Origin of the sequence: Rhodococcus sp. NBC_00297, from assembly GCF_036173065.1 — a bacterium.
Classification (GTDB): Bacteria; Actinomycetota; Actinomycetes; order Mycobacteriales; family Mycobacteriaceae; genus Rhodococcoides.
The window spans coordinates 2,005,448-2,232,500 of the sequence record NZ_CP108041.1; the positions used below are offsets into that span (position 1 = coordinate 2,005,448).

The window sequence follows — 227,053 nt, forward strand, 5'->3', positions numbered from 1 at the left end:
GGGCGTACACCATCGCGAAGATCAGGAACGAGGCGCCGATCAGGACCGGGATGGTCAACAGCAATCGGCGCGTGATGAAGCGACCCACTGGGTTCTCCTCTTCGGGGTCTCACGGTTCACGCGTCGGTGGGGCGCCCTGCGTCTGCACGGCGCCCCACCGAGTCGAGAGAGAGGTCAGCTGACCGTGACGTCCGCGACCTCGATGTCACCGAACAGGTCGATCTTGACGTTGTCGACCCGCTCGCTCCACACGGCCTGGTTCAGACCGTAGAAGAGCGGAGTGGCCGGCAGGTCGCGGAACAGGATGTCCTCGGCCCGCTGGTACTCGGTCGTCGCGGCGTCGATCGACTCCGCGTTGTTGCCCTGCGAGAGGGCGGCGTCGAACTCCGGGTTGGAGTAGAAGCTGACGTTCGAGCCCGCCGGCGGCAGTGCTGCCGAGCTGTAGACCGGCGACAGGAAGTTGTACAGCGACGGGTAGTCCATGATCCAGCCCGAACGGAACGGACCGGTCATACCCTGTGCGTCCTGCAGCGGGAGGTACTGCGCGAACTGCAGATCGCCGCGGAGCACGTAGTCGACTCCGAGGTTGGTGCGCAGCTGGTTGCCCACGGCGGTCATCCAGGTGTCGTGTGCCGCACCGGCGTTGAACCACAGCTCCACCGGCTGCGACCGGTCGAAGCCGGCCTGGTCGAGCAGCGTGTTGGCCTGAGCGGCGTTCAGCTCGCACTTGGTGCCGCAGGCATCGTCCCGGTAGCCGTCGACGACGGGAGAACCGAAGGAGGTGGCCGGCGTGCGGGTGTTGGTGAAGATGGCCTCGGTGATGGCCTGACGGTCGATCGCCATCGAGAACGCCTCACGCACACGGGGATCCGAGAAACGCGGGTCGTAGGTCGGGAACGCGAGCGAGGTGATGTCGGGGCGAGCGCGCTCGCCGTACCGGTCACCGAACTGGTCACGTGCGGTCGCCCAGGCGTCCGGCGGCAGATCCAGCATGACGTCGAGGCCGCCGGCCTGAACGTCGGTGTAGCCGGTGCTCAGCTCCGTGTAGACCTTGAACTGCACGCCCTGCGACTGTGCCGGGTTCTCACCCTTGTAGTCGTCGTACTTGGTCAGGGTGATGCCCTGGCCCTCGACGAAGTCCTCGTCGGCCTTGAACGGGCCATTACCGATCGGGCGACGTCCGAAGGCGTCGGGATCGGTGAAGAACGCCTCGGGCAGCGGCGAGAACGCGCTGTAGCCCAGGGTCACCGGGTAGATCGCGAAGGGCTCCTTCAGAGCCACGCGAATCGTGGTGTCGTCCACGGCCTCGAGGCCGGTCATCGTGGTCGCGGTGGGCTCAGCGCCCTCGGCGGCCTGCAGATCGTCGTAGCCCTGGACGTTCTCGAAGAAGTACGAGGCACCGAAGGCGTTGGTGCTCAGCGCGGTGTAGTTCCACGCATCGACGTAGGACTTCGCGTCGACGGGCGTGCCGTCGTGGAACGTCCAGTCCGGCTTGAGCTTGATCGTCCAGTTCTGCTGGTCGTCGGACTCGACCGACTCGGCGACGCCGGTGTACTCGACCTCGCTGCTCTCGTCGTTGTAGTTCACCAACGGCGTGAACAGGGCCTTGAGGACCTGGTTGCCCTCACTCTCGGTGGTGTTACCGGGAACGAGCGGGTTCTCGGGCTGGCCGATGTACAGGCTGTAGGTGCCCTCGGCGCTCGAGGACCCACCCCCGCCACCACACGCCGCGAGCATGCCCACGGCGGCGATGGCCACCGAGACCACCGCGATCGTCTTCTTGACTCTCAACATGTCCTCCATCGAATCCGGCACGAACAGGGTCGACTGCACGCACCGTCCGCGGGTGGTCCGCGGGTGTCGGGTGGGCCACGGGCGATGACCGGCGTGACCCGGATATTTGCTTGACTTTAGACACACTCACAAAGGTCTGTCGTGCACTCCCCCGAAATCGGAACGACCCGGGTCCGCCCCGAAATACGGACGTAACCTGACAGGACTGGACCTCACCGGTCAGACAGCCTGATGAGAGGCGATTTTGGTGTCTCGTCACCATCCATCGCTGCTGCACACCGCCCGTCGCGCAGAACGCACCTCTCGCCGCACGTCCCGGGTCGCAGCCCTCTGCAACGGTGCGGCGCCGGTCACACGTGACTACCCTCACAGTCGCGACACACCGAACCGACACACCAGCTTTTCCGAGAGGGGCCAGGTACCACGATGACCGAGACCGTGACCGACGACGGCGCGACCAGGGACACGGAATCGGAGCACCCGGTGTCCTATCCCCCGAGTGACGACTTCGTCGCGCAGGCCAACGCCGGATCCGAGCTCTACCAGGCGGCGAAGGACGATCGCCTCGCGTTCTGGTCCGAGCAGGCGAACCGGTTGCACTGGCACACGCCGTTCGAGCAGGTGCTCGACTGGTCGGACGCCCCCGTCGCGAAGTGGTTCGTCGGCGGTGAACTGAACGTCGCCTACAACTGCGTCGACCGGCACGTGGTCGAGGGCCGCGGCGACCAGGTGGCGATCCACTGGGAGGGCGAGCCCGGGGACAGCCGCGAGATCACCTACTCCGACCTCCTCGCCGAGGTCAGCCGCGCCGCGAACGCCTTCACCGATCTCGGGCTCGTCTCGGGTGACCGCGTCGCCATCTACATGCCCATGGTCCCCGAGGCCATCGTCTCGATGCTCGCGTGCGCCCGCCTCGGACTGACCCACAGCGTCGTCTTCGCAGGCTTCTCGTCCTCCGCACTGCGCTCGCGCATCGACGACGCCGAGGCCAAGCTCGTCGTCACCACCGACGGCCAGTGGCGCCGCGGCAAGGCCGCGCCGCTCAAGGACTCGGTCGACGAGGCCGTGGACGGCGCCGCGTCGATCGAGCACGTCCTGGTGGTCAAGCGCACCGACATCGACGTGCAGTGGACCGAGGGCCGCGACCTCTGGTGGCACGACACCGTCGGATCCGCCTCCCCCGAGCACGAGGCGCAGGCGTTCGACTCCGAGCACCCACTCTTCATCCTCTACACCTCGGGAACCACCGGTAAGCCGAAGGGCATCATCCACACCTCCGGCGGCTACCTGACGCAGACCGCCTACACGCACCACTACGTCTTCGACCACAAGCAGGGCAAGGACGTCTACTGGTGCACGGCCGACATCGGCTGGGTCACCGGGCACAGCTACATCGTCTACGGCCCGCTGGCCAACGGCGCCACGCAGGTGGTCTACGAGGGCACGCCCAACTCTCCCGACGAGCACCGGCACTGGAACATCGTCGAGAAGTACGGCGTCACCATCTACTACACGGCGCCCACGCTCGTGCGCACGTTCATGAAGTGGGGACGACAGATCCCCGACGCACACGACCTCTCCTCGATCCGCCTGCTCGGCAGCGTCGGCGAACCCATCAATCCCGAGGCGTGGCGCTGGTTCCGCGACGTCATCGGCGCCGGCAGCGCCCCGATCGTCGACACCTGGTGGCAGACCGAGACCGGCGCGATCATGGTCTCGCCGCTGCCCGGCGTCACCGCCACCAAGCCGGGATCGGCCCAGACACCGCTCCCCGGCATCTCGGCCGCCATCGTGGACGACGACGCGAAGATGCTCGGGCCCGGTGGCAACGGGTACCTCGTACTCGACGAGCCGTGGCCGTCGATGCTGCGTGGCATCTGGGGCGACATGGAGCGCTACAAGGACACCTACTGGTCCCGCTACGCCACCGAGGGTTGGTACTTCGCCGGTGACGGTGCGCGCTTCGACGACGACGGCGACCTCTGGGTCCTCGGACGCGTCGACGACGTCATGAACGTCTCCGGTCACCGCATCTCCACCTCCGAGGTGGAGTCGGCTCTGGTGACCCACCCCGGTGTCGCCGAGGCAGCCGTCGTGGGCGCGGCGGACGAGACCACCGGCCAGGGCATCGTCGCCTTCGTCATCCTGCGCGAGGGCATCGAGAACACCGGCGACGCGCTGATCACCGAGCTGAAGGCTCAGGTGTCGAAGGAGATCTCGCCGATCGCCAAGCCGCGACAGATCACGGTGGTTCCGGAGCTCCCCAAGACGCGCAGCGGAAAGATCATGCGCCGCCTGCTCCGCGACGTCGCCGAGGGCCGGGATCTGGGCGACACCTCGACCCTCGTCGATCCGGCGGTCTTCGACGCGATCGCCAAGGCCGGCCAGAAGTAACCACGCGTCACGCAGAGAGAGGGGCTCGTGCACCGAGTGCACGAGCCCCTCTCTGCTGTCGGCAGTCCGTCAGGACACGGTGTCGAGATCGCGTCCGCGCGTCTCCTTCATGACGACGAGTGCGAACAGCGTCAGTGCCGCGGCGACGGCCAGGTACACGCCCACCCACGCGACACCGTAGGAGTTCACCAGCCAGGTCGCGATGAACGGCGCCACGGCCGCTCCCAGGATGCTGGCCGTGTTGTAGGAAATACCCGAACCGGTGTAGCGCACGTTGGTCGGGAACAGCTCCGGCAGAACAGCACTCATCGGTCCGAAGGTCAGACCCATCAGCGCCAGGCCGACGCACATGAACAGCAGCATGCGACTCTCGGTGGCGGACTCGGGAGCAGCGAACCACTTGAACGACAGGCCGAACAGGATGATCGCGGTCGTGATGACGATCAGTGTGATGCGGCGGCCGAACCGATCCGCGAGCCAGCCGGAGACCGGGACGAACGCGGCGAAGAACAACACCGAGATGAGCTGCAGGCCCAGGAAGTCCGTGTAGGCGATGGTCACGGCGACACCGCTGTGATCGACCACCTTGCCGGTGCCGTAGCTGACCACCCACGTCGTCATGACGTAGAACAGCGTGTACGTCGCGAGCATGACGAACGTGCCGAGGATCAGCGGACGCCAGCTGGTCTTGAAGACCTCCGCCACCGGCGTCTTGACGCGCTGGCCGTTGGCCACGGCGCGCTTGAACACCGGTGTCTCCTCGAGCTTGAGTCGCACGTAGAGGCCGATGATCACCATGATCGCGCTCAGCAGGAAGGGCACACGCCATCCCCACGTGAGGAAGGCGTGGTCCGATCCGGACGTCTTGGAGTCGTAGTCCATCGACAACGTCAGGATGAGGAAGATCCCGTTGGCCATCAGGAAGCCGATGGGGGCACCGAGCTGCGGCCACATCGCGGCCCAGGCCCGCTTGCCCTCCTTCGCGGTCTCGGTGGCGAGCAGTGCAGCGCCCGACCACTCGCCGCCCAGGCCGACACCCTGCGTGAAACGCATGAGCGCCAACAACATCGGGGCGATGATGCCCACGCTGTCGTACGTCGGCAGCAGTCCGATGAGGAAGGTCGCGACGCCCATGGTGAGCAGGGACCCCACCAGGGTCGCCTTCCGGCCGATGCGGTCACCGAAGTGTCCGAACAGCACCGAACCGATGGGCCGCGCGACAAAGGCGAGGCCGAACGTCGCGAACGACGCGAGCAGGGCCGTCGTGTCGTTGCCCGCGGGGAAGAACAGCCGGGGGAAGACGAGGACGGCGGCGGTGGCATAGATGTAGAAGTCGAAGAACTCGATGGAGGTTCCGACCATCGAGGCGATCACGATGCGACTGCGAGGTACGCCGTCCACTGCATCGAGATCGGAGTCCGGACCGGCGATGTTCGAACCGTCGGGGTTCGGAACGCGGTCCGCGGAAGTGCTTGTCACGGGTTTCTCCTGTTGGGAGGCGGGTTCGTCAGCAGGAAGTTACCCGACGCATCGTGACGTGAGGGCCGATACCGGCCACTCGGTTCGTGAGTGCTCACCACGCGGGGACCGACGTCCGGCGGGACCGGCCCCGTCCGGCGGCGATAGTGTGAGCCCCGAACGGGTAAGGACATAGGGTTGGCCGGTATCGCCGGACGATCACTGTCGAGCGCGACGAACATCTTCGAAGGGACTTGCACGTGAGCAGCAGCCGAGGCACCGACACGAGCGGTCGGACGACCGCTCCGGCCAGTATCTCCTCGATCCCGCTGACGGACGTCGACAGTCGCAGCAACCCCGCCACGGCCAGCATCGGCACCCTGGTCAAGGACGCGACGACACAGGTCTCCACGTTGGTCCGCGCCGAGGTCGAACTGGCCAAGGCCGAGGTGACCGGCGAGATCAAGAAGGGACTGCAGGGCAGCGTCCTCTTCATCCTCGCGCTCGCGGTCCTGATCTTCAGCTCGTTCTTCTTCTTCTTCTTCCTCGCCGAGCTGCTCAACGTGTGGGTCACGCGGTGGCTCGCGTTCCTCATCGTCTTCCTGATCATGGTGGTCATCACGGCGCTGCTCGCGTTCCTCGGCTACCTCCGGGTGAAGAAGCTGCGCAAGCCCGAGAAGACCATCGACTCGCTGAAGGCGGCCTCCTCGGTGCTGCCGGGCCAGGGTGACGGCGCATCGCCGAAGAAGCAGCTGGACGCGCTCGACGTGCGCGCCCCGCTCTCGCGCTGACACCGCGCCCGCGTACCGACGACAGTGGCCGCGCCCGACCCGTCGACCGTCCGATATCCCGGCCCGTGGCAGCACCGCGACATCCGCGCCAACGGCATCCGGTTCCACATCGCCGAGGCGGACACCTCGGCGTCCGCCGACCCGGGACGCCCCGATCCGAGTCGGCCGGCGCCGCTGATCGTCCTCGTCCACGGCTTCGCCGACCTCTGGTGGTCGTGGCGCCACCAGCTGACCGCTCTCGGCGCCGCCGGCTATCACGCCGTGGCAGTGGATCTGCGGGGCTACGGCGACAGCGACAAGCCGCCTCGCGGCTACGACGGCTGGACCCTCGCCGGTGACATCTCCGGCCTCGTTCGCGCGCTCGGACACTCCGAGGCGGATCTCGTCGGGCACGCCGACGGCGGACTCGTGTGCTGGGCGACCGCAGCGCTGCACCCTCGCGCTGTTCGCTCGATCTCGCTGCTCGCCTCACCGCATCCGATCTCGTTGCGACGGGCCGCGATCCGGGACTCGGCGCAACGCGCGGCGCTGCTGCCGTCGTTCCTGCGCTACCAGGTTCCGCTCGCACCCGAAAAGACGCTCGTCGCCGACGACGGTGCCGAGGTGGAGCGACTCGTCCGTGCCCGGTCGTCCGCGCAGTGGCAGTCGTCCACGGAGTTCGGCGACGTCGTGTCGAGGATGCGGTCGGCCGTCCGCATCCCCGGTGTCGCACACAGCACGTTGGAGTATCAGCGCTGGGCGTTCCGCAGCCAGTTCCGTTCCGACGGTCGCCGCTTCCGCGCCGCGATCGACCGGACCGTCGATCTACCGGCGCTGCAGATCCTGGGATCTGCCGACCCGTACGTCCTGCCGACAACGGCGCGCCGCGACTCCCACTGGGCACCGCAGCTCGTGGAGCATCGCGTGACGGGATCGGGGCACTACGTGCACCAGGAACGCCCGGACGAGGTCACCGACGTTCTCCTGCGCCATCTTCGAGCGAGCGGTCAGCCCCTGTAGGGGTCGACAAGTGTGCTCTCGATGATCGCCTCGAGACCGACACGGACGCGTCCCGACGGAGGCGGTGTCCCGCGCCCGAACAACCGCACCACAGCGGCCACCGACGCGCCGCCCAGCGCCACGTCACTCCCCAACTGCGGCCACGTCGACAACGTCGTACCGATGTCCGGCAACGATGCCGCCATGCGCGGCGTGATGCGCTCCATCTCGAGGATGCGCCCCGCCAGTGGCGCCTTCTCCCGCGGCGTCATCCCCGCGACCGCCGCGGCGTCGACGTCGCCGAGCAAACCGTGGAAGTACGGTCGGTCGGGCTCGAGGTCGTAGCGCTCGATGTCGAGCACGCCCCCGTCGCTCGTCTCCATGATCACGGGAATCCCGCGGCGACGGCACTCCTGCCGCACCAACACCTTCGCGTCGATCGAGTCGCACTCCTCGACGACGATGTCGAGGTCGGCGAGAAAGGCGTCCGTGGTCGCCTCGTCGATCCCGGTCGGGAACGTCGTCACCTCGAGGTACGGATCCAGTTCGGCGATGCGGCGAGCCGCCAGCACCGCCTTGTTGACGCCGAGGTCGAACACCGACGCGGGCACACGGTTGAGGTTCGACAGGTCCAGATCGTCGAAGTCGGCCAACCGGAGCTCGCCGCACAGCCCTTCGAGAGCGAGGGTGTGCGCCACCGCGTGGCCGACGCTCAGACCCACGACGCCGACGCGCAGGCGCCGCGCTGCATTCTGCTCGTCCACGGTGATCTTGTTGCGGTTCCGGTCCAGGCGCAGCAACCGGAACCCGCGCGGACCGAGCACCCGCACGAGCGAGCGACGCCAGGGGTAGTGCACCCACCGGGTCGGCTCGTCCAGCAGCTCGGACGACGGAGTGGGCAGCAGTGCGTCGAGCGACTGGAGCTGCTCGGCGGTGGTGTCCAGGATCGCGTCGTCCCCGATCTCGGACATCAGTCGATCGAGAACCTCGTGATCGCCGAGGTCGGTCGGGTCCAGGACGCGATGCTCGCGCATGCTCACTCCTCTGCCCTCACGGGAGGGGTTCCGTCTTGTCGCGGCGCTGCACCGGCGTCAGGGTCGGTGACCACCGGACGACGTCCTCCATCGCGAACGCCACTCGATCGCGGCCCGCCGTCTTCGCCGCGTACAGCGCGCGGTCGGCCGCGTAGGTCAGTCGGTCGAGGGTGGCCTCGACGTCGTTACCGCCCCTCTCGTCGAACACCACGTTCGCCTGCGCCACTCCGATGCTGACGGTGACGTCGCACGCGGAGCGGACGCTCTCGAGCACCTTCTCCTCGAGCCCCGCGACGGACTTGCTGAGGCCGAGCACCAGGAACTCCTCCCCGCCCAGCCGGGCGACCACCGCGTCCTCGGGAACGTAGGCTGCTATCGCCTCGGCGACCGTGGTGAGCACGACGTCACCGGCCGCGTGACCGCGAGTGTCGTTGACGGACTTGAAGTGATCGACGTCGACGAGCGAGACGACGATGGCGTCGGACTTCTCCGATGCCTCCGCGAGCATGGCGCTCACCCGCGGCAACATGCCGCGGCGGTTGAGCAGGCCGGTGAGCGGATCGGTGTTCGCCAGGGTCTCGAGGCGGGCTGTCACCGATTCGAGCGAGCTGCGCATGGTGGCGATCAACACCGCCGGCACCACCACGGTGGTGACCGCGGCGCCGGCCGCGACGAACCGCACCGCGCCCTCGGAGCCGTTGATGCTCAGTGCCGTCGCCATGATCACCGCGGCGCCGGTGAGCGAGATCGTGACCTTGGGCGGCGATCCGGACGCCGCGATGGCGGGCACGACCGCCAGCATCGCCGTGACCGCGCGGGACCCCGACGGATCGGCGATCAGATAGGCGGAGATGGCGACGCCGACCATGCCACCCGACCCCAGCACCGTGAACTGCCGGTCGGACAGACGACCGGCACGCAGGGTGATGCCCACGGTGACCACGGTGAACGCCACGATGACGGCCAGGAGCGGCAGCGTGCCCGGCCGCAGGAACGTGGGCTGGAGAATCGCGATGACGAGCAGGGGCAGCGCCCCCGAGGCACTTGCCATGACCGCCTTCGACCGCGTGTCGAAGTAGTTGCCGGCCGCCGTCAGCTGCCGACCGCCGCGGCGGCCCATCCTCGCCTCGTCTCCCGTCGTCACCGTCACCCGTCACATCCCGTGTCCGCGCGCCGCAGACCGTCGGATGATTCCCCGGGAACCGTCGGACCAATCGGACACACGTCGCGCGCCCCTCGAACAACCCGTGTCGTGATCGCCACGTCACGGCGTCGACGTACCCCCATCGATGCTCCCCCCGTCGAGCCGGGGACGCGGAGTACGTCGTCTCCTCGCCACCTTCGTGATCACGGTACGCGGTGCGGGCGCTCCTCGGCGTGACAGCCGATGCATCCTCACCCGACGCAGGATCCCGTACCGGCAGGTTGCCCGTTCTGCAGCCCCGTTGCCACCTCGTCGGCGACTTCTGCTGCGGTCAACACGAATCCGGTATCGGAGTTGTCGACGGCGGCGCCGAAGACGACGCCGAGAACCGTGCCGTCGGTGGCCACCAGCGGTCCGCCGGAATTGCCCTGACGGATCGATCCGCGCACGGTGTAGACCTCCCGGTCCACCGTCCCGGTGCGGTAGATGTTCGGCCCGGTGAGGTTCAGTGTCTCGCGCACCCGCGCGGACGATGCCGTGTACGGGCCACCGCCGGGATACCCGAGCACCACCGCGTCGGTTCCCGATTCCGCGCGCCCCGTCGCGAACGGCAGGACGTCGGCGGTCAGATCCGGCACGTTCAGCACCGCGATGTCGACGGCGGGATCGAACAGGACGACCTCCGCGTCGAGCGGGCCGTCCACGGTGTCGACGGCCACCGACGAGGTGCCGGCGACGACGTGCGCGTTGGTGATGACACGGCCCGGCCCGATGACGAAACCGGAGCCCTCGAGCGCCTTCTGGCAGCTCTCGGCGATACCGCGGATCCGCAGCACGCTGTCCTGGAGGTCCGCCGCGATCGGCGACGCCAGCACGCTGGGATCCGGCGGACCGACCTCGGCCACGGGAGTGCGGCCGAAGGGGCCGATGACGTCGGGGAGACCCGACGTGTCGAGCAGAGCCGAGAACTCGTTGGGGATCTCGCGGACCCACTCGGGCGCCACGTCGTCCACGGCGCCGAGGATCGACGATCCGCGCACGGCCGCGGCGATCTGCGGTTGCGACGCCGCGGTGAGCGGGACGGCCAGCAACCAGGCCGCGACGAGCACGGCCACCGCCTGCAGACCGGCACCGATGACGCTGTCCACCGAGCGCGCCGCCGGGCTGTGGATCCCGCTGCGCAACGCTCGTCCCAACACCATGCCCGCGATCTCGCCGACGATCACCATGACGACGATGAGGGCGACGCCGACGAGCACGCGCATCCGCCCCTCCTCGACGTGGTCGAGGACGCGCGGTGCGAGCAGGATGCCGGCGACGGCACCGAGGACGACACCGAAGAAGGCGAAGGCGGACGCGACCGCGCCCTGCCGCCACCCCGACGACGCGGCGAGCAACGCCACCAGTGCCACACCGATGTCGAGCCAGGTCGATCCCGTCACGGGTGCAACTCCTCACCGACGGCGGCGAGCGACGTCTCGAGGTCCCGGACGTCCTCGGTGTCCCAGGGGGCACCCCAGCCCGCCGTTTCGAGGACGCCGGACAGCACCCCGGCCGTGAAACCCCACACGAGCATTCCTCCCACTGCGAACGCCGGGCCCCGATAACCGAGGGGGTGGCGCACCACGAATCTGTTGACCGGATCGAGAAGATCGGTGAGCGGCACGGCGACGACACGCTCCGTCTCGGCGGTGTCCACGACGGACACCTCGCTCGGGACGCGCCAGTACGCGATCACCGGTGTCACCTCGAAGCCCGACGGGGGCACGAAGATGGAGTCGAGCACCGTGAGCGGCTCCACGCCGTCCGGGTCCACCCCGGTCTCCTCCTGCGCCTCCCGCAGAGCGGTGCCGACGGGTCCGTCGTCGCCGGGATCGGCTGCGCCGCCGGGAAAGGCGACCTGACCGCGATGTTGCCGCAGCGAGGACGCGCGTTGGGTCAGGAGCACGGTGGCGTCGGTGGGCAACTCCGCCGCGTCGGGCCGCCCGCCGAAGAGCACCAGCACCGCGGCCGGTCTGCCCGTCGCCCCGTCCGGTGCGTGGCGGGCGATCACCGGGTTGCTCGCGTCGTCGCGCACGGTGTGCACGGCGGCCAGACGGGACAGCCACGGCGGCGTGCCCGCGGGATCCGTCACGCCGAGACTCCGAGGTGGGTGCGCACGGCGTCCGCGATCTCGTCGACGGAGCGGAACGGCTGCGGGAGAACCGCGGCGACGGATCCGTCGGCGGCGAGCAGCACGCTGACGGGCAACACCGCCGGAGCTCCGACGGCAGCGGCGACGGCAGCGGACGGATCCTGCACGCCGGGTAGTCGGACACCGTAGTCGGCCAGTCGGGTCAGGGCGTTGCCCTGGCGGGGATCCTCGTGCACCGTCACCACGGTAACGGCACCGCCCGCACGCTCGGCGTACTGCTGCAGATACGGCAGTTCCTCCGCGCACGGGCCGCACCAGTAGGCCCACAGGTTGAGCAGAGTCGGCGTGCCGGCGACGGCCGCACCGAGATCGACCGGCGCTCCGTCGGCCAGGCAGGTGGTGCGCAGACCCGCCAGTGGGCCGGCGGGCGCCGGGGCGCCGGCCGCCGGCACGGGGCACGCGGCGAGCGCGGCCTCGGTGCGCAAGGGGGCCAGCTCCGTGTCCGTCGCGTCGTCGGTGGGCGCCGCGCCGAAAGTGTCGCGGTAGTCGGCGAAGCTCGCCGGTCCCGTCGGATCGTCCCCGCGCGGCCAGATGGCGACGATGAGGGCGACGACCACCACGAGCGCGGCCAGGCTCCACCTCGCCGCGGACGACCTGCTCACGTCTCGATGCCGGCCAGGGCGAGGATGTGGTCCGTCTCCGGCCCCTTCACCAATGCCGCGGCCTTGACGGGGTCGGTCGGCCCCAGCCCGTACGACGGGCAGTCCTTCGCCAGCAGGCAGACACCGCACGCCGGCGTCCGCGAATGGCACACGCGGCGGCCGTGGAAGATCACGCGGTGGGACAGGATCGTCCACTCCTTGCGCGGGATCAGCGCACCGATGGCGTGCTCGACCTTGACCGGATCCTCCTCCTCGGTCCAGGCCCAGCGGCGGACGAGTCGGCCGAAGTGGGTGTCGACGGTGATGCCGGGAACGTCGAACGCATTGCCGAGGACCACGTTGGCCGTCTTGCGCCCGATACCGGGCAGCGTCACCAGCTCCTTCAGCGAGGCGGGAACCTCACCGTCGTACCGCTCGAGGAGCTCGCGGCCCAGCCCGATGAGGGAGTTGGCCTTGTTGCGGTAGAAGCCGGTGGACCGGATGTACTCCTCGAGCTCCGTCCGGTCGGCCTCCGCGTAGTCGCGCGCCGACCGGTACTTCGCGAAGAGTGCCGGCGTGGTCTCGTTGACCCTCTTGTCGGTGCACTGCGCGGAGAGGATGGTGGCCACCGCGAGCTCGAGCGGGGTGGTGAAGTCCAACTCGCAGTAGACGTGCGGAAAGACCACGCCGAGGTTGCGATTCATCCGGCGTGCCCGGCGCGTGAGCGCGAGGGCGGACTCGTCTCGTTTGCCCACGTGAGAGGGACCGGCGGCTGATTTCTGCACGCCACGACTCTACGGAACGCCCCCGACAGCACGCTCCGGTCGTGTCCGCACCGGTGACCCCGCCGTGTTCTTTTCGAGACGTCGACAGTGTTTACTCCTCGGTATGCAAGCACTCGCTGTGGTTCTGTTCCCGGTCTTGCTGATGCTGTTCGCCCTCGCCATGGAGCGCTTCGAGGCGCGGCTGAACCGCGCAGGAGTCCGCGAGCAGGAGGTTCAGGAATTCCTGGACGCCGCCAGTTCCGCCGAGGTCGCCACCCTGGCCGCGGAAGGCTTCCCGAACGCCCTCGCACGGTTCCGCACCCGACGTCGCCGCGGTGGCGACGTCATGGAGGAGGACGTCGCTCTTCTCGACGACAGGGCACGCCGCGCCAGCTGAGCACCCGCCGACACGGCCCCCGGTCCGACGCCGACGCGTCGAGGGTGGCTGTGATCACTCCTGTGGCCGCCCGGCGACGTAGACTCCGACCGGACACATGAAGACGACACATTCGTAGATCTGCCGATCTTTCAGGGCAAGGGAGTACACGTGGACGAGGTACTGGCACGAGCCGGCATCTTCCAGGGGGTCGAGCCGTCTGCGGTGTCGGCGCTGACCAAGCAGCTGCAACCGGTCGATTTCCCGCGTGGCCACGTGGTCTTCAACGAGGGTGAGCCCGGCGATCGGCTGTACATCATCGTCAGCGGCAAGGTGAAGCTCGGCCGCCGCTCCCCCGACGGTCGCGAGAACCTCCTGACCATCATGGGTCCGTCCGACATGTTCGGTGAGCTCTCGATCTTCGATCCCGGCCCCCGCACCTCCACCGCCACCACGGTCACCGAGGTGCGCGCGGTGAGCATGGATCGCGACGCCCTGAAGGCCTGGATCGATCAGCGCCCCGAGATCGCCGAGCAGCTGCTCCGGGTGCTCGCCCGCCGGTTGCGTCGTACCAACAACAGCCTGGCCGACCTCATCTTCACCGATGTTCCCGGCCGCGTCGCCAAGGCACTGCTGCAGCTCGCACAGCGTTTCGGCACCCAGGAGGCCGGCTCGCTGCGCGTCGTCCACGACCTCACGCAGGAGGAGATCGCTCAGCTCGTCGGCGCCTCTCGCGAGACCGTGAACAAGGCGCTCGCCGACTTCGCGCACCGCGGCTGGCTCCGCCTCGAGGGCAAGAGCGTGCTCATCTCCGACTCCGAGCGACTCGCCCGGCGCGCACGCTAACCGCGCAGATACGTCAGCTGGGCCTTGACCGACATCCGCGCCGCGGGCCACAGCTTCTTGTCGACGTCCGCGTAGACGTGACGCACCACCTTCAGAGGGGTGGCGTCGGGTCCGAGGACGTCGAGCGCTGCCCGCACCTGGTCGAGTCTCTGTTCGCGATGGGCCCGGTAGGCGCGGGCGAGCACCGCGGTGTCGGGCTGGTCCGGCCCGTGGCCGGGCAGCGCGACGCGTCCCTCACCGAGTTGCTCCAGTCGGTCGAGTGAGGCCAGGTAGTCACCGAGATCCCCGTCCTTCCCGTCCAGGACGGTCGATCCGGCACCGAGGATGGTGTCCCCGGTCAGCACCGCGTCGTCGAGGACCAGGCTGACGGAATCGGCGGTGTGGCCCGGTGTCGCCGCGACGGTGAGTTCCACCCCGGCGGCCGCGATCACCTCGCCGTCCACCAGCGGCGCGGCGTCACCTCGGAGGTACGTGGACGTGACCGCGCGCACCGGCGCGGACGTCGACCGGTGCAGTCGGGCGATACCGCCGGTGTGATCGTGATGGCGGTGGGTGATCAGGATCAGCGCGACGCGTCCCTGCGCCGCGATGCGGTCGACGTGCGACCGGGAGCGCGGGCCCGGATCGACCACGATGCACTGCTCGTGCCCCGGGGCTCGCAGAATCCACGTGTTCGTGCCGTCCAGCGTCATCTTCCCGGGGTTCTCGGCCAGGAGGACGGACGCGGTCGACGTCACGCGCCGCAGCCGTCCGTACGCGGGGTGCTTCTCCGATGCCGTGGGATCCTTCTCCGCCATGCGACCACTGTGCCAGCCGACGCAGGTTCGGTGCAGACCGGGACAGAACCTAGGCTCGCACCATGAGAATCGGTCTGATCGGTGCCGGACCCTGGGCTCGTCAGGCCGCGGCACCCGCACTCACCGCGCATCCCGACATCGAGTTCGCCGGCATCTGGGCCCGCCGTCCCGACGCCGCGGCACAGACGGCTCCCGAGGTGCCGTACGTCGACGACGTCGATGCACTGATCGACTCCGTCGACGCCGTCGCGTTCGCGGTACCCCCCGAGGTGCAGTTCGATCTCGCCCGTCGGGCGGCTGCCGCGGGTCGACATGTGTTGTTGGACAAGCCGATCGCCGGTTCTGCGGCGGATGCGGCCACTCTCGTGGCCGCGATCGACGAGGCCGGGGTCTCGTCGATGGTCACGCTGACGCGTCGCTTCGCACCCGAGACCCGAGCATTCCTCGACGCCGTGCGCGACACGGAGGTCGCGACCGTGACGGCGACCTGGCTGTCCGGCGCCCTGCTCGGCGGCGAGTACGCCGGCTCGACGTGGCGGCAGGAGGGCGGCGCCCTCCTGGACGTCGGCCCGCACGTTCTCGATCTCGCGATGGAGGTGCTCGGACCGGTCGAGTCCGTGGCGTGGGCGAGGCGTGACGACGCGTCCGACACGTGGTCGCTGGCTCTGCAGCACGGGAGCACCGCCGGAGTCCGGACGAGCCTGGTGACGCTGTCCATGCGGACGCCTGTGCGCCCGTCGGTGCTGCGGGTCGGCGCGAGCGGACCGGGCGGCCTGGTCGAGTTGTCGGACCGCACCACGCCACCCGACCGGTGTTACGCGGTACTGCTCGACGAGTTCCTGGAGTCCGTCCGGACCGGCACCCGCCACGAGTGCTCGGCACATCGCGGACTCGCTCTGCAGAGCGTCATCGAGCAGTGCCGGACCCTCGTGGCGAGCGGTCGGTGACGCGCACCCGTCAGGCGGGTGCGACCTCGACGATCATCTCCACCTCGACGGCTGCGCCCAGGGGCAGCTCGGCGACTCCGACAGCCGACCGAGCGTGGATGCCGGCGTCGCCGAACAGCTCACCGAGCAGGTTCGACGCACCGTTGATCACGCCGGGCTGACCGGTGAATCCCGGTGCCGACGCGACGAATCCGACGACCTTGACGATGCGGACCACGGAGTCGATGCCGACCAGCGCGTCGATCGCGGCCAGTGCGTTCAACGCACAGACGCGGGCGGCGGCGGTCGCGTCCTCGGCCGACACCTCGGCCCCGACCTTGCCGGTGGCGGTCAGCGCGCCGTCCACCATGGGCAGCTGACCCGAGGTGAAGACGTGGTCTCCCGACCGCACCGCGGGAACGTAGGACGCGACCGGCGGCACGACGGGCGGAAGGGTCAGCCCGAGCTCGGCGAGCTTCTCCGTCACACCCATGTCAGCTCTTCGGGCGCTTGAAGTAGGCGACCAGGTTCTCGCCGGTGGGGCCGGGCATGACCGTGACCAGCTCCCAGCCGTCGGCACCGAAGTTGTCGAGGATGGCCTTGGTGTTGTGGATCAGCAGGGGTGCGGTGAAGTATTCCCACGTCGTCGATGCGCTCATGGCAGGAGCCTATAGCGCACCGGGTCAGTAAGGTCGAGGACGTGTCGGAGACAGCAGGTGCGACGTCGCACCCCACCGGATCGTCCCCCCAGGCGGAGCGAGGATGGCCGCCCGAAGCGGACCGCGCTCGACTGCACTTCGTCTCGGGCAAGGGTGGGACGGGCAAGAGCACCGTCGCCGCCGCGCTCGCCCTGGCCCTCGCCGCGGGTGGGCGCAAGGTTCTGCTGGTCGAGGTCGAGGGACGCCAGGGCATCGCCCAGCTCTTCGACGTCCCCCCGCTGAGCCCGGTGGACACCAAGGTGGCCTCTGCCGACGGCGGTGGTGAGGTGTACGCGCTGGCAATCGACATCGAGACCGCGTTCCTCGAGTACCTCGACATGTTCTACAACCTCGGCTTCGCCGGCCGGGCGATGCGGCGGGTGGGAGCCATCGAGTTCGCCACCACCATCGCCCCCGGTCTGCGCGACGTGCTCCTCACCGGCAAGGTGAAGGAGCGTGCGGTCCGCACCGAGAAGAACGGTCGCCTGCTCTACGACGAGATCGTCGTCGACTCGCCGCCGACGGGGCGGATCGGGAGCTTCCTGGACGTGACGACGGCGATGCGCGACCTCGCCAAGACCGGCCCGGTGCGATCGCAGAGCGAGGGTGTGGTGAAGCTGCTCCACTCCGAGCAGACACTGGTGCACCTGGTGACGCTGCTCGAGGCGCTGCCGGTGCAGGAGACCGCCGATGCTGCTGCGGAACTCGCAGCGGCCGATCTCCGACTGGGCACCGTGGTCGTCAACCGCACCGAGGAGTCGTTCCTTCCGGCGGAGGCGCTCGCCGAGGCGGCCTCCGGGAAACTCGACGCCGCCGCGATCGAGAAGAAACTCGCCGATGCCGGAATCACGCTGTCGGAGGACGACTTCGCCGGTCTGCTGACCGAGTCCATCGAGCACGCGTCGAGGCTCGCGGCCCAGCGCGAGAGCGAACAGCGTCTCGGTGACCTCGCGGTGCCGCGCCTGACGCTCCCGGCTCTGGCCGACGGCATGGACCTCGGCGGACTGTACGAGCTCGCCCACCACCTCACGGAACAGGGAGTGCGATGAGCACCGTTCCCACTCTCGACATCGGGTCCATCCTGACCGATCCGTCGTCGCGGATCGTCGTGTGCTGCGGCTCCGGCGGTGTCGGCAAGACCACCACCGCGGCGTCGATGGCGTTGCGGGCAGCCGAGAACGGGCGCCGGGTAGTCGTGCTGACGATCGATCCCGCACGGCGCCTGGCCCAGGCTCTCGGCGTCGGCGAGCTGGACAACACTCCGCAGCCGGTCGCCCTCGGGCCCGGCGCCACCGGCGAACTGCACGCGATGATGCTCAACATGCGTCGGACGTTCGACGAGATGGTGATGGAGCACTCGACGCCGGAGAAGGCCCGGCAGATCCTGAACAATTCCTTCTATCAGACTGTGGCGTCGTCCTTCTCGGGGACGCAGGAGTACATGGCGATGGAGAAGCTGGGGCAGCTCGCGGCCAGCGGTGACTGGGATCTCGTGGTCGTGGACACGCCGCCGTCGCGCAACGCGCTGGACTTCCTCGACGCCCCACAGCGTCTGGGGTCGTTCCTCGACGGTCGCATGATCAAGCTGCTGATGGCCCCGGGTCGCGGGCTGGGCCGAGTGGTCACCGGCGCCGTGGGTCTCGCGATGCGCGGCGTCTCGTCCATCGTCGGCAGCCAGATGCTCTCCGACGCTTCCGCTTTCGTGCAGTCGCTGGACTCGATGTTCGGTGGCTTCCGCGAACGTGCGCGCCACACGTACGACCTGCTGCGTCAGGACGGAACCCATTTCGTCGTCGTCGCGGCCGCGGAGCCCGACGCGCTGCGGGAGGCATCCTTCTTCGTCACCCGCCTGTCCGAGGACGGCATGCCGTTGGCCGGACTGGTGCTCAACCGCACGCACCCGACGCTGAGTTCGCTGCCGTCCGACCACGCCGTCACGGCCGCCGACCAGTTGGACGCCGAAGGCACCCCCGAGGCCGCTCTGGCCGCGGGAGTGCTTCGCGTGCACGCGCACCGGGCCGTCACCGCGAAGCGCGAGATCGGACTGCTGCGTCGTTTCACCGCCGCTCACCCCCGTGTTCCCGTCGTGGGGGTGCCCTCGCTGCCGTTCGAGGTGTCCGATCTCGACGCACTGCGTGCCGTCGCCGATCAGCTGACCGGCACCGCCTGAACCTCTGCGCTCAGGCGGTGAGCCGCAGGCCCGCGCCGGGGCCGCCGCTCTCGTCGATCGCACGCAGGATCGACACCAGGTCGGTGACGACGGCGGGGCCGATGCAGGGTGCCACGAGGTAGGCGTTCACCATGCCGACCACGGACGTTCCCCGCACCACCGGCGCACCGGAGTCCCCGGCGTTCACGCACACCTGGGCGAACACCTGCTGGGAGTTCAGGATGTCACCGTAGGAGACTCCACACGTCGCACCGGTCGTACGACCCTGCTTGCACACGGTCTCGGCCAGCCGTGCGGGATCCCCGACAGCCGTGATGTCGGTGCTGCCGACGGAGGCCACCGGGGCCACCCGCTCCGCGTCGAACTCGATGATCGCCGTGTCGTACGCGGGCAGAACCGCGACGACGGAGCCCACATCTCCTGCGGCGGAATCGCTCTCGCTCGCCACGGTGTCGCCGACCCGCCCGCAGTGACCTGCGGTGAGCCCGATGGTGCGCCCGGCGGTGTCCGCACCGATCACGGTGAGACTGCACAGGGTCTCTCGTCCGTCCTGCGTCAGGACCAGCCCGGAACCCCCGCCCAGCTCCACGCGCTCGGCGGCGGAGGCCTGAGCCCCGCCGCCGAGAACGAGCGAGCAGAGGACGGCGAGACCGACCAGAAGTACTCGCATCGGTGTGACTACTTCTTCACTGCGGGCGGCGCCTCGAGCAGCGTGACGAACTGCTGCGCATTGGCCACGGCGGAACCGAGACCACCGATGGCGGTACCGGCGAGCGATCCACCGGCGCCGAGCAGCAGGGCGCCACCGATGCATCCGGCGATCGGGCCCGCACCGAAGAGGAGCGCGACGGGAGCGGAGACGACGCCGGCCGCGGCCGCACCGAGGAGGCAGCCGCCGACGAGACCGGTTGCGGCACCGAGGAATCCACCGACCGTGGCGGTGAGCGACAGGTTGTCCTTGACGCCGGCGACCGCGGCGGGCAGGTCCACCTGGTTCAGGCCCGGAATGTCGTAGACCGGCGCGGCGGGCGCAGCGGTGTCGACCGCGAGGGTCGCGGTGTTGCCCTCGACCTGAGCGGACACGGGATGCGCCAGTCCGTCGACGGCGAGAGCCAGCGGCACCGAATCGACGACGACACCCGAGTCGTCGCGGATGACCAGGTGGTTGTTCTCGTTGCTCAGGGTTCCCGAGTCGGTGGTCACGAGCAGCCCGGTGCCCGCGGCCACGGCGTTCCAGTGCACCTCGGGAGCAGCGGCGGGTGCCGGATCGGCGTACGCGGTCGCGGAGGCGGTGCCCAGCGACACGATCGTCATCGCGGCGACAACCGCGATCTTGTTCATCTTCATGCCCGTCGAGTCCTTTTCGCAGTGGGAGCGAATCCGCGCTGATCGTCGGATCCGTCAAGCGGCGAGTGCCGAGCAGGATTCAACGGTCACGGTGGGACGGTGTCAATCGACGTGCGAGACAACGGAAAGCGAACCGCGAGGGACGGGCCGACACACGGACCGGGCGCGGCCGGGGCACCGAACGCCGGGTCCGATTCGGTGCCGGGTACGACCGGCGCGGCGGCGGGCGAGCGGGCGCCCCCACGGTCCGCGTCGACGACGGCGCAGGTCAGAGCGTGGAAAGCCTTCCCGCGCGGGCGCGGCAGCCGAGCGACCGTGCGTCACGCTTCTTCCGATACGACCGATTCCGTTGTGACGCACACAGACTCGATGGAGGTCCGATTCGTCCGCGCTGTCGCGTGTGGTCGATCGACACGGGCGGGCGTGACAGACACCCCGCACCCCGGACGGGTCCCGACGCGTCGTCGGGCGTTCACGAAGAGTTCATGCGGTGCGACGAGAGATCTCCCACCGCGAATCGGACATCGCGGTGGGAGATCACAGGAACCGTGGCCGGTCGCCCGGCGGCGGCGTGGGTCAGACGGCCGACTGGTGGTGACGCTGGGTCTCGAAGAACTCGGCCCAGGAGTCCACCTCGGGGTGCTGCTTGATCAGGGCCCGGCGCTGACGCTCGGTCATGCCGCCCCAGACGCCGAACTCGACACGGTTGTCGAGGGCGTCCGCTCCGCACTGCATGAGCACGGGGCAGTGACGGCAGATCGTTGCGGCCTTGCGCTGCGCGGCGCCGCGGACGAACAGTTGATCGGGATCCACTCCCCGGCATCGCGCCTGCGATACCCATGCGATGCGCGCTTCGGCTTCCCCGATGTCGAGCGCTGCATTCGGCGTTCCTGTGTGCATTCGTTGACCCCTTACCGTCGGCGAACACCGTTTCCCTGGCGTTCCGGGCGTCCCACCCGCCGACGCAGCTCACGCTGCACAGCGAACTGAGGAGCACCCCACTAACTGATGTGATTGTTATCTGAATCACATCGTGTCCATCAATGTAGGGGAAAGGCCGCGCGGGAAGCAAGGTGGGGGATCACTTTTCTGGTACGCCCGTGCGATCGGTCACATCGGAGCAGGTCAGCCGTCCACATGTCCGGTACGGGCTGTGTCCCGGAGGAGCCACGTACTCTGTTGTTCGTGCCGATCGCCAAGACTGTCGCCAAACTCGCCGGGTGCTCCGCCCTGGCCGGCGCGCTGCTCGCCGGAGTCATGTTCCCGCTCGCCGGCGGGTTCGGATTCGCGTCCAACCGCGCCGCCGACACCGTGGACAACGTCTCCGCGGAACTCGTCGAGGGAACGGTGCCCGCCGTGTCCACGATGGTGGACTCCGCGGGCAACCCCATCGCGTGGCTCTACGAGCAACGACGCTTCGAGGTGCCGAGCGACCGCATCTCCAACGAGATGAAGCTCGCCATCGTCTCCATCGAGGACCGCCGGTTCGCCGAGCACGAGGGCGTCGACTGGCAGGGCACGGTGCGCGCCTTCCTGACCAACACCACCAGCGGACAGGTGGAGCAGGGCGCGTCCACCCTCGATCAGCAGTACGTGAAGAACTACCAACTGCTCGTCGTCGCCAAGACGGACGCCGAACGCCGCGCCGCCATCGAGACCACTCCCGCGCGCAAGATCCGCGAGATCCGCATGGCGCTGACGCTGGACAAGCAGCTGACCAAGGACGAGATCCTCACGCGCTACCTCAACCTGGTGCCGTTCGGTAACTCGTCCTACGGCATCCAGGACGCGGCACAGACGTACTTCGGCATCGACGCGAGCCAGCTGAGCCTGACGCAGGCGGCGATGCTCGCGGGCATGGTGCAGTCCAGCTCCGCCCTCAACCCGTACACCAACTACGACGGCGTGATGGCGCGACGGAACACCGTTCTCGACACGATGATCCAGAACATCCCGGACCGCGCGGCGGAGATCGAGGCCGCCAAGGCCGAGCCACTGGGCGTGCTGCCGGAGCCCAACCAGTTGCCGCGCGGCTGCATCGCCGCCGGTGATCGTGGCTTCTTCTGTGACTACGCGCTGCAGTACCTGGCCGACGCCGGCATCAGCAAGGACCAGGTGGACAAGGGCGGTTATCTGATCAAGACCACTCTCGACCCGGCCGTGCAGTCCTCCACGAGCGCCGCCCTGTCCGGGAACAGCAGCCCGGATCTCGACGGTGTCGCGACGGTCATGAACGTCATCGCGCCGGGGCAGGACTCGCACCGCATCCTCGCAATGGGGTCGTCACGGCGCTACGGCCTGAACGGCGACGCCAACGAGACCGTCCAGCCGCAGCCGTACTCCCTGGTGGGCAGCGGTGCCGGGTCGATCTTCAAGATCTTCACCACCGCCGCCGCGATGGAGAAGGGCCTCGGCACGTCCGCGGTCCTGCAGGTGCCCAACCGCGTCGAGGTCAAGGGACTCGGCGACGGCGGTGCGCGCGGGTGCCCTCCCTCGACGTACTGCGTGACCAACGCCGGCAACTACCCGCAGTCGCTCTCGGTGACCGACGCGCTGGCACAGTCCCCCAACACCGCCTTCGTGAAGCTGATCGAGTCGGTCGGCGTCACCCCGACGGTCGACATGGCCGTCCGCCTGGGCCTGCGCTCGTACACGCTGCCCGGAACAGCCGGCCAGGGCACCGACCAGAGCCTCGCCGACTACCAGAAGGAGGCGAACCTCGGCTCCTTCACGCTCGGACCGACCTACGTCAATCCGCTGGAACTGTCCAACGTGGCCGCGACCCTCGCGTCCGGCGGCAAGTGGTGCCCGCCCAACCCGATCGACAGCGTCTTCGATCGCAGCGGCAAGCAGATCCCCGTCACGCAGCAGGCGTGCGAGCAGGTCGTGGAGCCGGGACTGGCGAACACACTGGCCAACGCGATGAGCAAGGACGATCAGCCCGGCGGCACGTCGGCGTCCGCCGCGAGCTCGGTGGGCTGGTCGCTGCCGATGTCCGGCAAGACCGGCACCACGGAATCGCACCGGTCCTCGGGATTCCTCGGATTCACGAACCGGTACGCGGCCGCCGCCTACACCTACGGCGATTCCCCGACTCCCAGCGAGATCTGCTCGTTCCCGCTGCGCCCGTGTGGTTCGGGCAACCTGTTCGGCGGTAACGAGCCTGCACGGACCTGGTACGACGCGATGGATCCGGTGGCCACGAACTTCGGCGACGTCGGACTCCCGGCCGTCGACCAGAAGTACGTGCGCGGATCGGCCAACGGCCAGGTTCCCGACGTCACGGGCCTGACGCAGAACTCCGCGACCTCGCAGTTGCAGGCCGCAGGGTTCCGCGTGCAGGTGGCGACCACCGCGTCGTCGGAGGGTCGGGGCACCGTGGTCAGCACGTCACCCTCGGGTTCCGCCATTCCGGGATCGACGGTCACGATCTACATCAGCGACGGGTCCGTCCGGGCGGCACCGGCAGCCCCGGCGCCGGGGATCCAGCTTCCGGCGTTGCCGCCCGGGGTCACCCTGCCGGCGATCCCCGGGCTGACGGCACCGCCGCGCTAGCTGCGGCAGTGCCGTGCGGCGGCGAGTGCCCTACAGCCGAGCCTTGACCGCGGCCGAGATGCGGGAGCCGTCGGCCTTGCCGGCGGCGATCGCCGTGGCGGCCTTCATGACCTGTCCCATCTGTCGCATCGCCGGGCGCTCACCGAGTTCCTCGGCCACCTGCGCGATGGCCGTGTCGGCGACGTCGGCCAGTTCCGCGTCGGTCAGCGGCGTCGGCAGGTACTCGTCGATGATCTGCGCCTCGGCACGCTCGGTGGCGGCGAGTTCACCGCGCCCGTTCTGGGTGTAGATCTCGGCGGACTCGCCGCGCTTCTTCGATTCCTTGGCCAGCACGCGCAGCACGTCCTCGTCGGTGAGCTCGTGTGCTTCCTTGCCCGACACCTTCTCGGTCTGTACCGCCGACAGCAGCATTCGCAGCGTCGCCGTCCGGAGCTTGTCCTTCGCCTTCATCGATGTCGTCAGATCCGCCCGCAGGCGCTTTTCCATGTCACAGTTCTCGGCCATGTCGGAAACGGTACTGTCGATGAGGTGTCCGGTACATCAGCGTTCCCCCGTCGCTCGGCGCACTCGCTCCCGAGTCTGCAGTCGGCCGCGCGTTCTCTCGCCACTCCCGGAGGGATCGCGGCTCTCGCCGCGGGATCGGCGGCGGTGGGGTTGACCTACGCCACGGCCATCGAGCGGAACGCCTTCGCGCTGCGGGAGACCACCATGCCGGTTCTCGCCCCGGGGTCGTCGACGCTGCGTGTCCTGCACATCAGCGACCTGCACATGATGCCGGACCAGAAACTCAAGCAGAACTGGGTGCGTGAGCTCGATCGGCTCGAACCCGATCTCGTCGTGAACACCGGCGACAACCTGTCCCACCAGCGGTCGGTGCCGGCCGTGGTGCAGTCGCTCGGGTCGCTCCTCGGTCGGCCAGGGCTGTTCGTGTTCGGCTCGAACGACTACTTCGCGCCCGTGCCCAAGAACCCCCTCAAGTACTTCTCGAAGAATCACAAGAAGGTGTTCGGGAACCCGCTGCCGTGGCAGGACCTGCGGGCGGCCTTCACCGAGCGCGGGTGGATGGACGTCACCCACGTCCGCCGCGAGCTCGAGGTGTCCGGCGTCCGGATCGCGACGGCCGGGGTGGACGATCCGCACCTGAAGCGTGATCGCTACGACACCATCGCCGGCGCGCCGAACCCCATCGCCGACGTGAGCATCGGCATCACCCACTCACCCGAACCGCGCGTGCTCGATCGCTTCGCGGCGGACGGATACGACCTGGTGCTCGCGGGACACACCCACGGCGGCCAACTGTGCCTCCCGTTCTACGGCGCACTGGTGACCAACTGCGAGCTCGACCGCTCTCGCGTCAAGGGACCCTCGCGCTGGGGTGCCCACACCCGACTGCACGTCTCGGCCGGACTCGGGACGTCGCCGTATGCGCCGTACCGCTTCTGCTGCCGTCCCGAGGCCACCCTGATCACTCTCGTTCCGGCGAAGCGTCCGCCCAGGACCTCACCCGAACAGGGCGTTTCGCGTTCCGAAGCCATGGTGCGATAGAGTTGCAGAGCTGCCCTGACGGGGAGTGAACGGCCACGGGGTGTGGCGCAGCTTGGTAGCGCGCTTCGTTCGGGACGAAGAGGTCGTGGGTTCGAATCCCGCCACCCCGACTCGTGGTTGAGACACGAAGGAAGGCCCTGCACCGGGATGCCGGTACAGGGCCTTCCGTCATGTCGAGGTCAGGGCCAGGGGACCGTGGCCTGCAGAACGGCTTCCTGCAGCGCAGTCGTGCGGAGCTCCGTCACCTTCTGATACTCCGGATCGGCCACCATCTCGCTGAATGCCGTTCGCGACGGATAGCGGACGAGAAGCACCGCGTCCCAGCTCTGTCCGGTCTCCGCGACGAGCGGTGTCGAGCCGTCGCCCGCGAACAGGACCTCGCCCCCGTGGCGGGGGAGAAAGGTCTCGTCGAGCTCCCGCGCATAGTCCGCGTACGAGTCCCGACCACCCTCCGCGAAGCGGAGGAGGTTGAGCATCACCACCGGTCCCCCGGGATCGTCTTCCAGGAAACGCTTCAGGTCTCTTCCACGAGGATCGATGGCCATGTCTCCAGTATGAGAGACACTCGCCGTCGGAACAGCCGAATCCCGGCGTCAGACCGGTGATGCCACGAGCAGCCGGACCGTCCCGATCGGGCCGTCGTCCTGCAGCCGACGCTTCGCGCGCTGGTACGCCACGCGCAGTCGCACGCTCGTCGTCAGGTCCCCGAAGACGTCGGGTTGGGCCAGGAACGCACCGGGGCTGTCGTGGTCGGCCCGCGCCAGTGCGCAGAGCTGATCCGCCGCCCGGTCGGGCAGCGTCACTCCCCCTTCGATGCATGCGCACCACGCCGCGAGCATCAGGGCTGCGTGATCGATCGACCGGTCGTCGCGCAGTTTGTCCCGCACGACGGGCAGGACGAACTTCGGGATGCGCGACGTCGCGTCGACCACCTGACGCGCCACCGTGTCCTGCACGGCCGGGCTGCCGAAGCGTGCGAGCAGATCGTCGATGTACGTGTCGAGGTCCACGCCGGGAACGAGTCCCACGGTGGGCGCCGCCTCGTGGCGCATGTATGAGGCCACGAAGGCCCCGAGGTCGGGGTCGGCCATCACCTCGTGCACGAACGTCTTCCCGGCCAGCACACCGAGGTACCCGAGCATCTGATGGGAGGCGTTGAGGAGTCGGAGCTTCATCCGCTCGAACGGCACGACGTCCGTGACCACCTGGACGCCCACGTCCTCGAACGGTGGCCGCCCGTCGGAGAAGTCGTCCTCGAGAGCCCACTGCGCGAACGATTCGGACCGCACCGGCCAGGCGTCGTCGATGCCCGTCCGGCGGCGCACCGAGTCGATCACGGCCGGCGACGTCGCAGGGGTGATCCGGTCCACCATGGAGTTCGGGAACGCGACGGAGTCGTCGATCCAGTCGGCGAGCGCGCCGTCGTGGTGACGGGCGAACGACACCAGCGCGGCACGGGCCACGGTACCGTTTCCGACGATGTTGTCGCACGACATGACGGTGAACGGCGCGGTGCCCTCGTCGCGGCGACGGCGGAGTGCCACCGTGAGGAACCCGAGGACGCTGACCGGCGCGTCGAGAGACATCAGGTCGTGGCGCGTGGCGTCGTCCCGGGGATCGAAGGCACCGGTCGCGTCGTCGATGCCGTAGCCCGACTCGGTGATGGTGAGCGAGACGATGTGCGTGGTGGGTGCCGCGAGCGTCGCGACGACGAGATCCGGGTCGTCCGGCGCGTAGAGGTAGCGGGCGATGGACCCCACGATGCGGGTGTCCTCCGCGCCGTCCGGATGCACCGTGCTGAGGGTGTAGAGCTGGTCCTGGGCAGCGGCGGTGTCACGCGCCGCCGCGTCGGCGGGCATGACACCGACACCGCAGATCGCCCAGCCGAGGTGCCCCGCGGCGAGCAACCGGTCGACGTACATCGCCTCGTGCGCTCGATGGAAGGCGCCGACACCGATGTGGACGATGCCGCACACCAGGGTCGAGCCGTCCACTCGATGACGCGGAACCGTCACGCCCGCAGGCGGTGCGGTGAGGGCGTCCTGGATCGAGATGGTCACGGCAGCGGTGCCTTTCGAGTGGTACGACGTGGAACGCGGTGGCGCTCCCGTTCACCGGGATCGAGCCGGTGAGACAGAAGAGCGCCACCGCAGTTGGGGACGGCCGGTCAGCAGGCCGACTTGTACACGTACTGCGCGCCGTCGCCGTCGATCGTGTCCGCGGTGATGACGTGGAATCCGGTGGAGATGTCCTTCTCGGTGGGCTTGTCCTCGAGCGAGGCGACGGCCTGCTCGACGCCGTCGGTGCCGATGGTGGCCGGCTGCTGGGCGATGAGCGCCTGGACCGTTCCCTCGCGGAGCTGCTTCACCTGGGCGGGGCCGGCGTCGAAGCCGACGATCTTGACCTGCTCCTGCTTCCCGGTCTGGCGGACGCCGGTCGCGGTGCCCTCCGCGGCGAAGGTGTTGGTGGCGAAGACACCGACGATGTCGGGATCCTTGGCGATGGCGGCGGAGATCAGACGAGCGGCCTCGGCCGGATCGTTGTGGCTGTACTGCACTCCGAGGTACTGGAAGGCCGAGTTGCCCGCGGCCGCATCTTCGAATCCCTTGACGCGGGCGTCGGTGGTGGAGACGCCGGGGTCGGTGGAGATGACGATGACCTTGCCGCCGTTCGGGTTCAACCCCTCGATCGCGTTGAACGCCTCGGCGCCGCCGCCCTCGTTGTCCGACGAGATGGCCGACACGGCCTTCGACGGATCCTCGAGCGTCGTGTCGACGAGGACGACCTTGATTCCGGCCTGCGCGGCGGCGTCGAGCGGTGCCTGCATCGCGGACACGTCGGTGGGGGCGATGAGAATCGCGGCGGGACGAGAGGCGACGACCGAATCGACGATCGGCTTCTGCAGGGTCGGGTCGAACTTGGCGGGACCCTGGACGTCGACCGTGTAACCGGCGGCCTGAGCGGCGTCCTGGATGCCGCACTGCATGCTGATGTAGAACTCGTCGCCGCTGACGCCCTGGATGAACGCGAGCTTCTTCTCACCGCCGCCCGAGTCGGACGAACAGCCGGCGAGCACGAAGGTGGAGAGTGACGCGGCTGCCAGCGCAGCGGCGGCGACGGTCCGGGATGTACGCATGGGTGAGTGATCTTTCCGGTAGGCCGAGCGTGGTGAGTGGAGTGTGCGATGAGGCCGAGCGACGGTGGTACGTCAGGGGTTTCGAGCCCACAGTCGTTTCAGTGAGGACGTCGACGCCCCGCGAGTGGCGGCGGCTCGGCGGCGTTGATCGAAGTACACGGCGGCGATGAGCACGGCACCGACGGCGACCTGCTGCCAGAAGGGCTGCACACCGACGATGACGAAGCCGTTCTGGAGCACGGCGGGAATGAAGAGTCCGATGACGGTGCCGAACATGGTGCCCACACCGCCGAAGAGGCTGGTGCCGCCGATGACGACCGCGGCGATGACGTTGAGGTTGGTCTGCGACTGGCCGGCGATGGCCGTGGTGCCGTACTGCGAGAGCGACAGGATGCCCGCGAGACCGGCGAGCGTGCCGGACAGCGCGTAGACCTTGATCAGGTGCAGGTCGACCTTGATGCCGACGCGCCGGGCGGACTGCTCCTTGGACCCGACAGCGAAGGTGTGCAGGCCGAACCTTGTGCGGTGCAGCACGATACCGAACACGATGACGAACACCAGGGCGATGAAGGAGATGAGCGGGATGGTTGTCGCGGGCACGTTGCCGTAGCCGATCGTGTCGACCAGCACCGGCGGCACGTCGCGGATGTCGACACCACCGGTGATGACCTGGGCGAGACCCAGTGCGCCGCCGAGCGTACCCAGCGTCGCGATCAACGGAGGCACCTTCGCGATACCGATGAGGAACCCGTTGAGCAGCCCCCACGCCAGCCCGCAGGCGACGGCCACGAGGATGCCGATGACGGCCACACTCCAGCCCTCGCCGCCGACGGCCCGCATCACCTTCGCGGCGACGACGCCGGAGAAGACGAGGACAGAGCCGATGGAGAGATCGATACCGCTGGTGACGATGACGAACGTCATCCCGATGCCGAGGACGGCGAGGATCGAGACGTTCTGGATGATCTGCCGGATGTTGCCCCACTCGGGGAAACTGTTCGGCGCGAGAATCGAGAACAGGATGCTGATCGCGAGCAGCACGATGACGATCTGGAACACCTGGACACGGGCGAGGCCGGCGAGGCTGCTCCGCAGATCGAACGAGCTGCCGTTCGACGACGGTTCGGGGGCCGAGGATCCCGCTGATTTCGGCAAGGTCTGATTGCTCATCTCGCGGCTCCCACCGTCGCGCCGGTCATCGCGCCGACGAGTGCTTCCATGGTCGTGTTCTTGGCATCGAGCGTCGCGACGCGCTTGCCCAGGCGCAATACCTGGACGCGGTCGGCGACCTCCATGACGTGCGGCATCGAGTGGCTGATGAACACCACGGCGACGCCCTTGTCGGCCACTCGACGAATGGTGTCGAGCACGTTGCGGGTCTGGACCACGCCGAGTGCGGCGGTGGGTTCGTCGAGGAACACCACACCCTTGGCCCAGGCCACGGCGCGGGCGATGGCGATGGCCTGCTGCTGGCCACCGGACATGGCTCCGACCGGATCGGTGAGGCTGCGGACGGTGGCCCCCAGTTCGTCGAGCGCCGCACGCGACTGCGTGCGCATCTCGGCCGTGTTCAGGAAGCCGAGCTTGCCCAGCAGGCCCGCCGCGGGAATCTCGCGCCCCAGGAACATGTTCTGGGCCGCGTTGAGGTGCGGAGCGAGCGCCAGGTCCTGGAACACCGTCTCGATGCCCAGATCTGCTGCTGCGGTGGGGTTGTCCAGGTCGACGGTCACGCCGTCGTAGAGGATCTCGCCGGAGTCCAGCGCCAGGCTGCCGGACAGCGCCTTGACCATCGTCGACTTGCCGGCGCCGTTGTCGCCGATGAGTGCGACCACCTCGCCCGCGTAGATGTCGAAATCGGCGTCGTCGAGCGCGCGCACGTTCCCGAAGCTGCGGGAGAGCCCGCGTGCCTCGAGGACGGGCGTGGCGCCGTCGGGGTGGTTGCTCATGAGAGCTCCTCGGATGAGTCGGTGTCGCGTGATGAGTCGGTGTCGTGAGCGGGTGCGAGAAGCGGGTCGTTCGGCACCTCGATGATCAGGTCGGCGCGGCGGGCCGCCGCGGCCACGATCTCCGCGTTGCGGAGGTCGACGTCGCGGGTCCACTGCTCGGCGTCCGCACGCGACTTGCCGTGGTGTCGGTGTCGGGCCACGAGTCGTTCCGCGCGCACCGTCGTCGGAACGTCGAGGTACCAGACCTCGTCGAGCTCCGAGCGCACCGCGTCCCACCCGCCGTCGTCGAGCAGGAGGTAATTGCCCTCGGTGATCACCATCGCGGTGTCGCGCTGCACGGGGACGGCGCCGGCGATCGCGGCCTCGATCGACCGCTCGAACCGCGGTGCGTAGATCGTCTCCGCCGTCTGGTTCCGCAGGCGGCGCAGGAGCGCGACGTATCCGTCGACGTCGAAGGTGTCGGGCGCACCCTTGCGTCCACGGCGCCCGAGCCGGATCAGCTCCTCGTCGGCGAGGTGGAACGCGTCCATCCCCACCAGCGTGGAGTCGGTACCGAGTTCCGCCTGAAGCAGTGCGCAGAAGGTCGACTTGCCCGCGCCCGGTGCACCGGTGACACCCAGCAGCCGGCGACCGCCGGATCCGTCGCGCAGCACGGACGCCAGGTGGCTCACCATCTCGGTGAGATCGGCCGGCGCGTAGCGCCGACGGTCCTCGCGGCCGTCCGGCGTGCCGGCGTCGTTCGAAGCTGCGTACATGTCCGTCCCTCGTCGAATCGCGGAACTCGATCGACCCGACCATCGTGGGGGCGGGTCGTCGTGCGGCCCGAGCCGCATCGCGATGCGGATCAGTGTGACCCACGCAACTCGCCGTGTCACGCGTTTCGCGAAAATTCATGTCACCGGTGACATGGGCACCGATCGGTCGAGCCTCCCCGATTCGTGGAGAACACTCCCGAGAGAAGGATCAGCGCAGTTCAGCGATGTTTCTCGGCAATCGGGCGCAGAATTGCACACGGTGACGTACGGTCCGTGTCATCGATGTCATGGACCACCGCAACGGAGGTCATGACATCGATGACATCGCATCACCGCCACACCCACGACTCCCCAGAAGGCAGAACCGACATGTCGCAGAGTTCCCCGTCGAAGTTCAGCGGCCGCACGATCCTCGTCACCGGGGCCAGCGGCGGTATCGGCGCCGCCACAGTGCGGCGCCTCGTCGCCGACGGCGCCGACGTCATCGCGTCCGGACGGAACGAGGCCGCGCTCGCTGCTCTACAGGAGGAGACCGGCGCACGTCCGCTGCCGTTCGACCTCACGTCGGAGGACAGCATCCGTGAGGCCCTGTCGGGCCTCGAGCTCTACGGCGTGGTCAACTGCGGCGGCTTCGGCGGCGAGATCGCCACCCCCCAGGACACCGACATCGACATCTTCGACAAGGTCATCTCCATCAACGCGCGCGGCAGCCTCCTCGTCATCAAGTACGCGGCTCCCGCGATGATCGCCGCCGGAGCCGGGGCCATCGTCAACGTCTCGAGCCAGGCATCGCTCGCAGCGCTCCCCGGACACATCTCGTACGGATCCTCGAAAGCCGCCCTGGACAACATCACTCGCGTCGCGGCACTGGAACTCGGGAAGCACGGCATCCGGGTCAACAGCGTCAATCCCACCGTCGTCATGACGGAGATGTCCGCCTTCTACTGGGGGCGCCCGGAGATCGAGGGCCCGTTCCTGTCGCAGATGCCGCTCGGTCGGTGGGCCACCGAGGCCGAGATCGCGGCCCCCATCGCGTTCCTGCTCAGCGACGACGCCTCGATGATCACCGGGGTGTCTCTTCCGGTCGACGGCGGGTACACCAGCCGCTGACCCGTCATACTGTCCCGGCACGTACGAAGAAGGTGGCCCGATGACCACGATGCAGGATGTCGCGACACTGGCCAACGTCAGCGCGAAGACGGTGTCCCGTGTCTACAACGACGATCCGCACGTCGATCCCGAGACTCGCGCTCGGGTCAACGCGGCGCTCGAATCGTTGAACTACGTTCCCAACACCATCGCGACGTCGTTCCGCGCCGGCCACACCGGTGCCATCGGGGTCGCCGTTCCGGACATCGACGATCCCTTCTTCGCGTCGATCGCGCGTGCGGTGGAGAACCGAGCCCGGCTGCACGACATGGCCGTCATCATGACCAGCCTCGGTCACGACGCGTCCCTCGAGAGCCCACTGGTGGAATCGCTCCTGCGCAGACAACTCAGCGGCCTGGTGATCGCGCCCATCGGTACCGACCACGCCTATCTCAAGCGGTGGGCCGAGCGCACCCCCACCGTGTTCGTGGACCGCGCGCCCTCCGGGCTCACCGCCGACACGTTCGTCGACGACGATCACGGCGGTGCCTGGACGGCCACCACCCATCTTCTCGATCGGGGCCACCGGCGCATCGCTCTGGTCGGCGACGACATCTCCATCAGCACCGCGTTCAACCGCCTCTCCGGGTATCGAGATGCGCTGGAGAGCAACGGGATCGAGTACGACGACACGTTGGTCGTCACCGGAGTCCTCGGCCGCGATCAGGCACGGGAGGCGATGCGCACACTGCTCGACTCCTCCGCGCCGCCCACGGCGCTGTTCCTGTCCAACGCCCGCACCGCGATGGCGTGCGTGCCCGAACTGCAGAAGCGCGGAGCGACGCGCCCCGCGTACGTCGGCTTCGGCGACTTCCCGCTGGCCGACGCTCTGTGCCCGCCCGTCACCGTGATCGACCAGAACCCAGCCGAACTCGGGCTCCAAGCGATCGATCGCATTCTCGGACGCATCGAGAACCCGCGCCGGCGTTACCGCCGCCGCAACGTGCTCGGAGTCGAGCTGATCGAGAGGGAATCGTGCACGCTCCCCGACGGCGCCGCGTCACCGCAGTGACACGGTGACGCCTCCCTCGGCGAGGGTGACCGTCAGCTGATCCAGGGTGTCGACCTGCAGGTCCGCGTCCAGGTCGGCTCGGTCGTGCGTGCCTCCCACACCGATCACCGTGCAGCCCGCGGCCCGTGCCGATAGCACTCCGGCGGGCGCGTCCTCGACGACCAGGCAGCGGCTCGGATCGATCCCGAGCGTGCGCGCCGCGAGGAGATAGGGCTCCGGGTCCGGCTTGCCGTGTGCCACGTCCGCAGAGGTCACCATCGCGGTGGGTGCGGCCAGACCCGCCGCTGCGAGACGGGCGTGCGCCACGGGGGGTGCACCCGACGTCACGATCGCCACCCGCGAGGCGGGCAGTGCCGAGAACATCTCCAGCGCACCGGGGGTGGGGACCACGTCGGCCACGTCGCGGGTCTCCAGATCACCGAGCCGCAGCGCCGCTGCCGGCCCCTCCACGTCGCCGAGAAGCAGCGCCATCGACTCCGCCGCCGTCATTCCGTGCGCGATGTCCGCGACCGCGAATCCGTACTCGTCGCCGACCTGGGCCCAGCACCGCGCGACGGCCGCCGTGGAGTCGACGAGAGTGCCGTCGAGGTCGAACAGCATCGCGTCGAACGTCCGCCCGACGACACCACCCCGTTCCGCGGGCGGGGACACCAGTCCCAGCGCCCGGCGGACACGGAACAGTTGCTGCGCGGTGGTCAGAGACGCGTCGAGGCGCAGATGCGGGACCGTGGGGCTCGAGTGCGGCGTGTCGGCGCGGTGGCGATCCCGGTCCAGACCGCGGTCCGCGCGGCGCCGGGCGAGCAACGCCTCGCTGCCGTCGACATGGACGACGACCACCGGCGCAGGGGCCACGGACTCGAGAAGAGCCGCCCACTCGTCACCACCCTGCAGTTCGCGGGTGAACGGCGCGACCATCACGGACCTCGCGCCCACCGACGTCAGTTCTCCTGCGACGGAACGCATCACGGCATATCGACCGGCACGGATCAGGGGCGCCGCGTCGCCGGAGTCGTTCCAGTGTCCACTGCCCAGCAGCGGACTCAGCACGTCGAGCAGCGGCGCCGTCAGGGTGTCGAGGTCGAGCAACGGCGCTGCGAGATCACGGGCGACCGCTGCTCCGAGGGTCGACTTGCCACTGCCGGCGACCCCGGCGATCACCACGTGCGGGCCGCTGTTCCACGCGATCTCTTGACAGGAGGTGTGCACGATGACGATCATAGAAGACAACGTTGTCTCGCAGCAATGCCGGACCGTCACCCACCCTCGATCGAGAGTTCTCCCGTGACCCACCGCGCCAGCATCAAGGACGTCGCCGCACTGGCAGGCGTCAGCTTCAAGACTGTCTCGCGCGTGGTCAACGGTGTCGACACGGTGCTCCCCGAGCTGCGCGAGCGCGTCGAAGCGGCGGTGGCGGAACTGAACTACGTTCCCAACTCCGCCGCACGATCACTGAAGTCCGGATCCGGCACCACCATCGGCATCGTGGTCGACTCCATCGACGACATCTTCTTCGCCTCCCTGGTACGCGCGATCGAGGAGCGTGCGCTCGATCGCGGCATGGGAGTCATGGTCGGCAGCACCGGGTTCGATCCCGAGCGCGAACTGTCGCAACTCACCCGCCTCGCCGGTCAACACGTGCGCGGCATCGTGCTCGCCCCCGTCGGCGATCACTCGTCGTTCCTCACCCCGCGCCGCCACACCCTGCCGGTGGTGACCGTCGACCGCTCGATCCCGGGTTTCGACTCCGTCACCGTCGACGACTACTCGGCGGCTCGACGCGCCGTCCGGGTGCTGGTCGACGCGGGGCACCGGCGGATCGCCCTCGTCGGTCACGATGCGCGACTGCAGACGGCGCAACGTCGACGCGACGCGTACGTCGACGTCCTCACCGAGCACGGTCTCAGCGCCCCGGGCGACGGCATTCCCGAAGTGGCGCCGTCACCGGACGCGGTGCGCCCGGTGGTGCTCGACCTGCTCGCCCTCCCTGAACCCCCCACGGCGCTGTTCGTCTCCAACGCCCGCCACGCCAGTGCCGTCGTGTCGGTCCTGCACGAGATCCACCGCACGGACGTGGCCATGGTGTCGTTCGGCAGCTTCGCTCTCGCCGACGCCGTCGATCCGCCCGTCACCTGCATCGACCAGAACCCGTACGAGATCGGAGCCGCGGCGTTCGACCGTCTGCTGCTGCGCTTCGACGATCCCACCCTCGACGCCGTGGCCGGCCTCGCCGACACGACTCTCGTCGAGCGCAGCTCGCATCTCGCTCCCCCGAATCGACAATCCCCCAGCGCTGGAAAGCGGTACCGCCCGTGAGCATGTCCCTCGTCGCCGGTCTCGACCTCGGCAGCACCGGAATCAAGATCCTCGTCAGCGACTCCTCGGGTTCCGAGGTCCTGATCGAGCAACTCGCCACTCCCTGGACGCACGGGGCCGGCGGTACCACCGACATGGCGGCGGACGATCTCCTCGACACCGTGCGTCACCTGGTGGAGATCGTCGCGCGCCGACTGCCGGACGTCACCGGTGATCCGAACGCCCGGCTCGATGCCGTCGCCGTCTCGGGCATGGGCGAGACGGGCTTCCTCGTCGACGCAGGGCTGGAGGTCGTGGCGCCGTCGTTCGCGTGGTTCGACCCGCGCGGCGGGGAGCAGGTCGCCGCCCTGCCCGAGCCGCTGCGGGTCGCGTTCGCAGCGACCACGGGAATCCCTCTCGGGGTGCAGGTCTCGGTGGCGAAGATCCTGCATCTGCAGTCCGGCGGACTGGACCTCACCGGACTCCGATGGCTGGATCTGCCCGCGTTCGTCGTCGCCGCTCTCGGCGGACGGGCTGTCAGCGAGTACTCGCTGGCGTCGCGAACGGGGCTGCTCGACCAGGACACCGGCGCCCCCTGGCGGGACATGCTGGCGCACCTCGGTGTCGACGACACCTTCCTCCCGCCCCTCGTCGCTGCCGGCACCGAACTCGGATTCGCCTCGGCGCCATGGCTTCCCGAGCTCGTACGCGGGGCCGCCCTCACGGTCGCGGGCCACGACCACCTCGTGTCCGCGGTGTCCGGCGGCGACATCGCCGACGACACCTACCTCGTCTCGATGGGTACCGCGGAGGTGTTGTTGCGCGTCCTGGACACGCCACCGTCCGCGGCCAGTCGCGCGCGACTGGCCGAGCACCTGATCAACTCGGTCCGCCACGTCGTGCCCGGCAAGTACGTGCTGGTGGCCGGTGTGAAGTCGGGACTGCTCATGCGCCGCGCACTGCAGTTGTGCGACATCACCGATCGCGCCGGGCGGGACGGGCTGGACCAGCGCGTGCAGGCGCTGCCGTCCGCGGGATCCGTCGCCGAGGGTGGTGTCACCGTCTCCGGTGCACGCAACGACGACGGTGTGCTCGCACTGACCATCCGGACCGACGGGGTGGACGCCGCCGAACTCTTCCGCGCCGTGCTGCTCCACGGGAACGACGAGGTGGCCCTGCTGGTCGCCGCGCTCGACCGTGAGGTCCCGCCCGCACGGCGCAGCATCCTCACCGGTGGCTGGGCGAGCATGGCCTGCGTCCGCGACGCCCGCGCCGCCGTCCTGCCCGACATCACCACCTCCGGCCGAACACAGGACACCGCCTACGGCGCAGCCCTGTTCGCCTCCAGACTGCTCGACTCGAGCGACCGAACCCCACCTCGCACCACCGACAGGAGCTCCGACATGAACGACCTCACCACACTGGAACGACGCGGCATGGCCGCCATCTCCACTGCGAACGGCAACATGCTGATCGTGGCCGGCGACCAGCGCAACGGCATGAAGGCCGTCATGAACGACGCCCCGGACGGTCCGGACTCCATCTCGAAGGATCAACTCGCCGATGCCAAGGGCGATCTCGTGAAGTACCTCGGCAACCACGCTCCCGCCATCCTGCTCGACCCGGAGGTGGCGCTCCCCCGCGTCGTCGACGAGGGCACGTTGTCGCGGGACACCGCGCTCGTGGTCGGGATGGACGCCTCGGGATTCGAGACCGTGGACGGCCTGAAGTTCACCCGCTTCGTCGACGGCGTCACCCCGCGCGTGGTGCGCGATCTGGGCGGCGATGTCGCGAAGATGTTGTGGTACATGCGCCCCGACCGTCAGACGGCGGACTCGCGGGTCGGCCAGGAGATCGCCGAACTGGTGAAGGCGTGCTCGGCCGAGGGTCTGCTGCTGATCGTCGAGATCCTCACGTACCGGCTCGAGGGCGAATCGGCCGTCGACTACGCGGAGCGCTTCCCGTCCCTCGTGGCCGAGTCCGCCCGCATCTCCGTCGAGTGCGGTGCCAAGGTGCTCAAGCTGCAGTACCCCGGATCGGCCGAAGCCTGTGCCGCCGTGACCGCCGCCGCGAACGGCGTGCCGTGGGCCGTCCTGTCCGCCGGTGTGGATCACGAGACGTTCATCGAGCAGGTGCGCACCGCCGTGGCGAACGGCGCCAGCGGCGCGATGGCGGGTCGCTCCCTCTGGAAGGACAGCATGGCCGTCTCGGCCGACACCCGCGAGCAGCTGCTGACGGACCGCGCGCTGCCGCGCCTGCGCGAGCTGGCCGAGGCCGTCGACAACCGCTGACCCACACGCGACACGCGATACCGGACCGTCGAGTCTGCCTATCATGACGGCATGACACGGTTCCGGTTCGCGGTCGCGTTCATCGCGGCGACAGCGGTGCTCGGTCTCGCCGGTTGCTCCGACAGCTCCGGTGACACACAGTTCGACGGGCTCACGGTCGGTCAACGCGTGTACGACCGCACCGGGGACTCGCTGGGTCCGGCCGACGTCGAGGCGCTGGAGCAACGACTCGACGCGCTGCGCGCCGAGACCGGGGCCGACGTCGTCGCGTACGTCCGCGAGCTGGACGCCGACTCGGACGACACCCTCGATCAGGTGGAGGCACTCCAGCAGGCGTGGGTGTCGACGGCGGACGTCGATCAGGACGTCGCCGGCGCCATCCTGATCAACCGCGAGCCCGGTACCGACGACGAAGCTCGGGCCGGGATCTTCCTCGGTTCCACCTTCGACGACGGCAATGTTCCCCGCGACGAGCAGGAAGCGATCATCGAGGACGCCCTGGTGCCGCCGCTGCGCGACGGTGACGTCGCGGGCAGTCTGACGAACGGCATCGACCGGCTCGAGTCCTCCATCCTGGTCGGGCCACCGGTGACGGCGCTCGACGAGTTCGCCGCCGGGCCGGGGTCGACGTGGCTCCCGTGGACCGGTCTCGCCGTCGTGCTGGTCGGCTCCGCGGGCGCGGCGCAGATCTACCGTCGCCGTTCGCGGCCCACGGTGTCGGCGCAGCCTCCGACGACCTACCGACCCGATCACACCACCGATCCCGCGATCGTCACGGCTCTGGTCCATCGGAGCGCGCAGGCGAGTGCGGTGCCGGCCACGCTGCTGGCACTCGCGGCGGCCGACGCAGTGGCTCTCGAGTCCGAGCCGGGTTCCGGGTCGAAGAAACGTGGCAAGGACACGCTCCGAGTCCGACTGCTCGACCGCGGCAAGGTACGCGGCGACGTGCAGGACGCCGTCTGGACCATGCTGTCCGAGAAGGCCGAGGGCGACGTGGTGGACAGCGCCGCGCTCACGAAGCTCGCGCAGGGTCACGGCGCGACGAAGGCCGTCGTCGACGCGCACCTCGAGGCGAACGGGTGGGTGCGCCACGGTACGGCCGGACCACGCTGGGGTCTGGTCGGACTGGCACTTCTCGGCGGTGCAGTCATGGTGGGCGCAGGCGTGGTCGCTGCTTCCGGGGCCCCGATCATGCTGGTCGCCGCGATTCCCGGCGGGATCCTGCTGATCGCCGGCCTCGTCATGACGGTCGCCTACTCGCGATTCTCGGCTGCCGGTCTCGACGCCGCTCGTCCCTGGGAGGCCTACCGTGACGGGTTGAAGCAGTCGGGAAAGGACGACGACTCCTCGCTCGATCTGGACGACGCACTGCCCGACATCGTCGCGCTGGGGCTCGGCTCCACGTTCACGAAGCGCCTCGAGGCGGCCACGGACGCGGACGGCGGAACGACGCTGCGTGCCTTCGCCTCACCGTCCGGATCACTGCACGCCTCGGACCCGGCACTGCTGAACTGGGTCGTCTTCTCCTCGGTGTTCACCTCGACCAACAGCAGCGCCGGCACGGTGTCCGGGGCCGGCGCGGGTGGCGGTGGCGGCGCCGCGGGGAGCACCTGAGACCATTCCGGGTGTGACCGACACTCCGTCATCACGTCCCGCGTATCGCAACGGCGCGGGCAGCAGCGCGCTGGTCGCGGGCATCGTCGCGCTGGTCTGCGCGTTCGTGCCCTTCGTGGGAGACATCGTCGCGGTGCCCACCGGCATCCTCGCGGTGGTGTGCGGGTGGGTCGGTATCGGCCGGGACGAGGACGGCACGGCCACCAACGGCCGCGAGGCGATGATCGGAGCCGCGCTGGGCGGCGCCGCACTGTTCGTCGTCTTCGTGTCCTTCGCCGCCACCACGCTCTGAGCCGACGGAGTGCCGCCGTAACGGCGCGGAAACCGAGAAGACCGACGAACGACACGGGCAGGGCCGACACTGTGTCCCATGGTGTCGTTGTCGAGGTTCACTCGCGGTCGGGCGGGCACGCATCCGGTCGACCACATTCCCCCGCTGTCGGTGCTGGCTCCACTCGGCCTGCAGCACGTGCTCGCGATGTATGCGGGCGCGGTCGCCGTCCCTCTCATCGTCGGCAGCGCGCTGGTCGCTGCGGGGGAACTGCAGTCGAGCGACCTGCCGTACCTCATCACGGCCGACCTGTTCGTCGCCGGGATCGCGACACTGATCCAGGCGGTCGGGTTCTGGCGCTTCGGGGTACGACTACCGCTGATGCAGGGCTGCACCTTCGCCGCGGTGACACCGATGATCGCCATAGGCTCGCAGTACGGCGTCACCGCCATCTACGGTTCCGTGATCGCGTCCGGCGTGTTCATGATGGCGCTGGCGCCGGTGTTCGCGAAGCTGCTCCACCTGTTCCCGCCTCTGGTCACGGGCACGGTCATCCTGATCATCGGCCTGTCGCTGATGCCGGTGGCGGCCGGATGGTTCGGCGGCGGAACGGGATCCGAGGACTTCGGTGATCCGAAGTACATCGGGATGGGCGCACTCACGTTGCTGATCATCCTGCTGATCGAACGGTTCGCTCCCCCGGCCGCCAAGCGACTGAGCATCCTGCTCGGACTCGTCGCCGGCACCGTCATCGCGATCCCGCTGGGCATGACCGACTTCAGTGGTGTGCGGGAACAGGACTGGGTCGGCGTGACCACGCCGTTCCACTTCGGATTCCCGACGTTCGAGGTCAGCGCGATCATCACCATGTGCATCGTCGCGCTGGTCATCATGACCGAGACCACGGGCGACATCATCGCTGTCGGCGAGATCGTCGACAAGAAGGTTCCGCCTCGCCGTCTGGCCGACGGTCTGCGCGCCGACGGCCTGTCGACGATGCTCGGTGGCATCTTCAACACGTTCCCGTACACGGCGTTCGCGCAGAACGTGGGGCTGGTGGCGATCACGGGCGTCAAGACCCGCCATGTGGCCACGTTCGCCGGCGGCATCCTCATCCTGCTGGGGTTGCTGCCGAAACTCGGTGCCGTGGTGGAGGGTGTGCCGCTTCCCGTGCTCGGTGGCGCGGGCATCGCACTGTTCGGCATGGTGGCCGCGAGTGGCGTCCGCACGCTCGCGCAGGTGTCGTTCAACAACACGAACATCCTGGTGGTCGCCGTCGCGGTGGGCGTCGGACTGTTGCCCACGGTGTCGCCGGACCTCTACGACCGGTTCCCCGACTGGTTTCAGACCATCTTCCATTCCGGCATCAGCGCGGGTGCGCTGTGCGCGGTGGTCCTGAACATGCTGCTGAACTCGGAGTCGTTGCGCGACAAGTTGTCCACCGACACGGATCCGCCGGCCCACGATGCTGTGCGTGGACCGGCGCTCTGATCGATCCGTCGGTCAGGACGACGCTGCGCGGAGCTTCTCGAGCAGTGGCCCGGCGGCCTCGGCAAGGAAGCGCTCCTGGGTCTCGTCGCCGACCTGCACGAGTGCGATGTCGGTGAAACCGGCCTCCCAGTAGGGCGCCACCTTCTCGACGATCGCATCGAGATCCGGTCCGCAGGGGATGGTTCCGGCCACGTCCTCCGGCCGGACGAACTGTGTCGCACCCGCGAAACCGGCCGTCGTCGGCAGGTCCGCGTTCACGGCCCACCCCCCCGCGAACCAGCGGAACTGGTCGTGCGCGAGCTCGGTGGCCGCCTTCTCGTCCGGACCCCAGCAGATGGGGATCTGACCGATCTTCTTCGACTCCCGGTTCAGGCCCGTGCCGATGTGCCTGGCCTTGTCCCAGCCCTCGACCAGCTCGGACTTCGGCTCCGTCGAGATCATGTGGTCGCCGAGCGGCGCGAACCGCTCGATCGACTTCGACCCCGAGACCGCGATGCCGATCTCGAGCGGGTGTTCGGGGGTGTCCCACAGGCGCGCCGAGTCGACGCGGTAGTGCTCGCCCTGCCACGTGATCAATTCACCCGACTGAAGTTGCCGGATGATCTTGACCGCTTCCTCGAACATGTCCTGACGCTTGTCCACCGAGGGCCAACCCTCGCCGACGACGTGCTCGTTCAGGTTCTCGCCGCTTCCCAGGCCCAGCGTGAAACGGCCGTCGGCGAGGATCTGCAGCGTTGCCGCCTTCTGCGCGACGATCGCCGGGTGGTACCTGATGATGGGGCAGGTCACGTACGTGTAGAGGCCGACTCGGGACGTCGCCTGCGCCACCGCGCCGAGCATCGTCCAGGCGTAGGACGCGTGTCCCTGCGACGACAACCAGGGTGAGTAGTGATCGCTGGACACCTCGAAGTCGAACCCGACGTCCTCCGCCTTCACGGCGTAGTCGACGAGCTGCTTCGGTCCGCTCTGCTCGGTCATGAGGGTGTAGCCGAAACGTGTCATGGGCGTGGGTCCTCTCTAGATGGTCGCGACGGAACCGGAGTCGACGCGGTAGTTCGAGCCGTTGACGAAGCTGGCGCGCTCCGAGCACAGGAACGTGATCACCGACGCCACTTCCTCCGGGGTACCCCGTCGGCCGAGTTCCATGAACGGCCGGTCCTCCTTCAGGAAGCTCTCGATGGCCTCGTCGCGGTCGGTGCCACGCTCGTCGGCTCGCTTGTCCATCATCGCGTCCGTCATCGGGGTGTGAATGAAGGCCGGAGACACCGCGTTCACCAGGACACCCTCGGACGCATACGTCTTCGACAGTCCCTTGACCAGCGAGAGGATGCCGGCCTTGGCCGCGCAGTAGGGCAGCTCGTCGATGTAGGGCTGCTCCGCGTCCTCGGACGCGAGCAACACGATGCGCCCCCATCCGCCCGCGCGGAGTTCGGGAAGGAAGGCGCGCACGACGCGCACCGGCCCGAGAAGGTCGACCTCGATCGTCGTCGACCACCCGTCGTCGTCGATCTCGTGGAACATGCCCTGTGCGCCGGTGATGCCGGCGCTCTGCACCAGGATGTCCACGGTGCCGAGCGCCTCGACCGCCTTCGCGTGCATCGCCTCGACGTCGGCGGGCTTCGTCACGTCCGCGGCGAACGCCGTGACGGCACCCTCCGGTCCGGTGAGCTCGGCAGCGCCGGCGGCCAGTTTGTCCTGGTCCTTGTCCGTGACGAAGACCCGGACACCCTCGTCGAGCAGCATCTGCGCCGTGCACCACCCGATTCCCGAGTCCGCGCCGGTGACGACAGCAGTTCTGCCCGTGATTCCGAGGTCCATGTGGTCCTACTTTCCTGTGTCGGAGGTCGTGTGGTCGTGGCCGCTGGCGAGCGTGAGCGCAGCGTTGATGAGAGCGAGATGGGAGAGCCCCTGCGGGAAGTTGCCCAGAAAGGTCGACGGCTCGTCCTCGGCCGACCGGTCGGGATCGATCATCTCGGCGAAGAGGCCGACGTCGTTGCCGCTGGTGACCAGTCGATCCATGAGTGCGCTGGCCTCGTCGTCGCGGCCGAGCTTGGCGAGGGCGCCGACGACCCAGAACGAGCAGGCGACGAACGTACCCTCGACCATCTGCATGCCGGAGTAGCGATAGAGGTGGTCGCCGGAACCGAGTTCGTCGCGCAGAGCGTCGACGGTTCTCGACATCCGCTCGTCGTCGACGCACCGACTGCCCGCGTGCAGCAACACGGAGGCGTCGAGCTCATCCGTGCCCGGGTACCAGACGTAGGCGCCGCGCGACTCGGACCAGCAGTTGTCGTCGATCCACTGAGCGATGTGATCGCGCTCGGTCACCCACCTGTCCGCGATGCCGGGAATCATGCCCTGCTCGGAGAGGTGCACTGCACGGTCGAGCGCGTGCCAGCAGCCCATCTTGGAGGACGTGTAGTGCCGGATCGTGGGCAGCTCCCACATCCCGGCGTCCTTGCGGCGCCAGATGTCACACGTCGTGTCGGCGATCTCCGCGAGAAGTCGACCGGTGGGCGCATCGAGTACGTTGCCCGCGTCGACGTAGAGGGACACGATGTCGAACAGGTCACCGAAGATCCCCTGCTGCAACTGAGTTGCCGCCTCGTTTCCGTTGATCACCGGACCGACCCCGCGCCACCCCGGCACGTCGGGATATGTCGAGCCGCCCGGGATCTCACCGTTCAGGGTGTAGAACACCTGCGTGATCTGCTCGTTGCTGCGGATGATGCGCAGCAGCCACGCCACCGCGGCGTGGACCTCCTCGCGCAGACCGAAGCGGATCAGCGCCTTGATCGTGTACGCGGTGTCACGCACCCACGCGTAGCGGTAGTCCCAGTTCTTGGCACCGGCCCACCGCTCCGGCAGCGAGGTCGTCGCCGCTGCCGCGATGGCACCGGACGGGCTGTACAGCAGTAGCTTCAATGCGAGGGCGCTACGGTGCACCTCGTCGTGCCAGGGGCCCTCGTACCGGAACTCCTCGGACCACATCTGCCAGTTGGCTATCGTTCGGTCGATGCCCGAATCGACGTCCTCCGGCACCGGGAGATACAACGGTTCCACCTCGGTACCGACCACGGCCACGAGGGAGCGCGAACCGACCTCGGTGGTGAATCGACCACTGATGGAACGGGATCCGAGCTCGATGTCGTCGGCGTTCAGAGTACGCACGCCCAGGGTGACACCGTCGACTCGCAGCACCGTACCGTGCACCGTCTCGTACGACCACGGCGACGCCGTTCCCAGACACGTCCCCGGAGCGACGGACCACTCCATGTCGACACTGCCCTCGACGCCCTCGACGCGCCGTGCGAGCTCGGTCCACGGAAGGCGTCCTGCCACACCGGTGTTCAGCGAGTCCGTGACGTTCACGACGCCCGACTCGGTGGTGAACGTCGTGACCAGGACATTGGTGCCGTCGGCGTACCGACGCGTGGTCGTGAACTCCTCCGCCGGGCGCATCGAGATGTAGCCGCCGGACTCGGCGTCGAGCAGTGCCGCGAACACCGGCGCGGTGTCGAGATTCGGAACGGGGAACCAGTCGATGCACCCGTCGTCCGCGATGAGCGCGACGGTGCGGCCGTCGCCGATCGCCGCGTAGTTCTCGATCGGTGCGTAGCCGTTCTCTCTCATTCGAGGCGCGCGATCATCGAACTGTCGATGTGCGCCAACAGGTCTGCAGGATCGTCGTACACCGCGGTGGCGCCGGCCTCGGTCAACTCGGCACTCGAGACGCCGCCACTGCGCACTCCGATACACGGGACGCCCGCTGTGACGGATGCCTTCACGTCCCACACGGAATCCCCGACGAAGACGGCGCGCTCGGCACCGACGCCGGCACGGTCCAGCGCGATGTCGACGATGCGCGGCTCCGGCTTCGCCGTCTCGACGTCCTCCGACGACGTCAACTCCGAGACGATCTCCTCGACCCCGAGAAGTCCGCGAAGGATCGCGAGTTCGTTCTCCGGTGCCGAGGTGGCCAGCACCACCTGCAGCCCGCGGTCCGCTACCGCGCCGAGCAGGTCGAGCGCACCGGGCAGCGGCGACAGCAGGGAGGACATCTCCTCGTAGTACTGCGTGTGTAGTTCCTTCGCGCGTTCCGCCGCGTCCTCGGGTGCGTCACCCGCCAACGACGAGAGCAGCTTCGCGCCGTCCATGCCGATCGAGCGGTGAATCCGCCACGAGTCCACAGCGATACCGGCGTCGGAGAAGGCACGAGCCCAGGCGTGGACATGGGCGTAGTTCGAATCGACGAGCGTGCCGTCGATGTCGAACAGAACGGCGGGAGAAGTCACCCTCCTCGACTACCCGGGGGTGGGGGACGACAAACGGCGGGAGGGCAGCGTCACGACCGGGTGGCCGCCTCCACCGGCACCGTCTCCCCCGTGAGCGTCCTCGGCGACCAGAGCCCGTCGGTCGTGGCAGCGGCGATGCCAGGTGGCGACAGCGCCACCGGAGTGAAGACGACCGCCGACCCGTCACCACACGCGAACGGCACCGCGTCCTCGGTGGGGGTGCCGGCCACACACGTCAGGCCGTCCGATGTCACCAGTCTCGTCACGGACCCGTCGGGTGGGCCGGAGAACTCGGTCGCCGCGGGCGTGACGGAGGTGGTGGTCGAGGCCGTGGTGGTCGAGGCCGTGATCGCGGTCGTCGTCAGGGGGTTGTCCGTCGTGTCAGGTGTCGGTGCGATGGTGATCGTCGGCGTCGGTGCCGTCGTGACGGTCGTCGTCGTGGTCGAGGCGGTGGTCGATGTGGTGGTCGCTGCGGTGGTCGCGGTCTCTGCCGAGGTCGTCGTCGTCGTACCGGCTGTCGACGTCGCTGCTTCCGGCGTCGTCGACGGGGCCGCCGGAGTCGTCGAGAAGGCCTCCGGCACCGCTACCCGAGCAGCGGGCTCCGCGCTCGCTACGACCGGCGCTGCGACATCCTTCCCACACATCGCGTCGACGACTACGAGCCGGAACGTGATCGGAACGAGTCCGATGTAGGTGAGGGTGCCGTCGACCGTCAGTGTCGACCGTGCCTGGCCGGCAGACTGGGTCACCGCACTGGTGATCGTTCCCGCGAGCCGCGGAACCAGCACTCCGGTCGGGCGGTCGAACGCCGTCGTTCCGCCCGCCGCGGGTATCGCGACGGCCTGATTTCGGATGCTGATCGTGCCCTGATCGCCGGCGGTCGCGTTGGCCGCGCGAGCCCCGGTCGCGGTGGTCGACGCCGTCGACGTGGAGAAGTTGCAGGACGCCGTGGCCGTGACCGCGGAGGGCAGGGTGACGACCTGCACGGACCCCAGACCGGCAAGCAGTTCTGCGCGCAGTGTGTAGGTCGACAATGTGCTCGTCGCGTACACCTTCTGGGCAGCACCGGTGCACTGGGGCGGTGAACCCGGACCCCATGCATAGGACGCGCACGTGTCACCGACGATCGGGGAGGTGTCGGTGACCCCTCGGGAGATCAGCTGGTTGACCAGGCCCAGTACGCCGCCGTTGCGATACGGCCCGGCGTTCGAGGCAGTCGAGGCACCGGGAACCGTCTGAGTCCTGCTCGCGGTCACCCCGGACCACGGCATGCTGGTTCCACCGGAAAGCAGATTGAACACGAGACCGGAGGCAGACACGACTCGCCCCGCCTCCGCGTACGCGCTACCGCTCGTCGGCCAGTATCCGGGCGTCACGGTGGTGGCGAGGTGCTCTCGCCCGACCCACGCGGCGTCGGTGGAGGAGGTGCGGACGACCGTCGCGACGAAGGTCGACAGCACCGCGACGAGAACGACGGCCGTGGAGAGGCGTCGACGCATCAGGTTCTCGCCCGCGGTGTTCGGGGCCAGAAGACGGCGACGACCAGCACCGTCATGGCGATGGTGATCGCCCCCAGCACCAACGGGTGCGAGAACCACACGATCACCTTCGCGAGGCCGGGGATCGACCACAGAACCTTGCGGACCTCCGTGACCTTGTATCCGGCGGGGTCCTCGTACTCGTTGGCATCGCCCTTGAGTTCCAGAACGGTCGTGCCGTCCGTGCTGGGTGACGTCCGCACCACCCGGTGCGTGACGGGGAGTTCTCCGGCCCGGTCGACGGTCACGATGTCACCGGGAGCCACTGTGTCGGCGGCGACTTCGCGTACAACGGCCAGCGATCCGGTGGGGATGGTGGGCGACATGGAGCCGGTCTTGAACATGATGAGCGTGATGTTCATCGTGAACGCCAGGATCACCAGAACGATGCACACCACACCACCGACCGCGAGCACGTTCAGCACGGCATCGCCGATGCGCGTGAGGGCCCGCCGCTCGGTGGGGGCCACGTGGCGAGTAGTCATGGAGAACACTCCGTTCCGGGCGGGGTCATGTCGTTCCGACGAAGGTCCACGTCGCGGGGAACGAAGTTTGTAGTGTCGCGTTGGTCCACACCGCCAGCGTGTCCGGCAGGCTCAGCCGAAAACACAGGGGCACAGGGGAGCCCGTCGCACTGGAGGTTCCCGCGGGCAGAATCACGGCGTTCGCTGCAGAATCTGTCGTCACCGGTACGTCCGCCGCGGCCGATCCGATGACATAGGACGCCCCGGGTGCGGTGAAGTTCGCCGCGACACAGGTCGCCGAGCGGATGACGGAGTACCGCAGCACGGATCCGAGCCCAGCAGTGGTCGAGGTCGCGTCCACGGTGACGCGGATCTGGGGCGACGCGGTGACAGCCCGGAGCGACACGGCGCCGTACGTGGACTGGCCGGGAAGAAGCGATGCGGCGCTGAGAGTCATGACGGCAGGCGCGTTCGCCGGATGCGCCGCCCACGTACCGCCGTTGTTCACGGAAGACTCCAGACCGAACGGGCTGGTGGTGAAACGAGAACTGCCGATTGCCCGGTCCACCCAGGATGCCGCGACAGTGGTCGCGCTGAGGGCCGCGACGACGGCGCCCACCACGAGCAAGAGGGCCGCGCCGACACGGGCCCGCCTACCCGGCATCGGGATCAGGCGGGTCCGTGAGGACCTGTGTCGAACCACGAGACTGTTGCGACGTGACCGAAGTCAGACCACCGCTTCGGCTGCGAACTGCCACGTGACGACGCCCGTCGTCTGTCCCGCCACGACGTTCGGGGCGACGGCCTGCGGAAGGGTCACGGCGAAGCACAGCGACACCGGACTGCCGTCAGCAGGCACACTGATCGCGTCCACGGCGCTCCCGTCCCCGAGTGCACTGCCGGCCGCGACGACGTCGGTTCCACCGCCCAGTATCGCTGCGTTGCAGTTGTCCGCCGAGACGCCCGACACCACCTGGTAGGTCAGCGCGGTGGCAAGGGGACCCGTGATCGGAGTCGCTCCGTTCAGTGTCACGTCTGCCGGGTAGGCGCCGCCCGGGGTAGTGCCGGTGCCGACTCGAAGTGCCACCGGCGCGTAGACCGTCAAGCCAGGACTCATGGCCGCGAAACCCGTGGTGTACGCGAAGGTGCCGGCTGTTCCGACCGTGTCGTACTCGTTCCAGACGCCGGTACCACCGGTGGAGAAGTCGCCCTGGACGTTCCAGTTCTCCGCCGAGAACTGTGCTTGCCCGAACACGTTGTCGGTCCAGACGGCCAATGTCACCGCCGCTCCCACGCCGAGAACCAGCCCGCCCGCGAGGAGCGCTCGAACCTTGCGGCGACGGACATCGCGCTGGTCACGCTCTGTCTCGACGGTGAGATCGGTGGTCATGGCAGGTCCCCGTTTCGCTTCGACGAGCCATTACCGCAATGGCTGCGAGCGAACTGTAGATCTATTCTCGAAACCACACATACCGAACGTTCTTCAATTTCCGCGAACCATTGATAGGTACTCGAGGTAACACAGACCGATCGGGCGATACGACGAGGCCGTTCGATGAACCGGGCCGGGACGTGAGCCTGTCGGCGTTGCCACCGCCGCTTCGGTGCCCGAAGCAGCGAGCCGGCAGAGAATTCTGACCACACGTTTCAAACGTGATCTACATCGCACACGGCAACGCCCGCCGCACCCGCTGAGGGTGCGACGGGCGGCGTCGGAAATCGGAGCGGATCAGACCTTCGCGGCCTCGTCGGCCGGGTCGTCCACCGCGCCGGCGCCGGTCGTGGGGGCGGTCTCGCCCTGTCCGGAGCGCACACCCTCCTCGACCTTCTTGCCGATCTCGGGGTCGACGTTGCTCCAGTACTGGAACACCCGCTGCAGCACAGGCTCGGTGACACCGTTGAGCGCGTGGCCGACGATGTTGCCCACGAGACGCTCGCGGGCGTCGTCGTCCATGATCTCGCGCACGAGAATGCCGGCCTGGACGAAGTCGCCGTCCTCGGGATGCTGCACGTACCCGGTGCGCACGAATCGGGGCTCGAAGTCCCAGGCACCGTCGTCGCCGTACGCGTTCGTGTCGGCGGCGGGACCACCGTACGAGTTCGGGGCGTACACGGGCGTCTCCGCGGAGTTGTAGTGGATGTTCATCGCACCCTCCTTGGAGTAGGAGTTGATCTCCGCCTTCGCCCGATTGACCGGCAGCTGCGCGTAATTGGTGCCGATGCGGTACCGGTGCGCGTCCGCGTAGCTGAAGATGCGTCCGAGCAACATCTTGTCCGGGCTCGCACCGATGCCCGGAACGAGGTTGGACGGCTCGAACGAGCTCTGCTCGATCTGGGCGTGGAAGTTCTCCGGGTTCTTGTTCAAGGTCATCGTGCCGACCTCGATCAACGGGTAGTCCTTCTGCGACCAGACCTTGGTCAGATCGAACGGGTTGTACCTGTACGTCTCGGCATCGTCGTACGGCATGATCTGCACCTTGACGGTCCAGCTCGGGAAGTCGCGGTTGCGGATCGATCCGAACAGGTCCTGACGATGATGATCGGGCGACGTGCCCGCCAGCTCGTCGGCCTTGTCCTGTGTCAGGTAGTCGATGCCCTGATCCGTCTTGAAGTGGAACTTGACCCACGACTTGGTGCCGTCGGCAGCGATGAACTGGTACGTGTGCGAACCGAAACCGTCCATGTGGCGGAACGACTTCGGGATTCCGCGGTCACCCATCAGCCAGGTCACCTGGTGCGCCGACTCGGGCGACAGGGTCCAGAAGTCCCACTGCATGTTGTTGTCTCGGAGACCGGAGTCGGGCATGCGCTTCTGGCTGCGGATGAAGTCCTGGAACTTCAACGGATCGCGCACGAAGAACACCGGCGTGTTGTTGCCGACCATGTCCCAGTTGCCTTCGGTGGTGTAGAACTTCAGCGCGAAACCGCGGGGGTCGCGCCACGTGTCGGGGCTGCCCTGCTCGCCCGCGACGGTGGAGAAGCGCGCCAGCATCTCGGTCTTCGCGCCGGGCTGGAACACCGCCGCCCGCGTGTACTGCGAGATGTCACCGGTGACCTCGAACGTGCCGAAGGCGCCTGCACCCTTGGCGTGCACCACACGCTCCGGGACCCGCTCACGGTTGAACTGCGCCATCTTCTCGATGAGGTAGTGATCGTGCAGCAGGATCGGTCCCTGCGCACCCGCAGTGAGGGAGTGCTCGTCGCTGGGAACCGGGATACCGGCGTTGTTGGTCGTGGGCCTCGGCTGTGTCATGAGTCCAGTGCCTCCTGTTCGTGGCAGACGCGAAGCGTCGCGGTGTGACGCAGAACGTCCGTCGTACCCGCATACCCGGGCAGCGACTCGCGCACACGCAGAATGTCGATCCGTTCCAGTATGACCCCTTTTCTGGAATCAGTCCAGTTACGTTCGTGGTGTCAGGGCGACGGGTACAGGAGGGGCAGTCCCCGCTCCCCCACGCCCAACTCCTGGATCGACCACTCGCGGGGATCGATCGCGTACTGGGAATGGTTGGTCGCCAACACCGACGTGCCGCGGAAGGCCAACGATGCGGGAGTGACGAGAGGCACCGCCAGCGTCGCCCTCGCTTCGGGGGACGGGAGCGCGCCGACGACGCCACGTCCGGGCTCCACGATCTCGACGTCGTTGATGATCGGGTTCGCGACCGCCACGTAGACGCGGCCCGACTCCCCGATGGCGATGCCGTCACCCTGTGACGTCGTGGCGATCTCCTCGCGAGTACCCGGACCACCGTTCCCGTCGACGCCGAGGCGGAACAGCTTCCCGCGGAAGATCGACGGGTCCCCTGTCAGGGAGATCGTGACCACGAAGACGAGGCGGCCCTGCGCGTCGAACTGCATGCCGTTGACGCTGTACAGCGACACGAAATCTGGACTCTGGTACCAGATCCGAGCCTCACCGCCGCCGGCCGGCACCTTCCAGATGGTGGCCTGGTTCAGATCGCTCACGTACAGATTGCCCGCCGCGTCGAACACCGGGTAGTTGGGCCACGCGGGTCGATCGACAGGGCTCGGCTCGCACGGGACGATCCCCCGACCACAGGACGGCAGATCGGGGAACGTCGCGTAGACCGACTGGGCTCCCGATGCAGGATCGAGTCGTACCGCACGCGCACCCGACCAGTCGAGCGCGTACACCCGGCCCGCACCGTCCAGCGCGATGCCGTTGACCCCGTGCTCGGCGTCCGGGGAATGCCCCACGAGATCGTAGGTGCCGATCAGTGCACCGGATCCGTCGTGATGCCAGACCGTTCCCGTCGATCGGGGCCGATTCGATCCCGTCCACACGCTGCCGTCGGACGGATCGACGGCGATGCCCTCCGGCTGTCCGGGCAGCGGAAGCTCGGAGAACGTTCGTGCGCCACCGGGCGCCGGCGACGGTTGTACGGCGGGATCCGCACTCCCCGTGGCACTCCCGAACACGGTCATGGCGGCCACTGCCACCACGGTGACCATGACTCTGGTCAGAGAGAACGTCGACACGTCAGGAGCCCCCCGGCACGAATTGCGCAGCACTGTGCTGCTCCGGTGGACACTACGGTCAGTCCGACCGTCCCCTCGTGTCCACTCGTCCAGGGCCGAGTAGCGGGCATTGTGCCAGGTCACACACATGTCGGAGATGGGGGATTCGTGTGGCACTCTTCGGTCGTCGAGATGGCAGCAGTTCTGGGGGGAATACAACAATGCACAGTCGTTCGAGCAGATCCGGTCTTCTGCGGCGGGCGGGACTCGTCGCCGCTGCGGCCGTCACCGCGGTCGCCTCCTTCACGGGCACCGCCTCGGCCGACCCGGGACCGGTGGCACCGTCGACCCTTCTCGGATCGATCAGCGACGGCCCCGGCCAGTTCCACGTCTTCCGCACGGTGGACAGCGGCAATCGGCCGACTGCCGAGGACACCGCGCGGTGCAACGCCCAGTACGGCGTTCCGGCCCAGTACCTCCTCGTCGAACGTCTCGACGCCCGTATGTACACGTTCCAGTCGGACCCCGCGTCCGGCGTGCTGACCGCCGAGACGGCGCGCAACGTCGGACCTATCTACGTGTGCGACGGGCTGGGGCTCGACGGAACCCAGATCCTCGACCAGTGGGGCACTCTCGACGCTCCCGGCCTCGGCCGTCTCGACATGCGCGGACCGTGCGGCTTCGAGCTCTACCCCGGATCGCCCGGACGCGGCGCCGTCGATTGCGTTCTCCGCATCCAGCCCAACGCGTCCGGTGTGAGCGCCGGTGTCGCCACCAGCAACTCGGTGGCCAACCCGTTGCGTCTGCCCGGTGGACGCACCGGATCGGTGTGGACGCTGTACTCGCTCGGCGAGGGCACCGCGCCCGTCGATTCGGCTCCGCCCGCCGGAATCCCGCAGCCGACGGGCCCGATCGCCTACAACGTGACACGCGAGGTGAACTCCCGATCGGTGGGATCGTCGCCGTCCTGTGCGGGAGGCGAGCGCACCACCGAACTGCACGCGGCGAGTGTGGATCCGGCCACGGGCGCGGCCTCGACCTCGCCCAGCGAGATCACGGCCGCGACGGCGCGTGTCTGCTACTCCCCGACGGCGCAGCCCGAATTCGGTGCTGCCCTGACCGTCACGTACGACAACCTGCCCGGTGGCCCGCTGACGGTCGAGGGACGCGGTCAGTGCCGCCAGAACTCGCTGCCCGGCATCGCCGACGTGCAGCAGAGTTGCGGCCTCACCCTCCCGCCGAACCCCGCACGCGGACTGGCCGGCGGACAGGTGACCATCAACGGACTGGTGCCGGCCGGTGACCCGGCAGGGTCCGCCAACTCGGCGATCTGGACCACCTCGCTGCTGGGACCCATCTCCGGCAAGTGACCGAACGGGACAGGCCCCGATCTCCGCGAGGAGGTCGGGGCCTGTGTCGTCTCGGGGTCGAGCCCGCGCGAGTCAGCGGTTCCGACCCACCACGGTGAGCGGGAGTCGCAGTGCGCCGGGTGCTTCGGCGGGAACCACGGGAGCGACGGGGCGGACCGGGGCGAGGGGTTCGTACCCTGTGCCGACCGGCGGACGCTGATCGTTTTCTCCCTTGTTCGGCCACAGGGCCATCGCCCGCTCAGCCTGGGCGGTGATGGTGAGCGACGGATTGACGCCGAGGTTCGCGCTCACGGCCGATCCGTCGACGACGTGCAGACCCTCGTGCCCGAACACCCGGTGGTACGCGTCGATGACGCCCCGTTCCGGCGTCGCACCGATGACACAACCACCGAGGAAGTGCGCGGTCATGGGAATGTCGAACACGTCCGCGAACGAGCCACCCGGGTCGCCGCCGATCTTGTCCGCGGCCTTCCTGATCGCGATGTGACCCTCCGGAATCCACTTCGGCGGCGGGCTGCCACCTCCCGGGCGAGAGGTCAGACGCCGACCGAATCGACCTTTCCTGGAACCGAGTTCCAGCGAGTTGTCGTCGGTCTGCATGACGAGCGCTATGACGGTGCGTTCCGACCAGTTCTTCACCGACAGGCTGCGCACGGTGGCGGCCGGGTGGCGCAGCGCGACGCCCAGCGTCTTCAGCGGTCGCGGCAGCCTGCCGCCGCCGTCACTGAGAACGGTCTGTAACAGTCCGATGGCGTTGCTGCCCTTGCCGTATCGCACCGGCTCGATGTGCGTGTGATCGTTGGGGTGGAACGACGAGGTGATCGCCACGCCCTCCGTGTAGTCGATCTGCCGGTCACGCGCCGTCGCGGCCAGCACCGCTTCGGAGTTGGTACGCACCACGGACCCGAGCTTGTCCGACAGGTGGGGCAGATCTCCGGTCTCCTTCATCGCCAGCATCAACTTCTGGGTCCCGTAGGTGCCGGCGGCGAAGACGACGTGGTCGGCCGTCATCACGGTCTCCTTGCGCCGCAGCTTCGCACCGGTGCGACGCGTCCGCACCTCGTATCCACCGCCCTCGCGGGGACGCACCGAGGTGACCGTGGTCAGCGGATGCACCATGGCACCGGCTTTCTCGGCGAGGTAGAGGTAGTTCTTCACCAGGGTGTTCTTGGCGCCGACACGGCAGCCCGTCATGCACGCACCGCACTCGGTGCAGCCTGTCCGGGTGGGTCCGACGCCACCGAAGAACGGGTCCGGGACGTCGCGACCCTTCTGCCCCGGCTGACCGAAGAACACGCCGACCGGTGTGGTGCTGAACGTGTCACCGACGCCCATCTCCTCGGCGATGTCGCGCATGACCTTGTCCGCGGGGGTGATGGTCGGGTTGTCCTCGACGCCCAGCATCCGACGCGCCTGCTTGTAGTACGGCGTCATCTCCGCTTCCCAGTCGGTGATGTCACCCCACTGCGGATCCTCGAAGAAGCGGCTCGGGGGCTGGTACAGAGTGTTCGCGTAGTTCAGCGATCCGCCGCCGACACCGGCTCCGGCCATCACCAGGACATTGGGGAGCAGGTGGATCCGCTGCAGTCCGTAGCACCCGATCATGGGCGCCCACAGATACTTCCGCAGTCGCCAGCTCGTCTTGGGCAGCTCGTCGTCCTCGAAACGACGACCGGATTCCAGGACACCGACTCGGTATCCCTTCTCGGTCAGACGCAGGGCGGAGACGCTGCCGCCGAAACCCGATCCGACGACGATGACGTCGTAGGTGTTCTTCATATTGCTGCCTTCTCCGACGGTGTACTTCCCACAGTTCGGCCGACGTCCGGCCCTCCGCGCGCCCGCATCGTGCGGTAGTTCTCGATGTCGAACGCGGCGGTCGCCTTGCGGAACTTCCACGTGAAGGTCGGCCACATGGCCGAGTTCCGTCCACTCGCGTCCAGGTACCAACTCGAACACCCACCGGTGTTCCACACCGTGCCGGCCAGGTCGGCGTCGAGAGACGCGTTCCACTCGTCGACCGCGGACGGACTCACGTCGACGGCATCGACGCTGCGACGCGTCATCTCGCGCAGAGCGGATTCGACGTACGCCGACTGGGACTCGAGCATGTAGACGATCGAGCTGTGTCCCAGGTTGGTGTTCGGCCCGTACATGAGGAAGAGATTCGGGAAGCCGGCCATCGTCGTACCTCGGTAGGCGCGCGGGCTGCCGCCCCACCGCTCGGCGAGAGTTCGACCGTCGCTGCCGCGCAACAGATGTGCGACGGGCGGCTCGGTGGGGGTGAAGCCGGTACCGAAGACGATGGCGTCGACCTCGCGCTCGCGTCCCGCGGCGTCCACCACACCTGTCGGCGTGATCGAGGCCAGACCGCTGTCCACCAGTTCGACGTCCGGTCGCTGCAACGTGTCGTACCAGTCGTTGGACAACAGCATGCGCTTGCAGCCGATGGTGTAGCCCGGCGTGAGGCGCTTCCGGAGTCCGCCGTCGCGCACCTTCAGTCGGAGGAAACCCGTGGCTATCGTGTGCGCGATCGACAGAAGCTTGGGCCGCTTGGCCATCATCTCGACGTACATCTCGCGGTACGCGTAGATCGCACCGCGCTGCGCCTCGAGTGTCCACGGCGCGCGGCGGTAGAACCATCGCTCGATCGGACCGCGCGTGCGGTCCATGCGCGGGATCACCCACGCCGGGGTGCGCTGGAAGACGTGCAGTTGCGACGTGACCGGGGCGATCTCGGGAACGAACTGGATGGCCGACGCACCGGTGCCCACGACGGCGACACGCTTGCCGCGCAGGTCGTAGTCGTGGTCCCACGTCGCGGAGTGGAAGGTGTGGCCGGCGAATGTGTCGAGGCCCGGCACAGCGGGCAGCTTCGGCGTCGAGAGCGTTCCCGTGGCCGCGACCAACACTCGGCAGGTCAGATCACCCTTCTCCGTGGTGACGTCCCAGACGCAGCGTTCCTCGTCCCACTGCGCCCCGAGCAGCGCGCAACCCGTGACGAGACGGTCTCGGATCCCGAAGTCGTCGGCCACCCCGCGCAGGTACCGATGGATCTCCGGTCCACGAGCGAAGGTGTGGCTCCAGTCGGAGTGCGGGGCGAAGGAGAACGAGTACAGCGACGTCGGAACATCGCACGCGACACCGGGATACGTGTTGTCGCGCCAGGTCCCACCGACGTCGTCGGCACGCTCGATCACGAGCACGTCGGCGGACGGGTCCTCGCGGAGCACCCGCGCCGTCACACCCATACCGGCGAATCCCGATCCGACGACGAGAACATCGACGTGCGCGGGCAGTGTGGTCGTCACAGCTCCGTCACCGCCCGCTCCCACTCCGGCAACAATCGTGCACGCATCGCGTGTTCCTCCTCGGGGGTTCGGAAGATGGCCGACACGGCCATCCCTCGTGCGAGTTCGATACTCAGGTCGAAGGCAGCGGGAGACATGCTGTCCCCGTAGAGCTCTCGGCCGCCTTCCTGCAACACCTCGGTCACTCGACGCTCGAGTGGTTCCACCGCGGCGTGCAGTGCCGCATCCGTGCGGGCGGCGACCCACAGTTCGAGCGCCGCGTGGAACAACGGGCCGGAGAAGGCGTCGAGCAGGAGCGCCGGGCCGACGGGCCCACCGCGGTGGACCCCGACCAGCTCGTCGAGGCGTCGCTCGACGAGCCGCTCGACGGCCGCCACGACGAGCGCTTCCTTCGTCGGGAAGTGGTGGAGCTGAGCACCGCGGGACACACCGGCCCGACGTGCGATCTCCTGAGTGCTGGCGCGGGAGTATCCGACGTCCACCAACGTGTCGATGGCGGCGTCGAGAAGCTTGGCCCGCGTGCCGGCGGTGCGCTCGGCCTGCGTCCGGCGGGCGGGCTGGGCAGCCGGCTCGGTCACGGCGGTGGTCTCGGTCACATCTGCGACCATATCGGCTTTCTTACAAACAGTCCAGACTGAATGTAAGTGAGTTAGCCGGAGTTCCGGGCGGGCCGACCGTCACCGCCCGGACAGGACCTCGAGCATCGATTCCACCGCCGTCGGCCAGCCGTACTGCTCCGCCCTCGCCCTGGCCGTGGGCCGTCCGCCCGAGGGGAGCGCCAGGGTCGCGGCGATGCCCTCGGCGAAGTCGCGAGAGCGATTGGCCACTGCTGCGCCGCAGTCCGGGGTGACGATCTCGGCCAGCGCGGACGTTCCCGAGACCACCGCGGGTGTGCCCGACGCCAGTGCCTCCAGCGCCGCCAGCCCGAACGTCTCGTGCGGTCCGGGAGCGACCGCCACGTCCGCCTCGGCGAGCAACCGTGCGACGCGCTCGCGGTCGGAGACGAACCCGGCGAAGTGCACGGGCAGACCCTCGGCGCGCCGCTCGAGCGCGGACCGCCGCGGACCGTCGCCCACCACCACCAGGCGTGCGTCGATGCCCTCGCGGCGCAGGTGTGCCAGGGCGTCGACGCTCCGCTCGGCGTGCTTCTCCACCGACAGCCGTCCACAGTGCACGAGCCGGATCATCCGTCCCTCGTTGCGATGGCGACGCGACGGGTGGAACAACTCGAGGTCCACCCCGAGTGCGATGCGGTGCGCGTCTGCGCCGATCCGGTCGAACTCCTCCTGCGCGAACGCGGTGGTGCACACCACCGCGTCGTGACCGAGGACGGACCGCCTGTTGGCGACGTCCGCCGCCGCGCGCGCCACCGGGACGGGCAACACCTGTCCGAGCAGTCGGTCCAGCCTCTCGTGGGAGATCATCACGCTGCGAATCCCCCTGTGGCGCGCCCACGTTCCGAGGCCACGCAGGGTCAGACGGTCCGAGATCTCGAGCACGTCCGGTCGCAGACTCGCCGCGACATCGGCCGTCACGGACGGCCTCGCCACCCGGTAGCCACCGGTCATCGGGAGCCGGGTGGACGGGACGGTGATGCGATGCACCCCGGTGGCAGACATCGTCTCGGAGTGGACGTCGCCGGGCACGATGACCGTCACCTCGTGGCCGCGAGCGACATAGCCGGCTCCGAGTTGGTCCACGGCCGTCCGCAGACCGCCCGAACGAGGTCCGTAGAAGTTGGCCACCTGCACGATGCGCATGCGGCCCAGTGTCGAGGTGAGCCGTGTACGGACGAGGACCGCGCCGAGAACGTCGCACGAACACTCACGTCGAGCATTCACCGTCGTCGCACGACGGCGGCACGGGAACCCGGCACCGGCGCCGCACGTTGCCGTGGTGTCCGACCCGCGACGACACGTCACCGACGAAGAAGAGGTCCCACGATGACCAGCCCGGCCCGCAGGCTCACCCGTTCACGTCAGAGCAAGCTCATCGCCGGAGTGTGCGGCGGTCTCGCCGAACGCTTCGGTCTGAGCGCAGGACTCGTGCGCCTGCTGTTCGTCCTCTCGTGCATCCTTCCGGGACCGCAGTTCGTGATCTACCTGGTCCTGTGGATCGCGATCCCCAAGTCGTCCTACTGATCGTTCGATCAGTTCGAGAGTGAGTGCACATCGGGCGCCGTTCCCGTGGCGGGTTCGTATTCCGATCACCGACAACATCTTTGACCAACGGTTGGACAGGGTCTACTTGCAGCACGACTGACCTGCACCTACTGTCGAAGTCGATTCGTCGCACGTGCGGTGTCGTCACCTCGTCCACCGTGCGCTCACGTCGAAGTGCGAGGCGTTCGAGCCCCGGGGCGCCCGGCACCACACGGCCACTCTCGAGCAGGCTGTTCGCCACCACCCTGGCGCGCGGCCGGCAAGGACACGATGTCTTACCACGGCGGTTTCCCGCACCACGGTGATCCTACGGGCCGCGGCGCTCGACCTCGTCCGGGCACTCTCCCCGGTCCCGATCGCGCCCGCGGTCGCTACACGTGGCGCTATCTCGACACCGACGACGCCGCCCGCCTGTGGGACGAGGTGACCGACTGGGTGTGGTGGCTGCGTGACCGCTACGAGCTGACCGAGCGCATCCCCCGCTGCTGGTACCGGCACGGACCGGTGGTCGAGGAGTTCACCGCCGTGTTCGCGTCCTGGAGCGAGGCCTACGGCGGCGAGAGCGGACTGTCCCGCTGGCATTCGCAGGACCTGTGGCCACTGATCGAGCGGCTCGAGGTGATCGCCGGATTCGAACAGTGTCAGGCCGACGGGTGCTCGCACGACTCCGGCTTCCTCCACGCTCCCGAGGGCACCGAGGCGGTCATGGAGCCGCTGGTCGACTCGTCGGGCCGCGATGCCGACGAGCCGGTGTCCACGGTCGATGCGATGGTGGTCGGTGTCGTCGACGAGAGCGTGATGCTCTCGGCCGTGGTCAGCGGCGAGGCGACAGCGCTCGACGCCGGTCTCCCCCACGGGCGCTACCGACTCGACGGACGCCTGTGGACCTGGAGTTCGATCCTGGGTGGGTACGTGCCGTCACGCGACACGCACCGCACCCTGCGCGCCCTCGAGAGCTGAGCGCGCGGGACCGAATCCGACCGGCCTCCGGCCTTCTCGCCTGATCCGACCGGCCTCCGGCCTTCCCGCCGAACCCGACCGGCCTCCGGCCTTCCCGCCTGATCCGACCGGCCTCCGGCCTTCCCGCACTACCGAACGAAGAGTTCGGCGATCTGAATCGTGTTGAGGGCAGCACCCTTGCGCAGGTTGTCGCCGGACACGAACAGCGCGAGTCCGCGACCGTCCGGCACACCGGGATCCTGCCGGATGCGTCCGACGAGCGACTCGTCGGCGCCGGCCGCCTGCAGAGGCGTCGGCACGGCCACCACGCGCACGCCGGGAGCCGACGACAACAGTTCCGTCGCCCGTTCCACGGACAGCGGGTTCGCGAACTCCGCGTTCATCGACAGCGAGTGGCCGGTGAACACGGGAACGCGGACGCACGTGCCGCTCACCAGCAGGTCCGGCAGACCCAGGATCTTGCGGGACTCGTTGCGCAGCTTCTGGTCCTCGTCCGTCTCGCCGCTTCCGTCGTCGACGAGAGAGCCCGCGAGCGGCAGGACGTTGAACGCGATCGGCGCGGTGTAGACCGTCGGATCGGGGTACGCGACGGCGCTGCCGTCGTGCACCAGCTTCTCGGCGTCGGCCACCACGGCGCGCGCCTGCGTCGCCAGTTCCTCGACACCGGCGAGACCGCTGCCGGACACTGCCTGGTAGCTCGAGACGATGAGCCGCTGCAGCCCGGCCTCGTCGTGCAGCACCTTGAGCACCGGCATCGCCGCCATGGTGGTGCAGTTGGGGTTCGCGATGATGCCCTTGACGAGATTCTTCGTCGCCTCGGGGTTCACCTCGCTGACCACGAGCGGGACGTCGGGATCCTTGCGCCACGCGGAGGAGTTGTCGATGACGGTGACGCCGGCGGCGGCGAAGCGCGGCGCCTGCTCGCGGGACATGGTGGCGCCGGCCGAGAACAGCGCGATGTCGAGCCCGGTGGGATCCGCGGTGGACGCGTCCTCCACGGTGATCTCGCCGTCGCCCCACGGCAGGGTCTTGCCGGCGGACCGGGCGGACGCGAAGAAACGGATCGAGGCGACGGGAAACTTACGCTCCGCCAACAAGGTTCGCATGACGGCGCCGACCTGGCCGGTCGCGCCGACGACTCCGATGTGGAGGCCGGTGAAATTCGTGGTCATGGTGCTCCTACCTTCCGGTTCCGCCGTGCACGACGGCGATCTCGTCGCCGCCGAGGCCGAAGGCGGCGTGCAGCACGCGCACGGCCTCGTCGAGCTCGGAGTCCTTGGTCAGCACGGAGATACGGATCTCCGAGGTGCTGATGAGGTCGATGTTGATGCCCGCGTCGGCGAGCGCTTCACAGAACGTCGCGGTGACGCCGGGGTGCGACTTCATGCCGGCGCCGATGAGCGAGACCTTGCCGATGTGGTCGTCGTAGAGCACCTTGGTGAAGCCGATCTCGCCCTGCAGCTTGGTCAGCTTCTCCACCGCGGTGGGTCCGTCGGCCTTGGGGCACGTGAACGTGATGTCGGTCTTGCCGGTGTCGATGCGCGAGACGTTCTGCAGCACCATGTCGATGTTGATCTCGGCGTCCGCGACGGCCCGGAAGACCTTGGCGGCGAAGCCCGGCTGATCGGACAGGCCGACGACCGTGACCTTCGCTTCGCTCCGGTCGTGCGCGACACCGGTCAGAATGGCTTCTTCCACTGGAATGTCCTCCATGGATCCGGACACGATGGTCCCTGGCTTGGTGGTGTACGACGAGCGGACGTGGACGGGAACGTTGTAGCGGCGGGCGTATTCCACGCACCGCAGCATCAGGACCTTGGCGCCGCACGCCGCCATCTCGAGCATCTCCTCGAAAGAAACCTTCTCGAGGTGACGGGCGTCGGGAACGATCCGTGGGTCGGCGGTGAAGATGCCGTCGACGTCGGTGTAGATCTCGCAGACGTCGGCGTTCAGCGCGGCGGCGAGCGCGACGGCGGTGGTGTCCGACCCACCGCGCCCGAGCGTCGTCACGTCCTTGCTGTCCTGGCTGACGCCCTGGAAACCGGCGACGAGGACGATCGAGCCCTCGTCGAGTGCGTCGCGGACGCGCCCGGGCGTCACGTCGATGATCTTGGCGTTGCCGTGCACGCTGGTGGTGACGACGCCGGCCTGCGATCCCGTGAAGGATCGGGCCTCGGCGCCGAGGGAGTGGATGGCCATGGCGACGAGCGCGTTGGAGATGCGTTCGCCCGACGTGAGCAGCATGTCCATCTCGCGCGCGGGCGGCGCGGGGCACACCTGCTGCGCGAGGTCGAGCAGTTCGTCGGTGGTGTCTCCCATCGCGGAGACGACCACGACCACGTCGTGGCCCTTGCGCTTGGTCTCGACGATCCGTTCAGCGACGCGCCGGATCCGCTCGGCGGTCGCCACCGAGGATCCTCCGTACTTCTGAACGACGAGTGCCACGCTGGTGCTACCTCCCGAGTCGAGAACGTCCCGCTGGACATCCACTGGTGCGACGGGTGCCGCCGGAACGGTCAGCAGCCTACCGACCTGCGGGGGTCCGGGGGGAATCGCGTGCCTACCATCAGGTGGTGACAGCCCCGGACCCGTCCGCTCTACCGCCTCGTCCTCGGCGCCGACGACTCTTCGTCGCGGTGCCGTCGGTGGGGCCGCGCTGGCCCGGCGGCCTCCGCGCCGCGCTCGCGTTCGGTGTTCCGGCACTCGCGCTGCTCGCGCTCGGTTTTCCCACCGAGGCCCTGCTGACCGCGGCAGGCGGGTTCGCCGTCGTCTACGGCGAGGGCCGGCCGTTCCGGTCCCGCTGGTCGGTCGTCCTGTGGGCCGGTCTCGCGCTCGTGCTGTCCGCCACCGTCGGCGGCCTCGTGGGCCAGTACGGCGACCCGCGGAACTCCGTGGTGGGCGCCGTCCTCGTCGTCGTGGTGCTCACCGTCCTGGGCACCGTCGCGACCTTCGTGGTGGATGCGCTCCGTCTCGGACCGCCCGGTGCCTTCTTCTTCGTCCTGACCTGCGCGATCGCCACCATCGTCCCGCAGAGCGGGGTGACGGCGTGGGTCAACTCCGCCTGCGTCGCGCTCGGAGCGCTGTGGGCCCTGGTCGTGTCGATGGCACCGGCACTGCGCGACGCGTCGAAACCGGAACGCGACGCCGTGGCAGCCGCCGAGCGGAGCGTGACCGTCTTCGGTGAGGCGCGCACCGCGGGCGATCCCGCGGTCGGTGCCCGGCACCGCGCCGCCGTCGCGGTCGATCGCGCCTGGGCCGCGCTGCACGACGCCGGGATCCCGGCTCGCCGGATCGACGATCCGCTGGTCCTGCGACTACGGAGGGTCCACCTCGACTTCGCGCGCATCATCGGCGACGCACCGCTCGATCCCGAGCACGCGTCGGACACCGTGCACGTCACTCCGGATCACACGCCCTCCGTCCCGATGTCGCGCCCGACGATCAGGTTCCGGCTGCTCCGGGCCCTGCACGTCGATTCCCACGCCACCACCACGGCGCTCCGCGTCTTCTGCGCATCCGCGGCCTCGGGCGCGATCGCCGTCGTCGCCGGACTCGGGCGGCCCGACTGGGCTGTCATCGGCGCGGTCCTCGTGCTGCAACAGGGCCTCGACCGACCACGAGGTACCGTCCGCGCCCTGCACCGCCTGGTGGGCACGGCCGTCGGAGTGGTGCTCTTCGCCGTCGTCTTCTCACTGTCACCGAGCGGGTTCGTGCTGGTCCTGCTGCTGATGGCACTGCAGTTCCTCATCGAACTGGTCATCGCTCGGAACTACGGCATCGCCGTCATGTTCATCACGCCCCTGGCGCTGCTCATCGGCGGCGCGTCCCATCCGGGTGCGCAGGCGTGGCCGCTCGCGACCGAACGTCTCGTCGAGACGTGCATCGGTGTGCTGTGCGCGCTGGCGTCGATGTGGGTGGTCGCTCGACACGCTCATCGGCGGTGCCTGCTCTGGTGCGACGGGCGCGTTCTCGACGCCTGTCGCCGGACGGCAGATCTGCTGCGCACCGTGACACCCACCCATCCGGACGCCATGACCGCGCGGCGAGACGTGCAGTTCGAGCTCGTCGGCGCCGCCTTCGCCGCCGAGCACGCCGTCAGCGACGACCGGGAGTGGACGTCGGCGAGGTGGGAGTCGCACCTGCGAGTCGACGCGGCCGGGTACGACCTCCTGTCCGCCTGCTGGCGCACCGCAGACGGCGCCATGCTGGCGGAACCGGAGCGGTGGGCGGACGTGGCACCGCGCCCGTGAGACGTGCCGGTGTCGTCCGCGCGGGCGACGGAGTAGGGTGACCCGCATGTTCGGCGCCGGGTTCGCCCTCCTCCTTCGTCGCCGCGACGGGGTCTGATTCACAGACCGGCTCCCTGTCGCGGGTCTTTTCGGCGCCGGTCGTCCCCTTCCTCACAACGGAGATCATCGATGTCACCCGCCGACGCTTTCGTATCCGGCTCACGCACGGTCACTACCCCCACCAAGCCTGCGCCCGCCGATCAGCCCTCGTGGAACACCCAGAAGAACTCGTCGATGCCGACGTTCCGGTACCGGTCGTTCGCCGAGGAGGTCGAACCGCTCACCCTCCCCGACCGCACCTGGCCGGACAAGGTCATCGATCGCGCACCCCAGTGGTGCGCCGTGGACCTGCGTGACGGCAACCAGGCACTCATCGACCCGATGAGCCCCGCGCGCAAGCGCCGCATGTTCGAACTGCTGGTTCGTATGGGCTACAAGGAGATCGAGGTCGGTTTCCCGTCCGCGAGCCAGACCGACTTCGACTTCGTCCGCGAGATCATCGAGGACGGTGCGATTCCCGACGACGTCACCATCCAGGTGCTCACCCAGTGCCGGCCGGAACTGATCGAGCGCACGTTCGTCGCGTGCGAGGGCGCCCGCAGCGTCATCGTCCACTTCTACAACTCCACGTCGATCCTGCAGCGCCGCGTGGTCTTCCGCGCGGACCGCGACGCCATCGAGAAGATCGCGACCGACGGTGCCCGCAAGGTGCTCGAGGAGGCGACGAAGTTCCCCGACACGCACTGGCGCTACGAGTACTCGCCCGAGTCCTACACCGGCACGGAGCTCGAGTACGCCAAGAAGGTCTGTGACGCGGTCACCGAGATCATCGCTCCCACACCGGAGAACCCGATGATCCTGAACCTGCCCGCGACCGTCGAGATGGCGACCCCCAATGTCTACGCCGACTCCATCGAGTGGATGCACCGCAATCTCGAACGTCGCGACTCGATCGTGCTGAGCCTGCACCCGCACAACGACCGCGGGACCGGCGTCGCCGCAGCCGAACTGGGCTACCAGGCCGGCGCCGACCGCATCGAGGGCTGCCTCTTCGGCAACGGTGAGCGCACCGGCAACGTCTGCCTGGTCACGCTGGGCCTCAATCTCTTCACTCGCGGAGTCGACCCGCAGATCGACTTCTCCAACATCGACGAGATCCGACGCACCGTCGAGTACTGCAACCAGCTGCCCGTCCACGAGCGCCACCCGTACGGCGGCGACCTGGTCTACACCGCGTTCTCCGGCAGCCACCAGGACGCCGTGAACAAGGGCCTCGACGCGATGAAAGTGTCTGCGGACGAACAGGATCAGGACGTCGACGACGTGCTGTGGCAGGTTCCGTACCTGCCCGTCGACCCCAAGGACGTCGGCCGCACGTACGAGGCCGTGATCCGCGTCAACTCGCAGTCCGGCAAGGGCGGCGTCGCTTACATCATGAAGTCGGACCACGGTCTGGTGCTGCCGCGCCGACTGCAGATCGAGTTCTCCTCGGCCGTGCAGCGCGTCACCGACGGCGAGGGCGGCGAAGTATCGCCCAAGGCCATGTGGGACGTGTTCTCCGAGGAGTACCTGGCCCCGATCGTTCCCCTCGAGCGCATCCGGCAGCGCGTCACCGCGGCCGAGGAGGACGGCGGGATCGACTCGATCTCCGCGATCGTCAAGGTCGACGGCGCCGAGCAGGAGATCACGGGCGACGGCAACGGTCCACTCGCCGCCTTCGTCGACGCGCTGGGCTCCATCGGGTACGACGTCAGCGTCCTCGACTACTCCGAGCACGCCATGTCCGCCGGCGACGACGCCCAGGCCGCGGCCTACGTCGAGGCGGCCGTGCGGCTGCCCGGCGGCGGCGAGACCATCGTGTGGGGTGTCGGTATCGCCACCTCCATCACCACGGCATCACTGCGCGCCGTGGTCTCGGCCGTGAACCGGGCGGCACGATCCGGGGCGTAGCCCTCGTGCGCCTTCTGCGCATCCAGGAATACGCAAAAGGCGCACGGGTCACGCAGTGACCTCCGCGACCCGCGCCGCGAACGCGTCCACCACGGCCCGCACGGCCGGACGCTCCGCGGCGCGGGGTCGTGTCGCCAGGTCGTAGATGCGGGCCGCGCGCACCCCGGCCAACCGGCGTTGCGTGACACCCGGGTGCGTCGAGGCGTGGCGCGGCATCAGCGCGATCCCGTGGCCGTGGGCCACCAGCTCCTCCATGAGCCGGAAGTCGTTGATCCGCAGATTGACTCGCGGCGCCACCCCGGTGACCGTCGCGATGGAGAGCAGCACGTCGTCCACCGGGAACCCTCCGCGGACACTGATCCACCGCTCGTCCGCCAGATCCTCGATGTCGACGGCATCACGCTCCGCCAGCGGGTGCCCCGGCGGCAGCACCAGGTCGATGGGCTCGCGCATCAGTGAACGCACCTCCACCCGCTCGGACGCGATGCTCGGTGCGCGCTCGTCCCGATGCGTCAGCACCACGTCGTAGTCCGCGAGCAACGCCGGCACGGCCGACGCAGGCACGTCCTCGTCCCGGGCGTCGACATCCACACCCGCCTCGGTGAGCCGGCCCAGAACCCCCGGCAGCAACAGTGCGGCGCCCGAGGGGAAGAGCGCCAGTCGAACGGTTCCGCGTGCGCTGCCGCGGTACGACGCCATCTCCTCCGACGCCCGGTCGAGGGCGGCGAGCACGTCGTCGGCGTGAGGAAGCAGCGCGCGTCCCGCCGCGGTGAGCCGCACGCGGCGCCCGTCGGGTTCGAGCAGGGCGACGCCCGCCTCCCTCGCCAACACCTTGAGCTGCTGCGACACCGCGGACGGTGTCATCGACAGCGCGTCGGCGGCCGCGGCGACAGTGCCGCGATCCGCCAGCGCCCGCAAGACGCGCAACCGGTCGACATTCATGTAGCAACGCTACAGCTACCGGTCACCACAATTCGATTGTTCTTAGCAGTCGCACCCGGAACACTCGAGGTCATGACCACTCGCGACCGCCTGCTCGGACTGATCGTCGTGGTGGTCTGGGGACTGAACTTCCTCGCCATCCGCGCCGGGCTCGACCAGTTCCCGCCGTTCTTCTTCGCTGCCCTGCGGTTCGCGGTGATCGCCGTTCCGGTCGTCCTCTTCGTCCGCCGACCGACCGTGCCGGTGCGCTGGCTCCTGCTGTACGGCACGGGTTTCGGCCTCCTGCAGTTCGCGTTCCTCTTCGCCGCGATGAACGCCGGCATGCCCACCGGCCTGGCCTCGCTGGTGCTCCAGTCGTCGGCGCCGTTCACCGTCGTTCTCGGCGCGCTGCTGCTGCGGGAGAAGGTCGGGCCGCGCCAGTGGATCGGGATCGGCATCGCCGTCGGGGGCATGATCCTCATCGGGTGGGATCGCGCCCACAACGCCACCCTCCTGCCCGTGCTGCTGACGCTGCTGGCAGGCCTCAGCTGGGCCTTCGGCAATCTCGGAAACCGATTGGCGACACGAGCATCTCGACCGGCCTCCGGCGTTCCCGTCGAGCCGATGCGACTCATGCTGTGGATGACGGTGGTTCCCCCGCTGCCGATGTTCGCGTTGTCGGCCGTCGTCGAGGGTCCGACCACGGGATGGACCGCCATCGGCGACGTGGTGTCGGCCGGGCAGTTCTCCGGGTTGATCGGGCTCGCCTACATCGTGGTCATCGGCACGATCGCCGGCTCGGGACTGTGGACCGTCCTGATCAGCCGCTACCCCGCCGGCGTCGTCGCGCCGTTCTCGTTGCTGGTCCCGGTCGTCGGCATCGGTGCGTCCTGGCTCGTGCTCGACGAGACGCCGAGCGTCCTCTCCCTCGTCGGTGCGGCCGTCGTGATCGGCGGCTGCACGTGGGGTCTGAGCCGCTCGCCGCGATCCGCGACGACCACACCGACCGAGCCCCGGATCGTGACTCCCCCGTCCGGAGCCACCGTCGGTTAGGGTCCCCTCACCATCACTGTGACGGAGGCTCGGCAAGCGTGTTCGGAAGAAGAAGTACTGTCCTGGCGACCCTGCTCGCCGCGACGGCCCTCGTGGCCTCGGCGTGTTCGACCGATGCGACAGCCGAGGACGCCGCGGACAGCACCCGGACCGTGACCCATGCGCGCGGGGACACGGAGGTGCCCTCGTCGCCGTTGCGAGTCGTCACTCTCGAACCCGTCCAGCTCGACACGAGTGTCGCGCTCGGCGTCGTTCCGGTGGGCACGTCGGTGCTGAGCGAGGCGACGGGGGTGCCCCCGTATCTGGGCGACGAGGCGTCGCGCATCGAGACCGTCGGCACCGTCGCGGAGCCTCGCGTCGAGGCCATCGCGGCTCTGCAGCCGGACCTGATCCTGGGAACGGAGACGCGCCACTCGGAGCTGTACGAGCGGTTGTCCGCGATCGCTCCGACGGTGTTCATGGCGTCGCAGAGCGACCCGTGGCAGGACAACGTCCGCCTCGTCGGGCGCGCCCTCGGACGTGACGCGGAGCCGTTGCTGGGCAAGTACGACGCGCGGTGCGACGAGATCGCCGACAGGTTCGACACCGCCGGGTCGACGGCGCAGCTCATCCGGCCACGCAACGAGGAGCTCACGCTCTACGGACCGCTGTCCTTCGCGGGCAGCACCCTCGAGTGCGCCGGGTTCACCACGCCGCCCCGCCCGGAGTGGTCGAACGAGATCAGTGTCGACGTCTCCCCCGAACTGGCGACGGAGGCCCGCGCCGATCTCGTGGTCGTGACGTCGGCAACACCGGACGATCCGGCGTCGATGCCCACGCCCGTCACGTCGAACACGACGGCGTTCCCGAATCCGCACCTCGTCGACCAGTCGTACTGGATCACCGGCGTGGGACCTCGCGGCGGACAGGCCGTGCTCGACGACATCGAACGGATCCTCGGGGCGTCCTGAGTTCCTTCCCGTGTGGGAGGATCGGACACCATGATCGACAGCAGCAGACGGCACCTCGGAGCCCGCGGACGCCTGGCACTGTCGGCGGCCTCCGCGGCCGCGTGGGCCTCGCAGAAGGCCGGTCGCGGCAAGGGATCGATGATCGGCGGTCTCGTCGCGCTGAAGATCGACCCGGCCCTCATGTCGCGCCTGGGCGCGAATCGACGCACGGCCGTCATCACCGGTACCAACGGCAAGTCGACCACCACCCGGATGACTGCGGCGGCGCTCGCGACACTGGGCGAGGTGGCGACGCAGGCCGACGGCGCCAACATGGACGCGGGCATCGTCGCCGCGCTGAACTCACGGCGCACCGCGCCGCTGGCGGCCCTCGAGGTCGACGAGCTGCACGTCCCGCACGTGTGCGACGCCGTGAACCCCGAGGTCCTGGTGTTGCTGAACCTCAGCCGCGATCAGCTCGACCGCGTCGGCGAGATCAACATGATCGAGCGCAAGCTCCGCGCGGGAATCGTCGCCCATCCCGACACCGTCGTCGTCGCCAACTGCGACGACGTGCTGATGACGTCCGCGGCGTACGACGCTCCGCGGACCGTGTGGGTGGCCGCCGGCGGCGGGTGGGTCGGCGACTCGGTCAGCTGCCCCCGCACCGGGGAACCCATCGAGTGGAACGGCACGCACTGGCGCAGCACAGGTCTGCTGGAGAGCGGGCGGGAGTTCTCGCGGCCGGAGCCGCAGTGGTGGCTCGACGACGAGAACCTGTACGGCCCGGACGGTCTCGTGCTCCCCATGAGTTTGACGCTGCCCGGCCGGGCCAACCGCGGAAACGCGGCGCAGGCCGTCGCTGCCGCGGTCACGATGGGCGCCGATCCCGCGCAGGCCGTCGCCGCGGTGTCCGCGGTCGACGAGGTGGCGGGCCGCTACAGCTCGATCCAGTACGGATCCCACACCGTGCGCATGCTGCTGGCCAAGAACCCCGCCGGATGGCAGGAAGCACTGTCGATGATCGACCCGGCCGCCGACGGCCTGGTGATCGCCGTCAACGGCCAGGTGCCCGACGGCGAGGACCTGTCGTGGCTGTGGGACGTGCGGTTCGAGCACTTCGAGAACACCACGGTGGTGGCGGCCGGTGAACGTGCGACCGACCTGGGAGTTCGCCTGACGTACGCCGGAGCCGACCACACCGTGGTGCCGAACCCGTTGCGGGCCATCGCCTCCTGCCCACCCGGGCGCGTGGAGGTCCTGGCGAACTACACGGCCTTCCGTGACCTCGGCCGGGCGCTGGCGCGCGAGACCGCGAAGGAGGCACCCGGTGTCTGATTTCCGTATCGGGCTCGTCCTGCCCGACGTCATGGGCACGTACGGCGACAGCGGCAACGCGCTCGTCCTGCGCCAGCGCATGCTGATGCGCGGACTCGACGCCGAGATCGTGTCGATCACCCTCGCCGATCCGGTGCCCGAGTCCCTCGACGTCTACGTGCTCGGCGGAGCGGAGGACTCGGCGCAGCGACTCGCGACGAAGCACCTCGCGCGCTACCCCGGACTGCAGCGCGCCGCCGAGCGCGGTGCACCGGTGCTCGCCATCTGCGCGGCGATCCAGGTGCTGGGCGAGTGGTACGAGACGAGCTCCGGCGAACGCGTCGACGGTGTCTCGATGCTGAACGTCACCACGGCGCCGCAGGAGACCCGGTCGATCGGTGAGGTCATCACCCGCCCGGTGTCTGACCGCTTGACCCAGACGCTGACCGGCTTCGAGAACCACCGCGGCGGTACGACTCTCGGTCCCGATGCCGCACCGTTCGCGCGCGTCGAGCACGGCATCGGCAACGGTGTCGGCGACGGCAACGAGGGCGTCGTGCAGGGCTCGGTGATCGGCACCTACATGCACGGACCGGCGCTGGCCCGCAATCCCGAACTGGCGGACCATCTGCTCGAGACAGCTCTGGGTCACTCCCTCGAGCCGCTGCACCTGGCCGACGTCGAGCAGCTGCGCACCGAGCGTCTGCGCCGCTAGACCGAGACCGGATCCTCGGCCGGCCTCCGCGCCGCCCGGCGCATCAGGAGCTGGGCGATGAGCGGTGCCGCCACGAGCATCGAGACCAGCCGGATGAGCTGCACGCACGCCACGAACGTGACGTCGGACCCGGTGGACGCGGACACCGCGAGCACTGCCGCCAACCCGCCGGGGGTCGTCGCCAGGTAGCCGGTGAGCAGGCTGGTCCCGGTCCACGCGGACAGCGCCCATCCGAGCAGCGCACAGATCACGCCGATGCCGAGCACCAGCGCGAACGCGTAGGGGAAGAGTCGGCCGATCAGGCGCAGGCTCGACATCGTGAACGCCAGTCCCGCTTGCCATCCGATGACCAGGAACGCGAGTGGCAGCACGATCATGGGAACCTCGATGCCCACGGGCCAGCCCAGCAGCGCGCAGGCGCCGGACACCATCAGCGGACCCAGCGTGGCCGGTGCGGGAAGCCGCGCGAGCCGCCCCACCGCGATGCCGACGAGAACAGCGCCGAGCAGGAACAGCAGACCCACCCACCACGGCAGCGCATCTTCGTCGGGTGCGGCCGCCGCGACCGAGTGGGTGTCGGCGTGGAACACGAACGTGACCACCAGAGGCATGGTCACCACCACCAGTGCCACCCGCAGGTACTGCACCACCGCGACCACACGTTCGTCGCCGCCGAGCTCTCTCGCTGTCGCGACGAGACCGGTGGCCCCGCCCGCGATCAGCGCCAGCATCCCGGTGGCCGCGGTGACATCCTTGTTCAGTGCGAGCAGTGCACCGCAGCCGGCGCTGACGACGAGCGTCGCGATCCCGATGGCGACCGCGGGAAACCAGTTGTCCCCCAGCGCACTCAGCGTCTCGACATCCACCATGAGACCGATGGTGACGGCCAACGTTCCCTGCGCCGCCATGGATCCCGCGCGCGGGACGGCGCGCGGCCCCAGTCCGGTGAGGGCGAAGACCACCGCCACCACCAGTGCCGCGAACAACGACGGCGCCGTCAGGCCGACGGCGTCGAGCGCGAACCATCCGGCCACGGACACGGCTGTGAGCGCCACCCAGCGGGTGGCGCTCACAGCGACGGTACGACCTCCGCTCACGACTTGACGAGCAGCACCGGTACCGGTGTTTCGAGAAGCAGGCGCTGGACGGCCTGTCCCATCAGGAACTTGCCGACGGCCGACCGATGCCGCGACCCGACGACCAGCAGCTCGGCGTCCGCCTTGTCGATGAGCGCGAGCAGTGTGGTGGTCGCGTCCGGATCGGGCTGGGCCGCAGCGAGAGTCCACTGCGCCTCGGACTCTCCGAGCGCGGCGAGCGACGTACGGATCGAGTCCTCGACGGCGGTGGTCTCCTTCGCCTCCGAGGAGGGATCCGCGGATCCGGAGAAGGCGTGGAGGACGACCAGTTCGGTTCCTGCGGACCGGGCCTGCTGGACTGCCGATCCGAGTGCCTTGCGGCCTTCCTCGGAACTGTTGTGCACGACGGCGACACTCATGTCGGTGACTCCTCTCTCTGGTGGATGCTGATCAGCCGAAGGGGATCTGGCCGAGGAGGACGCCGACGGCGAGCATCGTCAGGGAGACGACGGTGGCACGCCACAGGACCTTGCGGTGGTGGTCGGCGAGCGAGACGCCGGCCAGGGTGACCAGCAGCAGGATGGCGGGGACCAGCGGGCTCTGCAGGTGGACGGGCTGTCCGGTGATGGAGGCGCGGGCCATCTCGACCGGCTCGATGCCGTACTGGGCGGCGGTCTCGGTGAGGACCGGGAGGATGCCGAAGTAGAAGGCGTCGTTGGTCATGAAGAACGTCAACGGGATCGACAGGATTCCGGTGATGACGGCCAGGAACGGTCCCATCGCGTCGGGGATGACGCCGAGGAGCCACTCGGCCATGGCCTCGACCATTCCGGTACCGGAGAACACGCCGGTGAGGACGGCAGCTGCGAGCACCATGGCGACGACGGAGACGATCGAGGCGGAGTGGCGTGCGATGGCCTCGCCCTGCTCCTTGACCTTCGGGAAGTTGAACGTGAGCGCGATGGAGGCGGCGATCATGAACAGCACCGGGATGGGGAGGATGTCCATGACCAGGATCACGAGCAGCGTGACGGTCAGGATCGCGTTGAACCACAGCAGCTTCGGACGCAGAGTGTCGCGGTTGGGGTCCAGGCCGTCGATGAACTGGCCGGCCTTGCCGTCGTTCTCGTCGTCGCCGGTGGTGATGTCGGCGCTTCCGGTACTGCGACGGGTCTTGCCGTTTCCGGTTCCGGTGCCGTCGGTGCCGACGCCGGCGCCCACCAGCTCCGTGTCGTAGATCAGCGAGCCGAGGCGGCGACGCTCCATGAGGCCGAGGTGGATCGAGAAGAGCAGCACGATGATCAGGCCGGCGATCATCGACGGGACCATCGGGATGAAGACGTCGGAGGGCGAGATGCCCAGTGCGGACGCGGCGCGAACGGTCGGGCCACCCCACGGAATGATGTTCATGGTGCCGTTGGCGAGGCCGGCGACGACCGTCAGGATGACCGGTGAGACACCGAGTTTCAGGTAGAGCGGCAGCAGCGCGGACGTCACGATGATGAACGTGGTTGAGCCGTCACCGTCGAGGGACACGACCATGGCGAGCACCGCGGTGCCGACGACCAGCTTCATCGGATCGTTGCGCACCAGGCGGAGGATGCCGCGCACCAGCGGGTCGAACAGACCCACGTCGATCATGATGCCGAAGAAGATGATCGCGAAGAACAGCAGCGCTGCCGTGGGGGCGAGCGACTTGATGCCGTCCGTGATCATGTCGCCGATGCCGAGCCCAGCGCCGGCGAACAGGCCGAAGATGACCGGGACCAGGATGAGGGCGACCACCGGGGTCGCTCGTTTGGTCAGGATCAGGAACATGAAAGCGGCAACCATGAGGAAGCCGAGTATCACCAACATGGTTACTACTCCTCGTTGTTCGAATAGTGCAGGGTTCGATCAGTGCAGGGTGTGTCGAGGCAGGCTGCGGGCACAGGTGTGGCGCAGTACGGAGGTGTGCGGCGTCAGCCGTCGGTGGGTGGATCGATGGTCGAGCGGACCAGGTCGGCCTGCTCGCGGAGGAACGACGCGAAGTCGTCTCCGGTGAGCAGCGCGTCCCGCCACCCGTTCTGCGCCAGGATCTCCTGCCAGAGCGGCGACCCGACCAGTGCTGTGACGTCGGCGATCAGGCGGTCGACGCGCTCCGGTGGCAGTCCCGGCGGGGCGAGGATGCCGCGCCAGTTGTCGAAGTCGAGGTCGACTCCCTGCTCCCGCAGAGTGGGCGCGTCGATGCCGTCGACGCGCTCGGAGCTCGAGACGGCGAGCGCCCGGACCGTACCGGACGCGATCTGGTCCAGATATTCGCTGACGCCGGTGGTGGCGACGTCGACCTCGCCCGTCAACAGGGCCGGCAGCAACTCGCCGCCGCCGTCGAAGACGCGGTACTCGGATGCTCGCGGGTCGACACCGACGGTGCGGGCGAGCTGCGTCCGGAACAACCCGTCCGGCCCACCCTCCGCGGAGCCGCCGGCGAACTGCAGAGCCGCGGGATCCTGTCGCCAGGCGTTCGTGAGATCGTCCAGAGTCCGCAGCGGGGATGCTGCCGGCACCAGGACGACCTCGGGTTCGGTGACGAGTCGGGCGATCGGGGTGACGTCCGCGATCTCGTGATCGGACGGGGTGGTGGACAGTGCGCCCACCAGACCCAGCCCCATCACCAGCAGGAGTCGATCGTTGCCCTGTTCGAGAGCGAGACGATTGAGTCCCACGACACCACCCGATCCGGGTAGTACGAGGACGTCGTCCACCACGACGCCCTCCGCGGCCCAACCTCGGGCCAGACTGCGAGCGGTCAGGTCGTAACCGCCACCGGCGACCGACGGAGCGATGACACGAAGTCCCGGCTCCTCCGCCCCGGTCACCATGGCCGACACCCCCGCACTGCACGCGGTCGCCGTGCAGAGCACCGCGAGCAACGCTGCGAGAGCGCTGATGCGGAGGCGTCGGTTCATGGGCACGGTCTCACTGTGTCGGATCCTGTGACTGTGGTCACCCTTTGGTGCACAAACGGGATTGTGTTCATTGTGAGCGTCCGCAGCGCACGCAGATGCACGAATTCCGCGCTCGCCCGGCGGTACGGTTCACCTCGTGATCGGGCGGCGACTGCGCATCTTCGGAACACGCCGCACCCTCTCGTCGCAACTGCTCGCACTGCAGCTTCTCATCATCGTCGCGGTGCTCGTCGTCATCAGCGGGTTGTCGCTGGCCCAGGCGTCGGCGACCTTCCAGCGCGAACAGGGTCTGCGCGTCCAGTCGGCTGCCGAGAACCTCGCCGCGAGTCCCACCGTGCGACAACTGCTCGCCTCCGCCCAGCCCCGGATCCGCACGGCGCTGCAGGGTGCGGTCGAGTCGGTGCGGGCCGTCTCAGGTCTGGACTACGCGCAACTGACGGACCCCGACGGCATCATCGTCGTCGCGACCGACCCGTCGCGGGTGGGACAGGAATCGGCGGCCGAGGGAGCGGGCGCGCGGACGGGCCGATCCTGGACCGGTCTCGCCGAGACGAGCGCCAACACCGCGGTGTCCCCCGACGCGTCCGTGCAGTCACAGGTCCCGGTGCTCGATGCCGACGGCCGCATCGTCGGTGTGGCGATCGTCGGCCGCGAGTACCCGTCGGTGTGGGAGCGCCTCGCGCAGGCGACCCCGGACCTCGTCATCTACCTTGCCGTGGCCTCCGTTCTGGGCGCTGTCGGGTCGATCCTGCTGGCCCGACGCGTCAAGCGGCAGACCATGGGAATGGAGGCCGGGGAGATCGTCGACCTGGTGCGCCAGCGGCAGGCGATGCTCGAGGGCCTCAAGGAGGCCGTGGTGGCGCTGGATCCGTCGGGTCGGGTGGTCCTGCTGAGTCGCAGCGCACACGACATGCTCGGCCTCGACGAGGACGGTGTGGGCCGGCGGGTGGAGGAGCTCGGACTCGACGACCGGGTCCTCGACGTCCTGCGTCACCCGAGCGACGACGGCGACCAGCTCGTCCTCACCGGAGATCGCATCCTCGTCTTCAACACGGTGCCGATCGAGGCGTCGGGACGGAAGGTGGCCACGGTGACCACGTTCCGTGACCGCACCGAACTGAGCGAGGTCCAGAGCAAACTCGACATCAGCCGCACCAGCTCGACGGCACTGCGGGAGCACATCCACGAGTTCGACAACCAGCTGCACACCATCTCGGGACTGGTCCAGCTCGGTGAGTACGACGAGGTGGAGCGGTACGTCGACGGCATCACCGAGCATCGTGAGCGCCTCACGTCCACCGTGACCGACCGCATCGACGATCTCGGGGTCGCCGCGCTGCTCATCGCCAAGATCGGCGCCGCCGCGGCCCGCTCGGTGACCGTGGCACTCGACGACGCCTCACACCTCCCGCGACTCGACGACGATGCCTCCCGAGACCTCTGCACCGTCGTCGGCAACCTCGTCGACAACGCTGTGGACGCAGTCCTCGAGGGGCAGTCGGTGGACGCGGTGGTGCGCGTCCGGATCGTCGCGGACGCGGACGGGATCGAGGTCGAGGTGGCCGACAACGGCCCCGGCATCGGCACGGAGGATGCGGATCGCGTGTTCGAGCAGGGGTGGAGCACGAAGGGGACGTCGCTCGACGGGCACGGTTTCGGCCTCGCCCTCGTGCGTGTCGTGTGCCGCCGACGCGGCGGTGAGGTCGGCGTGAGTGACAGAGTCGAGGACGGTAGGCGGTGGACGGTCTTCCGGGCCGTCACCGGATCCGGGGGGAGGACGCGATGACACTCAGGGTGCTGGTGGTGGACGACGACTTCATGGTCGCGCGGGTGCACACCGGTTTCGTCACCAAGGTGGCCGGATTCGAGGTGTGCGGGGTGGCGCACACGGCGCAGGAAGCGCTGGAGAAGGTGGAGTCCACCCGTCCCGATCTGGTGCTGCTGGACGTCCATCTGCCCGGCGTCACCGGGCTCGATCTCATCGGCCCGTTCCGGGAGATCATCCCCGACCTCGACGTCCTGGTGATCACCAGCGAGCGCGAGGCCGAATCGGTGCGCAAGGCACTGCGCGCGGGCGCCGTGCACTACTTGATCAAGCCGTTCAAGTTCCAGGCACTGCAGGAGCGCCTCGAGCACTACCGCCGCACACGGGAGTCGCTGGCCGCGATCGACGAGGCGGAGCAGGACGCCGTCGACAAGGCGTTCGGAGTGCGCGGGACCGCGACACGGCTCCCCAAGGGCCTGAGCGCCGAGACGCTGGCCATGGTCGAGCACCAACTGCGGGAGAATCCAGGCGAGACCTCGGCGAGCACGATGGCCGAGAGGACCGGGATGTCGCGGTCGAGCGCTCGCCGCTACCTGGAGTACCTCAGCGACGTCGACCGGGTGACCGTCTCGCTCGACTACGGCAACGTGGGGCGACCCGAGCGCCTCTATCGGCTCGAGCGCTAGTTCATCACGTTGCGGCCGGACAGCGCACGGCCCAACGTGAGCTCGTCCGCGAACTCGAGGTCGCCGCCCATGGGCAGTCCGGAGGCCAGCCGGGTGACGGACAGGCCGGGGAAATCACGCATCATGCGCAGCAGGTAGGTGGCCGTCGCCTCCCCCTCGGTGTTGGGGTCGGTCGCGATGATCACCTCGGAGACGTCGACGCCGTCCTCCTGATTGCCGATACGGGTGAGCAACTCCCGGATGCGCAGCTGATCGGGACCGACCCCGCTCAGCGGATCCAGCGCGCCGCCCAGCACGTGGTATCTCCCCTTGAACTCGCGGGTGCGTTCGACGGCCTGCACGTCCTTGGGTTCCTCGACGACGCAGATCTTCGTCCGATCGCGGCGCGGGTCCGCACAGATGCGGCACAGTTCCTTGTCGGAGACGGTGCCGCAGACGATGCAGAACTGCACCCCGTCGCGGACGCGCTGCAGTGCCTTCTGCAGGCGGTCGATCTCGGGCGCCTCGACCCCCAACAGATGAAAGGCGATGCGCTGCGCGCTCTTCGGTCCGACACCGGGAAGTTTGCCCAGCTCGTCGATCAGATCCTGGACCGGACCTTCGTACACGCTTCTCGACCCGGTTCTAGAAGCCGGGCAGGCCGGGGAGTCCGCCGCCGCCCAGGCCGGCGAGGGGACCGAGCTTCTGCGACGCGACCTCACCCGCGGCGCGGGACGCGTCGGCGATCGCACCGATGATCAGGTCCTGCAGGGTCTCGACGTCGTCGGGATCCACGACCTTGGGGTCGATGGTCAGACCGACCACCTCGCCGCTGCCCTTCACCGTCGCCACGACGAGACCGTTGCCGGCGCGACCGGTGACCTCCGTCGCGGCGATCTCCGCCTGGGCTGCCATCAACTGCTGCTGCATCTGCTGGGCCTGCTGCAGCAGCTGGGACATGTCGGGCTGTTCACCGGGTTGCACGGCGGGTGTCCTTCCGAAGTGGTGACGAGATCGTGTCGGTCGAGCGTAGCCGCGTGCCTCACTCCACCTGGCGCGAGAGGTTCTGCAGGAGCTGCGCCTGAATCTTCTTCAGTCCGAGGGGCGCGAACGTCTTCTCGAAGAAGCCGCCGACACCGCCGGCGCCCGTCCACTCCGTGGTGGTGGTGACCGACGACCCGCTACCGCTCGGGGCGACGAGGTACGTGGTCACCATCGACGAGTTGGCGTCCTTCTCCGTGACGGTCGCGCCGGACACCGACACGGTCGCGAGCACGTTCCGCGAGCGCTTCTCGGTCGCCTGAAGGACCCAGCGAGCGACGGTGCCGTCGCCCTGCCCACCCTCGACGACCGCGAAGTCGCGGTACTGCTCGGGCAGGATGCGCGGACGCACCGTCTCGTAGTCGGACAGTGCCGCGAGGACCTTGTCGGGAGCCGCACTGATGGTGAGGGAACTGCTCGCGCTGACCTTGGCCATGACGGGGAGAACTCCTGATGTCGGGGTGGGACGGACGGTGACATTCATTGTTTCACGTCCACGCCCGGGCGAATCGAGCGCAACGATCGTGTGAAGTTTCCTCGTCGGGAGGCACCTTCCATAGCGTTGCGAACAACCTCCGTATAGCGTTCTCGCGTGGCTCAGACAGTCGATGCGGCGCTCGGGGGAGCGCGGGAACCCGGCGGGGGCGGCAACCGTCCGCACGAGATCGGACAAGCGGGACATCGGGCGGGTGTGGAACGGCTTCTGGCCAGTTACCGTGCCATTCCCCGGGACGCGACCGTCCGCCTGGCGAAGAAGACCTCCAACCTCTTCCGGGCCAGGCCGAAGAACTCCGCCCCCGGACTCGACGTCTCCGGGTTGGGAGGCGTCATCTCGGTCGACCCCGACGCCATGACCGCCGACGTGCAGGGAATGTGCACCTACGAGGACCTCGTCGACGCCACCCTGGCGTATGGGCTCGCTCCCCTGGTGGTGCCGCAGCTCAAGACGATCACGCTCGGCGGCGCGGTCACCGGCCTCGGCATCGAGTCGACGTCGTTCCGCAGCGGCCTTCCGCACGAGTCCGTCCTCGAGATCGACATTCTCGCCGGATCGGGTGACGTCGTCACGGCCACTCCCGACAACGAGTACAGCGACCTCTTCCGAGGGTTCCCCAACTCCTACGGCACCCTCGGCTACTCGTCACGGTTGCGCATCGAACTCGAGCCCGTCCTTCCCTACGTCGCCCTGCGCCACGTCCGGTTCCACGACCTCGAGTCGGTGCAGACGGTCATGGCGCGCATCGTCGCGGACCGGGAGTACGAGGGTGACCGCGTCGACTACCTCGACGGGGTGGTGTTCTCCGGGACCGAGGCCTATCTGACCCTGGGCCGGCAGACCGACGAGCCGGGACCGGTGAGCGACTACACCGACTCGGCGATCTTCTACCGGTCCATCCAGCACGACGGCACCGCGCCGCGAACGGACCGCCTGACGGTGCGCGACTACCTGTGGCGGTGGGACACCGACTGGTTCTGGTGCTCGCGCGCCTTCGGTGCGCAGAACCCGCGCATCCGACGTCTCTGGCCGAAGAAGTACCTGCGCAGCAGCTTCTACTGGAAGCTGATCGCGCTCGACCAGAAGTACGACATCGCCGACCGTCTCGAGAAGCGCAAGGGCAACCCGATCCGCGAGCGCGTCGTGCAGGACATCGAGGTGCCGATCGAGAACACGGCCGCGTTCGTCTCGTGGTTCCTCGACGAGATCCCGATCGAGCCGTTGTGGCTGTGTCCCTTGCGACTTCGCGAACCCGACGGGTACGCCGACGCGCAGGACTCCGACGCCGGAGTACGCGGGTGGCCCCTCTACCCGCTCGAACCTCACCGCACCTACGTCAACGTCGGCTTCTGGTCGTCGGTGCCCGTGGTCCCCGGTGAACCCGACGGGGCAGCCAACCGTCGGATCGAGAAGAAGGTGACCGAGTTCGACGGTCACAAGTCCCTCTACTCGGACTCGTTCTACGACAGGGCCGAGTTCGATGCCCTCTACGGCGGTGACGGTTACCGCCGACTCAAAGAGAAGTACGACCCCGATTCGCGGTTGTTGGATCTGTATTCGAAGGCGGTGCATCGTCGATGACGACATTCAAGGATCAACGGAACCCCGGCCTGTCCGGCGGTTCCCCCAAACTCTCCATCGCCGAGATTCTCGAGCAGTTCACCGAAGGTGATCTGCCCGTTCGATTCTCGGCGTACGACGGCAGTACGGCCGGTGCCGAGGATTCCGAGTACGGGCTCAGGCTCACCTCACCCCGCGGCACCACCTACCTCGCGACCGCCCCCGGCGACCTGGGCATGGCTCGCGCCTACGTCTCGGGCGATCTGGAGATCGAGGGCGCCCACCCGGGTGACCCGTACGACGTGCTCCGGATGCTGGGCGACGACCTGCACTTCAAACGTCCGTCCGCGCGCGCACTGGCGACCGTCACCCGGTCTCTCGGATGGGAGTTGCTGCGTCCCATCGCTCCCCCGCCCCAGGAATCTCTCCCACGTTGGCGTCGTATCGCCGAGGGGTTGCGGCACAGCAAGACTCGGGACGCCGAGAGCATCCACCACCACTACGACGTGTCGAACACGTTCTACGAGTACGTGCTCGGCCCGTCGATGACCTACACCTGCGCCGCCTACCCGACTCTCGAGGCGTCGCTCGAGGAGGCGCAGGAGAACAAGTACCGCCTGGTGTTCGAGAAGCTGAACCTGAAGGCGGGCGACCGACTGCTCGACATCGGTTGTGGCTGGGGCTCGATGGTGCGCTACGCGGCCCGTCGCGGCGTCCACGTCATCGGCGCCACGCTCTCGCGCGAGCAGGCAGAGTGGGCGCAGAACGCCATCGCCGCCGACGGTCTGAGCGATCTCGCGGAGGTGCGTCACAGCGACTACCGCGACATCGTCGAGGGCGACTTCGACGCCGTGTCGTCGATCGGCCTCACCGAGCACATCGGCGTCTCGAACTACCCGGCGTACTTCGAGTTCATCAAGGGCAAGCTGCGCCCGGGTGGCCGCGTCCTGAACCACTGCATCACCCGCCCGGACAACCGCTCGTCGGCGCGGGCCGGCGGCTTCATCGACCGCTACGTCTTCCCCGACGGCGAGCTGACGGGATCCGGCCGCATCATCTCCGAGATGCAGGACGTGGGCCTCGAGGTGCGTCACGAGGAGAACCTGCGCGAGCACTACGCGATGACGCTCCGGGACTGGTGCCGCAACCTCGTCGACAACTGGGACGCCTGCGTCGCGGAGGTCGGTGAGGGCACCGCGCGCGTGTGGGGCCTCTACATGGCGGGCTCACGCCTGGGCTTCGAGCGCAACGTGGTCCAGCTGCACCAGGTACTCGCCGTCAAGCTCGACGAGAACAACGACGCGCGTCTTCCGTTGCGGCCCTGGTGGATCGGCTGATCCACTGACACGGACGCCGTCTCGGGTGTCGAATCACGGGGACTGTCGACACCCGAGTGGGTGCGACTCCACGAGAGGACACCCGAGATGGCGGATCAGTCGCAGCCCGGACGTGCACGGCGGGACAACTGGAACAACCAGGTACGACGACACGCACTGATGAATCCCGCGGGCGTGGCGCTGCGCTTCGGCGGGACGACGCACACCTGGCGCGGCCTCTGCGATCGTGTCGACGCACTCGCCGGCGGGTTGTCCCACCGTGGCGTGACGGCCGGGGACCGGGTGCTGATCCTCATGCTCAACCGGCCCGAGTACATCGAATCGGTGCTCGCCATCAATGCCGTCGGTGCGATCGCCGTGCCCGTCAACTTTCGGATGAGCGCCCCGGAGATCACCTACCTCGCGCAGAACAGCGGCGCCGGCCTCATCGTCGTGGAGGACGCTCTGGCGCCGCTCGCCGCGGCGGTGGGCGTCGCGGACTCGATCGTGGTGGGCGGAGACGGGGACACCTACGAGGCTCTGATCCGCGAGGGCGCGCCCGCGCCGGACACCGACGTCCCGGACGACGCACCGGCTCTGATCATGTACACCTCGGGAACGACCGGCCGTCCCAAAGGCGCTGTGCTGTCTCATTCCAACATGCAGGCTCAGGCGCTGACCTGCATTCGCGCCCTGCAGATGTACGGAGTCGACGAGATCAACTTCTGTGCGTCACCGATGTTCCACATCGCCGCCCTGGGCAGCATCGCCCCCAGCCTCAAGCTCGGCATCCCGACCGTCGTCCACCCCGTCGGCGCGTTCGATCCGGCCGCGTTGCTCGACGTCCTCGAGGCCGAGGCGGTGACCACCCTGTTCCTCGTGCCGGTGCAGTGGCAGGCGGTCTGCGCGGAACAGGCGCGCCGCCCCAGGACGTTGTCGCTGCGAGTGATCTCGTGGGGTGCGGCGCCGGCGTCGGACACCGTCCTGCGGGCGATGTCGCAGACCTTCCCCGACGCCCTCACCGTGGCCGTCTTCGGTCAGACCGAGATGTCGCCGATCACCTGCGTCCTCGACGGCGGCGACGCACTCCGCAAACTCGGGTCCGTGGGACGCGTCGTCGCCACGGTGGAGGCTCGGGTCGTCGACGACGACATGGTCGACGTCCCGCGAGGTGACATCGGCGAGATCGTCTATCGCGGGCCGACGCTGATGCACGGGTACTGGGAGAACCCTGCCGCCACGTCGGACGCGTTCCACGGCGGCTGGTTCCATTCCGGCGACCTGGTGCGTCAGGACGAGGAGGGCTTCGTCTTCGTCGTCGACCGCAAGAAGGACATGATCATCTCCGGCGGCGAGAACATCTACTGCGCCGAGGTCGAGAACGTGCTGTTCTCCCACCCCCGAATCCTCGAGGCAGCAGTGATAGGCCGCCCGGACGACCGCTGGGGTGAGGTGCCCGTCGCCGTCGTCGCGCAGCGCGGCACCGACGAGCCGGACCTCACGCTTCCCGACCTCGTCGGCTGGCTGGACGGACGCCTCGCGCACTACAAGCACCCGCGCCACCTGGTGCTGGTGGAGGCGCTCCCCCGCAACGCCGGCGGCAAGGTCGTGAAGGTCGACCTGCGCAGGCGTTTCTCCGACTAGACCCCTCGGCGCCTGCTCACCACCACGATCGCCACTCCGACGATCAGGATGACGGGGCCGAGGATCGACCAGGTGGTCGTGTTGCTCATCGCACTGCCACCGATCACCCCGAATCCCTGGAGGCTGAACAGCAGGCCCATGACGGCGATCACGGCACCGATGACGGTGACAACGGGAGTCTTCACGTGTCGAACCTAGTCCCCTGATGCCGCGTCGGGCCCGTTCTCGTGACGAGACACATCGTCGCGACGGGACACACCACGGACGCCGCTCGACATGATGGACTGCTGTCCGTGACTTCTCTTCCCCGACGATTCTGTCCACCGGTCCTCGTCGCGTGCGTCGCACTCGCGTCGTCCGTCCTTCTCGTCCCTGCTCCCGCGTCCGCCGAGACGGCCGCGGGCACGGTGCTCTCCAGCACCGCGCTCGATCCCGCGCTGGCACCCGCCGGCGCCGCGGAGAGCTATGTGGTGCGCTACTCCACGCTGCGGACGGCCGAGCAGGCCGGGGAGTCGACGGGCACAGTGTTCGTGCCGACAGGCGATGCTCCCGCCGACGGATGGCCGGTCGTGTCCTACGCCCACGGCACCACCGGTGTCGCCGACTCGTGTGCGCCGTCGGCGACGGGCACCGCGCAGTACGAGCGTCCGGCGATCGAGGCGTGGCTGGCCGCCGGCCACGCCGTGGTGGCCACCGACTATGCGGGCATGGGGACTCCGGGTGTGCACGCCTATCTGGACGGACCCGCCGCCGGTGCCAACGCGATCGACATCGTCCGCGCAGCACACACGATGCTCGGCGATCGGCTCTCGCCGGAATGGATCACCACCGGCCTGTCCCAGGGCGGCAACACGTCCTTCTTCACCGCCGCAGCGGCATCCACCCGCGCACCGGACCTCGACTTCCGCGGCGCCGTGTCCGTGGCCGGCCCGACGGGGCTCGACACCGTGCTCCCGCTGGTCGGTCCGGTTCTCCCGCCGGTCGTCCCCAGCGGCTTTCTCGGCTACGTCTTCTACACTCTCGCCGGACTGGCGGACCAGCGTCCGGAACTCGACGTCCGGCAGTACCTGACGCCGAAGGGCGTCGAGTATCTCGACGCTGCGACCACGCTGTGCGGCACCGAGTTCCGCGATTATCGGTCGGCGCACCCGGCCCAGTTCGGGGAGCTTCTCACGCGCCCGTTGACGCCGCTGGCCCCCGTGCTCGAGCAGATGCAGGCCGTCCCCGTCAGTGGCTACGACCGGCCGCTCCTCGTGACTCAGAGCCTCTCCGATCAGACAGTTCCGGCTCCGCTCACGTTCGTCCACACGGCCCGGATGACCGCTGCCGGTACGGACTTCCAGCTGGTCACCTTTCCGACGCCCGATCACATCGGCACCCTGATGGCCTCCATGCCCGCATCACTCGACTTCGCCGCGCGCGTCCTGAGCTGAGACGACGACAGCCCCACACCAGGAGGTGCGGGGCTGTCGTGTACTCGTGACTAGCGCAGAGACGCAGGCGGAGTGAACCGCTCGCCGTACTGCTTGGCCAGCTCCTCGGCACGGGCGACGAACGCCTCCTTGCCGATCGAGCCGTCCGCGGCCTCGTAGCCGACGACGTACTGGTGCACGCCACCGGTCCACGCCGGGAAGCCGATACCGAAGATCGAGCCGATGTTGGCGTCGGCCGTCGTGTTCAGCACGCCCTCGTCGAAGCACTTCTGCGTCTCGATCGCCTCGATGAAGAGCATGCGCTCCTTGAGGTCCTCGAACGACGACTCCGAGGTACCCGACTTGAAGGCGTCACGCAGACCCGACCAGAGGCCGGTGCGCTTGCCGTCGACGTACTCGTAGAAGCCGGCGCCCTTGGCCTTCGACGGACGCTCGAACTCGTCGACCATCTTGTCGATGACCGCGCCCGCGGCATCCTCGGGAGGAGTTCCGCCGGCTGCGTCGATCGCGTCGTAGGTCTCCTTGCGGATCTTCTGCATCAGCGTCAGCGTCAGCTCGTCGGAGAGCTGCAACGGCGGCGCCGGGTAGCCCGCCTGCAGACCGGCCTGCTCGATGGTCGCGGGCTCGACGCCCTCGCCCAGCATGGCGATGGCCTCGTTGATGAAGGTGCCGATCACGCGCGAGGTGAAGAAGCCACGGCTGTCGTTGACGACGATCGGGGTCTTCTTGATGGCCTGCACGAGGTCGAATGCCTTGGCCAGAGCGGCATCCGAGGTCTTGTCACCGCGGATGATCTCGACCAGCGGCATCTTGTCGACGGGCGAGAAGAAGTGGATTCCGATGAAGTCTTCCTGGCGCTTGACACCCGTCGCGAGACCGGTGATGGGCAGCGTCGAGGTGTTCGAGCCGAGCAGCGAATCGGGTGCGACGAGGTCCTCGATCTCCTGGAAGACCTTGTGCTTGAGGTCCTGCGACTCGAAGACTGCCTCGATGACCAGATCGGCGCCCTCGACGTCCTTCGGGTCCGCCGTGGGGTGGATCCGCGCGAGGAGCGCGTCCGACTTCTCCTGCGTGGTCTTGCCGCGTGAGAGCGCCTTGGCCTCGATGGCCTCGGAGTACGCCTTGCCCTTGTCTGCGGACGCCTGCTCGACGTCCTTGAGGACGACGTCGATTCCGGCCTTGGCACAGACGTAGGCGATGCCCGCGCCCATCATGCCGGCGCCGAGCACGGCGACCTTGGTGAACTGCGTCTTCTCGTAGCCGTCCGGGCGGGACTTGCCGGCATTGATCGCCTGCAGGTCGAAGAAGAACGCCTGGATCATGTTCTTCGACACCTGGCCGGTGACGAGCGACGTGAAGTAACGCGACTCGATGGTGGACGCGTTGTCGAAGTCGACCTGCGCACCCTCCACCGCGGCGGACAGGATCGCGAGCGGTGCCGGCATCGGCGCGCCCTTGATCTGCTTGCGCAGGTTCGACGGGAACGCCGGAAGGATCTGAGCGAGCTTGGGATTGGAGGGTGTGCCGCCGGGGATCTTGTAGCCCTTGACGTCCCACGGGGCGACGCCGCCCTCGGGGTTGGCCTTGATCCATGCCTTCGCAGCGGGAACGAGTTCCTCGACGCTGCCGACGACCTCGTGCACCAGACCGAGCTCGAGCGCCTTGGCCGGGCGGAATCGCGTGCCCTGGGACAGCACCGACATGAAGCCGTTCTGGATACCCATCATGCGGGTGATGCGGGTGACGCCGCCGCCGCCGGGCAGCAGACCCAGCGACACCTCGGGCAGGCCGAGCTGGACACCGGGAACGTCCGCGACGATGCGGTGGTGCGTCGCCAGCGTGATCTCCAGGCCGCCACCGAGTGCGGCGCCGTTGATCGCGGACACGACAGGCTTGCCGAGCGTCTCGAGCCGACGCAGCTGCGACTTGACCGTCTGCACCTCGTCGAAGATCTGCTGGGCGTCGGCGGGGCCGGCCTTGATCATGTTCTTGAGATCGCCACCGGCGAAGAAGGTCTTCTTCGCCGAGGTGACGACGACACCGGTGATGGAGTCCTTCTCGGCCTCGAGGCGGTCGACCGTGGCGCCCATCGAGGTCTTGTAGAGCTCGTTCATCGTGTTGGCGCCCTGGTTCGGGTCGTCCATCGTCAGGGTGACGATGCCGTCGGCATCCTGGTCCCACTGAATCATGTTGTCACTCATGCTGTTCCTCAGACTCGCTCGATGATGGTGGCCACGCCCATGCCGCCGCCGATGCACAGGGTGATCAGTGCGTAGCGGCCGTTCCGACGCTCGAGCTCGTCGAGCACGGTGCCGGTGATCATGGCGCCCGTGGCACCGAGGGGGTGGCCCATCGCGATGGCGCCACCGTTGACGTTGAGCTTCTCGCCCGGGATCTTCAGGTCGCGCTGGAAGCGCAGGACCACGGAGGCGAATGCCTCGTTCAGCTCGAACAGGTCGATGTCGTCGACCGTCAGGCCGGCCGCGGCCAGCACCTTCTTCGACGCGGGCGTCGGCCCGGTCAGCATGATGGTGGTGTCGGCGCCGCTGGTGGCGGTCGCGACGACGCGAGCGCGTGGCGTCATGCCCATCGACTTGCCGGCGTCCTCGCTGCCGACGACGACCAGGGCCGCACCGTCGACGATGCCCGACGAGTTACCGCCGGTGTGGACGTGATCGATCTTCTCGATCCAGTGGTACTTCTGCAGCGCGACGTCGTCGAACCCGCCCATCGCGGCGATGCCCTCGAAGGCCGGCTTGAGCTTGCCGAGCGACTCGACGGTGGTGCCGGGGCGCATGTGCTCGTCACTGTCGAGGATCAGCAGACCGTTCTGGTCCGTGACCGGCACGACGGACTTGGTGAAGTAGCCACCCGACCATGCGGCTGCAGCGCGCTCCTGGGACTGCGCGGCGTACGCGTCGACGTCCTCACGGGTGAAGCCCTCGATCGTCGCGATGAGGTCGGCGCCGATGCCCTGGGGGGCGAAGTAGGTGTCGTAGTTGGTCTGCGGGTCCATGGCCCACGCGCCGCCGTCCGATCCCATAGGAACGCGGGACATCGACTCCACGCCACCGGCGATGACGAGCTCGTCCCAGCCCGACCGCACCTTCTGCGCGGCGAGGTTGACGGCTTCGAGGCCGGACGCGCAGAAACGGTTGAGCTGGAAGCCGCCGACCGTGTCGGGCATCTTCGCGGCGAGCACCGCGGTACGGGCGATGTCGGCACCCTGATCTCCCACGGGCGAGACGACGCCCAGGATCAGATCGGAGATGCGATCCTCGTCCATGTCGGGGAAACGACGGCGGAGCTCGTCGATCAACCCGGTGACCAGCGAGATCGGCTTGACCGAGTGCAGCGACCCGTTCTTGCCCTTACCTCGCGGTGTTCTGATGGCTTCGTAGATGTATGCCTCTGTGGTCACTGAACACAGTTCCTTCCGACGTGAGACTCGGGCAGCACGGTGCACTGGAGACACCGGCGCCCACGAGGACAGACCTCGACGCCATTCACCCTAGGCATGGAGCCGCGCTGCCGAAAGGACCGAAACGAGCGCGCACTGTGACACTCCTGCCGGTGTTTCACACCGTCAGCAGCAGGTCAGACGTCTTTCAGCGGGGTGGCACCCAGCTCGGACTGCAGCAGCTCGAGCGCGACCTCGTCCGGATCGCGACGCGTCGACGGATCGACCGGCTCCTTCGCCTGCTTCATGAGCTCTTCCTGCTCCTCCGGGCTCTCCGGGGGAGGTGGACCGTCGTACGGCGAGGGACCCGGGTCGTCCGGATAGTCGGGCTCCTCGGGCGGCGGGGGGATGTCGTCGTCGGACGGGCGCGAGGGCGTCGACCGCGCCGGGGCGCTGCCGGACTGCGCCGGCCGTGCCGGCTCCGGGGTGGGCGCCGACCTGCTCGGGCGCGAGAACCGAGGGCCGGTGGACGCCGGGCGCTCGGCCGGGGTGGATGCCGGCGCCGGTGCCGCCGACCGGGCGGTGCCGTCGCCCGCCTCGCAGACCACGGTCCACTCGACGCCGAAGACGTCACGCAGCGCGTCCTTGATGACCTCGGCGTTGCGGGGCTCGACCAGCCTCTTGGCCAGCGGTACCGAGTCGTGAGCCAACACGATCGCCCCGTCCCCGACAGACTTCACGGTGGCGCCCGAGAGCATCACCTCGACGGTGCGGCTGCGCTCCCGCACCTTCGTCCGCACCTCGGACCAGACGGCGCGCACGTCCGCGGCATCCGGACCCTCCGCCGCGGCGGGACTCGGCGCGGCGGGCTCGGGTGCTGTCTCGGGGGCGGTCTCTGCCGGCTCGGGTGCACTCTCGGCGGGCTCGGGTGTCGTCGATTCGGCGGCCGGGGTTTCCACGGCTACGGGGGTGGGCTCCGGGGTCGGCTCGGGCTCAGGGGTGGCCGGCTGCGCTGCGGGCGGCTGCGCTGCGGCCGGTTCGGGGCGCGCAGGTTCGGGGCGCGCAGGTTCGGGGCGCGCAGGTTCGGGTGTGACCGGTTCCGGTGCAGCGACTCTGGCTGCGGGGGCGTCGACGACGGGCGCGGGAGCGGCGGCCGGCTCGGCCGCCCGCTCGGACGGACGGCGGTACGTCTGCTGCTGCGCCGCCGCCTCGAGGCGGTCGTGCTGATGTTCGGCCTCGACCGCAGCGGCCTCGCCTGCGGGCAGGGTCACGTCGAGGCGCCGTTCGAGTCGCTCCAACCGTTGCAGCACAGCACTTTCCGCATCGGACGCCGCCGGCAGCAGCATCCGCGCACACATGACCTCCAGCAACAGCCGGGGAGCCGTGGCGCCGCGCATCTCACCGAGTCCGGCGTGCACCGTCTCCGCGAATCGGGCCAGCGTGGCCGGGCCGATGCGCTCCGCCTCGTCGCGCATCCGCTCGAGCATGTCGGCGGGGGCGTCGACGAGTCCGCGCTCCCCCGCATCGGGGACTGCACGCATGAGGATGAGGTCGCGGAGTCGATCGAGCAGGTCCACCGCGAACCGGCGGGGATCGTGGCCCGCGTCCATGACCTTCTCGACGGTGCCGAACAGAGCGGCACCGTCCCGGGCGGCCAGTGCGTCGACGGCCTCGTCGATCAGCGCGACGTCGGTGACGCCGAGCAGAGTGAGTGCGCGGGTGTACTGCACACCCTCGTCACCTGCACCGGCGAGCAGCTGGTCCAGCACGCTGAGGGTGTCGCGCGGGGAGCCACCACCGGCACGAATGACCAAGGGATACACCGCATCCTGCACGGTGACCTTCTCCTCCGCACAGATGCGCTCCATCAGACCGCGCATGGCGAGCGGAGGCAGCAACCGGAAGGGGTAGTGATGGGTGCGGCTGCGGATGGTCGGCAGCACCTTCTCCGGCTCCGTGGTCGCGAACACGAAGATCAGGTGCTCGGGCGGCTCCTCCACGATCTTGAGCAGCGCATTGAAGCCCGCCGTCGTGACCATGTGGGCCTCGTCCACGATGAAGACGCGGTAGCGCGATTCCGCAGGCGCGTAGAACGCGCGGTCACGCAGCTCACGGGTGTCGTCCACGCCGCCGTGGCTGGCCGCGTCGAGCTCGATGACGTCGAGGTTGCCCGGGCCGCCGGGAGCGAGCGCGACACACGAGCCGCACACTCCGCACGGCGTCGACGTCGGACCCTGGACGCAGTTGAGCGACCGCGCCAGGATGCGTGCGGACGACGTCTTGCCACACCCGCGAGGGCCGGAGAAGAGGTAGGCGTGATTGATGCGCTTCGAGTCCAGTGCGACGGACAGAGGCTCGGTGACATGCTCCTGCCCGACCACTTCCGCGAACGTCGCTGGACGGTACTTCCGGTACAGGGCCACGCGAGAGAGAGTACCGACGTCGACCGACAGAACGGTCGGCGGGAACCTACGATCCTGCGCTCTCCTTGGCGGCCCGCTTGGCCGCCTTCTTGAACTCGCGCACCTCGCCCAGACTGGTCGCGTCGACCACGTCGGCGATGGATCGTCGGGAGCCGTCGTCGCCGTACGATCCGGCGGCGTCGCGCCACCCGGCCGGCTCCACACCCATCTGCTTGCCCAGCAGAGCCAGGAAGATGCGCGCCTTCTGATCGCCGTACCCGGGCAGCGCCTTCAGTCGCTTCAGCACTTCTCTGCCGTCCGGGTCGCCGTCCGTCCAGATGGCGTCGGCGCGGCCGTCCCACTCGTCGACGATGTACGAGCACATCGACTGGATCCGCTTGCCCATCGACCCCGGGAACCGGTGCACCGCGGGTGGGGTGGAGCAGATCGCGAGGAAGTCGTCCTCCGGCATCTCGGCGATCGCGCGGACGTCGAGCGACCCGATGCGATCCGCCAGCTTCTTCGGACCGGCGAACGCCGACTCCATCGGTACCTGCTGATCGAGCAACATCCCGATCAGCAGCGCGAGCGGGTCGGAGGCGAGCAGGGCGTCGGCGTCGGGATCCCCCACCAAGTGCAGCGTCGTGGCCATGGCGTCATTCTTTCACGCGGACAGCGCAGCACGAATGCGCTGCGCCAGCCGACCGTCGACGAGGTCCGCCCACGTCCACCGCACGACGATCCACCCGGCGGCACGCAGAGCGTCCTCCCGGAGCTTCTCGGCGATCATCACGCTCTCGGTCGCCTCGCCTCCACCGGTGTACTTCACCATCCCGTCGAACTCCCCGATCACGCGCTGGTCCTCCCACAGGAAGTCCGGCCGATACGTGCGCCCGTCGATCACGATCTCGATCTGCAGCTCGGGCGCGGGGAGCCCGTGCCGATCGAGGTACACCCGACTGCGCGATTCGCCGACGCTCTCGCTACGACCGTCCAAGAATGCGGCGGCACGTCGAGCGCCCGCGACGCCGCGCCGACGGCCACACCCGCGGATCGCCTCGGTGATGTCGTCGATCGATGTCGGAGTGCATGCCAGCGCCGAATCACCAACGCACACAGCGGCTTCGAAGCTCAAGGCGCACCCAAGATCCGCCACGGTCCGCGCCGCGGAGGTCACTCTCGCACCGTCACGCATCACCACGTCCACATCGGCGAGTGGATGCGTGTGGAGGTGCCGTACCGCGTCGACACGTCCGCCGGTCGGCCTGTCGACCGTCAGGTGCACCAGCGGTGGCGGCCCCTGCCACAACGACATGCCCCACGCCAGCGCGGCCGACTCGTGGCTGAGCGTGAGACCCGGTCCGCCTGCGGCCAGGGCTGCCCGGGCTGCGAGAAGGTGTCGAGCCTCCGGCGTGGAGTCGGTGAAACGCCGCTTGTCGACGAAACACCCCCGCCGCACGGCCACGATGGACCCGGACCTGCGTGCACTGCGGATCTCGGTGTCGGACACACCTCGGCCGAGAAGATCCGCGCGCCGGATCAGTTCTGCGGCTTCGCCCTCGTCGCTCATGTGACGATCGTGGCCGAGATCCAGGAATGCTGCTCATGGCCATCCACAGGCGTCGAACCGTCACCGGTTTCCGCAACTCACAGGGGTTGCAGCCGGTGAACCCTGCCGGAATCGGTGTGAGAACCCGACCAAACTACGACCCGAGCAGCTTCTCCGTCGCGGCCAGCAGCACGCAGGTGGCCACGCCGTCCATCGCCGCGGACAACTCGTCGGTGGACGGGAAGCTGGGGGCGAGGCGGATGTTCCGGTCGTCGGGATCGCGCTTGTACGGGAAGGCGGAGCCGGCGCCGGTGAGGGCGATGCCGGCGTCCTTCGCCAGGGAGATGGTGCGCGCAGCGGTGCCGTCGAGCACGTCCAGGCTGACGAAGTAGCCACCGTCGGGCTCGGTCCACGATGCGACCTTCGAGGCACCGAGCCTGTCGTCGAGGATTTCCTGGACCATCGCGAACTTGGGCGCGAGGATCTCGCGGTGCTTCGCCATGTGTGTGCGCACACCGTCGGCATCACCGAAGAAACGCAGGTGGCGGAGCTGATTGAGCTTGTCGGGGCCGATGCTCTTTTTGCCGTAGTGGCCCAGGTACCAGTCGAGGTTCGCCGACGACGAACCGAGGAAGCTGACGCCGGCACCGGCGTAGGTGATCTTCGACGTGGACGCGAAGACGTACGGACGGTTCGCGTGACCGGTCTCCGCTGCCAGGCTCAGCACGTCGTACGCGGGCGGGAACTCGTCTGACAGCGGATGCACCGCGTAGGCGTTGTCCCAGAACAGGCGATAGTCGGCGGCCGCAGTGGGCATCGTCGCGAGAGCGCGGGTGACCTCCTCCGAGTACACCGCACCCGTGGGGTTGGCGTAGTTCGGCACACACCACATGCCCTTGATCTGCGGATCGCCCGAGACCAGCCGCTCGACCTCGGCGACGTCGGGGCCGTCCTCGTTCATCGTCACCGGGATCATCTCGATGCCGTAGCTCTCGGTGATGGCGAAGTGCCGGTCGTAACCGGGGCTCGGGCACAGGAAGCGGACGACGGGTTCGGCCGACCACGGACGCACCGAGTCGACGGTGCCGTGCAGCAGCCCCCACACCACGAGGTCGTGCATGATCTCGAGGCTCGCGTTGTTTCCCGCGATCAGGTTCGCGGCCGGGATGTTCAGTAGCTCACCGAAGATGGCGCGCAGCTCGGGCAGGCCCTGCAGTCCGCCGTAGTTGCGGCAGTCGGTGCCCTTGCCGTCCCGGTAGTCCTCACCGGGCAAGGTGAGCAGGCCGGCCGCGAGATCGAGCTGCTCGGGGGACGGCTTGCCGCGGGTGAGGTCCAGCGAGAGTCCGCGTGCGACCAGTGCCTCGTACTCGGCGGTGCGCTTCTCGTGCTCCGCGGCCAGCTCGTCGGGGTTCATCAGTCCGAGTTGAGCTTGGCCGGTCATGGCGAGGAGGGCCTTTCGAGGCGACTGCGCGTGGCGGGAAGTTAAGGGGACCCCGCGCACCCGGCAGAGCCCGTTGACCCTTGCTGCCTTCCGGCCCTGGGGGAGTTCACAGGATGCGCGCCGCGCGGGATCCGTGGACGAGTCTAGCCACATCCCCCGCGCACCACCGAACCGACCCGATTCGTCTCCGAGGGGGTGTCGCCGGTAAGGTAGCCGACGGAGGATTCGCCTAGTGGCCTATGGCGCTCGCCTGGAACGCGGGTTGGGTTAACGCCCTCAGGGGTTCAAATCCCCTATCCTCCGCAGAGAAAGACCCCCGTGCGCTGCACGGGGGTCTTCTTCGTTCTCACTCTCTGTCCAGCACCCAGGTCACCGGAGCCGGGTCGAGCCCTTCCACGACCACCGCGGCCCACGCCTCGGCTGTCGACACGTCCTCGTGCTCGGCCGTGGCCAGGATGGAGTCGTCGCTGGTGTCTCTCACTCGATAGGTCGGCATGGCTCACGAATGCCACGCGGCGGCCGGGGACAAACTCAGAACAGTGCTTCCTGCATGGCGGGCAGCGCGGTGTCGAACTCGCCCCACTCGATGCGGCGCCCGCGCAGTCTCGACAGGTCGGCCACGTAGAGCGAGTCCGGGTCTTCGGACACCGTGGCGCCGACGGCGGAACCGATGCACCACTGCACGGTCAGGCCGTGCGCACCGACGGCAGTGTCCAGCGGATAGGCCGTGCGCCGACCCGTGAAGGCCGCCTCTCGGCCCGCGGGCGGCTCCCACTGCTCGTCGACGACACGGAAGTCGTCGTCGGAGAAGTCGGGACCGAGGTCAGCGAGCACCTCGCGCGCCAGTGTCGCCGCGTCGGCGTTCGATCTATCGAGGCGGGCGAGGTCGATCGGGCGGGTCAACCCCGCCGCCTTGACTGCCGCGCGCACGGCCTGGCGCAGACCGGCAGTGTCGGTCATCGCGTCCTCGAGGTGCCGCACCACGCGTCCGTCGACCGCCCGTGCGACGTAGCGTCCGACCACAGCGCCCTGCTCGGTGAGCCGTCCCCATTTCCGAGGATCCGCCGCCGTTCCCACCTTGTCCGTCCCGTCGGCGAAGGTCGCGACGTAGAGCCAGTGCGGTTGCATCACCACGCTCTCGAGCCCCTTCGACAGGAAGCCCTGCCGGTGGACGATGTGGACGAACCGGTACGGATCCGCCGCGACACAGGCGTCGCAGTGCACCCCGGAGGTGGCGCGCGCACCGTTCGGGCAGGCCACAGGACGGCCGTCCTCGGCGCGGCGACCGATGCACCACAGCACACCCGGCGCGTCGAGCGCGCGGTATCGCAGTGCGGACGACAGCACCGGCCGGGACGTCACCTCGCCGGTGTCCGTGTCGGTGACTCCGAGCAGCGGCTCCCCGCGTGGCCACCCGACACCGCGCACGACCAGGGCCATCGCGACTCCTCTCCACCTGGCAGCATTCCCGGGATGAGCACACCCGGACCCGTCGGATCCCTCTACCGCCGAGTGACGACGCGCAAGGCCGGCGTGCTGCCTCCGCACCGCGCCACCCGACGTCTCTCGGCCTACGTCTACGGAAACGTCCTGGTGATGACCGTGGTGGTCGCCGCCAGTCCGTCGTCCATCGCGAACGGTACGGCGGCGTTGTTGGTGATCGGCACCACGCTCACCACCTTCCTCGCCCACATCTTCGCGGACGCCGTCGCGGCCGGCACCGTCGACGACGACACCGTCGACTGGCGCGAGGAGTTGCGGGACTCACTGCCGATCGCCTCCTCGGGCGTCGCGCCGTCGTTGCTGCTGGCGCTGGCGTGGCTCGATATCCTGCCCGGCGCACTCGCGCAGGGGCTCGCGGGTGGTCTGGTGACGTTGCGTATCGCGTCGATCCCGGTGGTCGCCGAGCGTCTGCGCGGCCGCGGACTGTCGTTTCGCCTGGTCCTGGCCGGTATCGCCACCGCAGTGCTGGCCGCGATCGTCGTGGCGGTGAAGGTGTATCTGACGCACTGATCGCGTCGTTCGCCACCGAAACTTCTTGTGACCGACACCGCCGCCGGGCAGTGAATGTCTGGGATCACATGCTCGCGGAACGGCTCCCCGCCGCCCACCAGCGTGCACACTGGAGCGGTAGTACAACGGAGGGATCTCCCATGGCGGCACTCGATACCGCACAGCCGGACATGCAGACACTCAGTCTGCACGGCAACGAACTGAAGTATCTGGACATCGGACACGGCCCCGCGGTCATCCTGATCCACGGACTGCTGGGCTCCCATCACAACTGGGAACCGCAGATCGACACCCTGTCGCAGCGGTACCGCGTCATCGTGCCGGACCTGTTCGGCCACGGTGAATCGGACAAGCCCGCCGGGGACTACTCCATCAGTTCCCACGCCGCGACGGTGCGCGACCTGCTGCACAGCCTGGACATCACGTCGGCGACGTTCGTGGGCCACTCGCTCGGCGGTGGCATCGCGATGCAGACGCTGTACCTGTTCCCCGAGTTGGTCGAGCGCATGGTGCTCATCGCCAGCGGCGGTCTCGGCCCCGAGGTCAGCCCGCTCCTGCGTGCGGCCACCCTGCCGGGCAGCGAGTTCGTTCTCCCGCTGATGGCGAACCGCACCGTGCGCGGTCTCACCGATCTCGCGATCGATCGGCTCGACAAGCTGGGACTCCCCCTGATGAGCGCCAGTTCCTCCGAGGCGTGGCGCAGCTTCGGGTCGGTCCAGGACGCCGGCACCCGCCGCGCGTTCCTCGCGACCGCCCGCTCCGTCATCAGCTTCCGCGGTCAGACCATCAGTGCGACACCGCACTTCGCCAACTTCCCCAACATCCAGGCGATGCTGGTCTGGGGTGCTCGCGACAGCATCATCCCCAACTCGCACACCGAGAACGCTCGGGCCGAGTTGCCGCACGGCCGCGTCGAGATCTTCGAGAGGGCAGGGCATTTCCCGCATCTCGACAACCCCGACCGCTTCGACCGCATCTTCACCGAGTTCATGCGTGACTGCGAGGCCGGTGCCTCGCGTCCGCACCTCGTCGCCGAGGCCTGACACATACACGAACGCGCCCTCTCCCGTGATGCGGGAGAGGGCGCGGTGCTGTGTGCGTGACTACTTCGTCGGGATACCGGCCTTCGCGAGCTCGGCCTCGGTGGCCAGGTTCTTCGCGTCGGCGATGTCGATGCTCTCGAGCGCGATGCCCTTGGTCTCACGAGCCACCACGACGGCGATCAGCGTGATGAGCGCGGAGGCGGCAAGGTACCAGGCGATCGGCACGGACGAGCCGTAGACGTCCAGCAGCTTCACCGCGATGATCGGCGCGAGCGACCCTGCGACGATCGACGTCACCTGATAGCCCAGGGACACACCGGAATACCGCATACGCGTGGGGAACATCTCGGACATGATCGCCGGCTGGGTGGCGTACATGAAGGCGTGGAACACCAGTCCGATGATGATCGCCAGCATGATGACGACGTTGTGGCCGCTGTTCATCATGGGGAAGGCGAAGAAGCCCCACGTGCCGGCGGTGACCGCACCGACGAGGTACACCGGACGGCGTCCGACGGTGTCCGCCAGGCGACCGACCAACGGGATCACCGCGAAGTGCACGGCGTGCGCGATGAGCATCCACCACAGGATGGTGCTGGTGTCGGTTCCCACCTCGACCTTGAGGTAGGTGATGGAGAAGGTGACCACCAGGTAGTACATGACGTTCTCGCCGAAGCGCAGGCCCATCGCGGTGAACACGCCACGCGGGTAACGCTTCACGACCTCGAAGACGCCGTACGACGCGGCCTTGATGACCTCGGCCTGCTTCTGCGCCTCGACGAAGATCGGGGCGTCGGTGACCTTGGTACGGACGTAGTAGCCGACGAAGACGATGACGGCGGACAGCCAGAACGCGACACGCCAGCCCCAGCTGAGGAACGCGTCCTCCGAGAGCACGGTGGTGAGCACCAACAGGACGACCGTCGCGAGCAGGTTGCCGCCGGGGACACCGGCCTGCGGCCAACTGGCCCAGAAGCCGCGGCTCTTGTTCGGGCTGTGCTCGGCGACCAGGAGCACCGCGCCACCCCACTCACCGCCCACCGCGAAGCCCTGGATGAAGCGCAGCGTCACCAGAAGTGCCGGCGCCCAGTACCCGATCTGGTTGAACGTCGGCAGGCAGCCCATGAGGAAGGTGGCGGCGCCGACCAGCACCAGGGAGAACTGCAGGAGCTTCTTACGTCCGTACTTGTCACCGAAGTGACCGAAGACGATGCCGCCCAGCGGTCTCGCGACGAACCCGACCGCGTACGTGACGAAGGCCGCCAGGATGGCGTCGAGTTCGCTGGTTCCCTCCGCGAACATGATCTTGCTGAACACGAGCGTCGCCGCCGTGCCGTAGAGGAAGAACTCGTACCACTCGACCACGGTGCCCGCCATGGATGCGGCGACCACCTTCCGCAGACCCGACGGTTCCTCGTCGCGATCCACCCTGTCGACAACCGACATGACATTCTCCTTGCTGAGTCTCCGGTGCCGGGACAGTGATCCACGGCACACGCCGAGTCGAGTATCGACGCAGATCACCGCGCCGCACAATGGCCGCGCGCGCACGACCGAACTGCAAAGATGCACACATGACCTCGTCCGGACGCTCCTCGGCGCACACGCCGCCCAGCGCGGACGATCTTCTCGTCCTCCTCGCCGTCGGGCGCAGCGGCCGCTTCACCGCCGCCGCGGACAGCCTCGGTGTCAATCACACGACGGTGTCTCGCCGCATCGCCTCACTGGAGAAATCACTCGGTGGCCGGGTACTGGTCCGCACCTCGGGCGGCTGGGAACTCACCGACCTGGGCCGACACGCACTCGCCGCGGCCGAGACGGTCGACAGCGTGGTGCGCGGCCTGGTGGACCCGGGCGGTGCGTCGCTGCGCGGTGTCGTCCGCATCTCCGCGACCGACGGATTCAGCGCCTACATCGCGGCGCCCGCCGCCGTCAGTGTGCAGGAACGGCACCCCGAGGTGTCCGTGGAACTGGTCGCCGCGACGCGACGCGCCTCGCAACAACGGTCGGGAATGGACATCGAGATCGTCGTCGGCACGCCTCAGGTGCACCGCGCCGAGGCCGTGCACCTCGGCGAGTACTGCCTCGGTCTGTACGCCACTCCGGAGTACCTCGAGGACCACGACACCATCACCACCCGACGCGACCTCGCCGGCCATCCCCTCGTCTACTTCGTCGAGTCGATGCTCCACGTCGACGACCTGGATCTCGCGCGCTCGGTCGCCGTCGGCGACGCTCCCCCGTCGTCGGACGTCCCGGTGATGCGGAGTTCGGTGAGCTCGACCAACGTCTTCGTGCACGTCGAGGCCACGCGGGCGGGCGCCGGTATCGGCCTGCTGCCGTGCTTCATGGCCGACCGGCACCGCGATCTCGTGCGCATCCTGCGCTCGGAGGTGTCGGTCACCCTGGCCTACTGGCTGGTCGTGCGCGGCGAGACGCTGCGCCGCCCCGAGGTCGGGGTGGTGGTCGACGCGCTGCGGACGGAGGTCGCGTCCCGACGGGACGAGCTCATGGGTCGCGGCGAGTGAACGGCCGCTTCGCACCGAGCCCCTCCGGCGACCTCCACATCGGGAACCTCCGCACGGCTGTGCTCGCGTGGCTCCTCGCCCGCGGAACCGGACGCGGATTCGTCCTGCGCGTCGAGGACCTCGATCGCGTGCGACCGGGCGCCGAGCACCGTCAACTCGACGATCTCGCCGCCGTCGGCATCACCGTCGACGGGCCGGTGGTGCGGCAATCGGATCGCCGAGAGTCCTATGCCGCGGCCATCGCCTCCCTCGCCGCCGACGGCCGTGTCTACGAGTGTTTCTGCACCCGCCGCGAGATCCAGCAGGCCGCGTCCGCACCGCACGCTCCCGAGGGTGCGTACCCCGGAACCTGCCGGAACCTCACCGAGGCGCAACGCGTGTCCCGCCGCGCCGAGGGCCGACGCGCCGCGCTGCGGTTGCGTTCGGACACGCGGTCGTTCACCGTGACCGACGCCCTCGTCGGCGAGTTCACGGGCGTGGTCGACGACCTCGTCCTCCAGCGCACGGACGGCGTTCCCGCCTACAACCTCGCCGTCGTCGTCGACGACGGGTTCCAGAGCGTCGACCAGGTGGTTCGCGCGGACGACCTGCTCGCGTCGGCGCCGCGTCAGGCCTACCTCGCCGGTCTGCTCGGCGTGCAGATCCCGGAGTACGTGCACGTCCCGCTCGCTCTCGGACCGACGGGCACGCGCCTCGCCAAGCGGGACGGCGCCGTCACCCTGCGCGACCGACTCGCCGCCGGGCAGAGCGTGTCCGACGTCCGCGCCGAGATCGCGTCGTCGATCGGGGTTCCGTCCGAGCGCACGCACGAATCGCTGTCCGACCTGGCGTCGCACTGGTCCCTGGACCTGCTCCCGAGGGAGCCGTGGTTCGTGCTCGGTCACTGATCGAGACCCCGTTGCAACGGAACATCGCACACCGGTCGGGGCGTATCGGACGTAAGGTGGCCGCGAGAAGACTCCGACACGTCAACCCGTACGAGAAGGACATCATGACCACAGGCGGTTTCGACCCGAGCAAGGATCCGCAGAACCCCGGCAGCTACCCGCCGCCGCAGCAGGGTTCCTACCCGCCCCCGTCGCAGGGGTCCTACCCGCCGCCCTCGCAGGGCAGTTACCCCCCGCCCTCGCAGGGCAACTACCCGCCGCCGCAGGGCAACGTCCCGCCGCAGCAGGGTGGCTACCCCCAGCAGGGCGGCTACCCCCAGCAGGGTGGCTACCCGACGCCCCCGCAGTTCGACAACACCACCAACTACGGTGGCTCGAACTTCGGTGGAGTGCCCGGCGGCGGTCAGCCCGGTGGGCTCGGCATTCGACTGGGCGCGCGCATCATCGACGGGATCATCGTCGGCATCGTCGCGCTGATCCTCGCCGCGATCTTCGGTGCGACCGACAACATCCTCGTCACCGGGCTCTTCTCCGGCGTCCTGACGTTCGCGTACTTCGTCGGCCTCGAGGTCAGCCAGGGCGCGACGCTCGGCAAGAAGATCCTCGGACTCCAGGTGCACGGTCCCGCCGGCACGCCGCGGCCGACGCTGCAGCAGTCCGCGATCCGCAACGCGTTCACGCTGCTCAACATCATCCCGTTCCTCGGTAGCCTGCTCGCGTTCATCGCCGTGATCGTCATCGCCGTCACGGTCAACTCGAGCCCCACCAAGCAGGGCAAGCACGATCAGTTCGCCGGTGGCACCCAGGTGGTCAAGAAGTAGCCTCCGCACACACCGACATCGGGCGCGGGTCCCTTCGGGGATTCGCGCCCGTCGTCGTCTCGGTGCTTGGATCGACCGGTGACTGCAACCAACTCCACCGCCACCGACGGCGACACTCCGTCTGGACAGGCCTCGTTCGCCCACATCAGCCGTGGCTTCTACCCCGCCATCGTCGCGCTCTTCGTCGCGACACTGCTGATCTCGAACGTGGCCGCCAGCAAGGGTGTCGCCTTCTTCGCCGCGTCCGACGTCTCGCTCGGGCCCTTCCAGATTCTCCCCATCAACACCGACGGCGCGTTCTTCCTCTTCCCCCTCGCGTACATCCTCGGCGATGTCCTCAGCGAGGTGTACGGGCTCAAGGCAACGCGCCGCGCCATCTACCTGGGCTTCGGCTCTCTCCTGCTCACATCGGTCTGCTTCTGGATCGCCATCGAACTCCCCGCCGCGTCGTTCTACGAGAACCAGGCCGCACTCGAGACCGTCGTCGGCGTCGTGCCGCGCCTGGTCCTCGCCGGTCTCGCCGGTTACACCGTCGGACAGCTGTTGAACTCCATCGTGCTGGTGAAGATCAAGGAACGCACCAAGGAGAAGCACCTGTGGGCCCGCCTCATCGGGTCGACGGTGGTCGGCGAGTTCTTCGACACCCTGATCTTCTGCAGCATCGCGGCCGGCGTCATCGGCATCACGACGGGCGCCGACTTCGTGAACTACGTCATCGTCGGCTTCCTGTGGAAGACCCTCGTCGAGGTGCTCGTGCTCCCGATCACCTACGCCGTCATCGCGTACATCAAGAAGCGCGAGCCGACCTACTCCCCGGACTGACCCCCGCCCGCCCCCGCGAATACGTCGATACTGTCGTTGTCGAGCACGACTTCACGACACTATGGGCGTACTCGCGGGGAGTTGCGGCTCAGGAATAGAAGCGCGCCAGGGTCTCCTTCTTGAGCTCCTGGAACCGCCCGTCGCGGATGGAGGCGCGGATGTCGTCCACCAGCCGCACGGTGAACCGCTCGTTGTGAATGGTGGCGAGGGTCGAGGCCAGCATCTCCTTGGCCTTGAACAGGTGATGCATGTACGCCCGCGTGTAGTGCGCGCAGGTGTAGCAGTCGCACTCCTCGTCGATCGGCGTGAAGTCCCGACGGAACCGCGCGGTGTTGATGTTGAAGCGCCCGTCCGGGGTGTAGATCGCCGCGTTCCGGGCCACGCGTGACGGATTCACGCAGTCGAACGTGTCGGCACCGTTCTCGATGGCGACGAAGAAGTCGTCCGGCTCGCTGATCCCGAGCATGTGGCGCGGTTTGTGTTCGGGCAGTTCCTCGTTCACCCAGCGGACGATGGTGCCGAGGTTCTGCTTCTCCAGAGCGCCGCCGATGCCGTAGCCGTCGAATCCGCGCCCGGTCTCGCCGACGATGGTCTCGAGATCGTGTGCCGCCTTCCGACGAAGGTCCTCGTACTGCGCACCCTGCACCACACCGAACAGCGCCTGGTACGGCTTGCCGACGCGTTCCGCCGTCAGCCGCTCGTGTTCGGCGATGCAGCGGACAGCCCACGCCTGGGTCCGGTCCAGCGACTGTTCCTGGTACGCACGGGTATTCATCAGCGTCGTCAGCTCGTCGAAGGCGAACATGATGTCCGCTCCGAGCTGGTGCTGGATCTGCATCGACACCTCGGGGGTGAAGCGGTGGCGCGATCCGTCGAGGTGGGACTTGAACGTCACCCCGTCGTCGTCGACGTGCGCGAGGCGCTCCTTGCCCTCGGCGATGACGTCGTCCGACTCCACCCGAGTGGCGTCCATCGAGATGACCTTCTTGAACCCGACGCCGAGCGACATCACCTGGAACCCGCCGCTGTCGGTGAACGTCGGGCCGTCCCAGTTCATGAACGTGCCGAGTCCCCCGGCCTCGTCCACGATGTCGGGCCCCGGCTGCAGGTACAGGTGGTAGGCGTTCGCCAGAACCGCCTGTGCGCCCAGCTCTTTCATCGACTCCGGCAGCACCGCCTTGACGGTGGCCTTGGTGCCGACGGCGATGAACGCGGGGGTCTCGATGTCGCCGTGCGGCGTCCGCAGGGTGCCGGTTCGACCGAGATGGTCCTCGATACGGGTCTCGACTGTGAAGAGGTCGGTCATGCCCCCATCGAACCAGACGCCAACTGCTGCTCCTGCAGGCCGGACGCACTGAGACGGTGGTAGGCGCCGCGCGCCGCGATGAGCTCATCGTGCGTGCCCTTCTCCACGATGGACCCGTTCTCCATCACCAGGATCAGATCGGCGTCGCGGATCGTGGAGAGGCGGTGCGCGATCACGAAACTCGTGCGATCGCTGCGCAGGGCCGCGGTGGCCTTCTGCACCAGCAGCTCGGTACGGGTGTCGACGGAGCTGGTGGCCTCGTCGAGGATCAGCACGGCCGGGTCGGCGAGGAACGCGCGCGCGATGGTGATCAACTGCTTCTCGCCCGCACTGACGTTGCTGCCCTCCTCGTCGATGACGGTGTCGTACCCGTCGGGCAGCGAGTGCACGAAACGGTCGACGTAACTCACCCGCGCCGCCTCCATGATCGACTCCTCGGTGGCGCCACTGTTGCCGTACGCGATGTTGTCGCGGATGCTGCCGCCGAACAGCCAGGTGTCCTGCAGCACCATGCCGGTGCGCGATCGCAGCGTCGCCCGCGTCATGTCACGCGTGTCCACACCGTCGAGCGTGATCGAGCCGGAATCGATGTCGTAGAACCGCATCACGAGGTTCACGAGCGTCGTCTTGCCGGCGCCGGTGGGGCCGACGATCGCAACCATCTGGCCGGGTTCCGCCACGAAGGACAGCCCGTCGATGAGCGGACGCTCCGGTTCGTAGCGGAACGACACGTCCCGGAACTCGACGCGTCCACTGCGCGTGGTGGGGGTGACGGGTGCCGACGGATCGGCGCCCTCCTCCTCGGCGTCGAGGATCTCGAAGATGCGCTCCGCCGAGGCGACACCCGACTGGAGCAGGTTGACCATCGAGCCGATCTGCGTGAGCGGCTGTGTGAACTGGCGGGAGTACTGGATGAAGGCCTGCACCTCGCCCAGGCTCAGCGTGCCGGACGCGACGCGCAGTCCGCCCACCACGGCGATGGCGACGTAGTTGAGGTTGCCCAGGAACATGATGGCGGGCATGACGATTCCGGAGATGAACTGTGCTCGGAAGCTCGCCTGGTACAGCTCCTCGTTGCTCTCGTGGAACACCCGCGCCGTCTCGTGCTGGCGGCCGTAGGCCTTGACCAGCTCGTGGCCGGTGTAGGCCTCCTCGACCTGTGCGTTGAGCGCGCCGGTCTGCTTCCACTGCGCGATGAAGTGCGGCTGCGAGCGCTTGGCGATCATCGCCGTCACCACGATCGACAGCGGCACCGTCAGGATCGCGACCAGTGCGAGCAGCGGCGAGATCCACAGCATCATGCCCAGGATGCCGAAGACCGTGAGCACCGAGACCACGAGCTGGCTGAGTGTCTGTTGCAGGCTCTGCGAGACGTTGTCGATGTCGTTGGTGACTCGCGAGAGCACGTCGCCGCGCTTGTGGGAGTCGAAGTAGCGCAACGGCAACCGGTGGATCTTGTTCTCGACGTCGGTACGCAGACGCTTGATGACGCGTTGCAGCGCGATGTTGAGAATGTAGCCCTGCACCCAGGACAGCAGTGCGGACCCGATGTAGAGGATGAGGACGAGGACCAGCACCTTGCCGACGGCGTCGAAGTCGACTCCCCGACCGGGGACGACGTCCATGCTCGACACCATGTCGGCGCGTGTGCCCTCACCCGAGGCGCGGAGACCGTCGACGACCTGCTCCTTGGTCAGCGAGGGGTCGAGCGAACGGCCGACGATGCCGTCGAAGATGAGGTTGGTGGCTCTGCCCAGGATGTTCGGGGCGAGAACGGTGAGAACGACGCTGGCGACGGCGAACACGAGTACCACCGTGAGCAGCATGCGCTGCGGAAGGAGCCGGCGCAGCAGCCGCCTGACGGACGGTCCGAAGCTCATCGCCTTCGTGCCGGGAGCACCGGGACCGGGAGGACCGCCGGGCCGCGTCATGCGACACCCGCTGCGGTGCGCTGCGAGTCGACGATCTCGGCATAGGTGGGACACGTCTCGAGCAGCTCGTCGTGCGTACCGAGGCCGACCATCCTGCCGTCGTCGAGCACCACGATGCTGTCCGCGTCGCGGATGGTGGACACCCGCTGCGCGACGACGATGACGCAGGCGTCAGGTGTGATGGGGCGCAGGGCCGCTCGGAGATTCGCGTCCGTCGTCAGGTCGAGAGCGGAGAACGCGTCGTCGAAGACGTAGATGCTCGGCCGCCGGATGATGGCGCGGGCGATGGCCAGTCGCTGACGCTGCCCACCGGAGACGGTGGTGCCGCCCTGGGCGACGGGGGTCTCGAGACCCTCGGGCATCTCGCGGACGAAGTCGGCGGCCTGCGCCACCTCGAGTGCGTCCCACATCTCGGCCTCCGTGGCGTCCTCCTTGCCGTAGCGAAGATTGGAGGCGATGGTGCCGGAGAACAGGAAGGGCCGCTGGGGGATCAGTCCGATCTCCGCTCGCAGCGCCTCCGGATCGAGTTCTCGCACATCGGTTCCGCCCACGCGCACCACTCCGTCGGTCGTGTCGATGAGACGCGGGATCAGGTTGATCAGCGTCGTCTTGCCCGAGCCGGTGCTGCCGATCACGGCCGTGGTGGTTCCGGCCGTCGCCCGGAACGACACGTCGCAGAGCACCGGGTGATCGGCCGCGGGATACGCGAAGGCGGCCTTGTCGAATTCCACCGTCGACGGCGCCGAGGCGAAGACGACGGGCTTCGCGGAGGGCACGACGGACGAATTCGTGTCGAGCACCTCGGTGATGCGCTCGGCACACACGCTGGCGCGCGGGATCATCATCGCGATGAACGACGCCATGATCACCGACATCAGGATCTGCATGATGTAGCTCAGCAGGGCCGTCAGCGATCCGATCTCCATGCGTCCCTCGTCGACGGCGTGACCGCCGAACCAGATCACCGCGACGCTGGTGACGTTGCTGATGAGCATGACCACCGGGAACATGAGCGCCATCAGACGACCGACCTGCAGTGCGGTGGCGGTGAGGGCGGTGTTCGCGTCGTCGAAACGCTCCACCTCGTACGGCTCGCGCACGAAGGCGCGCACCACGCGGATGCCCGTGATCTGCTCGCGCAGAACGCGGTTGACCGTGTCGATGCGCTTCTGCATGACCTTGAACGCCGGAACCATGCGGACCACGACGAAGCCCATGCTCAGCGCCAGCGCAGGAACGGCGATACCGAGGAGCCACGACAGTCCGAAGTCCTCGCGCAGAGCCATGACGATGCCGCCGACGCACATGATGGGCGCCATCACCAGGATGGTGCAGCCCATCAGAACCACCATCTGCACCTGCTGAACATCGTTCGTGTTGCGGGTGATGAGCGACGGAGCGCCGAACGTCCCGACCTCGCGCGCCGAGAAAGTGCCGACGCGGTCGAGGAGCGCCCCGCGGATGTCGCGGCCGGCCGCCATGGCGGCGCGTGCTCCGAAGTAGACGCCGCCGATCGAGCACGCGATCTGCACGGCGGAGACGGCCAGCATGATCGAGCCGGTCGACAGGATGTAGCCGGTGTCGCCGGTCGTCACGCCGTTGTCGATGATGTCGGCGTTGAGGCTGGGCAGGTACAGCGAGGCCACGGTGGCCACGAACTGCAGCACCACCACGCCTGTCAGCGCGCCGCGGTACGGCGCCAGATACCGGCGGAGAAGTGAGATCAACACGTCGTGCATCCTTCCTTCTCGACAGGACCCGTCGGACGACAGGCGTGGTGGGTGCAGTTCATCGACTCAGCTCCGGTTCGCCGGCTGCTGGGTCGCCGGTGCGGTCTCGTCCGTCCTGCGGACGAGTTTCTCACCTTCGATGTCCACGTTCGGCAGAATCTTGTCCAGCCACTTCGGCAGGTACCAGGCCTTGTCGCCGAGCAGCGCCATGACCGCGGGGATCAGGATCATGCGGACGATGAAGGCGTCGAAGAACACGGCGGCCGCGAGAGCGAAACCGATGGACTTGATGAACGAGTCCGGTTCCAGCATGAACGCCGCGAACACCGAGATCATGATGACCGCCGCGGCAGCGACGACGCGGGCGCCGTACTTGAAGCCCGTGACGATGGCATCGCTCGCGGTCGCCCCGTGGACGTACGCCTCCCTCATCCGGGACACCAGGAAGACCTGGTAGTCCATCGCGAGTCCGAAGACCACACCGATCAGGAAGATCGGCATGAAGCTCACGATGGGCTGCGGGTTGGAGATCAGTCCCAGTCCACCTTCCTGGAAGATGAAGACGGTGGCACCGAAGGTGGCGAGCACGCTGAGCAGGAAGCCGAGCGTCGCCGTCAGCGGCACCAGGATCGATCGGAACACCACCATGAGCAGCAGGAATGCCAATCCGACGACGACTGCGAGGTACGGGATCAGGGCCTTCTGGAGCCGATCCGACACATCGATCTCGAGCGCCGTCTGGCCGGTGACGCCGTAGGTGACGCCGTACTCGGATTCCAGACCACCCCGGGCGTCGCGCAGCGCGGTCACCAGGTTCTGCGTGTCCTCGCTGATCGGTGAGCTCTTGGGAGTCACCGACACCAGGGCGGTGTCGCCCGCCGGGTTGAGCCCGGCCTGCTGTGCGTTGGTCACGTCGGGTTCCGCCGCCGCCCTGTCGACGACGGCCTGGAAGGCCGCCGTCCGATCGGCCTCGGGGACGTTGCTCGCGTCCACGACCATCAGCAGCTGACCGTTGCGTCCCGGGCCGAAGCCCTGGTCGACCAGGTCGTACGCCTCACGAGCGGGGGTACCCGGTTCGGCGGTGGCCACCGACGGAAGCGCCAGACGCAGCGACGTCATGGGACCGGCGATGACACCGAGGATCACGACACCGACGATGAGCACCAGTGCGGGACGCTTGATCACCATGCGCACCCATCGCAAGCCGTTGGTCGGCTTGTCGTCGTGCTCGGGGTCCGGCACGGTGCGGATCTTGCCGGCGAACGCCTTCGCGCCGAAGAGCCCGAGGACGGCGGGCAGCATGGTCAGCGCGACGAGGACGGCGACGAAGACACCGAAGCCGGCGGCCAGACCCATCTGGGACAGGAACGGGATGCCGACGACGCGCAGTGCCACGAGCGCGATGAGCACCGTGGTGCCGGCGAAGACGACGGCGCTGCCGGCGGTTCCCACGGCGCGTGCCGCGGCTTCCTCACGGTCGTCCGTCTCGCTCAGCTCGTTACGGAACCGGGCGACGATGAACAGCGAGTAGTCGATGGCGACGGCCAGGCCGATCATGATGGCGAGAATCGGCGTGAACTGGGTGAGCTCGGCGAAGCCCGACGCGGTGGTGATGGTCAGACTGGTGACGCCGATGCCGACGATGGCCGTGATGAGCGGCAGTCCGGCGGCGACGAGCGATCCGAACATGACGACGAGGACGACGGCGGCGACGGCCAGGCCGATCAGCTCGGCGGTGCCGCCGGGCGGCTCGGCGGCCTGCATGGCGCTGCCACCGATCTCGACGGTGAGCCCTGCGTCACGGGCGGGCTGGGCGGCGTCGGTCAGCTCGGTGCGGATCTCGGCCGTGACATCGGTGACGGTGCCGGTGATGGGCACGTCGAGGATGCCGATGGTCTTGTCCGGTGAGAGCGGCGACACGGCCGCGGCGTTCGCGGCCGCGACGTCCGGCGCGAGACCGGCCTCCGCGTACTGATCGACGATCGCCTGGTTGCCGGCGATCGGATCGAGGAGCGGCATGGCACCCTCGGGCACCGGTCCGGCCGCGGGATCGGCCTTGGCCGTGTCCTTCACGGCGGCGATGCCGCGAATGTTCGCGATGACGCCGTCGATGGCCGCCGTGTTCTCGGGCGAGTCGAGCGTGGTGCCCGCGGGTGCCTGGAACACGTACTGCGCGGACGCCGACGTGAGCGGATCCTCGCCGCCTCCGAAGCGCTCCTTCTGCAGATCCAGCGCAGCCTGGGCGGGGGTTCCCGGGATGGAGAACGACGTGCTCGTCGGGCCGGACAACGTGGCCGCGCCGATACCGGCCAACACCAGGATGGCGAGCCAGATCGGCAGCACGATGCCTTTCCGACGGTACGAGAACCGTCCTATGCGATACAGGAAGGTGGCCATGAGAGTTCTCCTCGTTCGGGGGGGTGTCGTGCTGCGGGTGACGGACGGACGCGCGATCAGTCGGGCGGGAGCGGGGTGGAACCGGTGAGCGGCGCTCGGAAGCCCCGTTCGAGTTGTTGCATGGCGAGGCGGACCACCTCGCCGGCGGATTCTGCTGTGGTGGAGCCTTTCTCGGATGCCTCTGCGAAGAATCCGAGTGCGGCGCTGACGGTGGCGCCCACCGCGGCCTGGACCAACGAGGGGTACAGGTCCCGATCGGGATCAAGCCCCGTGCGCCGGGCCACGGCCTTCTTGAACGCCGCGGAGAGCGAGCGGTCGAACTCGAGCTTCTTCGCCAGCAGAGCCGGCGACTCCTCGACGAACCGCGCGACCGCGACAGTCTCGGTCAACTCGCGCTCGGGATCGTCGACGATCTCGAAGACGATGGCGCGCACCGTGTCCCAGAAGTCCTCGTCCTGCGGCCGGTGTTCGATCAGGTCCACCCACTCGAACGCTGCCTGCTCGAGGTAGTACAGCGCCGCTTCTTCCTTGCTGGAGAAGTAGTTGTGGAACGTGCGCGTCGACACCCCCGCGTCGCGGGCGATCGCCTCGGCGGTCACGGTGTCGAAACCCTGTTGCCGCCCGAGACGGATCGCGGCAGCACTGAGCGCTGCACGGGTCTCCGCCTTCTTGCGGTCGCGTAGTCCGGAACTCACGGATCCCACAGTACGGAACTTGCACGGATCGGCAAGTTTGCAGTGGTGTGCACTTTTGTGACGCTCACCACGCTCGCGCGGTGTTTCGAACCGTCAGGGAGTGAGCCAGCGCTTCACACGGGCGGTGATGAACGGCAGCAGGACGTACACCATGAGGGGTGTGCTCACGAGGGTGACGAGCAGGGTCCGGAGTACAAGACCCAGCGAGAGGTACTCGGAGACAAGGGTGTTGAGCAGAAGAGACAGGGGGAAGAACGCCGACCAGATGACGATGGCCTGCTTCCACCGAGGCGGCGGAGCGCCCACGACGCGGACCGCGTCGGTGAGCGTCGACTGTGGCTCGAACCACCCTTCGACCCCGGTGAGGCGATGCGTCACATGGTCGTCCGCCACACCCACACCACGCGCGACCCAGGCACGCCGGAAGGGTGACGAGAGCCACTCCTGCAGATGAGCGTCCGAATCGAATCGGTAGAGCACGTAGTACTCGTACGGATCGGTCGAGGAGCGCAGCCACCCGCCGCCCAGGAACCCGTCGAACGTGCGCAGCACACTGATTCCGGCATCGGTCCAGGCCACGAAGTCCTGCTCACGGCCGGGCGTGATGCGCCGCGCCACCGAGGTCGTGACCGCGGTACTCGTGGACGTGGACCGGTCGTCCCGGGGTTCAGTCATGTCAGGCGATCGAGAGGAGTCAGTTCTTCTCGGAGAACAGCTGGGTGTAGACGGGCGGCGCCGCGTTGACGACGTCCCTGGCAGCGGACGTCGCGGGAGCCTCGACGGGCTCCGCGTCGGCGGTGACGGGTGCGAGAAAGATCAGTTCGGGTTCCATGGAAACCCCTTCATCAGTAGTTCGGTGGTGAGGAGAACGAGTCGTCCGTCACGAGGGGGAGAACGAGGCGCCGGTGAGAACCGCGGCGTGCTCGTGATCCGAACACTACGCCACGGCGCCGACCTGGCGCGGTACGACCACGCCCGGCCACGTCGACCGTCGTCTGTGGATGCACTGAGAGAAGACGACCGACACTCTCGGACTGTCGACGCCGTGCCCTGCCTGTGTCACACTTGTGACAGAGGCGTGACCTGAGCACTTCCCGCCCTCTCCGCGGTTCTCACCACTGCATCGACTGCCAGAACGACCGACAGCCACCGTGGCCAGACCGTCCACAGAACAGAGGCACCAGTGTCCGTCACCGCCGAACGCCCCAGAGATCGATTCGTCAGTTCGTACACCGAGCTGTCCGTCGCCGTGCGCGCCTCGGGGCTGATGTCACGCCGCCGCGGTTTCTACTGGTCCCGCATCATCGGCACCGTGGCGGCCTTCGTCGCCGTCTGGGTCGGTGCGTTCCTCCTGGGCGACTCGTGGTGGCAGCTCGCGCTCGCCGTCGCCCTCGCCGTCGTGAGCACGCAGTTCGGCTTCCTCGGTCACGACGGCGCCCACCGCCAGATGTTCGACTCGGCTAAGTGGAACGAGTGGACGGCCCGCATCCTGTCCGGCACCTTCGCAGGACTCTCGCTGCACTGGTGGCAGGGCAAGCACAGCAAGCACCACAACGCGCCGAACCAGATCGGCAAGGATCCCGACATCGGGAACGGGCCCATCGCCTTCGTCCCCGAGTACGTCGCGCAGCGCACCGGCTTCTACGGCGCGTTCACCCGCCGCCAGGGCTGGCTCTTCTTCCCGCTGCTCACCCTCGAAGGCGCCGCACTCCACGTCGCCAGCGTGCGCACGCTGATCGGCTCCAAGGAGATCAAGCACCGCAAGCTGGAGCTGTCGCTCATCGCGCTGAGGCTCACCATCGGGTTCGCACTGCCGTTCCTCGCGATGCCGGCGGGGCTCGCGGTCGGCTTCATCCTCGTGCACTTCGCCGTCTTCGGCGTTCTGCTGGGCGGCTCGTTCGCGCCCAACCACAAGGGGATGCCGCTGGTTCCGGCCAATGCGAAGATCGACTTCCTCCGCCGCCAGGTCCTCATGTCGCGCAACGTCGACGGCGGCCCCGTCACCGACTTCATGATGGGCGGCCTCAACTATCAGATCGAGCATCACCTGTTCCCCAGCATGCCGCGGCCGAACCTCAAGAAGGTGCGGCCCATGGTGCGCGAGCACTGCGCCAAGCACGGGGTGACCTACACCGAGACGTCGCTCGTGAAGTCCTACGGCATCGTCGTCCGCTACCTCAACCAGGTGGGACTGTCGAAGCGCAACCCCTTCGACTGCCCGCTGGTACGCGAGTACCGCGCCTGAGCTCGGTGTGACCGCGGTCACGTAGACTGCGGCGGGTGATCGCCGATCTCTGGAACAGTCTGCCGACCGCGCTCCGCGACCCGGTCGCCCTCGCGGTGCCGGCATTCCTCGTTCTGCTCGCGCTCGAGTGGACCGCAGCGATCGTCCTCGAGAGCCACGGCGACGAGACCGAGGACGAACCCGGCCGACCGGACCGTGGAAGCTACCTCCGCGCCGACGCCCGGGCCAGCATCGCGATGGGGCTGGTGTCCATCGCCACCACCACCGCATGGAAAACCCTGGCGCTGCTGATCTATTCGCTGATCTTCGCGTATGTCGCACCGTGGCAGCTGCCCTCGGACCAGTGGTACACGTGGGTGATCCTGCTGCTCGGCGTCGACGTCCTCTTCTACTGGTATCACCGCATCGCGCACCGCACGCGCATCGTGTGGGCCACGCATCAGGCGCACCACTCGAGCGAGTACTTCAATTTCAGCACCGCACTACGGCAGAAGTGGAACAACAGCGGCGAGATCCTGATGTGGTTGCCGCTGCCCCTGCTCGGCGTCCCGCCCTGGATGGTGTTCACCGGGTTCGCGATCAACCTGGTCTACCAGTTCTGGGTGCACACCGAGCGCATCGACCGGATGCCGCGCTGGTTCGAGTTCGTCTTCAACACGCCGTCGCACCACCGCGTGCATCACGGCCGCGACAAGGAGTACCTGGACAAGAACTACGCCGGCATCCTCATCGTGTGGGACCGCCTGTTCGGGACCTACGCCGACGAGACGTTCCGACCGCACTACGGGCTGACGACTCCGGTGCAGACGTTCGACATCCTGAAGCTCCAGACACACGAGTACGCCGCCATCGCACGGGACGTGCGGACGGCGGCGACTCTGCGTCAAAAACTCGGTTACATCGTCGGACCGCCCGGCTGGACTCCCGCGGACGCTACGGCTCAGGCCTTCCCGAGCGTCACCAGGAAATCGACGGACCCGGTCGGATCCACGGTCACGAAGCCCAGCGACGGCGGCTCGATGCCGTAGTCGGTCCACGTCGCGGGAATGTTGCCCGAGGCGACGATGGTCTCGCCCGACCGGAGCACCTGCGTCTCGACGCTCACGTCGCGCGTCTGGCCCTTGAGGGTCAGCGTGCCGTCGAGGGTGACGGTCGCCGTGGTGCCGTCGGTGGGCACGGTGGACAGGTCCACCGGCGACGTCACCGTGAACGTGGCGGTGGGGTTGTTCGCGACATCGAAGATGTTGCCGCGGAACTGGTTGTCGCGCCGATCGCTGTCGGTGGTGATGGTCTCGGTGCGCACCACGATCTCACCGGCAGTGAGCTGCTGGTTCGCGATCGTGGCGCTTCCCGAGACGTCCGGCGTGGTGCCGACGACCGTGACGTCGGTGCCGTTGAGCACCTCGGCGACGGTGTACCCGGCCGACGTCGGATTCGCTGCGTCACCGGACGTGACGGTCCACTCACCGTCCAGATCGCCCGTCGCCGCCTCGGCACCGGAGGTGGACACCGACGCCGCCGGATCGCTGCTCTCGATCGACGAGTAGATACGCGGTCCGACGACGAGCGCCACGATCGCCAGGACGACGACCACGGCTCCGGTGATCCACCATTTCTTCTTCATGGGACGAACTTTAGTTGTCGCTTCAACGTGCGGCCACCGCTGCGGCCTGGGAATCCCCTGTGAAAGCGTCCGTCACCACGCCGAGTGAACGACGTCCCGGAGGTAGCGGTCGTAGATGCTCTGCACGCCGGCATCGAACTCGGCGCCGAGAAGCGCGACGCGCCCCGCCTCGGCGTTGGCACGAGCCTGGTCCACGTTGCGGGCTCCCGGGATGACCGTCGAGATCTGCGGGTGCTGCCACAACCACGCGATGGCGGCGGCGGCGGGCGGCGTACCCTCCGGAGCCGCGTCCGCGACCAGGGCGGAGAAGTCACGAGCCGCCGCAAGGCCCGTGTCGAACGGAACGCCCGAGAACGTCTCGCCGACGTCGAAGGCCTCACCGTTGCGGTTGAAGTTGCGGTGATCGTTCTCGGGGAACGTCGTCGACTCGTCGTACTTCCCCGAGAGCAGGCCCGAGGCAAGCGGCACCCGCGCGATGATGCCCACTCCGGCATCGGCGGCGACGGACAGCACCTCGTCGACGGGCTTGAGCCGGAAGGCGTTGACGATGATCTGCACGGTGGCCACGTTCGGTCGGCGGATCGCCTCGAGCGCCTCCGCGACCGTCTCCACGCTGACGCCGTAGTGCGCGATCGCCTGCTCCTCGACGAGGGTGTCGAGGGCATCGAACACCTGGTCGTCGCCGTACACGGCGGAGGGCGGGCAGTGCAGCTGCACCAGTTCCAGGGTGTCGACACCGAGGTTGCCGCGCGACCGGTCCACCCACGTGCGGAAGTTCGCGAGCGTGTAGTTCTCCGGCACCTGGTCGACGCGTCGACCCATCTTGGTCGCCACGGTGACGGTGTCCCGCAGGCCGCGATCGGCCAGGAATCCGCCGATCACCCGCTCACTGCGCCCGTCGCCGTACACGTCGGCCGTGTCGAAGAAGGTGATGCCGCTGTCCACGGCGGCGTCGAGCACCGCCACGGCGTCCTGCTCGGACACGTCGCCCCAGTCGGCTCCCAACTGCCAGGTGCCGAGTCCGACGCACGACACCTGCCGTCCGGTGCGTCCCAGGGTGCGGTTCTCCATCGCGTTCATGTTTCTCATCTCGTCGGTGTACCCGAAGTTGGTGAACGACAAAGCCCCCCAGCTGCCGAGGCAGGTGGGGGGCTCATGGCGGTGGCGGAGGGATTTGAACCCTCGGACGGGGGTTACCCGTCACACGCTTTCGAGGCGTGCTCCTTAGGCCGCTCGGACACGCCACCGGCGGATACGTTACCGGATGGGTGGCGCGGAACCGAAATCGCGACGTCAGGAGTCACAACGCGGGTGACTCAGTGGCCGGTGAGCTTGTCCTTGATGTTGGACGCTGCATCCTTGACCTTCTCCGCGCCGTCCTTGAACGCTGCGGAAGTCTGATCGCCCTGGCCTTCGGCCTTCAGGTCCTGGTCGCCGGTGGCATCGCCCGCAGCTTCCTTGCCCTTGCCCTTGAGGTCTTCTGCCTTGTTGCCGATCTTGTCGTCGAGACCCATGTGGTGCTCCTTCGAAGCGGAAGAACATGTCATCCACCCCTCCGTTTCGGCGGGGCGGGCGACGCAACGTCGCGCCTGGTGTTCTACCGGGCAGTAATACCCCGTCGACGGATCGCGTCAAACGTCGTTCGCGGTTCGAAAGAAGTCCCGAACCAGACCGGCCGCGTCGCTCTCGAGGACGCCGCCGACCACCTCCGGTCGATGCGTCAGACGCCGATCCCGCACCACGTCCCACAGCGAGCCGACGGCGCCCGTCTTCGGTTCCCAGGCCCCGAACAGCAGCCCGTCGACTCGCGAGAGCACCGCCGCGCCCGCACACATCGTGCAGGGCTCCAGCGTGACGACGAGAGTGCATCCGGTGAGTCGCCAGCCGTCCCCGTGCCGTTCGGCGGCGGCGCGGAGCGCGAGCACCTCCGCGTGGGCGGTCGGGTCCCCGCGGCGTTCGCGTTCGTTGACCGCGGACGCGATCTCGTCACCGTCGGCGTTCACGACGACGGCACCCACGGGAACGTCGCCCGCCGGCGTGGTGCGGGCGACCTCCAGAGCGCGACGCATCCAGACGTCACGCAGGTGGAGAGGCACCACGGTCAGCGAGGCAGCTTGTCGAGCACCGCGGCGAACTCCGCGGCGAATCCCAGTCGCGCGGCAATCATGCCGAGCTGCTCGTCGGGGTAGAGGTCGGACTCGGCCAGGATGACGCCGAGGACCGGCTCGGGAAGACCCATGTCGCTCAGCAGATCCAGATCGCCCTCGTCCCACGGCTCGACGTCGTCGAGCTCGTCCGGATCCAGATCGGGCACATCGACGTTCAGTCGGTCCAGGACGTCGGCCGCGATGTCGTAGTCGATCGCCGCGGTGGCGTCCGACAGCAGGACCCGCGTGCCCGACGGTGCCGGACGCAGCACGACGAAGAACTCGTCGTCGACATCGAGGAGCCCAAACACCGCACCGGCACTGCGGAGTTCACGAAGTTCGGTCTCGGCGGCACTGAGACTCGTCAGGGCGTCCGCGGACAACGGCCGGCACGTCCACGTGCCCTCCTCGCGGACGACCGCGATGGCGAACCCCTCGAGATCGTCGTAGTCGTCGGAGCGGTTGTCACCTCGACTCTGGGACGAGGTACTGCCTCCGCGCTGTGCAGCCATGCGCGCAACCGTAGTCCCACACCGTCGCCCCGGCGTGCAGACCTCCCTGTTCAGGGGAAACAGCGGGAGATTTCGGTGTCGTGCACCCGGCGGACGGTGCCGATGTGGAAATCTTCCCCCGGTGAACACACCCGACCGTCCCGTCTGCGTCCTGGGCCTCGGCCTCATCGGGGGCTCGTTACTGCGCGCCGTGGTCGACTCGGGTCGCCCGGCATGGGGTTGGAACCGATCGACCGGTGCCGTGGACGCCGCTCGCGCCGACGGGTACGACGTCACGGCGGACATCGCCTCCGCCCTCCAGCGCGCCGCCGAGGAGGACGCTCTCGTCGTCGTTGCGGTGCCCATGCCGGCGGTCGACACCGTCCTGGAATCGGTGGCCGCGCACGCGCCGCACTGCGTGCTCACGGACGTCGTCAGTGTGAAGGCGGAGATGGCGGCCGCGGTCGCACGTGCCGGACTCGGCGCTCGGTTCGTCGGCGGACATCCCATGGCCGGCACATCCGCCTCGGGGTGGCTCGCGGCCGACGTCGATCTCTTCCGCAACGCGGTCTGGGTCGTCACCGTGGACGACGGCACCGATCCCGACGCCTGGCTCGCGGTCGCCGATCTCGCACTGTCCTCCGGATCCGTCGTCGTCCCGGCCCGAGCCGACGACCACGATCGCGCCGTCGCCCGCGTGTCCCATCTCCCGCATCTGCTGGCGGAAGCACTCGCCGCGGTGGGCGCGCAGGGCGGGGAGCTCACGTTGCGGCTGGCAGCCGGCTCGTTCCGCGACGGCACCCGTGTGGCAGGAACAGCTCCAGCCCTGGTCAGCGCGATGTGTGATGCCAACGCGCCCGCCCTGGTCGACGCGCTCGACGAGGCGCTCGCCGCGTTGCACAGCGCCAGGGACGCTCTCGTCGCCGACGCGTCGACCGAGACACTGGTGTCCGCGGGCCATGCGGCGCGGTTGCGCTACGACGAGCAGTTGCAGTGGTGGGAGATCACCGACGTCGTCGTCGGCTCGCCGTCCTGGCAGGGCGACCTCGTCGACGCCGGTCGCCGCGGCGGTGTGGTGCAGCGGCTGCCCCGGCGGGCGTGACGGTCCGACCCGTCAGATGCGCTCGGCGAGTCCCCGGTAATCGGCGACGAACCCGTCCGAGTCGACGCTCACGGCCGACGTCCCGACGGGCGAGACCACCTCGAACTCGTGCGGCCCGCGGCTGTAGGACAGTGTCTCCGCGCGGGCGGTGAGGACCGGCAGACCGACGTACACGACGGGCACCTGATGATCGGCCGGGTTCGTCTGCAGGCCGAGACGACGGATGGCGAGCGTGTTGAAGAAGGGGCTCCACACCAGCTCGACGTCGAGTGCACCGCCGAACGAGCTGCGGGTCGGTGACCCGTCGTCGACGAGCCAATAGCCCTCGGAGTCGCGACTGATGGAGACCTGCTTCTCCCCCGACGCGACGGCCGCGCGCACGGACAACCGCTTGGTCACTCCCGATTCGTCCGTGACCAGGTCGTACGACGCGGAGAACGCCGGGTGTTCGTCGCACTCGCCGCCGATGATCCGGCCGGCGGCCTTGATCCGCTTGCCGTTGAGCTGGACGCGCACCGACTCCATACGCGGGGCGCTGTGCGCGCGCCACGTCAGGATGGCCGGCCACGACGAGCCCGTCACGTCGGCGGACGACAGGGAATCGGCGGTGGGTGTGGTCACGCGTTCACGGTAGATCACACGAGCACGACAAGTACCGGAGCCGGGCGAATTGCCTGTGAATCCCCGTCCCCGTCAGCGACCGAGTGCCCCGTTCTCGCGAGATGAAACGGTCACGAGCAGGGTTTTCATCGACGGTGGGCGTGAGTCGGCGCACCACGCCCCCGTCTGCGGGCGCTGCTCACAGCGGTGTCGCCCTCTCGGTCGGACGCCGTGTCGGTGTTCTCGAGTAGCCTCACTCGAGATCGACGTCGGTGTCCGGAGCCGCCGTCGCACACGACGGTGAGCGGGGGTACGCGTGTCCAGCCAGGGTGCCATGGTCGGCCTGTTCGCCGGCATCGGCGGTCTGGAGCTGGGCCTGGCGCGCAGCGGATGGTCCACCACTCAGCTCTGCGAGATCGACGCCGGCGCGGGGGCGGTGCTGCGCTCGCGCTTCCCCGACGTGCCGCTGCACACCGACGTCGCGACGCTGCGGGCGCTCCCCACCGGAACAGAGCTGGTCGCAGCCGGTTTCCCATGCCAGGACCTGTCGCAGGCCGGTCGCACGGCGGGCATCACGGGCGCGCGGTCGGGTCTGGTCGACGAGGTCTTCCGACTCGTCGCCCGCAAACGCGGTCCCCGGTGGCTGCTGATCGAGAACGTGCCCTTCATGTTGCAGCTCGGCCGCGGCGCGGCGATGCGGCACATCACGCACGCGCTCGAGGATCTCGGTTACATGTGGGCGTATCGCGTCGTCGACGCTCGCTCGTTCGGCCTGCCCCAGCGGCGTCAGCGCGTCGTCATGCTCGCCTCACGTACGGACGACCCGCGTGAGGTGCTCTTCGGACCCGACGCGGGTATCCCCGAGGCCGGCGACGCCGACGTCCTCCCGTGCGGCTTCTACTGGACCGAGGGGGTGCGCGGGCTGGGCTGGGCGATCAACGCGGTGCCCACGCTCAAGGGCGGGTCGACTCTCGGCATCGCCAGTCCCCCGGCCGTCCGGCTCCCGTCCGGCGAGCTGGTCACCCCGGGCATCTCGGACGCCGAGCGGCTGCAGGGTTTCGACGCCGGGTGGACCGCCCCCGCCGTCGAGTCCCCGGGTGTCCGGGCAGGGCATCGGTGGAAGCTGGTCGGCAACGCCGTGAGCGTGCGCATGGCGACGTGGGTCGGTGAGCAGCTGGCCACCCGCACTCCCTACGACGAGGGGTCCGACACCGAGCTCGTACCCGGCCAGAGCTGGCCGTCGGCCGCGTGGGGCCGTGACCGTCGCGCGTTCCGGGTACCCGCGAGCACCTGGCCGGTCCAGCACCCCTACGAGGATCTGAGCGGATTCCTGGAGGAGTCGAAGTTGTTGTCCGCCAGGGCCACTGCCGGGTTCCTCAAGCGCGCACGCTCGGGTCGGCTGCGCTTCGCCCCCGGGTTCCTCGACACGGTCGAGTCGCACCTGCACAGGATGACCGACGATCCCGTCGTCCCCGAACCCGTTCGCGTGGCCTGATGTTCCCGTTGACGTTCGCACTCGACTTCGCCGGCGACCGTCCCGCGCCCGATGCCGACCGCGGGGAGAAGAAGAACTACGCGCAGCGCCTGTCCAACAACCTCGCGCAGGTGGTCGCCGATGCGTTGAGGCCTCGGTATCCGTCCATCACGCCCGACGCGCACGGCATGGGCCAGGAAGCGCAGGTGGACGTCGCGAAGGGACGCAAGCGGCTCGACGTCAAGGCACTCGATCCGACGCTCGGCCTCATCCTCTGCGTGTCCGTGAAGACCTACAGCTTCCAGGACTACAGCCCCACGTCCGGTCGGCTCGGCCGCTGGACGAAGAACATCGTGCGCAACGACCACGAACTGCGGGGTGAGGCGATGGTGCTGCACCAGCGCCAGCCGTACAGCGTGCTCGTCGCCGTGATGTTCGAGCCCTGGTCGACGTGCGAGGACGGCGATCCCGCGAAGAGCAGCGACATCGGCAAGAGTTCGTTCGCGCATCACGTCACGACGCTGTCCAAGCGGTCGGGCCGCGGCAAGCGCCCCGTCGTCGGCATGCCGGGCCGTGCGTGGGTCGACCTCGGGGCCGAGGACACCCGCTACGACCTGTTCGAGAAGGTGTTCATCGGTCTCTACGAGCCGGACGGCCCGTACCGGGGTGAGGTGCGCTTCTTCGACGTCGACGAGGCGCCGCCGCGCAACGGCCGTCCGCCGGACCGCACCACGCTCTCGTTCGAGGAGTTCGTCGAGGTGGTGCACTCGGAAGTGGAGCGGCGCAACAGGTTCGCCCCCAGCTGGTCCGAGATCGACGACGACGAATGACGCCCGACGCTCGGGCGACGCCGCCGACGGACGCCGCGACCAGTGCCCGGTTCAAGAAACAGAAGCGGCGTGACACCAAGCCCGAGGTGGCCTTGCGGAAGGAACTGCACCGAGCGGGACTGCGGTACTTCGTCGACAAGGCCCCACTGAAGGGCATGCGACGACGGGCCGACGTGGTGTTCCCGCGTCGCCGAGTCGCGGTGTACGTCGACGGATGCTTCTGGCACAGCTGCCCGGAGCACGCCACCCACCCGCGCAACAACGCCCAGTGGTGGGCGGACAAGTTGGCTGCCAACGTCGCTCGGGATCGCGACACGGATCGTCGACTGGACGAGGCCGGCTGGACCGTCGTGCGTATCTGGGAGCACGAGGATCCAGCCGTGGCAGCGGAGCGGGTCACCGAGGCAGTGCGCCCCGGCGACTGACGTCAGCGCTCGTGGCGTCCCGGAGTGTCGTGCGGGCCGACGACAGGCGCATCGGCGTGTCCGAGACCGGTGGTGCGGTCCGTGACGTTCCGGTCCGTGACGTTCCGGTCTGCGGGATTCTGGTTCTGCTGTGCCGCGTTCGCGTCCTGTCGACGCGGGGTGCCGTCGTCGTGGACGGTCGGGTCCAGCTTGTTCGCCCGCTCCCACTCACGGTCCAGTTCGTCACGCCCGGTGGCGGCAGTGCCCTGGTGCTCCTGCGCGCGCTGCTGCGCGATGCGGGCCTCCGCTGCCGCGGCGTCCGCCTCGGCCTGCGCACGACGGGCGTCGGCCTCGGACTTCTGCGCGAGCGCCTCCGACCGCTCCACCTCCGCGCTGCGCTCGGCGGCCCGCTCCCGGATCTCACCGGCCTGCTCGACGCGCTTCTGCTTCGCCTTCTTCGACAGTGCGACGCCGACGGCGACGAGCAGCAACACCACCACGACCGCGATGACGATCCAGACAGCTGTGTTCATGACGGCTCCCGATGTTCGAGTGCGCGCACGGTTGCGCGCGGGACGGGGTACCCCTGGCGCCCGATTTCCACACGGGCCGCCTACCCTCGACCGCCATGACCACCGATGTCGCCTCTCGAGCCCTCGACGTACTGGTGATCGGCGGCGGTATCGCGGGTGCCTCGCTCGCCTGGGAACTCTCGTCCGATCGAACCGTGTGTCTCCTCGAAGGGGAGTCGACCCTGGCGATGCACTCGACCGGGCGGTCGGCTGCGATGTTCCTCGAGACCTACGGCAACCACGTCATCCGTGGCCTGACGACGGCGAGCAGGGCCTTCCTCGTGGACCCGCCGGACATGGTGCGCGGAACGGTCATGACTCCGCGCCCCTTCGTGCAGTTCGCACGTCCGGGTCGGGGCGACGCTCTCGCGGAGATGTTCACGACTCTGCGGACGCTGTCTCCCGATGCCCGCCTTCTCGAGACTGCCGAGGCGGTGGACCGGGCGCCGCTCCTGCGGCCTGCGGCAGTCGAGGCGGCCATCGTCGAACCGGGCGCACTCGACATGGACGTCGACGCGCTGCACCAGGGCTTCCTGCGCGGAGCACGCCGCCGCGGATGCACCGTTCGTACCGGGGCGCGGGTCGTCGCGATCGACCGCGTCGGCGAGCAGTGGCGGGTCGATCTCTCGACCGGCGACACTCTCGTCGCCACGGTGGTGGTGAACGCGGCGGGTGCCTGGGCGGACGACCTGGCCGACCTCGCAGGCGTACCGAGGATCGGCCTGCAGCCGCGACGACGCACCATCGCCGTGATGGACGCGCCGCCCGAGATCGCCGACACCCACCACCCGCTGATCAGCGACATGGACGAGTCGTTCTACATCAAGCCGGAGGGTGTCCGTCTGCTCTGTTCCCCTGCCGACGAGACACCGTGCCCGCCCGGTGACGCGAAGCCCGACGATCTCGAGATCGCCCGCGCCCTGGACGAGATCACGGAGGCGACCGTGGTGACGAGCCGCCGTGTCCGGTCGTCGTGGGCCGGTCTGCGCTCTTTCGTCGCCGATCGCACACCGGTGGTGGGGTTCGACCCGAGCGTGGAGGGCTTCTTCTGGTGCGCGGGTCAGGGTGGGTACGGCATCCAGACGTGCGCGGCACTGGCGCGCGTCGGTGCGGCGCTGGTCCGCGGCGAGCCGCTACCGGCCGATGTGACCGACCGGGGCGTCACCGCGGAGGACCTGGCGCCGGGCCGGCTGCGCTGAGCCGCACGGGGCTAGAGCCACTTCTGTCTCCGGAACACGATGTACAGCACGCACGACGCGGCCAGCATCGCGCTGACAGCCGCCGGATAGCCGAACGTCCAGCTCAGCTCCGGCATGTGCTCGAAGTTCATGCCGTAGATGCCGGCGATGAGAGTCGGCGCGAAGAGGATGGCGCCCCAGGACGAGATCCGCTTGACCTGCTCGTTCTGTTCCAGACTCACCTGGGTCATCGCACGCATCTCGTCGTTCTGCCGCTGACCCACCAGGGTGGTGTGCACCGACAGGGCGTTCTGCAGGTTGGCGCGGAACGAGTCGACGCGCTCGGTGATGCGGATCGCGTGGTCGAGCACGTCGCGCAGGTTGCGCCGCAGCTCGATGTCCACGTTGTACTTCTCCGAGCCGCGGCCGAGGGCCTCGATCATCGACACCAGCGGGTGGGTCGCGCGCTGGAACTCGATCACCTCGCGGGAGAGCTCGTAGATGCGACGGGAGACGTCCGGGTCGCCGGTGAACAGCTGGTCGTCGATCTCGTCGATGTCGTTCTCCAGACCGGCGACGACCGGTTCGTACTCGTCGACCACCTGGTCGAGGATCGCGTACAGCACGGCCTCGGTTCCCAGTTCGAGCAGCTTCGGCGCACCTTCGAGCCGTTTACGGACCACGCCCAGGTCGGGTGACTCGGCATGGCGGATGGTGACGACGAAATCGGGACCGCAGAACACGTGGAGCTCGCCGAACTCCACCTTCTCGGTCTCGTCGATGTAGCGCGCGGGGTGCAGGACGACGAACAACTGATCGCCGTAGCGTTCGAGCTTGGGCCGCTGGTGCGCTTGGACGGCATCCTCGACCGCCAATCGGTGCAGCCCGAATTCGGTTGCCACCGAGTTGATCTCGGTCTTGTCGGGACGATACAGCCCGATCCACGCCATGCCGCCGCACGCCCGCAGGAGCTCGTACGTGCGATCCAGACTCTCCGGCTCGTCGGTACGCGCCCCGTGCACGTACACGGCGTTGTCCACGATCGGCACAGTTCACCCCTCGTCGTCGCACGTCCGCCGCCCGTCGGGCGGCTACCAGGACGCTCGCATCCAAACCTCGGACACGAATCTTCGTCCACCGAGACGACGGAAGCGAAACGGACTCGTTTCTGTCCACAATCGTCCGTTTACGGACGCGGATCCGCGCCGTGGCGATAGCGTGTGACCTGTGGCAGAACGCGGCGCACGACCCCAGGTTTCGGTACTCCGCCGAACCATGCTCAAGGCATTCAAACATCTGTCGAACCCGCTGAGGCCGGACGACTACTTCGAGATGATCAATCCGTTGTGGACCACCCAGGAGCTCCGCGGGAAGGTCGACCGGGTCGAGAGGGAAGGCACCGACGCGGTGTCGGTGTTCATCAGGCCCGGGTACGATTGGGGTGGGCACCAGCCCGGCCAGTACCTCCGACTGGGCGTGGTCATCGACGGCCGCTATCACTGGCGCGCCTACTCGATCACCTCCGACCCGCACGGCGACCACGGCCTGATCTCCGTCAGCCCCAAGCTGGTTCCCGAGGGCACGGTGTCCCCGTACCTGGTGCAGGGCATCAAGCCGGGCGACATCGTGCGACTGAGCGAGATCGAGGGAGTCTTCACCCTCCCCGATCCCGTGCCCGCCAAACTGCTCTACATCAGCGCGGGCAGTGGCATCACGCCGATCATGAGCATGTTGCGCGAACTCGACCACCTCGACGCCATGCACGACGTCGTGGTCATCCACTCCGTGCACAGTCGCGACCAGACGATGTTCTCCGAGACCCTCGAGCGCCTCGATCGCAAGCACTCGTCGCTGCGTCTCGACCTTCGGGTGACCGAGGAGCGAGGTCGGATGAAAGCCACCGATCTGGACGAGTTGTGCCCCGACTGGCGTGAGCGCGAGGCATTCTGCTCCGGTCCAGGCGACCTGTTGGACGATCTGCGCGACTACTGGAAATCCGAGGGTGACCCGGAGAAATTCCACTACGAAAGTTTCCAACCCGTCATCGGTGGCGGTGACGAAGAAGGAGAGGGCGGCACTGTCCGCTTCATCCGTAGCGACACCGACGTCGAATGCGACGGAGGCACACCCATTCTCGCGGCCGGGGAGGAAGCGGGGCTGGATCTCAAGTTCGGTTGCAGGATCGGCATCTGCCACACCTGCACCGGAACCCTGAAGAAGGGACGTTTGAGAGATCTACGTAATGGGGAAGTCTCCGAGCCTACGGGGCAGGCGGTACGCATCTGCGTGAACACCGCCGAGGGAGATATCGAAATCGATCTCTGACGAGACCGATTCACATGCAGTAACAGGGAGGGTTCGTCATGAGTATCGACACCGGGAAAAAGACCGAAGTGTCCATCGAGAGTCCGCTCGCACATCTCAGCGAAGAGACCATCGAACAGCTTGCCAAGGAATTCGACGCCATTCACGACGAGGTCTACGCCGACCTCGGTGAGCGCGATCGCAACTACATCACCACGGTCATCGCGGCGCAGCGCCAGCTCGCTGTCGCGGGGCGCGTGATCCTCTTCGGCTCCAAGAGCCGCACCGCCTGGGTGGCCGGAACGGCCTGCCTGGGTGTGGCCAAGATTCTCGAGAACATGGAGATCGGCCACAACGTCATGCACGGCCAGTGGGACTGGATGAACGATCCGGACATCCACTCGTCGGTGTGGGACTGGGACACCGCGTCCACCGCCGAGGCCTGGAAGCACTCGCACAACTACGTGCACCACACGTACACCAACATCCGCGGCAAGGACAAGGATCTCGGCTACGAGATCATGCGGATCGACCCGAACCAGCCGTGGTCGCCCGTCTACCTCGCGCAGCCGTTCTACAACCTGCTGCTGATGGCCTTCTTCGAGTGGGGCGTCGCGCTCCACGACCTCGACATCGAGGCCATCCGCAAGGGCGAGAAGCCCATGAAGGACCTGCTCACCGATCTGCGCGGTATCGGGACCAAGGCGCGCCGTCAGATCGTCAAGGACTACATCGGCTGGCCCGCGGTCAGTGCGCTCGCCTACGGCGCGGTGCAGGTCGTCTCGGGTGGACGCGTCTCGGGCGCCGGCAAGTCGAAGCTGGGTGCGCGGTTGCGCTCGCTGAGCTCGTCGAAGGCGACCAACTCCGTGGCCAAGGTTCTGGACAAGCACGGTGCCGGCATCGAACGCACCTTCGTCGCCACGGTGACGGCGGACTTCGTCGCCAACATCATCCGCAACCTGTGGTCGCACGGCATCATCTTCTGCGGTCACTTCCCGGACCAGGCGTACACGTTCAGCAAGGAAGAGACCGAGAACGAGACCCGCGGCGGCTGGTACGTCCGCCAGCTCGTCGGAGCGGCCAACATCGAGGGCTCGTCGCTGTTCCACCTGATGAGTGGCAACCTCAGTTACCAGGTCGAGCACCACCTGTACCCGGACATGCCCAGCACCCGGTACAAGGAAGTCGCGCCGAAGATCAAGGACATCTGCGAGCGCTACCAGCTTCCGTACAACTCGGGCCCCTTGATGAAGCAGTGGGGATCGGTGCAGCGCACCATCATTCGGCTCGCCTTCCCCGGCGGCAAGATGGCCCCGAAGCCCGGACCGTACCGCGGCGAGCGCGTCGGGGGTTCCTCGTCGAAGCCCAGCGAGGCGGCTCGTTTCCGCAACCGCGTGCCGGCGGGTCACCCCGACTCGGGCCCCGAGCACAACGGTGGCGGTGTCGAGGCGAAGCTTCCTCCGCGCGGGGAGTGACGACGCGCTGCCGGTGACGGCAGCACTGATCTGACGAACGAGTGGTTTCGACCGGCGTTCTCTGGATACCCGAGTGGATCGGGCCGGAGACGCCGGTCGTTTCCCATTTCGGAGGTCGTTCGTGGCGCTCGACGGCCTGGACCCCGCCCTTCTGACGGGTGTGTTCGAGAACGCGCCCGAGCTGGTGTCCCTGTCCGCACGGGACGGCCGCATCCTCCACTTGAACCCGGCGGGCCTCGCGCTCGTCGGCGCACCGTCACTCGACGCCGTGCTCCGCCTGACCACGGCGAACTTCTTCTCCGACGTCGGTCTGCTCGCTGCGCCCGACGTGGAACGATCGCTGCACACCACCGGCCACTGGCAGGGTGTCGGCGAACTCCGGCGGCTCGACACCGGAGAACCCGTACCGGTCTCCATCTCGACGTTCCTGGTTCCCGCGGGTGAGCGCGACGAGCCGGTGATCGCGTCGATCATGCGTGATCGACGGCTGCGAACCAGTCACGAGAGCGCCCTCACCGACGTCCTGGAATCGGCCGCCCACCGGGCTCGCGAGCAGAGTGCTGTCGGCCTGTTGGGGCGGCTCGCGGTCGACGGTGATCTGACGACCATTCTGGACGCGACGACCAGCGCCGCCTCGTCGTTGATGGGTACGGAGTGCGCGTCGATCGCACGCCTCGACGACACCCGCACCGCGTTGCGCGTCGTCGCCTACAGCGGGGTGAGCGAGCGGCCCGAGGTGTTCGGAACCGGTACCCGCTCGGCTCCGGGCCTCGCCCTCTCCTCCGGCACGGTGGTCATCTGTTCCGACGCGCGGACCGAGTCGCGATTCGACACCACGACGATGCGCTCGCGCGGACTGCTCAGCACCGTCTGCGTCCCGTTCGACTCCACGCCTCGGCCCGGGGTGCTGGCCGTGCACAGCGCGGCTCCGCGGGAGTACACGGATCGGGACGTGACGTTCCTGCGGACGGCCACGGACATCCTGGTCGCGGCGATCCGGCGTATCGAGCTCGAGAACGAACTGCGGTACCGATCACTCCACGATCCGCTCACCGGTCTGGCCAATCGAGCGCTCGCGTACCGACGTATCGACGAGGCCGTGGCTCGCGCCGCGGACAGCGAGACCACCGTCGCGGTCCTGCTGGCCGACCTGGACGACTTCAAGACCGTCAACGACAGCCTCGGACACGTGAGTGGAGACGCGGCGCTGATCACCTTGGCGCGCAAGCTCGAGCGCACGGTGGCGGTCGGCGACACGGTGGCGAGGCTGGGCGGCGACGAATTTCTCGTCGTGTGCGACCACGTGGTGGACGAGGCCGACGCGCGGAGCCGGGCGGTGCGCATCTCGACAGCGCTGGCCACCGTCGATCCGCAGAGCGATCAGCCCATCCCGTTCAGTGCGAGCATCGGAATCGCCGTGGCCGGTGACGATGTGCCCTCCGCGCAGGAGATGGTGCGCCGCGCGGATCTGGCCATGTACCGCGCCAAGGGCACGGCTCCCGGGACCACGGACGTGTACGACGTGCGCGATCGCTACGAGGCCGATCGCGTGTTCCGACTCGCCGCAGACCTCCGACGATCTCTCGTGGACGGCGAACTGCGGCTCGTCTACCAGCCGATCGTCGACCTCGTGACGGGCGCCGTCGTCGCCGCCGAGGCCTTGGCTCGCTGGGATCATCCGACACTCGGCAGCGTCTCGCCTCGTGAGTTCGTCGCGGTGGCGGAGCGCACCGGCGTGGTCGGACACCTCGGCCTGTGGGCACTGCAGACCGCGTGCACGGATGCGGTGCGCTGGCCCGAGGACGTCTCGGTACGCGTGAACGTGAGCGCCCACCAGCTCAACGATCCGGACTTCGTGCAGTCGGTCCGACGCACTCTCGACGCGACCGGCCTGCCGGCGACGCGTCTCGGGTTGGAGATCACCGAGACCGTGTGGGTGAAGGAGAACGCCCGCGTGGCCACCACTCTCGAGGCGCTGCACGCGATGGGGGTGTCGTTCGCACTCGACGATCTGGGAACCGGCCACAGCAGCATCGCGTATCTGGACCGTTATCCGATCTTCGACTGTCTCAAGATCGACGGGTCGTACGTCAACGCGCTACCCGGTGCGAGACCACACGCCATCGTGGCCGCGATCGTGTTGTTGGGCACTGCATTCGGAGTGGACGTGGTGGGTGAAGGCATCGAGACCGCCGAGCAGGCCGAGGCGTATCGCGCATGCGGCGGTCGCCTCGCACAGGGCTTCCATCTGGCGCGCCCGATGCCCGCTGCGGCGATCGAACAACTCCTACGAGAGGGTGTCCGATCGCCGCGGTGACGCGCTACTTGACGGCGCGTCGGACCCGGACCGCGCCCGAGATGGTCCAGGCGATGACGGCACCGACGACGGCGGCACCGAGGAGTGCGACACCCTGTGCCAGATCGAAGTTCCACCCGATGAAGTTGATGGTCGTGTGCACGGTGTTCTGCAGGATGAAGATCACCAGTGCGATCGTGAGGAGCAGCGCGATCAGGAGAGACAGCTTCGAGACGAAGCCTCCGGCACGGCGACGTCCGGTGTGTGCGTGGGTGGTGGTGTCGGTCATGGTGGTGCCTTTCGCGATGTCGCCGGTCCTGGCCGGCGATCGAGTGAGCGGATGCTCGAAGGAGTGATGGTCCGCGGACCCGCGGAAGAAACATGTCCGTTCGGTCGGTTCGAGCGAGGTGTGCGTCGAACCCGACAGTGTCCGGACACACCACGGGCGGCGATGGACCCGCTGAGGGTCCGGCGCCGCCCGGGTGTGGAGTGGTGCAGTCTTACTTGAAGGTGTCCTTGACGTTCTCGCCGACCTTCTTCACGCCGGCCGAACCCTGGTCCTTCTTGCCCTCGGCCTCGAGGTCCTTGTTGTTGGTGGCGTCACCGACAACTTCCTTGGCCTTGCCGATGGCGTCTTCTGCTGCGTTCTTTGCCTTGTCGACGATTCCCATGATGAAACCTTTCGTTCGGAGCGACGGCGGGTGACCATCGCGTTCTGAAAGGTGAGTCGAGGCCCGGCGCGGAAAGCGCACGTCCATGCAGAGTGATCCCGGTCACAGCTACCCGCCGAGTGCGAACGCCACGAGAAAGCCGAGCGCGGTGGACATGCCCACCCACCAGCCGCCGTCCTTGTAGGCCTCGGGCATCAGGGAGTCCGCGAGCACGGCGAGAGTGGCACCGCCCGCGAACGCCTGGACCGTCGAGATGCCGACCTCCGGGACGGCGTCGGACAACTGGTGGCCCAGTACGGTGACCACCACGAGCACGACCGCCGTGGCCGTCCACAGGGTCATCGCCCGAGCCGCGGAGAAGTCGTGTCGGTCCCGCATCAACGATGCACCACCGACAGCCTCCGGAACGTTGCCCACCGCGACCGCCACCAGCAGCACCAGCCCGCCACCGGACGTCAGGGAGACACCCAGCGCGGTGTTCTCCGGGACTCCGTCGAGGATCGTGCCGAGCATCAGTGCCCACCCGATCGCTGCGGGCCCGAGCTTGTTCTCGATCAGATGGCTGGCCACGACGTACACACCCGCGCCCAGGAACAGCGCCGCGCCCGCGACGAGGATGCCGGCCTGACGGAACGCCGGCTCGAACAGTTCCGACGACACGGCGGCGATCATCGTCCCGGCACCGAAGGCCATGAGACCGGCCAACACCCGCTTCGGCAGTGTCCACCGCAGCCCGATCGCCGCACCGATCACCAGGGGAAGCGCCGTGCCGATGCCGTACAGGGCGGCGGTCAGCATCTCGATCGTCTCGTCACCGGCGGGGAGTACCCCGGTCCGCGTCGTCGAGTCATCCGATGACCTGCTCTCACAGACCCAGCGCGGTGACCACTGCCAGCAGGACGACGACGACGGGCAGGACGACGAGCCGGCCTGCGGCACCGGGGAGCACGTCCCGGTCCATGCCGTCGACGAGTCGGGAATGGGTCCTCGTCGAGAACACGACCGACACCATCGGAAGCGCAGCGCACAGCACCGCGATCGCGACGAGCGGCGGATGATCTCGCACCGCACGAGCGACGATCAGAGCCGTGACCGCCATGGTCAGTGCGGTCCGCACCCGAGCGAGCGTCGTGCGCTCGGCCTGCAGGCCCGGTGCCTCCGTCACAGGTACAGCCCCACCGCGAACGCCACCACGGCGATCACCAGACCCCCCGCGAGCAGCGCCGCCGCAGCGGGTAGAGGCAGTGACGCCCGCCGGCGCATGGCCGTCTCGATACGGATCCAGCGCACGAACGACCCGACGGCCAGCACCGCCGCGAGAGTGAGCAGCCCCAGCACGAGGGTGGTTCTCAGCCACGGAGGCAGCAGATCCCCACCGAACGCCTCGAGTGCCGCGGCCGTGGCCACGAGGCCGAGTGACGTCCTGATCCACGCCAGGAACGTCCGCTCGTTCGCGAGCGTGAATCTCGGATCGGGGTCACTGCCGTCGCGCAGTCCGGTCGGCCACAGTCGCACGGCACCCACTCTCGTCGGCGACGGCCCGCAGGGCCACAGCGGGTGTCAGCGGTTGGGGTGCCAGCGCTCGTAGGCGCGGCGTTCCGCCTCGTCCCGCGCGACCTTCTTCGGGTTCTGCAGGTCCGGCGACAACCCGTGCGCTTTGAGACGACGTCGACGGTTGGGTTCCATGTACGCGGCGGCGTAGAACAGCGCGAGCAGTACCGCCAGCAGGATCATCGCGCCGCGCAGCCACAACTCACCGGGGAACAGCAGGAACGCCGCGAAGATGGGGAGAAACGGCACCATGCTGCGCAGCAGATGACGCGGAACCGCACGATCACCGATCAGGTCCTCACGCACCCAGGCCTGCATGGACAGGGGCAACGTGCGGCCGAACGAATAACCGATCCACTGCAGCGGCCCCGGGCGAGTCCTGCTCATCGTGTGCTCCTCCGCTCGGTCGACAGTGCACCGGCCGCGATGGCCGCGGTGTTGATCCGGGTGAGCACCGCGTGGAGTTGTTCGAGCTCGCTCACGTCGACACCCAGAGATTCGATGACGGTGCCCGGTATGGACTCCGCCGAACCTCGCAACTGTCGCCCCTCGTCGGTCAGGTCGATCACCAGCCTGCGCTCGTCGGTGTCGCTCCGGCGCCGGGTCAGCAGACCGTCGGCGTCGAGCCGCTTGAGCAGCGGCGTCAGCGAGGCGGGTTCGAGTTGCAGAGCCGACGCGATCTCCCCCGCCGACATCGGTGCCCGCTCCCAGAGGGCGAGCATGACGAGGTACTGCGAGTGCGTCAGTCCGAGCGGTTCGAGAATCGGCCGGTAGACCGAGAGCACCGCGCGGTTGGTGACGGCCAGGGCGAAACACACCTGACGGTCGAGCGCGAGGGGGTCGGCGGTGGTCACGGGTCCATCGTACGCTGATAGTGAGAGTACGTACTGTTCGATGGCTCACGGTTGGCTGGGCGGGGTGCTGTCGGTCGGGGGGGTCGGCGCTGTGGGCGATGCGGTAGGCGATTGCACACCCCTTACTGCAGGTGAACATCCACTGCGGCCGGCTGAACGGGGTGCACGACGCTGGGGCCTGTGCGGGTCGGGTGCGGCGCTGATCGCGGACGCGCAGCCCCGAGAGGGGGGCCACGATTCGGGCTGGTGGTGCCGGGCACCGGGCGATGCGCACCCCTTCCTGCAGGCGAACACCCACTGCGGCCGGTTGGACGGGGTGCATGGCGCTGGAACCCGTGCGGGTCGAAGGACGGCGGTGATCGTGGACGGTCACCCCCCGCAGAGCGGTGGCAGAAGTCCACGATTCGGGCGGATGGGTTGGGCACCGGGGGATGCGCACCCCTTGCTGCAGGTGAACACCCATTTCAGCCAGTTGAACGGGGTGCACGACGCTGAAACCTGTGCGCGTGGTGCCGGCAACGCGTGCCGACACCACGCGAGATGATCAGGGTGTGGGGGCCTCGCACTCGGCCGGTGCGGGAGCACCCTCGGGCGCCGGAGCGCCCGGCGCTGCGCCCGGACCCTTACCTGCAGGCCCGTGACCGGCCGGACCACCATGGCCGGGGCCCGCCGGGCCACTGTCAGGACCGCAACCGGGCGCAGGCGGAGCCGGCGCGCCCTCGGGGGCAGCCGGTGCACCCTCGGGGGCAGCCGGTGCACCCTCGGGCGGAGTCGGAGCATCCTCACCCGCAGCAGGCGGAGTGGGAGCACCCTCGGGCGGAGTCGGAGCATCCTCACCCGCAGCAGGCGGAGTGGGAGCACCCTCGGGGGCAGCCGGTGCACCCTCGGGCGGAGTCGTGGCACCCTCGGGCGGAGTCGGTGCACCCTCCGGCGGGGCCGGAGGCGTCGCGCACGTCGCACCGGCGTCGGGTGCCGCAGCGTCGGGTGCGGGCGCCGAGGCGTCGGGCACCACGCTCTCGGAGACCGGGGGCGCCTCGCCCGGGCCGTCGGCGGACGCGGTTCCCACCGCTCCGAGGAGCAGCCCACCGGCGAGCACTGCTCCGGCGATCAGTCGGCCTGTCCTGACACGCATGACTCTTGTCGACATTGTCGTCCTCATCTCTCGTCGGCACCGGGCGGCGCCGTTCGTGAGGTCGACACTCGATCGTGGACCTGAAGCCTGCCTGAAGTCGCGGCGATCAGGGCCTCGTCTTCAGCAAGTCTTCAGCTCGGGACCCGCATAGTGGTGTCGTGACCGAACGGCGACCCGCAGCGACCCCGAGAATCCTCGTGATCGAGGACAACGAGACGTTGCGGCTGTCCGTGTCCACCGCGATCGCGGACCTGGGTGCCGACGTCCGGTCCGACGCGGACGGTTCCGCGTTCGAGGCCGCGCTCGCGAACCATCGACCCCACCTCGTGGTCCTGGACATCATGCTTCCCGGCCGGGACGGACTCGAGCTCCTGCGGGTCGCGCGCCGCAGCAGCGACGCGGCGGTGCTGATGCTCACGGCGCGGGACTCGGTGTCCGACCGCGTCACCGGGCTCACCGCCGGTGCAGACGACTATCTGGTGAAACCGTTCGCGATGGCGGAGCTCCTCGCCCGCGTCACCGCGGTGCTCCGACGACACGGCGCGGTCGCCACCTCGATCGAGTGCGGAGACGTGTCGGTGGACACCGAATCGGGCGACGCCAGTCGGGGCGGCAACGCCCTCAACCTGACGGCCACGGAGTGGAAGCTGTTGTCCTACCTCGCAGCTCAGCGCGGGCGAACGGTGTCCAAGACCCAGATCCTGACGCAGGTGTGGGGGTACGACGCATACGACGAGAACCTCGTCGAGGTCCACATCAGCGCGCTGCGTCGCAAGCTCGAGGAGTTCGGCCCCCGCATCCTCCACACCCGGCGCGGCATCGGCTACGTGTTGGCCGCCGACACCGTGAGTCCGACGGCATGACGACCCCACCCCGTCGCGGTCTCCGCACCGGATCTCTGCGCCTGCGATTGCTGGTGTCGGTGATGTCGGTGGTGCTCGTCCTGCTCGTCGGCATCGTCGTGGCGACGACGGTGTTGCTGCAACGCCAGCTCGAGGCCTCGGCGGGAGACAGCCTCGCCGGCCGCACCGCCACCGCGCAGCAACTGCTGGACAACGGTGCCGATCCCACCGAGATCGTCTCCGCCACACAGGGAGAAAACGTGGCGGCGCAACTGGTGACGACGGACGGCCGTATCGTCGGCGACCTCGCGCTCCGAGCGACGACACCGCCACCCGCACTACGCCCCCCGACGACGCCGGGAGACGGTCCCCCGCCGGGACCCCCACCGGGCCCGGAGGAGACGAGGCCGACGCGGGTCTCGACGACGACCCTGACCGACGGATCGGTTCTCACGGTCGCCGTCGACACGTCCTCGATCGACGCGGTGCAGCGGCAGCTGCTCGTGGTGCTGATTCCGTTGGTGCTCGTCGCGTCGGCGGTGGCGGCACTGCTCATGGCGGTGGTCGTCGGCGCATCGCTCCGACCGTTGCGCAGCATGACGGCACTGGCCCGTTCGATCACCCGGGGTAATCGCGGTGACCGACTCGCTCCCACCCGGTCGGACACCGAGCTGGGTGAGACCGCAACGGCATTCGACGAGATGCTCGACGAGCTCGAAGGAGCCGAGGCGCGCGAGCGTGCCACCGCCGATCGCACACGGCAGTTCGTCGACGATGCTGCTCACGATCTGAGAACGCCGGTCGCCGGGATCTCCGCCGCCGCCGAGACACTGCTGCGGGGCGGCGTCGACACCGAGCGCGACGTGCGGGAACGACTGCTGGCGTCGATGATTCGTGAATCACGCCGCGCATCCCGGCTGATCGACGATCTGCTGATGTCGGCGCGCACCGACGACGACGTGGAGTTGGATCGGCATGACCACGACCTTCTCGCTCTGGCCCGTGCCGACGCCGACCGGGCGCGGCTGCTCGCACCGGACTCGACCGTCGTGGTGACCGGCGAGAGCGTGGTCGCGCCGGTCGACGCCGCACGACTCGCTCGAATCCTGGCCAACCTCACCGACAACGCGTTGCGCCACGGACCACCGGACGGCGTCGTCACCGTCGACGTGCGCGACGCCGGTACCACCGCGACGATCCGGGTGTCCGACGAAGGACCGGGCATCGGCGCTCAGGATCGCGAGCGGATCTTCGACCGGATGGTGCGGCTGGACTGCGCTCGCACCTCGGAGGGATCGGGACTCGGCCTCACCATCGCCCGAACCTACGCGCGGGCCCACGGCGGCGACGTCGTGTACGACGGCACCGCCTTCGTCCTCAGTGTGCCTCGGTGACCGACTGCTCTGTGGGGGAACGGGTTCCGAACACCACCCCGCCGAGGCCGATGATCGCGCTGACGAGCATGGTGACGGCCATGGGCACCGCGGTGCCTTCGCCGCCGAGTCCCACCAGCGGCGAGATGACCGCGGCGAGGCCGAACTGGGCCGCGCCCATGACGGCCGATCCCGTGCCCGCGGCCCGGCGCGCCTCTCCCAGTGCGAGAGTCGTCGCGTTGGCGATCACCAGACCCAGGCTGGCGACGGCGAACCACAGCAGTACCAGGGTCGCCCACAGGTAGGGCCCGACCACCGCGTCGACGACGAGCAGCGCCGAGAACGCGACCATCGAGACGAGACCGATGCGCAACAGCGCTTCCGGACGGACGCGGTCGACGAGCTTGGCGTTGGCACCACTGGTGACGACGATGCCGAGTGCGTTGGCCGTGAAGGCGATGGAGTACCACGTCGTCGAGAGCCCGTGCACCTCCTGCAGCACGAAGGGCGATGCGGAGATGTAGGCGAACATGACGCCGAAGCCGAAGGCGAACGCGCCCGCATAGCCCAGGAATCGCTTGTTGGACATGACCTCCCGTGCGTCCGCGATCATGGTGGAGAGTCCGCCCGTGCTGCGGAGCTCGGCGGGATGACTCTCCGGCAGGAGTGCGAGCACACCCACGAACATCAGGACGGACACACCGGCGAGCACCCAGAAGACGCCGCGCCACCCTGTCAGACCGATGACCGCACCGCCGAGCAGCGGGGCGATGACGGGAGCGACTCCGTTGACCAGCACGAGGAGGCTGAACAGTTTCGCGGCCGCCGCGCCGCGTGCACGGTCACTGATGACGGCGCGGGAGAGAACGACGCCGGCGGCGCCGGTGAAGCCCTGGAAGAACCGGAACACGGTGAGCCACTCGACCGTCGGAGACCACGCGCACAGGATGGTCGCGATGATGGACACGAAAGTGCCCACGAGGAGCAAGGGGCGTCGACCGAAGCGGTCGGACAGCGGCCCGATCACCAGGTTGCCGATCGCGAGACCGACGAGGAACGTCGTGAGGGTCAGCTGGATCGCCGTGGCGCTGACACCGAACTCCTCGGCCATGCGGGGGAATGCCGGCAGATACATGTCGATGGACAGGGGCGCGACGGCGGCAAGGAGCGCCAGCATCGCGATCACGCCGGACGCCACCGGCCGCGCGGCGGTCGAGTCGACGGTGTCGCCGGACCGAGTGTCGACGCTCATCGGGTGGCCTCCGTATTGGATATAACTTTATACATACTCACATGAGTAGAATGTCAGTCATGGCGTCTGGAAGTCCAGTGAGCGAGTCCGATGTGATCGACATCGCCCGCGAGGTGCGGGCTCTCGTGTGGTCGCTGCGCCGATTCGGCGAACGACAGTCCGGACTGCCCGCCCTCCCCCATTCCGAACTCGAGGTTCTGCGTGTGGTGGTCAGCCACGAAGGGACCACCGTCTCGGACGTCGCCCGCATGCTGGGCCTGCACAGCAGCAACGTCAGCACGACGGTGCGACGTCTGATCGACAAGGGGCTGCTCGCGCGGGACACCGATCCCGGTGACAGACGGTCGAGTCGGCTGCATTCCACCGCCACGGCACGTCGACACGGTGAGATGATCGACGACGTGTGGATCGACGCCGTCGGACGCCGACTCGCGGCCATGTCAGCGGAGGATGCGGCTCTGCTGACCCGTGCCGCGCCGCTCCTCGCGCACCTCACGTCCATGCCGACCGAACCCTGACGACTCCGCGGGGCGACCGAACCGTCATAGTGACGCCATGCTGATGTCGCTCCGCCTGCTCCGACAGATGGCGCCGTGGCGCACGGGACGCGGGCCGGTACGGGTCGACCCGACCCGTACGTGGTTCCGCGTCGCACCGTCCGATCTGGACGTGCTGATGCACATGAACAACGGTCGATACCTGTCCGTACTCGACGCGGGTCGAGTCGACATGTTCGTGCGCGGTGGCCTGTGGCGAGCCCTGCGTGGACGCGGGTGGCATCCCGTCGTCGCGTCACAGACCATCACGTACGTCCGCTCCCTCACCCTGTGGACGAAGTTCTCGGTGTCCACCCGCTTCCTCGGTGTCGACGCGAAGAACGCCTATCTCGAACAGATCTTCGACGTCGACGGACGTGTCCACGCGACCGCGATCGTCGCCCTCAGGTTCCTCGACGACAGCGGATCCTCGGTACCGACCGACGACATCGTCGCCCTGTTCGACGGCGATGCAGCCCCACTTCGCCGCCCGGACGCAGAGATTCCGCTCGGCCGACGCACTCAGCATCTCGTGGTCGCCGCATTCGAGGACGTCTGACCCCTCCGGGCGCGCATGCTCCTATATGGTCTCCTTCGAACCGCATCTGCGGCGAAAGGAGCCGACATGGTCACGACGAGGATCGCAGTGCTGGGGTGCGCGGCGGTGGTGGCACTGTCGCTCACGGGGTGCTCCTCGCCCGGACCGGCCGAAGACGGCATCACCGTGTTCGCTGCCGCGTCGCTGAAGGCGTCGTTCACCGAGCTGGGTGAGCAGTTCGAGCAGACCCGCCCGGGTACCACCGTGACGTTCACGTTCGCGGGGTCGTCCGATCTGGTGTCCCAGTTGTCGCAGGGTGCGCCCGGGGACGTTCTGGCCTCGGCGGACACGATCACCATGGACAAGGCACGGGACGCCGAGTTGATCGACGGTGACCCGGTCACGTTCGCGACCAACACTCTGACGATCGTCACTCCGCCGGGCAACCCCGCCGGGATCGACTCGTTCTCGGACCTGGCGACGTCCGGGGCCACGGTCGTCGTGTGCGCGCCGCAGGTTCCGTGCGGTGCCGCCACCGAGAAGATCGAGACGGCCGCCGGGGTGAGCCTCACCCCTGCCAGCGAGGAATCGTCCGTGACGGACGTTCTGGGCAAGGTCACGTCCGGTCAGGCCGATGCCGGCCTGGTCTACGTCACCGACGCGGCCGGCGCCGGTGACGCCGTCGTCACCGTGCCGTTCCCGGAGGCATCGGGCGCGGTGAACTCCTATCCCATCGCCGCACTGGCCGACTCCGGCGCACCGGACATCGCGAGCGCCTTCGTCGACTTCGTCTCCGGTCCCGACGGACGGACGGTGCTGGCCGACGCCGGGTTCGGCGCGCCCTGAGAGACCGCCGGTGCGCCGAGGATCCGCCGCCACGGGGGAATCATTCCCGCGCGGACGGGGTTGGCCGAACGAGACGTTCGTTGCACGACCGAAGGAGAAGCACGTGAAGATCGGCATCATCGGAGCAGGCGACATCGGCGGAACCCTGACCCGACGGCTGCGCGCCGTGGGCCACGAGGTTGCCGTCGCCAACTCTCGGGATCCGGAGACCCTCGCGGATCTGGCGTCCGAGACCGGCGCCACCGCGGTCTGGGCGAAGGACGCCGCGACCGACGCGGATCTCGTCATCGTCAGCATCCCGCAGAAGAACACGCCGGACCTCGCGTCCGGCATCCTCTCGGCCCGCAAGCCCGGTGCTCCGGTGATCGAGACGAACAACTACTACCCGCAGCAGCGGGACGGCAAGATCGACGCGATCGAGGACGGCACACCGGAGAGCGTGTGGGTCTCGGAACTGCTGGGCGAGCCGGTCGTGAAGGCATTCAACGGAATCTGGTGGAAGCACCTCCTGAACAAGGGCGTCCCGGCCGGCACAGAGGGCCGCATCGCGCTGCCGATCGCCGGCGACGATGCCGACGCCAAGAAGATCGTGTCCGCCGTCATCGACGAGATCGGCTTCGACGTCGTCGACGCCGGATCGTTGGCCGACTCCTGGCGCCAGCAGCCGGGTACACCCGTGTACGGCAAGGACTTCGGAGTCGACGCGACGGTCGATGCGCTGGCGCAGGCGACCCCGGAACGCACCGCGGAGTGGAAGGCCTGACACCCCTCAGGTGGTGAGCACCGCGTCGTAGGCCCAATAGGCGCCGAACAGCGCACCCGCCACCGCGGCGGCACCGAGTCCCGCACGGACTCGTGTCGCCGCGGTGCGGCAACACGCCGGCACGAGGATGCCCGCCAGCGCGGCTTCCACGAACCAGTGCGGACCGCCGACCACGACAGTCCCGTACACGGCCTCACCGAGCACGATCCCCGCCATGACCACCGTCCCGCTCACACGGCGGTCACGCCCGACAGCAGCACCGGCTGCGCCGCACACCGCCCCCGCACCGAGTCCGACGAGGACGAAGACCAGCACTTCCCGCGCAGGGATCACGTTCGGCGACAGCAGGATCCACACCAGGACGAGCGCGAGCATCGACGCGACTCCGACTGCCACACCGCGTCCGTGCGGGGACCGGGCCGCCACCGCGAACGGCACCAAGCCCCACAGCGCACTCGTGTTCACGAGCGCATCCCACGGCGGCGGCACGATGGTGAACAGAACCACGAGGGCCACACCCGCAGCGGACCCGAGCGCGGCCGCCGCGACGAGACGTCGTGCGCCGATCAGCGCCCCGTCCACCGGGGTTCGCGCTTCTCCATGAACGCCATGATCCCCTCGACCGTGTCGGAGGACGTGGACAACTGCGCGAGCGCGCGGTCGGTCTCCTCCCATGCGGCCGCTTCGGACGGGATGCGCCCGTCGACGATGCCCCGGGCGATGACCTTGCTGGCGCGGATCGCGAGAGGCGCTCCCGCCGCGATGGTCTCCGCCAACCGAAGCGCCGTGTCGAGAACGGCGTCCGGTTCCACCACACGATTGACGAGTCCCCACCGCGCCGCGTCGTCCGCACTCATGGGCTCACCGGTGAGGATCAGTTCCATCGCGATCGCTCGCGGGATCGCGTCGACCAGCCGGAAGAGTCCGCCCGCTCCCGCGATCAGCCCGCGATGCACCTCGGGAAGCCCGAATCGTGCAGTGGTTGAGGCGATCACGACATCACCGGACAGCGCGATCTCGGTCCCACCGCCGAGTGCGATCCCGGTGACCGCGACGACGATCGGCGTGGAGATCGGGTGCCTGGTGACTCCGGCGAAGCCCCAGTGTGCCGTCTCCGGAGGGGTCACGCCGTCGGGACCCCGCGTGCCGAGTGCCTTCAGATCGGCTCCGCCGCAGAAGGTGCCGGAGCCCGCCGCCGTGAGGACGACGGCACGGATCGACTCGTCGCCGTCCGCCAGTTCCCACGCCTCGCCCAGCAGGGTGTGCACCTCTGCGTTCACGCTGTTGGCCGCGGCGGGGCGGTTCAACGTCACCAGCAGCACGTGTCCGCGCCGTTCCGTGAGAACCACGTCCTGATCGCTCATGCCCGTACTCCCCTGCCGTTCGCCGTGATCGAGTCGAGGGTGATGTCCAGGTTCCCGCCCTCGTCCACCACGTCGATCGTGAGGCCGACCGGTGAGACGTCGCGGTCGGTGACCACTCGATGAAGCGCCGCCGCGGCGTCCAACCCGGTACGACCGGCGATGCGGTCACCCTCGGGTGTGCGGGCGATGACGAGCGCCTGTTCCGGTTCCCCGCCGCGCCCGAACATGACAGTCGCCGTCTCGAGGGTCGCGCGACCGCTGTGGCCGTGCGTCACGGGTACCGCTGTCGCCGACACGGTCACCGCATCGGGGTTCCCGACGTATCCGGCCTCGTGCGGATCGGTCGACAACAGGACGGTGTGCTGGTGGGTGAGGTAGCCGCCGTTCGCATGCACCATCGCGATCGCCGGAGCGCGTCCGCCGCGGGACTGTCGCAGCAGCCGAGTCGATTCCGCGACCGCGTGCAACGAGTAGCTGCTGAGCGGCCCACCGAAGAACGAGTGGCCGCCCAGGACCGTGGGAGTGGCATCCGACGACAGTCCCAGCTCGTCCATCAACAGGAGAGGGACGACGGGAAAGCAGCTGTAGGCATCGACGAAGGAGAGATCGGCACCCGCGACACCCGCCGCGGCGAGGGTGGTGCGCACCGCCGCGCGGAGCGCCGGTGAATGATCGAAGGTGCTGCGCGCCATGATGTCCGGGGCATCGGACGCACCGGCGCCGCCCCACAGGTACACGATGCGGTCCTCGTCCACCCCGGCCGCGCGCGCTGCCGCCAGCGAACACACCAGCACCGCGGCGGCCTGGTCGACGAACGGCATGGCGTTCATGGCGAGGGGATAGCAGTCGGACACCGCGCGGTTCGACGCGTCCACGCCGGCGATGTCGTCGGGCGACCGCTCGACCGGACTCCACGCGACCGGATGTCGCGCCGCGACAGCGGAGAACCGCGAGTACAGCTCTGCCGACGCCGTCAGTGACTCGCTGGGTCGCAGACCGAGACGGTCGGCCCGAGCGCGGTCGAACAGCGGATAGATCTGGACGGGGGCGAGGATGCCCGCTCGCTGCATCTCGGCGCTGCCGAGGTCGTCCGGTGCGAAGGTCGGCGGGCCGCCCGGTGCGACGGCCCAGCCGAGCTCGACGGGATCCGTTCCGGCTTTCGTCAGTGCTCGCACGGATGCCTGCGTCTCGCCGCCGACGACGAGTGCCACGGAGCTGCGACCGCCGGCGATGTCGTGCCCCACTCGGTCCATCAGGCGCGCGGGGTGGTGACCGCCGATGGTGCTGGTGGACCGAGTCGGCGCGGATGCACCCAGCCGTGCGGCGATCAGAGCCGGGAGATCGTCGTAGTTCCAGCTCGTCGTGCGCACGGCGTGGATCGCGTCCACCGCGGCGCCGAGCGCCGACGTTCCGCTGTCGTCGAGCGCAGCACGGACCGCGCGCAGCACGAGCTCCATCGGCTCCACGGGGTCGGCCGCAGCGCCGGCGCTGCCGGACACGACATCGCCCACACCCACGACGACCGGAATGCGGTCTGCTTCCTGTGACATGGGATCACCTTATTACAGACACCAGTTGTCTGTAATCTGATGGCATGGAGTCGACCGACGGCACGGCGCGACGGGGGCGGCCACGCGACCCCGCCATGGAATCGCGGGTGTACGACGCCGTCGTGGACGTGTACTGGCGCACCGGGTGGGCGGGATTCACCATCGATGCCGTCGCCAAGAGCGGTGGCGTGGGCCGCGCGGCGATCTACCGTCGGTGGCCCACCAAGGAGGCACTCCTCACCGGGGCTCTGGAGACCGTGCTCCCCCTCGTCGACCCCATCGACACCGGCACCCTGACAGGCGATCTCACGGAACTGGCTCGTCAACTCCTGCGGGGCTACCGAGACTCCTCGGGGCTCATCGCCGTGCGCGTGGCCCTCGACGCCCGCGTGTATCCCGATCTGCTCGAGGCGCTGACCGCCACCATCAGCACGAGCAGATTCGTCGCGACCCGAGACATCGTCCGCCGCGCCGTGTCCCGCGGCGAGTTACCGGAACACGTGCGGACCACACTGCTGCTCGAGATGCTCACGGGCGCCGTTCTGAGCCGAGTGTTGTTCGCACACGATGCGACCGAGGCGCCGTCCGCCGCCACCGCGGACGACGCGTACATCGACGGACTGGTCGACGCGGTGCTGGCGAGCGTGCGCCGCTAGCGCGTCGACTCGGGAGCGGACGACTGCCCGCGCGCCCTGTCCTCGTACGCGCGACGCCGTTCCGCGTCCACGTCGCCGAGGAAGATCTGCTCGGATCCGAAACGGCGACTGACGAACTCACCGAGTCGGCGCGGCATGAAGCGCTGGCTGACGACGATCGCGCCGGCCGAGGCCGGGATGCGCACCTTGGGTCGCGGCTTCTCGACGAGCCGGACCACCGCCTGCGCGATGTCCTCGGGTTCGGCCTTCTTCATGAAGGGCACGTCTCTCGTTCCCGCCGTGAGTTCGGTGTTGACGAACCACGGCAGGACCAGGGAGAACTCGACGCCCGAGGATCGGTACTCCACCCTCGCCGCCTCGGTGAACGCGATGACCGCAGACTTGCTGGCGCAGTAGGTGGCCAGGCCTGGCGCCACCGTCTCACCCGCCATCGAGGCGATGGAGACGACGTGTCCGCGCCGTCTCGGCACCATGCGGTGCAGCGCCGACTTGGTGCCGATGATGACGCCGTGCACGTTCACGTCCATGATCCGGCGTGCCACCGCGTCCGGCTCGTCCGTCAGCGCCCCGACCGGCATGATTCCGGCGTTGTTGACCAGGACGTCGACCGGGCCCAGCTCACGCTCGACGCGGTCGAGGAAGGCGTCGAAGGACGCCGGGTCCGTGACGTCCAGTGCTCCGTGCAGGTGCACCCGCGCGGACTCGGCCCCGGCGGCGAGGGCGTCCGCGTCCACGTCCCCGATCGCCACCCTGGCGCCGGCGGCGACGAGCGCGCGCGCCGTCGCGAGGCCGATTCCCCGTGCGCCACCGGTGATGGCGATGACTCGTCCCTGCAGTGATCCCGTCATCGTCTTATTACAGACACGCAGTGTCCGCAAAGTCAAGGGTCCGGAGTGCCGTCGCGGCCGCCCCGGCGATGCGAGGATCGATCACGTGCAGAACCGTGACGACGACATCCGCCGGGTCCACCGAGTGCTCGACGACCTCCGCCTCGAGTCACTGGTGGACGTGCACACGCATTTCATGCCGCACAGCGTTCTGGCCAAGGTGTGGAACTACTTCGACTCCGTGGACGACCGCCTCGGTACCGCGTGGCCGATCGAGTACCGCGTGGACGAGGACGAACGCACCGACCTGCTGCGCAGGTACCGGGTAGGGACATTCACGTCCCTGCTGTACCCGCACAAGCCCGGCATGGCGGAGTGGTTGAACGGGTGGGCCGCGGAGTTCGCGGACCGGACACCCGACTGTGTACGCACCGCCACCTTTCACCCCGAACCGGACGCTGCTCGGTACGTCCGTACCGCCGTCGAGGACGGGGTCGGGGTGCTGAAATGCCATGTGCAGGTGGGCGACATCGACGTCCACGATCTGTACCTGGACGACGTGTGGGCGGTTCTCGACGACGCCGCCGTTCCCGTCGTCATCCACTGCGGATCGGGACCCGAACCCGGTCGCCACACCGGACCGGACCCGATCCGCGCACTACTGCACCGCTTTCCGACACTCACCCTGCTGATCGCACACATGGGCATGCCCGAGTACGAGGACTTCCTCACCCTGGCCGAGACGTTCGACAACGTCGGGCTCGACACCACGATGGTGTTCACCGATTTCACCGAACAGCTCGCGCCCTACCCGCGATCGGCGTTGCCGCGCCTGCGCGACCTGCAGGACAAGATCGTGTTCGGCAGCGACTTCCCCAACATCCCGTACTCGTACGCGCACGCGGTCGAGAGCGTGGTCGGCCTCGGACTCGGTGACGACTGGTCCCGCGCTGTGCTGCACGACAACTGGGCCCGGTTCAGCCGCCGTACGGCACCATGACGTCGATGATCCAGACGACACCGAAGCGGTCGGTGAGTTTGCCGTACAGCGGGGAGAACACCGACGGACCGAGTTCCACCTCGACGGTCGACCCCGCGGCGAGCGCCGTCCAGTAGCCGGTGATCGCGTCGGCGTCGGTGCTGCGCAACGAGAAGTAGAAGGCGTTGCGGCCCGCGTCCCGCACGAGGTCGTGCTGCACGTCGTAGGCCATCACGTGGAAGCCGTCCGGCGAGGAGACCTGGCCCCACACCACCTGGTCGGCCTGATCTGGGCTCGTGTCGCCGTACGGGACCACGACGAGATCGCCGCCGAACACCGAGTGGTAGTACTCGAGCGCGGCGCGCGCGTGGCCGTCGAAGTTCAGATGCAGGGTGCTGGTCACGGTCATGGGGTTCTCCTCGTGGGTGGTCTCTCGCGGGCGGCGATCACCGCCTGCAGACCCACTGTGTCGGTCGAAGCGGCCAGTTTCTGTCCGCTACTTCGGGCAGTATCGGCGGCATGCCCGCACCCTCGTCACGCATGCTCACCCTGCTGTCGTTGCTGCAGCACCGACGGGACTGGCCGGGCGAAGAACTGGCTCGGCGACTCGAGGTGAGTCCGCGCACCGTCCGGAGGGACGTCGACCGGCTCCGCGAGCTGGGGTACGCGGTGTCGTCCGCGAAGGGGCCTGACGGGGGCTATCGCCTGGACGCGGGCGCCGACCTTCCGCCTCTGCTCTTCGACGACGACCAGGCGGTGGCACTCGCCGTCGCCCTCGGCGGTGCCACGTCACTCGGCGTGGACGTGGCCGAGCCTGCCGCCCGAGCTCTCGCCACCGTGCGTCAGGTGCTCCCGAGCAGGTTGCGCCACAGACTCGACCGCGTGGCGACGACGCCTCCGCCCGAGTCCGCGCCCCTGGTCGACAGCCGAACACTGCTGGCGGTCGCCGGTGCGGTCGGCACCGAGGCACTGCGGTTCGCGTACACGTCCCCCTCGTCCGAACCCTCGTCGCGACACGTCGAGCCCTACGGCGTCGTGACCGCGCGGGCGCGGTGGTACCTGGTGGCATGGGATCTGGCGCGCGACGACTGGCGCATCTTCCGACTCGATCGCATGGTGCTGCGCCCACCGACCGGCCGACGCTTCACACCGCGGCCCGTCCCGGGCGGCTCCGCCGGTCGCCTGCTCCAGGCGCGACTCCGCGGATCGGAGACGGGTACCTGGCCCTGCGTCGGCGAGGCGGTCGTCCGTCTGCCGGCCGAGGCGCTGCGGCCGTTCCTCACCGAGTCGGACGAGTCCGTGGAACACGTCGACGCAGAGCGGTGCCGCGTGACGGTCGGCTCGTGGTCGTGGGTCGCCGTGGCCGCGTCCCTCGCACGGTTCGACGCGGACCTCGAGGACGTCTCCCCGCCCGATCTCGTGACGGCGATGGCCACGGTCGCGGCACGTCTCGGCCCCGAACGAACCGACGCGCCCCCGGCGGGCGCTCGATCTGCTACGACTGACTCGTGACGAGACTCGGCATCGTGTTCACCCCCGCCCACGACCCTGCCCGGCTGATCACGGCCGCACGCGCCGCGGAGAAGGCGGGACTCCACGAGTTCTGGCTGTGGGAGGACTGTTTCAGCCACGGTGGGCTGACGACCGCGGCCACAGTGCTGGCGAGCACCGAGCGCATCCAGGTCGGCCTGGGACTCATGCCCGCGCCGCTGCGCAACGTCGCCCTGTGCGCCATGGAGGTCGCGTCGCTGCATCGACTGTTCCCCGGCCGGTTCCTCGCCGGTGCCGGACACGGCGTGCAGCACTGGATGGGGCAGGTCGGCGCCCGCGTCGCGTCTCCGATGACGCTGCTGGACGAGTACTCGACCGCTCTGCAGGCGCTGCTGCGCGGGGAGGAGGTCACCGTCGACGGCCGGTACGTCTCCCTCGATGCCGTGCAGCTGCAGTGGCCGGCGCCCGACGAACCGTTCTTTCTCGGCGGTACCGGTCCGAAGACGCTGCGCTACGCGGCATCCCACTCGGACGGCACCTTGTTCGCGGCCGCGATGTCGGACGACGAGCTGGCCGCCTCGTGTGCCGAGGTGAGCGCAGCGCGGCGCTCCGCCGACCACCGCGTCATCGCGCCTCGACTGGTGGCGGTGGGCGCCGGCGCGGACGACCGCATTCGCGACGAGGTCGCGCGCTGGGGCAAATCCGATGCGAGCGGGCTCGCGGTCACGGGCGGCGCGGCGGAGGTGGCGGACGAGGTCGCCCGCCTGGGGCACCTCGGCATCACGACGGTCGTCGCCCACCCCACCGACGACGAGCCCGATCTCGAGGGGTTGATCGAGGTGCTCGGTCAGACGGCTGCAGCACTCCGGTAGCCGGTCGCCACAGCCCTCCGCGATGACTTCCGAACCGCTCGGTGGTCCATCTCGTCACACACGACCGAGGAGTGACGCCATGGGAACGATCACCATCGAGATGTTCGCGACGCTCGACCTCGTCGGGCAAGCTCCCGGCGGACCCGACGAGGACCCGGACGGGTTTCCGTTCGGCGGCTGGCAGGCGCCGCTGATCGACGACGTCACCGGCGCGCAGATCGATGCGGCCTACCGCGGCACCGATGCGCTACTGCTCGGGCGACGGACGTACGACATCTTCGCGTCGTACTGGCCGCATCGGCAGGGCGGACCGGACGACGGCATCGCGAGTCTCTTCAACGGGATTCCCAAGTACGTCGCCTCGCGCGATCCGCGCACGCTCGACTGGGCCGGATCCACGGTACTGGGCCCGGATCTACCGACCGCAGTGCGCGAGATCCGAGAGCGGCATCAGGACATCAAGGTCGTGGGCAGTCTGGACCTGGTGCAGACGCTGCTGCGGGAGCGGTTGTTCGACCGCCTCGACCTGTGGCTGCACCCCATCGTGCTGGGTGTCGGCAAGACGGTGTTCGACACCGGCGCTCTGCCGACGAGCCTCGCCCTCGTGGCCCCACCGCAGGCGAGCCCCGGTGGCACCGTGCTCCTGCAGTACGCGCTGACGGACGGCACGCCGACGACCGGTGACATGGGCGCTCCGGACCGGGGACTCTGACCGGCCCGTCGCGGGCGTCACACGAGGTGCCTCATCCCCCGATCGGCTTCCCGAACAGACCCGCGACGATCTCGCCCACAGCATCGACCCAGACGGGATAGGTGCGCTCGTCCAGTGCCATGGACCCGACGTCGGCGGTACGGCAACCGGGCTCCACAGGTACACCGGCGAACCGATCACGCATCCACAGAACGGCACTCGGGAACGCGATCACCTCCAGCGACAGGTGTTCGCTGAAGTGGTCGCGGGTGTAGGTGACGTTCGCTCCGGGCCGACTGCAGTACGCGTCGACCATCCCGTTCACCGGCCCGACGGGAACCAACCAGTCCGGGTTCGAGTGGTAGACGTAGACCGGCATGGTCGGCGTCGTGCCACCGAGGTTCAGCGCGTCCAGGGACTTCTTCACCACCGGCTGCTCCAACGGATCCCCCTCGGTCCGCAGGAAACCCTTCAGGTTCAGGAACGGCAGGAGGGCAGAGGTGTACCCCACACACAGGTTGTCCTTGGCCGCGAAGAGGGCCCGACCCGCGGGATCGATGTGTTCGTCCACGAATCGCGCCAAGTCGGGGTCCTCACGGCTGGCGCCGATGATGCCGGCCGCAACGATGCCGGATCCGAGCGCGTTGTTCGCGTTGTTCACCAGGGCGGCGAGCTCGGCGGGGGTGCCGCCCTCCGTGGCGCCGACGATGCTCAGCTCCGGGGCGTAGGTCCCGGCGAGTTCGGCGGCGTGTCCGGTGGCGATCGCTCCGCCCGAGTAGCCGCTCATCCCGACCTTCGTGTCCACCCCGGACAGTCCCATCGGAGCGAAACTCTCCGCCGCCCGGATGCCGTCGAGCGTGATGCGTCCGGCGACCGGCCCGGCGGCGAACGCGTTGTTCGGCCCCTGATGGTCCGGAACCGACACCGCCCAGCCCTGGGCCAGCGCTGCCTGCACTTCGAGGAACTGCACGCCGGACGTCACGGCACCCGTCAGAGGCCACGGGATCGCACCCTGACGCATGACGTACGACGGCGCGCAGTACGCGGCCAGTGAGTCCTCGGCCATCTGCACCGAGAGCAGCGGACGCGGAGCCGAGGCGGCGCCGCGCGGGGTGATGACGGTGGTCACCGCCGGGATCGGCTCGCCCCGGCCGTTGTTCGACCGGTACGACAACTGCCAGGCGTCGACCTGCGTCGGGATCAGATTCAGCGTGGCCAGGTCCACGGGACGCGCGGCGATGATCTCTCCCGGTGCGGCGGCGGCGACCACGGCGTCGGGCGGCAGGTAGAAGTCGGTGTCGAACTCAGGGATCGCGGGGAAGGTGACGGGCGCCGCGGACACGGGCGTGACCACCGTCGCGGACACCGCCACGGCGGCCACCACCACCGCAAGTGCGTACGAAGGACGGAACCGACGAGCAGACATCGATCTCACTCTTTCTGCGCCGAGCCTCGACAGCAGTCGTATGTGCGCCCGGCAACAGTGTTCAGCACATCCAACATGTTGGACACGCGTGTCCATGATTGTGATCAGGACTGTAGAGCGTTGTGGGCTGGATAACAATCCCCGCTATCGATCGAGGTCAGGAACGAACGCGCCGAGGACGGCGATCATCGTCTGGACGATCCCGTCCACGCGTGGCCGGGGCGGCGGGGTGCGCGACCAGTCCGACACCAACTCGGTGAGCGCCCCGAGGAAAGCCGTGGCGGCGAGCCGGTGACCGCCCGGCGGGACGAAGTCGGCGCCGATCTCGGCACGGAGCGTCGCCTCGATGAACTCGGCCCAGGTCGCGCGGCGCCTGCTGCGGTGCTGCTCGACGTCGTCACTCACCCCGACCATCTCGAGGTACGAGATGCGTGCCCGACGTGGGTCCCGTCCCAACGACTCGATCAGCGCGGTCATCGCGGCGACGACGAGCGCTCGTCGGGTGCGGTCCGTCGCGTCGGCGAGCGCAGCGACGACCGCGGCGAGGGCATCGTCCTGCACGAGGTCGTACACGGCGACGAGCAGCGTCTCGCGATTGGCGAACTCGCTGTAGAACTGGCTGCGTGCCAGACCCGCGGCCGAGCAGATGTCGGCGACGGACGTCGCGGCGTACCCCTTGTCGCCGATCACCTCGATGCCGGCCTGCAGGAACCGTCGTCGCCGGTCGGCACGTCGATCCGTCATCGACCGTCCGCCGTAGACGCGATCCACGTCCTCTGCCACGCGAGAACCCTATCCAAGAGGCTCTCGTCGATCGTCAGCCCGCGAGACGGACCGTCCGCGCGCGCACGGCGAGGAAGAACGGGATGGCGGAGCCGATGCCCACGCCGAAGGTGAGGAGCACCGTGACCAGCCACCACCGGACGATGCCGAGTCGCCGCGCCTCCGGCAACGCCCAGACGTGGAAGGCGATCACCACCAGGATCAGATCCACCATCGCGAACCGTCCGGGCACGGTGGACCAGATCTTCCCGACGAAGAAGTCGGCGGCGGATCGTGTCCCGTGCTTCCGGACGTAGGGCAGGGCGATCGCGTTCTGCGCGACACCCGCCACTGCCGCGAGGGCCATGAGTCTGCGTTCGTCCGACGTCGTCACCGATGCTCCGTTCGTGGTGTGGATCTGATGAGTATCACCTGCCGGTGAAGGTGGCCTGCCGTCTCTCGACGAACGACAGCATCCCCTCGGCCGCATCGGACGTCGAGAACAGTGCCCGGATGTCGGGGAGCAGCTGCGCAGCCGCGGCCGCGTCCCCCTCGATCAGGCTGCGATGCGCGGACTCGAGCGTGGCCCGCACACCGAGTGGCGCAGCGGTCTCCGCGATGCGGTGAGCGAGCTCGATCGCGCGCTCGATCGTCGCCGCGGGATCCGCGCAGACCTCCTGCACGAGCCCGATGCGATGAGCCTCCTCGGCGTCGAACTCGTCGCCGGTGAGCATCCACCGCATCGCGTTCCCCCAGCCGGTCTCGCGAGGGAAGCGCAGGGTCGCCCCGCCGAAGGGATAGATACCGCGCTGAACTTCCATCTGGGAGAAACGAGTTCCGGCTGCGGCGACCCGGATGTCGGACGCCAGCAGCAATTCGATGCCGAGCGTCATGCACCAGCCGTGCACCGCCGTCACCACCGGAGTGGTCCACGTCCCGTCGAGGCGCCACGGATCTCGCCCACCCTCGGCGAACGGCAGGCGATCGCCCGTCAGGTGCTGGGCGACGTCCACGAGATCGAGACCGGCGGTGAAGTGCTCACCGTGGGCGAACAGCACGCCGGCACGGAGGTCGTCGTCCTCCTCCACCATTCCGTAGGCCGTCGACAGCTCGCGGATCATGTCGGTGGTGAAGGAGTTCCGCTTCGACGGCCTGTTCAGCCCGATGTGCAGGACGTGCCCACGCGGTTCGACAGTGATGGTCTGAAACTCGGTCACGACACACTCCCCCTGTGGCGGGCCGGAACCCGGTTATATGTTCCATCGCATAGTACACAGAGGTGCCGGACCCGTACATGCAGAAAGCCGGCACCAGGATGATCCTGGTACCGGCTCTCTGTGGTGCGCCCGAAGGGATTCGAACCCCTAACCTCCTGATCCGTAGTCAGGTGCTCTATCCGTTGAGCTACGGGCGCATGCTGTGGTGCTGTTCAGTTGTCCTCCGACCGAAGTCGAAAGTGGCGGAGGCGAGAGGATTTGAACCTCCGGACCCGGTGAAGGGTCAAGTCATTAGCAGTGACTCCCATTCGGCCGCTCTGGCACGCCTCCTGGACCTCTTTCGAGGGCACCGGTCCTTGCGAACCGCCGAGAAGGAAGATTACACACGCCCCGGAGTAGACGCAAAACGGCTGGTGGGGCGGTCTTATCGGAGATGACTGTCGAACCAGTCGAAGATGCGACGCTGGGCGTCGACGATCGCCTCCTCGCCGGCCGACTCCTCCGACACGGCGGATCCCTCGTCCGCACGATGCTCGACACCGGCGTAACTGACGACGAGCGTGGCGACGGACGCCTTCGACACGGCCTCCTGCAACTGCTCCACGTGCTCCACGGGAGTGCGGACGTCGTCGCGTCCGTAGAGACCGAGCCAGGGCGCCTTGAGGGATGCCGCCGCGTCGACGAGAGCGAGCGCATCCGTGGTCAGCGCCTCGACGATGCCGGGAGCAGCGACACTCACCGCCGCACCGATGGCTCGATCGGTGGCCACCAGGGCCGCTGCGGTTCCGGCGTCGTCGAATCCGATGACGCCGATGCAGTCCGTCGGGACGCCCCTGCTCTGCAGCCAGTCGACGGTGGCGTCGAAGTCCTCGAACAACGGCGTGCCGAACACCTCGTCGTCGCCCGCTGCCCGGTGGAACAGGTGCGGCGCCGCAACCAACCAGCCGTCGGCGGCGAGGGACCGCATGAACTCGAGCAGGGCCTGCGGGAGCTCGCGCGCCTCGTGCAACACCACGATGCCGCCGCGAGCCCTGCTGTCAGGCTCGAACGCGGTGAGCGGCACGCGATCGAGCGTGGCGGTGTCCGCACCCTCGTCGCGGGGGTGGATGGGCGCAGTGTCCTCGATGAGACCCGACATGGCTCCACGGTAATGGCACACAATGGCGAAAGCGAGGGTCGAGCGAGAGCCGCGACCACACTGTGTCCGACCGCCGCGCATAATCGGTGATCGTGACCCCACGCACGCGCCCCGACCTCGATGCCATCCCCGGTTACCTACCCGGTCGTTCGTTCCCGGGCGCGATCAAACTCGCCAGCAACGAGACCACGGCCGGCCCGCTGCCCAGCGTTCGCGAGGCCATCGCCGAGGCGGCGGCCGGAGTGAACCGCTATCCCGACAACCAGTCGACAGTCCTGGTCGAGGCGCTCGCGGACTTCCTCGACGTCCCGGCCACCACCATCACCGTCGGCTGCGGATCGGTCGCGCTGTGCCAGGAGCTGGTCCAGGTCACCTGCAACGCCGGGGACGAGGTCGTCTTCGGCTGGCGCTCGTTCGAGGCCTACCCCATCGTCACGCTCGTCGCCGGCGCCACCGCCGTGCGTGTGCCGCTCACTCACGACGACGTGCACGACCTTGACGCGATGGCCGCAGCGGTGACGGACAAGACCCGTCTGATGTTCGTGTGCAACCCGAACAACCCGACGGGCACCGTGGTGGACCCCGCCGACCTCGAACGGTTCCTCGACGCGATCCCCGACCACATCGTCGTGGTGCTGGACGAGGCCTACTTCGAGTACACCGACCGCGCGATCGACGGCGTGGAGATCGGACGAACCCGGCCCAACGTCGTGGTGCTGCGGACGTTCTCGAAGGCCTACGGCCTCGCCGGACTGCGGGTGGGGTACGCCGTCGGAGCACCGTCGATCATCACGTCGATGAAGAAGGTGCACACCGCGTTCAGCGTGAGCAGTGTCGCGCAGAGTGGCGCCGTCGCGTCGCTCGCGGCCTCGGACGAACTCCTCGCACGTACGGCAGTCGTGACGGCCGAGCGGTCGCGCCTCCGTGACTCGTTGCGCGACATGGGGTTCCAGGTGCCCGAGTCGTCCGCGAACTTCGTGTGGATCCCGCTGGGGGCGGAGTCGGGAGACTTCTCCGCAGCGTCCACCGAGGCCGGTGTCATCGTGCGGGCGTACGGGGACGACGGCGTACGCGTGACCGTGGGCGACCCACACGAGAACGATGCGTTCCTCGCGTTCGCCGCGTCGGCTGCCGAGCAGTTCGCCGGGGCCACGGCCTCGCGATAGGACCCGTGTGCGCACGCGGTGCGTGAGGCGCACACCCTCTGCAGCCGGCGGGAGAGGGTGTGCGGTCGACGGAGAGGGTGTGCACACCCCCGACAACCGGGCGGGTCGACGCGCACCACTCGGGCACACGCCGAAAGATCTTCACGGCGGAGCACCAGAGACTGTGCACACCCCTTGCGTGAGGCGCACACCCTCCGCAGCCGGCGGGAGAGGGTGTGCGGTCGACGGAGACTGCGTACGCCCCTGACAGCTACAGGCCGAGCGCCCTGGCCACGACGGGCCACGAGTTGTGCATCTCGTCCTGCCAGTAGCGCCAGGAGTGCGTGCCGTACGGCTTGAACACGATGGTCGCCGGGACACCCGCCGCGCGCAGCGTGTCGGCGAAGCCGGTGGTGCAGATGTTCGCGGCGGCCTCGAGGGGGCCGCCCACGGTCAGCGCGTCGATGATCTCCTCACCGAAACCGCCACCCGCCTCGTACGGTCCGGGGAATCCGTTGCCCGTCGACAGGTACACCTGCTTGCCGCGGAGCGTCTCGACGCGGGTACTCGGATCGTTCTCGGCCCACAGCGGATCCGCGTTCGTACCCCACATGTTGGTGGCGTCGCCCCCGGTGGACCCGACGGTGGCACGCACCGCGTTCTTCGTCTCGTTGGAGCGGTTGTCGTAGCAACCGCTGAATCCGGCGATGCCCGTGTACAGATCGGGATGCTTGGTCAGCAGGTTCATCGCGCCCTGTGCGCCCATCGACAGACCCATCAGCGCATTGACGCCGTTGCCGTCGAAGCGGGCATCGATCAACGGGGGCAGTTCCGACGTCAGGAACGTCTCCCACTTGTTGACTCCGAGCACGGGATCGGGCTGGGCCCAGTCGGCGTAGTAGGCACCGCGTCCCCCGACGGGAAGGACGATGTTGGCGGCCTTGTCCGAGAAGAACGAGACCGCGTCCGTCTTCTGCGTCCACGTGCTCTCCGTGTAGCCGGACTCCTCGCCCGCACTGACCCCGTCCAGCATGTACAGCGACGGACGCGGTACCGATCGATCGGCGGGCAGTAACACCTGCACCTGGATCTCGCGGTTCATCGACGAGGAGAACACCGACATGACGGCCCGGCGATCGGTCGCCATGGTCACCGAGACGACGCGAGTGGGTGACGACGCGTCCACGGCCGGCGTCGGGACGCCCGGCTGCGCACCCGCCACCGGCGCGGAGCCGAGAAGCGTCAGCGCGGTGAAGCACCCCGCGGCGAGCAGAGCGGGACGTCGCATCGACAGACCTTTCGTCCGATGTGGCTCGCGTGGAGCCACCGGTGAACAGAGAGACACGACGCGCGGAACGTCCCGCGCGCCCGGGGGAACGCGTACCAACTTACTTGCCGGTAGGTACGCCACCTTCAGGTCCAAAGGACTGCCCGACGTCCTGTCTGCGGTCACAAGAACCGGCGACGAGGACACCGAGACCGGGAACCGTGCCGAAAGCGTACCGCGACACGGTGGACGACACGCGAACCGGGCTTCGAGGCATCACCCACGTGTGTGACATTTCATGAAGTGGGTCACCGTCAATTGTGTGAAAGCAAGATGGAACTAGGTGAAAACGCGACTTGTTTTGCCTCAACAGGCGTCATGCAGGGGTGTCATCGCAGGTCACAGCGGTTGGCCTGACAACGGGAACAGACACCGCAGTGGGCCTGAGCGCATACCGTGGCTCTCGAATAGGTATCTCGAAACAATCTCGGGACCCGTTAATGATTGTTACGGTACCCCGAGAACATGCACGACTGACATGAACTACACAGTCATGGGGGGATCGATGACCACACCGAAGACAGCTCCGAAGCCGCTTCCGGGACACATGGAAGCGGGCCTGATCGCCGGCACCCGCACAAACTCTCTGGCGATGAGCGATCTGCGAGGGGTGGCGCGTCATCTGGTCGATCACTTCCAGGCCAACACCCCCTGCGGAACGCTCCCCGGCGAGCTCCTGCACGGCGACGTCACCGAGGTCACCGTCAAGTGCCTGGGTCTCGCCGTCCGCATGCTCGAATCGGGCAAGACGCCGTCGGACAAGGACCTCGCCAACGTCCACGACGCGGCCGCTCGCTGGGCTCGCGAGGGGGTGCCGCTGCGCTCGATCCTGCGCGCCTATCACGACGGATTCCGCTTCGGTCTCACGCTCGTCAGCCGTGACGCCAAGGCTCAGAACATCGAGAACGTCACCGACAACTCGCTCGTCCTGGTGAGCCTCCTCGAGGCCGTCACCACCGAGGTGTCCATGGCGTACGTGGAGGAGTACCGCTCCGTCGCGTCCGAGCACCACACCGCCACGCACACACTGGTGACCACGTTGCTCAGCGGCGGTCAGAACGCCCTGTCCACCGCGCAGCAGTGCGGTATCGACCTCGCCGACGAGTACCTCGTCATCGCGCTGCACTTCCCGCAGCATCCCGACGAGGCGAACCCCGTCGTCGATCGCACCGTGTCCGCACGGCGCAAGCTGCGCCGCATCCAGGCGGAACTCGCGACCATGTGCGGCAAGTCGCCGCTGGCCCTGCTCAGCACCGACGGCGGCACCGTGCTCCTGCCCGCACCGCGCGAACGCGAGTGGGTGGACACCCTCGTCGAGCGACTCTCCCGCGCCGGCGAGATCCCGATCACCGCCACGATGACGTCGGCCGAGCGCGAGGACATCCCCGGTGCTGCCGAACACGTCTACGAACTGCTCTCGCTCACACGGCAACTCGGCCGACCGGCCGGGATGTACCGCACCGAGGACCTGGTGCTCGAATACCAGCTCACCCGTCCGGGCCGCGGCCGGGAACAGCTGCTCCGCGCTCTCAAGCCCCTCGACGACGCGCCCGAACTGCTCGACACGCTGACGTCGTACATCGGTCACGAACTCAACCGCCAGCGCACCGCGCGGCACCTGTTCGTGCACGCCAACACCGTCGACTACCGCCTCAAGCGCATCGGCCAGCTCACCGGCATCGATCCCAGCGTGCCCTCGGGACTGCGCTACCTGCAGGCCGCCATCGTGGCCCGCGGACTCGCCGCCGCGAAGCAGAAGTAACGCGGCACCGACCGACACGAACGCCCCCTCCGGACGGAGGGGGCGTTCGTCGTCGATCACATCGCACTGGCGGAAGCGGAGGGATTTGAACCCCCGGACGCTTTCACACGTCTCTCGCTTTCAAGGCGAGTGCATTGGGCCGCTCTGCCACGCTTCCGCGATCGATACTAGTGGTCTCCCGCGAGCAGTCGTCGATCGACCTTCTCGAACACCTCGGCCATCGTCGCGAGTTCGTCGGCCGTGAGCAGATCGATCAGGCATCGCCGTACCGCGGCGACGTGCGACGGTGCCGCTGCCGCCAGGCGGGCGCGTCCGTCGTCCGTGATGACGGCCAGGACACCACGCCCGTCCTCGTCGCAGGTGTCTCGAACGACCAAGCCCTGCTCCTGCATTCGGCGGATCTGGTGCGTGAGCCGGCTCCTCGACGAGAGCACGCCGTCGGCGAGCAGACTCATCCGCAGCGAACCGTCGGGAGCCTCGCTCAGTCGCACCAGGATGCGGTACTCGGCCAGGGTCAGACCTTCTCGCGTGTGCAGGTCGCGGTTCAGGGTGTCCATGAGGCGGTAGTCGGCATCGATGAACGCGCGCCACGCGCGGGCCTCCGCCTCGTTCAACCAGGCCACCGGCGGGGCCGCGGTCTGTGACTCCTCGGGACGCGCACTGTGAACGACCATGACGGAAGGCTAGACCGAGGTGACCCCCGCGCGTGCCGACCTGCGCATCTTCAGGACCGGTACAGAATCGACCCGTCCACCTCGGTGACCGACGACAGCCCGGCCAGTCCCATGGTGATGTCGAGGTCGCCCAGCAGGCACCGCAGCGCATGGACGACACCCTCCCGGCCCGCGAGTCCCAGGCCGTACACCCACGGCCGCCCGTAGAACACCGCGTCGGCGCCGAGGGCCAGCGCGACCACCACGTCGGCGCCGGAGCGGACACCGGAATCGAGCAGCACGGTCGCGTGATCCCCGACGGCCGCGGCGACGGGTTCGAGCGCGTCGAGCGCGGCGATCGAGTTGTCCACCTGTCGCCCACCGTGATTGGAGACGACGACGCCGTCGGCACCCGCGTCGACGACGGCACGGGCGTCGTCGGGGTGCAGGATCCCCTTGACCACGACGGGCAGATGCGTCCACTCACGCACCCGCGCGACGTCGGACGGGCGGATCGTGTGGTTGCCGAACATGCCGACCCAGGTGAGCACCGCGATCTGCAGCGCCTCGGCACTCTCCTCGGGAGGCGACGCCAGGCGTGAGCGAAAGACCGGATCGGACAGGTAGTTCGCGATGCCCTCGGCGCGGAGGAAGGGCAGATGACCGAGCGTGAGATCGCGCGGACGCCACCCGATGCCGGGGGTGTCCGCCGTGACGACGATGACCTTCGCTCCCGCCGCGGTGGCACGACGCACCAGTGACTCCGCGACGCCGTCGTCCGACGGCCAGTACAGCTGGTACCACCAGTTCTCGCCGGACTCCGCAGCGACGTCCTCGAGCGGAGTGGACGACGCGGTGGACAGCACCGAGCCGATCCCCAGCTCGGCGGCGGCCGACCCGACGGCGGGTTCCGCCGCGGGGTGCACCATGCCGAGGACGCCGATCGGCGCGGTGAGCACCGGTGCGGCGAGGGTGGTCCCCAGCACGGTCACCGACAGGTCGCGGGCGTCCGGTGCGCTGGCCCCGCGCCACATCCGGGGAACGATCCTGCGGGAGCCGAACGCGTCGACGTTCCCACGCGCCGTGCGTTCCGTGGACGCACTCCCGGCGATGTACGCGAAGGCGGCCGCGGACAGCGTCTCGCGCGCCCGCTCCTCGAGACCGTCGGCCGTCATCGGCAGGTCGGGGGTCGTGCCGCCGAGCCCGGTCAGGTAGATCTCGTTCTGGAAGTTGCCGAAAGTGCTCACACGCAAACGCTAGCGAACGCGCACGCCCGGCAACACGATTTCACGCTGGTGAGCGTCACATGTCCGGCAGGATGGCGCCATGCCGGATCCCTATGTCGCCTCCCCCGACCGCTACGACACCGACCGCCCGACCGCGATGCCCTACCGCCGTACCGGTGAGAGCGGACTGAAGCTGCCCGCCATCTCGCTGGGGCTGTGGCACAACTTCGGTGACGACGTGCCGCTCGCCACCCAGCGCGCCGTACTCCGCCGGGCGTTCGACCTCGGCATCACCCACTTCGATCTCGCCAACAACTACGGGCCGCCGTACGGCAGCGCGGAGATCAACTTCGGCCGCATCCTGCGGGAGGACTTCGGGCCGTACCGCGACGAGCTGGTCATCTCGACGAAGGCGGGGTGGGACATGTGGCCGGGCCCGTACGGCTTCGGCGGGTCGCGCAAGTACCTGCTGAGCTCACTGGACCGCTCACTCGAGCGCATGGGGCTCGACAGCGTCGACATCTTCTACAGCCACCGCCCCGACAAGGACACACCCGTCGAGGAGACCGCGGGCGCGCTGGTCAGTGCCGTCGAGCAGGGCAAGGCGCGCTACGTGGGCATCAGCTCGTACTCGGCGGCGCGCACCCGCCAGATGGCGGCACTGCTGTCCGATGCGGGAGTGCCACTGCTGATCCACCAGCCTAGTTACTCGATGCTCAATCGCTGGATCGAGTCCGATCTACTGCCGGCCGTCGACGAGCTGGGAGTCGGCGTGATCGCGTTCTCCCCTCTCGCGCAGGGCATGCTGACCGACAAGTACCTCGGCGGCATCCCCGACGAGTCGCGCGCGGCACAGGGGAAGTCGTTCGATCCCGAGTGGCTGACCGAGGACATGCGCGGGCATCTGAACGCGCTGAACGACATCGCCGCGGCGCGGGGGCAGTCGCTCGCCCAGATGTCGTTGGCGTGGGCGCTGCGGGACCCGCGGGTCACGACGGTGCTGATCGGCGCCTCGTCCGTCGAGCAGCTCGACGACAACGTGGGTGCACTCGCGCAACTCCGATTCGACGACGACGAACTGAGCCGCATCGACGAGCACGCCAAGGAGTCCGGCATCAACCTGTGGGAAGAGCCGTCACGGATCTGATCCGACACCGGCACGACACCGGCACGACAGTGCCGTGACAGCGGGGCGGTGCACGCTGAGCGCATGCAACCAGCCATCGAAGCAGACAACCTCGTCAAGAACTTCGGCCGACAGCGCGCGGTGGACGGCGTCAGCCTGACCGTTCCCCGCGGCGCGGTCTACGGAGTTCTCGGACCCAACGGAGCGGGAAAGACCACCACGGTCCGCATGCTCGCCACCCTGCTGCGCCCGGACGGCGGCAGCGCACGGGTGTTCGGCCACGACGTCGTCGGGGAGCCCACGGCCGTGCGTTCCCTGGTCGGCGTGACGGGCCAGTACGCGTCGGTCGACGAAGACCTCACCGCAACGGAGAATCTCGTCGTGTTCTCCCGACTGCTCGGCCTCGGCCGTGCCGAGAGCCGACGACGTGCGAACGACCTTCTCGAGGAGTTCGCCCTCACCGAGGCCGCGTCGAAGCCGTTGAAGAATTTCTCCGGAGGAATGCGGCGGCGACTCGACCTGGCCGCGAGCCTCATCTCGACACCTCCGCTGCTGTTCCTGGACGAACCCACCACCGGCCTCGACCCTCGCACGCGCGTACAGATGTGGGACACCATCCGCCGACTCGTGTCCGAGGGCACGACGGTCCTGCTGACCACCCAGTACCTCGACGAGGCCGATCAGCTGTGCGACCGCATCGCCGTCATCGACCGGGGACGCGTCATCGCCGACGGCACGGCCGACAGTCTGAAGGCGTCGGTGGGAACGTCCACGATGACTCTGGTGATCGCCGACCCCGGACGCACCGAGGAGGCACGTGTCCTGGTCAGCACCCGCCTCGGTCTCGACGCGTCCGCGGCCACCGGATCGGGCCGCGTCACGGCGCCAATGAAGGATGCCTCGGCGACACCGGACATTCTGATCTCGTTGCGGGACATCGGGATCGACGTCGCCGAGATCACCGTCGCCAAACCCAGCCTCGACGAGGTCTTCATGTCCATCACCGGTCGGCCCGACTCCGCGGCCGCCACATCCGAGGAGAACGCCGCATGACCACCACCCTGACCAGCCCCACCTCGGCGCCCAGCTTCGTCGACGCCCCGGTCGAGCGGATCTCCGTCTCGATGTCCGCTCGCCACACCGTCACGATGGCGTATCGAGGTCTGCTCAAGCTGAAGCACAACCCGGAGCAACTGTTCGACGTCGTCTTCGTTCCGGTCGTCTTCACCTTGATGTTCACCTACATCTTCGGCGGTGCCATCTCCGGCGACATCGCGAGCTACCTGCCGGTCATCATTCCCGGAATCCTGGTCCAGACGGTCATCACCACGTCGATCGTCACCGGCACGCAACTCCGTGAGGACATGGACAAGGGCGTCTTCGACCGGTTCAAAGCCCTTCCGATCGCACGTATCTCACCGCTGGCGGGCGCACTGCTCGCCGACGTCGTCCGGTACGTCATCGCCACCGTCATCACGTTCTCCACAGGTTTCGCCATGGGCTACCGACCCGAGGGCGGTGCGGTAGGAGTTGCGCTCGCCGGCGGCCTGGTGATCGTGTGCGCATGGTCGATCAGCTGGATCTTCGCCTTGATGGGTGTCCTGATGAGCAAGGCGTCCGCCGTGCAGGGCGTGTCGATGTTGATCCTCTTCCCGTTGACCTTCCTGTCGAACGCCTTCGTCCCGGTGGACACCATGCCCGGATGGCTTCAGGCCTTCGTGAACGTGAACCCGGTTTCCCAGGTGGTCACCGCGGTGCGCGAACTCGCCGGAACCGGCCACGCCGGAATCCATGTGGTGTGGTCGCTGCTGGGCGCGGCGATCATCGTTCTGGTCGTCGCTCCACTCACCGTGCGCACCTACATGCGTAAGGCCTGATCCGTCAGCGCGGCCAGGATCAACTCCGCTGCGGCGGCCCGGGTGCGGGGCCGCCGCAGCAGGGCCGTCTCCACCGCGTCGATGCCGAGCACCCGGCGCGCCAGACCCAGATGCAGGTCGATCGTCATCGACGGGAAGTCCTGTCGCGCCGCGACGGACGTCGCAGCGGCCAGAAGAATCGGTCCTTCGTGCGATCGCCCGCAGGCGATCAGATACGACCCCACGGCGCAGGCCACGGCACCGAGCTGAGGAAGATCCCCTCGCGCCAGAGCACTGCGGGGAGCGCAGACGCGGGTGCGGATCCACCGAACCAGATCCTCCACCCTGCCATGATCGCCGTGCAGCACATGCGCATCCACGCAGGCGCAGGCCAACATCACGGCGTACGGATCTCCGATGTCGTCCCACCCCGACCGGCACTGCTCGGCGGCGTCCCGATACAGCGCCAGACCGGTGGACACATCTCCTCCACGCAGCATCGCCTCGGCCCGAGTTCCGAAAACCGTGGCTCGCGTCTGATGCCTCATCGCCTCGTCGGACGCGACCACCGCAAGCCCCGTGGTGATGCGATCGCCGTGCCCGAAATCCGACAGCAGAGCCAACCCGTCACCGACGCGGTCCGCGGCGACGAGAGACGCAGCGGCGAAGGTCCGCGTCTGAACACTCTCCTCGTACGCGTGGAGGCGCCAGAGCAACTGCGCCCCGTGGAGATAGAACTCGGCGGCCTGCTCGTGCCTCCCGGTCTGTCCGTGGATACTCCCCAGTGACTGAGCAGCCTGAGCCATGCCCCACAGATCGTCGGCATCGTGCGAGATGGACGCCGCGGCGCGAAGATCGCGTTCCGCGCCGTACAGGTCACCGCGGTTCTCCCGCAGCGATCCGCGCAACATCAGCGCGGTACCTCGAATCTCCGGGTCTGCAGATCTGACCGCCTCCGCGAGCACCCTCGCCAGCCCTGTGCCGTCGGCGCGGTGCAGGAGCAGCATCGCCGGGAACCGCAGGGCCGGAGAAGTTCCCGGTCTGGCCCGCAGAACGCGTCGCAACGCGGTGCGCGCGCGGGCCGCCTGCCGGGGCGAGCCTCCGTATCCCAGGTGCGACGCCATGAAGACGTAGGCGAACACGACGATGTCGTCGGGGACACCGCGGGGATCGACATCGGTCGCATCGAGAAGGCGCACCGACCAATTGACGACTTCCGAGTGCGCACCCCGCACAGACCACAGGTAGGCAAGAGCGGGGAAGATCGTGAAGACGTCGGACCAGCGCTGTTCGACCGCCGCGATACGGAGCACTGCCAGCAGATTGTCGTGCTCGGCGTCGATCGCCGGAACGACCGCGTTGCGGTTGCCGTTCCGATGCAGTTCGAGGGCCTGCCGTGCGACGGACGAGGCCCACGCGACCATCGCGTCGGTGACCGCGTCGCGCTCGGCGGGGTCGCGTGCCAGGTGCTCCTCGCCGAATTCGCGGACGGTCTCGAGCATGTGGAATCTCATCCCGTCCGACTCGTCCACCGTGAGCAACGAGTGCTCCACCAGACCGTCCACCGCGTCGTCGATGCGGTCACCCGGCTCGAACTCGGCTACCGCCCGCGCAGCATGCGAGGTGATGCCGGCAGGAAAGCGGCACAACCGTCGGAGCGCACGGCGCTGACCGTCGTCGAGCAGTTGCCAACTCCAGTCGATGACGGCATGCAGCGTCCGATGCCGCTCCGGTCGAGTCCGATCCTTGCTGCGCAACAACGAGAATCGATCGGCCACCGCGTTGTCGATCTCCTCGATGCTCATCGACCGAGCACGCGCCGCGGCCAATTCGATGGCCAACGGCAGACCGTCGAGACGGGTGCACAACCGTGCGATCCTGTCCGGGTCGATCACGACGGTCGGTCGTACCGCCCGCGCACGGGCGATGAACAGATCGGTGGCCGGTGAACCGCCCGCATCGACGACCAACGGCGGAAGAGGGTAGATCGACTCGGCAGCGACACCCAGCGGCGTTCTAGACGTCGTCAGGATGCGCACCAGATCGCTCGCCCCGATCACTTCGTCCACCACGCCGGCCACATCGGTCGACACGTGTTCGCAGTTGTCCAGGATCATCAGCAGAGGACGCGATGCCAGCGCGTCCCGAAGCCGGTCACGCGCGGAATGGACAGGACCGATGGGCAAGGACCCCATCACGACGTCCGCCTCGTTCAGTCCCAGGGTTCCACTGATGGCGGCGACCACGTCGTCTCCACTCCGCAGAGGTGCCAACTCGACGACGACAACCGGAACCCGTTGTGTCGCACGACGACCGATCTCGTGAGCCAGGCGCGTCTTGCCACTTCCGCCGGGACCGGTGACGGTCACCAGTCGCGCTCGGGACAGCAGGCTCTCCACCGCCGCGATGTCGTCCGTCCGGCCCACGAGCTCGGTGGAGGCGTGACGGACTCCCACCACCGGGTAGCCCGACAGCGCGACCGGCTCGACCGGAACTGTCGCGCCGAGCAGATCGGCATGCAGTGCCGCGACGACCGGCGACGGATCTATGCCCCACCGATCTGCCAGCAGCTCACGGAGTTCGGCGAACACGGCGATCGCATCGGCCGTGCGACCCGCGGCGTGCAGCGCACTCATCATCGACGACGCCGCGGTCTCGTCGGCACGGTCGCGGTGCCAGCGTCGGCGTGCGATCTCGATCGCGGACGCGTGGTCACCGACATCCGACGACGCAGCCACGGCGATCGAGTCCAGCGTGTCGCGGATGTCTGCCGCAGCCTTCGCGACGTCGGCCGCCACGGTGCTGTCGCCCAGATCACCTCCGGGCTCGCCTCGCCACAGCGCGACCGCGTCGGCAACCGTGTCGAGTGCTTGCGCAGGTTCCAGGGACGATGCCGACGCGGCGAGCAGCTGGGCTCGCCACAGGTCGACGTCGTTCGAATCGAGTGAGAGGCGGTACCCGGCCGGTCCTGTCTCGATCATCGGTGCCACCGACCGCAGACGCGAGACCTGGGTCTGCACGGCGGACTTCGGCGACTCCGGTCCGCCGTCGGGCCAGAGTTCGTCGATGATCGTCGACACCGAGACGAACTTGCCGGGAGTCATCGCGAGAAGCGCCAGCAGTGTCCGCGCTCGCAGACCCGGCACACCCGAGAACTGCGTACCGACGCGGATGCGGACGTCACCCAGCAGGCCCACCACCGGTTGTCCGATGCCGGGCCGCACGTCGTTCGCATCGTCTCGTCCGGTCACCGAGTCGAATGGTATGACCTCGTCGCAACTCACGCCCCGCGGCATACCATCGACCCTGTGCATGCGATCACACTGACCGAATACGGCGACCCCGATGTCATGGTCTGGAGCGAGGTACCCGATCCCGTACCGGGGCCGGGAGAAGTCCTGATCTCCATCGCGGCGTCCGCCGTCAACCGCGCCGATCTGCAGCAACGGCAGGGCAACTACCCGCCGCCCGCCGGCGCCTCCGAGGTGCTCGGTCTCGAGTGCTCCGGTGTGATCGCCGACGTCGGTGCGGACGTCACCTCGTGGAACGTCGGCGATCGGGTCTGCGCGCTGCTCGCGGGTGGCGGCTACGCCGAGCAGGTGGTGGTGCCGGCCGGACAGGTGCTGCCCGTTCCCGACGGGCTCGACCTGCACGTGGCCGCATCGCTGCCCGAGGTCGCGTGCACGGTGTGGTCCAACGTCGTCATGTATGCCGGCTTGTCCGCCGGGGACACGTTGTTGATCCACGGCGGTGGCAGCGGCATCGGCACGCACGCCATCCAGGTGGCGAAGGCCCTCGGCGCGCGCGTCGCGGTGACCGCCGGCTCGGCGGAGAAGCTCGAGATCTGCCGATCGTTCGGCGCGGACATCCTCATCGACTACAAGACCTCGGACTTCACCGAGGAGTTACGGTCCGCGACGGACGGGCACGGAGCCGACGTCATTCTCGACAACATGGGCGCGAAGTACCTGTCCCCCAACATCTCTGCGCTCGCCATGGACGGCCGACTGGTCACGATCGGCATGCAGGGCGGCCGGGTGGCCGAGTTCGACTTCGGCGCGCTGATGGCCAAGCGCGGCAGTGTGCACTGCGCCGGGTTGCGGGCGCGCCCCCTCACCGGCCCGGGCGGCAAGGCCGACATCGTGCGCCAGGTGCGCGAGCACGTGTGGCCGATGATCGCCGACGGTGCGGTCGTGCCCGTCGTGCACGCGGAGGTGCCGGTGTCGGACGCACCGCAGGCTCATCGCATGCTGGACGACCACGCCACGGTGGGCAAGGTGATCCTGCGCGTCCGCTGACGGGCGCGGATCAGGTCAGCGTCTCGAGAACCGTGACGAGCTGGTCGATCTCGTGCCGCGTCGTGTACGGGGCCAGCCCCACCGTGATCGCGCCACCGGCATCGGCGACACCCAGCGACTCGAGCAGGCGGCTGCCGCCGTGCAGGCCACCGACCACGTCGATCCTGTTGTCCGCCAATCGCGCCGCCACCTTGTCGGAGTCGACGCCGTCCACGCTGATGCTCAGGCACGGGATGCGGCTGGACGCCTGACCGATGGCCATGACGTGCGGCAGTGCCGCCACGCGCTCCTGCAGGTACGCGAAGAGCCGATCCTGGTAGTCCTGCAGCGAGCCGATGGACATCTCGAGGCGCTGTCGACGCGTCCCGCTCGCGTTCTCGTCGAGGGCGGCGAGACAGTCGACGGACGCGGTCATGCCCGCGAGCAGTGAGTAGTGCAGACCGGCGACCTCGAGCCGCGCCGGACCCTTCGCATCGGTGTCGAGCGCCTGCGACGGCAACCGGTCGAGCAGCTCGGGGTCCCGGAACACCAGCGCTCCGACGCGAGGCCCACCCCAGGCCGCGGCGTTGACGGCGACGACGTCCGCCCGGAGTTCCTCGATGTCGAGCACCGCGTAGGGGGCCGCACCCACCGCGTCGACGACCAGCAGCCCGCCGGCGTCGTGCACGAGGTCGGCGGCGACACGGACGTCGGGGGCCGACCCCACCACCGTCGACGCCGCGGTCAGCGCGACGAGCCGAGTGTTCGCCGCGATGAGTTCCCCGAACTGCCAACTGGGGAGCTCGCACGTCTCGATGTCCACCTCGGCCCACTGCACCTGGGCGCCGTACCGATTGGCGATGCGCAGCCACGGTGCCACGTTCGCCTCGTCGTCCAGCCGGGACAGGACGATGCCCGTACCGAGGCCGAGACGCGTGCTGAGGGCTTCCGCGAGAGCGGTCAGGAGGATGCCGTGGTCCGGACCGAGGACCACGCCCTCGGGGGATCCACCGACCAGATCTGCGACGGCCTGCCGAGCATCGTCGGCGACCTTCGCGCTGCGCTGCGCGTAGGGGTGCCGACCGATGTGCGTCGATGCGGTCCCGCGGAAGGTGGTGGACACGGCCGTGGCCACCCGGTCGGGGATCTGCATGCCCAGCTGCGGATCGAGGTGGATCCAGCCGTCGCCGAGCGAGGGAAACAGCCCTCGTACGCGGGCGACGTCGTAGGTCATGCCGCACACTCTAGGCGCCGACGGCGACAGGGCGGGCACGCACGGGCACGCCCCGGACCCCACCCTGGTGAGCGACCCGGGTCAAGATGGAGACATGACGTCTTCACACGAGCAGAACTCGGACGGCGGCCGCGCGGACGACAGCGCCGACCACGTCGTCGTCATCGGTCCGGACGGGCAGCCGATCGCGCTCAGTCCCCGCGAGGCGGCGGCCGCCGCGGCCCGCGCGAACGTCACCGGGGCCGGCGACTCGTCGGACGGCGACGACCAGGAATCGCTGGCGGACATGGTCGAGCAACCCGCCAAGGTCATGCGCATCGGCACCATGATCAAGCAGCTCCTCGAGGAGGTGCGCGCGGCACCGCTGGACGACGCCAGCCGCACCCGCCTCAAGGAGATCCACACCTCCTCCATCCGTGAGCTCGAGCAGGGACTCGCGCCGGAGTTGCGCGACGAGCTCCAGCGCCTGGCGTTACCCTTCGGCGAGGACGCGGTGCCGTCCGACGCCGAGCTCCGCATCGCCCAGGCACAACTGGTGGGCTGGCTGGAGGGACTGTTCCACGGCATCCAGACGGCACTCTTCGCTCAGCAGATGGCGGCGCGCGCCCAGCTCGAGCAGATGCGCCAGGGTGCACTTCCGCCCGGTGTGTCCATCGGCGGCGGCGGTCAGGGCCAGCACGGGCAGGGCACCGGCCAGTACCTCTGACGGTTCTCGTCTGTAGGGTCGTCGGTCGTGGCAGCACCAGCGATCGACTCGAACACCGGGGACTCGAACTCCGGGGATGCACCCGCGTCCGATTCGCAGACGTTCCGCCGGGCCGTCCGCGATCTCCGGCAGGGCTACGCCCAGCGTGAGCTGTGGCTGAGCCTCGGGTGGCAGGACATCAAGCAGAGGTACCGGCGTTCCGTCATCGGCCCGTTTTGGATCACCATCGCCACGGGTGTGCAGGCCGTCGCGATGGGTCTGCTGTACTCGGTCCTCCTCGACATCGACCTGAAGTCGTTCCTGCCCCACGTCACCGTCGGGCTCATCATCTGGAACCTCATCAGCGCGTCGATCCTCGAGGGCGCCGACGTCTTCGTGGCCAACGAGGGCCTGATCAAACAGCTGCCGTCGGCACTGAGCGTGCACATCTATCGGCTCGTGTGGCGCCAGGTGCTGCTCCTCGGCCACAACATGCTGATCTACCTGATCATGCTCGCGGTGTTCCGTCCCGAGCTGCACTGGACCATCGTCATGGCGATCCCGGCGTTCGGTCTGATCGTCGTCAACATGGTGTGGGTGTCACTGCTCTTCGGCATCATCGCCACCCGCTACCGCGACCTGGCCCCGATCCTCGGCAGCGTCGTCACGCTGCTGTTCTTCATGACGCCGATCGTGTGGACCACGGCGAATCTGCAGAAGATGGGCGGGGCCGCGGCGGACCGCGCGCGGCTGGTGGAGATCAATCCGCTGTTCCACTACCTCGACATCCTGCGCGCGCCCCTGATCGGCGAGGACCAGCAGGCGTACCACTGGTACATCGTGCTGGCGTTCACCGTGGTCGGCCTGGCCGTCACCATGGTGGCGATGCGTACGTTCCGGGCCCGCGTGCCCTACTGGGTCTGATCGGACGAGACACACATGACAGTCAGCATCGAGACGCACGGCGCGTGCGTCGACTTCCCCATCTTCGACGCCAAGACCCGGTCGCTGAAGAAGGCGTTCCTCGGCAAGGCCGGCGGCACCATCGGACGCAACAGCAGTGACGTCGTCGTCGTGGAGGCGCTGCGCGACATCACGCTCTCACTGAAAGAGGGCGACCGCGTCGGACTGGTCGGCCACAACGGTGCGGGCAAGTCGACGCTCCTACGCCTGCTGGCGGGCATCTACGAACCCACCCGAGGCAGTGCCGTCGTGCGGGGTCGCGTCGCGCCGGTCTTCGACCTGGGCGTCGGCATGGACCCGGAGATCTCCGGCTACGAGAACATCATCATCCGCGGCCTGTTCCTCGGCCAGACACGCAAGCAGATGATGTCGAAGATCGACGAGATCGCCGACTTCACCGAGCTCGGCGAGTACCTCGACATGCCGCTGCGCACCTACTCGACGGGCATGCGCGTGCGCATCGCCATGGGCGTCGTCACGAGCATCGACCCCGAGATCCTGCTGCTCGACGAGGGCATCGGCGCGGTCGACGCCGAGTTCATGAAGAAGGCGCGCACTCGTCTGCAGAAGCTCGTGCAGCGCTCGGGCATCCTCGTCTTCGCCTCGCACTCCAACGAGTTCCTCGCCCAGCTCTGCGATTCCGCGATGTGGATCGATCACGGCCACGTGCGGCAGCAGGGCGGCATCGAGGAGGTCGTGCGGTCGTACGAGGGCGACGACGCGGGAGACCACGTCGCGCACGTCATTCGTGAGCTGGAGGCCGCGGATCGTGGCCAGGCCGATCACGACCCGCATGCCTGAGTTCATCGTCGGCGTGGTGGTCACCCACCGGCGCCGCGAGCTGCTGGCCCAGTCCCTCGCCGTCCTGACGTCGCAGACCCGTCCGCTCGACCATCTGATCGTGGTGGACAACGCGAACGAGACCGCGGTCCGCGAGCTCGTCGAGAGCGCGGCCGTGCCGACCACCTACCTCGGGAGCAAGCACAACCTCGGTGGGGCCGGCGGCTTCGCGCTGGGGATGCTGCACGCGCTGTCCCTCGGTGCCGAGCGGGTGTGGCTCGCCGACGACGACGGCAGGCCGGAGGGGCCGGACGTCCTCGCCACGCTCCTCGACTGCGCGGTGCGCCACGGCCTCGACGAGGTCTCCCCCGTCGTGTGCGACATCGACGATCCCGATCACCTCGCGTTCCCGCTGCGACGCGGCACCGCGTGGCGACGCTGGCGGTCCGAACTCGGTGACGAGGAGTTGTTGCCGTCCTACGCGTCGTTGTTCAACGGTGCGCTGTTCTCGGCCGCTGCGATCGACGCCGTCGGTGTCCCCGACCTCCGGCTCTTCGTCCGCGGCGACGAGGTCGAGATCCACCGTCGCCTCACACGCTCGGGGCTGGCTTTCGGCACGTGCCTGCAGACCGCGTACCTGCATCCGAACGGCGCCGACGAGTTCAAGCCGATCCTCGGCGGCCGGATGCACACGCAATATCCGGACGACGCCACCAAGCGCTACTTCACCTACCGCAACCGCGGATACCTGATGGCTCAACCCGGCATGCGCAAGCTTCTCCCGCAGGAATGGGTGCGCTTCGGGTGGTACTTCGTGGTCACACGACGGGACCTCCGCGGCCTGCGCGAGTGGTTGCGTCTGCGCAAGCTCGGCCGGGATGAGTACTTCCGCAAACCCTGAACTACGGTATGTCCCCATGACGAGTGGACGGTGCGGGTGATGCGGTGGAGCCGACGCGTCAGAGCCTCGGCGCGAGGCAAGGTCGTGCAGGCAGTCCAGGACGCCGTGGCACCAGAGGCCGACCGTCGTCACAGTGAGCTGATCGACCTGATCACGGGTCAGGCGAAGACGATCGCCGACCTCCAGGAATCCATCACCACGCTGGAGTTCCGGATGCGCCGCGACATCCCGTTCGCCGCCGACGTCGAAGCCACGGCGTCGAGCGCCGACTTCGCCGAGACACATCTCCCGATGACGCCGTCCTTCACCCACCCCGACCTCACGCTCCGACACGCGCTCAGAGCCGTCTCCATCGACGGCATGGCACTCGAGTTCGGGGTCGCCACCGGGACCACCCTCGGCACCATCGTCGACGAGTGGCGCCGCGCCGCCAACGTCGGAGTCATCGCCGGCTTCGACACCTTCGAGGGCCTGCCGGAGGACTGGCGCACCGGCTTCGAGGCCGGGACCTTCGCTCAGGACGCTCTACCGGACGTTCCGGGAGCGCACCTGGTGAAGGGCATGTTCCAGCAGACCCTCGGGCCGTTCCTGTCGAAGAACCGCGGCCCGGTCGCGTTCCTGCACCTCGACGCCGACCTGTACTCGTCGACCGACTTCGTCCTGCGTCGTCTCGAGTCACGACTGGTGCCGGGCACCGTCATCGTGTTCGACGAGTTCTTCAACTTCCCCGGCTGGGCCCTGCACGAGTACAAGGCGTGGACCGAGTTCGTCCACCGCACCGGGGTGACGTTCGAGTACCTCGCCTACACGTCCAACAACGAGCAGGTGGCGGTCCGGCTCACCTGACCGATTCGGTGGTCGGAGCGTCGGCGTCGATCCCGTAGAGCCGGGCCCAGTTCTCGCGTGCGATGAGATCGGCACCGGCCGCACGGTACTGCTCCTGCAGAGCAGGAGCCTCCCGCCGCAGACGCCGCATCACCTTGACGGCACGCACCATCAGCGCGACCCCACGTGCTTTGTCCCGCTTGCGGATTCGAACACCGCCCTGCGATGCGTCGGTGACCACGACATGGTCGAACCTGGCGATGTGCCACCAGTGGGCGTCCTCGCGCGTGACGCCGACGAGACCGCCGATCGTGCGTCCGAGGAACTGGTCGACACCGCGCTTGGCCAACACCGCTCGCATCGCGCTCGGCTCCCCGCCCGCTCGCGACACCCGCACCTCCGCGGAGGGCACCGGCGCGGTGGCCGCCGGGTGCATGATCGTCTCCGGGTACTCCTTGCGGTCGGCTCGGATACGAGCCATCGCCGCCATGCCGCCGTCGGACAGATGGTCCGGCCCCGACAGCCAGTCCTCGATACCCTTCAAGGTGGTGTGGGCGAGGCCGTACTGCATTCCGACGACGTACTCGGCGATGTGCCGCAGGAACATTCGCGACAACACCGTCGTGTTCAGGTCGCTGTGCAGAGACCCGACGATCAGCGAGTTGCGCGTGCTGAAGTACCGCGCCCAGTCGTCGAAATCCTTCCAGTAGAAGTCGGCGTGCCACACCGCCGCGTTGGGCAGCGTGACGGTCGGGAAGCCGGCACGGCCGGCGCGCACGCCGTACTCCACGTCGTCCCACTGGAAGAACATGGGAAGCGGGAGACCGATCTCCTCGACGACCTCGGACGGGATCAGGCACGTCCACCAGGCGTTGTAGCCGGCGTCGACCCGGCGCTCCTGGTTCTTCTTGATCATGCTCTTGTTGGACAACGCCTTTCCGACGGTGCGACCGTGCTGCAGGTGCAGGAAGTCCACCTCCTCCGCGCCGACGTTGAGGTAGTCGGGATTGAGCAGGAACAGCATCTGCGCACCGACCAGGGTCGGCTGCGCCGTGACGTTGGCGAAGGCGCTCAGACGCAGCACCGTCTCCGGCTCACACAGGATGTCGTCGTCCATGAGGATGACGTCGACACCGCTCCGAGACGCGGTCACCTCGTACAGTCCACGCGTGAAACCGCCCGCACCACCGAGATTGGGCTGCCGGAGGTACACCAGGGTGTCGCCCATCCGCGCCCGCGCATCGGCGAACTCCGGCTGATCCTGCACGAGGTCGGTGCCCTGATCCACGACGTGCACGGTGTCGATCAGCGACAACACCACGTCGTCGGACGCCAGTGCGGCCACCGTGTGCGCACAGTCGATGGCGCGGTTGAACGTGCAGATGGCAATGGCCACCGGACGTCTCGACACCGTGGTGGCGTGGGTCCACTCGAGGCCGTCGACGACGGCGGACTCGCCGAACGTCTCGAACTCCAGCCAGAGGGCACCCCCGTCGACGAACTTGTCGAGCGGAGCCTCGAATGTCAGCACGGCGTCGCTCCGCGTCTCCTGCACCGACACGATGCGGCGGTGACCGGCGATGTCCGAGGCCAGCAGTCGCACTCGGACACGGCCGCTCGTCGCGATGCGCAGAGACGCCGTGACCGCGCCGACCGTGGTCCACCGCTGCCAGTAGGACGCCGCGAAGCGCCCGAAGTACGTGTTGGTGTGAGCGAAGGAGTTCTTCGCGAGCGTCATGTCGTGGCGCCTGCGATCCCCGCTGCCCTTCTCGATCTGCACGTACAGATCGGGATTCACTCTGGTGGAGGGGCCGAGGAAGACGCCTCGCTGGAGGACCAACCTGTCGTGGCCGCTGTGCGGAATCGTCGCGGGCGCGGTCGACTGCATCGGTTGTCCAACTCCTGACAGTAGAGACAGGCGTGCTCGTCGCACCCCGTAACAAATGAGACCGGTCTGTGACCTACGATAACAACCGGGAGGGTTCCGTCGCGTCCATGACACTTGCGGGGAACGACGTGTCGGTCAGGAAGCGAGGACGGTGTGACGCACACGCCTGTCGTGACCTCGGTCGAGACGTCCCGTCGAGAGCGCTGGTCCTGGGGTCTCGGCTCCGGTGTGATGGTGGTGCTGGGGTTCGTCGCGATCCTCGTGAGCGACCATCGCTTCTTCTACCTCGACGACACCGAGTCCGGCGCGGTGGGCAACTGGCTGGCTCTGGGCCGCCTGCTGCGTGAAGGGCAGTTCCTCCCCCTCGTCACCACCCAGTGGATGGCCGGCAACTACCCGGTCGAGGGCCAGGGTGGGCTCTGGAATCCCGTGCAGATGATCGTCAACCTCATCTCACCGTCGGTGGACGACCTGGCACTGCTCGCTGCCGTCGTCAAGATCTTCTTCGCCGTGGTGCTGGCGATCGGCGTCTACCGCGTGGCTCTCGAATACGGATCCAGGCCCTCCTGGGCGGCGGTCGCTGCGACTGCCACGCCGTTCGCGGGATTCACCCTCTTCTTCGAGCAGCCGTCCTGGGTGACGTCGCTGATCGGCATGGCCTGGGTGATCAATGCCTGGGCGAGTGCCGTGCGCTATGCCCGCGGCACCTCCGGTCCGCTACCGGTCTTCGCGTTTCTCTACCTCGCCATCAGCGTGGGGTACGTCCACGCGGCCCTCATGGCCGGAGTCGCCGCGGGCGCGGTGATGATCGGCGAGTACCTGCGTGCGCGCGTCCTGATGCCGGTGATCCGACTCGGGGCCGTATCGATCGCCGCCGCCCTGTGCGGCGCCGTCACGTTCCTCCCCGGCGTCCTCACCTCGGGCGTCACCTGGCGCTCGGGCGCCGAGGGAACCCTCAACGACAACTTCCTCGTGGTCCCCTGGTCGGAGACCTTCAGCGCGAGCCTGCCGTCGGCGGTGACCAGCATGGAGTCGTGGAGTGGCGAGACCACCATGGCCCCGGTCACCTACATCGCCTGGTTCCTCGTCCCGGCTGTGGCATTCATCGACTGGCGCCGTGTGCCGACGGTCGTGCGCGAACTGTCCGGTCCCCTCATCGTTCTCGGCGCCCTGCTCCTGTACACCGCGGGGCCGTCCGACATCGGGCCGATCCGTTGGCCCGGACGACTGCTGCCCTTCGTCGCTGCCGCCCTGCTCATCATCGCCGCAGTTCTGCTGAGCCGTTTCGGAACCCTGCGCTCTCTGCGCGGCCGACTGACCGCCGCCGGCGTCATCACGGGCGTCCTGCTGATCCGCGCGCTGTCGTCCGGACCGCAACTGGCCGGCCGACACCTGCTGTCCGTCCTCTTCGTCGTCGTTCTCGGCGGGCTCGTCGTCGCCGTCTTCCGCGCGCGCAGGGCGACCGCCGCCACCGCGCTGCTCATGGTGTCTGTCATTCCCGTCGCGCTGTACCAGATCCACAACTACCGGCCCGTTCTGAGCGAGTGGAACTTCCCGTCGTCCCAGCAGGAGGCGCGTGCGGAGTTCCCGGACTGGACCGGGACCACGCTGCAACTGGGCGATCGGGCCCTGTCCGACAGATCGCCCGAGGACGCCACGGATCGCTGGCGTGCGCAGGTGTACGGCAACTACGCCAAGGTGCTCGACCTGAACTACGTCAGCGCCTACACGCCGGTCGGCCACCAGGCGTTCTCGGAACTGTTGTGCGTCGCCTACGAGGGCACCACCTGCCCCGATGCGTACCGCAACGTGTTCCGTCCCGACGTCTACACCGGGCGGACCACGGCGGATCTGATGTTGCTCGACCGCGTCGTCGTCCAGAAGGCGCAGTACCCGATGTGGCGGCAGCTTCCGGTTCCTCCCGGATGGCGCTGGGTCGACGTCCCACGACCGCAGTCCGACCAGGTCGCCGTCCTCGAACGGGTCGACGGGCCGGTGTCGACGCAGGAGGGCACCGTGTCCGCGACGGTGAACGCCGACGTCGAGCCGGTGCGCTCGAGCGACGTCGACGAGAGCCTGCGGGTGAGCTCCGCCGCCGGCGGCAGCGTGGTCTTCGCCAGGCTCGCCTGGCCCGGATACACGGCCACGCTGAACGGACAGCCGTTGCAGACCAAGGGGCTGGGCGACACCTTCCTCTACGTCGACCTGCCCCCGGGTACCACCGACGCCGATCTCGAGCTGACTTTCCGCCCGCCCGGGTTTCGGCTCGGACTGGCTGCCATGGGCGCTGGAATCGTCGTTCTGCTGGGCCTCGTCGTGCTCGACGTCCGACGACGGTTCTCCGCGCGACCGCAGTCGTCGGCCGCTCGCTCGTCGGCAACCGGCCCCTCTGCGTTATAGGGTCGGCTCTCGTGACTGACGATCAGCTTCCGCACCGGATCTCGGTCATCGTTCCCGTCTACCAGGGTGAGAGGACCCTCGGCCCGTTGACCGACGAGCTCGAGACCCTCACCCGGCCCTTTCTGACCCCCGGTCGCCGACTCGCGGTGGTCGAGGAGGTCCTGTTGGTGTTCGACCACGGCCCGGACGGATCCGCGGCCGTCATCCGAGACCTGGCGGACCGTCACTCGTTCGTCCGCGGAATCTGGCTCAGTCGCAACTTCGGGCAGCACCCCGCGACGCTCGCGGGCATGGCCTCGAGTGGCGGCGAGTGGATCGTCACGATGGACGAGGACGGGCAGCACGATCCCGCCGACATCGGCGGACTTCTCGACACCGCACTCGACGAGCAGGCCTCGGTCGTCTACGCCCGCGGTACCAACGCCGCCCCGCACGGACTGTGGCGCAACGCGACGAGCAAGGGTTCGAAGTGGCTCATCGCCAAGGCGTTGGCCGGTGAGAACACCGTGCAGTACAGCAGCTTCCGCATGGTCGTGGGCGAGGTCGGACGGTCGGTGGCCGCCTACGCCGGATCCGAGGCGTACCTCGACGTCGCACTCGGGTGGATCGCCGGCAGTGTGACCACCAGCCCGGTGACGCTGCGCGAGGAACAGGGACGGCGTTCCGGCTACAACCTGCGGACCCTGCTGTCCCACTTCTGGCGCATGGTTCTCTCCAGCGGCACCAAGGGTTTGCGTCTGGTCAGCGTGCTGGGGGTGGTGTTCGCCGTTCTCGGTCTCGTCCTGGTCGCCTATCTCCTCGTCGTGTACACGTTCTTCGACCCGGACACCGAGGTCCGCGGCTGGGCGTCCACCATGGTCGTCCTGCTGTTCGGATTCGGGGCCACCCTGTTCTCTCTCGGCGTCGTCGCCGAGTACGTCGGCGTCAACGTGAAGACCGCGATGGGAAAGCCTCCCTATCTGATCGTGGGCGATCCGGCTGCCGGGCCACTGGGTCGGGCCGACCGGGTGTCCCCGAGCCCGGACGCCGAGAACCGGGACGCCGAGAACCCCGACCTCTCGTGACGACGTTGTCCTGGGTCGTCGGGAGTGGTGGACTTCTCGGCTCGGCCGTCTCCGCCGAACTCGCCCGTCGTGGGCACCGGGTGGTGACCGAGACGATCCCGTGGCTCGACGAGGACGCGGCGCGCACCGTGATCACCTCTCGCGCACGAGCGGTGGCCACCTCCGACGCACGCCGCGTCAATGTCGTGTGGTGTGCGGGCGCAGGCGTCAACGGCACGCCGCGCGCGGCCTTCGACCGGGAGAACGACCTGTTCGCGCACGCGTTGGCACAGCTCGAGTCGTATGCGGTCCCGAGGCCGGAGCCTGTCACCGTCTTTCATGCGTCGTCCGCCGGTGGGGTCTACGCGGGCACGCCCGACGCACCGCACGACGAGTCGAGCGCGGTCGCGCCGCTGGGCGAGTACGGCCACGCGAAGCTACGCGCCGAGCAGAGAGCGGTGGATTTCGGTCGACGCACCGATGCGTCGGTGGTGGTCGGCCGCTTCGCCAACCTGTACGGACCGGGACAGAACCTGTCGAAGCCGCAGGGACTCATCTCCCACCTGTGCCGCGGGTACCTACTGGCATCACCCATCTCGATCTATGTGCCCATCGACACCCTGCGCGACTACCTCTACATCTCCGATGCGGCAGAGATGGTGGCGGACGCCCTGGACGTCGCCGCGCGGGAGCGCACGGAGCCCGTCACCAAGATCTTCGCCTCGGGGAATGCCGTCACCATCGGCGCCATTCTCGGCGCGTGCAGGTCCGTCTTCCGTCGGCGACCGCTCGTCGTCCAGGCCGCCTCCCCGTTGTCCTCGCTCCAGGGCCGTGACCTGCGTCTTCGATCCACCGTCTGGCCCGAGATCGATCGCAGGACTCACCGCACGCTGCCCGCCGGCATCGCCTCGACGCTGGAGTCCATCCGGTCCTCGCTCCTCGCCGGCCACCGCGGGTGACGAGCCCGGAGCGGGTCCGCGAGTTTGTGCCACGGTGAACGCTGCTGAGACACTGCCGTGGTGACCGCCGATCAACCTGCCGACGACGACCGTGTCGTCGTGGACGCGCAGCCGGTCGGCCCGCTCCTCCGCCTGATGGGCAACCAAGGACTCGTCTTTCTCCTGGTGGGCGGCTTCAACACGGTGCTCGGCACCGTCTGGTTCATCGTCTGGCAGCTCGCGATCGGTGACACGCTCGGCTATCACGCCGCGATCGTGCTCGGCTACCTGTGCAACGTGCTGACTGCCTTCTGCACGAATCGCTACCTGGTCTTCCGGGTGCGGGGACACGTGCTTCGCGACTTCTGGCGGTTCGTCGTAGTCAACTCCGGGGCCTTCGCGGTGAACCTCGCCGCGATGACCGTCGCCGTCTCGGTACTCGGATTCGCGCCCATCCCGTCCCAGCTGGTCATCACACTGCTCACCGCCTGCATCAGCTTCTTCGGCTACCGCGACTTCTCGTTCAAGCGCTCGTCCTCGGTGAAAGGTTCCTGACATGGCACCCCGCGTGTCGATCGTGGTCCCGGCGTACAACAACGCCGACTTCATCGGCGAGACCATCGAGTCGATCCTGAGTCAGACCTACCGAGACTTCGAGCTGGTGATCGCCGATCACGCGTCGACCGACTCCACCCTCGACGTCATCGCCCGCTACGACGACGATCGCATCCGCGTCGAGCACACCGAGGCCGGCGGCGGAGCGAAACGCAACTGGGACAGAGTGAGTCGACTGGCCACGGGCGAACTGATCAAACTCGTGTGCGGCGACGACACGATCACCGAGACGTCGATCGCCGACCAGGTCGCCGCGTTCGACGCGCACCCGTCGGCCGTCCTGGTGGCGTCGCAACGCACGCTCGTCGACGCCGCCGGCAAGACCATCATCGCCACGCGTGGACTGGGAAAGTTGTCCGGCCTCGTCGACGGACGCACGGCCGCACGCACCGCAGTGCTCGCCGGCTCCAACATCTTCGGTGAGCCGGGATGCGTCCTGATGCGACGAGACGCCCTCGCCGACATCGGCTGGTGGGACAACGACCACCCGTTCCTCATCGATCAGGCGACCTTCACGGAGGTCGCACTCAAGGGTGACGTGGTGGCCATCCGCTCGTCGCTCGCGGCGTTCCGCATCAATGCCGGGCAGTGGAGCGTGCGCCTGGCGCGGGAACAGGCGGGGCAGGCCGCGGGATTCCATCGGAAACTGCGCGCGGCCTACCCGGACCTGCTGTCCGAGAACGACGTTCGTATCGGTAATGCTCGCGCGCTCGTGACGTCGTTCCTGCGCCGCGCGGTGTACGTGCTGCTGCGGCGGCGCATCACGCACCAGCCGCCGGAACCCGTCTGATCAGAGCGTCCGTTCGCCGGCCGATGCGTAGGCCGCTTCAGTCGCGGCTTTCTGCGGCGCCCACCAGGATTCGTTGTCGCGGTACCAGTCGATGGTGGCGGCGAGTCCGCTGCGGAAGTCGGAGTAGCGGGGTGTCCAGCCGAGTTCGGTGCGCAGGCGGGTGCTGTCGATGGCGTAGCGCAGGTCGTGGCCGGGGCGGTCGGTGACGAAGTCGAAGTCGGCCTTGTCGTGGCCGCAGAGTTCGAGGATGGTCTCGACGACGGTGCGGTTGTCGACCTCGCCGTCGGCGCCGATGAGGTAGGTCTGGCCGAGGGCGCCCTTGTCGATGATGGTCCAGACGGCGGTGTTGTGGTCCTCGACGTGGATCCAGTCGCGGACGTTGAGTCCGGCGCCGTAGAGCTTGGGGCGGATGCCGGTGAGGACGCCGGTGATCTGGCGGGGGATGAACTTCTCGACGTGCTGGTAGGGGCCGTAGTTGTTGGAGCAGTTGGAGATGGTGGCGCGGACGCCGAAGGAGCGGGTCCAGGCTCGCACCAGCAGGTCGCTGGAGGCCTTGGTGGAGGAGTACGGCGAGGAGGGGTTGTAGGGGGTGTTCTCGGTGAACCGGGCGGGGTCGTCCAGCTCGAGGTCGCCGTAGACCTCGTCGGTGGAGACGTGGTGGTAGCGGACGTCGTGGGTGCGGACCGCTTGGAGGAGGGTGGTGGTGCCGACGATGTTGGTGTGCACGAACGGCCAGGGGTCGCCGAGAGAGTTGTCGTTGTGGGATTCGGCGGCGAAGTGGACGACGAGGTCGGTGTCGGCGACGAGGCGGTTCACGAGGGCGGTGTCGGTGATGTCGCCGTGGACGAAGGTGATGCGGTCGGCGACAGGCTCGAGAGAGTCGCGGTTGCCGGCGTAGGTGAGGGCGTCGAGGACGGTGATCTCGACGTCGGGGCGGGTACGGGCGGTCAGGTGCACGAAGTTCGCGCCGATGAACCCGGCGCCGCCGGTCACGAGCATTCTCATGGGCGGCACTTTACGTGGGAGAGCGGCGCGAAGCGCAGTCTGAAAGACTCGACCATCATGCGAGGAATCATTCTGGCCGGTGGCACGGGGTCGCGGCTGCATCCGATCACTCAGGGCGTGAGCAAGCAGTTGGTGCCCGTCTACGACAAGCCGATGATCTACTACCCGCTGACCACGCTCATGCTCGCCGGGATCCGCGACATCCTGATCATCACCACCACGCAGGACGCCGAGCAGTTCCAGCGGCTGCTCGGTGACGGCTCCCAGTTCGGCATCTCGCTGACCTACAAGGTGCAACACGAACCCAACGGCCTCGCGCAGGCGTTCGTGCTGGGCGCCGAGCACATCGGCACCGAGGGCGCCGCACTGGTGCTGGGGGACAACATCTTCTACGGCCCCGGCCTCGGCACGCAGTTGAGCCGGTTCGGGGACATCGACGGCGGCGCGGTGTTCGCCTACGAGGTCTCCGACCCCACCGCGTACGGGGTCATCGAATTCGACGAGAGCGGCACCGCCCTGTCCTTGGAGGAGAAACCGGCGCACCCGCGATCGAACTACGCGGTGCCGGGGCTGTACTTCTACGACAACGACGTCATCGCCATCGCCCGCGACCTCGCCCCCTCCGCTCGCGGGGAGTACGAGATCACCGACGTCAACCGCCACTACCTCGAGGCGGGGACCCTGCAGGTGCAGGTGCTGCCGCGTGGGACCGCGTGGCTCGACACCGGCACCTTCGAATCACTCCTCGACGCCTCCAACTACGTGCGCACCATCGAACAACGCCAGGGACTCAAGATCGGCGCCCCCGAGGAGGTGGCGTGGCGACGCGGGTTTATCACCGACGACGACTTGCGCGCCCGCGCGCAGACACTGCTCAAGTCCGGATACGGGGCATACCTGCTGGACCTGCTCGAGAGAGGACACCGACCGTGAGCTTCCGCGAACTGCGCGTCCCCGGGGCGTTCGAATTCACTCCCCGCCAGTTCGGCGACGACCGCGGGGTGTTCTTCGAATGGCACAAGGACTCCGCCTTCACCGCCGCCGTCGGCCACCCTCTGGAACTGCTGCAGGCCAACTGCTCGGTCTCCGCCGCCGGTGTGCTGCGCGGCATCCACGTCACCGTCGACCCACCCGGACAGGCGAAGTACGTCACCTGCACCCGCGGCGCATTCCTCGACGTCGTGGTCGACCTCCGCAAGGACTCACCGACGTACGGCACCTGGGACTCGGTGCTCATCGACGACGTCGACCGCCGCGCGGTGTACCTGCCCGTCGGGCTGGGGCACGCGATCCTGTCCCTTGAGGACCACTCCACGGTGATGTACCTGTGCAGCCTCGAGTACACCCCCGGAGCGGACCGCGACATCCACCCGCTCGACCCCGACCTCGCCATCGACTGGCCCACCCACGGCCGCGACGGCACGCCCCTGACCTACCAACTCTCCGACAAGGACGCCGCGGCACCCGCCTTCAAGGACTGGGCCTAGCGCAACTTGAAGATCACCGCTCGCTGGACCACGAAGTTGATCACCGTCGCGGTGCCCTGCGCGACGACGAACGCCGCGGCGCTGTAGAGGATCGTCTCGGGCCACAGGTGCCCGAACAGCGTGTACAGCACGTTCTGGACACCGAACGTCGCCGCGTACAGGACGACGACGGCCACGAACCGCGCCCGCGACGGCGGTGCCGCGAACGTCCAGCGCCGGTTGATCAGGTACGCGACGGTGGTGCCCACGACGAATCCCGCGGCCTTGGCCAGCGAGAGCTGCACGTCCAGGCCGTACTGCAGCGCGATGGTGATGGAGAAGTCGACGACGGCCGACAGCACCCCGGTGACGAGGAACCGGACGATCTGGGTCCGCAGATCCAGCGCGTCGTCGGCGGTGTTCTCCGTGACGGGGATCTCGACGGGCAGAGGAAGGCGCTGGTGATCGTCTGATGACACAGAGCGTCAGCGTACTGGCCCTCTCACTGCCTGTAACCTGACGAACGATGTCCATCACCGAATTGCCACCCACCAGTGCGCGCACCCTCACCGGGTGGGCACGTACCTCGCCCACCACGGCGCAGGTGCTGACCACGTCCGATCCCGAGGTCGTGGCCGCCGCCGTCCTCCGCGTCGCGGAGCAGAACGAGAGCAAGCCGTCCCATCTACGGCGCGGCGTCATCGCCCGCGGACTCGGCCGTTCGTACGGTGACAACGCGCAGAACGGCGGCGGGCTCGTCGTCGACATGAGTGCTCTGAACCGCATCCACTCGATGGACGCGCAGACGCACATCGTCGATGTGGACGGCGGCGTGAGCCTGGACCAGCTCATGCGCGCGGCACTGCCCTTCGGTCTGTGGGTCCCCGTGCTCCCCGGCACTCGTCAGGTGACGGTCGGCGGCGCCATCGGGTGCGACATCCATGGCAAGAACCATCACAGCGCCGGCAGCTTCGGCAATCACGTGCGCTCGATGGAGCTGCTGCTCGCGGACGGCACCGTCCGCCACATCACTCCCGACGGCGCCGACGCGCCGCTGTTCTGGGCCACGGTGGGCGGCAACGGCCTCACCGGCATCATCCTGCGCGCGACCATCGAGATGACGCCGACCGAGACCGCGTACTTCATCGCCGACGGCGACGTGACGGCGAGCCTCGACGAGACCATCGCGATCCACAGCGACGGCAGCGAGAGCCGGTACGACTACTCGAGCGCCTGGTTCGACGCCATCTCGGGACCGCCGAAGCTGGGACGCGCGGCGCTGTCCCGCGGATCGCTCGCGACCCTCGACCAGCTGCCCGCGAAGTTGCAGAAGGATCCGCTGCGATTCAGCGCGAAGCCACTGTTCACGTTCCCGGACGTGTTCCCCAACGGCCTCGCGAACAAGTACACGTTCGGACCCATCGGCGAGCTCTGGTACCGCAAGTCGGGTACCTACCGCGGCAAGGTGCAGAACCTGACGCAGTTCTATCACCCGCTCGACATGTTCGGGGAGTGGAACAGGGCCTACGGTCCGGCCGGATTCCTGCAGTACCAGTTCGTGGTGCCGCCGCAGGCCGTCGGGGAATTCACGAAGATCATCCACGACATCCAGCGCTCGGGCCACTACTCCTTCCTCAACGTCTTCAAGCTCTTCGGACCGGGAAATCAAGCGCCACTGAGCTTCCCGATCGAGGGCTGGAACGTCTGCGTCGACTTCCCGATCAAGGAGGGTCTCGGCGCGTTCGTCGCGGACCTCGACCGGCGGGTGCTCGAGTTCGGCGGACGTCTCTACACCGCCAAGGACTCCCGGACGTCCGCGGACACGTTCCACGCGATGTACCCGCGCATCGACGAGTGGATCGCCGTTCGGCGATCCGTCGACCCCACAGGCGTTTTCGCCTCGGATATGGCCAGAAGGTTGGAACTGCTGTGACGATCGATGCTGTGGGCGACCCGCAGACCATTCTCGTACTGGGTGGCACGAGCGAGATCGGCCTCGCGATCACCGAGGAGTACCTCTCAACGTCGTCGGCCCGCGTGATCCTCGCGGCACTGCCGCACGACCCGCTGCGTGACGCGGCCGTCGCGCAGCTGACGGCCAGGGGCGCGAAGTCCGTCGAGGTCATCGACTTCGATGCGCTCGACACCGCGTCGCACCCCGCGGTCATCGACGAGGCCTGGTCCAAGGGCGACGTCGACGTCGCGATCGTGGCCTTCGCAGTGGACTTCGACCCGGAACTGCTGTGGCAGGACCAGAACAAGGCCGTGCTCACGGCCAACATCAACTACACCGCGTCGGTGTCGGTGGGTGTGCTCCTCGGCGAGAAGATGAAGGCGCAGGCCTTCGGCCGCATCATCGTCATGTCCTCCGTCGCGGGCGAGCGCGTGCGCCGCTCCAACTTCGTATACGGCTCCACCAAGGCCGGACTCGACGGGTTTTACCTCGGCCTCGGGGAAGCCCTGCGCGAGTTCGGACCTCGCGTCACCGTCATCCGTCCGGGCATGGTGCGCACCAAGTTCAGCGCGCACGTCAAGGAAGCACCGCTGACGGTGGACAAGGAGGACATCGCCAAGCTGGCCGTGTCCGCGTCCCGCAAGGGCAAGGATCTGGTGTGGGCTCCGGGGCCCTTCCGCTTCGTCATGATGGCGCTGCGGCACGTCCCGCGTCCGATCTTCCGCAAACTCCCCATCTGAGCAGGGCCATGCCGAACAGAGTCATGCGGACGGCTCTGAGTACCAGCGCAGAGGCCGTCGTCGCGGCAGTCGTCGCGGCCGTGGTGGCGGCGGTCGGTCTGTACGCCTTCTCCCTGGTGCAGTGGCCGGCATTCAACTCCTCCAACGTGACTCGCGCCGTCGCGACGGTCGGCCAGGTGGCTGCTCTCGCCGTGCTGGCCGCGTCGGTGGTGATGCTCCGGCTGCGCCGCTCCCCCCGTGTCGCGACCCTGCTGTCGTGGATCGGCCTCTCCGGATTCGTCACCGTCACGCTCGGCATGCCGCTGGCCGCCACGAAGCTGTACCTGTTCGGCATCTCGGTGGATCAGGAGTTCCGCACCGAGTACCTCACTCGCCTCACCGACTCGCCGGCACTGGCCGACATGACGTACGCCGACCTCCCGCCGTACTACCCCGCAGGGTGGTTCTGGGTCGGCGGCCGGGTCGCGGACGCGCTCGGCATGGCCGGGTGGGAGGCCTACAAGCCTTACGCCATCGCCACCCTCGCCGTCGCCGCCGTGGTCTCGCTCGTACTGTGGCGCAGTCTCGTTCGAGCGGACCTGGCAATACTGGCCGCGCTGGGCGTGACGGCCCTGATGCTGGCCTACGGTTCGCCCGAGGCCTACGGCGCCACCATCGCGGTCATGATCCCGCCCATCCTCCTCCTCGCCTGGGGCGCCCTGCATCGACCGGACTCGAGCAGAAGAGGTTGGGGGGCCGTCATCGGCACCGGCCTGTTCCTCGGTGTCGCCGCCATGGTCTACACCCTCTATCTCGGTATCGCGGCCTTCACCGTCGTGCTCATGGCGGTGGTCGCGGCGGTGCTGCGGTACCGGGAGAACCGTTCCCTCGCAGCCCTGCTCGATCCGGCACTCCGCCTCGTCGTCATCGCAGGCATCTCCGGTCTGCTCGCGCTCACCGTCTGGGCGCCGTACCTGCTCGCGTCGCTGACGGGCAGCACCGCGGAGAGCGGAACCGCTCTGCACTACCTGCCGGAGTCCGGCTCCGAACTGCCCTTCCCGATGGCGGAGTTCACCCTGACGGGCGCACTGTGCCTCGTCGGCACTCTGTGGATCGTGGTGCGGGTCCGCGATTCTCGCCGAGCGCAGGCCCTGGGTCTCGGCGTCGTCGCCGTCTACGGGTGGTGTCTGCTGTCGATGCTCGCCACTGTCGCGGGTACCACCCTGCTCGGCTTCCGACTCGAGGCGGTGCTGGTGCTGATCCTCGGCGCCGCGGGCGTGTTCGGCTTCGTGGAGGGCGCTCGGGCGCTGTACCTGGTGGCGAGTGAGTCGCCCCGGGTCCGAACCGTCTCCGTCGCGGTCGGGATCGTCGGCGCCGTCGCCTTCGCCCAGGACATCCCCCACGTCCTGCAGAACGAGATCACGGTGGCGTACACGGACACCGACGGCGACGGAGTCCGTGCCGATCAGAGACCACCGAGCGCCGTGTCGTACTACGGCGAGGTCGACGCGGCACTCCAGGAGGCGCGGCCCGGTCCGCGGACCGACACGGTGTTGCTCACCTCGGACACGACGTTCCTCGCGTACCACCCGTATTTCGGGTTCCAGGGGCTGACGTCGCACTACGCGAACCCGCTCGCCGAGTTCGCCGCCCGCGCCGACGCCATCGAGTCGTGGAGCGATCTGCGCAGCAGCGACGAACTGATCGCCGCCCTCGATGCCCTGCCGTGGCGCGCCCCCGACGCGTTCCTCTTCCGCCGCGGCGCCGACGGTTACACGTTGCGTCTCGCGGAGGACGTGTACCCCAACGATCCGAACGTGCGCCGCTACACCGTCTCCTACCCCGAGTCGCTGTTCGACGACCCTCGGTTCGAGATCCGCGAGATCGGTCCGTTCGTCCTCGTCGTGCGCACGTGACCGCCCGCCGGGCGGACCTCCTCGCTGCCACCGTCTACACGCTGCTGTCCGTGCTGGTGCTGCACAACCAGTGGCAGCACCTGCAGTCGCAGTACCTCCGTTTCAGCGGCCAGGACCAGACCATGTGGGAGTGGTTCTTCGCCGTGACCGCCCGCTCGGTCACCCATCTCGACAACCCGTTCTTCTCCGACCTGCAGAACGCGCCCGACGGCGTGAACATGATGGCCAACACCGCGATGCTCGGCCTGTCGGTACCTCTGACACCGATCACTCTGGCCTTCGGACCGGCGGCCACGTTCACCCTCGCCCTGACGCTCGGGCTGGCGACCACCGCTTACGGGTGGTACTTCCTGTTCTCTCGCACCGTGATCCGGTCACGTGCGGCCGCGGGTCTCGGCGGGCTCCTCTGCGGGTTCGCGCCGGGCATGATCTCGCACGCCAACGCCCACCCCAACTTCGTCGTGCTCGGAGTGCTGCCGTTCATCCTGTATCTGCTCGTCCGAATGGCCGACGCGGAGAACACTCGCCGTCGCCGTCACGCCGTCGTCCTGGGTCTCCTGGTGGCGTGGCAGGTGATGCTCGGCGAGGAGCCGCTCCTCGTCTTCGCGGTCGCCGTCGCCCTGATCACGGTGCTGTACTGGGTGTTCCGGCCGCGCCGGTTCGTCCCCATGGTCCGGCACGCGGCCCTGCCCGTGCTGGGTGCCGCACTGCTGACAGCGGTGCTCGTCGCGGTACCCCTGTGGTGGCAGTTCCGCGGGCGACAGCACTACAGCTACCTCGACCACAATCTGCCCGGGAACGATCTGGTGTCACTCGTCCGGTTCCCGCCCCAGTCGCTCTGGGGTGCAGCGTTTCCGATGGACGACGTCGCCCTGAACCCCACCGAGCAGAACGCGTACTTCGGCATCCCGCTGCTGCTTCTCGTCGTGGTCTCCGCCGTGGTGCTGCGCCGCCGTCCGATCGCGGTGGCCGCCTTCGTGTCGATCCTGATCCTCGGCGTCGCCTCACTGGGCGTCGCCCTCGTGGTCGACGGGACGGAGACCGGCATCGCCCTGCCCGGCGAGTACCTCGACCGGATCCCGCTCCTGCAGTCCGTCCTCGAGACCCGGTTCGTACTGGCCGCGGTGCCGGCCATGGCGCTGCTGATCGCGATGGTCACCGATCACGTCCTGACCGCACCCGCGTCGCGCCGCGTCGCCGTGGTGTGGACGGGCGCTCTCGGCGTCGCACTCGTCCCCCTCGCACCGACACCGCTGCCGACGGCCGACCGGGGAGAGACCCCGTCGTTCCTGGCGGACGGGACGTGGCGCGAGTACGTCGACACCGACGACCCGGGATCGATCGTCACCGTGCCGGTCCCGAATCCCGGCACCGCCGCAGCGCTGCGCTGGCAGGTGGACACCGGGCTCGAGTACCGCATCGCCGGTGGCTACTTCGTCGGACCGAGCGGACAACCGGACGGGGAGGCGAAGTACGGCGCGATCGATCGACCCACCGCGAAGCTGCTCGGCACCGCGGGACGCACCGGCATCGTCCCGACACTGAACGACGATCAGCGACGCACGGCGCGAGAGGACCTCGCGTTCTGGGATGCCGACGTGGTGATGCTGCCCCCGACCGAGAACCAGGACGCACTGCGCGACACCGTCGACGATCTGCTGGGTCGCACCGCCACCGAGATCGACGGCACGTACGTGTGGGACGTCCGCTGACGGTCGCGGATTCTGGCGGGGCGGGTCTCGTCGCCTAGCATCGTGGCGTGCCGACAACCGCCGAGACGACGACCGAACCACCGGCCCCGGCGTCGAGACCGAGTCGATTCGCCTTCGGGAAGGCCGGAGGCCGGTCGGGACAGTTCGCCACCACGCGCATCGTCGCGATCGTCACGGGTCTGCTCGGCACACTTCTGGCGATCCTCACTCCGCTCCTGCCCGTCGAGCAGGACGCCGCGTCCGTCACCTGGCCGCAGGACGGCTCGTTCACCAGCGTCGAGACGCCCCTCGTCTCGTACAACCCGCTCTCGCTGTCGGCCACCGTCCCGTGTTCCGTTCTCGCCGACGCCACGCCGGGCAGCCTGGTGCTGTCCACCGTCGCGCCGCAGTCACCGGATGCCCGGCGCGTGGGCCTCGTGGTCACACGGACCGACGCCGGCGACGTCACCGTCGTGCTGCGCGACCAACTGCTGCTCTCGGTGCCCGCGGACACCGTGGCCGGCTGCGATGCGCTCACTCTCACCTCGACGCCGGAGAGCACCACCGCGGCGGTCGGCGATCTCACCGGCACGGCCCCGGGCGACGTGCGCCCCCAGACCGTCGGGGTGTTCAGCGACCTGACCGGATCCGCACCGGCCGACATGTCGGTACGCATCGACGTGGACTCCCGGTTCTCCTCATCACCGTCGACGCTGAAACTGCTCGCGATCGTGCTGGGGTCGCTCCTGGTCGTCGCGTCGCTGGTCGCACTGCACCGGCTCGACGACGCCGACGGCCGGCGCGCACGGCGGTTCTTCCCCCGGCACTGGCTCCGGGTCACCGGCGTGGATGCCGTGGTCGTGGGGACGCTGCTGCTGTGGCACGTCATCGGCGCCAACACCTCGGACGACGGATATCTGCTCAACATGGCGCGGGTCTCCGAGCACTCGGGATACATGGCCAACTACTACCGGTGGTTCGGCGTGCCCGAGGCGCCCTTCGGCATGCCGTACTACGACATGCTGGCCGCACTGGCCAAGGTGTCGACCGCCAGCCCGTGGATGCGCCTGCCCGCGCTGATCGCGGCCGTCCTGTGCTGGCTCGTCATCTCTCGGGAGGTCATCCCGCGCCTCGGTCGCGCGGTGCGCACCCGACCGGTGGCCGTGTGGACGGCCGGTCTGGTCTTCCTGGCCTTCTGGCTGCCCTACGACAACGGCCTGCGTCCCGAGCCGATCATCGCGCTCGGCGCTCTGCTCACCTGGTGCTCCATCGAGCGCGCGATCTCCACCGGGCGCCTGCTGCCCGCGGCCGTGGCCGTGGTGATCGCCGCCTTCTCCCTCGCTGCCGGACCCACCGGCCTCATCGCAATCGCCGCGCTGCTGGCCGGCGCGCGCCCGGTCATCCAGATCGTCGTCCGTCGGCGCCACGCCGTCGGACTGCCCGCGCTGCTGGCCCCGATCCTCGCGGCGGGCACCGTGGTGCTGTTCGCCGTGTTCGCCGACCAGACCGTCGCCTCCGTCCTCGAGGCCACCCGTGTCCGATCCGCGGTCGGACCCAACGTGAAGTGGTTCGACGAGCGGTACCGCTGGGACGCTCTGCTCAACATCTCGCCCGACGGATCGCTCGCCCGCCGCTTCGCCGTCTTCGCGATGCTGCTGTGCCTCGTGACCTGTCTCGTCGTGATGCTGCGTCGCGGCGGCCGAATCCCGGGAACGTCGACCGGTCCGTCCCGCCGCATCCTGGGCATCGTCGCCGGAGCCCTCGCCCTCATGATGTTCACGCCGACCAAGTGGACGCACCACTTCGGCGTCTACGCCGGGCTCGCAGGGTCTCTCGCCGCGCTCGCCGCCATCGCCGTGATGTCGGCGACGGAGCGTTCACCGCGCAACCGGACTCTGTTCACGGCCGCCGTCCTGTTCCTCACCGCGCTGGCGTTCACCGGGTCCAACGGGTGGTGGTACGTCTCGAGCTACGGCGTGCCGTGGTTCGACAAGCCCCCGTCCATCGCAGGCAAGGGCTTCGCGACGCTGCTGCTCGGGCTCACCGTGCTGACGCTCGCGTACGCCGCGTGGCAACACTTCCGCGCGCCCTACGTCGGCGCCCAGCCGGCGCGGACCCGCCGCTTCAGCGGGGCCTCGCTCACCGTCGTGGCCGGCCTCGTGGTGCTGTTCGAGGTGTTGTCCCTGCTCAAAGGGGCGGTGTCGCAGTACCCCGCGTACTCGGTGGCCCGGTCCAACGTGAACTCGATCCTCGGTCAATCGTGTGGCCTGGCACGCGACGTCCTGGTGGAGACCGATCCGAACGCCTCGATGCTCCAGCCGCTGAACCCGGAGCCGGGCGCCGACCCGCTCGCCGGGACCGCCAGCGTCGGCTTCACCCCGAACGGCGTCGCCGGCGATCTGAGCGCCGATCGCGAGAGCTCGGGTGCGACAGGCGGAGCCAACTCGGTCGACCCCTCGGACACCGATCAGCAGGCCACCGCGAACAGCGCGGGCACCGGGGGCGGCACCACCGCCGGCACCGGCGTCAACGGCTCGCGGATCGCGCTGCCGTTCGGGCTGGACCCCGCGACCACGCCGGTTCTCGGCAGCTTCGGCTCCGGTGACGCCGCACCGGCGAGCCTCACGTCCGGCTGGTACGCGCTGCCCGACGCCGCGCAGCGAGACTTCCTGTCCGTCACCGCCGCGGGTCGTATCCGCTCGGTCGACACCGACGGCATCGTCACCCCGGGGCAGAGCCTCGAGGTGGAGTACGCCACGGTCGGGGCGGACGGTGCCGAGGAGATCCTCGGACGCGTCGCGCCCATCGACATCGGCCCGCAACCGTCGTGGCGCAACCTGCGGGTCCCCCTCGACCAGGTCCCGCCGACCGCGAACGCTGTGCGACTCGTCGCCTCCGACGAGGATCTGGCGGGCGACCAGTGGCTCGCCGTCACCCCGCCGCGCGCACCGCGGACCACCGTTCTCAACGACGTCGTCGGGTCCACCGACCCGGTGCTGCTGGACTGGTCCGTCGGACTCGCGTTCCCGTGCCAGCGGCCGTTCGACCACCGCTACGGAGTCGCCGAACTGCCGGAGTGGCGCATCCTGCCCGACCGCAACGGTGCCGAGTCGACCAACGCCTGGCAGGACTCCGTCGGCGGCGGCCCTCTGGGCTGGACCGGACTGGTCCTGCGCGCGGAGACGGTACCGACCTACCTGGCGGACGACCTCCGTCGCGACTGGGGATCCCTCGAGCGCTATCTGCCCCTCGACCCGGACGCGGTGGCCGTCGAACCCGACGTGACCACGTCGTCGCGTTCGGGCATCTGGTCGCCCGGACACATCAAGTACCAGTAAGTAACCAGCGGGTGCAGCAACCGGATCACGGTCGCATAACATCGGGAGCCGTGCCCGACGCCCTCACCTCTTCGCCGACCGCGCCGACACCTGCCGGCCCGGATCGCTCGGTGGACGTCCGACAGCAGTACCGCACCACCCGCCTCGTGGCGATGGTGGCGGGGGTTCTCGGTGTTCTCTTCGCGATTCTGACCCCGTTCCTTCCGGTCACGCAGGACGACGCCGTCGTCCAGTGGCCGCAGGACGGCACCGTCGACAGTGTCGATGCACCCCTGATGTCCCAGGTGCCGGTCTCGATGTCGGTCTCCATCCCCTGCAGCGCCGTCGCGGACGTGCCGGCCGCGGGCGGCATCCTCCTCTCCACCGCGCCGCCGCAGGGCGAGGGCGCCGCGCTGAACGCGATGTTCGTCCGCGTCGGCGAGAACACGGTCGACGTCCTCGACCGCAACGTCGTGATCGTCTCCGCCCCACGCTCCGAGGTGCAGTCGGCCGCGTGCGGGGCGATCACCTTCACGTCCACCATCGATGCCACGTCCGCGTCGTTCGACGGGCTCGTGGACGCACAGGGAAATCCTCGCGCGGGTCAGCTCGGCGGCGACCTGCGGCCCCAGGTGGTCGGCGTCTACTCCGACCTCGCCGGCAGCGCCGCGCAGTACCCGGGCCTCGACGTGTCGATCGCCGTCGACTCCCGTTTCTCGTCGTCGCCCACCGTGCTCAAGCTGCTCGCCATGGCTGCCGCCATCGCCTGCACGGCGCTCGCACTGAGTGCGCTGGCCAGGCTCGACGGTGTCGACGGCCGCACCCACCGCCGCTTCTTCCCCGCGCACTGGTGGAGGGTCACCGGTATCGACGCGGTGGTGGTCGGCGCACTTGCCGGCTGGCACTTCTTCGGCGCCAACACCGCGGACGACGGGTACCTGCTCACCATGGCCCGCGTCTCCGAGAACGCCGGCTACATGGCCAACTACTTCCGCTGGTTCGGCGTCCCCGAGGCGCCCTTCGGCTGGTACTACGACGTGCTGGCCGCGTTCGCCAAGATCTCGACGGCGAGCCCCTGGATGCGCCTGCCCGCGCTGATCGCCGGCATCCTGTGCTGGCTGGTCATCAGCCGCGAGGTGGTCCCGCGCCTCGGGCGCGCGGTGCGCGTCAACTCGGTCGCCGTCTGGACCGGCGGACTGGTCTTCCTCGCCTTCTGGCTGCCGTACAACAACGGGCTGCGTCCCGAGCCCGTCGTGGCCCTCGGCGCCCTGCTCACGTGGTGCTCCGTCGAGCGCGCCATCGCGACCGGACGGCTGCTCCCCGCCGCCATGGCAGCGCTGATCGGCGCCTTCACCCTCGCCGCCGCACCCACCGGCCTCATGTGTGTCGCCGCGATCCTGACGGGCATCCGGCCGCTGGTGCGCATCGTCGTCAAACGGCACCGCATGGTCGGGACGCTGCCGCTGCTGGCACCCATCGCCAGTGCCGGCGTGCTGGTCCTCATCGTCGTCTACGGGGACCAGACCTTCGCGGCGGTCCAGGAGTCGACGCGTGTGCGCACGCTCATCGGTCCGAACCTGCCCTGGTACAACGACTTCCTGCGGTACTACTACCTCTTCGTCCAGACGGTCGACGGATCGGTCGCCCGCCGCTTCGCCTTCCTGACCATGCTGCTGTGCCTCTTCACCACGGTGTTCGTCCTGCTGCGTCGCAAGCGGATCCCGGGCGTCCCGTCCGGTCCGGCGTGGCGTCTCATCGGTGTCGTCTTCGGCACCATCTTCTTCATGATGTTCAACCCGACGAAGTGGACCCACCACTTCGGGGTGTACGCCGGCATCGCCGGTTCGCTCGCGGCGCTCACCGCCGTCGCGGTCTCGGCCAGTGCACTGCGGTCGCGGCGCAACCGCACCGTCTTCGTCGTCGGTCTCGCCTTCGTTCTCGCACTGTCGTTCTCGGGCATCAACGGGTACTGGTACGTCTCGAGTTACGGCGTGCCGTGGTTCGACAAGGTGGTCTCGGTCAAGGGGATCCAGTCCAACACCGTGCTGCTGATCCTGTTCTTCGCCGCCGTCGGACTCGCGGCATGGCACTATCTCCGCGAGGGATTCGCTGCGCCGCAACCGAAGCCCGGAACCGAACGCGGGCGGCGCATCCGCAAGTTCGCGGCCGCGCCGCTCACCGTGGTGGCCGGGTTGCTGGTCCTGTTCGAGATCCTCTCGCTCCTCAAGGGTGCCGTCTCGCAGTACCCCGCCTACTCGCTCGGTCGCTCCAACGTGCAGGCGTTGGCCGGCAACAGCTGCGGACTGGCCGGGGACGTCCTCGTGGAGTCCGACCCGAACGCCGGTGTGCTGTCGCCACTTCCGGGACCGGTGGACACTGCCACGGGCCCACTGGGCGGCGCCGAGCCCGTCGGCTTCACACCCAACGGCATCCCCACCGACCTCAGTGCCGACGCCGTGGAGGTCAAGCCCGGACAGGGCAACACCGACCAGCAGTCCGTGGGCGCGTCCTTCGAGGAGGGCCAGTCCTCCGGTACCGCGGGTGGTGTCGGCGCCGCCGGCGTCAACGGCTCCACCGCGCGCCTGCCCTTCGGGCTCGACCCCGCCACGACACCGGTCCTCGGCTCGTACCAGACCGGGGTGCAGACACCGGCCTACGCGACGTCGAGCTGGTACGGCCTCCCCGCGCGCAGTGACGACGCGCCCCTGGTGGTGGTCAGTGCGGCCGGCCGCATCTGGTCCGAGAACCAGGAGACCGGCGAGAACACGTACGGTCAGTCGCTCCGCGTCGAGTACGGCGTCCGGCAGCCGGACGGCTCGGTGCAGGTCCAGGGCGACTACCTCCCCAAGGACATCGGCCCGGCACCGTCGTGGCGCAACCTGCGCATCCCGCTCGACGAGCTCTCCCCCGATGCGGATGCCGTGCGTGTGGTCGCCAACGATCCCAACCTCACCGGTGACCAGTGGCTGGCCTTCACGCCGCCCCGCGTGCCCGTGGTCGTCCCGCTGCAGGAGGAGATAGGCACGACGCAGCCCGTCCTGCTGGACTGGGCCGTGGGGCTGCAGTTCCCGTGCCAGCGTCCGTTCGACCATCTCGACGGCGTCGCCGAGGTGCCGAACTTCCGCATCCTGCCCGATCGCGGGTTGGCGGTCTCGTCCACCGACACGTGGCAGGCCGCGGAGAACGGTGGCCCGCTGGGCTTCACCGAGATGCTGGCGACACCCACCACCGTCCCGACGTACCTGAACCACGACTGGGGACGCGACTGGGGTTCGCTCGAGCGCTACGACAGGTTCGATCCGAGCGCGTCCGCAGCGACCGTCGAGGTCACCGAGCAGACCCGGAGCGGGCTGTGGTCGCCGGGGACGCTGCGGGTCTACTAGACAGCGTTCGTCACCCTGTGGGATCCGCCGGCGCGATCGGCGACGGGTGTGAGCACGAGTTCGGCGCGGGGACGCCGTCGAAGCGGTCCTGCAACCAGTCGACCGCCACCAGCCCGCCGACCTTCGCCGTGTCCTGGTGTGCCACCTGGCCGATCCAGGCGACGTCGGACTCGGGAGACGGTGCGGAGCAGGCCGTCCGGGCCAGCAGCGCCGTCGTGTTCGGGAGGACGACCGTGTCGGCGAGGCTCTGGACGACGAAGAGGGGTACGTCGACGCGCGAGAGGTCGATTGCCTGATCCGCTGCGGCGGCAGCCCAGTCCGGGTTCTGCATGGGGTCGGAGTCGAAGAACTGCTCCCCCTCGGCGCGCTCGAGCAGCAGTTCGGGCAGTTCGTCCGTGATGCACCCGTCGGCCAGCGACCGGTATCGCGACATCGCCGCGTCGCCGAGCACCCCCTCGAGCGGCAGGTCGGGATACACGACCGGCCACGAGACGGCGACGCTGGGCCCGATCCCCCACGCCACGAACGTGTTCCACTGCTCGGAGAACAGCGGACCCAGCAGCGCCGCGGGCGCTGCCGCCGCCGCGCCCACCGACCGGAGCTCGGGCGCGTAGTCGGCGAACATCGCCGTGCCGATCGCCGCGTGACCGCCCTGCGAGTGCCCGAACGTGGCGTACACCGAACTCGCTTGCGCCGGAGCGTGATCGCGCGCCGCCCGCACCGAGTTCAGAACGTCCTGCGCCTCGCTGCGGGCGATGAGATAGTAGGTGTCACCGGCAGTGCCGAGGCCCGTGTAGTCGGTCGCCGCGACGACCCACCCGCGCGCCATCACGGACGGCAACCAGTTCGTGAAGTCCAGGGTGTCCATCGTCGGGTGGTACCGCCGCGACGGGGTGCACTCGTCTCCGAAGCCGAGCGTGCCGTGAGACCACGCCAGAACCGGACGACCACCCGGCGGCGCCGGTGCCGTCGGCACGATGAGCATTCCGGACGAGACGGCGGGCGACCCGTCGGGACGCTGGGTGCCGTAGAGCATCCGGTAGGCCGTGCCGCCGGGCACGTCCAGATCGTCGATCGGCTCGATGCGGATCAGCTCACCCGGCGCGGCAGGCGTGTCCGGTGACTCGTAGAACGACGCGATCGACTCCTGGAACCGCGCATCGTCGCGAGACGTCGTGGACGACCGCGTGATCACCACCGCCACCACCGCGGCCACCACCAGCACCACGACCGCTCCGACGCAGGCCAGGACGACCACGGTCCGTCTCATGGCAGCACGATAGCCCCGGCGGAACTAGATCGGGAACAGATGCTGCTTTCTCGGTCGCGGTTCCTTGGCCTTGTCGCGCAGGATGTGCAGGGCCTTGCGGATCTCGAGACGCGTGGTGGACGGCTCGATCACGGCGTCGATGTAACCGCGCTCGGCGGCCACCCACGGCGTCGCCACGTGCTCGTTGTAGAAGTCGATGAATCCCTGACGGATCGCCGGAGCATTGTCGCCCGCCTCGGCCAGCTGCTTGCGCGCCATGATCGACACCGCACCCTCCGCGCCCATCACCGCGATACGTGCTGTGGGCCAGGCGAAGTTGATGTCGGCGCCGAGCTGCTTCGACCCCATCACCGCGTATCCGCCGCCGTACGACTTGCGGATCACGACGGTGACCTTGGGGATCGATGCGCACACGTACGAGAAGATGAACCGGCCACCGCGCTTGATGACGCCGATCTTCTCCTGCTCGAGCCCCGGCAGGAATCCCGGTGTGTCCGTGACCAACACGAGCGGGATCTCGAAGGCGTTGCAGATGTTGATGAAATGAGACGCCTTGTCGCTGCTCGCCGCGTCCAACGCGCCGCTGAGGTGCATCGGCTGGTTGGCCACCACTCCCACCGGACGACCGTCGACGCGGGCGAACCCGACGATGATGTTGGACGCGGTCTGTGCGGTGAGTTCGTGGAAGTCACCGTCGTCGAAGATGCGCAGCAGGATCTCGTGCATGTCGTACCCGGCGTTGTCCGAGTCCGGCATGAAGGTGTCCAGCGAACGATCGTCGTCCGTGATGGTCGGCTCGAGACCGGGGTTGATGACCGGGGGCTGCTCGTGGCAGTTCGACGGCAGGTACGACAGGTACTTGCGCACCCACTCGAACGCTGCCTTCTCGTCCTGAGCCACGTGGTGCACGTTGCCGTACTCGGCCTGCTTCCGGGCACTCCCGAGATCGTGGAGGCTGACGTCCTCGCCGGTGACGGACTTGATGACGTCCGGGCCGGTGACGAACATGTAGGCCTCTTCGGTGGCCACGATGATGTCGGTGTTGATCGGCGCGTACACGGCGCCGCCGGCGCACTTGCCCAGGATCACCGAGATCTGCGGGCACATGCCGGACAACGGTTCCTGCCGACGACCGAGCTCCGCGTACCAGGCCAGCGACGTGACGGCGTCCTGCACACGCGCGCCGCCCGAGTCGTTGATACCGACGCACGGGCAACCGACGTCCGCCGCGAACTCCATGATGAGCGCGACCTTGCGGCCGAACATCTCGCCGACGGTGCCGCCGAACACGGTCTGGTCGTGCGAGAACACGGCGATCGGTCGGCCGTCGACCGTGCCGTGGCCGGTGACCACGCCGTCGCCGTACAGCGAGTCCTGGTTGCCGGGCGCGCGGACGAGGGCGCCGATCTCGACGAAGGAACCCGGATCGAGCAGCATGTCGATGCGCTCGCGCGCACTCGGAATGCCCTTCTTCGCGCGCTTGGCGATGGCGACGTCCCCTGCGGGTTCCCGCGCCACCTCCAACTTCTCGCGCAGTTCGGCCAGCTTGGCGGCAGTGGTGCTCACGTGTGCGACTCGCTTCCCTCCGGCGTGATCGACGCCGAAATGTCTCGCATCTTGCCCGTCAGATCCGCGGCGATCGCGCGGATGTACGGCTCGTCGATCACCGCGAGGTGGTCACCGCCGATGTGCACGATGTCCAGATTCGGTGCGAACGGCGCCCAGCCGCCGTGCGGCTCCCGCTTGCCGAGCCGAGGCTCGAGCGCGATGGCGTCGTCGTGGTACTTGTCCGCCATGTAGAGCGTGACGTCCCCGTCGTAGTGCTGGGGCCGGGCGGTCTGGATCGCGCGGTTGTCCAACCAGGACGTGCGCTGGTGCTCGATGATGCCGCTGGGGATCTTGGCGCTGCTCATCTTGACCATGTCCATGATGATCTTGATCTGGCCGTCGTCGTCGGCCTGTGCCAGCTTCTCGTACGGCAGCGGGTAGTCGACGTTGTAGAGCTTCTTGCCCACCTGCGCGTAGCGCTTCCAGCGGAGCTCGATCTCCTCCGGGGTGTCCGGGATCGGCTCGTACGGCATGACGGTGTCGATGAGCCCGACGTAGCGCACGTCGGCGCCCTCCTCGCGGAGCATCGTCGCGACGGCGTACGAGAGCACACCGCCGAGGGACCAGCCCATCAGCACGTACGGCCCGTCGCCCTGGATCTCCCGGAGCAGGGGCAGATACTCGCGGGCGCGATCCTCGATCGGTCCCTCCGTGCGCTCGAAGCCGTACATCGGCGTGTCCGCCGGGAGTCGCTTGAGCAGCGGCTCGTACACGACGCACGAACTGCCCGCGGGATGGAAGACGAACACCGGCACCGCGGTGGAGCCCTCCGGGCGAGCGCGCAGCGTGCGCACCAGTCCGGTGACGTCACCCGACTCGAGGAACGGCCGCACCACGTCGGCGAGCTGCTCGATCGTCTCCGAGTCGAGGATGTCGTCGAACGTGATCTCGCCCTTCGACCGCTCGCTCAGACGCTCCGCGAGCTTCTCGGCTGTCGGATCGTCCAGCACGGGAAGGGGATTGAAGATGCCCCTGGCGGACTGCCCCGTCACGACGGCCCACGTCGCGAAGGTGAGGCGCTCCGCGGCGTCACGCGGTGCGACGTCCGTCCCGGTCGCCTCCGCGAACGACTGTGCGTCGCCCACGTCGGTCACCGCGTCGGACACGGGCGCCTCGAACGCCGTCGCCGTGGTCGGGCCCGCCTGGCCGCTGTCGGATCCCGGTACGGTCTCGTCGACCGCCGTCTCGGGCTCGGCGATCACCGGATCCGGCTGTGCGACAGGGGGTTCCTGCTCGGGCGTCTGATCGGCGGCCTGTTCGGCCGTGCGCTCGCGTTCCTGCTGCTCGGCGAGCGCCGCGACCTCCTCGCGATTGTCCAGCGCGTAGCGGAGGTACTTCTCCACCTCACGCAGGCTGGCGTCGCGCACGGCCTGCAACTGCACCTGGGGGATGTCGAACTCGAACTCCACGCGGTTCTTGATGCGCACGGCCATCAGTGAGTCGAGACCCAGTTCGATCAACGGGATCTCGGCCGGCACATCCTCCGGCGCGTACCCCATCGACTCGGCGACGATGATCGCGAGACGATCCTCCATCGTCTGGGTCCCGTTCGGGATCCAGCGATCGCCGAAGTCGTCGACGACCTCGGGTTCCTCCTCCACGAACGGAGCCGCCGCGGCGGAATCGCCTGCGGGAGCCAGTGATCCGACACCGCCCGCCGCGGTGACCACGGCGTCGGCGACCGGCACGAAGAGGGTGCCGTCGTTCCAGTGCACCTGGAGGGACGCACCGCCCGGATGCGGGGTGAGCGTGGTGGTGAGCGAACCGGTGGTGGGCACGGGGCGCTGCGTGACCACGGCGCCGACCGTCACGTCGCCCAGCACCTCGCCGGCGAGTGTCGACACCAGATCTCCGATGGCGGACACACCGGCCACCGGTGTCTCCCAGACGACGCGGCCGTCGGGCAACGCGACTCGCGCGCCCCCGGCGCTGCCGCTGCCCAGATGCACCGCGGCGTCGATCCAGTGGTGTTTGCGCACGAAGGCGGTGCGTGGCAGGTCCGCGTACTCGCCGGGTCCGAACAGACTCGACAGCGTCACGGCATGGCCGTGCACGTAGAGGTCGGCGAGTGCGGCGAGGAACGTCGCGGGCTCGCTCTCCTTGCGCTTGAGCGTCGCGATCAGCGTCGCGTCCGGGACACCCGTCGCCCACGCCGTCGCGGCGACGGACATCAGCGCCACCGGATTGGGCGACAACTCCACGAAGGTGGTGTAGCCGGCATCCACGGCCAGCTTGACCGCCTGGGTGAACCAGACGGGATGGCGCATGCCCTTGGTCCAGTACTCGACACCGTGGATCGGCTCGTGACCCGCGCGGTAGAACGCTTCCCTGTCCACCGACGAGAACACCGACACGGCGAGTGGGGTGGGCTCGATGCCCATCAGTTCGGCCGCGAGCTCGCCCAGCAACGGATCGACGGCCGACGTGTGTCCGGCGCCCTTCACGTCGAGGATGCGGCCCATCTTGCCGAGCGACTCGGCGTACTCGACCAGCTGTCGCACCGGCTCGACCGGTCCGCCCACGGTCGTGTGCGTCGGCGCTGCGTACACGCTGGGCTCCACCCCGGGGAAGCGGTCGGTGAGATCGGCGACCTCCTGCGCGGAGAACTCCACCAACGCCATCGCGCCGGCCTCGGCGTCGCCGAGACCTTCCTGGCCCTCGCCGAGCAGTCGCGAACGCGCCACGATGATGCGCACCGCGTCCTCGAGGTTCAGACCACCGGCGGCGTACGCGGCGGCGACCTCACCCATCGAGTGGCCCACCACCGCGGTCGGCGCAGCGCCGTACGCACGCAGCGTCTCGACGAGCGCCACCTGGATCGCGAAGATCCCGACCTGCGAGTTCTCGAAGTCGTACGTGAGCGAGTCGTCCGAGACGATCGCCCGGATCGAGTACCCGGACTCGTCCTCGATGAGTGCGTCGACGCGATCGAGCGCCGCGGCGAACAGCGGCTCGGACGCGTAGAAGTCCTTCGCCATCGTGCGGTGCTGCGCACCGAAGCCGGAGAACACCCACACCGGGCCGTTGGACGCGGGCGCGTCGGCGGAGAAGACGCCGGGGCCCGGCTTGTTGTCGGCGACGGCGCGCAGTCCGGCGACGGCCTCGGCACGCGTCGTGGCGAGCACGACGGCGCGGGAGCGCCCGTGATTACGACGGGCGAGGGACCGACCGAGAGCCTCGAGGTCCGTGGTGCTGCCGACCTCGGACTCGATCCAGTCGGCCAGATCCGATGCCGCACGACGACGGCGCGACGGCATGCTCGCCGACACGGCGAGGAGAACGGGTCCCGGCTCCGGCGCCTCCTCGGACTCGGCCGGAGACGCCGACACACCCGCGAGTACCCGCTCGATGTCCGCCGGCGTCTCCTCGGGAACGCCCACGGGCTCCCCGATCAGCGCTTCCGGATCGACCGCTGTCGAATCGAACTCCGGCGAATCGAACTCGGGTGCGTCGGCAACGCTCGGCGCCGACGCGGCGGGAACGTACTCGCGGACCACGACGTGCGCGTTGGTGCCGCCGAAACCGAAGCCGGAGACACCGGCGATGGCGGTGCCGGAGTACCGGGGCCAGTCCGTCGCGGTGTCGACGACGCGGAGCCTGGCCGCGTCGAACGGAATGTAGGGGTTGGGTCCGGCGTAGTTCAGGGACGGCGGCACCTGGTTCTCGCGCATCGCGAGGATCACCTTGATGAGCCCCGCGGCGCCCGCGGCACTCTCGAGGTGGCCGAAGTTCGTCTTCGCGGAACCGAGCAGCGCGGGCTTGTCCGCGTCGCGTCCGCGGCCGACGACGCGACCCAGTGCATCGGCCTCGATGGGGTCGCCGAGGATGGTGCCGGTGCCGTGCGCCTCGATGTAGTCGACGGTGGTGGGCACGATGCGGGCGTCGCGGTAGGCGGTCCGCAGGACGTCGGCCTGGGCGTCCGGGTTGGGCGCGGCCAGCCCGTTCGAGCGACCGTCCTGGTTGACCGCGCTGCCCGCGATGACCGCGAGCACGGTGTCCCCGTCGCGCTCGGCGTCCTCGAGACGCTTGAGCACCACCAGGCCGCCGCCCTCCGAGCGGATCATGCCGTCGGCGTCCGACGAGAACGCCTTGATGCGGCCGTCGGGTGCGAGCACGCCGGTCTGCCCGAATCCGAGCGTCGCGGCGGGCGAGAGCAGCATGTTCACGCCGCCGGCCAGGGCCAGGCTCGACTCGCCGGTGCGGAGGCTGCGCACCGCCTGGTGCACGGCGACGAGGGACGACGAGCACGCGGTGTCCAGCGCGACGGACGGCCCGCGGAAGTCGTAGAAGTAAGACACGCGCCCCGCGACGACGGCGGTCGACGTGCCGGTCAGTGCATAGGGGTGCGGGTCGGGATCGCTGACGGCGATCATCTGGTAGTCGTTGGTCGACGTGCCGATGAAGACGCCGACCTGCGTGCCCTTGAGTTCGTTGGCCGGAATCCGCGCGTCCTCCAGCGCTTCCCACGTGAGCTCCAGCGCGAGGCGCTGCTGCGGGTCGACGTTGGCCGCCTCGCGCGGCGACATGGCGAAGAACTCCGCGTCGAACGTCTTGACGTCGTCGAGGTACCCGCCGCGGGTCACCGTCTTCTCCACCGCCTCGGCGATGGCACGGTCGCCGAGGAACTCGGACCACCGGCCCTCGGGCAGATCGGTGATGCCGTCGCGTCCGCCGGACAGCATGTCCCACATCTCGTCCGGCGTGTGGCCGGCACCCGGGAAGCGGGTGGACACGCCCACGACGGCGATGTCGTGACTGTCGTCAGTGGTGCCGGACAGGTAGAACGCGTCGTCGGTGGTGCCGCTCTCCGACTCGGGCTCCCCGTCGATGATGCGTGTCGCGAGCGAGGCGATCGTGGGGTGCTGGTACGCGACCGTGGCCGTCAGCGTGACGCCGACCAGATCCTCGATGTCGCCGCTCAGCGCCACGGCGTCGCGGGACGCGAGACCGAACTCCTCCATCGGACGGTCGTCGGAGATCTCCGAGACGTCCTTGCCGGTGGCCTCGGCGACCCAGGCGCGGAGCCAGTCCCTCAGCTGCGCGACGGTCATGTCGCCCGCCTGCGGGGCCCTGGCGTCACCTGTCGGCTCCGGTGCGGACGTCGTTGTCTCTTCTTCAGCCATCAGCTCGCCAAACTACCCGCGTCGGGTGATCAGTCTTCGGGATTGTCGGGGAACGCCGTCTGCTGGTAGCCACCACGCAGCGTGCCCTCGATGTACGCCGCCTTGCAGGCCCGACGCGCGATCTTGCCGCTGGACGTACGCGGGATCGAACCGGCGGGAACCAGGAGGATGTCGCGTGCCGTCACGCCGTGGCGAGTCGAGATCGCCGCACGCACGGTGTCCGCGATGGGCTGCGGATCCGCCTTGCCGGCGCCCGGCGCCCGCTCGGCCACGATGACCAGCTGCTCCGACGAGTCACCCGGGTCTCGGGTGAGTCCGGCGCCGCCGTGCTCGAAGACGAAGTCGGGAAGCTGGTTCGCGGGCACGGCGAAGGCCGCCACGAAACCGGGGCGCAGGGCCGTGCTCGCGTCCTGGGCGGATGCCTCGAGGTCCTGCGGGTAGTGATTGCGGCCGTCGACGATGACCAGGTCCTTCACGCGACCGGTGATGTAGAGCTCGCCGTCCACGTAGACACCGAAATCGCCGGTGCGCATCCAGTTCGCGCCCTCGGCCGCACCGTCGGCGTGGCTGTTCTCCGTCTGGCGCGAGACCAGCTTGTTGTGGAAGGTCTCCGAGGTCTCCTTCTCCCGACCCCAGTAACCCTTGCCGATGTTCTCGCCGTGCAGCCAGATCTCACCGACGTGCCCGTCGGGAACCTCGGACGCGGAGTCGGCGTCGACGATGGCGGCCCACTGGCTGCGTGCGACGTAGCCGCACGACACCTGCGGAATGGAGTTGGGCGTTCCCTCGGCGACCTGGACGACACGTCCGGAGTTGAGCTCCGTGCGGTCGACGTGGATGACCTTGGCCTCGTCCGAGTGCTTGGTGGAGGAGACGAACAGTGTCGCCTCCGCCATGCCGTACGACGGCTTGATGGCCGTCTTCGGCAGTCCGTACGGCATGAACGCGTCGTTGAACTTCTTCATCGACGTGGTGGTGACCGGCTCGCTGCCGTTGATCAGGCCGATGACGTTGGACAGGTCCAGCGACTCGCCGTTCTTCGGCAGGCCGCGCTGTGCCGCGTGCTCGAACGCGAAGTTCGGTGCGGCCGCGAACGTGCCGGCACCGTCGGACACGGCGGCGAGTTCCTTGATCCATCGCCACGGCCGCTGCACGAAGGCACGCGGGCTCATGATGGTGATGTACTTGCCGCCCAGCGCCGGCAGGATCACCGTGAGCAGGCCCATGTCGTGGAACAGCGGCAGCCACGTGACGCCGCGCGAGTCGTGGTTCAGCTCGATCGCGTCGACCATCTGCAGGGCGTTGACGCCGACGGCGCGGTGCGTGATCTCCACACCGGCCGGCACGCGGGTCGATCCGGACGTGTACTGCAGGTACGCGATCGCGTCGATGTCGGTGGGCGGCTCGGTCCAGGTGGCGCCGACGCTGTCCGGGATGGCGTCGACCGCGATGATGCGGGGGCGCTGCGCTGCGGGAAGAGCGCGGAAGAACTGGCGTACACCGGCGGCCGAGTTGGTCGCGGTGAGGATCGCCGACGGCGAGCAGTCGTCGAGCACGGCGTGCAGGCGGTCGCTGTGTCCGGGCTCGTCCGGATCGAAGAGCGGTACCGCGATGGTGCCCGCGTACACGGCACCGAAGAACGCCACGACGTAGTCGAGGCCCTGCGGAGCGAGGATCGCCACGCGGTCACCGGGCGACGTCACCTGCTGCAGGCGCGCGGCCACGGCGCGCAGACGGGCACCGAACTGCGACCAGGTGAGCTCGTGCACCTCACCGTCGCGCTCCCGCGAGTAGTCCACGTAGCGGTAGGCCAGGTCGTCGCCGTTGTCCGCGACGTTCTGCTCGACGTGGCGGACCAGCGTCAGATCCTCGCGGATCACGATGTTGCCGGTGTCGTCGACGAAATCGTCGAACGAGTTACTCATCATTCTCTCCTCCGAAGCAGTGCGACACCGCCGGCTACACGACACCGCCCAGTTCTAATGTGGGCGCGGTCTGCTGGATGCACGCGCTCGTTCTCGAGCGTCGTCATCTTACTCACCGGTAAGTCTCACCGGTCCCGCTCACCGATCGTGACAGCGAGAACCACAAGCATGGTACAGACCCGCCGAGCGACGACCGTCATTCTCCCGCCAGCAGCGGAATGACCGGAGCGAAGGCGTCCATCTGCGTCGGGAAGACACCGACGTACGACATGGTCGTCCGGGCCCGCACGTTCCGGATCTGGTCCGCGATCTCCTCGAAGCTCCCGATCGCGATGTACGGCGACTCCAGGATCTGCTCGACGGTCAGACGGGTGTCGACCTCCATGTTGGGCGGGAAGCCGTTGTCGAGCGCACCGATGACCATCTCCGCCGTCTGCTCCCGATCGTCCGAGATCAGGATGGTCGTGATGGTCCAGTTCAGCTCGATGTCGGCGAACCGGTCGCCCGCAGCGGCGCGGATGAGCTCGACGCGCTCGATGCTCTTCTCCATGGTGATCTCGGACAGCTTGAGCTTGCCCTCGCGCGTGGTGCTGGGGACCAGGGAGATGATGTCGGCGTGCTTGGCTGCCATCGCGAGCATCTTCGGGCCGCCGCCGCCCACGGCGATGGGAGGCCGGGGGCCCTGGCGCGGCCGCGGGCTGCCCTGCAACCCGTTCACCTGGTAGTGCTTGCCCTGGAAGTGGCACTCCTGCCCACGCATCAGGGTGTCGAGAATGGTGAGCGACTCGTCGAGCTTCTCGATGCGCACACCGGGGCTCTCGTAGGCCATGCCCGCCTTGTCGTACTCCTCCTTGAGCCAGCCCGCACCGATTCCCAGCTCGAGCCGTCCGCCGGAGATCTGGTCGATGGTCGTCGCGTCCTTCGCCAGCACCGCCGGGTGACGGAAACCGTTCGCGAGGACTGCGGTCCCGAGGCGGATCTTGTCGGTGGCGACGGCCAGCGCGCCGAGCGCGGCGATGGGGCCGACCTGGTTGCCCAGGTGGTCGGGAATCATGAAGCTGTCGAAACCCAGCTCCTCCGCCTTCTGCGCCAACTTCACGAAACGCCGTGCGCCGCCCTCGTCCGGGTTGCCCTCACCGCCTGCCGCGAAGCGGAACGTGCGCAGTGGCGCAGTGGTGGCCGCGGCGTCGGCAGAACTCATGAATTTTCTCTCCTGCAGCGTCGAGGGAAGGTGCGGTGGCCGGAGTCGAAGCCGACTCGCCACTCTAACCGTTACCGGCTCGAGACCAAAGTTGCCCCGCGCAGCACCTTCCGTCAGCTGTGAGCAGGCGTCGGAGCCGACGCGACGAGCCCCGCCGCCCAGTTCGCCGTCCACTGTGTGGCGGTGGTGCCGGCGTCGTCGACGACGTACCGAGCGTAGTTGCCGTGCACCGGATTACCCGCCGCACCGGCCAGTGCGGTCAGCGACGACGGGATGTTCCGGAGCGACATCGCCTCGGGCGGCGCCGCGCAGATGAGGTCGCCGGGAGCGCAGATCGAGAAGGTCCGATCGGCGAGCGCACCGAACCCACCCTGGCGGGCACCGGTCATGGTGATTCCGGGTACGTCGAGACCGCCGAGAGCCACCTCCGCGCCCACGCCGTCCACCGGCGGGCCGATCTGCTGCGCGCTGGTGCCGTCGCGTCGGCCGTCCGCGATGACGGTGACGCCGAGGACTCGCTCCGCCGGAACCGGACCCGCCCCTGCGCCGATCGACGCGGCGAGATCGCCGACGATGACTGCTCCCTGCGAGAACCCTGCGAGCACGTAGGACGTGAGCGGGCACTCCGAGGACCGCTGCGCCAGGATCTCGTTCGCCTTCGCGGCGCCCTCCGACCGGCTGACGTTGTACGAGGCCTGGCCGTCGGGCGGGAACGCGATGGGATTCGAGAACTGCGCGACGTACGGAACCGTGTAGACCTCGGCGCGCTCGGGGCCGAACTGCTGCTGCAGCGGCTGAGTCACGTTCAGCATCAACGAGATCGGGTTCGCGGTGGGAGCGTAGGGATCGTCCGCCGCGTTCGACTCCCACGTGCCCGGCACCGAGAGCACGAACACGTCGGGGCACGACGCCGGCTGCGAGGTGGGCGGCTCGGCGCCGGGAACCTGCGGCTCACCGGGACCGGGTGTCGTCAGTCGACCCGCGAGCAGGTACCAGAGCAACAGCAGGACGAGGACGACGACGAGCGCGACCGCGAGCAGGACGAGCAGTGTGCGCGCCACCGAACGCCGACGCGGCGGCCCGGGCCGACCGGATCGTGTCACGAGGCGCCGCCTATCCGCAGTACGTCGAGCGCGCGACGTCGACGTACGTCTGTGCGGTCCGCGACGCGTCCTCGGCGCTGATGGTCGCACCGGACGCCGACGCCTCGGCACCGACGTTCGCGGTGACGAAGGTGAGGACCTGGTCGTCCGCCACACCCTCGGACTGGGCGGCGCAGATGTAGCTCGCCGTGCCGATGGCGATGTCGCCGTTGCCGGCCACCGTGACGCCGCGGGACTTCAGAGCGTCGAGGAACGCGGTTCCACGTGCGTCGATCGGCACCTCGGTCGGGCCGGGGAAGCCACTGGGCACCGGCTCCGCCTCGTCGGGAGCGGTCGCCGCCGCGCCCGGACTCGTGGTCGCGCCAGGCGAGGTCGACGTGGCGGACGCGGACGTGGAGGTCGGCGCCTCCGTCGTGGTCGCAGCGGCGGTGGCGCTCGACGTGAGGGACGGCGTGCTGCTGGCCGAGGAGTCGTCGCCGCCGCACGCGGTGAGCAGAGCACCGGCCGCGACGGCCAGCATCACGGGAGCGACGGTGGTGGCGAACCTCGAGGTCACGAGAACGTCCTTACTGTCATCGGGGCACGGCAACTGACAGCGGACGGTACCGGCACGGTCTGAGAGGACTCTGTGTGCGGCAAGGCCGGAGGCCGGCCGCAGGGCGAAGTCCTACCGTGTCGGCACCGCCCGGTGTCGGGTCAGGGAACGATTTGGACGACGCCGTCCCGCACCGTCACGAAGCCGTTCTGGAAGTTCTGCTGGACACCGCCGGGGATGTCGAACTGATCGCTGGTGACGTATCCCAGGCGACCGTTCTCGTACCCGACGCTCTTCCACGCGTCGAATATCTGGCCGTTGAGGATGCACCACGCGCCGGTCGCGGGCGACCAGTAGATGTTGCCGCCCTGGAACTCGGTGAAACGACCGCCGTCACGGACCGGGACCTCGTTGGTCTTCGCGAAGCCGAGTGCCCCGTTCTCCCACCCGAGCTGGCCGTACTTCTCCATGATCTTGCCCATCACGGCGTGCGTGCCGGTGTCGGGCGAGAAGTACATCGCACCGATCTCGAAGCCCTGGACCGCACCCGGCTTGTTCGGGGTCTGCACCTCGTCGCGCAGCGGGTAGCCCAGCGGCCCACCCTCGTAGCCCTGGCGGGCCCACTCGTCGAGAATCGCGCCGCGCACTGCGTGCGCACCGGTCTGCGGGGTCCAGTAGACCATTCCGTTGCGGAACGAGTTGTAGCGTCCACGGCCGTCCGGGGTTCCGAGCTCACCCGACAGCGGCATGCCCAGTGCGCCGGCCGGACCGCCGTTGGCCGCGTACGCGCCACCGATCGCACCGGCGACGACGTGCGTGCCCCCGTCGGAGGAGAAGATGCGACCGAACCGGAAGTCCTGTGCCCGCCCACCCGCGACGTCGTACTCGGAGGTGAGGCAGTCGCCGAGCCATCCGTTGGCGCTCGCGGTGCCGCCGATGTTCCCGCCGACGCTGCACGCGGGCTTGTCCACCTCGACGCCGAGGGCGGTGGCGATCTGCGGCCATGCCTGGCGGAGCTCGAACTGCCAGTACTGCCACGAGTGGGTTCCGGACGGCCGGTAGTTGATCGAGGCCGGGATGCCGAGCTTGTTGAGCTTGGTCGCGAACGTCTGCGACGTGAGCCGCGACAGGATCTCGAGACCCATGCCGGCGTAGTTCGTGCTGATGCCGGGGATGTCGGACTGCTGGTCGTACGGTCCGGCGGTACCGCTGCCGCTCGAGACGTACAGGCTCATGCCCTTCAGCTTCTCCGCGAGAACGTACGGGTCGTGCTGAGCCCACAGCTCGCTCGACGGCACGCCCCACATGGCACCGGCGTCGAAGCCGCCCGCGTCCTGCATGGCGTACCCGATGGCCTGCGGCATGCCGAGCGTCGTGGTGCTGAGGATGCCGGAGAACGATCCGGCGAATCGGAAGAAGCCCGGGTTCCGCGCCGAGAGCGTCATCGCGGCGGTGCCGCCCATGGAGAGACCGGCGACCGCGCGCGTCTGGTTGGAGCGCCAGTCACGCTCGAGAATGGGCGGGAGCTCCTTGGTCAGGAACGTCTCCCACTTGTAGTTCCGGCCGTTGTTCTGCTCGGCCCAGTCGGAGTAGAAGCTCGACTGACCGCCGACGGGCAGCACGACGTTGACGTTCTTGTCGGCGAACCAGGACTCGGCGTCGGTCTCGGCGGTCCAGCCGTTCTCGGTGTCGGTCGCGCGCATGCCGTCGAGCATCCACACCGACGGGAACGTGGCCTGCGGGTTCTTGTTCCAGTCCCGCGCGAGCAGCAGCTGCACCTGGATCGGGACTCCCATGGACGGCGAGTTCACCCACACCGCGACACGGCGGTCGGTGATCCAGTCGACCGCGGACACGGTGGCGCCGGCATCCGCCTGCGCGCGCAGCGGCGCTGCCTGGACAGGTGCCGCGTGGACCGGAGACGCGACCGCCGTGGCGGCCTGGCCCCCTGCGAGCGGAAGAACCAGCGTGACCGCCAGGGCGGACAGGATCCGCGCTCTCCGGCCGTTCGGAACTCGCATGTGTGGGACTCGCTTCCTCGAAACGTCAGACTGTGCGGGGCCGTCGGCGTGCCGGAGAGGTCCGGTAGGTCGAGAGTGCCGCCGATCTTGTTCTACACGGTCACGGGGACGGTCTCGGGGAGACTCGCTGTGACTGGTGGTGCAAATGTTACTGGAGTCGCCTCAGAACATGCGACAGCCCCGGACACCGTCGCCGAAGCGAGGGCCGGGGCTGTCGACTACCGAGCTGACTCAGCCGATGTTGGCACGCAGGTCGGGCATCATCTGCACGATCTGATCGAACCAGTAACCCCACCGGTGCGTTCCCTGCGCGGGGAAGCTGTAGGTGACGTTGTTGGCGCCGATCGAGGCCATGCGGACCTGGAACGCGCGGCTGTTGGCGAGCGCCAGAGCCTCGAGGCCCATGCCGTTGGCGGTGTTGTAGTAGTCGAGCAGCGAGCCCGGACGGTCGTAGTTGCCCGGGAGGCCGCTGGCGGCCGAGACCCAGACACGCGTGCCGTTGTCACGCAGACGCGGCGCGAAGACGAACGGGTCGTTGCGGAGCCACGCCGGGTTCCAGGGCGGTCCCCACATGCTGTCGACGTTGTAGCGACCGGCGTCGAGCATCGCGACGCGGATGGCCTCGCGCATGCCGGGCGCCGAGATGTTCAGGTAGCCGGACAGCGAGCCGGCGTAGCTGAACTGGTTCGGGTGGTACGCGGCGAGTGTCAGCGCAGCGCTGCCGCCCATCGACAGACCGACGATGCCGTTGTTCTGACGCGAGAAGCCGAGGTCACCCGCTGCGAGACGGTTGGGGAGGTCCTGCGTCAGGAACGTCTCCCACTTGTACGTGATCTGCTGGCCGTTGAAGTTCGACGGTGCGTACCAGTCGGTGTAGAAGCTGGACTCACCGCCGACCGGCTGGACGACGTTGATGTTGTTGTCCGAGAGGAACGAGCCCGCATTGGTCTCGTGCTCCCATCCGCTGATGTCCGGCGTCGCGCGGAGACCGTCGAGGAGGTACACGACCTTCGACGTGTTGCCGTCGGCGGCGCGCCAGACGCGACTCTTGATCGGACCCATGGACGAGTCGGACCAGACGTCGAATCCGGCACGGATCTCGGCGTTGGCAGTGGCTCCGGTGCCCACGACCGCGAGGCCGAGGGGGATGGCGGCGGCCATCACGACGGAGACGAGGGCCTGACGCATACGTCGGCCCACTCGGGGGGTGCGCAGGCGTGAAGCCTTACGCGGCAGAGCGCTGTCGTCACCAGCGACATCGGTAACGGACCCGTCACGCATACATTCGGCCTCTCACAGTTCCGTGCAGCCGGACGGCCGCACCGCTTCGTCGATCGATATCCGGTCACGCTCCGAGGAAGACCTCGGAACCTGAACCATCGGTCTCGTCTTCCGCGCACGATCGCCCCGCGGGCGATCCTGCACGTCGACGCACATCATCTACACATATCTCCGCCGACGGAGACAGCGTTACACAAACGAGATGCCGGAATCCAGCCGGGACGTCGAAATCGGAATACTCACGACACCGAAACGCCATGACCCGGTGATCTCACTGTGACGCGGATCTCACTTGCCGCACATCGTCACGATGCGGGCCGCTCCGGGGGCATCTCCAAATTACACCGTTGTATTTCGTACTTCGGCACCCGGTCGAATCGGTACCCCGCGAGATCCAACGAGTGCTTGAAGTTCTGCACGAATCGGGCCCGCGTGAGCTCCGAACGGTAGGACGTCAGCAGTTCCTGCGTCTCCGGACAGGTCAACGCGACCTGCGCCTGCTCCACCCATTCCTCGTCCAGATAGAACGGCAGGAAGGGATGCACGTCCACCATTCCGGTGTCCGCGACCACCCAGTCCGGGTACAGGTTCTTGTCGTGTCCGATGCGGCCGTTGTCGAGCCGTTCCGTGTGCGCCGCCAACGGATACGCCAGGCCCATCTGATCCAGCACCCGGACGTCGAGCCCCACATTCATGCTGGTCATTCCCAAGTTGAGGAAGTAGACGACGTGCTCGTCGCCGCCCTCGGGAATCGGCAGGGGCGGCGGCACCACGTCCCAGTAGGTGAACTGCGCGGACGGCAGCAACAGACCGCCGTCCGGCGTGTTCTCGATGGTCTGCACCATTGCCCGCATGCGCGGGTAGTCCAGGTAGTCGCTGGCCAGGATCGGATGGCGGTGGCCGGTGTTCTCGGAGTAGAAGGCCCGCTCGTCGACGATGCCGCTACGCCCGACCGTCGTGCCCTGCGGCATGCCGGTGGTGGTGGCCGCGAAGATCGCCCAGACGACCACGCCGAGCCACAGCGCGACGCACGACACCAGCGCCACGATCCCGCGCCGCAGCGGGATCGGCACCACGGCGACCGGGAGCAGCAGCAGGAACAGCGCGGGGAGCAGAGTGCGGCCGTGCATGAAGTCGCCGCCAACTCGCACCGCGTACACCGTGGAGATCAGACCCGACACGAGGGCGAAGACCACCACGGCGCTCGGCGTCCGGATCCGGGAGACCAGTCCGGCGAGACCGCGCGGCGCCTCGCCACGTCGAGCCGCACCGGGCCCGATCCAGGTGGCGGCCAGTGCCGCGGCCACGACGACCAGCACCGCGGGCACCCACAGGGCGTAGGGCCCCACGAGGTTCCACAGATACGTCGAACCCTGCGCCCACTTGGCGCCGCCGGCGTCCTTCGACACCGCGGTGTTCGGGTACGGCAGCGCGTAGTAGCCCATGCGCCAGATCTGGTAGCCCACCGGGAGCAGACCGGCGACCACGACGACGGCGCCGCGGCGGATCCATCCCGACGTCGCGACGACGAGCATGAGGAGCGCGAGGCCGCCGACGATGACGAGTTCCGGGCGGACGAGGGGCGACAGTCCGCCCCAGAACGCGATGACGAGCACGAGTGCCGACGACGGGTTCTCCACCCGTCGGTCCGCCCACCGGAGCATCAGCCACCACAGGACCGCGATCCAGAAGATGACCAGGCACGACTCGAGGCCGGACGTCGCGAAGTCGCGTGCCGGCGGTACGGCGATGTAGACGAGCGCTCCTGCGGGGAGCACGAGCACCGCGCGCCCGGCGTACAGGCGTGCCGTGCCGATCATCGCGACCGTGACGGCCGCCGTCGTCAGCACGAGGGCGATGGTCAGCACCACGTACTCGAGGCGGACACCGCTGAGCCACGAGAAGGCGTACACGACATAGGTCCAGGCGGCGCTCGTGTTGGTCTCGACGCGCTCGCCCGCGTTGAACACCGGCCCGTTGCCGGCCAGGAGGTTGCGGACCGTGCGCAGCACGATCAGTCCGTCGTCCGCGATCCAACGGCGGTCCCAGGCGCCCCAGAAGGTCAGCACCGCGACCACGGCGATACCGGCGACGCCGGTCGCTCGGGCCCACCCGGGCGTTCCCACCCGGTCCTCGGCCCGCGACTGCTCGTCGCCGGTACGTTCTGTCAGTTCCTCATGCGAGGTAGACAGCGACACCCACCACTCCGATCCACACGATGGCGAGCATCTGGAGCACCCGGTCCCCGAGTGCGATCTCCTCGGGCTCGCCCGCTTCGCCACCGTCCACGTCCACTGCGTACCGCAGGATAGCGACAGTGAAGGGAACCATCGAGATCGCGAAGAGGGAACTGCCGTTCTTCGCGTCCTGGTCGAAGGCCCACAGTCCGTAGCAGATGACGACGGCCGTGGCGCTGAGCGTCCACACGAACCGCAGGTAGGTGGTGGTGTAGTTCTCCAGCGACTTGCGGATCTTGGCGCCGGTGCGTTCGGCGAGCTGCAGTTCGGCGTACCGCTTGCCGGCTGCCATGAACAGCGATCCGAAGGCCATGATCAGCAGGAACCACTGCGACAGCGGGATGTCGGCCGCCACGCCGCCCGCGATCGCGCGCAGCAGGAAGCCGGACGAGACGATGCAGATGTCGAGCACCGCCTGGTGCTTCAGGCCGAAGCAGTACGCGAGCTGGACCGCGATGTAGACGCCCATGACCACGGCGAGGTTCCAGTTGGCCAGGAACGAGAGCCCGATCGCGCCGCCGAGCAGCACCACCGCCATCGCGAAGGCCAGGTTGACCGGGAGGACACCCGCCGCGATGGGACGGAATCGCTTGGTGGGGTGCGCCCGGTCCGCCTCGACGTCCATCGCGTCGTTGACCAGATAGATGCCCGACGCGGCCATGCAGAAGACGAGGAACGCGAGCGCGACCGGCAGGAGCACCGAGCTCTCGGTGACCGAGCCGGCAGCCAGGGGCGCCGCCAGGACCAGCACGTTCTTGACCCACTGGCGCGGGCGCACCGCCTTGACGATGCCCGTGGCCAGGTTCTTCGGGGGCGCGCCGACGACGGCGGGTTCCTCGCTCATGCTGCTCCTGCTGTCGTGGCCGCTGCGTCTCCGCCGGTCAGGCCGAATCGGACCGCCGCGTTCTTCTCGGCTCGCACCGTCGCCGCCGCGGACAGCGCGCCGAGCGCGGAGCCCACGAGTACGTCGGAAGGGTAGTGAACACCGAGCACCAGGCGCGACACCAGCATCGCGGGCACCAGCACCGGTGCCACGGGCAGACCGCTCGCGCGGCCGATCAGCAGCGCCGCGGCCGTGGTGGACGTCGCGTGCGACGACGGGAAGCTGAACCGGCTGGGCGTGGAGACGCCGACGCGCACGGACGGATGGGTCGGGCGCCGACGCCGCGAGATGCGCTTGACGACGATCGACGCCGCGTGCGCACCGACGGCACCGACCGCGACCGACGCCCACTGCTCGCGCCGCGCCGAGTCGACCACGGCACCGACACCGCCGATGGCGATCCACCCGAGGGCGTGCTCACCGAAGTGCGACATCCCTCGAGCGACACGCACGGCGCCCGGCAGTGAACCGACGCTGCTCTGCACCGCGGTGAGGACCCGCAGGTCGGTTCGAACCAGGTTGTCAGTTCGGATAGGAGAAGACACGTTCCCAACGCTCCTTGCTGGTGAGTTCGGGCACGGCGCGACGGTACCGGTCGGACAGCTCGGGGAAGCGCGACGCCAGCTTGCGGCGCAGCGAGAGCGCCTCTCCGAGCAGCGCGGAGGCGATCTTCGGATCCCGCTTGCGGTACACGACGCCGCGTCCGTCGGCGGTGGTGACGGTGACACCGTCGACCTGCGAGAGCAGGTACCAGCGCGCATCGAGCGTCGGCACGTTGAGCTGGGGACGGTCGTGGTGCTGCCGCTGCGCACCTCGGGCGTTGTGGATCAGGCCCTTCGCCAGCCGGGACACCTTGGCCACGGCGCCGACCGGCTCGGCGACGGCGGGAACGTCCGCGCCGCTGGCCGGCGGGAGCAACGTCGACGACGGGACGACCACGGCGTCGGGGTACTGCCTGCGTACCCGGTGCACCTCGGCGAGCGCCGTCGGCAGGATGTCCATGATGTGCTCGGGGCCGGCGAGGAAGTCGCGGATCGCCATGTTCTGGATCGCGACCGTGGAGTACTCGAGGCACAGCAGATGCTTCATCGTGGCCTTGACGGTGTTCACCACGAGGCCGCGGGCGGAACCCGGGGAGTGCAACGCCGCCACCACGAGGCGGTTGCGCAGGTGGAAGTACGCCTGCCAGTCGATGGCGTCGTCCTTGTCGCTCCACGCCATGTGCCAGATCGCGGCCCCCGGGAGAGTCACCGTGGGGAACCCGGCCTCGCGGGCTCGCAGTCCGTACTCGGCGTCGTCCCACTTGATGAACAGCGGCAGCGGCTGACCGATCGTCTCGGCGACCACCCGCGGGATGAGGCACATCCACCAGCCGTTGTAGTCGACGTCGATCCGGCGGTGCAGCAGTGTCGACTCGCGGAGCGGCTTCTCGGCGAAGTCGTGGTCGTACTCGACGTTCTGGGCGCCACCCCACATGAAGATGCCGGTGTCGATCTTCTCGCCCATCACGTGCAGGTGACTTCGTGCCTGCAGGTTGAGCATCTGGCCACCGACGAGTGTCGGCACCTTCGCGAAGCGGGCCATGGCGAGCGCCCGCAGGATCGAGTCGGGCTCGATCTCGATGTCGTCGTCCATGAAGAGGATGTGCTCGGCGTCGGTGTTCTCGAGCGCCTCGTACATGATCCGGCTGTATCCGCCGGATCCACCGAGGTTGGCCTGGTCGTGGATGCTGAGGAGATCGCCGAACGCGGCCGCGGCGTCGTCGAATCCGGGCTCGTCGCGCACCTTGCGGGTGCCCTGGTCGGGCACGATGACGGCGTCGACGACGGCCATGACCAGTGGATCGGACGCGATCGCCGTCAGCGCCTTCACGCAGTCCGTCGGCCGGTTGAACGTGGGGATGCCGATGGCCACGGACGCGCGTCCGGGCGCGTCGACGGGTGCGAACCACCCGGCGGACCGCACCTCGACGTCGGTGTCCGTGGTGACGTCGAACCAGATCCATCCGCCGTCCTCGAAGGGACCGAGCTCGACGACGAACTCGAGAGTCGTGACGTCGCCGTCGACCGTCGTCGCGTCGTCGGTGTCGCCGCCCTGGACGTGGATCCGGGACCCGTCCGCCTTCGAGCGGTAGACGTCGACGCGGCAGTGGCCGATCAGCTCGACCCGCAGGACGACGGAATCCAGCGTGCTCCACCGTCGCCAGTAGCTCGCCGGGAACGCGTTGAAGTACGTGCCGAAGGAGACCTCCGACTCGGATCCGATGGACACCGAGGTGCGAGAGAGCGAATGCGCGCGGCGCGGGTTGGTGCGGGCCTCGTCCGTGTACAGGGTGCGGACGTCGAGCGGCTCACCGGCGCGCGGGAGCAGGATGCGTTGGAGCAGCGACCGCCCCAGCAACTGGTCCTCGCTCACGCCGAATCACCCAGTGGAGCACCGGATTCGAGGTGGGGGCGCAACGTGTTCTCGAACGTGGTGAGCGCACTGGCGATGGCCATGTGCATGTCGAGGTACTGGTAGGTGCCCAGTCGGCCGCCGAACAGGACGGAGTTCTCGGCCGTCTCCTGCTTGGCGCGGGCCCGGTAGGCCGCCAGCTTCGCGCGGTCGTCGGGAGTGTTGATGGGGTAGTACGGCTCGTCTCCCGACTCCGCGAACCGGGAGTACTCGCGCATGATGACCGTCTTGTCCGCGGGGTAGTCGCGCTCGGGATGGAAGTGCCGGAACTCGTGGATGCGCGTGTAGGGCACGTCCGCATCGTTGTAGTTCATCACCGGGGTGCCCTGGAAGTCACCGGTGTCGAGCACCTCGGTCTCGAAGTCGAGTGTGCGCCAACCCAGTTCGCCCTCGGAGTAGTCGAAGTACCGGTCCAGCGGCCCCGTGTAGACGATCGGCGCGTCCGGGCTCTCGGCCCGGAGTTCGTCACGGACGTCGAACCAGTCCGTGTCCAGCCGGACCTCGATGAGGTCGCTCTTCGCCATGTTCTCGAGCCACGCGGTGTAGCCGTCGACGGGCAGACCCTCGTGGGTGTCGTTGAAGTAGCGGTTGTCGAAGGTGTAGCGGACCGGGAGCCGCGCGATGTTGCCCGCGGGCAGATCCTTGGGATCGGTCTGCCACTGCTTGGCGGTGTAGTCGCGCACGAACGCCTCGTACAGGGGGCGGCCGATCAGCGCGATGGCCTTCTCCTCGAGATTCGCGGCATCCTCGACCGAGATCTCGCTGGACTGCTCCTCGATGAGCGCGCGCGCCTCGGCGGGAGTGAAGTAGCGGCCGAAGAACTGGGACACCAGGCCCAGGCCCATCGGGAACTGGTACGCCTGGCCCTTGTGCAGGGCGAACACGCGGTGCTGGTAGCCCGTGAACTCGGTGAAGCGAGTGACGTACTCCCACACCTTCTCGTTCGACGTGTGGAAGAGGTGGGCGCCGTACTTGTGGATCTCGATGCCGGTACCGGGCTCGGGTTCGGAGTAGGCATTGCCTCCGATGTGGGAGCGCCGGTCGAGCACGAGCACTCGTTTTCCCAGTTCCGCGGCACTCCGCTCGGCGATCGTGAGGCCGTAGAAACCGGACCCCACGACGATCAGGTCGTACCGTCCTCGCGAAGTATCAGTCACGGGTGACCAGGGTATCCGACGCTGTGTAGTCGTCCCGCAACCCGCACGTCGACCCTCCCGACGGGCGAATCGTTCGAACACCTGGCCGAACCCTCTACTTGAGGTTGATGGTTGGTGTTTCTGTGGTTAGTGTGGCGCTTGTTGCGCATCATCTATCACATGAGTCACATCCGTCACATGTGACGGTGATCGCGGGGCAACGTCTACCAGGGGAGAAATCGTCTTGCACCGTCGACCGAAGCCGTCACTGATTCTGGGTGTCGTCGCCGCACTCGCGGTCACGAGTCCTGTCGTGGTCTACGCCGTCGGGGACAGCACCACCGGAGTGCGCGCGGCCAACGACACGACCACCGTCGTTCCCACGCAGATCGCCAAGCTGGCGCTCGCGAACGCACCCGACATCGTCATCCCCGTGAAGGAACTCACCGGGCTGGATCTGCCGGACATCGACCTGGGGTCGCTGCGCGATCTGTCGCTGCCCGACTCCTTCGAGATCCCGTCCATCCCCGGACTCACGGTTCCCGAGGTGCCCGCCGCGTCGCCCACCGATCCGGCAGCCCCCGCGCCGTCCGAGGTGGACGGCTCGCAGGACGGCGCCGTGGTCAAGGAGGTGTCCCAGGACACCCCCTTCAGCATGGTCGCGCTGACGGCCGACCAGCTCGGCTCTGCGGTGGCCCGTGTGCGTGCCCAGCTCGACGACGGTTCCTGGGGTCCGTGGAACGAGACGCAGTCCATCGACACCGGTCGCACCGATTCGGACGTGCCCGCCGTCGCCAACGGCACGGAGCCCATCTACGTGGGCCTGACCAAGCGCGTCCAGTTCCTGCTGAGCCCCACCGTCCCGGCCGGCGCCGTGCTGAACCCCGCCGACCCGGCCTTCCCGGTCGAGCCGCCGGCACCCGCTCCCGAGGCGGCGCCGGCACCCGAGGCGGCTCCCGCTCCGGACGCAGCCGATCCCGTCGCGCCGGCACCCGAGCTCGGCTACGTCCCGGCGTCGTCGTCCCGCCCGCTGCGGGCCCAGCCGATCGCGAACGCCCTCGCGGACGCGACCGCCGTGCTCATCACGCCCGGCACCTCGGCGGCCGACAGCACGCTGAGTGACATCGCGACCCCCGTCGACGGCTCCGGACCCGCCGTGATCACCCGCGCCCAGTGGGGAGCGGACGAGTCGAAGCGCTGCGGTTCTCCCACGTACGACGACTCTCTCGGCGGCGCCACGGTGCACCACACCGCGGGCAGCAACAACTACAGCAAGGACGAGTCCGCGGGCATCGTCCGGGCGATCTACGCGTACCACGCGCAGACACTGGGCTGGTGCGACATCGGTTACAACGTGCTGGTGGACAAGTACGGCCAGGTGTTCGAGGGCCGCGCAGGTGGCCTCGATCGCAACGTCGAGGGCGCGCACGCGGGCGGCTTCAACGAGAACACCATGGGCATCGCGCTGATGGGCGACTACAGCTCGGAGCAGCCGACGCAGGAGTCGCTCGACGCTGCCGGCAAGTTCCTCGGGTGGCGTCTCGGCAAGGCCGGCCTGGACCCGAAGGGGACCACCACGATGACGTCCGAGGGCACGCAGTACACGTTCGTCCAGCAGGGCCGCTCGATCGATCTCCCGGTGATCTTCGCGCACCGCGACGTCGGCAACACCGAGTGCCCGGGCGACGCCGCCTACGCACGTATGGACGACATCCGGTCCATCGCGGCAGCCAACCTGAACGGGACCGGCACCCCGACACCGGCGGAGCCCGGTACCGGGACCTCGACCGACGAGGGCCTGGTGGCGCCGCCCGTCGCCGCTCCCCCGAGTGTCGACGCGTCGTCACCGGCACCCGGCAACACGCTGACCGGGCTCGTGTCCGAACTCCTCGCGATGGGCGTTCAGAACCCGATCGTGCAGAAGTGGGTCGCCGAGGGCGGTGAGTCGGGTCGACTCGGCGCCGCCCTGACCGGACTGCTCCCCGCACCCGAGGGACAGACCCGCGCGGACTTCGCCAACGGATCGATCTACACGACGCCCACCGGCCAGGTGGTCTCGGTGCTCGGCCAGATCTTCAAGCAGTTCGTCGCCATGGGCTCGGAGTCCGGATCTCTCGGACTGCCGACGTCCGACGAGTACCGCATCCCGAACGGATGGCAGTCCGACTTCGAGAACGGGTCGCTCTCGTTCGACGAGATCACGGGGATCGTGACGACGGTCGTGAAGACCTTCACCGACACGTACACCGCGGAGATGAACGCCGGCGCGCCGGTGGACGCTCCCGCACCGGCCCCCGAGGCTGCCCCGGCTCCCGAGGCAGCGCCCGTCGGCTGATCGTTCTGCTCTAGCTCCACCACCGTTCGAGCACGCGGGCGACGCCGTCGTCCGCGTTGCTCGTGGTGACCTCGTCGGCCGCGGCGATCGCAGCGGGGTGCGCATTGCCCATCGCGACGCCGTGGCCGACCATCGTCAGCATCGGCACGTCGTTCGGCATGTCTCCGAAGGCGATCATCTCGGACGCGTCGATGCCGAGTGTGCGCGCGATCTCCAGCAGTCCCGACGCCTTCGACACCCCGGGCGGACTCAGTTCGATCAGCCCGTTGTCGGTCGAGAACGTCACGTCGGCGAGGTGCTCCACATGGGACGTCAGCGCGGCCGCCATGTCCCCGCTCGTCATCGACGACTGCCGGATCAGCAACTTCACGGCGGGGGCGGACAGCACCTCCTCCGAGGACGTCTCGGTGTTGTCGGGGTTGAGCCACGCGTGCTCGTAGCCGGGGGAGCTCACGAACTGCGGCGTCGCCGCGTCGTGCGCGCTGCGGCCGACCCGCTCCACCGCGAGGCCGCACCCGGCGATGAGGGACTCCGCAAGAGCGGCCAGCTCGGCCAGATCGGTCACGCTCAACGTCCGCGCCGACACGACCACGTCGTTCTCGCTGTCGTAGATCACCGCGCCGTTGGCGCACACGGCCATGGGCGCGTGACCCAGCTGCTCGACGATGGGCCCAATCCACCGCGGCGGTCGACCCGTCGACAGCACGAAGGTGTCCCCGGCCGCCACGACGGCGTGCACCGCGGCCTTCGTTCGAGCCGTCACGCGCTCGTGGTGGTCGATGAGCGTTCCGTCGACGTCCGATGCGACGAGCCGCGGCCGTCCGGTCTCGCCGGGAGTGACGGGTCGCTGTGTGGGCTGCATCGGTCAAGTTTGCCCGACGGGGTTCCGCGACGTCTCCAGCGACGCACGAATATGGCGTGGAGGACGCGATCGACCGGCCGTAGTCTGACGTCCTGTGTCCCATCTCGAACTGTCCGACGTCGACTACTTCCTGCCCGACGGCCGCCAACTGCTGGACGGCGTGTCCTTCCGGGTCGGTGACGGGGCCAAGACCGCACTGATCGGACCCAACGGCACCGGCAAGACCACCATCACCCGCATCGTCGCCGGTGACGTGCCGCCGGACGAGGGGAGCGTGACGCGCTCCGGAACGCTCGGGGTGATGCGGCAGTTCGTCGGCCAGGTGCGCGACGAGTCGACGGTGCGTGACCTCCTGCTGTCCGTGTGTGCGGAGCCCGTCCGTACGGCCGCCCGGCGACTGGACGACTCCGAGAACGCGATGATCGAGCACGACGACGAAGCGACCCAGATGGCCTACGCACAGGCGCTGTCCGACTGGGGCGACATCGGTGGGTACGACCTCGAGCCGTTCTGGGACGAGGTCACCATGGCCGCGATGGGCACCTCGTTCGAACGCGCGAAATGGCGGGCCGCGTCCACGCTCAGTGGCGGCGAGCAGAAGAGGCTCGTGCTCGAGGCACTGTTCGCGGGCAACGATCAGCTGCTGCTGCTCGACGAGCCCGACAACTACCTCGACGTGCCGGGCAAGCGGTGGCTCGAGCGCACCATCGCCGCGTCGGACAAGTCGGTGCTGTTCATCAGCCACGACCGAGAGTTGTTGTCCACGGCCGCGACTCGCATCGTGACACTGGAGCCGGGGATCAACGGCGCCTCCGCGTGGGTGCACGGCGGCGGCTTCTCCACCTACACCGAGGCACGCGAGAGGCGGAACGCGCGACTCGACGAGTTGAAGGCGCGGTGGGACGAGGAGCGGGTGAAACTGCAGGCGCTCGTACTGCGGCTGCGCGAGAAGGCGAAGTTCAACGACGGTGTGGCCTCGCGCTATCAGGCGGCCCGGACGAGGCTCGCGAAGTTCGAGGAGGCGGGCCCACCCGAGGCGGTGCCGCTCCGCCAGAACGTCGCTGTGCGGCTCACGGGAGGACGGACCGCGAAGCGTGCACTCGTGTGCACGTCACTCGAGTTGACCGGACTCATGCAGCCCTTCGACACGGAGATCTGGTACGGCGACCGCGTGGCCGTACTGGGCTCCAACGGGTCCGGCAAATCGCACTTCCTGCGGCTGCTCGCTGCCGGCGGAACCGATCCCGACCTCGAGCACCTCCCTGTCGGTGAAATCGACCTGGCACCCGTACCGCACACGGGCACAGCCACTCTCGGTGCGCGGGTCCGCCCGGGACTGTTCGCTCAGACCCACACCCGTCCCGACCTCGAGGGCAACACATTGCTGGACATCCTGCACCGCGGGACCTCGCACCGTGACGGGATGGGACGGGAGGCCGCGTCCCGCGCACTGGACCGCTACGGGCTCTCCCGCCAGGCGGAGCAGAGGTACGACGACCTCTCCGGTGGTCAGCAGGCACGGTTACAGATCCTGCTGTTGGAGCTGTCCGGCGCCACGATGCTTCTCCTCGACGAACCCACCGACAACCTCGACCTCGAGTCGGCCGACTCCCTGCAGGACGCGATCGTCGCGTTCGACGGAACCGTGGTCACGGTGACGCACGACCGATGGTTCGCTCGGAGTTTCGACCGGTTCCTCGTCTTCGGGGCGGATGGTCGGGTGTACGAGTCGGGTGAACCGGTGTGGGACGAGGGCCGCGTGGCACGCGCTCGATGACACCCCGCCGGACGTGACGATTCGGACACGGTGAGGCGCGTGCAACGCCGTGCGTGCGAGTCGCGCCGTTAGTGTCGGGACACATCTCGGCACGCGAAAGGGTGACTCGGCGTGGACATCATGGAACCGGTACACGGAACGGCCTACCTGCTGTCGGTCGCGGCCATCGCCGTGGCCGTCCTGCTCTTCCTCATCATGAAGGTGAAGCTCCACGCCTTCCTGTCGCTCGTTCTGGTGAGCATGGTGACGGCGGTCGCCGCAGGCATCCCGCTCGCGGACGTACCCGACACGCTCCTCTCGGGCTTCGGAGGGACACTCGGCAACGTCGCGTTGCTCGTCGCGCTGGGCGTGATGCTCGGCCGACTCCTCGAGAAGACCGGTGGGGCCCAGGTTCTCGCGGACACCCTCATCGCACGCTTCGGTGAGAAGCGCGCTCCCTTCGCGCTCGGCGTCGCCGCCTTGATCTTCGGGTTCCCGATCTTCTTCGACGCCGGTCTCGTCATCTTCCTGCCGATCATCTTCTCGGTGGCGCGGCGCTTCGGCGGATCCGTCCTGCTCTACGCGCTGCCGACAGCCGGCGCCTTCGCGGCCATGCATGCGATCGTGCCGCCGCACCCGGGACCCGTGGCAGCGGCGGACCTCATGGGCGGAGACATCGGCGTCACTCTCGTCGTCGGGCTCCCGATCGCGATCATCGCGTGGTTCCTCGGTTCCTACCTGGTCGGCACACGCCTGGGTCGCCGGTTCGTCACCAGCCCGGCCGCGCTGTTCGCTGATGCCGCCGACGACCCCGACGCTCCTGCCGTCGCGCCACCGCGCTTCCTGGCCGTCCTCGGACTGCTCCTGTTCCCGCTGATACTCATCTGCCTGAACACCGGTGTCTCGACGCTGCAGACCGCCGGAATCGTCTCGGAGGACGCCGGATGGGCGGACGCACTCATTCTCCTGGGGCAGACACCCGTCGCTCTGCTGCTGACGGTGCTCCTGTCGCTCGTGGTCCTGGCACCCGGACGGTTCTCCGTCTCCAAGGCCACGTCGCTCATGGACGACGCCCTGGGCCCGGTGTGCGCGATCATCCTCATCACGGGCGCCGGCGGAATGTTCGGCGGAGTCCTTCGCGCCAGCGGCATCGGTGCGTCTCTGACGGAGTCACTGTCGGATCTCGGGTTCTCGTTGATCGTGCAGGCGTTCCTCATCGCGGCGGCTCTCCGTGTCGCGCAGGGCAGCGCGACGGTCGCGCTGACGACCACTGCCGGCCTGGTCTCGGCTCAGGTGGTCGAGCTCGGGTTGGGTAACTTCGACATCGCACTGCTCGTGTTCGCGATCGCTGCGGGAGCCACCGTGCTCTCGCACGTGAACGACTCGGGTTTCTGGCTCGTCAGCCGATTCTTCGGCATGGACGAGAAGACGACTCTGAAGACTTGGACGGTCATGGAAACGACATTGGGACTCGCGGTCTTCGCGCTCGCCTCACTGCTCTGGGTGGTGTTCTGACGTGACGGACCACGCCGACGGCATTCCGAGACACATAGTCGTGATGGGTGTGTCGGGGACCGGGAAGACCACCGTCGGCAGCGCACTGGCGACGACACTGGGGAGCACCTTCATCGAGGGCGACACTTTTCATCCCGAGGCCAACATCGACAAGATGTCTGCCGGCCACCCTCTGAACGACGACGACCGTCGGCCGTGGCTCGCTGCGGTATCGGGTGAGATCGAGCGAGTGGCAGGGGAGGGTGGAACGTCGGTGACGGCCTGTTCCGCCCTGACGCGGCTGTACCGGGACTGGCTGCGCGGGGGCTACCCGGATCTGTTCTTCGTCCATCTGCAAGCGGATTACGACACGCTTCTCGACCGCATGTCGCGCAGGAAGCACTTCATGCCCCCGTCTCTGCTGCAGTCGCAGTTCGACACCCTCGAGGACCTCCAGGCGGACGAGCACGGCGCGGGTGTGCCGGATGTCGACGGCGTCGAGAAGGTGGTCGCAGCTGCCATGAAGGCAGTGGGCGCCTCCCGGTAGCACCAGGTCGGCCGGCGGGGGGCACGGCGAAAGACCTTCTGCCCGGTGCATGACCCGTGAATGCAGAAAGCCCCCCGACCGGTGGTCGGGGGGCTTTCTGGGAAGGGTTGTTCGGCGGTGTCCTACTCTCCCACACCCTGTCGGGTGCAGTACCATCGGCGCTGGAGGGCTTAGCTTCCGGGTTCGGAATGGGTCCGGGCGTTTCCCCTCCGCTATGGCCACCGAAACTCTGTGAAACAACAGAGCACGAGGCACACACTCCCACCGGCATTCACCCCTCGGGGTGGTGTGGTGGTCGTGGTGCGGGTTTCAGTTATCTGCTGACCAACTCGTGTGTTGTCTCAGATACTGCACAGTGGACGCGTAGCTTCTTTGTGGTAAGTCCTCGGCCTATTAGTACCAGTCACCTGCACCCATTGCTGGGCTTCCAGTTCTGGCCTATCAACCCGGTGGTCTGCCGGGGGCCTTACCCCCTCGAGGGGGTGAGAAACCTCATCTTGGAACAGGCTTCCCGCTTAGATGCTTTCAGCGGTTATCCCTTCCGAACGTAGCTAACCAGCGGTGCTCCTGGTGGAACAACTGGCACACCAGAGGTTCGTCCGTCCCGGTCCTCTCGTACTAGGGACAGCCTTCCTCAAGTTTCTGACGCGCGCGGCGGATAGAGACCGAACTGTCTCACGACGTTCTAAACCCAGCTCGCGTGCCGCTTTAATGGGCGAACAGCCCAACCCTTGGGACCTACTCCAGCCCCAGGATGCGACGAGCCGACATCGAGGTGCCAAACCATCCCGTCGATATGGACTCTTGGGGAAGATCAGCCTGTTATCCCCGGGGTACCTTTTATCCGTTGAGCGACACCGCTTCCACTTGCCGGTGCCGGATCACTAGTCCCGACTTTCGTCCCTGCTCGACTTGTCAGTCTCACAGTCAAGCTCCCTTGTGCACTTGCACTCGACACCTGATTGCCAACCAGGCTGAGGGAACCTTTGGGCGCCTCCGTTACATTTTGGGAGGCAACCGCCCCAGTTAAACTACCCACCAGGCACTGTCCCTGAACCAGATCATGGTCCGAGGTTGAGGTATCCAATACGATCAGAGTGGTATTTCAACAACGACTCCACACACACTGGCGTGCATGCTTCACAGTCTCCCACCTATCCTACACAAACCGAACCGAACACCAATACCAAGCTGTAGTGAAGGTCCCGGGGTCTTTTCGTCCTGCCGCGCGTAACGAGCATCTTTACTCGTAATGCAATTTCGCCGAGTCTATGGTTGAGACAGCTGAGAAGTCGTTACGCCATTCGTGCAGGTCGGAACTTACCCGACAAGGAATTTCGCTACCTTAGGATGGTTATAGTTACCACCGCCGTTTACTGGGGCTTAAATTCTCAGCTTCGCTCCCGAAGGAACTAACCGGTCCTCTTAACCTTCCAGCACCGGGCAGGCGTCAGTCCGTATACATCGTCTTACGACTTCGCACGGACCTGTGTTTTTAGTAAACAGTCGCTTCTCACTGGTCTCTGCGACCCACACCAGCTCAGGAAGCAAGTTCCATCACCAGCAGGGGTCCCCCTTCTCCCGAAGTTACGGGGGCATTTTGCCGAGTTCCTTAACCATAGTTATCTCGATCGCCTTGGTATTCTCTACCTGATCACCTGTGTCGGTTTGGGGTACGGGCCGTGTACCAGCTCGCTAGAGGCTTTTCTCGGCAGCATAGGATCACTGAATTCGCCTCATTCGGCTATGCATCACCTCTCAGGCTGTGTGAGACCCGGATTTGCCTAGGTCTCGCCCTACAGGCTTACACCAGTGTTACCACTGACTGGCTCAGCTACCTTCCTGCGTCACCCCATCGCTTGACTACTACCAGGAAAGGTCCCGTGCATCACCACACCCGGCACCCGAAGGTGCTCCTGGCGGCTCTGGACGGTTAGTACTCCTGATTCATCATGGGCGCGGATACACGGGTACGGGAATATCAACCCGTTGTCCATCGACTACGCCTGTCGGCCTCGCCTTAGGTCCCGACTCACCCTGGGCGGATTAACCTGGCCCAGGAACCCTTGATCATTCGGCGGACGAGTTTCTCACTCGTCTTTCGCTACTCATGCCTGCATTCTCACTCGCGTGGCCTCCACACCTGGATCACTCCGGCGCTTCCCTGGCCACACGACGCTCCCCTACCCACCCACACACCTGCCGGAACCCTCGCAAGGGAACCGGGGGCTGTCGTGTGAGTGCCGCGGCTTCGGCGGTGTACTTGAGCCCCGCTACATTGTCGGCGCAAAATCACTTGACCAGTGAGCTATTACGCACTCTTTCAAGGGTGGCTGCTTCTAAGCCAACCTCCTGGTTGTCTTCGCGACTTCACATCCTTTTCCACTTAGTACACGCTTGGGGGCCTTAGCCGGCGATCTGGGCTGTTTCCCTCTCGACTACGAACCTTATCGCCCGCAGTCTCACTGCCGCGCTCTCACATCCTGGCATTCGGAGTTTGGCTGATTTCGATAAGCTTGTGGGCCCTCTAGACCATCCAGTAGCTCTACCTCCAGGATGAAACACGCGACGCTGCACCTAAATGCATTTCGGGGAGAACCAGCTATCACGGAGTTTGATTGGCCTTTCACCCCTACCCACAACTCATCCCCTCAGTTTTCAACCTAAGTGGGTTCGGGCCTCCACGACGTCTTACCGTCGCTTCACCCTGGCCATGGGTAGATCACTCCGCTTCGGGTCTAGAGCATGCGACTGAAACGCCCTATTCGGACTCGCTTTCGCTACGGCTACCCCACACGGGTTAACCTCGCCACATACCACTAACTCGCAGGCTCATTCTTCAAAAGGCACGCCATCACCCACCACACCGAAATGTGCACAGGCTCTGACGGATTGTAAGCGCACGGTTTCAGGTACTATTTCACTCCCCTCCCGGGGTACTTTTCACCTTTCCCTCACGGTACTAGTCCGCTATCGGTCACCAGGGAGTATTCAGGCTTATCGGGTGGTCCCGACAGATTCACAGCAGATTTCACGGGCCCGCTGCTACTTGGGCATTCATCACGACAGTCACACAGTTTTCGTCTACGGGACTCTCACCCTCTACGACAGGCCATCCCAGACCACTTCGACTAACCGCATGATTTCTTACTGTCGGCCGATCCGGCAGAATCGACAAGACAAACCCCACAACCCCACACGCACAACCCCTGCCGGGTATCACATGCACATGGTTTGGCCTTTTCCGCGTTCGCTCGCCACTACTGACGGAATCACTGTTGTTTTCTCTTCCTGTGGGTACTGAGATGTTTCA

200 protein-coding genes, 6 tRNA genes, 2 rRNA genes, 1 other RNA gene and 1 pseudogene (2 of these 210 cut by a window edge) are annotated in these 227,053 nt (G+C 68.3%); 89 read left to right on the forward strand and 121 right to left on the reverse strand.

Translation table 11 applies throughout. The features are described from left to right. On the reverse strand, positions 1-88 hold the beginning of the coding sequence (locus tag OG947_RS09615) for an ABC transporter permease (RefSeq protein ID WP_027506699.1). 836 nt of this gene lie to the left of the window's left edge; 88 of the gene's 924 nt are visible here — the first part of the coding sequence; it begins with the start codon at positions 86-88; the stop codon falls past the left edge of the window. An 86-nt stretch (positions 89-174) separates the two neighbouring features. Continuing rightward, positions 175-1,791, reverse strand: coding sequence for a peptide ABC transporter substrate-binding protein (locus OG947_RS09620; protein ID WP_027506698.1), 1,617 nt, complete (start codon positions 1,789-1,791; stop codon positions 175-177). 429 nt (positions 1,792-2,220) lie between these two features. On the opposite strand from OG947_RS09620, the gene acs reads away from it, so the two are divergent. After that, positions 2,221-4,188 carry an acetate--CoA ligase gene (acs, locus tag OG947_RS09625; RefSeq protein WP_328813801.1) on the forward strand — a complete coding sequence of 656 codons (1,968 nt, stop codon included), beginning with the start codon at positions 2,221-2,223 and terminating at the stop codon, positions 4,186-4,188. Positions 4,189-4,257: 69 nt separating this feature from the next. Here acs and OG947_RS09630 read toward each other — a convergent pair whose 3' ends face one another. Continuing rightward, positions 4,258-5,550, reverse strand: coding sequence for an MFS transporter (locus tag OG947_RS09630; protein ID WP_222628740.1), 1,293 nt, complete (start codon positions 5,548-5,550; stop codon positions 4,258-4,260). A gap of 356 nt (positions 5,551-5,906) precedes the next feature. On the opposite strand from OG947_RS09630, the gene OG947_RS09635 reads away from it, so the two are divergent. Together OG947_RS09635 and OG947_RS09640 are read left to right on the forward strand one after the other, a co-directional pair. After that, positions 5,907-6,437 carry a phage holin family protein gene (locus OG947_RS09635; protein WP_056443376.1) on the forward strand — a complete coding sequence of 177 codons (531 nt, stop codon included), beginning with the start codon at positions 5,907-5,909 and terminating at the stop codon, positions 6,435-6,437. A 24-nt stretch (positions 6,438-6,461) separates the two neighbouring features. Beyond that, a complete protein-coding gene (locus OG947_RS09640) occupies positions 6,462-7,436 on the forward strand; it encodes an alpha/beta fold hydrolase (RefSeq protein ID WP_328813802.1) in 975 nt (324 codons plus the stop codon). On the opposite strand, the gene OG947_RS09645 is transcribed toward OG947_RS09640, so the two are convergent. The 6 genes from OG947_RS09645 to nth all read right to left on the reverse strand — a co-directional run bounded on the left by OG947_RS09645 (position 7,424) and on the right by nth (position 13,072). Further along, positions 7,424-8,449: an Rv1355c family protein gene (locus OG947_RS09645; protein WP_328810852.1), complete on the reverse strand. Its 1,026-nt coding sequence runs from the start codon at positions 8,447-8,449 to the stop codon at positions 7,424-7,426. The two genes, OG947_RS09640 and OG947_RS09645, sit on opposite strands and share 13 nt — an antisense overlap. Before the next feature lie 16 nt (positions 8,450-8,465). After that, positions 8,466-9,599 (reverse strand): GGDEF domain-containing protein, encoded by a 1,134-nt coding sequence (locus OG947_RS09650; protein WP_222633332.1) that lies wholly within the window; start codon positions 9,597-9,599, stop codon positions 8,466-8,468. A 245-nt stretch (positions 9,600-9,844) separates the two neighbouring features. After that, positions 9,845-11,035: a MarP family serine protease gene (locus OG947_RS09655; protein ID WP_027506693.1), complete on the reverse strand. Its 1,191-nt coding sequence runs from the start codon at positions 11,033-11,035 to the stop codon at positions 9,845-9,847. Then, positions 11,032-11,727 (reverse strand): NUDIX hydrolase, encoded by a 696-nt coding sequence (locus tag OG947_RS09660; RefSeq protein ID WP_374107175.1) that lies wholly within the window; start codon positions 11,725-11,727, stop codon positions 11,032-11,034. The genes OG947_RS09655 and OG947_RS09660 overlap by 4 nt, the downstream gene beginning before the upstream one ends. Further along, entirely contained in the window at positions 11,724-12,389 is a 666-nt protein-coding gene (locus tag OG947_RS09665; protein WP_056443364.1) for a TlpA family protein disulfide reductase, read from the reverse strand. Before OG947_RS09665 ends, OG947_RS09660 begins: the two co-directional genes overlap by 4 nt. Beyond that, positions 12,386-13,072: an endonuclease III gene (nth, locus tag OG947_RS09670; protein ID WP_328814001.1), complete on the reverse strand. Its 687-nt coding sequence runs from the start codon at positions 13,070-13,072 to the stop codon at positions 12,386-12,388. Before nth ends, OG947_RS09665 begins: the two co-directional genes overlap by 4 nt. 184 nt (positions 13,073-13,256) lie before the next feature. Here nth and OG947_RS09675 point away from each other — a divergent pair, with 184 nt between their 5' ends. Together OG947_RS09675 and OG947_RS09680 are read left to right on the forward strand one after the other, a co-directional pair. Then, positions 13,257-13,529 carry a hypothetical protein gene (locus OG947_RS09675; RefSeq protein ID WP_027506689.1) on the forward strand — a complete coding sequence of 91 codons (273 nt, stop codon included), beginning with the start codon at positions 13,257-13,259 and terminating at the stop codon, positions 13,527-13,529. A 150-nt stretch (positions 13,530-13,679) separates the two neighbouring features. Further along, a complete protein-coding gene (locus OG947_RS09680; RefSeq protein ID WP_027506688.1) occupies positions 13,680-14,354 on the forward strand; it encodes a Crp/Fnr family transcriptional regulator in 675 nt (224 codons plus the stop codon). On the opposite strand, the gene OG947_RS09685 is transcribed toward OG947_RS09680, so the two are convergent. After that, entirely contained in the window at positions 14,351-15,151 is an 801-nt protein-coding gene (locus OG947_RS09685) for an MBL fold metallo-hydrolase (RefSeq protein ID WP_056443358.1), read from the reverse strand. The genes OG947_RS09680 and OG947_RS09685 overlap by 4 nt on opposite strands. Positions 15,152-15,213: 62 nt before the next feature. Between OG947_RS09685 and OG947_RS09690 the strand changes: the two genes are divergently transcribed. After that, positions 15,214-16,098, forward strand: a complete 885-nt coding sequence (locus OG947_RS09690; RefSeq protein WP_328813803.1) for a Gfo/Idh/MocA family protein — start codon at positions 15,214-15,216, stop codon at positions 16,096-16,098. A gap of 10 nt (positions 16,099-16,108) precedes the next feature. Here OG947_RS09690 and OG947_RS09695 read toward each other — a convergent pair whose 3' ends face one another. Then, positions 16,109-16,570 (reverse strand): RidA family protein, encoded by a 462-nt coding sequence (locus OG947_RS09695; RefSeq protein ID WP_027506685.1) that lies wholly within the window; start codon positions 16,568-16,570, stop codon positions 16,109-16,111. A gap of 1 nt (position 16,571) precedes the next feature. Then, positions 16,572-16,736 (reverse strand): hypothetical protein, encoded by a 165-nt coding sequence (locus tag OG947_RS09700; protein ID WP_197027831.1) that lies wholly within the window; start codon positions 16,734-16,736, stop codon positions 16,572-16,574. A 41-nt stretch (positions 16,737-16,777) separates the two neighbouring features. Between OG947_RS09700 and OG947_RS09705 the strand changes: the two genes are divergently transcribed. After that, positions 16,778-17,824 carry an ArsA-related P-loop ATPase gene (locus OG947_RS09705; RefSeq protein ID WP_328813804.1) on the forward strand — a complete coding sequence of 349 codons (1,047 nt, stop codon included), beginning with the start codon at positions 16,778-16,780 and terminating at the stop codon, positions 17,822-17,824. Next, a complete protein-coding gene (locus tag OG947_RS09710; protein WP_328813805.1) occupies positions 17,821-18,945 on the forward strand; it encodes an ArsA family ATPase in 1,125 nt (374 codons plus the stop codon). The genes OG947_RS09705 and OG947_RS09710 overlap by 4 nt, the downstream gene beginning before the upstream one ends. Before the next feature lie 10 nt (positions 18,946-18,955). Here the strand turns inward: OG947_RS09710 and OG947_RS09715 are convergent, their stop codons facing one another. The 3 genes from OG947_RS09715 to OG947_RS09725 all read right to left on the reverse strand — a co-directional run bounded on the left by OG947_RS09715 (position 18,956) and on the right by OG947_RS09725 (position 21,192). Continuing rightward, complete coding sequence (locus OG947_RS09715) at positions 18,956-19,615, reverse strand: serine protease (protein ID WP_328813807.1); 660 nt, start codon at positions 19,613-19,615, stop codon at positions 18,956-18,958. An 8-nt stretch (positions 19,616-19,623) separates the two neighbouring features. Next, positions 19,624-20,292: a hypothetical protein gene (locus OG947_RS09720; protein ID WP_328813808.1), complete on the reverse strand. Its 669-nt coding sequence runs from the start codon at positions 20,290-20,292 to the stop codon at positions 19,624-19,626. A gap of 576 nt (positions 20,293-20,868) precedes the next feature. After that, on the reverse strand, positions 20,869-21,192 hold the full coding sequence (locus OG947_RS09725) for a WhiB family transcriptional regulator (RefSeq protein WP_027506681.1): 324 nt from the start codon (positions 21,190-21,192) through the stop codon (positions 20,869-20,871). A 285-nt stretch (positions 21,193-21,477) separates the two neighbouring features. Between OG947_RS09725 and OG947_RS09730 the strand changes: the two genes are divergently transcribed. After that, on the forward strand, positions 21,478-23,847 hold the full coding sequence (locus OG947_RS09730) for a penicillin-binding protein (protein WP_027506680.1): 2,370 nt from the start codon (positions 21,478-21,480) through the stop codon (positions 23,845-23,847). A 30-nt stretch (positions 23,848-23,877) separates the two neighbouring features. On the opposite strand, the gene OG947_RS09735 is transcribed toward OG947_RS09730, so the two are convergent. Beyond that, positions 23,878-24,351, reverse strand: a complete 474-nt coding sequence (locus OG947_RS09735) for a GatB/YqeY domain-containing protein (RefSeq protein ID WP_027506679.1) — start codon at positions 24,349-24,351, stop codon at positions 23,878-23,880. Positions 24,352-24,426: 75 nt separating this feature from the next. Between OG947_RS09735 and OG947_RS09740 the strand changes: the two genes are divergently transcribed. Continuing rightward, entirely contained in the window at positions 24,427-25,392 is a 966-nt protein-coding gene (locus OG947_RS09740) for a metallophosphoesterase (RefSeq protein ID WP_051613580.1), read from the forward strand. Between the two features lie 36 nt (positions 25,393-25,428). Then, positions 25,429-25,502: transfer RNA gene (locus OG947_RS09745), tRNA-Pro, on the forward strand. Between the two features lie 69 nt (positions 25,503-25,571). Here the strand turns inward: OG947_RS09745 and OG947_RS09750 are convergent. From OG947_RS09750 to OG947_RS09775, 6 genes are all read right to left on the reverse strand, one after another. Beyond that, positions 25,572-25,937 carry a DUF1330 domain-containing protein gene (locus tag OG947_RS09750; protein ID WP_328810858.1) on the reverse strand — a complete coding sequence of 122 codons (366 nt, stop codon included), beginning with the start codon at positions 25,935-25,937 and terminating at the stop codon, positions 25,572-25,574. A 48-nt stretch (positions 25,938-25,985) separates the two neighbouring features. Further along, on the reverse strand, positions 25,986-27,452 hold the full coding sequence (locus OG947_RS09755) for a mannitol dehydrogenase family protein (protein WP_328813809.1): 1,467 nt from the start codon (positions 27,450-27,452) through the stop codon (positions 25,986-25,988). A 107-nt stretch (positions 27,453-27,559) separates the two neighbouring features. Then, entirely contained in the window at positions 27,560-28,528 is a 969-nt protein-coding gene (locus tag OG947_RS09760) for an ABC transporter substrate-binding protein (protein WP_056443334.1), read from the reverse strand. Between the two features lie 72 nt (positions 28,529-28,600). Next, a complete protein-coding gene (locus OG947_RS09765; protein WP_027506673.1) occupies positions 28,601-29,698 on the reverse strand; it encodes an ABC transporter permease in 1,098 nt (365 codons plus the stop codon). Beyond that, positions 29,695-30,474: an ATP-binding cassette domain-containing protein gene (locus tag OG947_RS09770; RefSeq protein WP_027506672.1), complete on the reverse strand. Its 780-nt coding sequence runs from the start codon at positions 30,472-30,474 to the stop codon at positions 29,695-29,697. The genes OG947_RS09765 and OG947_RS09770 overlap by 4 nt, the downstream gene beginning before the upstream one ends. Beyond that, complete coding sequence (locus OG947_RS09775) at positions 30,471-31,229, reverse strand: nucleoside/nucleotide kinase family protein (RefSeq protein ID WP_222633323.1); 759 nt, start codon at positions 31,227-31,229, stop codon at positions 30,471-30,473. The genes OG947_RS09770 and OG947_RS09775 overlap by 4 nt, the downstream gene beginning before the upstream one ends. Positions 31,230-31,598: 369 nt before the next feature. Here OG947_RS09775 and OG947_RS09780 point away from each other — a divergent pair, with 369 nt between their 5' ends. Together OG947_RS09780 and OG947_RS09785 are read left to right on the forward strand one after the other, a co-directional pair. Next, positions 31,599-32,339 carry an SDR family oxidoreductase gene (locus OG947_RS09780; RefSeq protein ID WP_027506671.1) on the forward strand — a complete coding sequence of 247 codons (741 nt, stop codon included), beginning with the start codon at positions 31,599-31,601 and terminating at the stop codon, positions 32,337-32,339. Positions 32,340-32,379: 40 nt separating this feature from the next. After that, complete coding sequence (locus OG947_RS09785; RefSeq protein ID WP_328813810.1) at positions 32,380-33,390, forward strand: LacI family DNA-binding transcriptional regulator; 1,011 nt, start codon at positions 32,380-32,382, stop codon at positions 33,388-33,390. On the opposite strand, the gene OG947_RS09790 is transcribed toward OG947_RS09785, so the two are convergent. Then, on the reverse strand, positions 33,379-34,596 hold the full coding sequence (locus tag OG947_RS09790; protein ID WP_328813811.1) for an HAD-IA family hydrolase: 1,218 nt from the start codon (positions 34,594-34,596) through the stop codon (positions 33,379-33,381). The two genes, OG947_RS09785 and OG947_RS09790, sit on opposite strands and share 12 nt — an antisense overlap. A 75-nt stretch (positions 34,597-34,671) precedes the next feature. Here OG947_RS09790 and OG947_RS09795 point away from each other — a divergent pair, with 75 nt between their 5' ends. The 5 genes from OG947_RS09795 (at position 34,672) to OG947_RS09815 (ending at position 41,349) form a co-directional block, all read left to right on the forward strand. After that, a complete protein-coding gene (locus tag OG947_RS09795; RefSeq protein WP_051613560.1) occupies positions 34,672-35,703 on the forward strand; it encodes a LacI family DNA-binding transcriptional regulator in 1,032 nt (343 codons plus the stop codon). Positions 35,704-35,705: 2 nt separating this feature from the next. Next, entirely contained in the window at positions 35,706-37,973 is a 2,268-nt protein-coding gene (locus OG947_RS09800; protein WP_328814002.1) for an FGGY family carbohydrate kinase, read from the forward strand. A 51-nt stretch (positions 37,974-38,024) separates the two neighbouring features. Further along, complete coding sequence (locus OG947_RS09805) at positions 38,025-39,587, forward strand: DUF2207 family protein (protein WP_027506668.1); 1,563 nt, start codon at positions 38,025-38,027, stop codon at positions 39,585-39,587. Between the two features lie 13 nt (positions 39,588-39,600). Then, positions 39,601-39,879 (forward strand): hypothetical protein, encoded by a 279-nt coding sequence (locus OG947_RS09810; RefSeq protein ID WP_027506667.1) that lies wholly within the window; start codon positions 39,601-39,603, stop codon positions 39,877-39,879. A gap of 78 nt (positions 39,880-39,957) precedes the next feature. Further along, on the forward strand, positions 39,958-41,349 hold the full coding sequence (locus tag OG947_RS09815) for a nucleobase:cation symporter-2 family protein (RefSeq protein WP_082544397.1): 1,392 nt from the start codon (positions 39,958-39,960) through the stop codon (positions 41,347-41,349). 12 nt (positions 41,350-41,361) lie between these two features. On the opposite strand, the gene OG947_RS09820 is transcribed toward OG947_RS09815, so the two are convergent. The 10 genes from OG947_RS09820 to OG947_RS09865 form a co-directional block, all read right to left on the reverse strand. Then, entirely contained in the window at positions 41,362-42,351 is a 990-nt protein-coding gene (locus OG947_RS09820) for an LLM class F420-dependent oxidoreductase (protein WP_027506666.1), read from the reverse strand. 15 nt (positions 42,352-42,366) lie between these two features. Beyond that, complete coding sequence (locus OG947_RS09825; RefSeq protein ID WP_027506665.1) at positions 42,367-43,167, reverse strand: SDR family NAD(P)-dependent oxidoreductase; 801 nt, start codon at positions 43,165-43,167, stop codon at positions 42,367-42,369. A 6-nt stretch (positions 43,168-43,173) separates the two neighbouring features. Beyond that, entirely contained in the window at positions 43,174-44,982 is a 1,809-nt protein-coding gene (locus tag OG947_RS09830) for a glycoside hydrolase family 15 protein (protein WP_328813812.1), read from the reverse strand. Further along, the gene (locus OG947_RS09835; RefSeq protein ID WP_222626304.1) at positions 44,979-45,644 is read right to left on the reverse strand and encodes an HAD family hydrolase; all 666 of its coding nucleotides are present in this window, start codon (positions 45,642-45,644) and stop codon (positions 44,979-44,981) included. The genes OG947_RS09830 and OG947_RS09835 overlap by 4 nt, the downstream gene beginning before the upstream one ends. Before the next feature lie 50 nt (positions 45,645-45,694). Beyond that, positions 45,695-47,143, reverse strand: coding sequence for a hypothetical protein (locus OG947_RS09840; protein ID WP_328813813.1), 1,449 nt, complete (start codon positions 47,141-47,143; stop codon positions 45,695-45,697). After that, positions 47,143-47,667: a signal peptidase I gene (locus tag OG947_RS09845; protein ID WP_081821410.1), complete on the reverse strand. Its 525-nt coding sequence runs from the start codon at positions 47,665-47,667 to the stop codon at positions 47,143-47,145. The genes OG947_RS09840 and OG947_RS09845 overlap by 1 nt, the downstream gene beginning before the upstream one ends. 25 nt (positions 47,668-47,692) lie before the next feature. Next, positions 47,693-48,310, reverse strand: a complete 618-nt coding sequence (locus OG947_RS09850) for a hypothetical protein (protein WP_328813814.1) — start codon at positions 48,308-48,310, stop codon at positions 47,693-47,695. A 63-nt stretch (positions 48,311-48,373) separates the two neighbouring features. Beyond that, positions 48,374-49,036, reverse strand: a complete 663-nt coding sequence (locus tag OG947_RS09855; RefSeq protein WP_328813815.1) for a SipW-dependent-type signal peptide-containing protein — start codon at positions 49,034-49,036, stop codon at positions 48,374-48,376. A gap of 339 nt (positions 49,037-49,375) precedes the next feature. Beyond that, positions 49,376-50,899 carry a catalase gene (locus OG947_RS09860; protein WP_328813816.1) on the reverse strand — a complete coding sequence of 508 codons (1,524 nt, stop codon included), beginning with the start codon at positions 50,897-50,899 and terminating at the stop codon, positions 49,376-49,378. Positions 50,900-51,060: 161 nt separating this feature from the next. Further along, positions 51,061-52,146 carry an SMP-30/gluconolactonase/LRE family protein gene (locus OG947_RS09865; protein ID WP_328813817.1) on the reverse strand — a complete coding sequence of 362 codons (1,086 nt, stop codon included), beginning with the start codon at positions 52,144-52,146 and terminating at the stop codon, positions 51,061-51,063. 200 nt (positions 52,147-52,346) lie between these two features. Between OG947_RS09865 and OG947_RS09870 the strand changes: the two genes are divergently transcribed. Beyond that, positions 52,347-53,495 (forward strand): hypothetical protein, encoded by a 1,149-nt coding sequence (locus OG947_RS09870; protein WP_027506657.1) that lies wholly within the window; start codon positions 52,347-52,349, stop codon positions 53,493-53,495. Between the two features lie 72 nt (positions 53,496-53,567). Here the strand turns inward: OG947_RS09870 and OG947_RS09875 are convergent, their stop codons facing one another. The 4 genes from OG947_RS09875 to OG947_RS09890 form a co-directional block, all read right to left on the reverse strand. Further along, the gene (locus OG947_RS09875; RefSeq protein WP_222633313.1) at positions 53,568-55,274 is read right to left on the reverse strand and encodes a GMC oxidoreductase; all 1,707 of its coding nucleotides are present in this window, start codon (positions 55,272-55,274) and stop codon (positions 53,568-53,570) included. Continuing rightward, the gene (locus tag OG947_RS09880; RefSeq protein ID WP_051613577.1) at positions 55,271-56,746 is read right to left on the reverse strand and encodes a flavin-containing monooxygenase; all 1,476 of its coding nucleotides are present in this window, start codon (positions 56,744-56,746) and stop codon (positions 55,271-55,273) included. The genes OG947_RS09875 and OG947_RS09880 overlap by 4 nt, the downstream gene beginning before the upstream one ends. 56 nt (positions 56,747-56,802) lie before the next feature. Continuing rightward, the gene (locus OG947_RS09885) at positions 56,803-57,414 is read right to left on the reverse strand and encodes a TetR/AcrR family transcriptional regulator (RefSeq protein WP_056443296.1); all 612 of its coding nucleotides are present in this window, start codon (positions 57,412-57,414) and stop codon (positions 56,803-56,805) included. Positions 57,415-57,483: 69 nt separating this feature from the next. Then, positions 57,484-58,566 (reverse strand): glycosyltransferase, encoded by a 1,083-nt coding sequence (locus tag OG947_RS09890; RefSeq protein WP_285187018.1) that lies wholly within the window; start codon positions 58,564-58,566, stop codon positions 57,484-57,486. A gap of 183 nt (positions 58,567-58,749) precedes the next feature. Here OG947_RS09890 and OG947_RS09895 point away from each other — a divergent pair, with 183 nt between their 5' ends. Beyond that, the gene (locus OG947_RS09895; protein WP_027506653.1) at positions 58,750-58,947 is read left to right on the forward strand and encodes a PspC domain-containing protein; all 198 of its coding nucleotides are present in this window, start codon (positions 58,750-58,752) and stop codon (positions 58,945-58,947) included. Positions 58,948-59,238: 291 nt separating this feature from the next. Continuing rightward, positions 59,239-59,928 carry a hypothetical protein gene (locus OG947_RS09900; RefSeq protein ID WP_328813818.1) on the forward strand — a complete coding sequence of 230 codons (690 nt, stop codon included), beginning with the start codon at positions 59,239-59,241 and terminating at the stop codon, positions 59,926-59,928. Between the two features lie 128 nt (positions 59,929-60,056). Here OG947_RS09900 and OG947_RS09905 read toward each other — a convergent pair whose 3' ends face one another. Next, positions 60,057-61,100, reverse strand: coding sequence for an aspartate-semialdehyde dehydrogenase (locus tag OG947_RS09905; protein ID WP_328813819.1), 1,044 nt, complete (start codon positions 61,098-61,100; stop codon positions 60,057-60,059). 7 nt (positions 61,101-61,107) lie between these two features. After that, positions 61,108-62,373, reverse strand: a complete 1,266-nt coding sequence (locus OG947_RS09910) for an aspartate kinase (protein ID WP_027506651.1) — start codon at positions 62,371-62,373, stop codon at positions 61,108-61,110. Between the two features lie 128 nt (positions 62,374-62,501). Here OG947_RS09910 and OG947_RS09915 point away from each other — a divergent pair, with 128 nt between their 5' ends. Together OG947_RS09915 and leuA are read left to right on the forward strand one after the other, a co-directional pair. Then, positions 62,502-64,178, forward strand: coding sequence for an FUSC family protein (locus OG947_RS09915; RefSeq protein WP_328813821.1), 1,677 nt, complete (start codon positions 62,502-62,504; stop codon positions 64,176-64,178). A gap of 168 nt (positions 64,179-64,346) precedes the next feature. Then, positions 64,347-66,167, forward strand: coding sequence for a 2-isopropylmalate synthase (leuA, locus tag OG947_RS09920; RefSeq protein WP_027506649.1), 1,821 nt, complete (start codon positions 64,347-64,349; stop codon positions 66,165-66,167). Positions 66,168-66,215: 48 nt separating this feature from the next. Here leuA and OG947_RS09925 read toward each other — a convergent pair whose 3' ends face one another. Next, a complete protein-coding gene (locus tag OG947_RS09925) occupies positions 66,216-67,109 on the reverse strand; it encodes a LysR family transcriptional regulator (protein WP_328813822.1) in 894 nt (297 codons plus the stop codon). Positions 67,110-67,181: 72 nt separating this feature from the next. On the opposite strand from OG947_RS09925, the gene OG947_RS09930 reads away from it, so the two are divergent. From OG947_RS09930 to OG947_RS09945, 4 genes are read left to right on the forward strand one after another with little or no spacing between them, the layout of a single operon-like run. Then, on the forward strand, positions 67,182-68,141 hold the full coding sequence (locus OG947_RS09930) for an EamA family transporter (protein WP_285187000.1): 960 nt from the start codon (positions 67,182-67,184) through the stop codon (positions 68,139-68,141). Between the two features lie 38 nt (positions 68,142-68,179). Next, positions 68,180-69,091: an iron-siderophore ABC transporter substrate-binding protein gene (locus tag OG947_RS09935; protein ID WP_328813823.1), complete on the forward strand. Its 912-nt coding sequence runs from the start codon at positions 68,180-68,182 to the stop codon at positions 69,089-69,091. 30 nt (positions 69,092-69,121) lie between these two features. Next, positions 69,122-70,408: a Mur ligase family protein gene (locus tag OG947_RS09940; RefSeq protein ID WP_307096670.1), complete on the forward strand. Its 1,287-nt coding sequence runs from the start codon at positions 69,122-69,124 to the stop codon at positions 70,406-70,408. Beyond that, positions 70,401-71,102, forward strand: a complete 702-nt coding sequence (locus OG947_RS09945; protein WP_222647549.1) for a type 1 glutamine amidotransferase — start codon at positions 70,401-70,403, stop codon at positions 71,100-71,102. The genes OG947_RS09940 and OG947_RS09945 overlap by 8 nt, the downstream gene beginning before the upstream one ends. Here OG947_RS09945 and OG947_RS09950 read toward each other — a convergent pair. The 4 genes from OG947_RS09950 to OG947_RS09965 form a co-directional block, all read right to left on the reverse strand. Then, complete coding sequence (locus OG947_RS09950) at positions 71,099-72,175, reverse strand: AbrB family transcriptional regulator (protein ID WP_328813824.1); 1,077 nt, start codon at positions 72,173-72,175, stop codon at positions 71,099-71,101. The genes OG947_RS09945 and OG947_RS09950 overlap by 4 nt on opposite strands. 20 nt (positions 72,176-72,195) lie before the next feature. Beyond that, positions 72,196-72,597: a universal stress protein gene (locus OG947_RS09955; RefSeq protein ID WP_027506642.1), complete on the reverse strand. Its 402-nt coding sequence runs from the start codon at positions 72,595-72,597 to the stop codon at positions 72,196-72,198. Positions 72,598-72,628: 31 nt separating this feature from the next. Further along, a complete protein-coding gene (locus OG947_RS09960) occupies positions 72,629-74,035 on the reverse strand; it encodes a CitMHS family transporter (protein WP_027506641.1) in 1,407 nt (468 codons plus the stop codon). A gap of 104 nt (positions 74,036-74,139) precedes the next feature. Further along, positions 74,140-75,126 (reverse strand): Bug family tripartite tricarboxylate transporter substrate binding protein, encoded by a 987-nt coding sequence (locus tag OG947_RS09965; RefSeq protein WP_328814003.1) that lies wholly within the window; start codon positions 75,124-75,126, stop codon positions 74,140-74,142. A 136-nt stretch (positions 75,127-75,262) separates the two neighbouring features. Between OG947_RS09965 and OG947_RS09970 the strand changes: the two genes are divergently transcribed. Further along, positions 75,263-76,912 carry a sensor histidine kinase gene (locus OG947_RS09970; RefSeq protein ID WP_328813825.1) on the forward strand — a complete coding sequence of 550 codons (1,650 nt, stop codon included), beginning with the start codon at positions 75,263-75,265 and terminating at the stop codon, positions 76,910-76,912. Beyond that, positions 76,909-77,577, forward strand: coding sequence for a response regulator (locus OG947_RS09975; RefSeq protein WP_056444251.1), 669 nt, complete (start codon positions 76,909-76,911; stop codon positions 77,575-77,577). The genes OG947_RS09970 and OG947_RS09975 overlap by 4 nt, the downstream gene beginning before the upstream one ends. On the opposite strand, the gene recR is transcribed toward OG947_RS09975, so the two are convergent. The 3 genes from recR to OG947_RS09990 are packed head-to-tail and all read right to left on the reverse strand — an operon-like array spanning position 77,574 to position 79,033. Continuing rightward, positions 77,574-78,185 (reverse strand): recombination mediator RecR, encoded by a 612-nt coding sequence (gene recR / locus OG947_RS09980; RefSeq protein ID WP_027506637.1) that lies wholly within the window; start codon positions 78,183-78,185, stop codon positions 77,574-77,576. The genes OG947_RS09975 and recR overlap by 4 nt on opposite strands. Before the next feature lie 16 nt (positions 78,186-78,201). Beyond that, complete coding sequence (locus OG947_RS09985) at positions 78,202-78,540, reverse strand: YbaB/EbfC family nucleoid-associated protein (protein WP_204869622.1); 339 nt, start codon at positions 78,538-78,540, stop codon at positions 78,202-78,204. A 58-nt stretch (positions 78,541-78,598) separates the two neighbouring features. Continuing rightward, entirely contained in the window at positions 78,599-79,033 is a 435-nt protein-coding gene (locus OG947_RS09990; RefSeq protein WP_027506635.1) for an SRPBCC family protein, read from the reverse strand. 228 nt (positions 79,034-79,261) lie between these two features. Between OG947_RS09990 and OG947_RS09995 the strand changes: the two genes are divergently transcribed. The 3 genes from OG947_RS09995 (at position 79,262) to fadD5 (ending at position 83,613) form a co-directional block, all read left to right on the forward strand. Next, positions 79,262-80,674, forward strand: a complete 1,413-nt coding sequence (locus tag OG947_RS09995) for an FAD-binding oxidoreductase (RefSeq protein ID WP_328814004.1) — start codon at positions 79,262-79,264, stop codon at positions 80,672-80,674. Further along, positions 80,671-81,990: a class I SAM-dependent methyltransferase gene (locus OG947_RS10000; RefSeq protein ID WP_328813826.1), complete on the forward strand. Its 1,320-nt coding sequence runs from the start codon at positions 80,671-80,673 to the stop codon at positions 81,988-81,990. Before OG947_RS09995 ends, OG947_RS10000 begins: the two co-directional genes overlap by 4 nt. 87 nt (positions 81,991-82,077) lie before the next feature. After that, positions 82,078-83,613: a fatty-acid--CoA ligase FadD5 gene (fadD5, locus tag OG947_RS10005; RefSeq protein ID WP_222638978.1), complete on the forward strand. Its 1,536-nt coding sequence runs from the start codon at positions 82,078-82,080 to the stop codon at positions 83,611-83,613. Here fadD5 and OG947_RS10010 read toward each other — a convergent pair. Then, entirely contained in the window at positions 83,610-83,798 is a 189-nt protein-coding gene (locus OG947_RS10010; RefSeq protein WP_027506631.1) for a hypothetical protein, read from the reverse strand. The genes fadD5 and OG947_RS10010 overlap by 4 nt on opposite strands. A 108-nt stretch (positions 83,799-83,906) precedes the next feature. On the opposite strand from OG947_RS10010, the gene OG947_RS10015 reads away from it, so the two are divergent. Beyond that, a complete protein-coding gene (locus tag OG947_RS10015; RefSeq protein ID WP_328813827.1) occupies positions 83,907-85,046 on the forward strand; it encodes a lipase family protein in 1,140 nt (379 codons plus the stop codon). A 50-nt stretch (positions 85,047-85,096) separates the two neighbouring features. On the opposite strand, the gene OG947_RS10020 is transcribed toward OG947_RS10015, so the two are convergent. The 7 genes from OG947_RS10020 to ffs all read right to left on the reverse strand — a co-directional run bounded on the left by OG947_RS10020 (position 85,097) and on the right by ffs (position 93,974). Further along, entirely contained in the window at positions 85,097-87,247 is a 2,151-nt protein-coding gene (locus OG947_RS10020) for a 3-hydroxyacyl-CoA dehydrogenase NAD-binding domain-containing protein (protein WP_328813828.1), read from the reverse strand. 8 nt (positions 87,248-87,255) lie between these two features. Beyond that, positions 87,256-88,467, reverse strand: coding sequence for an acetyl-CoA C-acetyltransferase (locus tag OG947_RS10025; RefSeq protein WP_027506628.1), 1,212 nt, complete (start codon positions 88,465-88,467; stop codon positions 87,256-87,258). Positions 88,468-88,643: 176 nt separating this feature from the next. Then, positions 88,644-90,869, reverse strand: a complete 2,226-nt coding sequence (locus OG947_RS10030; protein ID WP_328813830.1) for a DNA polymerase III subunit gamma and tau — start codon at positions 90,867-90,869, stop codon at positions 88,644-88,646. Between the two features lie 46 nt (positions 90,870-90,915). Next, a complete protein-coding gene (locus OG947_RS10035; protein WP_328813831.1) occupies positions 90,916-91,500 on the reverse strand; it encodes an HhH-GPD-type base excision DNA repair protein in 585 nt (194 codons plus the stop codon). A 12-nt stretch (positions 91,501-91,512) separates the two neighbouring features. Further along, positions 91,513-92,418 (reverse strand): hypothetical protein, encoded by a 906-nt coding sequence (locus OG947_RS10040; protein WP_328813832.1) that lies wholly within the window; start codon positions 92,416-92,418, stop codon positions 91,513-91,515. Between the two features lie 133 nt (positions 92,419-92,551). Beyond that, positions 92,552-93,838: an aminotransferase class I/II-fold pyridoxal phosphate-dependent enzyme gene (locus OG947_RS10045; protein WP_328813833.1), complete on the reverse strand. Its 1,287-nt coding sequence runs from the start codon at positions 93,836-93,838 to the stop codon at positions 92,552-92,554. 41 nt (positions 93,839-93,879) lie between these two features. Further along, positions 93,880-93,974, reverse strand: an RNA gene (gene ffs / locus OG947_RS10050) — signal recognition particle sRNA small type. A gap of 82 nt (positions 93,975-94,056) precedes the next feature. On the opposite strand from ffs, the gene OG947_RS10055 reads away from it, so the two are divergent. Continuing rightward, positions 94,057-94,141, forward strand: a tRNA-Ser gene (locus OG947_RS10055). 43 nt (positions 94,142-94,184) lie between these two features. Here OG947_RS10055 and OG947_RS10060 read toward each other — a convergent pair. Together OG947_RS10060 and OG947_RS10065 are read right to left on the reverse strand one after the other, a co-directional pair. Then, positions 94,185-94,319 carry a hypothetical protein gene (locus OG947_RS10060; protein ID WP_268788599.1) on the reverse strand — a complete coding sequence of 45 codons (135 nt, stop codon included), beginning with the start codon at positions 94,317-94,319 and terminating at the stop codon, positions 94,185-94,187. A gap of 50 nt (positions 94,320-94,369) precedes the next feature. Further along, a complete protein-coding gene (locus tag OG947_RS10065) occupies positions 94,370-95,278 on the reverse strand; it encodes a DUF2797 domain-containing protein (protein ID WP_328813834.1) in 909 nt (302 codons plus the stop codon). A 33-nt stretch (positions 95,279-95,311) separates the two neighbouring features. Here OG947_RS10065 and OG947_RS10070 point away from each other — a divergent pair, with 33 nt between their 5' ends. Continuing rightward, positions 95,312-95,851, forward strand: coding sequence for a hypothetical protein (locus tag OG947_RS10070; protein ID WP_307096695.1), 540 nt, complete (start codon positions 95,312-95,314; stop codon positions 95,849-95,851). Positions 95,852-95,991: 140 nt separating this feature from the next. Then, positions 95,992-96,894 carry an alpha/beta fold hydrolase gene (locus OG947_RS10075; protein ID WP_027506623.1) on the forward strand — a complete coding sequence of 301 codons (903 nt, stop codon included), beginning with the start codon at positions 95,992-95,994 and terminating at the stop codon, positions 96,892-96,894. A gap of 60 nt (positions 96,895-96,954) precedes the next feature. Here OG947_RS10075 and OG947_RS10080 read toward each other — a convergent pair whose 3' ends face one another. Beyond that, entirely contained in the window at positions 96,955-98,340 is a 1,386-nt protein-coding gene (locus tag OG947_RS10080) for an MFS transporter (protein ID WP_027506622.1), read from the reverse strand. Between the two features lie 128 nt (positions 98,341-98,468). Here OG947_RS10080 and OG947_RS10085 point away from each other — a divergent pair, with 128 nt between their 5' ends. The 4 genes from OG947_RS10085 (at position 98,469) to OG947_RS10100 (ending at position 101,952) form a co-directional block, all read left to right on the forward strand. Continuing rightward, complete coding sequence (locus OG947_RS10085; protein ID WP_231476434.1) at positions 98,469-99,422, forward strand: LysR family transcriptional regulator; 954 nt, start codon at positions 98,469-98,471, stop codon at positions 99,420-99,422. After that, the gene (gene gluQRS / locus OG947_RS10090; protein WP_328813836.1) at positions 99,419-100,309 is read left to right on the forward strand and encodes a tRNA glutamyl-Q(34) synthetase GluQRS; all 891 of its coding nucleotides are present in this window, start codon (positions 99,419-99,421) and stop codon (positions 100,307-100,309) included. Before OG947_RS10085 ends, gluQRS begins: the two co-directional genes overlap by 4 nt. Positions 100,310-100,413: 104 nt before the next feature. After that, positions 100,414-101,130, forward strand: coding sequence for an RDD family protein (locus OG947_RS10095; protein WP_027506619.1), 717 nt, complete (start codon positions 100,414-100,416; stop codon positions 101,128-101,130). A 78-nt stretch (positions 101,131-101,208) separates the two neighbouring features. Continuing rightward, the gene (locus OG947_RS10100) at positions 101,209-101,952 is read left to right on the forward strand and encodes a queuosine precursor transporter (protein WP_027506618.1); all 744 of its coding nucleotides are present in this window, start codon (positions 101,209-101,211) and stop codon (positions 101,950-101,952) included. 88 nt (positions 101,953-102,040) lie between these two features. Here the strand turns inward: OG947_RS10100 and tgt are convergent, their stop codons facing one another. From tgt to OG947_RS10135, 7 genes are all read right to left on the reverse strand, one after another. Continuing rightward, complete coding sequence (gene tgt / locus OG947_RS10105; RefSeq protein ID WP_328813837.1) at positions 102,041-103,258, reverse strand: tRNA guanosine(34) transglycosylase Tgt; 1,218 nt, start codon at positions 103,256-103,258, stop codon at positions 102,041-102,043. Further along, positions 103,255-105,189, reverse strand: a complete 1,935-nt coding sequence (locus OG947_RS10110) for an ABC transporter ATP-binding protein (RefSeq protein WP_222647538.1) — start codon at positions 105,187-105,189, stop codon at positions 103,255-103,257. The genes tgt and OG947_RS10110 overlap by 4 nt, the downstream gene beginning before the upstream one ends. Next, positions 105,186-106,919, reverse strand: coding sequence for an ABC transporter ATP-binding protein (locus OG947_RS10115; protein ID WP_328813838.1), 1,734 nt, complete (start codon positions 106,917-106,919; stop codon positions 105,186-105,188). The genes OG947_RS10110 and OG947_RS10115 overlap by 4 nt, the downstream gene beginning before the upstream one ends. A 66-nt stretch (positions 106,920-106,985) precedes the next feature. After that, entirely contained in the window at positions 106,986-109,316 is a 2,331-nt protein-coding gene (locus OG947_RS10120) for an MMPL family transporter (RefSeq protein WP_222633292.1), read from the reverse strand. Positions 109,317-109,372: 56 nt separating this feature from the next. After that, entirely contained in the window at positions 109,373-110,011 is a 639-nt protein-coding gene (locus OG947_RS10125; RefSeq protein ID WP_051613574.1) for a TetR/AcrR family transcriptional regulator, read from the reverse strand. A gap of 93 nt (positions 110,012-110,104) precedes the next feature. Next, complete coding sequence (locus OG947_RS10130; RefSeq protein WP_027506614.1) at positions 110,105-110,686, reverse strand: antibiotic biosynthesis monooxygenase; 582 nt, start codon at positions 110,684-110,686, stop codon at positions 110,105-110,107. A gap of 19 nt (positions 110,687-110,705) precedes the next feature. Further along, on the reverse strand, positions 110,706-110,843 hold the full coding sequence (locus tag OG947_RS10135) for a hypothetical protein (protein WP_155957101.1): 138 nt from the start codon (positions 110,841-110,843) through the stop codon (positions 110,706-110,708). Between the two features lie 351 nt (positions 110,844-111,194). On the opposite strand from OG947_RS10135, the gene OG947_RS10140 reads away from it, so the two are divergent. Both OG947_RS10140 and OG947_RS10145 read left to right on the forward strand, forming a co-directional pair. Next, positions 111,195-112,256: a fatty acid desaturase family protein gene (locus tag OG947_RS10140; RefSeq protein ID WP_027506613.1), complete on the forward strand. Its 1,062-nt coding sequence runs from the start codon at positions 111,195-111,197 to the stop codon at positions 112,254-112,256. A 26-nt stretch (positions 112,257-112,282) separates the two neighbouring features. Next, positions 112,283-113,284 carry a sterol desaturase family protein gene (locus OG947_RS10145; RefSeq protein WP_442973124.1) on the forward strand — a complete coding sequence of 334 codons (1,002 nt, stop codon included), beginning with the start codon at positions 112,283-112,285 and terminating at the stop codon, positions 113,282-113,284. Here the strand turns inward: OG947_RS10145 and OG947_RS10150 are convergent. The 6 genes from OG947_RS10150 to OG947_RS10175 all read right to left on the reverse strand — a co-directional run bounded on the left by OG947_RS10150 (position 113,197) and on the right by OG947_RS10175 (position 116,539). After that, positions 113,197-113,880, reverse strand: a complete 684-nt coding sequence (locus tag OG947_RS10150) for a YceI family protein (RefSeq protein WP_328813840.1) — start codon at positions 113,878-113,880, stop codon at positions 113,197-113,199. The genes OG947_RS10145 and OG947_RS10150 overlap by 88 nt on opposite strands. Positions 113,881-113,952: 72 nt before the next feature. Beyond that, entirely contained in the window at positions 113,953-114,969 is a 1,017-nt protein-coding gene (locus tag OG947_RS10155; protein ID WP_328813841.1) for an aldo/keto reductase, read from the reverse strand. A 67-nt stretch (positions 114,970-115,036) separates the two neighbouring features. Then, positions 115,037-115,127, reverse strand: a tRNA-Ser gene (locus tag OG947_RS10160). Between the two features lie 69 nt (positions 115,128-115,196). Beyond that, entirely contained in the window at positions 115,197-115,394 is a 198-nt protein-coding gene (locus OG947_RS10165; protein WP_222633433.1) for a CsbD family protein, read from the reverse strand. A 117-nt stretch (positions 115,395-115,511) separates the two neighbouring features. Further along, entirely contained in the window at positions 115,512-115,949 is a 438-nt protein-coding gene (locus OG947_RS10170; protein WP_027506609.1) for a nucleoside deaminase, read from the reverse strand. Between the two features lie 32 nt (positions 115,950-115,981). After that, positions 115,982-116,539 carry a tRNA adenosine deaminase-associated protein gene (locus tag OG947_RS10175; RefSeq protein ID WP_328813842.1) on the reverse strand — a complete coding sequence of 186 codons (558 nt, stop codon included), beginning with the start codon at positions 116,537-116,539 and terminating at the stop codon, positions 115,982-115,984. 121 nt (positions 116,540-116,660) lie between these two features. Here OG947_RS10175 and OG947_RS10180 point away from each other — a divergent pair, with 121 nt between their 5' ends. Next, positions 116,661-117,620 (forward strand): prephenate dehydrogenase, encoded by a 960-nt coding sequence (locus OG947_RS10180; protein ID WP_328813843.1) that lies wholly within the window; start codon positions 116,661-116,663, stop codon positions 117,618-117,620. A 12-nt stretch (positions 117,621-117,632) separates the two neighbouring features. On the opposite strand, the gene OG947_RS10185 is transcribed toward OG947_RS10180, so the two are convergent. Further along, complete coding sequence (locus OG947_RS10185; protein WP_269320107.1) at positions 117,633-118,241, reverse strand: putative glycolipid-binding domain-containing protein; 609 nt, start codon at positions 118,239-118,241, stop codon at positions 117,633-117,635. Between the two features lie 313 nt (positions 118,242-118,554). On the opposite strand from OG947_RS10185, the gene OG947_RS10190 reads away from it, so the two are divergent. Genes OG947_RS10190 through OG947_RS10200 form a run of 3 tightly spaced genes read left to right on the forward strand, consistent with a single transcriptional unit; the run spans position 118,555 to position 120,949 of the window. Further along, positions 118,555-119,715 carry a DNA cytosine methyltransferase gene (locus tag OG947_RS10190; protein ID WP_442973125.1) on the forward strand — a complete coding sequence of 387 codons (1,161 nt, stop codon included), beginning with the start codon at positions 118,555-118,557 and terminating at the stop codon, positions 119,713-119,715. Then, a complete protein-coding gene (locus OG947_RS10195; RefSeq protein ID WP_328813845.1) occupies positions 119,715-120,524 on the forward strand; it encodes a hypothetical protein in 810 nt (269 codons plus the stop codon). Before OG947_RS10190 ends, OG947_RS10195 begins: the two co-directional genes overlap by 1 nt. Next, positions 120,521-120,949, forward strand: a complete 429-nt coding sequence (locus OG947_RS10200) for a very short patch repair endonuclease (protein ID WP_027506605.1) — start codon at positions 120,521-120,523, stop codon at positions 120,947-120,949. The genes OG947_RS10195 and OG947_RS10200 overlap by 4 nt, the downstream gene beginning before the upstream one ends. Before the next feature lie 2 nt (positions 120,950-120,951). Here OG947_RS10200 and OG947_RS10205 read toward each other — a convergent pair whose 3' ends face one another. Then, the gene (locus tag OG947_RS10205) at positions 120,952-121,461 is read right to left on the reverse strand and encodes a hypothetical protein (protein WP_051613553.1); all 510 of its coding nucleotides are present in this window, start codon (positions 121,459-121,461) and stop codon (positions 120,952-120,954) included. 95 nt (positions 121,462-121,556) lie between these two features. Between OG947_RS10205 and OG947_RS10210 the strand changes: the two genes are divergently transcribed. After that, positions 121,557-122,699 (forward strand): NAD(P)/FAD-dependent oxidoreductase, encoded by a 1,143-nt coding sequence (locus OG947_RS10210; protein ID WP_328813846.1) that lies wholly within the window; start codon positions 121,557-121,559, stop codon positions 122,697-122,699. Positions 122,700-122,710: 11 nt separating this feature from the next. Here OG947_RS10210 and corA read toward each other — a convergent pair whose 3' ends face one another. Beyond that, positions 122,711-123,727 (reverse strand): magnesium/cobalt transporter CorA, encoded by a 1,017-nt coding sequence (gene corA, locus OG947_RS10215; protein WP_328813847.1) that lies wholly within the window; start codon positions 123,725-123,727, stop codon positions 122,711-122,713. A 178-nt stretch (positions 123,728-123,905) separates the two neighbouring features. Between corA and OG947_RS10220 the strand changes: the two genes are divergently transcribed. The 3 genes from OG947_RS10220 (at position 123,906) to OG947_RS10230 (ending at position 128,774) form a co-directional block, all read left to right on the forward strand. After that, positions 123,906-125,003, forward strand: a complete 1,098-nt coding sequence (locus tag OG947_RS10220; RefSeq protein WP_027506602.1) for a ferredoxin reductase — start codon at positions 123,906-123,908, stop codon at positions 125,001-125,003. 38 nt (positions 125,004-125,041) lie between these two features. Next, on the forward strand, positions 125,042-126,457 hold the full coding sequence (locus OG947_RS10225; RefSeq protein WP_037186465.1) for a fatty acid desaturase family protein: 1,416 nt from the start codon (positions 125,042-125,044) through the stop codon (positions 126,455-126,457). Between the two features lie 121 nt (positions 126,458-126,578). Beyond that, on the forward strand, positions 126,579-128,774 hold the full coding sequence (locus OG947_RS10230) for a putative bifunctional diguanylate cyclase/phosphodiesterase (protein ID WP_328813848.1): 2,196 nt from the start codon (positions 126,579-126,581) through the stop codon (positions 128,772-128,774). A gap of 4 nt (positions 128,775-128,778) precedes the next feature. Here OG947_RS10230 and OG947_RS10235 read toward each other — a convergent pair whose 3' ends face one another. From OG947_RS10235 to OG947_RS10270, 8 genes are all read right to left on the reverse strand, one after another. Further along, positions 128,779-129,042, reverse strand: coding sequence for a lipopolysaccharide assembly protein LapA domain-containing protein (locus OG947_RS10235; RefSeq protein ID WP_056443214.1), 264 nt, complete (start codon positions 129,040-129,042; stop codon positions 128,779-128,781). 211 nt (positions 129,043-129,253) lie between these two features. After that, positions 129,254-129,424: a CsbD family protein gene (locus OG947_RS10240; protein WP_027506598.1), complete on the reverse strand. Its 171-nt coding sequence runs from the start codon at positions 129,422-129,424 to the stop codon at positions 129,254-129,256. A gap of 108 nt (positions 129,425-129,532) precedes the next feature. After that, positions 129,533-130,222: a ZIP family metal transporter gene (locus tag OG947_RS10245; RefSeq protein WP_027506597.1), complete on the reverse strand. Its 690-nt coding sequence runs from the start codon at positions 130,220-130,222 to the stop codon at positions 129,533-129,535. 67 nt (positions 130,223-130,289) lie between these two features. Beyond that, a complete protein-coding gene (locus tag OG947_RS10250) occupies positions 130,290-130,589 on the reverse strand; it encodes a DUF202 domain-containing protein (protein WP_027506596.1) in 300 nt (99 codons plus the stop codon). After that, positions 130,586-130,939 (reverse strand): YidH family protein, encoded by a 354-nt coding sequence (locus OG947_RS10255; protein ID WP_231476430.1) that lies wholly within the window; start codon positions 130,937-130,939, stop codon positions 130,586-130,588. Before OG947_RS10255 ends, OG947_RS10250 begins: the two co-directional genes overlap by 4 nt. Before the next feature lie 45 nt (positions 130,940-130,984). Next, positions 130,985-131,362 (reverse strand): DUF5313 family protein, encoded by a 378-nt coding sequence (locus tag OG947_RS10260; protein ID WP_204869587.1) that lies wholly within the window; start codon positions 131,360-131,362, stop codon positions 130,985-130,987. Continuing rightward, the gene (locus OG947_RS10265) at positions 131,359-131,829 is read right to left on the reverse strand and encodes a MarR family winged helix-turn-helix transcriptional regulator (protein WP_328813849.1); all 471 of its coding nucleotides are present in this window, start codon (positions 131,827-131,829) and stop codon (positions 131,359-131,361) included. The genes OG947_RS10260 and OG947_RS10265 overlap by 4 nt, the downstream gene beginning before the upstream one ends. A gap of 544 nt (positions 131,830-132,373) precedes the next feature. Next, complete coding sequence (locus OG947_RS10270) at positions 132,374-132,961, reverse strand: hypothetical protein (protein ID WP_328813850.1); 588 nt, start codon at positions 132,959-132,961, stop codon at positions 132,374-132,376. Between the two features lie 158 nt (positions 132,962-133,119). Between OG947_RS10270 and OG947_RS10275 the strand changes: the two genes are divergently transcribed. Both OG947_RS10275 and OG947_RS10280 read left to right on the forward strand, forming a co-directional pair. Continuing rightward, on the forward strand, positions 133,120-133,824 hold the full coding sequence (locus OG947_RS10275) for a response regulator transcription factor (RefSeq protein ID WP_027506592.1): 705 nt from the start codon (positions 133,120-133,122) through the stop codon (positions 133,822-133,824). Next, positions 133,821-135,197 (forward strand): HAMP domain-containing sensor histidine kinase, encoded by a 1,377-nt coding sequence (locus OG947_RS10280; RefSeq protein ID WP_328813851.1) that lies wholly within the window; start codon positions 133,821-133,823, stop codon positions 135,195-135,197. Before OG947_RS10275 ends, OG947_RS10280 begins: the two co-directional genes overlap by 4 nt. Here OG947_RS10280 and OG947_RS10285 read toward each other — a convergent pair. Further along, complete coding sequence (locus OG947_RS10285) at positions 135,181-136,428, reverse strand: multidrug effflux MFS transporter (protein WP_373425259.1); 1,248 nt, start codon at positions 136,426-136,428, stop codon at positions 135,181-135,183. The genes OG947_RS10280 and OG947_RS10285 overlap by 17 nt on opposite strands. A gap of 77 nt (positions 136,429-136,505) precedes the next feature. On the opposite strand from OG947_RS10285, the gene OG947_RS10290 reads away from it, so the two are divergent. From OG947_RS10290 to OG947_RS10305, 4 genes are all read left to right on the forward strand, one after another. Beyond that, positions 136,506-136,946 (forward strand): MarR family winged helix-turn-helix transcriptional regulator, encoded by a 441-nt coding sequence (locus OG947_RS10290; RefSeq protein ID WP_027506590.1) that lies wholly within the window; start codon positions 136,506-136,508, stop codon positions 136,944-136,946. 37 nt (positions 136,947-136,983) lie between these two features. Then, positions 136,984-137,523, forward strand: coding sequence for a thioesterase family protein (locus OG947_RS10295; RefSeq protein ID WP_051613550.1), 540 nt, complete (start codon positions 136,984-136,986; stop codon positions 137,521-137,523). Between the two features lie 66 nt (positions 137,524-137,589). After that, a complete protein-coding gene (gene modA, locus OG947_RS10300) occupies positions 137,590-138,348 on the forward strand; it encodes a molybdate ABC transporter substrate-binding protein (RefSeq protein ID WP_328813852.1) in 759 nt (252 codons plus the stop codon). 10 nt (positions 138,349-138,358) lie between these two features. Further along, complete coding sequence (locus OG947_RS10305) at positions 138,359-139,111, forward strand: NADPH-dependent F420 reductase (RefSeq protein WP_081821384.1); 753 nt, start codon at positions 138,359-138,361, stop codon at positions 139,109-139,111. 6 nt (positions 139,112-139,117) lie between these two features. On the opposite strand, the gene OG947_RS10310 is transcribed toward OG947_RS10305, so the two are convergent. From OG947_RS10310 to OG947_RS10320, 3 genes are read right to left on the reverse strand one after another with little or no spacing between them, the layout of a single operon-like run. Then, positions 139,118-139,693, reverse strand: a complete 576-nt coding sequence (locus tag OG947_RS10310; RefSeq protein ID WP_328813853.1) for a DUF6518 family protein — start codon at positions 139,691-139,693, stop codon at positions 139,118-139,120. Further along, positions 139,678-140,475, reverse strand: a complete 798-nt coding sequence (locus OG947_RS10315; protein ID WP_328813854.1) for an enoyl-CoA hydratase-related protein — start codon at positions 140,473-140,475, stop codon at positions 139,678-139,680. The genes OG947_RS10310 and OG947_RS10315 overlap by 16 nt, the downstream gene beginning before the upstream one ends. Beyond that, positions 140,472-142,025, reverse strand: coding sequence for a thiolase C-terminal domain-containing protein (locus OG947_RS10320; protein WP_328813855.1), 1,554 nt, complete (start codon positions 142,023-142,025; stop codon positions 140,472-140,474). Before OG947_RS10320 ends, OG947_RS10315 begins: the two co-directional genes overlap by 4 nt. A gap of 44 nt (positions 142,026-142,069) precedes the next feature. Between OG947_RS10320 and OG947_RS10325 the strand changes: the two genes are divergently transcribed. Then, a complete protein-coding gene (locus OG947_RS10325; RefSeq protein ID WP_056443188.1) occupies positions 142,070-142,681 on the forward strand; it encodes a TetR/AcrR family transcriptional regulator in 612 nt (203 codons plus the stop codon). On the opposite strand, the gene OG947_RS10330 is transcribed toward OG947_RS10325, so the two are convergent. After that, positions 142,678-143,529, reverse strand: a complete 852-nt coding sequence (locus OG947_RS10330; RefSeq protein ID WP_222626243.1) for an SDR family oxidoreductase — start codon at positions 143,527-143,529, stop codon at positions 142,678-142,680. The two genes, OG947_RS10325 and OG947_RS10330, sit on opposite strands and share 4 nt — an antisense overlap. An 85-nt stretch (positions 143,530-143,614) precedes the next feature. Between OG947_RS10330 and OG947_RS10335 the strand changes: the two genes are divergently transcribed. Continuing rightward, complete coding sequence (locus OG947_RS10335) at positions 143,615-144,508, forward strand: amidohydrolase family protein (RefSeq protein ID WP_328813857.1); 894 nt, start codon at positions 143,615-143,617, stop codon at positions 144,506-144,508. On the opposite strand, the gene OG947_RS10340 is transcribed toward OG947_RS10335, so the two are convergent. Then, the gene (locus tag OG947_RS10340) at positions 144,486-144,896 is read right to left on the reverse strand and encodes a VOC family protein (RefSeq protein WP_027506581.1); all 411 of its coding nucleotides are present in this window, start codon (positions 144,894-144,896) and stop codon (positions 144,486-144,488) included. The two genes, OG947_RS10335 and OG947_RS10340, sit on opposite strands and share 23 nt — an antisense overlap. Before the next feature lie 110 nt (positions 144,897-145,006). On the opposite strand from OG947_RS10340, the gene OG947_RS10345 reads away from it, so the two are divergent. The 3 genes from OG947_RS10345 (at position 145,007) to OG947_RS10355 (ending at position 147,562) form a co-directional block, all read left to right on the forward strand. Beyond that, positions 145,007-145,999 (forward strand): helix-turn-helix transcriptional regulator, encoded by a 993-nt coding sequence (locus tag OG947_RS10345; protein WP_328813858.1) that lies wholly within the window; start codon positions 145,007-145,009, stop codon positions 145,997-145,999. Further along, a complete protein-coding gene (locus OG947_RS10350; protein WP_328813859.1) occupies positions 145,996-146,850 on the forward strand; it encodes an LLM class flavin-dependent oxidoreductase in 855 nt (284 codons plus the stop codon). The genes OG947_RS10345 and OG947_RS10350 overlap by 4 nt, the downstream gene beginning before the upstream one ends. Before the next feature lie 79 nt (positions 146,851-146,929). Then, entirely contained in the window at positions 146,930-147,562 is a 633-nt protein-coding gene (locus OG947_RS10355) for a dihydrofolate reductase family protein (RefSeq protein ID WP_328813860.1), read from the forward strand. A 31-nt stretch (positions 147,563-147,593) separates the two neighbouring features. Here the strand turns inward: OG947_RS10355 and OG947_RS10360 are convergent, their stop codons facing one another. The 7 genes from OG947_RS10360 to OG947_RS10390 form a co-directional block, all read right to left on the reverse strand. Continuing rightward, complete coding sequence (locus tag OG947_RS10360; RefSeq protein ID WP_222633274.1) at positions 147,594-148,967, reverse strand: lipase family protein; 1,374 nt, start codon at positions 148,965-148,967, stop codon at positions 147,594-147,596. Positions 148,968-149,111: 144 nt separating this feature from the next. After that, positions 149,112-149,750 carry a TetR/AcrR family transcriptional regulator gene (locus OG947_RS10365; RefSeq protein WP_027506576.1) on the reverse strand — a complete coding sequence of 213 codons (639 nt, stop codon included), beginning with the start codon at positions 149,748-149,750 and terminating at the stop codon, positions 149,112-149,114. A gap of 34 nt (positions 149,751-149,784) precedes the next feature. Next, positions 149,785-150,123 (reverse strand): DUF2834 domain-containing protein, encoded by a 339-nt coding sequence (locus tag OG947_RS10370; RefSeq protein ID WP_037186452.1) that lies wholly within the window; start codon positions 150,121-150,123, stop codon positions 149,785-149,787. Between the two features lie 34 nt (positions 150,124-150,157). Continuing rightward, positions 150,158-150,946: a crotonase/enoyl-CoA hydratase family protein gene (locus OG947_RS10375; RefSeq protein WP_027506574.1), complete on the reverse strand. Its 789-nt coding sequence runs from the start codon at positions 150,944-150,946 to the stop codon at positions 150,158-150,160. Positions 150,947-151,067: 121 nt separating this feature from the next. Next, a tRNA-Arg gene (locus OG947_RS10380) sits at positions 151,068-151,143 on the reverse strand. A 43-nt stretch (positions 151,144-151,186) separates the two neighbouring features. Further along, a tRNA-Ser gene (locus OG947_RS10385) sits at positions 151,187-151,276 on the reverse strand. Positions 151,277-151,370: 94 nt separating this feature from the next. Beyond that, entirely contained in the window at positions 151,371-152,084 is a 714-nt protein-coding gene (locus OG947_RS10390) for a dienelactone hydrolase family protein (RefSeq protein WP_328813861.1), read from the reverse strand. Between the two features lie 92 nt (positions 152,085-152,176). Here OG947_RS10390 and hisC point away from each other — a divergent pair, with 92 nt between their 5' ends. Beyond that, positions 152,177-153,250, forward strand: coding sequence for a histidinol-phosphate transaminase (gene hisC, locus OG947_RS10395; protein WP_328813862.1), 1,074 nt, complete (start codon positions 152,177-152,179; stop codon positions 153,248-153,250). 250 nt (positions 153,251-153,500) lie between these two features. Here hisC and OG947_RS10400 read toward each other — a convergent pair whose 3' ends face one another. Beyond that, positions 153,501-154,517 carry an alpha/beta hydrolase gene (locus OG947_RS10400; RefSeq protein WP_328813863.1) on the reverse strand — a complete coding sequence of 339 codons (1,017 nt, stop codon included), beginning with the start codon at positions 154,515-154,517 and terminating at the stop codon, positions 153,501-153,503. A gap of 544 nt (positions 154,518-155,061) precedes the next feature. Here OG947_RS10400 and OG947_RS10405 point away from each other — a divergent pair. Further along, on the forward strand, positions 155,062-156,318 hold the full coding sequence (locus tag OG947_RS10405; RefSeq protein WP_261776324.1) for a PucR family transcriptional regulator: 1,257 nt from the start codon (positions 155,062-155,064) through the stop codon (positions 156,316-156,318). 67 nt (positions 156,319-156,385) lie between these two features. On the opposite strand, the gene OG947_RS10410 is transcribed toward OG947_RS10405, so the two are convergent. The 3 genes from OG947_RS10410 to OG947_RS10420 all read right to left on the reverse strand — a co-directional run bounded on the left by OG947_RS10410 (position 156,386) and on the right by OG947_RS10420 (position 158,218). After that, positions 156,386-156,475 (reverse strand) — tRNA-Ser (locus OG947_RS10410). A gap of 10 nt (positions 156,476-156,485) precedes the next feature. Then, positions 156,486-156,992, reverse strand: a complete 507-nt coding sequence (locus tag OG947_RS10415; protein WP_051613546.1) for a MarR family winged helix-turn-helix transcriptional regulator — start codon at positions 156,990-156,992, stop codon at positions 156,486-156,488. 50 nt (positions 156,993-157,042) lie between these two features. Further along, the gene (locus OG947_RS10420; RefSeq protein WP_328813864.1) at positions 157,043-158,218 is read right to left on the reverse strand and encodes an alpha-hydroxy-acid oxidizing protein; all 1,176 of its coding nucleotides are present in this window, start codon (positions 158,216-158,218) and stop codon (positions 157,043-157,045) included. A 79-nt stretch (positions 158,219-158,297) separates the two neighbouring features. On the opposite strand from OG947_RS10420, the gene mgrA reads away from it, so the two are divergent. The 3 genes and pseudogenes from mgrA to OG947_RS10435 all read left to right on the forward strand — a co-directional run bounded on the left by mgrA (position 158,298) and on the right by OG947_RS10435 (position 161,200). After that, a complete protein-coding gene (mgrA, locus tag OG947_RS10425; protein WP_328813865.1) occupies positions 158,298-159,344 on the forward strand; it encodes an L-glyceraldehyde 3-phosphate reductase in 1,047 nt (348 codons plus the stop codon). 117 nt (positions 159,345-159,461) lie between these two features. After that, a pseudogene (locus tag OG947_RS10430) lies at positions 159,462-160,376 on the forward strand (ATP-binding cassette domain-containing protein); the annotation flags it as partial. Then, positions 160,373-161,200 carry an ABC transporter permease gene (locus tag OG947_RS10435; RefSeq protein WP_027506565.1) on the forward strand — a complete coding sequence of 276 codons (828 nt, stop codon included), beginning with the start codon at positions 160,373-160,375 and terminating at the stop codon, positions 161,198-161,200. The pseudogene OG947_RS10430 and the gene OG947_RS10435, both read left to right, overlap by 4 nt. Here the strand turns inward: OG947_RS10435 and OG947_RS10440 are convergent. Beyond that, a complete protein-coding gene (locus OG947_RS10440) occupies positions 161,182-164,430 on the reverse strand; it encodes a BTAD domain-containing putative transcriptional regulator (RefSeq protein ID WP_328813868.1) in 3,249 nt (1,082 codons plus the stop codon). The genes OG947_RS10435 and OG947_RS10440 overlap by 19 nt on opposite strands. Positions 164,431-164,487: 57 nt before the next feature. Here OG947_RS10440 and OG947_RS10445 point away from each other — a divergent pair, with 57 nt between their 5' ends. Next, positions 164,488-165,477: an NAD(P)H-quinone oxidoreductase gene (locus OG947_RS10445; protein ID WP_027506563.1), complete on the forward strand. Its 990-nt coding sequence runs from the start codon at positions 164,488-164,490 to the stop codon at positions 165,475-165,477. Between the two features lie 10 nt (positions 165,478-165,487). Here OG947_RS10445 and OG947_RS10450 read toward each other — a convergent pair whose 3' ends face one another. After that, entirely contained in the window at positions 165,488-166,690 is a 1,203-nt protein-coding gene (locus tag OG947_RS10450) for a cysteine desulfurase-like protein (RefSeq protein WP_328813869.1), read from the reverse strand. 94 nt (positions 166,691-166,784) lie between these two features. Between OG947_RS10450 and OG947_RS10455 the strand changes: the two genes are divergently transcribed. Genes OG947_RS10455 through OG947_RS10475 form a run of 5 tightly spaced genes read left to right on the forward strand, consistent with a single transcriptional unit; the run spans position 166,785 to position 170,865 of the window. Then, the gene (locus OG947_RS10455; RefSeq protein ID WP_051613544.1) at positions 166,785-167,396 is read left to right on the forward strand and encodes a bacterial proteasome activator family protein; all 612 of its coding nucleotides are present in this window, start codon (positions 166,785-166,787) and stop codon (positions 167,394-167,396) included. A gap of 27 nt (positions 167,397-167,423) precedes the next feature. After that, positions 167,424-168,299: a galactan export ABC transporter permease subunit Wzm/RfbD gene (gene wzm, locus OG947_RS10460; RefSeq protein WP_027506560.1), complete on the forward strand. Its 876-nt coding sequence runs from the start codon at positions 167,424-167,426 to the stop codon at positions 168,297-168,299. Between the two features lie 15 nt (positions 168,300-168,314). After that, positions 168,315-169,139 carry a galactan export ABC transporter ATP-binding subunit Wzt/RfbE gene (gene wzt / locus OG947_RS10465; protein WP_056443150.1) on the forward strand — a complete coding sequence of 275 codons (825 nt, stop codon included), beginning with the start codon at positions 168,315-168,317 and terminating at the stop codon, positions 169,137-169,139. Further along, entirely contained in the window at positions 169,132-170,019 is an 888-nt protein-coding gene (gene glfT1, locus OG947_RS10470) for a galactofuranosyltransferase GlfT1 (RefSeq protein WP_056444218.1), read from the forward strand. The genes wzt and glfT1 overlap by 8 nt, the downstream gene beginning before the upstream one ends. Positions 170,020-170,058: 39 nt before the next feature. Beyond that, positions 170,059-170,865 (forward strand): class I SAM-dependent methyltransferase, encoded by an 807-nt coding sequence (locus tag OG947_RS10475; protein ID WP_307096776.1) that lies wholly within the window; start codon positions 170,059-170,061, stop codon positions 170,863-170,865. On the opposite strand, the gene OG947_RS10480 is transcribed toward OG947_RS10475, so the two are convergent. After that, complete coding sequence (locus tag OG947_RS10480) at positions 170,858-172,732, reverse strand: glycosyltransferase (RefSeq protein ID WP_056443146.1); 1,875 nt, start codon at positions 172,730-172,732, stop codon at positions 170,858-170,860. The two genes, OG947_RS10475 and OG947_RS10480, sit on opposite strands and share 8 nt — an antisense overlap. Positions 172,733-172,885: 153 nt before the next feature. On the opposite strand from OG947_RS10480, the gene OG947_RS10485 reads away from it, so the two are divergent. The 5 genes from OG947_RS10485 to OG947_RS10505 are packed head-to-tail and all read left to right on the forward strand — an operon-like array spanning position 172,886 to position 178,518. Further along, on the forward strand, positions 172,886-175,132 hold the full coding sequence (locus tag OG947_RS10485; protein ID WP_328813873.1) for a hypothetical protein: 2,247 nt from the start codon (positions 172,886-172,888) through the stop codon (positions 175,130-175,132). Positions 175,133-175,170: 38 nt separating this feature from the next. Then, positions 175,171-176,196: a glycosyltransferase gene (locus OG947_RS10490; protein WP_056444213.1), complete on the forward strand. Its 1,026-nt coding sequence runs from the start codon at positions 175,171-175,173 to the stop codon at positions 176,194-176,196. Then, positions 176,193-177,134 (forward strand): NAD-dependent epimerase/dehydratase family protein, encoded by a 942-nt coding sequence (locus OG947_RS10495; protein ID WP_056443141.1) that lies wholly within the window; start codon positions 176,193-176,195, stop codon positions 177,132-177,134. Before OG947_RS10490 ends, OG947_RS10495 begins: the two co-directional genes overlap by 4 nt. Positions 177,135-177,194: 60 nt before the next feature. After that, positions 177,195-177,668: a GtrA family protein gene (locus tag OG947_RS10500; RefSeq protein WP_231476428.1), complete on the forward strand. Its 474-nt coding sequence runs from the start codon at positions 177,195-177,197 to the stop codon at positions 177,666-177,668. 1 nt (position 177,669) lies between these two features. Then, entirely contained in the window at positions 177,670-178,518 is an 849-nt protein-coding gene (locus OG947_RS10505) for a glycosyltransferase family 2 protein (RefSeq protein WP_027506551.1), read from the forward strand. On the opposite strand, the gene rfbB is transcribed toward OG947_RS10505, so the two are convergent. Continuing rightward, a complete protein-coding gene (rfbB, locus tag OG947_RS10510) occupies positions 178,519-179,523 on the reverse strand; it encodes a dTDP-glucose 4,6-dehydratase (protein ID WP_328813874.1) in 1,005 nt (334 codons plus the stop codon). Between the two features lie 57 nt (positions 179,524-179,580). On the opposite strand from rfbB, the gene rfbA reads away from it, so the two are divergent. Together rfbA and OG947_RS10520 are read left to right on the forward strand one after the other, a co-directional pair. Continuing rightward, positions 179,581-180,456: a glucose-1-phosphate thymidylyltransferase RfbA gene (gene rfbA, locus OG947_RS10515; RefSeq protein WP_328813875.1), complete on the forward strand. Its 876-nt coding sequence runs from the start codon at positions 179,581-179,583 to the stop codon at positions 180,454-180,456. Next, entirely contained in the window at positions 180,453-181,010 is a 558-nt protein-coding gene (locus OG947_RS10520) for a dTDP-4-dehydrorhamnose 3,5-epimerase family protein (RefSeq protein WP_222641408.1), read from the forward strand. Before rfbA ends, OG947_RS10520 begins: the two co-directional genes overlap by 4 nt. On the opposite strand, the gene OG947_RS10525 is transcribed toward OG947_RS10520, so the two are convergent. Continuing rightward, the gene (locus OG947_RS10525; RefSeq protein ID WP_328813876.1) at positions 181,007-181,468 is read right to left on the reverse strand and encodes a GtrA family protein; all 462 of its coding nucleotides are present in this window, start codon (positions 181,466-181,468) and stop codon (positions 181,007-181,009) included. The genes OG947_RS10520 and OG947_RS10525 overlap by 4 nt on opposite strands. Positions 181,469-181,515: 47 nt before the next feature. On the opposite strand from OG947_RS10525, the gene OG947_RS10530 reads away from it, so the two are divergent. Genes OG947_RS10530 through OG947_RS10555 form a run of 6 tightly spaced genes read left to right on the forward strand, consistent with a single transcriptional unit; the run spans position 181,516 to position 193,969 of the window. Then, positions 181,516-182,922 carry an FAD-binding oxidoreductase gene (locus OG947_RS10530; protein WP_328813877.1) on the forward strand — a complete coding sequence of 469 codons (1,407 nt, stop codon included), beginning with the start codon at positions 181,516-181,518 and terminating at the stop codon, positions 182,920-182,922. Next, positions 182,919-183,683, forward strand: coding sequence for a decaprenylphospho-beta-D-erythro-pentofuranosid-2-ulose 2-reductase (locus OG947_RS10535; protein ID WP_328813879.1), 765 nt, complete (start codon positions 182,919-182,921; stop codon positions 183,681-183,683). The genes OG947_RS10530 and OG947_RS10535 overlap by 4 nt, the downstream gene beginning before the upstream one ends. A gap of 8 nt (positions 183,684-183,691) precedes the next feature. Further along, positions 183,692-185,578: a galactan 5-O-arabinofuranosyltransferase gene (locus OG947_RS10540; RefSeq protein ID WP_328813880.1), complete on the forward strand. Its 1,887-nt coding sequence runs from the start codon at positions 183,692-183,694 to the stop codon at positions 185,576-185,578. Next, a complete protein-coding gene (locus OG947_RS10545; RefSeq protein WP_328813881.1) occupies positions 185,575-187,290 on the forward strand; it encodes a glycosyl transferase in 1,716 nt (571 codons plus the stop codon). Before OG947_RS10540 ends, OG947_RS10545 begins: the two co-directional genes overlap by 4 nt. Positions 187,291-187,337: 47 nt before the next feature. Continuing rightward, positions 187,338-190,607, forward strand: a complete 3,270-nt coding sequence (locus tag OG947_RS10550) for an arabinosyltransferase domain-containing protein (RefSeq protein ID WP_442973107.1) — start codon at positions 187,338-187,340, stop codon at positions 190,605-190,607. A gap of 50 nt (positions 190,608-190,657) precedes the next feature. After that, on the forward strand, positions 190,658-193,969 hold the full coding sequence (locus OG947_RS10555) for an arabinosyltransferase domain-containing protein (RefSeq protein WP_328813883.1): 3,312 nt from the start codon (positions 190,658-190,660) through the stop codon (positions 193,967-193,969). 10 nt (positions 193,970-193,979) lie between these two features. Here the strand turns inward: OG947_RS10555 and OG947_RS10560 are convergent, their stop codons facing one another. The 14 genes from OG947_RS10560 to glf form a co-directional block, all read right to left on the reverse strand. Then, entirely contained in the window at positions 193,980-195,239 is a 1,260-nt protein-coding gene (locus tag OG947_RS10560; RefSeq protein WP_328813884.1) for a lipase family protein, read from the reverse strand. A gap of 24 nt (positions 195,240-195,263) precedes the next feature. Then, positions 195,264-196,805 (reverse strand): acyl-CoA carboxylase subunit beta, encoded by a 1,542-nt coding sequence (locus OG947_RS10565; RefSeq protein ID WP_056443109.1) that lies wholly within the window; start codon positions 196,803-196,805, stop codon positions 195,264-195,266. After that, positions 196,802-201,970: a polyketide synthase Pks13 gene (gene pks13, locus OG947_RS10570; RefSeq protein WP_442973108.1), complete on the reverse strand. Its 5,169-nt coding sequence runs from the start codon at positions 201,968-201,970 to the stop codon at positions 196,802-196,804. Before pks13 ends, OG947_RS10565 begins: the two co-directional genes overlap by 4 nt. Positions 201,971-201,999: 29 nt before the next feature. Next, positions 202,000-203,895: a long-chain-fatty-acid--AMP ligase FadD32 gene (gene fadD32, locus OG947_RS10575; RefSeq protein WP_027507279.1), complete on the reverse strand. Its 1,896-nt coding sequence runs from the start codon at positions 203,893-203,895 to the stop codon at positions 202,000-202,002. Between the two features lie 196 nt (positions 203,896-204,091). Next, positions 204,092-205,096, reverse strand: coding sequence for an LLM class F420-dependent oxidoreductase (locus tag OG947_RS10580; RefSeq protein ID WP_328813886.1), 1,005 nt, complete (start codon positions 205,094-205,096; stop codon positions 204,092-204,094). A gap of 113 nt (positions 205,097-205,209) precedes the next feature. After that, positions 205,210-206,199: a cutinase family protein gene (locus OG947_RS10585; RefSeq protein ID WP_081821493.1), complete on the reverse strand. Its 990-nt coding sequence runs from the start codon at positions 206,197-206,199 to the stop codon at positions 205,210-205,212. A gap of 10 nt (positions 206,200-206,209) precedes the next feature. Next, complete coding sequence (locus OG947_RS10590; protein ID WP_027507276.1) at positions 206,210-206,755, reverse strand: DUF732 domain-containing protein; 546 nt, start codon at positions 206,753-206,755, stop codon at positions 206,210-206,212. A 140-nt stretch (positions 206,756-206,895) separates the two neighbouring features. After that, positions 206,896-208,755: an alpha/beta hydrolase-fold protein gene (locus tag OG947_RS10595; RefSeq protein WP_328813888.1), complete on the reverse strand. Its 1,860-nt coding sequence runs from the start codon at positions 208,753-208,755 to the stop codon at positions 206,896-206,898. Between the two features lie 231 nt (positions 208,756-208,986). Next, the gene (locus OG947_RS10600; protein ID WP_231476482.1) at positions 208,987-209,943 is read right to left on the reverse strand and encodes an alpha/beta hydrolase; all 957 of its coding nucleotides are present in this window, start codon (positions 209,941-209,943) and stop codon (positions 208,987-208,989) included. 398 nt (positions 209,944-210,341) lie between these two features. Then, positions 210,342-212,234, reverse strand: coding sequence for a flagellar motor control protein ZomB (gene zomB / locus OG947_RS10605; protein WP_442973109.1), 1,893 nt, complete (start codon positions 212,232-212,234; stop codon positions 210,342-210,344). Further along, the gene (locus tag OG947_RS10610; protein WP_027507272.1) at positions 212,212-213,117 is read right to left on the reverse strand and encodes a decaprenyl-phosphate phosphoribosyltransferase; all 906 of its coding nucleotides are present in this window, start codon (positions 213,115-213,117) and stop codon (positions 212,212-212,214) included. Before OG947_RS10610 ends, zomB begins: the two co-directional genes overlap by 23 nt. After that, a complete protein-coding gene (locus OG947_RS10615; RefSeq protein WP_328811586.1) occupies positions 213,114-213,659 on the reverse strand; it encodes a phosphatase PAP2 family protein in 546 nt (181 codons plus the stop codon). The genes OG947_RS10610 and OG947_RS10615 overlap by 4 nt, the downstream gene beginning before the upstream one ends. 19 nt (positions 213,660-213,678) lie before the next feature. Then, entirely contained in the window at positions 213,679-215,571 is a 1,893-nt protein-coding gene (locus OG947_RS10620) for a glycosyltransferase (RefSeq protein ID WP_328813889.1), read from the reverse strand. After that, the gene (gene glf, locus OG947_RS10625) at positions 215,568-216,767 is read right to left on the reverse strand and encodes a UDP-galactopyranose mutase (RefSeq protein ID WP_231476480.1); all 1,200 of its coding nucleotides are present in this window, start codon (positions 216,765-216,767) and stop codon (positions 215,568-215,570) included. Before glf ends, OG947_RS10620 begins: the two co-directional genes overlap by 4 nt. 223 nt (positions 216,768-216,990) lie before the next feature. Between glf and OG947_RS10630 the strand changes: the two genes are divergently transcribed. Next, positions 216,991-219,081 (forward strand): N-acetylmuramoyl-L-alanine amidase, encoded by a 2,091-nt coding sequence (locus OG947_RS10630; protein ID WP_222647499.1) that lies wholly within the window; start codon positions 216,991-216,993, stop codon positions 219,079-219,081. Between the two features lie 10 nt (positions 219,082-219,091). Here the strand turns inward: OG947_RS10630 and OG947_RS10635 are convergent, their stop codons facing one another. After that, positions 219,092-219,943, reverse strand: a complete 852-nt coding sequence (locus tag OG947_RS10635; RefSeq protein WP_027507268.1) for a Cof-type HAD-IIB family hydrolase — start codon at positions 219,941-219,943, stop codon at positions 219,092-219,094. 94 nt (positions 219,944-220,037) lie between these two features. Here OG947_RS10635 and OG947_RS10640 point away from each other — a divergent pair, with 94 nt between their 5' ends. From OG947_RS10640 to OG947_RS10650, 3 genes are all read left to right on the forward strand, one after another. Next, positions 220,038-221,720: an ABC-F family ATP-binding cassette domain-containing protein gene (locus OG947_RS10640; protein ID WP_328813890.1), complete on the forward strand. Its 1,683-nt coding sequence runs from the start codon at positions 220,038-220,040 to the stop codon at positions 221,718-221,720. Positions 221,721-221,831: 111 nt separating this feature from the next. Next, the gene (locus OG947_RS10645) at positions 221,832-223,214 is read left to right on the forward strand and encodes a GntP family permease (protein WP_328813891.1); all 1,383 of its coding nucleotides are present in this window, start codon (positions 221,832-221,834) and stop codon (positions 223,212-223,214) included. A 1-nt stretch (position 223,215) separates the two neighbouring features. Next, on the forward strand, positions 223,216-223,740 hold the full coding sequence (locus OG947_RS10650; protein WP_442973110.1) for a gluconokinase: 525 nt from the start codon (positions 223,216-223,218) through the stop codon (positions 223,738-223,740). 109 nt (positions 223,741-223,849) lie between these two features. Here the strand turns inward: OG947_RS10650 and rrf are convergent. Both rrf and OG947_RS10660 read right to left on the reverse strand, forming a co-directional pair. Further along, positions 223,850-223,966 (reverse strand): 5S ribosomal RNA (rrf, locus tag OG947_RS10655). 147 nt (positions 223,967-224,113) lie between these two features. After that, positions 224,114-227,053, reverse strand: a 23S ribosomal RNA gene (locus OG947_RS10660); it runs 195 nt beyond the window's last position.

What these genes read in the sequence shown, in the direction of transcription:
- acs (WP_328813801.1), top strand. Translation starts at nt 2,221, where the DNA reads ATGACCGAGACCGTGACCGACGACGGCGCGACCAGGGACACGGAATCG.
- OG947_RS09630 (WP_222628740.1), bottom strand. Translation starts at nt 5,550, where the DNA reads ATGGTCGGAACCTCCATCGAGTTCTTCGACTTCTACATCTATGCCACC.
- OG947_RS09645 (WP_328810852.1), bottom strand. Translation starts at nt 8,449, where the DNA reads ATGCGCGAGCATCGCGTCCTGGACCCGACCGACCTCGGCGATCACGAG.
- nth (WP_328814001.1), bottom strand. Translation starts at nt 13,072, where the DNA reads ATGAATCGCAACCTCGGCGTGGTCTTTCCGCACGTCTACTGCGAGTTG.
- OG947_RS09675 (WP_027506689.1), top strand. Translation starts at nt 13,257, where the DNA reads ATGCAAGCACTCGCTGTGGTTCTGTTCCCGGTCTTGCTGATGCTGTTC.
- OG947_RS09685 (WP_056443358.1), bottom strand. Translation starts at nt 15,151, where the DNA reads ATGGCGGAGAAGGATCCCACGGCATCGGAGAAGCACCCCGCGTACGGA.
- OG947_RS09690 (WP_328813803.1), top strand. Translation starts at nt 15,214, where the DNA reads ATGAGAATCGGTCTGATCGGTGCCGGACCCTGGGCTCGTCAGGCCGCG.
- OG947_RS09695 (WP_027506685.1), bottom strand. Translation starts at nt 16,570, where the DNA reads ATGGGTGTGACGGAGAAGCTCGCCGAGCTCGGGCTGACCCTTCCGCCC.
- OG947_RS09700 (WP_197027831.1), bottom strand. Translation starts at nt 16,736, where the DNA reads ATGAGCGCATCGACGACGTGGGAATACTTCACCGCACCCCTGCTGATC.
- OG947_RS09710 (WP_328813805.1), top strand. Translation starts at nt 17,821, where the DNA reads ATGAGCACCGTTCCCACTCTCGACATCGGGTCCATCCTGACCGATCCG.
- OG947_RS09715 (WP_328813807.1), bottom strand. Translation starts at nt 19,615, where the DNA reads ATGCGAGTACTTCTGGTCGGTCTCGCCGTCCTCTGCTCGCTCGTTCTC.
- OG947_RS09720 (WP_328813808.1), bottom strand. Translation starts at nt 20,292, where the DNA reads ATGAAGATGAACAAGATCGCGGTTGTCGCCGCGATGACGATCGTGTCG.
- OG947_RS09725 (WP_027506681.1), bottom strand. Translation starts at nt 21,192, where the DNA reads ATGCACACAGGAACGCCGAATGCAGCGCTCGACATCGGGGAAGCCGAA.
- OG947_RS09735 (WP_027506679.1), bottom strand. Translation starts at nt 24,351, where the DNA reads ATGGCCGAGAACTGTGACATGGAAAAGCGCCTGCGGGCGGATCTGACG.
- OG947_RS09750 (WP_328810858.1), bottom strand. Translation starts at nt 25,937, where the DNA reads ATGGCCATCGATCCTCGTGGAAGAGACCTGAAGCGTTTCCTGGAAGAC.
- OG947_RS09760 (WP_056443334.1), bottom strand. Translation starts at nt 28,528, where the DNA reads ATGCGTACATCCCGGACCGTCGCCGCCGCTGCGCTGGCAGCCGCGTCA.
- OG947_RS09765 (WP_027506673.1), bottom strand. Translation starts at nt 29,698, where the DNA reads ATGAGCAATCAGACCTTGCCGAAATCAGCGGGATCCTCGGCCCCCGAA.
- OG947_RS09770 (WP_027506672.1), bottom strand. Translation starts at nt 30,474, where the DNA reads ATGAGCAACCACCCCGACGGCGCCACGCCCGTCCTCGAGGCACGCGGG.
- OG947_RS09775 (WP_222633323.1), bottom strand. Translation starts at nt 31,229, where the DNA reads ATGTACGCAGCTTCGAACGACGCCGGCACGCCGGACGGCCGCGAGGAC.
- OG947_RS09780 (WP_027506671.1), top strand. Translation starts at nt 31,599, where the DNA reads ATGTCGCAGAGTTCCCCGTCGAAGTTCAGCGGCCGCACGATCCTCGTC.
- OG947_RS09785 (WP_328813810.1), top strand. Translation starts at nt 32,380, where the DNA reads ATGACCACGATGCAGGATGTCGCGACACTGGCCAACGTCAGCGCGAAG.
- OG947_RS09800 (WP_328814002.1), top strand. Translation starts at nt 35,706, where the DNA reads ATGTCCCTCGTCGCCGGTCTCGACCTCGGCAGCACCGGAATCAAGATC.
- OG947_RS09805 (WP_027506668.1), top strand. Translation starts at nt 38,025, where the DNA reads ATGACACGGTTCCGGTTCGCGGTCGCGTTCATCGCGGCGACAGCGGTG.
- OG947_RS09815 (WP_082544397.1), top strand. Translation starts at nt 39,958, where the DNA reads ATGGTGTCGTTGTCGAGGTTCACTCGCGGTCGGGCGGGCACGCATCCG.
- OG947_RS09820 (WP_027506666.1), bottom strand. Translation starts at nt 42,351, where the DNA reads ATGACACGTTTCGGCTACACCCTCATGACCGAGCAGAGCGGACCGAAG.
- OG947_RS09825 (WP_027506665.1), bottom strand. Translation starts at nt 43,167, where the DNA reads ATGGACCTCGGAATCACGGGCAGAACTGCTGTCGTCACCGGCGCGGAC.
- OG947_RS09830 (WP_328813812.1), bottom strand. Translation starts at nt 44,982, where the DNA reads ATGAGAGAGAACGGCTACGCACCGATCGAGAACTACGCGGCGATCGGC.
- OG947_RS09840 (WP_328813813.1), bottom strand. Translation starts at nt 47,143, where the DNA reads ATGCGTCGACGCCTCTCCACGGCCGTCGTTCTCGTCGCGGTGCTGTCG.
- OG947_RS09845 (WP_081821410.1), bottom strand. Translation starts at nt 47,667, where the DNA reads ATGACTACTCGCCACGTGGCCCCCACCGAGCGGCGGGCCCTCACGCGC.
- OG947_RS09850 (WP_328813814.1), bottom strand. Translation starts at nt 48,310, where the DNA reads ATGCCGGGTAGGCGGGCCCGTGTCGGCGCGGCCCTCTTGCTCGTGGTG.
- OG947_RS09855 (WP_328813815.1), bottom strand. Translation starts at nt 49,036, where the DNA reads ATGACCACCGATCTCACCGTCGAGACAGAGCGTGACCAGCGCGATGTC.
- OG947_RS09860 (WP_328813816.1), bottom strand. Translation starts at nt 50,899, where the DNA reads ATGACACAGCCGAGGCCCACGACCAACAACGCCGGTATCCCGGTTCCC.
- OG947_RS09870 (WP_027506657.1), top strand. Translation starts at nt 52,347, where the DNA reads ATGCACAGTCGTTCGAGCAGATCCGGTCTTCTGCGGCGGGCGGGACTC.
- OG947_RS09875 (WP_222633313.1), bottom strand. Translation starts at nt 55,274, where the DNA reads ATGAAGAACACCTACGACGTCATCGTCGTCGGATCGGGTTTCGGCGGC.
- OG947_RS09880 (WP_051613577.1), bottom strand. Translation starts at nt 56,746, where the DNA reads ATGGGTGTGACGGCGCGGGTGCTCCGCGAGGACCCGTCCGCCGACGTG.
- OG947_RS09885 (WP_056443296.1), bottom strand. Translation starts at nt 57,414, where the DNA reads ATGGTCGCAGATGTGACCGAGACCACCGCCGTGACCGAGCCGGCTGCC.
- OG947_RS09890 (WP_285187018.1), bottom strand. Translation starts at nt 58,566, where the DNA reads ATGCGCATCGTGCAGGTGGCCAACTTCTACGGACCTCGTTCGGGCGGT.
- OG947_RS09895 (WP_027506653.1), top strand. Translation starts at nt 58,750, where the DNA reads ATGACCAGCCCGGCCCGCAGGCTCACCCGTTCACGTCAGAGCAAGCTC.
- OG947_RS09900 (WP_328813818.1), top strand. Translation starts at nt 59,239, where the DNA reads ATGTCTTACCACGGCGGTTTCCCGCACCACGGTGATCCTACGGGCCGC.
- OG947_RS09905 (WP_328813819.1), bottom strand. Translation starts at nt 61,100, where the DNA reads ATGACCACGAATTTCACCGGCCTCCACATCGGAGTCGTCGGCGCGACC.
- leuA (WP_027506649.1), top strand. Translation starts at nt 64,347, where the DNA reads ATGTCACCCGCCGACGCTTTCGTATCCGGCTCACGCACGGTCACTACC.
- OG947_RS09925 (WP_328813822.1), bottom strand. Translation starts at nt 67,109, where the DNA reads ATGAATGTCGACCGGTTGCGCGTCTTGCGGGCGCTGGCGGATCGCGGC.
- OG947_RS09930 (WP_285187000.1), top strand. Translation starts at nt 67,182, where the DNA reads ATGACCACTCGCGACCGCCTGCTCGGACTGATCGTCGTGGTGGTCTGG.
- OG947_RS09940 (WP_307096670.1), top strand. Translation starts at nt 69,122, where the DNA reads ATGATCGACAGCAGCAGACGGCACCTCGGAGCCCGCGGACGCCTGGCA.
- OG947_RS09955 (WP_027506642.1), bottom strand. Translation starts at nt 72,597, where the DNA reads ATGAGTGTCGCCGTCGTGCACAACAGTTCCGAGGAAGGCCGCAAGGCA.
- OG947_RS09960 (WP_027506641.1), bottom strand. Translation starts at nt 74,035, where the DNA reads ATGTTGGTGATACTCGGCTTCCTCATGGTTGCCGCTTTCATGTTCCTG.
- OG947_RS09965 (WP_328814003.1), bottom strand. Translation starts at nt 75,126, where the DNA reads ATGAACCGACGCCTCCGCATCAGCGCTCTCGCAGCGTTGCTCGCGGTG.
- OG947_RS09975 (WP_056444251.1), top strand. Translation starts at nt 76,909, where the DNA reads ATGACACTCAGGGTGCTGGTGGTGGACGACGACTTCATGGTCGCGCGG.
- OG947_RS09990 (WP_027506635.1), bottom strand. Translation starts at nt 79,033, where the DNA reads ATGGCCAAGGTCAGCGCGAGCAGTTCCCTCACCATCAGTGCGGCTCCC.
- OG947_RS10000 (WP_328813826.1), top strand. Translation starts at nt 80,671, where the DNA reads ATGACGACATTCAAGGATCAACGGAACCCCGGCCTGTCCGGCGGTTCC.
- fadD5 (WP_222638978.1), top strand. Translation starts at nt 82,078, where the DNA reads ATGGCGGATCAGTCGCAGCCCGGACGTGCACGGCGGGACAACTGGAAC.
- OG947_RS10020 (WP_328813828.1), bottom strand. Translation starts at nt 87,247, where the DNA reads ATGAGTGACAACATGATTCAGTGGGACCAGGATGCCGACGGCATCGTC.
- OG947_RS10035 (WP_328813831.1), bottom strand. Translation starts at nt 91,500, where the DNA reads ATGGCCACGACGCTGCACTTGGTGGGGGATCCCGACGCCGACGCCCTG.
- OG947_RS10040 (WP_328813832.1), bottom strand. Translation starts at nt 92,418, where the DNA reads ATGAGCGACGAGGGCGAAGCCGCAGAACTGATCCGGCGCGCGGATCTT.
- OG947_RS10045 (WP_328813833.1), bottom strand. Translation starts at nt 93,838, where the DNA reads ATGACCGGCCAAGCTCAACTCGGACTGATGAACCCCGACGAGCTGGCC.
- OG947_RS10065 (WP_328813834.1), bottom strand. Translation starts at nt 95,278, where the DNA reads ATGGCCCTGGTCGTGCGCGGTGTCGGGTGGCCACGCGGGGAGCCGCTG.
- OG947_RS10070 (WP_307096695.1), top strand. Translation starts at nt 95,312, where the DNA reads ATGAGCACACCCGGACCCGTCGGATCCCTCTACCGCCGAGTGACGACG.
- OG947_RS10075 (WP_027506623.1), top strand. Translation starts at nt 95,992, where the DNA reads ATGGCGGCACTCGATACCGCACAGCCGGACATGCAGACACTCAGTCTG.
- OG947_RS10080 (WP_027506622.1), bottom strand. Translation starts at nt 98,340, where the DNA reads ATGTCGGTTGTCGACAGGGTGGATCGCGACGAGGAACCGTCGGGTCTG.
- OG947_RS10085 (WP_231476434.1), top strand. Translation starts at nt 98,469, where the DNA reads ATGACCTCGTCCGGACGCTCCTCGGCGCACACGCCGCCCAGCGCGGAC.
- OG947_RS10095 (WP_027506619.1), top strand. Translation starts at nt 100,414, where the DNA reads ATGACCACAGGCGGTTTCGACCCGAGCAAGGATCCGCAGAACCCCGGC.
- tgt (WP_328813837.1), bottom strand. Translation starts at nt 103,258, where the DNA reads ATGACCGACCTCTTCACAGTCGAGACCCGTATCGAGGACCATCTCGGT.
- OG947_RS10110 (WP_222647538.1), bottom strand. Translation starts at nt 105,189, where the DNA reads ATGACGCGGCCCGGCGGTCCTCCCGGTCCCGGTGCTCCCGGCACGAAG.
- OG947_RS10120 (WP_222633292.1), bottom strand. Translation starts at nt 109,316, where the DNA reads ATGGCCACCTTCCTGTATCGCATAGGACGGTTCTCGTACCGTCGGAAA.
- OG947_RS10130 (WP_027506614.1), bottom strand. Translation starts at nt 110,686, where the DNA reads ATGACTGAACCCCGGGACGACCGGTCCACGTCCACGAGTACCGCGGTC.
- OG947_RS10135 (WP_155957101.1), bottom strand. Translation starts at nt 110,843, where the DNA reads ATGGAACCCGAACTGATCTTTCTCGCACCCGTCACCGCCGACGCGGAG.
- OG947_RS10150 (WP_328813840.1), bottom strand. Translation starts at nt 113,880, where the DNA reads ATGAAGAAGAAATGGTGGATCACCGGAGCCGTGGTCGTCGTCCTGGCG.
- OG947_RS10155 (WP_328813841.1), bottom strand. Translation starts at nt 114,969, where the DNA reads ATGAGAAACATGAACGCGATGGAGAACCGCACCCTGGGACGCACCGGA.
- OG947_RS10165 (WP_222633433.1), bottom strand. Translation starts at nt 115,394, where the DNA reads ATGGGTCTCGACGACAAGATCGGCAACAAGGCAGAAGACCTCAAGGGC.
- OG947_RS10170 (WP_027506609.1), bottom strand. Translation starts at nt 115,949, where the DNA reads ATGCGTCGCGCTCTGGAGGTCGCCCGCACCACGCCGGCGGGCGACGTT.
- OG947_RS10175 (WP_328813842.1), bottom strand. Translation starts at nt 116,539, where the DNA reads ATGGCTGCACAGCGCGGAGGCAGTACCTCGTCCCAGAGTCGAGGTGAC.
- OG947_RS10190 (WP_442973125.1), top strand. Translation starts at nt 118,555, where the DNA reads ATGGTCGGCCTGTTCGCCGGCATCGGCGGTCTGGAGCTGGGCCTGGCG.
- OG947_RS10195 (WP_328813845.1), top strand. Translation starts at nt 119,715, where the DNA reads ATGTTCCCGTTGACGTTCGCACTCGACTTCGCCGGCGACCGTCCCGCG.
- OG947_RS10200 (WP_027506605.1), top strand. Translation starts at nt 120,521, where the DNA reads ATGACGCCCGACGCTCGGGCGACGCCGCCGACGGACGCCGCGACCAGT.
- OG947_RS10205 (WP_051613553.1), bottom strand. Translation starts at nt 121,461, where the DNA reads ATGAACACAGCTGTCTGGATCGTCATCGCGGTCGTGGTGGTGTTGCTG.
- OG947_RS10210 (WP_328813846.1), top strand. Translation starts at nt 121,557, where the DNA reads ATGACCACCGATGTCGCCTCTCGAGCCCTCGACGTACTGGTGATCGGC.
- OG947_RS10225 (WP_037186465.1), top strand. Translation starts at nt 125,042, where the DNA reads ATGAGTATCGACACCGGGAAAAAGACCGAAGTGTCCATCGAGAGTCCG.
- OG947_RS10235 (WP_056443214.1), bottom strand. Translation starts at nt 129,042, where the DNA reads ATGACCGACACCACCACCCACGCACACACCGGACGTCGCCGTGCCGGA.
- OG947_RS10240 (WP_027506598.1), bottom strand. Translation starts at nt 129,424, where the DNA reads ATGGGAATCGTCGACAAGGCAAAGAACGCAGCAGAAGACGCCATCGGC.
- OG947_RS10245 (WP_027506597.1), bottom strand. Translation starts at nt 130,222, where the DNA reads ATGCTGACCGCCGCCCTGTACGGCATCGGCACGGCGCTTCCCCTGGTG.
- OG947_RS10260 (WP_204869587.1), bottom strand. Translation starts at nt 131,362, where the DNA reads ATGAGCAGGACTCGCCCGGGGCCGCTGCAGTGGATCGGTTATTCGTTC.
- OG947_RS10270 (WP_328813850.1), bottom strand. Translation starts at nt 132,961, where the DNA reads ATGCGTGTCAGGACAGGCCGACTGATCGCCGGAGCAGTGCTCGCCGGT.
- OG947_RS10280 (WP_328813851.1), top strand. Translation starts at nt 133,821, where the DNA reads ATGACGACCCCACCCCGTCGCGGTCTCCGCACCGGATCTCTGCGCCTG.
- OG947_RS10285 (WP_373425259.1), bottom strand. Translation starts at nt 136,428, where the DNA reads ATGAGCGTCGACACTCGGTCCGGCGACACCGTCGACTCGACCGCCGCG.
- OG947_RS10295 (WP_051613550.1), top strand. Translation starts at nt 136,984, where the DNA reads ATGCTGATGTCGCTCCGCCTGCTCCGACAGATGGCGCCGTGGCGCACG.
- modA (WP_328813852.1), top strand. Translation starts at nt 137,590, where the DNA reads ATGGTCACGACGAGGATCGCAGTGCTGGGGTGCGCGGCGGTGGTGGCA.
- OG947_RS10315 (WP_328813854.1), bottom strand. Translation starts at nt 140,475, where the DNA reads ATGAGCGATCAGGACGTGGTTCTCACGGAACGGCGCGGACACGTGCTG.
- OG947_RS10320 (WP_328813855.1), bottom strand. Translation starts at nt 142,025, where the DNA reads ATGTCACAGGAAGCAGACCGCATTCCGGTCGTCGTGGGTGTGGGCGAT.
- OG947_RS10325 (WP_056443188.1), top strand. Translation starts at nt 142,070, where the DNA reads ATGGAGTCGACCGACGGCACGGCGCGACGGGGGCGGCCACGCGACCCC.
- OG947_RS10330 (WP_222626243.1), bottom strand. Translation starts at nt 143,529, where the DNA reads ATGACGGGATCACTGCAGGGACGAGTCATCGCCATCACCGGTGGCGCA.
- OG947_RS10340 (WP_027506581.1), bottom strand. Translation starts at nt 144,896, where the DNA reads ATGACCGTGACCAGCACCCTGCATCTGAACTTCGACGGCCACGCGCGC.
- OG947_RS10345 (WP_328813858.1), top strand. Translation starts at nt 145,007, where the DNA reads ATGCCCGCACCCTCGTCACGCATGCTCACCCTGCTGTCGTTGCTGCAG.
- OG947_RS10355 (WP_328813860.1), top strand. Translation starts at nt 146,930, where the DNA reads ATGGGAACGATCACCATCGAGATGTTCGCGACGCTCGACCTCGTCGGG.
- OG947_RS10360 (WP_222633274.1), bottom strand. Translation starts at nt 148,967, where the DNA reads ATGTCTGCTCGTCGGTTCCGTCCTTCGTACGCACTTGCGGTGGTGGTG.
- OG947_RS10390 (WP_328813861.1), bottom strand. Translation starts at nt 152,084, where the DNA reads ATGTCGGGTCTCATCGAGGACACTGCGCCCATCCACCCCCGCGACGAG.
- OG947_RS10400 (WP_328813863.1), bottom strand. Translation starts at nt 154,517, where the DNA reads ATGCGACGTCCCGCTCTGCTCGCCGCGGGGTGCTTCACCGCGCTGACG.
- OG947_RS10405 (WP_261776324.1), top strand. Translation starts at nt 155,062, where the DNA reads ATGACCACACCGAAGACAGCTCCGAAGCCGCTTCCGGGACACATGGAA.
- OG947_RS10415 (WP_051613546.1), bottom strand. Translation starts at nt 156,992, where the DNA reads ATGGTCGTTCACAGTGCGCGTCCCGAGGAGTCACAGACCGCGGCCCCG.
- mgrA (WP_328813865.1), top strand. Translation starts at nt 158,298, where the DNA reads ATGCCGGATCCCTATGTCGCCTCCCCCGACCGCTACGACACCGACCGC.
- OG947_RS10435 (WP_027506565.1), top strand. Translation starts at nt 160,373, where the DNA reads ATGACCACCACCCTGACCAGCCCCACCTCGGCGCCCAGCTTCGTCGAC.
- OG947_RS10450 (WP_328813869.1), bottom strand. Translation starts at nt 166,690, where the DNA reads ATGACCTACGACGTCGCCCGCGTACGAGGGCTGTTTCCCTCGCTCGGC.
- OG947_RS10455 (WP_051613544.1), top strand. Translation starts at nt 166,785, where the DNA reads ATGACGTCTTCACACGAGCAGAACTCGGACGGCGGCCGCGCGGACGAC.
- wzt (WP_056443150.1), top strand. Translation starts at nt 168,315, where the DNA reads ATGACAGTCAGCATCGAGACGCACGGCGCGTGCGTCGACTTCCCCATC.
- glfT1 (WP_056444218.1), top strand. Translation starts at nt 169,132, where the DNA reads ATGCCTGAGTTCATCGTCGGCGTGGTGGTCACCCACCGGCGCCGCGAG.
- OG947_RS10475 (WP_307096776.1), top strand. Translation starts at nt 170,059, where the DNA reads ATGCGGTGGAGCCGACGCGTCAGAGCCTCGGCGCGAGGCAAGGTCGTG.
- OG947_RS10480 (WP_056443146.1), bottom strand. Translation starts at nt 172,732, where the DNA reads ATGCAGTCGACCGCGCCCGCGACGATTCCGCACAGCGGCCACGACAGG.
- OG947_RS10505 (WP_027506551.1), top strand. Translation starts at nt 177,670, where the DNA reads ATGGCACCCCGCGTGTCGATCGTGGTCCCGGCGTACAACAACGCCGAC.
- rfbB (WP_328813874.1), bottom strand. Translation starts at nt 179,523, where the DNA reads ATGAGAATGCTCGTGACCGGCGGCGCCGGGTTCATCGGCGCGAACTTC.
- rfbA (WP_328813875.1), top strand. Translation starts at nt 179,581, where the DNA reads ATGCGAGGAATCATTCTGGCCGGTGGCACGGGGTCGCGGCTGCATCCG.
- OG947_RS10530 (WP_328813877.1), top strand. Translation starts at nt 181,516, where the DNA reads ATGTCCATCACCGAATTGCCACCCACCAGTGCGCGCACCCTCACCGGG.
- OG947_RS10540 (WP_328813880.1), top strand. Translation starts at nt 183,692, where the DNA reads ATGCCGAACAGAGTCATGCGGACGGCTCTGAGTACCAGCGCAGAGGCC.
- OG947_RS10560 (WP_328813884.1), bottom strand. Translation starts at nt 195,239, where the DNA reads ATGAGACGGACCGTGGTCGTCCTGGCCTGCGTCGGAGCGGTCGTGGTG.
- pks13 (WP_442973108.1), bottom strand. Translation starts at nt 201,970, where the DNA reads ATGGCTGAAGAAGAGACAACGACGTCCGCACCGGAGCCGACAGGTGAC.
- fadD32 (WP_027507279.1), bottom strand. Translation starts at nt 203,895, where the DNA reads ATGAGTAACTCGTTCGACGATTTCGTCGACGACACCGGCAACATCGTG.
- OG947_RS10580 (WP_328813886.1), bottom strand. Translation starts at nt 205,096, where the DNA reads ATGAGTTCTGCCGACGCCGCGGCCACCACTGCGCCACTGCGCACGTTC.
- OG947_RS10595 (WP_328813888.1), bottom strand. Translation starts at nt 208,755, where the DNA reads ATGCGAGTTCCGAACGGCCGGAGAGCGCGGATCCTGTCCGCCCTGGCG.
- OG947_RS10600 (WP_231476482.1), bottom strand. Translation starts at nt 209,943, where the DNA reads ATGCGTCAGGCCCTCGTCTCCGTCGTGATGGCCGCCGCCATCCCCCTC.
- OG947_RS10610 (WP_027507272.1), bottom strand. Translation starts at nt 213,117, where the DNA reads ATGAGCGAGGAACCCGCCGTCGTCGGCGCGCCCCCGAAGAACCTGGCC.
- OG947_RS10635 (WP_027507268.1), bottom strand. Translation starts at nt 219,943, where the DNA reads ATGCAGCCCACACAGCGACCCGTCACTCCCGGCGAGACCGGACGGCCG.